The organism is Pseudomonas sp. VS40 (assembly GCF_018587885.1).
In the GTDB taxonomy this organism is placed as follows: domain Bacteria; phylum Pseudomonadota; class Gammaproteobacteria; order Pseudomonadales; family Pseudomonadaceae; genus Aquipseudomonas; species Aquipseudomonas pergaminensis.
Genome location: NZ_JAGYWD010000004.1, coordinates 457,895 through 668,938, shown reverse-complemented (window position 1 = coordinate 668,938; position 211,044 = coordinate 457,895). Strand labels below are relative to the sequence as shown.

The window sequence follows — 211,044 nt, the reverse complement described above, 5'->3', positions numbered from 1 at the left end:
TTCACAAAACACCGAAAGCTATCACATACCCAATTTGCTGAAGCGAGGCCAGCTGGCCACGACTCAGTACCCGAATTTCTTGACGACCATAGAGCATTGGAACCACCTGATCCCATCCCGAACTCAGCAGTGAAACGATGCATCGCCGATGGTAGTGTGGGGTTTCCCCATGTGAGAGTAGGTCATCGTCAAGATTAAATTCCAGACCCCCTGTTTGCTAACGCAAACAGGGGTTTTGTTTTGGGCGGTCGAAAAGACAGCTAACATCCGAGTTCCGCCAAAAACTGCCCACGGTGCTAAAGTCGCACCCTCGATTTTGCTTTTCCCAAGGAAGCCGTTATGCCGGATGCGACGTCCCTCAGTGCTGGATTCATGGTGGTTCACGGCAACCGCCTGGACGAGCTGCGCAGCCTGGTGGTCAGCTGGATGCGCCGCTATCCCCTGGCCCCTCTGGAAAACGAAATCGCCCTGGTACAAAGCAACGGCATCGCCCAGTGGCTCAAGCTGGCCCTGGCTGAAGATCCGGAAGACGACGACATGGGCGGTTGTGGCATCGCTGCCGCAATTGACGTGCAACTGCCCGGCAGCTTCATGTGGCAGCTCTACCGCATGGTCCTGGGTCGTGACGAAATTCCGCCCAAGTCCCTGCTCGATAAAGCCCCATTGACCTGGCGCCTGATGCGTCTGCTCCCGGAGCTTATCGATCAACCGCACTTCGAACCGCTGCAGCGCTTCCTCACCCACGACACCGACCTGCGCAAACGCTACCAACTCGCCGAACGCCTGGCTGACTTGTTCGACCAATACCAGGTTTACCGCGCCGACTGGCTGGAAGACTGGGCTGCCGGCCGCCACCAATTGCGTAACGGCCGGGGCGAATCAAAGCCCCTTAACCCAGCCAATTGCTGGCAAGCCGAATTGTGGCGCGCATTGCTGTTGGATGTAGGTGAAGAAGGCATGGCCGAAAGCCGTGCCGGCGTTCACCAGCGCTTCATCGAGCGCATCAATTCCCTAGATAGCGCGCCCCCAGGCTTGCCATCCAGGGTCATCGTTTTCGGCATCTCCTCGTTGCCAGCACAGGCACTGGAAGCCCTCGCCGGTCTCGCGCGATTCAGCCAAGTCTTGCTCTGCGTACATAACCCTTGTCGCCATCATTGGTCCGACATCGTCGCCGACAAAGACCTACTACGTAACGAATACAAGCGTCAGGCTCGCAAAGCGGGCATGCCGGTCACCATCGACCCACAAACCCTGCACCAGCACGCACACCCGTTATTGGCCGCGTGGGGTAAACAAGGCCGTGACTACATCAGCCTCCTGGACAGCTACGACGATCCCAACAGCTACCGCGCCGCATTCCGTGACGGCCGCATCGACCTGTTCAGCGACAGCGAACCGACCACACTGCTCAACCAGCTCCAGGACGATATCCTCGAACTGCGCCCACTCAACGAAACCCGCGAGCTATGGCCAGCTGTCGATCTGGATCGCGATACCTCAATCCGTTTCCACATTGCACACAGCGCCCAACGCGAAGTGGAAATCCTCCACGACCAACTGCTCCAGCGCTTCAGTGCCGACCCCACGCTGCGCCCCCGGGACATCATCGTCATGGTCCCCGACGTCGACAGCTACGCGCCGCACATCCGCGCCGTATTCGGCCAGCTTGAGCGCAACGACCCACGCTTCATCCCGTTCACCTTGACTGATCAAGGCCAGCGCGGTCGCGACCCTCTGCTCATCGCCGTCGAACACTTGCTGAAACTCCCCGATAGCCGCTTCCCCGTCAGCGAAATCCTCGACCTGCTTGATGTTCCGGCCCTACGCGAACGCTTTGTCATCAAAGAGCGTGACCTGCCCACATTGCACCGCTGGATAGAAGGCGCCGGCATCCGCTGGGGGCTTAGCGCCGAACAACGTGCCAGCCTTGGCCTGCCACCGGAGCTGGAACAAAACAGCTGGCGTTTTGGCCTGCGCCGCATGTTGCTCGGTTACGCCGTAGGCACCGGCGCCGCCTGTGATGGCATCGAGCCATACGACGAAATCGGTGGCCTCGACGCCGCCCTGATTGGTCCACTGGTTGCCTTGCTCGACGCACTCAACGATGCCCATCAAGCTTTGTCGCAGCCCGCATCGCCCAAAGAGTGGGGCGAACGCCTGCAACGCCTGATGCAACTGTTCTTCCTGCCGAGCAGCGAACACGACGACTACCTGCTGAGCCAACTCGAGCAACTCAGAGAGACTTGGTTGGAAACCTGCGAGTCCGTAGGATTGCAGGACCAATTACCACTTACCGTAGTCCGTGAAGCTTGGCTCGCCGGCCTCGACCAAGGTCGCCTGTCCCAACGCTTCCTCGCTGGAGCTGTCAATTTCTGCACCCTGATGCCCATGCGTGCGATCCCCTTCAAGCTGGTCTGCCTGCTCGGCATGAACGACGGTGATTACCCGCGTGCGCAACCTCCGCTGGACTTCGACCTGATGGGCAGCGACTACCGCCCCGGCGACCGTTCACGCCGTGAAGACGACCGCTACCTGCTGCTCGAAGCCCTGCTTTCAGCACGTGACCAGCTCTATATCAGCTGGGTCGGCCGCAGCATCCGTGACAACAGTGACCGCCCGGCCTCGGTACTGATCGGCCAGCTGCGTGACCATCTCGCCAGCGGCTGGCACCTCGCAAACAGTGACACGCCGCTGATTGAAGCCATGACACAAGAGCATCCGCTGCAACCGTTCAGCGCCCGTTATTTCCATGAGGGCGATGCGCTGTTCAGCTACGCGCGCGAATGGCAGTTGCTCCACGAGGCCTCCGATGCCATCCCAGCCAAACACGACCTAGCCCCCCATCAACAGGAAGAACCCCTGAGTCTCGGCCAGCTTCAAGACTTCCTGCGCAATCCAGTCAAACACTTCTTCAGCCAACGCCTGAAAGTGTTCTTCGAAGCCGCCGAGGTGCCGTTGGCTGACGAAGAGCCCTTCGTTCTCGACGCACTGCAACGCTATAGCCTGAGCGACAGCCTACTCAGCGCCGCACTCACACAACCCGATCACCTCGACCAGGCGCTGAACGCACAGGCCTTGCGTTTACAAGGCAGTGGCCTGTTGCCGATGGTGGGTTTCGGTGAGTGCCTGCGCAACGAGCTGATCGAGCCCTTGCCCGATCTGCTGCGACGCTACCAGCAGTTGCTGGCCCTTTGGCCCACCCCGCACCCCGGCGCCGAACCCGTCAGTTTTGAGCATCATGGCGTTCACTTGGAAGGCTGGGTCAGCGGTCTGCATCGGCGCAGTGATGGCGGTTTACTCAGCGTCACCACCATTCCCAACAGTATCGGCTCGATCAAGACCCGCAAATGGCATCGCCTGATTCGCCCCTGGGTCAATCACGTGGTCGCCTGTGCCTGCGGTCTGCCGTTAAGCACCGGCTTGGTCGCCAGCGACGAGACCCTGCTCCTGCCACCACTGGACAGATCCAATGCCCAGGAAGTCCTCGGCAACTTGCTGCTCGCCTGGCAAATCGGAATGAGCCAGCCACTGCCCGTTGCCGTGAAAACCGCTTTCGCGTGGCTCAGCCAAACCGATCCTGCCAAGGCGCAAGCAGCTGCCAGTAAAGCCTACGAAGGCGACGGCCTGACCACCGATGGCGAGCGTCGCGAAACCCCGGCGCTCACCCGGCAATTTCCCGACTACGCCACACTCATCGCCAGCGAAGAGTTCGAAGGGTGGTGCGAAACCCTGTATCGCCCGCTGCTCAACGCACCCTGGCGATCACTCACTGGCGAGGACGGCGCATGACCAGCAAACCCTTGGCCCTTGCGTTTCCGCTCAAAGGCAGCCAGCTGATTGAAGCCAGCGCCGGCACCGGCAAAACGTTCACCATCTCCGCTCTTTACCTGCGCCTGGTCCTCGGTCACGGTGGCGAAGACGCAGGCTTTGGCCGTGAATTGCTGCCGCCACAAATCTTGGTGGTGACCTTCACCGACGCCGCCACCAAGGAGCTGCGCGAACGGATCCGCATCCGTCTGGCTGAAGCCGCGCGCTTTTTCCGCGAAGAAATCGAACAGCCCGACACCCTGATCGCCGATCTGCGCGCCGACTACCCCTCCGAACAATGGTCTGCCTGCGCCAATCGCCTGGACATCGCCGCCCAGTGGATGGACGAAGCCGCTGTCTCAACTATCCACAGTTGGTGCCAGCGCATGCTGCGCGAACATGCCTTCGACAGTGGCAGCCTGTTCACCCAGACCCTGGAAACCGACCACAGCGACTTGCTCGGCGAAGTGTTGCGTGATTACTGGCGGCTGTTCTGCTACCCGATGCACGACGATGCGCTCAACTGGGTACGCAGTAACTGGAGCGGCCCCGCCGCGTTGATGCCACGGGTACGCGCGTTGTTTGGCAGCGAACGGCCTACGGATGAAACCCGCGAGCCTGCCGAGCTGATCAACGCCTGCCTGCAAGAGCGCCGCGAAGCACTGCAGACACTCAAGGCCCCCTGGCAACAATGGGCCGCCGAGCTGCGCGATATCTGCCTGCAAGCCGTGGCCGCCAAGGCCGTCGATGGCCGCAAGATGCAAGCGCGCTACTTCGAGCCCTGGTTCGAAAAGATCAGCGCCTGGGCCGCTGACGAATCCCTCGAGCAACTGGACATCGGCACCGGCTTCACCCGCCTGACGCCCGACGGCATGGCCGAAGCCTGGAAAGGCGAGCCGCCCCAGCACCCCGGTATCGACGCCATGGCCGGACTCAAGGCGGCCCTTGATGCGCTGCCGACCCCAGACGCCGCCGCGTTGCAGCACGCCGCCGGCTGGGTGGGCAAACGCTTCGAGGAAGAAAAGCGGCGCCGCGCCGAAATGGGTTTCGACGACATGCTCATCCGCCTCAACGCTGCGCTCCAGGCCGACGGTGGCGAACGCCTGGCCAGTGTGATCCGCGAGCAGTTCCCCGTGGCCTTGATCGATGAGTTCCAAGACACCGACCCGGTGCAATACAGCATTTTCGACAGTATCTACCGCATCGAAGAAAACCACCTCGACAGCGGGCTGTTCCTGATCGGCGATCCCAAGCAAGCGATTTACGCCTTCCGGGGCGCCGACATCTACACCTACCTGCGCGCCCGGCAATCCACTACCGGCCGCCACCACACACTGGGCACCAACTTCCGCTCCAGCCACGCAATGGTGGAGGCGGTGAACCACGTGTTCCAGCGTGCGGAAACAGGTCGCGGCGCGTTCCTGTTCCGCGAGCCGAAGGGTGAAAACCCGGTGCCTTTCCATTCGGTGCAGTCCCAGGGTCGCAAAGAGCAACTTCAGGTGGATGGCCAGACACTGCCGGCCATGAACCTCTGGCACTTGCCCACCGACCAGCCGGTGTCCAATGCGGTTTATCGTCAGCAATTGGCTGCCGCCTGTGCCACACACATTGTTGAATTGCTCAACGGCGGGCAGCAAGGTACTGCTGGCTTCCTGCAGCCAGATGCAAGCTTCAAGGGCGTGCTCCCGTCAGACATCGCCATCCTCGTGCGCGATGGCAAGGAGGCCCAGGCCGTACGTGCCGAACTGGCTGCCCGTGGTGTGCGCAGTGTGTATCTGTCCGACAAGGACTCGGTGTTCGCTGCCCAAGAGGCCCACGACCTGCTCGCCTGGCTAAAGGCCTGCGCCGAGCCGGATGTCGAGCGCCCGCTGCGCGCCGCCTTGGCGTGCGTCACCCTGAACCTGTCGTTGCCGGAACTGGAGCGTCTGAACCAGGATGAGCTGGCGTGGGAAAGCCGCGTCATGCAGTTCCGTGGCTACCGCGCAATATGGCGGACCCAAGGCGTGCTGCCGATGCTGCGCCGCCTGCTGCACGACTTTAAATTGCCGCAAACCCTGATCGCACGCAGCGATGGCGAACGCGTGCTGACCAACCTGCTGCACCTCAGTGAATTGCTGCAACAAGCGGCATCGGAACTGGATGGCGAACAGGCACTGATCCGACATCTGGCCGAACACCTGGCACTCTCCGGCCAAGCGGGTGAAGAACAAATCCTGCGTCTGGAGAGTGATGAGCAACTGGTCAAGGTGGTGACGATCCACAAGTCAAAAGGCCTGGAGTACGACCTGGTTTTCCTGCCGTTTATCTGCTCGGCCAAACCAGTGGACGGCAGCCGGTTGCCGCTGCACTACCACGATGAACACGGCAAATCCCAGGTCAGCCTGCGCCCAACGCCTGAGTTGATCGTCCAGGCTGATAACGAGCGCCTGGCCGAAGACCTGCGCCTGTTGTATGTAGCGCTTACCCGCGCCAAGCATGCATGCTGGCTGGGCATCGCCGACCTCAAGCGCGGCAACAGCAATAGCTCCGTATTGCATCTTTCAGCACTGGGCTACTTGCTCGGCGCTGGAGCGTCGTTGGCGGAGTCTGCCGGTTTGGCACGCTGGCTATTGGACCTGCAAGCAGGGTGTCCCGCCATCGACTACACCCAAGTGCCCGACGCGCAAGACATCGTCTTTCACCCACCTCGCAACGAAGCCAGGCTGCGGGCGCCCTTGCTGCCCAAGCGCAAGGCCGCAGAAAACTGGTGGATTGCCTCCTACAGCGCGTTGCGCATCGGCGACAGCATGAGCGCTGCCTCGCTCGAAGCGCCGGAGAGCCCACAGGCCCAGAAGCTCTTCGATGACGAGCGCCTCGACCCCGATGCACCGCGCGAAGTGGTGGCGTCCGGCGGCGATATTCACCGTTTCCCACGCGGCCCGAACCCAGGGACTTTCCTTCACGGTCTGCTGGAATGGGCGGGGGAGGAGGGCTTCAACGTCACGCCCGAGGCCATCGAAAAGGCAGTCGGCGCACGCTGCAATCGGCGCAACTGGGAAGGCTGGATCATCACCCTCAGCGGCTGGCTCGGCCACCTGTTGCAAACGCCACTGCCGGTGGATAACGGGCATGTCTCCCTCAGCGATTTGCAGCAGTACCAAATCGAGATGGAGTTCTGGTTCGCCAGCCACAAAGTTGACGTCCTCGCTCTCGACAAACTGGTATGCCAATACACCCATAACGGCGTTTCCCGCGTTGCCGCCGAACCCGTGCTGCTCAATGGTATGTTCAAGGGGTTTATCGACTTGACCTTCGAACATGACGGCCGCTATTACGTGGCCGATTACAAATCCAACTGGCTCGGTCCCGACGATTCGGCCTACACCCCGGACGCCATGGAACAGTCGATCCTCGATCATCGGTACGACCTGCAATACGTGCTTTACCTGCTGGCCCTGCACCGCCAACTCAAGGCGCGCGTGCCGGACTACGACTACGACCGCCATGTCGGCGGCGCGATGTACCTGTTCCTGCGCGGCACCCAGTCGGCGAGCCAGGGTGCGTATTTCACCCGGCCGCCACGGGAACTGATCGAAGGCCTGGACCTGTTGTTCCAGGGCAAGCCCATCCCGCCCAAGGTTGAGCCCGCCTGGGAACAAGGAGTGTTGTTATGAGCCTGTCGCCGTTACCGCTGGAGGCGCTGATGCCCCTCAGCAACGCCGCCGACCTGGTGCAACTGCTGGAACGTTGGGTCGATCGCGGTTGGTTGCGCGCCCTGGACAAAGCCTTCGTCGGCTTCCTGCACGAACTTGAACCCCACGCTGACCCGCTGGTGCTGCTGGCTGCCGCGCTGACCAGCCATCAATTGGGCCATGGCCACGTCTGCCTCGACCTGTTCGAAACCCTCAAGGCACCGGACTTTGCCCTGTCGTTGCCGCCTGAAGGCGACCTGCAAACCGGCGCCATGCTGCTGCCGTCGCAGTTGCTCGACGGCCTCGATGGCGCCCACTGGTGCCATACTCTGGCCGCCAGCCATCTGGTGGCGTTGGCAGTTGATGGCAGCGAAGCCGCCCAGAGTCGCCCCTTGGTCCTGTCCGGCAAGCGCCTGTACCTGCGCCGCTACTGGACCTACGAGCGGCGCATTGACACCGCCTTGCGCCTGCGGCTCGCCACTCAGGAAAGCATCGCCGCCGATTTGCCGCAGCGCCTCGACAGCCTGTTCGACCAACCGCCGCCCGATGGTGTGATCGACTGGCAAAAGCTCGCCTGTGCACTGGCTACCCGCGGTGCATTCAGCATCGTCACCGGCGGCCCCGGTACCGGCAAGACCACCACCGTGGTGCGTCTGCTCGCGCTGTTGCAGGCGCCGGCTGTGGAGTCCGGCAGTCCATTGCGCATTCGCCTCGCCGCGCCTACCGGCAAGGCGGCCGCACGCCTCACCGAGTCCATCAGCCAGCAAGTGCTGTCGCTGAAAGTACCGGACAACGTGAAGGAAAAGATCCCGACCCAGGTCACCACCGTCCACCGCTTGCTGGGCAGTCGCCCGGGCACGCGGCATTTTCGTCATCACATCGGCAACCCATTGCCCCTGGATGTGCTGGTCGTCGACGAAGCCTCGATGATCGACCTGGAAATGATGGCCAACCTGCTCGACGCCTTGCCGCCCCATGCTCGCCTGGTCCTGTTGGGCGACAAGGACCAACTGGCGTCGGTAGAGGCGGGCGCGGTACTGGGTGATTTGTGCCGCGACGCCGAAGCTGGCTTCTACAGCGCCGAGACCCGCCAATGGCTGCAAGCCGTCAGCGGTGAAGACCTCAGCGCCACTGGCCTGCAGGAAGATCTCGACGGTACCCATCCCCTGGCACAGCAAGTGGTGATGCTGCGCTACTCGCGACGTTTCGGTGAAGGCAGTGGCATCGGCCAACTGGCACGTTGGGTCAACCAGCAAAACGCCGAAGAAGCCCGCAAGCTGTTGGCGGCGCGCAGTCACGATGACCTGTTCTGTGTCAGCCTCAAGGGCGAGCATGACCACGCCCTGGAACGCTTGGTACTGGACGGGCAAGGTGGCGGTGCCGAGGGTTATCGCTATTACCTCAACCTGTTGCAAAGCGCGCGGCCAGCCCCCGGCACCCCACGTGAAGACCCCGCCTGGACCCTCTGGGCGCAGCAGCTGCTGCAAGCCTTCGACGCGTTCCAACTGCTCTGTGCGGTACGCAAAGGTCCCTGGGGTGTGGAAGGCCTGAACCTGCGCATCACCGCGGCCTTGCGCAAGGTGCGGCTGATCGAAGGCGACGAGCAATGGTACGAAGGCCGCCCCGTGCTGATGACCCGCAACGATTACGGCCTGGGCTTGATGAACGGTGACATCGGCATTGCCCTCAAATTGCCCGAAAGCGACGGCGGCCCCCAGGTGCTGCGTGTGGCCTTCCCACGTAACGATGGCCAGGGCGGCGTGCGGTTTGTGCTGCCCAGCCGTCTGAATGATGTGGAAACCGTGTACGCCATGACCGTGCATAAATCCCAGGGCTCGGAGTTCACCCACACTGCGCTGATCCTGCCGGATGCCTTGAACCCGGTACTCACCAAAGAGTTGATCTACACCGGCATCACCCGGGCCAAGCGCTGGTTCAGCCTGATCGAGCCCCGTGGCGGCGTGTTCGAAGAAGCCGTAAGGCGCAAGGTCAAGCGCTTGAGTGGGTTAATGCTGGAGTTGGGTCACGAGCCTGAAAAAACTGACTGACAGATCATGTGATATTTCTGATTCAGGCGTCTGATTTTTCTGAAAAAATAGAGACCCCCGCGAAGCCCCGTCTTCGCGGGGTTTTCCGCCGCTGTGCTATCGTTGCGGCATCATTTAAAAAACACCTGAGAGAATCGCTGCATGAACGTGGCTGTCTCGCCCACAGAGCGCAGTTTGAGCTGGAGACGCCTGCTGCTGGTGGCGGTCCTGTGTGTGCTTACGCCACACGCTTTTGCCCAGGCATCCGACCCCGCAGGCCTTGCCGCGCAACGCGCCCAGGCGGTCACCCAAGTGGTACTGGGTATCCTCAGTTATGCGCGCTGGCCGGTCGAGCCCGCGCAATTGCGCCTGTGTATCGTCGGCCCGACCCAATACACCGACGACCTGATCAAAGGCACTACACAGGCCACCGGCCGTCCGGTCGTGGTGCAGCGTCTGCTGGCCAGCCATTCGGATATCGTCAACGCGTGCGATGCGGTGTACATCGGCAAACTCAGTGCCGATGAGCGTGGCCAGCTGTTTACCTCGTTGATCGGTCATCCGGTGCTCAGCATCAGCGAAGGCGGCGACCAGTGTACGGTGGGCAGCCTGTTCTGCCTGCGGGTGGGGGATGAGCAGGTGTCCTTCGAGGTCAACCTCGACTCCGTGGCGCGCAGCGGCGTGCGCATTCACCCCAGCGTGCTGCAGTTGTCCCGTCGTCGAGCGCCTGCGCCATGAAGGTCGATAAAGTGCGACCGACATTGCGCTCGGTCATCGGCCGAGGGCACCTGATCCTGGCGCTGGTGGCCGTGATCTTGGCGAGCGTCTCGCTGACCTTGCTGGGGGTGTTGGCGCTGCGGGTGTATGCCGAACACAACCTGCACCTGATCGCGCGCTCCATCAACTACACCGTGGAAGCGGCGGTGGTGTTCAACGACAGCGCGGCAGCCACCGAAGCCCTCAGCCTGATCGCCTCCACCGAAGAGGTGGCCCAGGCCGAAGTCTTCGACGCCAATGGCAAGTTGCTGGCGCAGTGGATACGCCCGGATACCGGCATGCTCTCGCGGGTTGAGCTGGAACTGGCGCACACCTTGCTCGAACAACCCATCAGCCAGCCGATCCTCCACCAAGGGCGAGCCATCGGCAGCACTCACCTCACGGGTCACGGTGGCAGCCTGCTGCGCTTCCTGCTCAGCGGCCTGGCCGGGATCCTCATCTGCACCGCGCTCAGCGCGTGGATCGCCCTGCACTTGGCGCGACGCTTGTTACGCGGTATCACCGGCCCACTGCAAAGCCTCGCCGCCGTGGCCCACGCCGCCCGCAGCGAGCGCGACTTCGACCGCCGCGTACCACCGGCAAAAATCGCCGAACTCGACAGCCTGGGCAGTGACTTCAACGCCCTGCTCGGCGAGATGGAGGCCTGGCAGAACCACCTGCAAAGCGAAAACGAATCCCTTGCCCATCAGGCCAACCACGACAGCCTCACCGGCCTGCCCAACCGCGCGTTCTTCGAAGGCCGATTGATCCGTGCCCTGCGCAGCGCGGCCAAGGCCAAAGAGCAGGTGGCAGTGCTTTACCTCGACAGCGATCGCTTCAAAGAGATCAATGACAGCTTTGGCCACGCTGCCGGTGACGCCGTGCTCGTGGCCGTCGCCGAACGTGTACGGGCCCAGCTGCGTGAGGATGACCTGGTGGCGCGCCTGGGCGGTGACGAGTTCGCCATCCTGCTGGCGCCGCTGCACAAGGTAGAAGACGCCCAGCGCATCGCCGACAAGATCATCGCCAGCATGGACCAGCCCATCCCCGTGCCCGGCAACACTCAGGTATTGACCTCCCTCAGTATTGGCATCGCCATCTACCCTGATCATGGCGCCACACCCGGCACCTTGCTCAATGCTGCCGACGCGGCGATGTACCAGGCCAAACGTTTGTCCTCGGGCGGCCAGCAAACGGCAGAGTCGGAGCCCTCCGCCGCCAACGTTCACCACAGGAGCTGATCCCTTGTTCTCGACCGTGCGTTTCATGTTTATCCCCCTGCTGGTGGCACTGCTCGCCCTCGGCGGCTGCCAGACGCCACCCCCCAAAGGCCTTACCCCGGCGCAAGTGGCCGTCCTCAAGCAACAAGGCTTTGAACTGACCGACGAAGGCTGGGCATTCGGCCTGTCCGGCAAAGTGCTGTTCGGCAGCGACGTCGAGACGCTCAACCCACCCAGCACCGAGATCGTCCAGCGCATCGGCAAGGCCCTGCTGGGCGTCGGCATCGAACGCGTCCGCATCGACGGCCACACCGATGCGTCGGGCAAGGAAGCCTACAACCAGCAACTGTCCCTGCGCCGCGCAAAAAGTGTGGCGACGGTGTTGACCGGTGTGGGCATGAAGGAAGAGAACATCCAGCTGCGCGGGCTGGGCAGCAGCGAGCCGGTGGCGCCGAATACCACGGTGGAGGGGCGCACCGAGAATCGGCGAGTGTCGATTGTGGTGATTGCGGACTGAACCCGTCCCGCCAATCTCAATGTGAAACCCAATCAACTGTGGGAGCTGGCTTGCCGGCGATAGCGGTCCATCAGCAAAGAATGTGCTGACTGACACACCGCCATCGCAGGCAAGCCAGCTCCCACACTTATTTGTGCAAGGCCTGAATTTTGCGGCTTACCCAGTTCAACTGTGGGAGCGGGCTTGCTCGCGAATGCGGTCATTCAGTTAAGAATCTATTGCCTTACCCACCGCCGTCGAAGGCAGGCCCCCACATCTGAACGGTGTGCGCTTAACGGTCCGGCGTGCATATCTAGGGCGGCTTCCATCGCGAGTTTCTTGGAGTAGAAAAGCAGGGTGGAGGCGTGCTCTAACGCTTCCTCAATGGGCATGCCGGCGTTGACGCGGAACAGTGGTTTTTCGTTTTCGCCGTAGTCCCCGAAGGTGACGACGCCGAGGGTGCTGATGGAGGAGAGCGGTGGATCGGGGACGATTTTAGTCATGATCCATACCTGGGAGTTTAGGGAGCCACCCACTCATGTCGCTAAACATGAAAGGGTGCAGCTGTGCGCAGGTTAGCGAACCGGCCCCAGGACCCGGCAGACCCAAAGGTCTCCCACGCACAGCCGGCATAACACGACAACGACAAGCATGAAACGCTTGACGTTGGAGGCTGTGTCCGGGGTCGGGTCGCTAAACCCGTTCTCTGATGTCAGCGAAGTACGGAGGCTAATGACTCGAACCCTAAGGCACGATAGGCCGGAGATTCTCTAGGAAACGTCCTGCAAATTAAAGCGAATCATCGTTGATGGCCCTTTAATCCGCGAACCTGATCTCCCTGGTCTCCCCCATCAACAGCCCCTGATTCTGCTCCGTCACCTCCCTGATGTAGTCCCACAACAACGTAATCCGCTTCAACTTCCTCAGGTCCTCCCGGCAATACATCCAGAACTGGCGAGTGATGGAAATCTGCTCCCCCAACACTGGCAACAACCGTGGATCCTGCGCCGCCAAAAAACACGGCAATATCGCCATCGACCGTCCTTGCTGCGCCGCCACGTACTGCGCGATCACACTGGTACTGCGCAAACTGGCACTGGCGCCGGGCACCACGTTTGCCAGGTACAGCAGCTCCGAGCTGAACGCCAAGTCATCTACATAGCTGATAAACGGATGCTCGGCCAAATCCGCAGGTTTGCGGATGGGCGGGTGTTGGTCGAGGTATTCCTGGGTCGCGTACAGCTGCAATTTGTAGTCGCACAGTTTGCAGCACACATACGGCCCATGTTCCGGCCGTTCCAGGGCGATGACGATGTCGGCTTCGCGCTTGGACAGGCTGATGAAGTGAGGCAGGGGCAGGATGTCCACCGAGATGGCCGGGTAGGTGTCGACGAAGTGGCTCAACTGCGGGGTGACGAAGAAGCTGCCGAACCCTTCGGTGCAGCCCATGCGCACATGGCCCGACAGCGCCACGCCGGAGCCGGAAACTTGCTCGCAGGCCATGTGCAGGGTGCTTTCGATGGACTCGGCATAGCCCAGCAGACGCTGGCCCTCGGTGGTGAGCACGAAACCGTTGGTCCGGGATTTTTCGAACAGCAGGGTGCCGAGTGACACTTCCAGTGAACTGATGCGCCGCGACACGGTGGTGTAGTCCACCGCCAGGCGCTTGGCGGCCACGCTGGCCTTGCGGGTGCGGGCCACTTCGAGGAAAAACTTCAGGTCATCCCAGTTCAGGGAGCCCAGGGACGTGATGTTTTTTTGCATATTGGTCCGGCTTTTATGTGCGTTCTTATTAGAGATTTGCACATCTATACTCCAAAAACAGTCCGAACGCCTCATTTCCCAAGGCGGTTACGCGCCTTGTCTCTGCATAAATATAAGATTGGAGACCACATGAACGCATCTGCCGATATTTCCGTGCAACAGGTCAAGTTGCTGATCAACGGCGAGTGGGTCGAGTCCAAGACCACCGAGTGGCAAGACATCGTCAACCCGGCCACCCAAGAGGTGCTGGCCAAAGTCCCTTTCGCCACGGCCGATGAAGTCAACGCTGCTATCGATGCCGCCCATCGCGCCTTCCAGACCTGGAAGCTGACGCCGATCGGTGCGCGCATGCGCATCATGCTCAAGCTGCAGGCCTTGATCCGCGAACATTCCAAGCGCATCGCCGTGGTCCTCAGCAACGAGCAGGGCAAGACCATTGCCGATGCCGAGGGCGATATTTTCCGTGGCCTGGAAGTGGTGGAACACGCCTGTTCCATCGGCACCCTGCAAATGGGCGAATTCGCTGAGAACGTCGCCGGTGGCGTCGACACCTACACCCTGCGCCAACCCATCGGCGTGTGCGCCGGTATCACCCCGTTCAACTTCCCGGCGATGATCCCGCTGTGGATGTTCCCGATGGCCATCGCCTGCGGTAACACCTTCGTTCTCAAACCGTCCGAGCAGGACCCGCTGTCGACGATGCTGCTGGTGGAGCTGGCGCTGGAAGCTGGCGTGCCGGCTGGCGTGCTCAACGTGGTGCACGGCGGCAAGGACGTGGTGGATGCGCTGTGCACCCACAAAGACATCAAGGCCGTGTCCTTCGTGGGCTCGACCGCCGTGGGCACTCACGTCTACGACTTGGCCGGCAAACACGGCAAGCGCGTGCAGTCGATGATGGGCGCCAAGAACCACGCGGTGGTGCTGCCGGATGCCAACCGCGAACACACCCTCAATGCCCTGGTCGGTGCCGGTTTTGGCGCGGCGGGCCAACGTTGCATGGCCACCTCGGTGGTGGTGCTGGTGGGCGCGTCCAAACAATGGCTGCCGGACCTGAAAGCGCTGGCGCAAAAGCTCAAGGTCAACGCGGGCAGTGAAGCGGGCACTGATGTCGGCCCGGTGATTTCCAAGCGCGCCAAGGCACGTATCCTGGAACTCATCGAGAGCGGCGTGAAAGAAGGCGCCAAGCTGGAGCTGGATGGCCGCGACATCAAGGTGCCGGGCTTCGAGCAAGGCAACTTTGTCGGCCCGACGCTGTTCTCGGGCGTGACCACCGATATGCAGATCTACACCCAGGAAATCTTCGGCCCGGTGCTGGTGGTGCTGGAGGTCGCGACCCTCGACGAGGCCATCGCCTTGGTCAACGCCAACCCGTTCGGCAACGGTACCGGCCTGTTCACCCAGAGCGGCGCGGCGGCGCGCAAGTTCCAGAGCGAGATCGATGTAGGCCAGGTCGGCATCAACATTCCTATCCCGGTGCCGGTCCCTTTCTTCAGCTTCACCGGCTCGCGCGGTTCCAAGCTCGGCGACCTCGGCCCGTACGGCAAGCAAGTGGTGCAGTTCTACACCCAGACCAAAACCGTCACCAGCCGCTGGTTCGATGACGACACGGTCAACGATGGCGTCAACACCACCATCAACCTGCGCTGATACCGGGAGACGACCATGAAGATTGCATTTATCGGCTTGGGCAACATGGGTGCACCCATGGCCCGCAACCTGATCAAGGCCGGCCATGCGCTGAACCTGTTCGACTTGAACCAGACAGTACTCAAGGAACTGGCCGAACTGGGTGGCACTGTCAGCGATTCACCACGCGATGCGGCACAAGACGCTGAGCTGGTGATTACCATGCTGCCGGCGGCGGCGCATGTGCGCAGCGTGTGGCTGAATGAAGACGGGGTTTTGGCTGGCATCGGCAAAGGCGTACCGGCGGTGGATTGCAGCACCATCGACCCGCAAACCATTCGCGACGTAGCGACTGCGGCGGCCAAGCAAGGCGTAACCGTAGCCGACGCTCCGGTCTCCGGCGGCACCGGCGGCGCCGCGGCAGGGACGCTGACCTTCATGGTCGGCGCCACCCCGGAACTGTTCGCCACCCTACAACCGGTGCTGGCGCAGATGGGCCGCAACATCGTGCACTGCGGTGAAGTGGGCACCGGGCAAATCGCCAAGATCTGCAACAACCTGCTGTTGGGGATCAGCATGGTCGGCGTCAGTGAGGCCATGGCCTTGGGCGATGCGCTGGGCATCGACACCCAGGTGCTGGCCGGCATCATCAACAGCTCCACCGGACGTTGCTGGAGTTCCGATACCTACAACCCATGGCCGGGGGTGATCGAAACCGCACCGTCGTCGCGTGGTTATACCGGTGGGTTTGGGGCTGACCTGATGCTTAAGGACCTGGGCCTGGCTACTGAGGCTGCACGTCAGGCCAAGCAACCCGTGATTCTGGGCGCTGTGGCCCAGCAGTTGTATCAATCGATGAGCCAGCGTGGGGAAGGGGGCAAGGACTTCTCGGCGATCATCAATAGCTATCGCAAGCCCAAGTAGGGGCGTTTCCGGGAGCCTGCTAATAGTGGGCTCCCGGGTTTTTGCGGCTCAAGCAAACACAAAATACTTACGCACTGTCTCGACCACTTCCCACGTCCCCTTCATCCCCGGTTCCACCACGAAGATATCCCCAGCTCGCAAGTGAATCGGCTCCAGGCCTTCCGGGGTGATGATGCAGTAGCCTTCCTGGAAGTGGCAGTATTCCCATTTCACGTAGTCCACGTACCACTTGCCCGGGGTGCAGATCCAGGTGCCCATGATCTTGCTGCCGTCTTCGCTGGTGTAGGCGTTGAGGTTGACGGTGTGCGGGTCGCCTTCGAGTTTTTCCCATTTGCACGCGTCCAGGACCGGCAGGGGGTGGGTGTCGCGCAGTACGGTGATGGGCTTGGACATGATGTCTCCAGGGCAGGGAATGGAAAGATCCACCCTAAGGCCTAGGGCGTTGCGTCAGTGGTCTGAACTCGACATCGGGATGCCCAGAAGCGCAGCGGTGTGATGATCCGGAAATTACCGCGAACCCTTGTGGGAGCCGGGCTTGCCCGCGATAGCGGAGTGTCAGGCTATGAAGATGCAAGCAGTGTCACCGTCATCGAGGGCAAGCCCGGCTCCCACAGGGCACGGTGGCGCATCCGGACGATATATTCGTGCGATTTATCGTCCTTTCTTCGCAGTAAGTGCGAAAGATTTCCCGTCTCACGCCAGAATTCGCAAGAAAATTCGCAGCCGGCCCTCGTATCATTCACCCCAGTAACCGCCGAGAGCCTTCAAATGAACCCAATAAAAACGTGGTGGGATATCAGCCCGCCCTTGAGTACGGCGACCCCGACCTGGCCTGGGGATACGCCGTTCCAGGAAGAGCGCGTGTGGCAATTTGGCCCGGAGTGTCCGGTGAATGTCGGGCGTATCACCTTGTCGCCTCACACTGGCGCCCATGTGGATGCACCGCTGCATTACAGCGCAGACGGCGCACCCATCGGCGAGGTGTCGCTGGACGTGTACATGGGCCCGTGTCGGGTGCTGCATTGCCTGGACAGCGGCGCGCTGGTGCAGCCGCATCAGTTGCAAGGCCGTGTGGATAACCTGCCCGAGCGTGTGTTGCTGCGCACTTATCCACAAGCGCCGCTGACTGAATGGGATTCGAATTTCACCGCCATCGCCCCGCAAACCATCGCGCTGCTGGCCAGCCTGGGCGTGCGTTTGATCGGGATCGATACGCCCTCGCTGGATCCGCAACAGTCCAAGACCATGGATGCCCACAACGCCGTGGCGCGCCACGGCATGGCGATTCTCGAAGGCATCGTGCTCGATGACGTACCGGAAGGCGACTATGAACTGATTGCTCTGCCGCTGCGTTTTGCCAACCTGGACGCGAGCCCGGTCCGCGCCATTCTCCGTCCGCTCAAGGAGCCCACGCGATGAGCCAATGTCCCTTCTCTGCCGATTACCAACCCCCGGAAGAATGGCATAACGCCGAGCTGAATTTTTCCGAGTCCATGAGCTATGGCGATTACCTGGACCTGGGCAAAGTCCTCAGCGCCCAGCACCCGCTGTCGCCGGACCACAACGAAATGCTGTTCATCATCCAGCATCAGACCTCCGAGTTGTGGATGAAACTGATGCTCCACGAACTCAAGGCCGCCCGTGAACACGTGCGCCTGGGCGAGCTGCCGCCAGCGTTCAAGATGCTGGCGCGGGTGTCGCGGATCTTCGATCAGCTGGTGCACGCCTGGGCCGTGCTGGCGACAATGACGCCGTCGGAATACAAAGCGATCCGCCCGTTCCTGGGGCAGTCGTCGGGGTTCCAGTCGTTCCAGTATCGCGAGATCGAATTTATCCTCGGCAATAAAAGCGCGGCGCTGTTGCGGCCTCACGCCCATCGGCCGGAGCTGTTGAACGAGCTGAAAGTGGCGATTGCCACGCCGTCGCTGTACGACGAAGCGATCAACCTGATGATCAAGGCCGGCCTGGCGATTGACCCGAAACGTGCCGAGCGCGACCCGACGGCGGCGACGGTTCACGATGAGTCCGTGGAGGCGGCATGGCGTGAGGTATACCGCGAGCCGAACCGCTACTGGGACCTGTATCAGTTGGCCGAGAAGTTTATCGACCTGGAAGACTCGTTCCGCCAATGGCGCTTCCGCCATGTGACGACGGTAGAGCGGATCATCGGCTTCCAGCCCGGTACGGGCGGCACGGAAGGCGTGGGGTATTTGCGCAAGATGCTCGACACGGTGTTGTTCCCAGAGCTCTGGCGAGTACGTTCCACGCTCTAAACAAAAAGCCCCGGATTACCGGGGCTTTTTCATTTTGGATGCATTCAAAACTGTGGCAGCTGGCTTGCCTGCGATGGCATCACCTGGGTCTCACTGTAAACCGAGTCGTCTGCATCGTGGGCAAGCCCGGCTCCCACACAAGCCCGGCCCCCCGCAGGAATCACTGTGCGTTCACTACCGCGTTGCTTTTGCGAACCCGCAACCGGTAGGCCACATAGATAACCCCCACCCACACCGGCATCGCATACACCGACTCGCGAATACCCGGGATCGCCAGCATTACGCTGATGATCATCAGCATGAACGCCAGGCACAGGTAGTTGCTGAACGGGAACCAGAAGGTCTTGAACGACGGCGTCACGCCTTGCTCGCCCATGGCCTTGCGGAACTTGATGTGGGTGATACTGATCAGCGCCCAGTTGATCATCAACGAGGCAACCACCAGCGCAAACAGCAACTCCAGGGCACTCTGCGGCGCCACGTAGTTGACCACCACGCACAGCATTGTCACCAAGGCCGAAATCGCCAGAGCGCGGATCGGCACGCCTTGCTTGTTCAGTTTCATCAGCGACTTGGGCGCATCGCCTTGCTCGGCCAGGCCGAACAGCATGCGGCTGTTGCAGTACACGCCGCTGTTGTACACCGACAACGCGGCGGTCAGCACCACGAAGTTGAGGATGTGCGCAGCCGTGTCGTTATCGATCAGCGAGAAGATCTGCACAAACGGGCTGCCGCTGTAGGCATCGCCCGACGCGCCGAGGGTTTGCAGCAGTTGGTCCCATGGGTACAGCGACAGCAGCACGGTGAGGGCGCCGACGTAGAAAATCAGGATCCGGTACACCACCTGGTTGATCGCTTTCGGGATGACCTTGCGCGGCTCGCTGGCTTCGGCGGCGGTAATGCCCACCAGCTCCAAGCCACCGAACGAGAACATGATGAACGCCATGGACATCAACAGCCCCATGCCGCCATTGGGGAAGAACCCGCCGTGGCTCCACAGGTTGCTGATCGAGGCTTGCGGGCCGCCGGTGCCGCTGAACAGCAGGTAGCAACCGAGCACGATCATGCCGACAATCGCCACCACCTTGATGATCGCGAACCAGAACTCGGCCTCGCCGAAGAACTTCACGTTCAGGGTGTTGATCAGGTTCACCGCGACAAAAAACACCAGTGCACTGACCCAGGTCGGGATCTCCGGCCACCAGAACTGGATGTACTTACCCACCGCCGTCAGTTCGGCCATGCCCACCAGCACGTACAGCACCCAGTAGTTCCAGCCCGCCAGGAAGCCTGCGTAGCCGCCCCAGTATTTGTGCGCGAAGTGGCTGAAGGAGCCGGCCACAGGCTCTTCGACGATCATCTCGCCGAGCTGGCGCATGATCAGGAACGCGATGAAACCCGCAATCGCGTAGCCCAGGATCATCGACGGGCCCGCCGACTTGAGCACCCCGGCCGAGCCGAGGAACAACCCCGTGCCAATCGCCCCTCCCAAGGCGATCAGCTGAATGTGCCGGTTCTTCAGGCCACGCTTGAGGCCTACCGGGTTAACCATGTCATCCGCCATTAACATTCCCTTCTACTTGTTTTTCTCAGGGTTGAGTGCACGCCGCATCAGCCCCTCAGAAGTGCTGAGGGGTCAGATATTACTCTGCGTAAACTTTTCGTAATACAGCTGAACGCCATCAAGTGCCTGATCCGCCAGCCATTGCTGGATGGATTCGACCATTGGAGGGGGGCCGCATAAGTACATATCCGCCGATCTGTCCCGCAATTCGGCCGGGTCGAAATGCTCGGTGAGGTAACCGCGCTTGCCGGGCCAATCCTGCGCGGGGGCGCTGAGGACTTCGGTGTAGCGAAAGCCCGGGATTTTTGCGGCATACGCCTGGATGCGCGCCGCTTCGCACAAGTCCTCGGCCCCGCGCACGCCGTAGTAGAGGTGCACGGGTTGGTCGCAGCCGTTGGCGGCCAGTTCATCGAGCATGCCCAGCAACGCCGATAAGCCGGTGCCGCCCGCCACCAACACCAAGGGCTTGGTCACGTGGCGCAGGTAGAAGGCGCCGAGTGGCGCTTCCATCACCAGTTCATCGCCCACCTGGCAACGCTCGCGCAGGTAGTTGCTCATCACCCCATCGGGCAACAGGCGCACCAAAAATTGCAGGTGATTACCCGGCAGGTTGGCGAAAGAATATGACCGCCAACTGTCCGTGCCAGGCACCGACAGGCGGGCATATTGGCCCGGCAGGAAGTCCAGCGCCTGATCCAACTGCACCTGCAGGATCGCGGTACTGGTCGACACGTGCTGCACCGCGCTCACCGTGCCACGCACCTGCACCGGGCCCGGCGCGTTGCACAGGCTCGAATCGAAGTCGAAATAGAACGTCGCGTCGGACTTCACTCGTGTCTGGCAACTGAGCATCTTGCGCTGTTGCAGGTCGAGGCTGGAGAGGGCTTCCTCATCCACATAGTCCTGGCTGTAGTCGCCGGACTCGCAACGGCCCTGGCAGGTGCCGCACACGCCTTCGCGGCAATCCAGGGGGATCTTGATGCCGTTGCGCAGCGCCGCATCCAGCAGGATTTCATTCGCGCCCACTGGGAAAAACAGGGTCTTGCCGTCGGCAAAACTGAAGGCCACTTTGTGATTCATGTGTTGTTCTCTGCCTATTTATGACGTACGCACGGCCTGTTGTGGTGAGCGTGCTTTTTGTGGTGAGCGGGCTTGCCCCGCGCTGGGCTGCGAAGCAGCCCCATGAAAGTCGCCGCATTTTTCCCGCCAAACCGCAGTGTTTGGACCAGGGGCCGCTGCGCGCCCCAGCGCGGGGCAAGCCCGCTCACCACAAAAAAGCACGCTCACCACCACAACAAGGGCGCTTTAGAGGTGATAGAAATCCAGCACCGAGTTGATGGTGTCGTTGAGCAGCAACGCGTGTTTGCGGGTGATCAACCAACTGTCGCCATGGGGCTTGAGGCTGTAGGTAGCCTGTCCGTAGAACTGCTCCGACGTAGCCAAGCGATAGAACAACGTGTGCCAGTTCAATTTCACCTCCAGCGTGCCATCCGGTTGCTCCGCAATGCGCACGTTATTGATCAGGTGCAAGGTGCGCGGCATCGGCGTGGCCGACGCCGCCTTGCCGGTGCGCAGGCGGAACACGCGGTCCTCCAGGCCCGAGCGGTTGGCGTAATAGATCAGCGACATCTCGCGCTTGGGATCGCGGGTGTAGACGTGCTCCGAGTCCCACTGCGGTAGGTGGAACTCACTCTGCGGGTCGAACAATTGCACATAGGCGTCCCAATCCTGGGCGTCGCACAGCTCGGATTTACGGTAGAAGAACTGCTCGATCTGGTACTGCAGTTGCGCATTCATCACTTCACCTCCCGCAGTGTCAGCGCTTGGTTGTCCAAGCCCTTGAGCAGGAATTGCTGCCAGTTGCGGTGCTGGTTCACGTAAAGGCCTTCATGGGTGAATTCGGTGCCGGTCATGGCCGGTTGGATGCCGATGGCTTCGCTGTTCGGCGTGGGCCCGGTTTCCCAGCGGTGGCTGCCGCGTGAGATATCGCTCCAGCGCTCAAGCCGGCCCTGGAAGCCGCGCTGGGCTTCGCGGAATTCCACCAGGTCATCCGGCGTGCCCATGCCCGATACGTTGAAGAAATCCTCAAACTGGCGAATGCGGTTTTCACGGTCGGCGTCGGACTCGTTCTTCACCCCCAGGCACTGGCTGATGATCTCGGTCTTGTTCCACGCCACCGGGCGGATGATGCGCAGTTGCGAGCTGATCTGGTCGAGAAAGAACAGGCTCGGGTAGATATTCAAATTGCGCAGGCGGTGCATCATCCACTCGGCCTTTTGCTGGCCGTGTTCTTCTACCAGGCGCGGCATGATGGTGGCGTAGCCGGAGCGCACGCTGGGGTTGGGCATGTCGCTGAACAACAGGCTGTGGCCGTTGTTGAAGGCGAACCAGCCGTCATCGGTGTTCGCATCGCCGGCACCGAGCTTGCTGTAGTCCAGGGTGCTGCCTGCGGCGGTGCCGTTCTCGGTGTTCACCTGTTGGCGATGCTGCACCGTGGCCACGTAGTTATAGTGCACGGTGCTGACGTGATAACCGTCCAGGCCGTTTTCGTTCTGTAGCTTCCAGTTGCCGTCGTAGGTGTAGGCAGACTTGCCCGGCAGCACTTCCAGCTCGCCGGTGGCAGACTGCGCAACCATCATGTCGAAGAACACTTTGGCGTCGCCGAGGAAGTCCTCCAGGCTGTCGGTGCCCTTCACGTCCAGGCTGATAAACACGAAGCCCTTGTAGCTCTCGATACGCGCCTTTTTCAGCCCGCGTGTGGCCTTGTCGAAACCCTCCGGGTATTCCCCCGGCGCCTTGACCTTAACCAGCCGGCCGTCGCTCTTGTAGCACCAGGCGTGGAACGGGCAGGTGAAGGTGGATTGGTTGCCCTTGCCGACACGGGTAAGCGTGGTGCCGCGATGTTGGCAAGCATTGATCAGTGCATTGAGCCGACCTTCGCCATCGCGGGTGATGATCATCGGCTGGCGCCCGGCGCGCATCGTCACGAAGTCGTGGTTATTGGCCAGTTCGCTTTCGTGGCAGGCGTAGATCCAGTTCTTTTCGAAGATCAGTTCCATCTCCAGATCAAACAGTTCCGGCTCGGTGAACATGTCGCGGGCGATACGGAACACCTCGTCCGCCGGGCGAAAATCCAGACAACCTTCGATAAATGTTTTCCACTGCTCGACGCTTCTTGCACCACTCATGGGAGGCACCTTTTGATAGGGCTAATCGGTGGTTTATTAGAGGCAGCGGGGCAGGGTGCGGGCTATCCGCTTAGTGGGGGAACCTGCGCCGGAAAATTGGGCAGCAAATACCCAACCCGGTGCGCAGCGGTGACGGGATGCGCTACTGTCTGGCGGGGCAAGCGGTGCAAAAGCCTGCGACTTATCCACATAGTCGACCGTTGCTATCCACCCAGTGGCCATCGCGCTGGCGTGGCGCATTACTTGCTTTCGAACCATAACGACGCGCCGCCAGAGCGCGCAAAAGCCTAACCGCCGTGGGTGCACCCTGATGAGCAGCCAAACGATTCAACGCTTCGACCTGGAAGGTGCCCGCAGCTGGATGTCCGGCATCTGCGGGCCCCATCGCCTGGCCACCGCCACGCCCGAACGCCTGCGCTTTCACCACAGCGCCAACGTATTCAAGTCCCGCGCCACCACCTTGGGTGTGATCGAGTACGGCACCGATGTAACCATCGACATCGAAGACGCCGAGCACTTCAGCAGTTACAGCCTGAGCCTGCCGCTGGTGGGCGAGCAGGAGTTGAGCAAGAACGGTGAGCGCTTGAGTTCCAACCGCGACCAGGGCGTGATCATCTCGCCCAATGAGCATCAGGTGCTGGCGATCTCTGGCGACTGCCGCAAGTTGCAGGTGGTGATCACGCGTGCGGCCATGAGTGAGTCACTGGAAGGTTTGCTGCAACGGCCCATCGAAGCGCCGCTGCGCTTTGAATCGGTGATGGACGCGGTAGACGGCGCGTCGGCCTCGTGGTGGCGCATGGCGCGCTACTTCATCGCCGAGCTGGAGCACGGCAGCGAGTTGTATGGCCAGGCCGCCTTTACCTGCGACCTGGAAAGCTCGCTGATCAAGGGCCTTATCCTGGCCCAGCCGAATAACTATTCCGAAGAACTGCGCGATGTCCTCGGTGTGAAGCTTCCGCACTACCTGATCCGTGCGCGCCAGTACATCCACGACAACGCCCGCGAAGCCGTGCACCTGGAAGACCTGGAAGCCGCTGCGGGGGTGTCGCGGTTCAAGCTGTTCGATGCCTTTCGCAAATACTTCGCGCTGTCGCCCATGGCCTATCTGAGGAAGTACCGGCTGGGCGTCGTGCGCCAGGAAATCCTTGAACACGGCTCTACCCGTACCATCTCTGAGATCGCCCTGGGCTGGGGCTTTACCCACCTGGGGCGGTTCTCGGCGGAGTATCGAAAATTGTTCGACGAGTCCCCTAGCCAAACCCTGCAGCGCAAGCGCCTGCGCAGCCTTTGAATACAATGAAGATCCAAATGTGGGAGCTGGCTTGCCTGCGATAGTGATGTGTCAGTCAGCTGATGTGCCAGCTGACCCACCGCTATCGCAGGCAAGCCAGCTCCCACAGGGGTTTTGTAGTGTTTGGGATAAATCAGATGAGCTCTTCCACCAGTTGCAGGCAATGATTCAGCCCCGGCGACTGGTCATTCACCCGTCGGCTCAGAATGATTGGCGAAGTCGCCGTGGCTTCCACAATCGGCGTGTAGCCGATGTCTGCACGGTGCAGCACCTGCACCGACGCAGGCACCAACGTTACGCCCATCCCCGCGCCCACCAGCCCGATGGCAGTTTGCAATTCGTTGGTCCACTGCGCCACCTTGAGGTTGAGGCCGTGGGCATCGAACAGCGCGATCACATGGTCGGCGTAGCTGGGGCGTGGGTTGCCGGGGTAGAGCACAAAAGGCTCGGCGGCCAGTTGGGCGAGGGTGGCAGGCGCGTCCAGCAGCGGGTGGCCGGCGGGCAGCACGGCGACCAACCGATCTTCCACCAGCACGCGCTGGACAATGGCCGGGTCGTCGATGCGAATCCGCCCGAATCCCACATCGATGCGCCCAGCCTTGAGCGCTTCGACCTGCTGCAAGGTGGTCATCTCCGACAACCCCAACTCCAGCTCCAGCGCCTCATGGGTGCGCAGCCGGCGAATCAGTTCCGGCAGCACGCCGTAGAGGGTCGAAGGTGCAAAGCCGATGCCCAGCCAAGTCTTCTCGCCCTGGCCGATGCGTCGCGTGTTGTCGCAGACCTTGTTCAGTTGTTCCAGCAGCACGTTGGCGTGTTCATAAAAAAACCGCCCGGCCTCGGTCAGCCGCAGCGGTCGGCCACGCTCAAGCAAAATGACGCCCAGTTCATCCTCCAATTGCTGGATCTGCCGGCTCAACGGCGGCTGGGCGATGTGCAGGCGTTCGGCAGCGCGGGTGAAGTTGAGGGTCTCCCCCAGCACCTGGAAATAGCGCAGGTGACGCAGTTCCATGACGACTCCTTTCATACCTTGAGGGTATTGTTCGAGACCCATTCTATATTGGAACCCTTGAAAGATACGGCACAGAATCGGCTCAAACCTATAAAGAACCCAACGGGTATAGCCATGCCGATTTGCGCCATCGAGTCGATCGAAACGATCATCGTCGACCTCCCGACCATCCGCCCGCACAAGCTGGCGATGCACACGATGCAAAACCAGACCTTGGTGGTCATCCGCCTGCGCTGCGCCGACGGCATCGAAGGCATTGGCGAGGCCACCACCATTGGCGGCCTGAGCTACGGCAACGAAAGCCCCGACAGTATCAAGGTCAACATCGACCGCCACTTCGCGCCGCTGCTGATCGGCCAAGACGCGAGCAATATCAACGCGGCCATGTTGCGCCTGGAGCGCAGCATTCGCGGCAACACCTTTGCCAAGTCCGGGATCGAAAGCGCCTTGCTCGATGCCCTGGGCAAACGCCTGAACCTGCCGGTCAGCGAACTGCTCGGTGGCCGCGTGCGCGATGCCTTGCCGGTGGCCTGGACCCTGGCCAGCGGCAACACCGAAAAGGACATTGCCGAGGCCGAGAAGATGCTCGACCTGCGCCGCCACCGCATCTTCAAATTGAAGATCGGCGCCGGTGAGGTCAGCCAGGACCTGGCCCATGTGATCGCGATCAAAAAGGCCTTGGGCGACCGTGCCAGTGTGCGCGTCGACGTCAACCAGGCCTGGGACGAGGCGGTGGCATTGCGGGCGTGCCAGGTGCTCGGCGACAACGGCATCGACCTGATCGAGCAGCCTATCTCACGCAACAACCGGGGCGGCATGACGCGGCTCAACCTGTCGAGCCCGGCGCCGATCATGGCGGATGAATCCATCGAGTGCGTCGAAGATGCATTCAACCTGGCGCGCGAAGGCGCGGCGTCGGTGTTCGCCCTCAAGATCGCCAAGAATGGCGGCCCCCGTGCGGTGCTGCGTACAGCGGCGATTGCCGAGGCCGCGGGGATCGGCCTGTATGGCGGCACCATGCTCGAAGGTGGCATCGGTACCCTGGCGTCGGCGCATGCCTTTCTCACGCTGAACACGCTGGCGTGGGACACCGAACTGTTCGGCCCGTTGTTGCTCACCGAAGACATCCTCATCGAGCCGCTGGTGTACCGCGATTTCCATTTGCATGTCTCCACCGCACCGGGCCTGGGCCTGGCCATCGATGAAGAGCGCCTGGCGTTCTTCCGTCGTGACAAACACTAAGAGGCGCCTGCCATGTTGTTCCACGTAAAAATGACCGTGAACCTGCCACTCGACATGAACCCCGAACGCGCTGCCAGCCTCAAGGCCGACGAAAAAGCGCTGGCGCAGCGGCTGCAGGAGGAGGGCACGTGGCGCCACCTGTGGCGCATTGCCGGGCACTACGCCAACTACAGCGTGTTCGACGTCGACAGCGTGCAAGCACTGCACGACCTGCTGATGCAACTGCCGCTTTTCCCCTACATGGCCATCGAAGTGAACGCCCTGTGCCGGCACCCTTCGTCGATCCATGAGGACGACCGTTAAGCCTGTCATGCACCCAATAATTACAAGATGAGGAATGCCCCATGTCCATCCGACTGTCCCAGACTGCCCACGCCCAACAGTTTCTTGAAGAAGCCAGCGGCAACCTCAACGACGCGGGCAACCCGCGTACCAAGGCGCTGATCTACCGGATTCTGCGCGACACCGTGAACATCATCGAAGACCTGGAGGTGACCCCGGAAGAGTTCTGGAAGGCGGTCAACTACCTCAACGAGTTGGGCAAGAATCAGGAAGCCGGCCTGCTCGCGGCAGGGCTGGGCCTGGAGCATTACCTTGACTTGTTGATGGACGCCGCTGATGAAGAGGCCGGTAAATCCGGTGGCACCCCGCGCACTATCGAAGGCCCGTTGTATGTGGCCGGTGCGCCGTTGAGCCACTACGAGGCGCGGCTGGACGATGGCACGGACGACGCGGTGCCGCTGTTCATGCGTGGGCAGGTGCGCGGTACCGATGGCAAGCCGCTGGCGGGGGCGATTGTGGATGTATGGCAGGCCAATACCGGCGGTACGTATTCGTGGTTCGATCCGACACAATCCGAATTCAACCTGCGCCGACGTATCGAGACTGATGCCCAGGGCAACTACCGATTCCGCAGTATCGTGCCATCCGGCTACGGCTGCCCGCCGAGCGGGCCGACCCAGCAACTGCTGGATCAACTGGGGCGCCACGGGCAGCGGCCGGCGCACATTCACTTCTTCATTTCCGCGCCGGGGCACCGGCACCTGACCACCCAGATCAACCTGTCGGACGACCCGTACCTGCATGACGACTTTGCCTATGCGACGCGGGATGAGTTGATCGCCGAGATTCGCTTCAGTGACGACCCGCAGCTGGCGCGCGAGTTTGGCGTGGAAGGGCGGTTGGCGCAGATTGATTTTGACTTTGAGTTGCAGACTGCCGATGCGCCGGTGGAGCAAAAGCGCATGCAACGAGTCCGCGCCCTTGAAGACTAAACGCTGTTAAAAATGTGGGAGCTGGCTTGCCTGCGATGACGGCAGTGAATGCACCATTGCTATCGCAGGCAAGCCAGCTCCCACAGGGGCGGTGGTGTTGAGGCTATTTGCGGATGACCAGGTCAAGCACCTCATCGCGATCCTTGATCTTCTGCAACACAATCTCCGAGCGTATATCCATCACCCCCGCCGTGCGGTTCAGGTGGTTCACGATAAAGTCCGAGAAGTGCTTGAGGTTGCGCGCCTGCACCCTCAGCACATAGTTGCTGGCGCCGGTGATCACATAGGCGCTGGCCACTTCCGGCCAGCCCTGCACCTTCTTGATAAACGTCTCGTGCCAATCCTCCACGTCCTGGCGCAACGATAGGTGCACGATCGCCTCCAGCTCGATCCCCAACTGCTCGGCATTCAGCACGGCGCGGTAGCCACTGATGATCCCTTCACTCTCCAGCAGGCGCAGACGGCGCAGGCACGCGGACGGTGACAGCGCGACTTTTTCTGCCAGTTCCTGGTTGCTGATGCGGCCATCCTGTTGCAGGAAATGCAGGAGGCGCAGGTCGGTGGCGTCAAGAATCATGGTTAGAATAAATCCGCGTGTTTGGAGGTTAAATTCGAATTTCCTACAGCTTAATTAGCCTGTTACCTCCCACTTTGCACGAAAATTCTCTTAAGCTTCGTTCATTATTTGGTTCATTCCTACCTATAAAAACCAGGACAATCCATGAACACTCGAAGCCATTGCCAAGCCCTCGACGCACAGGACCCGCTGGCACCCTTGCGCACCCAGTTCGCCTTGCCGCAGGGCGTGATCTACCTCGACGGCAACTCCCTCGGTGCGCGCCCGGTGGCGGCGTTGGCGCGGGCGCAGGCGGTGATTGCCGATGAGTGGGGTAATGGCTTGATTCGCAGCTGGAACAGCGCCGGTTGGGCGGATTTGTCCCAGCGCCTGGGCAACCGCCTGGCCCCGCTGATCGGCGCGCGCGACGGCGAAGTGGTGATCACCGATACCACCTCCATCAACCTGTTCAAGGTGCTCAGCGCCGCGTTGACTGTGCAGCGCCAACGCCAGCCTGGGCGCAAGGTGATCGTCAGCGAGGCGAGCAACTTCCCTACCGACTTGTACATCGCCGAGGGCCTGGCCGAACTGCTGCAGCAAGGCTATTCCCTGCGCCTGGTGAACAGCCCGGACGAACTGCCCCAAGCCATCGACCAGGACGTGGCGGTGGTGATGCTCACCCACGTCAACTACAAGACCGGCTACATGTACGACATGCAGGCGCTCACCGCCCTGAGCCATGAGTGCGGCGCGCTGAGCATCTGGGACCTGGCGCATTCGGCCGGCGCGGTGCCCATCGACCTGCATCAGGCCGGTGCCGACTATGCGATCGGCTGTACCTACAAGTACCTCAACGGCGGCCCGGGTTCCCAGGCGTTTGTGTGGGTCAACCCGGCGTTGGTGGACGTGGTGCGCCAGCCGCTGTCGGGCTGGTTCGGGCACACCCGGCAGTTCGCCATGGAATCGAACTACGCGCCGAGCGCCGGTATCGCCCGCTACCTGTGCGGTACGCAGCCGATCACTTCATTGGCGATGGTGGAATGCGGCCTGGAGATTTTCGGCCAGACCGACATGGCCAGCCTGCGCAGCAAATCCCTGGCGTTGACCGACCTGTTTATTGCGCTGGTGGAAGCCCGTTGCGCGGCCCATGAGTTGGTGTTGATCACCCCGCGTGAGCATGCCAAGCGCGGCAGCCATGTGAGCTTCGAGCACCCCGAAGGCTACGCGGTGATCCAGGCCTTGATCGCCCGTGGCGTGATCGGTGACTACCGCGAACCGCGCATCATGCGCTTTGGGTTTACCCCGCTGTACACCAGCTTTACCGAAGTGTGGGACGCGGTGGAAATCCTCGGCGAGATCCTCGACAACCACACCTGGGACCAGCCGCAATTCAAAGTTCGCAACAGTGTCACCTGAGACTACGTCGATCAGAATGGGGGAGCTGGCTTGCCTGCGATGACGGTGGTGAATGCACCATCGCCATCGCAGGCAAGCCAGCTCCCACAGGGTTCAGCGTCAGCAACAACAATCACAATAATAAAGGGGCACACCACGTGACCACGCCAGACAACGGCTTTGCCGAGATCACCCACCGCGAACTGGGCCTGCGGCGCCAGCTCACTTCCGGCCAGATGAGCATGATCGCCATCGGCGGCGCCATTGGCACCGGGCTGTTCATGGGCAGCGCCTACGCCATCGGTTATGCCGGGCCGAGTGTGCTGGTGAGCTACGCCATTGGCGCGTTGATCACGCTGCTGTTGATGGGTTGCCTGGCGGAGATGACGGTGGCGCATTCCACCTCGGGCTCCTTCGGCGCCTACGCCGAGTTCTACATCAGCCCACTGGCCGGCTTCCTGGTGCGCTACGCCTACTGGGCGGCAATCGTGCTGGCGGTGGGCGCCGAGGTCACGGCGGTGGCGATGTACATGAAGTACTGGTTCGCCAACGTGCCGGAATGGGTGTGGATCGTGTCGTTTTCCAGCGTGCTGATCCTGCTCAACGCCATCAGCGTGAAGACCTTCGGCAACTTCGAATACTGGTTTTCGACGATCAAGATCAGCGCCATTGTCGGCTTCATCATCCTCGCCGTGTACGTGGTGTTCGGCTCCGGCAACCCGGAATACGGGGTGCAGAACTACACCGCCCACGACGGCTTTTTCCCCCATGGCCTGAGCGGCATGTGGATCGCGGTCATCGTGTCGATCTTCAGCTACCTGAGCGTGGAGATGATTGCCGTGGCCGCTGGTGAAGCGGCTGACCCAGAGCAAGCTGTGAAGAAAGCCTTCCGCGCCACCATCGTGCGCCTGGTGGTGTTCTACTTGCTGACCCTGGCGCTGATGCTGGCCATCGTGCCGTGGAACCAGGCCGGGCAAACCCAGAGCCCGTTCGTGACGGTGATGCAGACCATCGGCATTCCGGGGGCCACCGGGGTGATGAACTTCGTGATCCTGATCGCGGCGCTGTCGGCGATGAACAGCCAGCTGTACATCACCACCCGCATGATGTTCAGCCTGTCCCGCGCCGGCTTCGCGCCCAAGGCCATGGGGGCTCTGAGCAAGAGCGGCATCCCGCTGAACGCGCTGCTGCTGTCCAGCTCGGGCATTGCCCTGGCAACGCTGTTGAACGTGGTGTACCCGGAAAGCTCGTTCACCCTGATGATGGCGATCTCGATGTTTGGCGCGATCTTTACCTGGTTCATGATCTTCCTCACGCACCTGTTCTTCCGCCGCTACCGCAAGCGCCATGGCGGGCCGAAGCTGTCGTTCCAACTGCGGCTGTTTCCCTACAGCACGCTGCTGGGCTTGGTGCTGATGGGCGCGGTGATGATCACCACGTATTTCACCGAGGCGTTCAAGATGACCTTGGTGTTTGGTGTGCCGTTCCTGCTGATTCTGTCGGCGGTGTATTACGGGTTCTTCCGCAAGGGCAGGGCCAAGGCATCGAACAAGGCCCTGGCGTAACCGGGCAATTGCTCGAACGAGCGGGCGCAGAGCAGCAGCATTCGGCGGGCCCACTCTTCTTGCAGGGGGTGGGCCTTGAAGCTGCGTTCCAAAGGCCAGCGCTCCAGCGCGGCTTGGGGCACGATGCCCAGGCCAGCGCCGCGGGCGACCATGCGAATCACCCCATCAAAGCCTTCGGCCCGGATGCGTGTTTGCAGGCGGAAACCGGCGTGCAATGCCTGTTCTTCGAGATACACCGTCAATGCGCTGTGGGGGGCGAGGCCGACAAAGTCGTATTGCAGGCTATCGACAAAACTCCCTTCGGTGAACGGATGATCCTGCGGTGAGATCAGCACCAGCGGGTCATCGCGAAACGCCAGGGTCTGCAGGCCGTGGGTGTCTACCGCGTCGGAAATGATCCCAAGATCTGCCGTGCCCTGGCGCAAGGCCTGGGTGATGCGCAGGCTGGGCAGTTCCTGCAGGTCGATATCGAGATTGGGGTGCTCGCACAGAAAGTCCGCCAGCAGTTCCGGCAGGTATTCACTCAGGGCGGTGGTATTGCACAGCAGGCGCACCTGGCCTTTGACGCCATTGGCGTATTCCGCCAGGTCCTGTTGCAGGTGCTCGGCTTGTTGCAGCAAAAGCCGGGCGTGACGGGCGAGGGCCTTGCCGGCGGGGGTGGGCGTGACGCCACGGCGGCCGCGCTCCAGGAACTCGATGCCCAGCGAAGCTTCCATCGCCCGGATACGCGCACTCGCCGCGGCCAGGGACAAATGGCTACGACCGGCGCCAGCGGTGATGTTGCCGGTGTCGAGGACGTGCAGGTAGAGGCGCAGGTCGATCAGGTCAAAGTGCATGGCTGGGTTTCTCGGGTGACTGGACTGACGCTTTCGCGAGCAAGCCCGCTCCCACACGTGGAATGCATTTCAACTGTGGGAGCGGGCTTGCTTGCGAAGAGGTCATCAGCCTCATGCAAAACAAGAGGCTGCCTCAGTATATGGCGAATTTCAGCACCCATCGAAAAACCGCACAATCACCCCATGAATACCTTCCTCGCATTTTACCAAGACATCGGCCCCGCCCTGACGCTGCTGGTGATCGGCACCTTCCTACTGGCCGGTACAGTCAAAGGCATGATCGGCCTGGGTTTGCCGACGGTCGCCATGGGCATGCTCGGCCTGGCTATGCTACCAGCGCAGGCAGCGGCGTTATTGATCATTCCATCGACCGTCACCAACCTGTGGCAATTGGCATTCGGCGGCCACTTGAGCGCGTTGATCAAGCGCCTGTGGCCCATGCTGCTGCTGATCTTCCTAGGCACCGGGCTTGGTTCTCTATGGCTTGGGATGGACGGTGGTGGCTGGGTAGTTCATGCATTGGGCGGTGCATTGATGGTCTATGCCCTGAGCGGCTTGTTCCTGCCCTCGTTAAAGGTGAAGCCTGAAACCGAACGCTGGCTGGGCCCACTGTGCGGGGTGATCACCGGCATTATCACCTCGGCGACCGGTGTGTTCGTGATCCCTGCCGTGCCCTATCTGCAAGCCCTGGGCTTGAGCCGCGACCAGTTGGTGCAGGCGCTGGGGCTGTCGTTCGCTGTATCGACCCTGGCACTGGCGGCCGGGCTGGCCTGGCGCGGCACCCTCGGTGGCGGTGAACTCAATGCTTCGCTACTGGCATTGGTGCCGGCGCTGCTGGGCATGTGGTTGGGGCAAGCGCTGCGTCAGCGCATCAGTGCGCTGTTGTTCAAGCGCGTATTTTTCCTCGGCATGGCGCTATTGGGCGCTCATCTTCTGATCAGCGGTTAAGGGCGCGGCCGTTCAATCTCTCGGTGTAAGCTGCTGCGAACCGATATGAGAGGACAACGTGTGAAAGCCCGATCCGATGAGCTACAGATCTTTGTCAGCGTGATTGAGTGCGGTTCGATTTCCGCTGCCGCAGAGCAGGTCGGGCAGACGCCCTCGGCGGTCAGTCGCACCTTGTCGCGCCTGGAAGCCAAGCTCGACACCACGCTGATCAACCGCACCACGCGGCGCATGGACCTGACCGAAGAGGGCAAGTACTTTTTCGAGCAAGCCAAGGTGATCCTGGCGCAGATGGATGAGCTTGAAGAGCACCTGTCGTCACGCCAGAAAAAACCGGCGGGGCGCCTGCGCATCAACGCGGCTGTGCCGTTCATGCTGCATGGGATCGTGCCGTACATTGCCGAGTTTCGCAGCCTCTACCCGGACATCCAGCTGGAGCTGAACAGCGATGACTTGATCATCGACCTGCTGGAACAGAGCACCGACATCGCCATTCGCATCGGCGCCCTGGCCGACTCCACCCTGCACGCGCGCGCGCTCGGTTGTACGCCGCTGCATATCCTCGCCAGCCCCGGGTACCTCAAGCAGCACGGCACGCCGACCACAGTGGCCGAGCTGGCGGACCACACCCTGCTGGGGTTCACCCAGACCGAAACCCTCAACCACTGGCCATTGCGCCATGTGGAGGGCGACCGCTGGCTGATCCAGCCCAGCGTGGCGGCGTCCAGTGGCGAAACCGTGCGCCAGTTGGCGCTGGAGGGTCAGGGCATCTGCTGCCTGTCGAACTTCATGACCATCGACGATATCGACGCCGGTCGCCTGGTGCCCGTGCTGGAGGCGTTCAACAGTGGTTATCGCCAGCCGATCCATGCGGTGTTCTATCGCAACTCGCAGTTGGCGTTGCGTATCCAGTGCTTCCTGGACTTTATCCAGGCCAAGCTGGCGCGGTATGCCTGCTGATTCGTGACTTTGGCGCAAGAGTCAATTGGGCAACAGGGGCTTATTCGTCAGGAGTGAGCCCTTGATACTGGGCTCATCACTTACCCAGTCAGGAGCACTCTCCATGAACGTATTCGTAACCGGCGCCGCAGGTTTTATCGGCGGTTCCATCGCCACTGGCCTGGTCAAGGCTGGCCACACCGTGACCGGCCTGGTGCGCAGCGCCGAGCAAGCGGCTGAAATGACTGCGCTGGGCATCGTCCCAGTGATCGGCACCCTGGATGACACCGCTGTATTGACCGAACAGGCGCACAAGGCCGATGCGGTGATCAACGCCGCGAGCAGCGACCATCGCGCTGCCGTGGAAACCTTGTTGGCAGCCTTGAAGGGCTCGAACAAGCCGTTCCTGCATACCAGCGGTTCGAGCATTGTCGGTGATGCGTCGGGTGGCAAGGCCAGCGATGTCATCTATTTTGAAGACAGCTTGCCGGAGCCGACGGTCGACAAGGCCGCCCGCGTGGCCATCGACAACCTGATCCTGGCGGCGGCCAAAGAAGGCGTGAACTCGGCAGTGATCTGCAACACCCTGATCTACGGTCACAGCCTGGGTGTGAAGCGCGACAGCGTGCAATTGCCGCGTCTGCTCAAACAAGCACGCAAAAGCGGCGTAGTGCGCCATGTGGGCACCGGGCAGAACATCTGGTCCAACGTGCACATTGAAGACGTGGTGGCGCTGTACCTGCTGGCACTGACCAAAAACGTTCCGGGCACCTTCTACTTCGTGGAGAGCGGCGAAGCGTCGTTTATCGACATGACCACCGCGATTGCCCAAGCGCTGGGCCTGGGTAAACCGCAGGATTGGCCATTGGCCGACGCCGAGGCCGAGTGGGGTTATGAAATGGCCAACTACGGCCTGGGCTCCAACAGCCGAGTGCGCGGCAAGCATGCCCGTGAACAGCTGGGCTGGGCGCCGAAGCGTACGTCGGTGGTGGAGTGGATTCGTCACGAGATGGTGTGATGTTCGCTTGATACCGGGGCGCTTCTTTCGCGAGCAAGTCGAATCGTCGCACCGCCGCTCCCACACTGACTGCATTCCAAAGCTGGAACTCGGTCAAATGTGGGAGCGGGCTTGCTCGCGAAGGGGACGATACGGTCTTCGAGACTAGCCCCATTCCCCTCAATTCCGTACCATTCCCCGCCTTATCCCCCGCAATGCCCTGGTACCTCATGAATCTCACCCGTCTGCGCGCCGATGCCCTGGCCGGCCTCACCACGTCTTTTGCGCTGCTGCCCGAATGCATCGCTTTTGCCCTGGTGGCCCACCTCAACCCGCTGATGGGGCTCTACGGCGCTTTCATCATCTGCACCCTTACGGCTTTGTTTGGCGGTCGCCCCGGCATGGTGTCCGGTGCAGCGGGCTCAATGGCCGTGGTGATCGTGGCGCTGGTGGTGCAACACGGTGTGGAATACCTGCTGGCCACGGTGTTGCTGGGCGGGTTGATCATGGTCGCCTTCGGCCTGCTGCGCCTGGGCAAGCTGGTACGCATGGTGCCGCACCCGGTAATGCTAGGGTTCGTGAATGGCCTGGCGATCATCATTGCCCTGGCGCAATTGGAGCATTTCAAGAGCGGTGAACACTGGCTCAGTGGCACGCCGCTGTACGTGATGACCGGGTTGGTGCTGGTGACCATGGCCATCGTCTACCTGTTGCCACGCATCACGCGCGCCGTGCCGCCTGCATTGGTGGCGATCCTCGGCGTGGGCCTGGCGGTGTACCTGCTCGGCCTGCCCACTCGCACGCTGGGCGACATGGCCCACATCGCCGGCGGCCTGCCGACCTTCGCGCTGCCGCAGGTTCCATGGACCCTGGAAACCCTGGGCATCATCGCCCCCTACGCGTTCCTGATGGCGATGGTCGGCCTGCTGGAAACCCTACTGACGCTCAACCTCACCGATGAAATCACTGAGAGCCGTGGCTACCCCGACCGCGAAAGCGTGGCGCTGGGTGCCGCGAACATGGTCTCGGGCCTGTTCGGCGGCATGGGCGGCTGCGCGATGATCGGGCAGACGGTGATCAACCTCAGTTCCGGCGGGCGCGGGCGTTTCTCCGGGGTGTTCGCCGGGGTGATGATCCTGTTGTTCATTTTGTTCCTGTCGCCGTTGATCGAGCGGATTCCGCTGGCGGCGCTGGTGGGCGTGATGTTTGTGGTGTCACAGCAGACCTTCGCCTGGGCGTCGCTGCGGGTGATCAACAAGGTGCCGCTCAATGACGTGCTGGTGATCATTGCGGTGACGGTCATCACCGTGTTCACCGACCTGGCCACCGCAGTGCTGTGCGGCATCGTGATTGCAGCGCTGAATTTCGCCTGGCAACAAGCGCGGGAGCTGTATGCGGATGAGCATATGGAGGCCGATGGCAGCAAGCTTTACCGTCTGCATGGCACCCTGTTCTTCGCTTCGACCACGCCGTTTCTGAATCAATTCGACCCGGCCAACGACCCGGCCCAGGTGACGCTGGATTGCCGTCACTTGAGCTTTGTCGATTACTCAGCAATTGCTGCGCTGATGACCCTGCGTGAGCGTTACAGCAAGGCCGGCAAGCACCTGCGGGTGCTGCATCTGTCGGAGCGCTGCAAGAAGTTGCTCAAGCGGGCCAAGGTTCATCACGACTGACCTTGGGGTGATGGCGGTTTCGGGATCGCCATCGCCGGCAAGCCGGGTCCCACAGGGGGCGTTTATGGCCCGACCAGGTCTTCGAGTTCCTGGGCGCGGGTCTGGGTCATGTCCAGCACGCAGCCGGAGCCGTTGACCTGGTCGATGGTGCCGCCGGTGGCAGAGCCGGCGAAGCCGCAATTGGCGTCACGGTATTTTATCCACAGGCGCTGAACGTCCTGCAGTTGCTGCTTGCGCGCGCCTTCCTGGGCGGCGAGGGCGGTCTTGTAGGCCCTGTTCAGGCGCGCGTCCTGCACCTTGGCTTCCTTGGCGTTGCAACTGACCATGTCGGCGGTTGTGTTGGCGCTGTCCATGCATTTTTTCAGGGCGGCGTTATCGGCGGCCGAGGCCGTGCCGCACAGGGCAAGAAACAGGGCACTGGCGGCAAGGGAGGTGCGAATCATGGTCGGTTTTCCTGGGCATGAGTGGGGGCGCATTCTAAGACTCAATGGCGCCCGTTGAGTTTCCGGCATCGTCTGATCTTCATGTAAGAACACCCCTCGAATTTTCATCCACACCTGTCGGGCATACCCCAGCGCGACAGCGCTTGTCCGAGGGCGAAAATTACTTTCATAAAATTTGAAAATACTCCTTGGTAATGATTTATGAGTTTCACAACCAATTCGACGTGACCCTTTCCGAGGAGTACCGCATGGCCGCATCACCGGGCTTCGGGCTATTGGCATACGCTGCCATCGCCATCATTGCTTTGATCGTGCTGATTGCACGTTACCGGCTCAATCCGTTTATCGTCATCACCCTGGTATCCATTGGCCTGGCGCTGATGGCCGGGATGCCGGCGGACACCATCATGGGTTCCTACGAAGCAGGCGTCGGCAAGACCCTGGGGCATATCGCCCTGGTCGTGGCGCTGGGTACCATGCTGGGCAAGATGATGGCCGAGTCCGGCGGTGCCGAGCAGGTGGCGCGCACCTTGATTAATCGGTTTGGCGAGCGCAACGCGCACTGGGCCATGGTGTGCATCGCCTTCCTGGTGGGGCTGCCGCTGTTTTTCGAAGTCGGTTTTGTGTTGCTGGTGCCGATCGCCTTTACCGTGGCACGGCGGGTGGGCGTGTCGATCCTGATGGTCGGTTTGCCGATGGTCGCCGGTCTGTCGGTGGTGCATGCGCTGGTACCACCGCACCCGGCGGCGATGATGGCGGTGCTGGCGTATAACGCGTCGGTGGGGCAGACCGTGCTGTATGCGATTCTGATCGGCATTCCTACGGCGATCATTGCCGGCCCGGTCTATGCCAAATTCATCGTGCCGCGCATTCACCTGCCAGCGGAGAACCCGCTGGAACGTCAGTTCATCGAGCGCGAGCCGCGTACACGCTTGCCAAGTTTCACTCTGACCATGGGCACCATCCTGTTGCCGGTGGTGCTGATGATGATCGGCGGTTGGGCCAACGTGATCTCCACGCCCGGTACCGGCTTCAACCAGTTCCTGCTGTTTATCGGCAACTCGGTGATTGCGCTGCTGGTGGCGACATTGGTGAGCTTCTGGACCTTGGGGATCGCGCAGGGCTTCAACCGCGAGTCGATCCTCAAGTTCACCAATGAATGCCTGGCGCCGACCGCGAGTATCACCTTGCTGGTGGGGGCGGGGGGCGGCTTGAACCGGATCCTGGTGGACGCCGGTGTAACTAACGAAATTCTGGGCCTGGCCCACGCGTTCCACTTGTCGCCACTGGTGATGGGTTGGCTGTTTGCCGCGTTGATGCGTATTGCCACGGGCTCGGCGACCGTTGCCATGACCACCGCGTCCGGCGTGGTGGCGCCGGTCGCCATGGGCCTGGGTTATCCACACCCCGAATTGCTGGTGCTGGCCACCGGTGCGGGCTCGGTGATCTTTTCCCACGTCAATGACGGCGGCTTCTGGCTGATCAAGGAATACTTCAATATGACGGTGATCCAGACCTTCAAGACCTGGACCGTGCTGGAGACTTTGATTTCTGTGGTGGCCTTCGGTCTCACCTACGGCCTGTCTCTTGTTTTATGAGCCTCATTTGTAACCCGGAGACCCCATGGACATTCTCTACCAGATCCGCGCCCGCCAGGATTCGTTCAGCGCCGGCGAAGGGCGTATCGCCAAGCTGATGCTTGATGATGTGGGATTTGCCGCGTCGGCCAGCCTGGAAGAATTGTCCCAACGGGCCGAGGTCAGCACGGCCACCTTGTCGCGGTTCGCGCGCAGCGTCGGTTGCCGGGACTTGCGCGACCTGCGCCTGCAATTGGCCCAGGCGAGTGGGGTGGGCAGTCGCTTCCTCGACCCTGCGGGGTTGCCGGAGCAGTCGGCGTTTCATCGGCAGATCCTGGGGGATATCGAAGCGACCTTGCGTCAACACTTGTCGGGGTTCAACCAGGCGAGCTTCATCGATGCGGTCCACCTGTTGGGCAAGGCGCGGATGATCCACGCATTCGGCATGGGCGGCCCATCGAGCCTGTGCAGCGACGAGCTGCAGGTGCGCCTGGTACGCCTGGGCTATCCGATTGCTGCCAGTCATGACCCGGTGATGATGCGTGTCACGGCCGCCACCTTGGGGCCGGAGCATGCGCTGATCGTGTGTTCGTTGACCGGCCTGACCCCGGAGCTGCTGGACGTGGTGGAACTGGCGCGCAATTACGACGCGCGCATTGTCGCCATCACCCTGGCGGATTCGCCCTTGGCGCAGTTGGCGGATGTACTGCTGCCCCTGCAACCGGCCGAAACCAGTTTTATCTACAAACCCACGGCGGCCCGCTACGGCATGCTGCTGGCCATCGACCTGCTCGCCACTGAGCTGGCGCTGGCCCTGCCGGACGACAACCAGGAACGCCTGCGCCGCATCAAGCTGGCCCTGGACGATTATCGCGGAGGCCCAGACAGCCTGCCGCTTGGAGACTGATATGAAGTACGACACGCTGATACGCCAGGCGCTGATCATTGATGGCAGCAACACCCCGGGCTATGTGGCCGATGTGGGATTGCGCGATGGTCGCATCGCGACGATTGGCGATTTGTCGGCGGCTGTGGCCGAGCATGAAGTTGAAGCGGCGGGGCGCGTGCTGGCGCCGGGTTTTATCGACGTGCACACCCACGATGACACGGTGGTGATCCGCCATCCGCAGATGCTGCCCAAGCTCAGTCAGGGCGTGACCACGGTGGTTGTCGGCAACTGCGGCATCAGTGCGTCGCCGGTGAGCTTGCGCAGTGATCCGCCAGACCCGATGAACCTGTTGGGTACGCGTGAGGCGTTCAGTTACCCGCGGTTTGCCGATTACCGTGCGGCGGTGGAGAACGCGCATCCGGCGGTGAACGTCGCGGCGTTGATCGGCCATACCGCGTTGCGCAGCAACCATATGGACGACCTGCATCGCACCGCCTCGGCGGATGAAATCGCCGCCATGCGCGCGCAGTTGCACGAGAGCCTCGAAGCCGGCGCCCTCGGTTTATCTACTGGCCTGGCCTACGCCAGCGCATTCAACGCCGAGACCGATGAAGTGCTGCAACTGAGTGAGGTACTCACCGCATTCGGCGCGGTGTACACCACCCATTTGCGCAGTGAATTCGAGCCGGTGCTTGAGGCGATGGACGAGGCGTTCATGATCGGCCGGCATGCCAAGGCGCCGGTGATCATTTCCCACCTCAAATGTGCCGGCGCCGGTAACTGGGGGCGCAGTCCGCAGCTGTTGGCGTCGTTGGAACTGGCGGCTAAAACCCATCCCGTGGGGTGTGATTGCTACCCCTATGCGGCGAGTTCTTCGACCCTGGATCTCAAGCAGGTGACTGACGCCTTTCGGATCACCATCACCTGGTCGACGCCGCACCCGGCGATGGGCGGGCGCGATTTGCAGGATATTGCCGCTGAGTGGGATGTTTCGTTGATGGACGCCGCACGGCGGCTACAACCGGCAGGGGCGGTGTACTACGGGATGGATGAAACGGATGTGCGACGGATCCTGGCGCATCCGTTGTCGATGGTCGGGTCGGATGGGTTGCCCGAGGACCCGTTTCCACATCCACGCTTGTGGGGTGCATTTCCACGGGTATTGGGGCATTTCAGCCGCGATGTCGGGTTGTTCCCATTGCATACCGCCGTGCACAAGATGACGGGCCTTTCTGCCGCGCGTTTTGGCCTGGCGGAGCGGGGTGAAATCCGCGAAGGGCACTGGGCCGACCTGGTGTTGTTCGACCCGTTGCGCGTGCGCGATGTGGCGGATTTCAAGGAACCGCAACGCGCGGCCGAGGGCATCGATGGGGTGTGGGTCAACGGGGTGTTGAGCTACAGCGACGGGCAGGCGAATGGTCAGCGGCCGGGTCGGTTCCTGGCGCGCAGTGGGGATTTGCGTCGGGGGTTTTCGTCTCTATAGTGGACGCTTATTTAGACGGAGCGGTTGCCATGCACTTAGGAAAAGTCACCCCCATCTTGCGGATCTTCGACGAGGCCAAGGCGTTGGAATTCTACGTCGACTTCCTGGGATTCAAGGTGGATTGGCAGCATCGTTTCGAGGCCAATTTTCCGCTGTATCTGCAGGTGTCGTTGGGCGACTGTGTGTTGCACCTGACGGAGCATCATGGTGATGCCTCGCCGGGTGCGGCGGTGCGAATTCAGGCGCAAGGCGTGGACGCCTATCAGCAGCAGTTGGCGAGCAAGGACTATCGGTATGCCAAGCCCGGGGTTGAGGAAACGCCTTGGGGATCGCGGGAGATGAGCATCAAGGACCCGTTTGGGAACCGCGTGGTGTTTGTCGAGGAAGGCGAGGGCTGAGGGGTAAATCGCAGGCAAAAAAAACCGCCTTGGTAGGGCGGTTTTTTTTGCAAACCCAGTTAGTGGCTGGGGTTGCGATCTCAAACGGCGCATTCGACCTGCAAGCCGATATTAACGCTGGTCATGTCACCACGCCAAGACCGAACGATGACCGACATGAAGGGTTTTCAGGCGTTTTATTACACTCGGAAATGACTGACCATCTGCTGCAATTGGCTCCCCAACCGCGCCAGTTCAACACTCGACTTGGCCGTCTCGTCACTCGCCGTAGCGGTCTGCTCCGACACATCCCGCACATTCACAATGCTGCGGCTGATCTCTTCAGCCACGGCGCTTTGCTGCTCGGCGGCGGCGGCGATCTGCTGGTTCATCGACTGGATATTCGACACGGTTCGGGTGATGTTCTCCAGCGACACACCCGCCTTGCGCGTCAGCTCGACACTGCTGTCGGTGAGGCTGCGGCTGTTGTTCATCACATTGGCCACTTGCTGGGTACCGTTCTGCAAGCCGGCAACCAGGCCTTCGATTTCCTCGGTGGATTTCTGCGTGCGCTGGGCCAGGCCGCGCACTTCGTCAGCCACCACAGCAAATCCACGACCGGCTTCACCGGCACGCGCTGCTTCAATCGCTGCGTTGAGGGCCAGCAGGTTGGTCTGTTCGGCCACGGCCTTGATCACGTCCATCACGCTGCCGATCTTGTTGCTCTCTTGTTGCAGGTGGGTCATGGCGTCGGTGGAACGTGCCACTTCAGCGGCCAGGCGCTCGATCTGGGCGATGGCCTCAGCCACCACCTTGTCGCCTGCGCGGGCTTGCCCGTCGGCATCGGCTGCCGCCAGTGAGGCTTGCTCGGCGTTACGGGCGACTTCCTGCACCGTGGCGGTCATTTCGTGCATCGCCGTAGCGACCTGATCGGTCTCGATCTTCTGGCTGTTGACGCCGGCGCTGGTTTGCTCGGTCACGGCCGACAACTCTTCGGCGGCGCTGGCGATCTGGGTCACGCCGTCGCGGATGCCGCTGATCAACTCGCGCAGGGTGGTGCCCATGCGCTGGATGCCTTGTTGCAGCACACCCAGTTCGTCCCGGCGCGTGACCTGGATGTTGTGGCTCAAGTCACCGGAGGCAATGCGCTCCACCACGGCCAGAGTGTCCTGGATCGGGCGAGTGATCTGGCGGGTGATGACCAGTGCGGCGATGATGCCCACCAGCAGGGCCAGCAATGTGCTGATCAACTGCAGGCTACGGGCCTGGGCGCTTTCGGTGTCGCGGCGAGTCAGTTGGATCTCGTACAGCTTGTCGCTGATGGTGACGATATCGGCACCTTGGGTGGTCATCTCGGCACGGGCGGTGACGATGTTGGCGTTGGCTGCCTTGTAGTTCTGCACGGCGCTGCGATAGGCACCCAGAGCCGTTTCCAGGGCGGTCAGTGCGCTTTGCTGGCTGGCGCCAAAGGCGGTGCTGAGGCCTTTCAAGCCGGCGATGGCTTTTTCAATCTGTGCGGCGGCGCGCGCTTCGGTCTCCGGGTTGACGTTACCGGTGTAGCCGCGCACTTCGTAGCGGGCCAACTGGAACTGCATCTTGGCGTCGGCCACGGCCTGGAACTGGGCCAGGTGCTCCGAGCTGTCGGGCATTTGCTTCACGCTGGCTTCCAACGCGTCGATTTGTGCGTTGGCGATATCGGCCTTGTCGCCCATCACCTGGCGCGAGGCATTGCCGTTACGGTAAGCCTCGCGCATTTTGTTCAGCGATTGCTGGTAAGCGGTGATGATGGATTTCTGCTCATTGAGCAGCTTGAGGTTCTCCGGGCTCTTGAAGCTGTCCAGGAGATTTTGTTGCTGGGCAGCGAAGGCATCCAGGTTGGTCTGTACGTTCTGGGCCACGGCTTCGTCGCCGTTGGCGAGCATGTATTGCAGGCGCACGATGCGCAGTTTGGTCAGCGACGCGTTGAGCTGGGTGATGTCGCTCATCCAGTTGCTACGGTCGATCAGGCCGCCCAGGCTGGTCCAGCCAGTGAGTGCCAGAATAGATGTGAGGACCAGTACCAGGCCGAAGCCCAGTCCCAGTTTGAGGTTGACGCTGATGTTACCGAACCAGCTATTCATCGAATGCTCCGCAAGAATGATGGGGTGTGCTGGACGGTTATTGATTTTGGAGCCAGCTGCTGTGTAGGGCTGTATCGGCGGCAGGAGGTGAATCTGAAATGCTATTTTGTCCCGGATGACAAAGTGCGCTAGCGCAGTGGCCGTGGAGGGGGCTGATCATGGGCGGGGCTTGTGTGCTAGTCTGCTGGCCCTTTTAGTTTTGGGTAGCACGGGGAAACCAGTGTTGTCCTACAGCGGAGCCTCTTCATGTCCGAAGTTAATCTGTCCACCGACGAAACCCGCGTCAGCTACGGTATCGGCCGTCAGTTGGGCGACCAACTGCGCGACAACCCACCACCGGGCGTCAGCCTGGACGCGATCCTGGCCGGCCTGACCGATGCGTTCGCCGGCCAGCCAAGCCGCGTAGACCAAGAGCAAATGGCTGCCAGCTTCAAGGTGATCCGCGAAATCATGCAAGCCGAAGCGGCTGCCAAGGCTGAAGCAGCGGCAGGCGCTGGCCTGGCGTTCCTGGCTGAAAACGCCAAGCGTGATGGCATCACTACCCTGGCTTCCGGCCTGCAATTCGAAGTGCTGACCGCAGGTGATGGCGCCAAGCCGACCCGTGAAGACCAAGTGCGTACTCACTACCACGGCACCCTGATCGACGGCACTGTGTTCGATAGCTCCTACGAGCGCGGCCAGCCTGCAGAATTCCCGGTAGGCGGCGTGATCGCCGGTTGGACCGAAGCCCTGCAACTGATGAATGCCGGCAGCAAATGGCGCCTGTACGTGCCGAGCGAACTGGCCTACGGCGCTCAAGGCGTTGGCAGCATCCCGCCGCACAGCGTCCTGGTGTTCGACGTCGAGCTGCTCGACGTTCTGTAAGACCTGCTGATTACTGCGCCTGGCTTTATGTGGGAGCCGGGCTTGCCCGCGATGCCGGCGACTCGGTCCGATGTCTTACCGAGTTGATGCCATCGCAGGCAAGCCAGCTCCCACATAAAGCAGGTGCATTCAACCTCGCTCATGGATGGAACTTGCCATTCAGCTCTGTCGCCGGGCGCAACGCTCGGGCATAGCAAAACAGAAACAGATTACGCACCACCTCCTTCAACACCCCAGGTTCACTCGAGCTCAGCCCGTTGACGTCCAGGTCGCCTTGGTCCTGCAATTCGTTCAGCGCTTCTTCTTCCAGTACCGCACAGACTTCGCCGGTTTCCCGATGCAGGATCCGCAGGTAAGGGTGTGGGCGGTCCAGCCAGGCATCTATCAAATAAGTCATGGGTCGCATCTCCTTGATGGGTTTCAATGAGAATAATTCTTATTCGTAGAATAGCAAGTGCCTATTGGCGGTTTCTGGTTTTTTCTGTGTGGATATTGCGTTCGATCAATGGAGAGGGCGAAACGCCATCCCGCGGCGGGCGCGGGATGGAGGTAGCAGGTTCAGACTTTGCGCACGAACTCAGACTTGAGCTTCATCGGGCCGATACCGTCGATCTTGCAATCGATATCGTGGTCGCCGTCGCACAGGCGGATGTTCTTGACCTTGGTGCCCACTTTGACGACCAGGGAAGTGCCCTTGACCTTGAGGTCCTTGATCACGGTGATGGTGTCGCCGTCCTGCAGGACGTTGCCCACAGAATCTTTCTTCACGGTGTCGTCGCTGGCTGCTTCGGCCTCGCCATTGGCGGACCACTCATGGGCGCATTCCGGGCAGATCAGCTGGGCGCCGTCTTCGTAGGTGTATTCGGAATTGCATTTCGGGCAGGGTGGCAACGTGCTCACTAAAGCTCCTTGAGAGTCAGGATGGCTAAAAGTCGCACATTATATAGGGTTTTGCGGCGAGCGCGGGCGCTCAGTTGGTAATGCGCTTTAAACGTGGGAGCTGGCTTGCCTGCGATAGCGATGGTGAGTTCACTACCGTCATCGCAGGCACGCCAGTTCCCACATTAATCAGTGCGGGATCAGTGAGTACGCGCGACCGCAAACTCACTCAGCTCAACCAGGGCATCCCGGTATTCGCTGGCGGGGAGGGCTTCCAGGCATTTGATTGCACGGGCCACGTAGTCGCGTGCCAGTTGCGCGGTGTACTCCAGGGAGCCCGACGCTTCGACAGCGGCACGGATGGCCTCCAGGTCTTCGATCCCGCCTTTCTGGATCGCCTTGCGCACCAGGGCAGCCTGTTCCGGCGTGCCTTCGCGCATGGTGTAGATCAGCGGCAAGGTCGGCTTGCCTTCGGCCAGGTCGTCACCGACGTTCTTGCCCAGGGTTTCGGCGTCGCCCTTGTAGTCGAGCAGGTCGTCGACCAGTTGGAACGCCACGCCCAGGTGGTCACCAAAGGTGCGCAGGGCTTCGGCCTGTTCGGCCGTAGCGCCGCACAGCGCAGCGGCGCTGTGGGTGGAGGCTTCGAAGAGCATCGCGGTTTTGCCGCGAATCACTTCCATATAGGTTTCTTCGGTGGTGCTGGCGTCGCGGACCTTCGACAGTTGCAACACTTCGCCCTCGGCGATGATGCGGGTGGCCTGTGAAAGAATCTTCATCACCGGCATCGAGCCGAGTTCAACCATCATTTCGAACGAGCGCGAGTACAGGAAGTCACCCACCAGCACGCTGGGTGCGTTGCCCCACATGGCGTTGGCGGTCTCGCGGCCACGGCGCATGCCGGACATGTCGACCACGTCGTCATGCAGCAGGGTGGCGGTGTGCAGGAATTCGATAGTGGCCGCCAGCAGGCGCAGGTCATCGCCTTCGCGACCCAGGGCCTTGCCGCACAGCAGCACTAATAAAGGACGCAGGCGTTTACCGCCCGCCGACGTAATATAGTCGCCAATTTTGGAGACCAGCGGCACTTTAGACGTCAGCTGCTGCTTGATGATGCCGTCGACGGCGCTAAAATCGTCCGCGACCGCGCGGTAGAAAGCTTGGGGTTGCATCAGCGACAGTCGCTCCAGAAGGGTTGCGCGGCATGCTAGGACCCAGGCCCCGTAGTGTCAAGGCGCGATAGACGGCCTCTTGCAACACCCCGTTGCCTTGCGTACAATCGCGCACCCTGAACTTCCTGGGCAGCACCTGCCTTACGCAATTGCATTCGGGACGTCCATCCCATGCAGCCATGCCAGCCAATACCTCTTCTTATAAAGCGCTGGGTGAGCAGGATTATCGGAGAAATACCATGTCGTACGCAGTAATTGTTACTGGTGGCAAGCAATACAAAGTCGCCCCAGGTGAATACCTGAAGATCGAAAAACTGGAAGTCGCTACCGGCGAATCCGTTACTTTTGATCGCGTTCTGTTGGTCGCCAATGGCGATGACGTGAACATCGGCGCTCCAGTTGTTGCTGGCGCTACCGTTGTGGCTGAAGTGATCTCCCAAGGTCGTCACGATAAAGTCCGCATCATCAAGTTCCGTCGTCGTAAGCACCACATGAAGCGTATGGGCCACCGCCAGTGGTACACCGAGATCAAAATCACCGGTATTCAGGCTTAATTTCAGCCTAATTCCTCACTAGGAGAATTGACTCATGGCACACAAAAAAGCTGGTGGTAGTACCCGTAACGGTCGCGACTCAGAAGCCAAACGCCTTGGCGTTAAGATGTATGGCGGCCAGAAAATCATTCCGGGCAACATCATCGTGCGTCAGCGCGGCACCCAATTCCACGCCGGTTACGGTGTAGGCATGGGTAAAGATCACACCCTCTTCGCGAAAATCGAAGGCGTGATCAAGTTTGAAGTAAAAGGCGCGTTCAACCGCCGTTACGTGAGCGTTGTCGCAGCTTAATTGCGAGATCGCTGGAAAAGCCCTGTCTTGCGACGGGGCTTTTTCGTTTGTGGGGTGAGTCTCTTGCAAAGCTGTTTGTGATGGGCTCAAGCGCTGGATGTGCGGTCGTTGATTGAGGTCGCTGCGCTCATTTTTGCAAGAGTCTTATGTCTTGGTTTCTTAAGCTCGTCCGTGCGGCGAGAGGCGTTTTGTTATGAAGTTCGTTGATGAAGTTTCCATCCGAGTAAAAGCAGGCGACGGCGGTAACGGTTGCATGAGTTTCCGTCGCGAAAAATTCATCGAAAACGGTGGCCCCAACGGCGGTGACGGCGGTGACGGCGGTTCCATCTACATGATGGCCGACGAGAACCTCAACACCCTGGTCGACTACCGTTACACCCGGCACTTTGATGCCGAGCGTGGCTCCAACGGTGGCAGCACCGACTGCACCGGTAAAAAAGGCGAGGACCTGGTACTGCGCGTACCGGTCGGCACCACGATCATCGACTCCGCGACCCAGGAAGTAATCGGCGACCTGACCAAGGCCGGCCAGAAGCTGATGGTTGTGCAGGGCGGCTGGCACGGTCTGGGTAACACCCGATTCAAGTCCAGTACCAACCGTGCGCCACGCCAGACGACGCCAGGCAAGCCGGGCGAGCAGCGTGACCTCAAGCTGGAAATGAAAGTACTCGCCGACGTGGGCCTGCTGGGCCTGCCAAACGCTGGTAAAAGTACCTTCATCCGCTCGGTGTCGGCCGCCAAGCCGAAAGTTGCCGACTACCCGTTCACCACCCTGGTACCCAACCTGGGTGTGGTCAGCGTCGACCGTTGGAAAAGCTTCGTGATCGCCGACATTCCCGGCCTGATCGAAGGCGCTTCCGATGGCGCCGGCCTGGGGATTCGCTTCCTCAAGCACTTGGCGCGTACGCGTTTGCTGCTGCACCTCGTAGACATGGCGCCGCTGGATGACACCAGCGCACCGGACGCCGCCGAAGTGATCGTCAGCGAACTGACCAAGTTCAGCCCGGCCCTGGCCGAGCGTGATCGTTGGCTGGTGCTGAACAAGTGCGACCAGATCCTCGAAGAAGAGCACGAGGAGCGCGTCAAGGAAATCGTTGATCGCCTGGAATGGACCGGTCCGGTCTACGTGATCTCGGCCATCGCCAAAGAAGGCACCGAGCGCCTGACCCGCGACATCATGCGTTACTTGGAAGACCGCGCCGATCGCCTGGCGGCCGACCCGGTTTTCAAGGCCGAACTCGCCGAGCTCGACCAGCAGATCGAAGACGAAGCCCGCGCCCAGCTGCAGGCCCTGGACGATCAGCGTGCCTTGCGCCGCAGCGGCGTGAAGTCGGTCCACGACATCGGTGACGATGATTGGGACGAAGAAGACGTGGATGATGAAGACGGTCCGGAAATCATTTACGTGCGTGACTGATCCGTTGCGATAAACTTGAACGCCGCTCCTTATAGAGCGGCGTTTTAGTATCCGGGTTTAACGTTATGGGCCGCGCTGGGTCGCGCAGCCCTCAATCTAAGGTTGAAGATGATGCGGAGCAAAGTGACAGGTGCGCAGCGCTGGGTCGTAAAGATCGGCAGTGCGTTGCTGACGGCGGATGGCAAGGGGCTGGATCGCGCAGCCATGAGCGTCTGGGTCGAGCAGATGGTGGCCTTGCATGAGGCCGGTGTTGAGTTGGTGCTGGTGTCGTCCGGGGCGGTTGCCGCCGGGATGAGCCGCCTCGGCTGGACCGCGCGACCCAGCGCGATGCACGAACTGCAAGCCGCCGCCGCCATCGGCCAGATGGGCCTGGTGCAAGCCTGGGAATCCAGCTTCGCCGAGCACGGCCGCCACACGGCGCAGATCCTGCTGACCCACGACGACCTGTCCGACCGCAAGCGCTACCTCAATGCCCGCAGCACCTTGCGCGCCCTGGTCGAGCTCAAGGTCATCCCGGTGATCAACGAGAACGACACCGTGGTCACCGACGAAATCCGCTTCGGCGACAACGACACCCTGGCCGCCCTGGTTGCCAACCTGGTGGAGGCCGACCTGTTGGTGATCCTCACCGACCGTGACGGCATGTTCGACGCCGACCCGCGTAACAACCCCGATGCCCAGCTTATTTATGAGGCTCGTGCCGATGACCCGGCGCTGGACGCTGTGGCCGGCAGCGTCGGCGGTGCCCTGGGCCGTGGCGGCATGCAGACCAAACTGCGTGCAGCGCGCCTAGCCGCACGTTCCGGCGCGCACACCATCATCGTCGGCGGGCGCCTTGAGCGCGTGCTGGACCGCCTCAAGGCCGGTGAACGCATCGGCACGCTGCTGTCGCCGGAACGCGGCATGCTTGCGGCGCGCAAACAGTGGCTGGCCGGTCATCTGCAAACACGTGGCACGCTGGTGCTGGACGAGGGGGCGGTGTCGGCGTTGTCCCAAGGCAACAAGAGCCTGCTGCCGGTGGGCGTCAAGCTGGTGCAGGGCAGTTTCCGCCGTGGCGAGATGGTGGTGTGCGTAGCGCCGGACGGTCGTGAGATCGCCCGTGGCCTGGCTAACTACAGCGCCCTCGAAGCACAGAAAATCATTGGACAATCGTCCGATGCGATTGTCGGACTCTTGGGTTACATGGCCGAACCGGAGCTGGTTCACCGCGATAACCTGATCCTGGTCTAACCAAAGGAATACACAATGCGTGTCATGAAGGGATTGCTCGGCCTGCTGCTGACCATGCCGTTGTTGGCCTCGGCCGAGGAAATCGGTCAGGTGTCGACGGTGTTCAAGTTTGTCGGCCCCAACGACCGAATCGTTGTTGAAGCCTTTGACGACCCCAAGGTCGACGGCGTGACCTGCTACCTGTCGCGCGCCAAGACTGGCGGCGTGAAAGGTGGCCTGGGCCTGGCCGAAGACCGTGCCGAAGCGTCGATCGCCTGCCGTCAGGTGGGCCCGATCCGCTTCAAGGGTGAGCTCAAGGACGGCGACGAAGTGTTCAAGGAGCGCACCTCGCTGGTGTTCAAGACCATGCAGGTGGTGCGCTTCCTCGACAAGAAGCGCAATACCCTGGTGTACCTGGTCTACAGCGACCGCCTGATCGAAGGCAGCCCGCAGAATGCCGTCACGGCCATTCCGATTTTGCCCTGGCCGACCGCTCAGTAACTCGCAGGCGAGTTTTGCAATCGGCGTCTATGATTGCAGGCTTGCGGGTTGTAATCTCGAAGCACCGCAATGCGAAGAACATGGGATATCTGGAGTTCGTCATGAGTGCTTTCCACGACCTGAAACTCAAAGCTTTGGACGGACAAGAGCTGCCGCTGGCGCCCTTCAAGGGGCAAGTTGTGCTGGTGGTCAACGTGGCCTCCAAATGTGGCTTGACCCCGCAATATGCCGCGCTCGAAAACCTCTACCAGCAGTACAAGGACCAGGGCTTTACCGTGCTCGGCCTGCCGTGCAACCAGTTTGCAGGCCAGGAGCCGGGGACCGAGGAGGAGATCCAGGCGTTCTGCAGCCTGAACTACGGGGTGACTTTCCCGTTGGGCAGCAAGCTTGAGGTCAACGGGCCTGATCGTCATCAGCTGTACCGCCTGCTGGCGGGCGAGGGTGCCGAGTTTCCTGGGGATATCACCTGGAACTTCGAAAAATTCCTGTTGGGCAAGGATGGGCGAGTGCTTGCACGCTTCTCCCCGCGCACCGCGCCAGATGACCCGACGATCGTCCAGGCCATCGAAAAAGCCCTGGCCTGAAGACGTCCAGGAGGCTTTCGTGGTGAGCGGGCTTGTCCCGCGCTGGGTGGCGAAGTTGCCCTAAAATCAGACGCCGCCTTTCTAGACAGAACGCGGCGTTTTTTACTGGGGCGGCTTCGCCACCCAGCGCGGGGCAAGCCCGCTCACTACAGGTTAGCGGCAACAGGTTGTGCCACTTTTACCCCTTAATCACCCAGATCAATAGTGCTACCCAGCGCTTTGCGCTCCCCATATTATCCACGTCATAAATCCCGTCTTCCGTGGAGTGCTCCCATGCCCGTCCAAGCCTTGTTCAAACCCTTTCAGCTCGGTGCATTGCAACTGTCGACCCGCGTTGTCATGGCGCCGATGACCCGCTCGTTCTCCCCTGGCGGCGTGCCCAATTCCAAAGTGATCGAGTACTACCGTCGCCGCGCCGCCGCAGGCGTGGGCCTGATCATCACTGAAGGCACGGTGGTCGGCCACCAGGCCTCAAATGGCTACCCCAATGTCCCGCACTTTTACGGTGAGGCCGCGCTGGCCGGCTGGAAAAAGGTGGTCGACGCCGTGCATGCCGAAGGCGGCAAGATCGTTCCACAGCTTTGGCACGTGGGCAGCGTACGTCGCATCGGCACCGAGCCTGACGCCAGCGTGCCGGCCTACGGTCCGATGGAGAAGCTCAAGGACGGTAACGTGGTCGTGCATGGCATGACCCAGCAAGACATCAAGGAGGTCATCAACGCCTTCGCCCAAGCCGCCAAGGACGCCCAGCGCATTGGCATGGACGGCGTGGAGATCCACGGCGCCCACGGCTATCTGGTCGACCAGTTCTTCTGGGAAGGCAGCAACCAGCGTACCGACGAATACGGCGGCGGCCTGGCCAACCGTTCGCGCTTTGCCATCGAGCTGATCCAGGCTACCCGTGCCGCGGTCGGCCCGGACTTCCCGATTATTTTCCGTTTCTCCCAGTGGAAACAGCAGGACTACACCGCGCGCCTGGTGCAAACCCCCGAGGCGCTTGGAGAGTTTCTCAAGCCGTTGTCTGACGCGGGCGTGGACATTTTCCACTGCTCCACCCGTCGTTTCTGGGAGCCGGAATTCGAAGGCTCCAACCTCAACCTGGCTGGCTGGACCCGTCAACTCACCGGCAAACCGACTATCACCGTGGGCAGCGTTGGCCTGGATGGTGAGTTCCTGCAGTTCATGGTCAATACCGACAAGGTCGCGCAGCCGGCCAGCCTGGAAAAACTGCTGGAGCGTTTGAATAACGACGAGTTTGACTTGGTGGCCGTGGGCCGTGCCCTGTTGGTGGACCCGGATTGGGCGTTGAAGGTGCGCGAAGGCCGCGAGGGCGACATCCTGCCGTTCAGCCGTGAGGCGTTGACCACGTTGGTCTGATAAGGCCCGTTGGGCGCTGGAGATGGGCCGGGTATGTCGATACCCGGCCCTTTATTTCAGCGGTTGCTCAAGCGGTGGCGTGGTTGTAGAGACCGTCGCTCGGCATAGGGCGTCCGGTAGACGTCATCATAGTCGGGCTGTGTCGGTACAGGCCTTGATGTGGTCTGCAGATAGTCCCTACCGGGTTGTGCATAGTCGTAATCCGGTTGACGTGGGTAGGGATCATTCCAGCCTGGCTGAGTGTGCTGGTAGTCCGGTTGTGGCCGATGGGGTGTATTCCAGCCTGGCTGGGTGTGCTGGTAGTCCGGTTTTGGCCGGTGAGGTGTATTCCAGCCTGGCTGGGTGTGCTGGTAGTTCGGTTGTGGCCGGTGCGGACGATTCCAGGCTGGCTGGGTATGTTGGTAATCCGGCCGGGATGGGCGCGGGCGATGCCACTGTTGCGGGTGGTTTGCCTCGGACGCTTGCAGTGGATTGCCCGTAGCTGCCGGAGTGCTGAAGTGCCAATTGCTGTGAGCCGCTGCTCCGTTGATGTGTGTCGACATAAAAATCTCTTTCAGATTATGGGGTACCCACCTTCACCAGGCAGGTGTGTTATGGGTGGTCATAATCTGAGCGGCGTTCCCGACATATGCTGTTTGATAGCGGCGATTCCGACAATGCCTATTGCCTATTCCGAATTGCTGTCACGTAAACCGTCGGTTGTAGCCGCTGAGAGGTGAAGCGGACGACTGGCGCTGTCGACGGATCAGTGTGTAGATGGTAACGGCGAAGCAACGAACTCTCCTTGGCACACACCTCGTAACTGCTGCTCAAACTGCTCGATAATCGCCGGCCAGCCTTGCCGGCTGGCATGTTGCCGGGCATTGAGCCGCATGCGGCGCAGGCTTTCGGCGTCTTCCAGCAGCCAGTTGGCGGCATCGCAGAAAGCACCTTCGTCACCCGGCATCGCCAGCACGCCGTTGTAGCCGTGGCGGATATGCTGGGTCGCGGCGGCCTGGTCATAGGCCACCACGCCCAACCCCGATGCCATCGCTTCCAGCACCACGTTGCCGAAGGTTTCAGTCAGGCTGGGGAACAGGAACACATCGCCCGAGGCGTAATGCCGCGCCAGTTCCTCTCCACGCAAGGTGCCGCAGAAAATCGCCTCCGGCAGTTCCTTCTCCAGCGTCGCTCGCTGCGGGCCATCACCCACGATGATGAGTTTCATCTGGCGCAGGGGATAGGTGTCCTGCAAGGTCTCGAAGCAGCGCTTGAGCAACCCCAGGTTTTTCTCCTGCGCCAGTCGGCCCACATAGAGCACGGCGGTTTGCTCACTGTTCAGTGCCCAACGTTCCCGCAGCGCATTGTCGCGTTTGGCGGGGTGGAACAATTGGCTGTCCACCCCGCGCGACAACATGCCCAGACGCTCGAAATGCTTGCGTTCCAACTCCAGGCGTTGGCTGGCACTGGGTACCAGGGTCAGGGTCGAGCGGTTATGGAACCAGCGCAGATAGTGAGTAACCATCCGGCTCAGCATGCTCATGCCATATTGGTTCGAGTACTGCTGGAAGTTGGTGTGAAAACCGCTGACCACACTGATCCCCAGGCGCCGGGCCGCACGCAGGGCAGACAAGCCCAAGGGCCCTTCAGTGGCGATGTACAGCACGTCCGGACGCTGACGCGTCCAGCGCCGCAGTAACTTGTGCATCGACGACTGCCCCCACTGCAGGCCAGGATATCCCGGTAGCGGCCAGCCACGGCATAGCAATAACGCGTCGTCGCTGGGGCGGCTCTGGTCGACACCCTGGCGCGGGCGAACCAGCTCAACTTGATGGCCACGCGCCCGTAACCCCTCGCACAGGCGACCAAGGGTATTGGCCACCCCGTTGATCTCTGGCGGGAAGGTTTCGGTAATGAGGGTGATGTGAAGCGAGGCTGTCGTCATGACCCACAGTGTCGCCGTGGGCCATGTCGTCATTGTGTCATCGAGATGATGGATTTATGACTGGGTTATCTTTTGCTGCTGTGCCATCGCCTCGGCACCTTGTTCGCGCACCCAGAACAACGTGGCCCCGGCCACCGCCGCTGGCATCATCAGCAGGTTGACCACCGGCACCAGCAACACCAGGTAAACAATCCCGCCGAAGCTCATGCTCTGCCAGCGTTTCTGGCGCAGCCAGGCGAGCATTTCGTTCCAACCCAGCTTGTGGTTATCCGCCGGGTAGTCGATGTACTGGATCGCCATCATCCACACGCCAAACAACAGCCACAGCGGCGCAGCGATCAGGTTGACCACCGGAATGAACGACAGGATAAACAGGCCGATGGCCCGTGGCAGGAAGTAGCCGAGCTTGCGCATTTCCCGCGCCAGGGTGCGGGGGACCATGGCGATCAACTCACCCCAACTGAAGGCCGGGAAGTCATCGGTGCCTCGCACCACCACCTCGACTTTCTCTGAAAGAAAACCGTTGAAGGGCGCCGCGATAATATTGGCTAGCATGGTGAAGGTGAAAAACACCATCAGCACCACCAACACCACAAACAGTGGCCACAGCAGGTAATTCAGAAAGCTCAGCCAGCTCGGCAGCGTCGGCATCAAATGATCGACCCACAGGCTGAACTGATGGCCGGCGAAATAGATCAAGCCGACGAACAGCACCAGGTTGATCGCCAGCGGCAGCAGCACGAACAGGCGCAGGCCGGGGCTCAGCACCAGTTTGAGGCCTTCACGCAGGTATTGCGGGCCGGAAAGAGCGGGGGCGGGCATGGAGAACTCCGAGCAGAGGGACGAACGCGCCGACCTTACCGACTTTGTATCGGAGACGAAAGCGGCGACATCAACGGTAACAAACGCGTCGATCAACTGGACCGACTGCATAGAGACCACCTATGAGCTGGATTGTTATTCCGTATTTCCTTAATCTTGCCCCCCTCGATACGCTGCACCCATTATTTTTCAGGGCCTGCGAGTTCAAGCCTTCCCCAAGTGCTTCGTAGTCCCTTTTTTATTCCAGCCGCCTTGTAGTCCGGGCGGTCGATAGGAGTGAGTCATGTCTGATACCCGTCATTCGCGAGTGATTATTCTCGGTTCCGGCCCTGCCGGTTACAGCGCTGCCGTCTACGCTGCCCGAGCCAACCTCAAGCCGCTGCTGATTACCGGCATGCAGGCGGGCGGTCAGTTGACCACCACCACGGAAGTCGACAACTGGCCGGGCGACGTCCACGGCCTGACCGGCCCGGTGTTGATGGAACGCATGAAAGAGCACGCCGAGCGTTTTGAAACCGAGATCGTGTTTGACCACATCAACAAGGTCGACTTCTCCAAGAAGCCTTACAGCCTCACCGGCGACAGCGGCGTGTACACCTGTGATGCGTTGATCATCGCCACCGGCGCCAGCGCCCGTTATCTGGGCCTGCCGTCGGAAGAAGCATTCATGGGCAAAGGCGTTTCCGCCTGCGCGACCTGCGACGGTTTCTTCTACCGCAACAAGCCGGTTGCCGTGGTCGGTGGTGGCAACACCGCCGTGGAAGAGGCCCTGTACCTGGCCAACATCGCCAGCACCGTGACCCTGGTCCACCGTCGCGAGACCTTCCGCGCCGAAAAGATCCTGATCGACAAGCTGCACGCCCGTGTCGCTGAGGGCAAGATCATCCTCAAGCTCAACGCCACCCTGGACGAAGTCCTGGGCGACAACATGGGCGTGACCGGTGCGCGCCTGAAGAACAACGACGGCAGCTTCGACGAGCTGAAAGTCGACGGCGTGTTCATCGCCATCGGCCACACCCCGAACACCTCGCTGTTCGAAGGCGTGCTGGAAGCCAAAGACGGTTACCTGGTGGTGCAGGGAGGCCGTGAAGGCAACGCCACTGCCACCAACATCGAAGGTATCTTCGCTGCCGGTGACGTGGCCGACCACGTCTACCGCCAGGCCATCACTTCGGCCGGCGCCGGTTGCATGGCGGCACTGGATGCCGAGCGTTACCTCGACGGCCTGCAGAACGCTTCGTTCTGAACCTGTTGAAATAAAAAAACCGGCTGAGAGGCCGGTTTTTTTATGTCCGCAATTTAACTAACACCCAGGTCATGAAGTGTTAACCCAACCCCTGTGGGAGCTGGCTTGCCTGCGATAGCGGTGTGTCAGTTACCACCGCTATCGCGGGCAAGCCCGGCTCCCACAGTGACCGGGTTTACAAGTTAAATCAGCAGCGGGTCAGGGGCTGTGCGCTGAACTTCACACCGGCCAACCCATGGGCGATCAGCGCACGGATGTTGCCGTGATCACTGCCCTCAGGCGTCGCCACCACCGAACGGTAATGCTCACCAAACGCCAGCAGTGCTTCCTGGTCGCTCAGGCCTTCCAGCAGCGCCAGGCCCAGGGTCTTGCACGAACCCTCGTTCTGCCCAGCCGCGTTTTCCACGTTGCCATTGGTGAAGGCTTGGGGCTGGTACTCATAACCTGCAGCAACAAACGCCAGCGTATCGGCAAAAACATGTTCGCCGCTGTTGAGGCTGGCGCGCAGGGTGTTCAAATCAGTCATGGGTTTTTCCTTTGGCGAACGCGGCCTGTTGGTCGGCGCTGGCTTCTTTCTGGTATTGGGCTTTCCACTCGGCGTAGGGCATGCCGTACACCACTTCACGGGCGTCATCGAGGCTTAGCTCGATCTGGCGCTCGTCGGCCTCGGCCTTGTACCACTTGGACAAGCAGTTGCGGCAGAAGCCCGAGAGGTTCATCAGGTCGATGTTCTGCACATCCTTGCGGCTGTCCAGATGCGCCACCAGCCGGCGGAAGGCGGCGGCTTCAAGTTCGAGGCGTTGTTGGTCGTTCATAGGGCTCACTGACAATTCAGGGGTTAGCGGCTGGCCGCCAGGGTAATCGAAACCGACTCGGCAAAGCGCAGCGCATGGGGCTTGTCCACTTCGACCTCGGCGTACAGCACCGACTCATTGCTCATCACCAGGTCCAGCAGTTCCTGGGTCAGGCGCTCCAGCAGGGCAAAGCGGTTGCCCTCGACGTGGGCGATGATTGCCTTGGTGATGGTGCGGTAGTTCAGCGCATGATCAATGTCATTGTCGCGTACGGCTTCCTGGGCGGCATACAGGATGGTCAGGTTGATCAGCACATCCTGCTTGTTGAGGATCTCGTCCTCGTTGATGCCGATGTAGGTACGCAGGCACAGGTCCTTGACCCGGATGCGCGCCATGCCTGGTTGAAGTTGTGACATTGCTACTTGCTCCGTCCGATCAGTTGCAGGAACTCCATGCGCGTGGTGTTCGACTCGCGGAACGCGCCGAGCATCACCGAGGTGTTCATGGTTGAATTCTGTTTTTCCACGCCGCGCATCATCATGCACATGTGCTTGGCTTCGATGACGACTGCCACGCCAGCCGCCTGGGTCACGTCCTGGATGGCGTCGGCGATCTGCCGCGTGAGGTTTTCCTGGATCTGCAGGCGGCGGGCGAACATGTCGACAATGCGCGCCAGCTTCGACAGGCCCAGGACCTTGCCGGTCGGAATATAGGCCACGTGGGCCTTGCCGATAAAGGGCAGCAAGTGGTGTTCGCACAGCGAGTACAACTCGATGTCCTTGAGGATCACCATCTCGTCGTTGTCAGAGGCAAACAATGCGCCGTTGACGATCTCTTCCAGGTTCTGCTCGTAGCCATGACACAGGTATTGCATGGCCTTGGCGGCGCGCTTGGGCGTATCGAGCAAGCCTTCGCGCTCGGGGTCTTCGCCCAAGCCCTTGAGGATCTCGCGGTAGTGGTGGGGCAGGGATAAGGTCATACAACATCCTCAAAACGGCTTACTTGATATGCCGCCCGCCGTTGACGGTCAGGGTGGTACCGGTGACATAAGGGTTATCCAGCAGGTAACGCACACTCTGGTAGATCACCTCGGGCCCGGGCTCGATGCCCAGTGCCGACTTGGCCAGCACCTTGGCGCGGTAGGCTGCGTCGTCGCCGTCGTTGAACATCACCATCGCCGGGGCGATGCCGTTGACCTTTATCAGCGGCGCGAACTGCGCGGCAAACGACAACGTGAGGCTGTCGAGCCCGGCTTTGGTGGCGCAATAGGCGATGTGCTGGCGGCTGCCCTTGCGCACCACGTCATCGCTGATGTGCACGATGTCGGCGGGTGAAGAGCGTTGCAGCAAAGGTGAACAATGCAGGTTGATCAAGTACGGCGCAAGCATGTGCACGCTGAACATGTCGGTAAAAGCGTGGCTGTGCTCGTCGGACGTTTCCGCAATCCAGGCGGAGGCATTATGGATGATCGCACGCAGGCTTTGCGCATGGGTGTTCAGCTCAGCAATAAACGCGAGAATCCCGGCTTCGCTGGAGAAGTCGCCAAACACACCGATCGCACCGCGTTCGCGCAAGGCCTGCACGCCGGGGCGTTCGCTGCGGTAGCTGAAAATCACCGGGTGACCGTCGTCCAGCAGGCGCATGGCGCAATGCAGGCCGACACGCTGGCCGGCGCCGGTGATCAGGATCGGGGCGGTTGTTGCAGTCATGGGAGGCTCGCGTCGCTGGCAGATTGAAACTATACCAGCGCGCGGCCGCCCCTGTATTCACGCTGCGGCTTCGGTAGCCTTGCGCGGTGCCGGAGCTGGATGCAGCCAGTTTGCCAACAGATGGGTCGACAGCGGGATGAACCAGTAAACCATCAAAGGCGTGAGCGCCAGGGTGCTGACCAGCACGCGCGGCGCCAGGTCCAGTTCGCTGAGCAGTGGGTTCAGCACAAAGTTGAACAGCAGCGACACCGGGAAAAACGCCAACCAGATCGCCACGGCCTGTTTCCAGCGTGGCGGACGCGCGCCTACCGCGCCGAACCAGCCATCGATGCCACGTACGCGGTGCTCCGACGGGTCGGCAAACAGATCGCTGCCACGGCTCAGCCACGCGCTGCGGGAGGCGGAAAACTCCCAGGCATGCAGGGTCTTTTCATCGGCGAAGCGGAAAATGATCTGGAATTCATCATCATTGGGCGGCGGTGCCAGGACGCCTGAACCCAGGTAGCCGGGAAAGTCCGTGGCCAATTGCTCGCCTTCGCGCAGCCAGGCCATCAGTTCTTCGTAGCGCCCTTTGGCCACGCGACGCGCAACCATCAAGGTGACGGGAGAGGTAGACATTGTGTATCTCCAAATAAAGGGGGGCACGTGACCGGGTAGGTACGGCACCAGGTGCAGCCGCGGGGTGATGCGGCTGCGCCTTGAAAAAGCAGGCAAGGATTATTCCTGTTTTATTGAAATACGCCAGACACTTCTGTCGGTTCGCCGCGCGGCTTGAATCGCTCGACCGAATAAGCGTTAAATAGGCTCCAAATCGACACGGATGTTCTTGACCTCTGATGCCCGAAACTATTGCTCTGCAGCGCGAAATGACCCCTGACCGCGTTGCTGTTTCCGATGACCTTTTGCCGATTCGCGAAGTCGCTCGGCTGACGGGCGTCAACCCGGTCACCTTGCGTGCCTGGGAGCGGCGCTACGGCCTCATCCAGCCTATCCGCACCGAAAGCGGGCACCGGTTGTATTCGCGCACCGATATCGACACGGTGCACCGTATTCTCGACTGGATCGAACGCGGCGTTGCAGTGAGCAAAGTCGGCAAGATCCTCGCGCGCGGCGAGCCGCTCGGCGAAACCGGTACGGCTCCTGGAGACGGCTTGGAGTGGGCTCAGTGGCACGGGCAATTGCGCAGTGCAATCAGCGCCTTCGATGACCGCCAACTGGACCGGCTGTACGGCCAGATTTTTTCTGCCTATCCGCTTGCCGTGGTCTTTCAAGACATTCTCATGCCGCTCTGGCAATCGTTGTTGCGTCATCAAGGGCGCTTCGGCCAGGCCAGCGAGTGGTTGTTTTTCGATAACTTCCTGCGCTCGCGCACCGCGCAACGGCTGCAGGTGATCGCCGCCACGCCGCTGCCACGGGTTCTGCTGGCAGCCATTGCCGGAGAATGTCGCGAGCTGGAGCTGTTGGTCGCGGGCCTGCTGCTGACGGGTGAAAAACTTGCCGTCAAGCTCCTGGGTGTGGGCCAGCCCTTTGATGAACTGACACTGGTCTGCGAGAAGACCCAACCGCAAGCCTTGGTGCTGTTTTCCAATCGCGCCCCCGGCAGTGAGCTGCCGTTGCGGCTCAAGCGGCTGGCGCTGACCCTCGATTGCCCCTTGCTGCTGGCCGGTGATGCCGCGGACTTGGCGCAGGACAGCCTCGCCGGTTCGTCAATCGGCTGCCTGGGCAATGAGGGGCGGCTGATGCAGCGCCGCTTGCAGCAATTCCTGAGCGGCGGCTTGGATACCTGATTTCAGGTGTGCACTTCAGGGTGGGCCAGGCGGTGCTGGTGCAGGATGAACTGGCGCAGGCGCTCGGTTTCATCGGCATCGCCCTGGCTGAGCCGATAAGCGAACAGGCCGCGTGCGGTTTCCCGTTCGAAGGTTCCGCGCACCGCGATGCGTTCGTAACCCGAAGGGCTGAACCATAGGGAAAAGGTTTTCGGTGGCTTGATCCGGCCGCGAATCTCGACCAGCACACCCTTGAACGACACCTCATGCACCCACAGCGCGCCCGGGTTGCCCTTGATATTTTCCAGGGCCACTGGCGTTTCGAGCGCCAGTCGCCACGGGCGGATCATCGGCCCGTCTTCGAAAATACTCGGCACGCCCAGGCGCAGGTGAACGGCATGAAACTCATCTTCCACCAGGTGCAGCGGGAAGGTGAGTTGCTGGTTGTCGAACTGTGCCTGGATGGTGACGTGGTCGTGGGCAGCCAAGCGAGTGAGGAGGTCACGAATCTGCGCCCCGCCGTTGACCGTCAAGCTCGACGACGCATCACGCAGGTTCAATTGCGGGTTGTGCTGCATGGTCTGGATGAAATCCAGCTCGTCCTGCGTCAGGAGTGCATCGCGTTGCATGGGGCTTGCTCAACGGGGCGGGTAGGCATTAAAACGCCATTATCCTCTTAATGACTATTTTTTCTAATTTTTGTTAGATCCACTCGTCGCTTTGAGCGCCGCCAGTTCGGCCTTGAGCTCCGCGACTTGCGCCTCCAGTTGCACCACACGCTGCTGGGCTTTGACCTGAACCGTCACATCTTTTTGCACGCCAACGAAGTACGTCTGTTTGTCCGCCGGGTTGTAAGTGGTGGACAGCGACAGCTCATTCCAGAAATGCGTGCCGTCCTTGCGGTAGTTGCGCAAGGTTTCGCGGCAACTGGCGCCGGCGCTGAGGGCTTCGCGAATGGCGATCAGGGCGGGTTGGTCGCGGTCACCGGCCTGCAGGAAACGGCAATCCTGGTACAGAATTTCGTCACGCGTATAGCCGGTCATCCGCTCGAAGGCCGGATTGACATAGATCAGCGGCAGTTCCCTGCCTTCCCGTTCGGCGATAACGATGCCGTCATTCGAGGCGTCGATGACCATTTGCATCAATTGGGCGTTAATCATGCAGGTGGATCCATCCATTTGAGGTGCCGCAAGTCTAAGGCACCGTGGCAATGTTTCCATCGGGCGTGACGTTTTTTTGTAGGGGGCGGTCGAGCTGCTAATATCCCACGCTTTCGCTCAACTACAGGATCAGATTGATGAAAGTCGCCATCCTTTCCGGCTCGGTCTACGGCACTGCTGAAGAAGTCGCTCGCCACGCTGCCGATATTCTCAATGCCGCCGGTTTCGAGGCGTGGCACAACGCTCGCGCCAGCCTGGCGGATGTACAGGCGTTTGCGCCGGATGCATTTCTGGCAGTGACCTCCACCACCGGCATGGGCGAACTCCCCGACAACCTGCAACCGCTGTACTCCACCCTTCGCGACCAACTGCCCGCCGCCTGGCGTGGCCTGCCGGGTGCGGTGATCGGCCTGGGCGACGCCAGCTATGGCGACACCTTCTGCGGCGGCGGCGAGCAAATGCGCGAGCTGTTTGCCGAGCTGGGCGTGCGCGAAGTGCTGCCGATGCTGCGCCTGGACGCCAGTGAAAGTGTCACCCCGGAAACCGACGCCGAACCGTGGCTGGCCGAGCTGGTCACTGCACTGCGCGGCTGACCGGAAACTCGCGCAACAACGCCAGCCAGGCCTGGGCGGCTTTCGACAGATAGGCGCCCTCACGCCAGGTAAATGCAATGTCCCAGCGCAGGTAATCGGGCGCCTTCAAAGTGAGGCGCACCACACCCGGTCGCACCAGCCCGCGGGCGACCACGCTGGGCAGCAGCACTACGCCCTGGCCGGCCGCAACCAGCGCGGCGAGAAAGTCAGCCTGGCCACTGCGGCCGATCTCCCTCGGGGTAAAGCCCACCTGCTGGCAGGCCTGGATCAACCGGTCATTGAGCACAAAGCTGCGTTGGTACATCAGGAACGGTGTGTCCGCCAGTTCTTCCAGGCGCACCTGTGCGTTGTGCGCCAGGGGGTGATCCATCGGCAGCAGGGCGTCGAGTGGTTCATCACAGAAGGCCTGCCGGGCGAATGCCGGGTCACTGGACATCAGGCAGCCGCCCACATCCAACTCCCCATTGAGAATCGCGTGTTCAATCGTGCGGCTGCCGCCTTCCAGCAACTGGATAGTGACCTTCGGGTAGCGCCTGCGGTACTCGGCAAACAGCCCGGCGAACAATGTATCGCCCGCCAGGAGCGGCAAGCCCAGGCGCAACTCGCCACGGGTTAGTTGCTGCATATCATCCAACTCACTGAGCAATTCGCTCTGCAGGCGCAGCATGGCTTCGGCTCGCTGCAGCACCACCTCGCCGGTGGCGGTCAGGCGGACCTGCGATCCCGTGCGCTCCAGCAGCGGCGTGCCGAGGCTTTGTTCCAGCTGGGCCACTTGCTTGCTGACGGCGGACTGGCTGATGTGCAGGGTTTTCCCGGCCTGGGTGAAGCCACCCCGGTGGATGACTTCGACAAAACTGCGCAGTTGCTTGAATTCCACGGCTTGAATTCCAGATTGGAATAGCTGGCAGTCTAACAATTCGCTGTGGGGATGGGCCAGGCCTCTTTAAAATGAAGGCCTGCGAGGACCCAAAGCCCATGAAACGTTTCACCCGTCTGATGATTGAACTGGTCGTGCTGTTGGCCATTTACCTGCTCGGCTGCCAACTGGCGACATGGCTGGCATGGCCGGTGCCGGGCGGAGTGGTGGGCTTGGGCTTGCTGCTGGCAACCTTCGCCAGTGGCCTGGTCAAACCGGCAGCCCTGCAATTGGGGGCGGGTGTGTTGATGGCCGAGATGCTGCTGTTCTTTATCCCTGCGTTGATGAGCCTGCTGGACTACGGCGGCCTGCTACGCAACGACGGCTGGCGGATCCTGCTGGTCATTGGCGTGAGCACCCTGGCGGTGATGCTGGTCACGGCGTTCACCGTGGAACTGGTGTGCCGCTGGAGGCTGCGCCATGAAACTTGAGCTGATGCCGGTGTTCTGGCTCGCTCTCACTCTGGGCGCCTACATCTTTAGCCGCTGGATCTATCGCCGCACCGGGCGTTACCTGCTGTCGCCGTTGATCCTCGTACCGATGCTGTTGCTGGCGGTGGCTGTGCCGATGAACACCGCTTACGCCGAGTATTCCGCCGACACCCACTGGCTGATGCTGGTGCTGGGCCCGGTGACCGTGGCGTTTGCCGTGCCGATCTGGCAGCAACGCCGCTTGCTGGCGCGGCACTGGTCGGCGTTGTTGCTGGGGATGGTCGCGGGCAGCGCGGCGTCCATTGCCACCTCGTTCGGCTTGGCCAAGGCCCTGGCCCTGGACAGCTCGGTGACCATGTCCCTGGTGCCGCGCTCCATCACCACACCGTTCGCCATGCCGGTGTCTTCCGACCTTGGCGGCGTGCCGGAATTGACTGCCGTTTTCGTCATGTTCACCGGTGTGTTCGGCGCCATGCTTGGCGGTGTGCTGCTCAAGTGGCTGCCACTGCGCACCCCGCTTGCACGCGGCGCGCTGTTCGGCGTGGGGGCCCACGGTGCCGGCGTGAGTCGCGCCCATGAGGTGGGTGGCGAAGAGGGCTCGGTCGCCGGTTTGGTGATGGTCCTGACCGGCTTGCTCAACCTGTTCGCTGCGCCTTTATTGGCGGCACTTCTCTGACGCCGTTTGTGCGGATTTCAACTATTCTCAACGCTGACTCGTACGGTCATCAAGCTGGCTGCCAAGGCAACTCCGGCGGCCTCGCGGTCTGACTAGACTGGCCCTTCACTCAAAAAAACAATAACAAAGTGCGCCAAGGAGGTCATTGCCGTGAGCCTAGCTACCGTTCTATCGCCACAGAATGTCAAAGATCAGGTCAGCGCCGCCGAATGGCAAACCCGCGTCGACCTGGCAGCCTGCTATCGCCTGGTGGCGATGCACGGTTGGGATGACCTGATCTTCACCCATATCTCGGCCAAGGTGCCGGGCACTGATGACTTCCTGATCAACCCGTATGGGCTGATGTTCCATGAGATCACGGCGTCGAGCCTGGTCAAGGTCGACCAGGCCGGCAACAAGCTGATGGACAGCCCCTACGAGATCAACCCTGCGGGCTACACCATCCACAGCGCCATCCACGAAGTGCGTCACGACGTGAACTGCGTGCTGCATACCCACACCGCCGCCGGTGTTGCGGTGGCGGCTCAGAAGCAGGGCGTGTTGCCGATCAGCCAGCAATCGATATTCGTACTGTCGAGCCTGGCCTATCACGCCTACGAAGGCGTGGCGCTGAACCACGAAGAGAAGGCCCGCCTGCAGGCCGACCTGGGTGAAAACAACTTCCTGATGCTGCACAACCACGGCCTGCTGACCTGTGGCAGCACCATCGCCGACACCTTCTTGATGATGTTTACCTTCCAGCGTGCCTGCGATATCCAGGTGCTGGCGCAAAACGGCGGTGCCGAATTAATCGCCATCGGGCCGCAGATTCTCGCCGGTGCCAAGGCGATGGTGGCGGCTGTCACGAAGAGCGCACAAGGTATGGGGGGCGCGCTGGCCTGGCCGGCGTTGCTGCGCACATTGGACGCTCAAGACCCTGGGTATAGAAGCTGATGCCACTCGCCGAGATCCCGCTGAGTGTCTGGCGCAAACGCAGCCAGACGTTCGACTTCAACGGTCGCACCATCCGCTACTGGGTGGCGGGGCAGGGTGAACCGTTGCTGTTGATCCATGGCTTCCCCACGGCCAGCTGGGACTGGCATTACCTGTGGCAGCCCCTGGCCCAGCGCAACCTGGTGATCGCCTGCGACATGCTCGGCTTTGGCGATTCGGCCAAACCCCTGGACCATGGTTACTGCCTGCTGGAACAGGCGGATCTGCAACAGGCGCTGCTGGAGCACCTGCGCGTGGAGCAGCCAGTGCATGTGCTGGCTCATGACTATGGCGACAGCGTCGCCCAGGAACTGCTGGCCCGGCACTATGAAGGTCGCTTCCACATGGCCAGCTGTGTGTTTCTCAACGGTGGGCTGTTCCCCGAAACCCATCGCCCGGCCCTGGTGCAAAAGCTCTTGCTCAGCCCACTGGGCTGGATGATCGGCCGCGCATTCGGGCGCAACGCCCTGGCGAACAGCTTCAATCAGATTTTCGGCCCCACCACTCGCCCCAGCGAAAGCGCGCTGGATGATTTCTGGAGCTTGATCGATTGCCACGAAGGCACGCGCATCCTGCACAAGCTCATCGCCTATATCCCCCAGCGTCGGCGCCTGCGTGAGCGATGGGTGTACGCGATGCAGCAGGGTGAAGTACCGCTGCGGGTGATCGATGGCGAGCTCGACCCGATTTCCGGCGCCCACATGGTCCAGCGTTATCACGAGTTGGTGCCCCACGCCGACACGGTGTTGCTGGCCAATATCGGCCACTACCCGCAGATCGAGGCGCCGGTGCAGGTGCTCAAGCACTACCTGGCGTTTCGCGAGCGTCTTGCTGGCCCGGTGTTGGAGTTGGCTTGCCTGCGATAGCATCGCTGCGCTTCAACTGAAAGACCTAGGCGCTTGCATCGCAGGCAAGCCCGCTCCTCCATGATCATCCCTCTGCCTTATCGAGCACTATTCAGGCTCAATCGTGGTTATTGTGACCCTGGCCCCCGTGCCTGACACTCGACCTATTCCCATTGTCGCCATTGGAGTTCGGTATGAGTGAGTCAGTGCAGTTCCAGGATAAGGTCGTGATCGTCACCGGTGCCGGCGGCGGATTGGGCCGGGCCCATGCGCTGTTGTTCGCTAAGCATGGCGCCAAAGTACTGGTCAACGATCTGGGGGGCTCCACCCAGGGCGAAGGCGCCAACGCCTCCGCCGCCGACCGGGTGGTGGCCGAGATCCGTGAAGCGGGCGGTATCGCCGAGGCCAACCATGACTCTGTCACCGACGGTGACAAGATCGTGCAGAACGCCCTCGATGCTTTCGGCCGAATCGATGTGGTGGTCAATAACGCTGGCATCCTGCGCGACAAGACCTTCCACAAAATGGAAGACAGCGACTGGGACCTGGTTTACCGGGTGCATGTCGAAGGCGCCTACAAAGTCACCCGCGCCGCCTGGCCCCATCTGCGCGAGCAAGGCTACGGCCGGGTGATCTTTACCGCGTCGACCTCGGGCATCTACGGCAACTTCGGCCAGTCCAACTACGGCATGGCCAAGCTTGGCCTGTACGGCCTCACCCGCACCCTCGCGCTGGAAGGACGCAAGAACAACATCCTGGTCAACGCCATCGCGCCAACAGGCGGCACGCGCATGACCGAAGGCCTGATCCCACCGCAAGTGTTCGAGCGCCTCAAGCCGGAGCTGGTCAGTCCCTTGGTGGTGTACCTGGGCAGCGACGCGTGCCAGGAAACCTCGGGGCTGTTTGAAGTGGGCGGCGGCTGGATCGGCAAGACCCGTTGGGAGCGCAGCCTGGGCGTGGGCTTTGACCCGGAGGCCGGCTTCTCGCCAGAAGATGTGGCGGCACACTGGCAGCAGATTTGCGACTTCGACGGTGCGGCCCACCCCAAGGACAACATCGAGGCGTTGAAGGAGATGATGGCCAATTTGCAGAAGTACAGCCTGTGATCGTTGCCTGAAAAAGCTTGAATCCCACGGGGCGCTGATGGCGCCCCGTTTTATTCCGGGCAAAAAAAAGCCGCTGCAAACGCAGCGGCTGAAGTAAGACGTTGGATCAAGGAGCGATAAATCAACGTCAGTGAACACCGGTAACAGATTGAAAACAGGCATCAATCCATCTGAAAAAGGCTTTCCTTCCGGTTGGGGAAGCGGGCCGTTTGCCCTGAAAGCCCGGTAAGAATAGCCGCTTGTAACAAGATGAGTAATGCCGATTCATGACAAGGACTGTTGCCGAATCAGCAACAGTGACTTGGCCCGCTATCCATTCTCCTGATAACCCGCCATCCACCCGATGCATGCCTGCGTCCAGACCCCGGCCAGAGCGGCTTGTCATCCTTTCGAGCGACAACACGAATCCCTCCTTGGTGCGCTTATCGCTCCTGATGGGCGGCAGTAGGGTGGGGCCTTCTGTCACTCACCGGGGAAGACGCATGACAAGAACAACAATGCGCGCCATCTTCAGGCCACAGGCGCTGGCCGCTGCGGTTGCGTTGGGATGCTGTGCCCAGGCACAGGCTGTTTCATTCAACATTGGCGAGATCGAAGGGCAATTCGATTCCTCGCTGTCGGTGGGCGCGAGCTGGGGCATGCGCGATGCCGACAAGAAGTTGGTGGGCACCGTCAACGGCGGTACCGGCCAGGCGTCTACCGGTGATGACGGGCGCTTGAACTTCAAAAAGGGCGAGACCTTCTCCAAGATCTTCAAGGGGCTGCACGACCTTGAGCTGAAGTACGGCGACACGGGCGTGTTCGTGCGGGGCAAGTACTGGTACGACTTCGAACTGAAGGACGAAGACCGCGAGTTCAAACCGATCAGCGACCACAACCGCAAGGAAGGCGCCAAATCCAGCGGTGCGCAGATCCTCGATGCATTCGTGTATCACAACTACTCGCTGGGTGATCTGCCGGGCACTGTGCGTGCGGGCAAGCAGGTAGTGAGCTGGGGCGAAAGTACCTTCATCGGTAACTCCATCAACAGCATCAACCCGATCGACGTGTCTGCGTTCCGCCGTCCGGGTGCCGAGATCAAGGAAGGGCTGATCCCGGTCAACATGCTGTTCGCGTCCCAGAGCCTCACCAACCAACTGACGGTAGAAGGTTTCTACCAGTTGGAATGGGACCAGACGGTGCTGGATAACTGCGGCACCTTCTTCGGCGGCGATGTGGCGGCGGACGGGTGCACCAATAACTACACCGTGGGCAACCCGGCGATTGCCCCCTTGCAACCGGTGGCGGCGGCATTTGGCCAAGGGTTTGGCGTGACCAATGAAGGGGTGATCGTACGCCGCGCCGGCGACCGCGACGCGCGTGATTCCGGTCAGTTCGGCGCCGCGTTGCGCTGGTTGGGGGACGACACCGAGTACGGCCTGTACTTCATGAACTACCACAGCCGCACGCCGACGGTGGGTACCATCACCAACAACACCAGCCTGGCCACGCTCGGCGCGATCGCCGGTACCGCCAACGGCCTGGCGCCGGGCTCCGGCGCGGGCCTGGTACAAAGCCTGATGCTCGGCCGCGGCCAGTATTACCTCGACTATCCGGAAGATATCCGCCTGTTCGGTGCCAGCTTCTCCACCACCTTGCCCACCGGCACCGCGTGGACCGGTGAGATCAGCTACCGGCCCAATGCCCCGGTGCAACTCAATACCACCGATTTGACCCTGGCCCTGATCAACCCCGTCGCCGGCCAACTGGCCTCACCCATCCGCAGCAACTTCGGCGACGACAACAAAGGCTATCGCCGTAAAGAAATCACCCAGATCCAAAGCTCCATGACCCAGTTCTTCGACCAGGTCCTGGGCGCCGAGCGCCTGACGGTGGTCGGTGAAGCGGCCATCGTGCACGTCGCAGGCCTGGAGGATAAATCCAAACTGCGCTACGGCCGCGACTCGGTGTATGGCGCCTATGGTTTCCAGGGTGACACCGACGGTTTCGTCACCTCCACCTCCTGGGGCTACCGCGCGCGGGCGATCCTGGACTACAACAACGTGATTGCCGGGATCAACCTCAAGCCTAACCTGTCCTGGTCCCATGACGTCGCCGGCTATGGCCCCAACGGCCTGTTCAACAAGGGCGCCAAGGCCATCAGCGCGGGTGTCGACGCGGACTACCGCAACACCTACACCGCCAGCCTCAGCTACACCGACTTTTTTGGCGGCGACTACAACACCCTGACCGACCGCGACTTCCTCGCCCTCAGCTTCGGCGTGAACTTCTGATCTGGCTTAAAGAAGGACAAGACTCTATGCGTAAGATATTTGCGGTAATGGCCCTCAGCCTGTTGGCGGTCAACGTGATGGCTGCCGTGTCACCGGAGGAGGCCGCCAAGCTCGGCACCACGCTGACCCCGGTAGGCGCCGAAAAAGCCGGCAACGCCGACGGTTCGATTCCGGCCTGGACCGGCGGCATCCCGAAGAACGCCGGCGCGGTGGACAGCAAGGGCTTCCTGGCCGACCCGTTTGCCAGTGAAAAACCGCTGTTCGTGATCACCGCCGCCACCGTCGACAAGTACAAGGACAAACTCTCCGATGGCCAGGTGGCGATGTTCAAGCGCTACCCCGAGACCTACAAGATCCCGGTGTACCCGACCCACCGTACGGTCAACCTGCCGCCGGAAATCTACGAATCGATCAAGCGCAGCGCGCTGAACGTCAAGCCGATCAACGACGGCAACGGCCTGGAGAACTTCACCGGCAACCGCTACTACGCGTTCCCGATCCCTAAGAATGGCGTGGAAGTGCTGTGGAACCACATCACCCGTTATCACGGCGGCAACCTGCGCCGCATCATCACACAGGCCACTCCGCAGACCAACGGCAGCTACACGCCGATCCGCTTCGAGGAAGAAGTGGCCGTGCCGCAACTGATCCCCGACATGGACCCGGCCAAGGCGGCAAACGTGCTGACCTTCTTCAAGCAGTCGGTGACCGCACCGGCGCGTTTGGCCGGCAACGTGCTGCTGGTGCATGAAACCCTCGACCAAGTGAAGGAGCCGCGCCTGGCGTGGATCTACAACGCCGGGCAGCGCCGCGTACGCCGGGCGCCGCAGGTGGCGTATGACGGGCCGGGTACCGCGTCCGATGGCTTGCGCACGTCCGACAACTTCGACATGTTCTCCGGCGCCCCGGACCGTTACGACTGGAAGCTGGTGGGCAAGAAGGAGATGTACATTCCCTACAACAGCTACAAGCTCGACCAGCCGACGCTCAAGTACGACGACATCATCAAGGCCGGGCACATCAACCAGGACCTGACCCGCTATGAGCTGCACCGCGTGTGGGAAGTGGTGGGCACGGTCAAGCCGAGCGAGCGGCATATCTACGCCAAGCGCCACATTTACATCGACGAAGACAGCTGGCAGGTGGCGCTGGTGGACCACTACGATGGCCGTGGCCAACTGTGGCGGGTGGCGGAGGGGCATGCGCAGTTCTACTACAACCACCAGACCCCGGCTTATACCGTGGAAACCCTGTACGACATCATCGCCGGACGCTACATCGCGCTGGGCATGAAGAACGAGGAGAAAAGCAGTTTTGTGTTCGGTTTCAATGCCAAGGCGGCGGACTACACGCCGGCTGCGTTGAGGGCCGAAGGCGTGCGCTGACCCCGATGTGAAATGCAATCCCGATATGAAATGCAACTCCAATGTGGGAGCGGGCTTGCTCGCGAATGCGGCGTGTCAGTCACCGAATTCCTAGACTGATCCACCGTTTTCGCGAGCAAGCCCGCTCCCACATTGGATTGTGAATGCCTTGAATTTTATGCCCATCAATCACCCCGCTGAATACTTCTTCAACAACCGCCAACCACAGGACTAGGGTAGGCGTCAGGTTGCATAACAATAAGAACGCAGGATGCAGCAATGACCGCCATGACACGCTGCCTGGACCGTCCTGGATTCATGCCTCGGCTGTCCGCCCACCATCTGCTGCGCCCACGCCTGGCCGAGCCTTTGCTGGCGGCGCCGGCCAGGGTCAAATTGCTCTGCGCGCCGGGTGGCAGCGGCAAGAGTGCGTTGCTGGCCGAATGCGCATTGCAGGCGCCAGCGGGGTGCCAGGTGTACTGGTTGCCGCTCAATGGTGCGGCCCTGAGCCCGAGCGATTTCTGCCAGCGCCTGGCACAGAGTCTCGGCTTGACGTTCACCGACGAAGCAACACTGCTGGCGGACCTTGCGCGCTGGCAGACCCCGGCGTGGTTGTTTCTCGATGACTTCTGCCGCTTGCCCACGCCCGACACCGATGCCTTGCTCGACCGCCTGCTCACCCTTGGCAGCCCGGCATTGACCTGGTGGCTGGGCGCGCGGCGGCGCCCCTTGTGCAACTGGCCTCGGTTGCTGCTGGACGATGAACTGCTGGAGTGCGGCGCCGACCTGGCGTTCACCCCGGCCGAGATCCAGCAACTGCTCATCCACGCGCCGGGGCAAACCGTCGACAGCGTGTTGCAGTTCAGTGCCGGCTGGTGTGCGGGTGCGCGCATTGCCTTGCTCGGCGATGCCCACCCGGAAAAGACCTTGCTCGATTATTTGCAGCACGAGCTGTTCAGCACCTTGCCCCCCGAATTGGCCGAAGCCTGGCGCGTGCTGGCCCATCTGTCGCGCTTCAACCCAGGGCTGTGTGAGCACCTGTTCGGTTTTGGCGACGGTGACCAGTACCTGCGCGATCTGCAGGCCCTCGGCGCGTTCATCCAGCCCTGGGAGGACACCGACTGGCTACAGGTCTTTGCACCGCTGGGCCGATTGCTGCGGGATGAGCCCTGGCCGGCCAAGCGCTCCTGGCACCGACGGGCCTGCCAATGGTTCACCACCGAACAGGACTGGCAGGCCGCGTTTGAGCACGCGTTGCTGGCCGAAGAATATGAAGTGGCCGTGAGCCTGTTGCAGCATTTCAGTTTCGAGGACCTGTTCCGCCAGCAGAATGCGGTGCTGCTGTTGCGCCTGCATGATCAGCATGGCGATGAATTGATGCTCGGTTCGGCGCAACTGGTGGGGCTGGTGACGGCGGCGTTGCTGTTCGCCGGGCGCTTCGACCAGGCCGCGCAATGCATCGACCAACTGGCGCGGTTCGCCCCGCAACCGACGGCGGCGCAGCAGCGCTACCTGCTGGCGCGCTGGCAGGCACAGTGGGGTTGGCTGCTGCACCTGGGCGGCGATGCCGAGCGTTCTCGCGAACATTTTCTTGAAGCACTGCACGCTTTGCCCGACAGCGCCTGGACCTCGCGGCTGATGTGCCTGTCGGGCCTGACTCAGCAAGCCTTGCTGCGCGGCGAGCTGGATGTCGCCCAGGCCCTGAGCCGTGAAGCGTTGTGCCTCGCGCGAGCCCATGGCTCGCTGCTGCTTGAGGCGCTGCTTGAACTGGACCATGCGCAATTGCTGGAGCAGCGCGGCGCCCCTTATCGGGCGCAAAGCCTGCTGGAAAACGTACAGGCGATGCTGCTCAAGCAGCGGCTCACGGCTGGGCCGTTGGTCGGGCGCATCGCCTTGCGGCGCGGGCATCTGGCGTTGCGCCAGGGCCAAGACAACCTGGCCGCCGACTGTTTCGAGACCGGCTTGGCTATGTGCCTGCACAGCCAGGACAAACGCGTGCTCTACGGGTTTCTCGGCCTGGCGCTGCTGGCCGCCAACCGGGGTGATTACGCCCAGGCCTTTGTGCAATTGCGCGAGGCCGAACGCTTGATGCAGCAACGCCAAGTGCCCGACACGGTGTACCGGGCGGTGTTGCTGCTGGTCAGCGGGCACTTCTGGCTGCAGCAGGGCCGCGCCGAACTGACGGTGGAAGCGGTGCGGCGTGTGCTTCGCCACTTCCGTGGGCCCCAGGCGAAGCAGGCGCCGCCGGCCACCCTGGAGCTGATCCCGCGCTTGGAATACCTGCTGGTGCTGGCGGAAGTAAAACTGGGCTGCGCCGATCAACCCGTGGCACGGCTCACGGCGTTGCTGGAAACCACTCACCAGCGCGGCATGCTCTGCCTGGAAACCGAGCTGCACCTGGTCCTCGGTGAGGTCGCCTGGCAAGTCGGTGACCCTGTTCTGGCGCGTCGATCGTTGCAAACCGGGCTGGAGCTGGCGGCGCGCTGCCAGGTGCAACAGGCGATCCGCGAGTTGCGGTTGCGCTCGCCGGGGTTACTGAGTGAACTGGGCATGGAGCCCCAGGCGTCCACGCCAGGCACCGTGGAGAACCCCCTGAGCCAGCGTGAGCTGGAAGTGCTGCAGTTGATCGCCCTCGGCAACTCCAACCTGGAAATTGCCGACCGCCTGTTTATCTCCCTGCACACGGTCAAGACCCACGCGCGGCGCATCCACAGCAAGCTGGGCGTGGAGCGGCGCACGCAAGCGGTGGCCAAGGCCAAGACCCTGGGGCTGATGACCTAAGCGCAGAACGCCTGGCGATACTCGCCGGGTGTCGCGCCCATGGCTTGGCGGAAGCGGTGGGTGAAGTGGCTGGCGCTGGAGAAACCGCACATCAAGGCGATCTCATTCAAGGGCAGGGCACCCCTGCGCAACAGGGCCTGGGCGCGGGTGAGGCGGCGTGCCAGCAAGTACTGATGGGGCGGCAGGCCGAAGCTTTGGCGGAACATCCGCGCGAAATGGTATTCCGACAGCGCACACATCCCGGCCAGTTGACCCAGGCTGATCGGGTCTTCCAGGTGCTGGTCGATGTACTCCACCAACAGCCGCCGCTGGTGCGCCGCCAGCCCGCCTTTGAGGCGCAGTCCTTCGCGGGCACCGACTTGGCTGAGCAAGGTATGGCTGAGCATTTCATGGGCCAGGCTGCTGGTCAGCAGGCGCTCGGCGGGCTCGTGCCAGTTCAGCGCGATCAACTGGTGAAAGCGCCGGGCCTGGCGGGCGTCTTCCAGGAAGGTGCTTTCACGCAGTTGCAGAGTGCGTGGTTCGCGGTCGAGCAGGGTGACGCAACCCAGGGCAAATTGCTCCGGGCTGAAATACACGTGGGCCAGGCGGATCTCGCCGTTGATCACCCAAGCCGACCGATGCTCGGCTGGCAGGATGCACAACTTGTCGGGGCCGCCCTTGGTGCCGGGCTGATCGCGCCGGAACGTGCCGGTGCCGCCGCCGATGTAGCACGACAAAGTGTGGTGCGTCGGCGCCTGGTAGTCCTGCGAGTCGTGGTGGTTGCTCCACAAGGCCGCAGACAAGCCATCACCGAGCTCGGCACAGGCTTCGAGGCGTGCGTTGGGCGAGCGGTTAAGGGCTTGGAAGACTTGCAGGGATTCCAGATCAGGCATGGTTCGTACTCTCCGACGCTTGCATCCTACTCCCCGCGGCTGGCGCTGTGAGCCCACCACCCGACAAAAGCGCAAGATTGTGCAAGAGCGCGCCCTGGGTTGGGAGGCACACTGTGGCTCAATCGATGGAGCCCGCTATGAACCTTTCCTTGTATTTACTCACCGTGCTGATCTGGGGCACCACCTGGATTGCCCTCAAGTGGCAATTGGGCGTGGTGGCGATTCCTGTGTCCATCGTCTATCGCTTCGGCCTGGCGGCGCTGGTGCTGTTTGTGCTGTTGCTGCTCAGCCGCAAGTTGCAGCTGATGAACCGACGCGGGCACCTGATCTGCCTGGCCCAGGGCTTGTGCCTGTTCTGCGTCAACTTCATGTGCTTTCTCACCGCGAGCCAGTGGATCCCCAGCGGCCTTGTGGCAGTGGTGTTTTCCACGGCGACCTTGTGGAACGCGCTGAACGCCCGGGTGTTTTTCGGCCAGCGCGTGGCGCGCAATGTGTTGATGGGCGGCGGCCTGGGCTTGGCGGGCTTGGGCCTGCTGTTCTGGCCGGAGCTGGCCGGGCACACCGCCAGTCCGCAGACCCTGCTCGGCTTGGGTTTGGCATTGCTGGGGACTATGTGTTTCTCGGCCGGCAATATGCTCTCAAGCCTGCAGCAGAAGGCCGGGCTCAAGCCGCTGACCACCAATGCCTGGGGCATGTTGTATGGGGCGCTGATGCTGGCGACTTACTGCCTGGTGCGCGGTATTCCGTTTGAGATGGACTGGAGCGCGCGCTACCTCGGTGCGCTGTGGTACCTGGTGATTCCGGGGTCGGTGATTGGCTTTACCGCGTACCTGACGCTCGTCGGGCGCATGGGGCCGGAGCGGGCAGCGTATTGCACGGTGCTGTTCCCGGTTGTAGCGCTGAACGTCTCGGCGTTTGCCGAAGGGTACCAGTGGACCGCACCGGCGCTGGCGGGGTTGGTGTTGGTGATGTTGGGGAATGTGTTGGTGTTTCGTAAGCCCAAGGTTACGAGCCCGGTTTTCAACGCGAAGGCTGTCTAGTGTGGGAGCTGGCTTGCCTGCGATGGCGGTGTGCCAGCCGGCTTATCTGTCACGGGTTCACCGCTATCGCAGGCAAGCCAGCTGCCACATTTCGATTGGGTTGATCTTACTACTTCATTCCGAGGCGCTTGGCCATGCGGCCCAGGTTGGCGCGGTCCAGCCCGAGTTCACGCGCGGCGCTGGCCCAGTTGTGCTGGTGGCGTTCCAGGCAGGCACTGATGATCTGGCGTTGATAGTGTTCGGTGGCCTGGCGCAGGTCGCCGGTCACGCTGGGCACCGCATCGAACGGTTCGTCGAGCACCGGCGCGCTGACATCGGGCAGGTCCAGGTCCTGGGCGTTCAGGCTCAGAATCTTCGGACGTTCGCGACAGTTTCCCAGGGCTTTGAGTGCGCTGCGTCCGATCAAATGTTCCAGCTCCCGCACATTGCCCGGCCAGTTATAGGCCAGCAGTGCCGCCTGGGCTTCGCTGGTCAGGCGCAGGCTGCCCAGGCCCATGCGTGAACGGTTCTGTTCGAGAAAGAAACCGGCCAGCAGCAACACATCGCGCCCGCGCTCACGCAGCGCCGGCACTTGCAGCGGGTACACGCTGAGGCGGTGGTAGAAGTCGGCGCGATAGCGACCATTGCGCACTTCGTCGGCGAGGTCGCGGTTGGTGGCGGCAATCAGGCGCACGTCCACCTGGTGCTCCTTGTCCGACCCCAAGCGCTGCAACTGGCCGCTTTGCAGCACCCGCAGCAGCTTGGCTTGCACGGTCAGCGACAGCTCGCCCACTTCATCGAGGAACAGGGTACCGCCATTGGCCAGTTCGAACTTGCCACGGCGTTCGTTCAAGGCGCCCGTAAAGGCGCCGCGCACGTGGCCGAACAATTCGCTCTCCACCAGGGTTTCCGGCAGGGCGGCGCAGTTGAGGCTGATCAATGGTTTGTCCGCACGGGCCGATGCGGCATGGATGGCCTGTGCGACCAGCTCTTTGCCCACTCCGGTTTCGCCGGTGATCAGCACGGTGAGGTCGCTGCCGCCGACCAGCTTGATCTCTTCCACCAGGCGCTTGTGGCTTTTGCTCTGGCCGATCATTTCCTTGTGCTGTTGGCCGCTGGCCTGGCGGTAGATCTCGGCGCGCTGATGTTCGTCTTCGGCGCGCAGGGCCAGGCGTTCGATGCGCTCGGCGACGTTGACGGTGGCGGCGGCGAGGCTGGCGAAGGCTTGCAGGGCGTCCAGTTCCACGCGTTCGAAGCGCTCGGTGTCGAGGGCATCCAGGGTCAGCAGGCCCCAGGGCTGGTCGTCGACGAACAACGGGCAGCCCATGCAGTCGTGTACTTCCAACTGCCCATGCAGGCCATCCACCAGACCGTCGTAGGGGTCGGGCAATTCGCTGTCGCTGTCAAAGCGCGTGGGGCCGGGGCTGCTCAGCAGCACGCCGAACCGCGGGTGTTCGCTGACCTTGAAGCGCCGGCCCAAGGTGTCTGCGCTCAAACCGTCCACGGCGAGCGGCACCAGCCACTCACCGTCCAGGCGCAGCAGCGCGGCGGCATCGCAGGGCAGCAGGGCGCGCATGGCTTGCAGCAGGCGGCGGTACCGCTCGCCTTCGGGCAGCTCGCGGGACAGGTCGGCGACCAGGGGCAGCAGGGTGGTGAGCAGTGATTGTGCAGTCATAATGACTCCTTGTAGTCTTTGTGACTATAAGGTGCAGGAAGTCATACTGACTACAATTAATTTAAATCATTGAAAATAAACGATTTATTAGTTGGCACGAATACTGAGTATTCAAGGGCAATCAGTGAAGAAGCCCAGGAGGCTCCCCATGCTTAGTGCCCAAGACCGTGCCATCGTCAAATCCACCGTGCCCCTGCTGGAAAGCGGCGGTGAAGCGCTGATCACCCACTTCTATCGCATGATGCTCTCGGAATACCCGCAGGTTCGCCCGCTGTTCAACCAGGCCCACCAGGCCAGCGGCGACCAGCCCCGTGCGCTGGCCAATGGTGTGCTGATGTACGCGCGGCATATCGACCAGTTGGACCAGCTGGGCGACCTGGTGGCCAAGATCATCAACAAACACGTGGCCCTGCAGATCCTGCCGGAGCATTACCCGATCGTGGGTGCCTGCCTGCTGCGGGCGATTTCCGAAGTGCTGGGCAGCGAGATCGCCACCCCGGAAGTGATGAGCGCCTGGGGCGCGGCGTACGGCCAGCTGGCAGACATCCTGATCGGCGCCGAGGCGGCGATCTATGAAGAGAAAGCCCAGGCGCCCGGTGGCTGGCGCGGTGCGCGGCCGTTCCTGCTGGTCAAGCGCGTGGAGGAGAGCGACGAGATCATCTCGTTCTACTTCGCCCCGGTGGACAACGGCCCGATCCTCAATGCCGCGCCAGGCCAATACATCGGCATGAAACTGGTGCTGGAGGGCGAGGAAGTGCGCCGCAACTATTCCCTGTCGGCCCTGACCGATTCGGGCCTGTACCGCATCAGCGTCAAGCGCGAGGCCGGTGGGCGGGTGTCCAACTACCTGCACGACCAGATGCATGTCGGCGCGACCATCGACCTGTTCCCGCCGTCGGGCGAATTCACCCTGTCGGCCAGCGATAAACCGTTGGTGCTGATCAGTGGCGGCGTAGGCATCACGCCGACTTTGCCAATGCTCGAAGCCGCGCTGGCCACCGAGCGCCCCGTGCACTTCATCCACTGTGCACGCAACGGCGGGGTGCATGCATTCCGCGACTGGGTAGACACCCTGGCGGCCAAGCATCCGCAGCTCAAGCGCTACTACTGCTATGCCGAAGACGACGGCGTAAGCCCAGCAGCGGACAAGGTCGGCCTGCTGAGCCAGGACCAACTGGCCGCCTGGTTGCCTGAGCAGCGTGACATCGATGCCTACTTCCTCGGCCCTAAAGGCTTCATGGCCGCGATCAAACGCCACCTCAAGGCCCTGGGTGTACCCGAGAAACAAAGCCGCTACGAGTTCTTTGGCCCGGCTGCGGCGCTGGAATAAAATTCGGCGTTAAACCGAGTTGGCATCATCGCGGGCAAGCCCGGCTCCCACAGGGAAGTGTGATCCCCTGTGGGAGCCGGGCTTGCCCGCGATAGCGTCCATACAGCCACAACATTTCCCACGATTAATCCCCCGTTAACCCCCCTCTGTTTAAACCATCCCCTGTGTGTAAACTTGCGGCCATTGGCACAACCAAACAAAGGGAAACGGAGATGAGTGACGAATTGCGTTTAGGCAGGGAGCGGCGCTTTCTGGTGTTGCTGGGCATCATCTGCCTGGCGCTGATTGGTGGTGCGCTGTACATGCAGGTGGTGCTGGGCGAGGCGCCATGCCCGCTGTGCATCCTGCAACGCTACGCCTTGTTGCTGATCGCGATCTTCGCGTTCATCGGCGCGGCCATGCGCACCAAGGGCGCGATCACGCTGTTTGAAGGCCTGGTGATCCTCAGCGCCCTCGGCGGGGTGGCTGCCGCCGGCCATCATGTGTACACCCAGTTCTTCCCCCAAGTCAGCTGCGGCATCGATGTGCTGCAACCGATCGTCGATGACCTGCCGCTGGCCAAGGTGTTTCCCCTGGGCTTCCAGGTCGATGGCTTCTGCAGCACCCCGTACCCGCCCGTACTCGGCCTGTCCCTGGCACAGTGGGCGCTGGTTGCCTTCGTGCTGACGGTGATCCTGGTGCCGCTGGGCATTTACCGCAATCGCCAGCGCCAAGGCTGAGCCGATCGCGCAAACGCCCCGGTCCTTCCTGAATGAAGGCCGGGGCGTTTTTGCTTGTAGGGATTTGTGAACGGAACGTGACGCGGGGCAATTTTGGGTGTGCGCAGCGTGCGACATGTTGTCACACGGAAGCCGTCGCAGGACGATTCTGACCCGCCGAACGGCCGCTTAAATTTGCATCGGATGACCAAGATGTGCTGTCAGTTCGTCGTTCTGGCGAGTCTGTGAACCTCGCGCCGCGCCAGCGAATCTGTGATGTCCGAATGCCTTGTTTTATGGGGGGTTGCATCGGTTTGGCATGCCCTTACAGGCTGTAAGGACTGCGGTGGATTGCCCTATAACACGGCAATTTTTGTGGTTTTTGTTGAGAATCGAACGCGATAAGATCGCGAACCGTTGCAATAATGGTGAAGGATTATTGCTGTAATCGATAAAAATTATTTCTTTATAAGACATGGTTTATACATCGCTAGCTAACTACAATCGCCCGCACTGAATGTCCTGTGCTGTTCAATATTTGAGCACTGGAGCGGTCGAGGGGCAGATGGATGGCTCTGTGCGACCCCAAGGTTCCGGCAGCCTTTCAACTATCCGCACCAAATGGAATTGGTCTGTAACAAGGCCTTTAACCACGAAATCGAATAAGAACTCACCGCAGGTCCGTGAAACGCCCCCTTATGGCGTGATGGGCAGGCTCTTATTCAATCGAAGAGAAATGCCAACCCTTGGCAGGGTGAAGTGTTGGCGATCAAAACCCAACTGCATTGCGCAAGCTGCTTTAGAGGTCGTGAGATGAGTAAAAACAGGTACCCCCGATTACTAGGCTTTTTGCCGCTGCTTGGCATGATGTTAATGCTGGGAGGCTGCAAGTGGACCTTGATGGACCCGAAAGGACAGATCGGTCTGGATCAACGAAACCTGATCATCACCGCCACCCTGCTGATGCTGCTGGTCGTGGTCCCTGTGATCATCATGACCTTCGCCTTCGCCTGGAAATACCGCGCGTCGAACACCAGCGCGACCTACGCGCCGAAGTGGTCGCACTCCACCAAGATCGAAATCGCGGTGTGGCTGGTCCCGATCCTCATCATCATCGCCCTGGGTTACATCACCTATAAGTCGACCCACGAGCTGGACCCGTACCGTCCGCTGGAATCCGACGTCAAGCCGATCAACATCGAAGTGGTCGCGCTGGACTGGAAGTGGCTGTTCATCTACCCGGACCTGGGTATCGCCACCGTCAACGAAATCCAGTTCCCAGAGAACACCCCGCTTAACTTCCGGATCACCTCCGACGCCGTGATGAACTCGTTCTTCATCCCAGCCCTGGGCGGCCAGATCTACGCGATGGCAGGCATGCAGACCCGCCTGCACCTGATCGCCAACGAAAAAGCTGAAATGGAAGGCATCTCCGCGAACTACAGCGGCGCTGGCTTCACCGGCATGAAATTCAAAGCGATCTCGACGAGCCAGGAAGGTTTCAACGCCTGGGTAGCCGAAGTCAAGGCCGCACCTAAACAGCTTGATCAAGCTGAATACGACGCCCTGACCAAACCAAGCCAAAACAACCCAGTCGCTCTGTACTCCACGTATGAGCCGAACCTGTTTCAGAAAATCGTCGACAAGTACGAAGGTATGAAGCCAGGCAAGCCGGTCAAGCACGAGAAGAAAGAAGTGGCCGCGGTTGAAGGTTCTGACACGGGCTCGCATTCAACTGCTGGGGCAGAGGAGTAAACGATGTTTGGTAAATTAAGTTGGGATGCGGTCCCGTTCCACGAGCCGATCGTAATGGTGACCATCGCCATGATCGCGCTGGGTGGTCTGGCACTGTTTGCAGCAATCACTTATTTCAAGAAGTGGACCTACCTGTGGACCGAGTGGCTGACTTCGGTCGACCACAAGAAAATCGGCGTCATGTACGTCATCGTTGCCATGGTCATGCTGCTGCGTGGTTTTGCCGACGCCATCATGATGCGTACCCAGTTGGCCATGGCCACCGAGGGTTCGCCTGGCTACCTGCCACCTGAACACTATGACCAGATCTTCACCGCTCACGGTGTGATCATGATCATCTTCATGGCGATGCCATTCTTCACCGGCCTGATGAACCTTGCCTTGCCGCTGCAGATTGGTGCCCGTGACGTTGCCTACCCGTTCCTGAACTCCCTGAGCTTCTGGCTGCTGGTTTCCGGCGTGGTGCTGATCAACGTGTCCCTGGGCGTCGGCGAATTCGCCAAGACCGGTTGGGTTGCGTATCCGCCATTGTCGGGCCTGCAATACAGCCCTGGCGTGGGTGTGGACTACTACATCTGGGCGCTACAGTTATCAGGACTCGGGACGACATTGACGGGGGTCAACTTCCTGGCCACCGTCCTGAAAATGCGCGCCCCTGGCATGAAACTGATGGACATGCCGATCTTCACCTGGACCTGCACCTGGGCCAACGTCCTGATCGTGGCTTCGTTCCCGATCCTGGCCGCTACCATGGCGCTGCTGTCGCTTGACCGTTACCTGGATTTCCACATTTTCACCAATGAACTTGGTGGCAATCCAATGATGTACGTGAACCTGTTCTGGGCATGGGGTCACCCTGAGGTGTACATCCTGATCCTGCCAGCGTTCGGTATCTTCTCCGAAGTGATCTCGACCTTTACCGGCAAGCGCCTGTTCGGTCACCACTCGATGGTTTACGCATCGGGCGCAATCTCGGTACTGGGCTTCATGGTGTGGCTGCACCACTTCTTCACCATGGGTTCGGGTGCCAGCGTCAACGCCTTCTTCGGCCTGGCGACGATGCTGATTTCCATCCCGACGGGGGTGAAGCTATTCAACTGGCTGTTCACCATCTACCACGGTCGTCTGCGCATGACCAGCCAGGTCCTGTGGACCCTGGGCTTCATGGTGACCTTCGCCATCGGCGGCATGACCGGCGTACTGCTGGCCATCCCGGGTGCTGACTTCGTACTGCACAACAGCCTGTTTGTGATCGCTCACTTCCACAACGTGATCATCGGTGGTGCTGTATTCGGTTACATCGCTGGTTTCAGCTTCTACTTCCCGAAAGCGTTCGGCTTCAAGCTGCACGAAGGCTGGGGCAAGGCTGCATTCTGGTTCTGGATCTCGGGCTTCTTCGTCGCGTTCATGCCGCTCTACGCGTTGGGCTTCATGGGCATGACCCGTCGTCTGAACGCTACTACCAACCCTGAGTGGGTGCCGTACCTGTACGTCGCCATGTTCGGTGCGGTGATGATCGCTGTGGGTATCGCCTGCCAGCTGATCCAGCTGTACGTGAGTGTCCGTGACCGTAAGCAGAACGCTTGCGAATCCGGTGACCCATGGAATGGCCACACCCTGGAATGGTCGACTTCGTCGCCACCGCCGTTCTACAACTTCGCCGTGATCCCTACTGCGAACACCATTGATGCGTTCACCGAAGCCAAGGAAGACGGTACTGCGTACCAGCGTCCTAAGCACTACGAACCGATCCACATGCCAAACAACACCGCCACTGGCGTGGTGATGGGCGCGCTGTTGACCGTGTTCGGTTTCGCGATGATCTGGCACATCTGGTGGCTGGCAATCGCGAGCCTGGTGGGCACCATCGGCTACTTCATTGTCCACGCTGCACGTGATGATCAAGGCTACATGGTGCCGGTCGAGACGATCGAACGCATCGAAGCCGAGCAACACGCTCGCCTGGTCGCCGAGAAGAAAATCCCGGCCAACCGTGTAGAAACCTCGTTGGAACAGGCTTAAACCATGTCGAACTTAGTGACCAATGCTGGACACGCCCATGTCGATGACCATGGGCATGATGACCATCACCACGACTCGGGGCCGATGACCGTTTTCGGTTTCTGGCTCTACCTGATGACCGACTGCATCTTGTTTGCGTCGATCTTCGCGGTGTACGCGGTGCTGGTAAACAACGTAGCGGGTGGCCCATCGGGCCACGACATCTTCGAACTGCCTTACGTGCTCGGCGAAACCGCCTTGCTGTTGTTCAGTTCGATCACCTACGGCTTCGCCATGTTGGCCTTCTACAAGGGCAACAAGAAAGGCGTACTGAGCTGGTTGGCACTGACCTTCCTGTTCGGCCTGGGCTTCATCGGCATGGAGATCAATGAGTTCCACCTGCTGATCTCCGAAGGCTACGGCCCGCACCGTTCCGGCTTCCTGTCTGCGTTCTTTACGTTGGTAGGTACCCACGGTCTGCACGTAACGGCTGGCCTGCTGTGGATGGCGGTGATGATGTATCAGGTCAATAAACACGGCCTGACCAACACCAACAAGACTCGCCTGAGCTGCCTGAGCCTGTTCTGGCACTTCCTGGACGTGGTCTGGATCTGCGTCTTCACCGTTGTTTACCTGATGGGGACTCTGTAATGGCTAATGCACACTCCCATGACCATGACAGCCATGATGCAAGCCACGGCAGCGTTAAGTCGTACGCCATCGGCTTCATCCTGTCGGTAATCCTGACGCTCATCCCGTTCGGTCTGGTGATGTACCCGACCCTGCCTAAGTCGATCACCTTGATGATCGTGCTGGCATTCGCGGTGATTCAGGTTCTGGTTCACCTGGTGTACTTCCTGCACCTGGATCGTTCCAAGGAACAGCGCGACAACGTGGTTGCATTCGTGTTCGCTGGGATCGTAATCGTACTGCTGGTTGGCCTGTCGATATGGATCATGTTCAGCATCCATACGTTCATGATGGCGAAGTGAGGTAAGACCCGATGTCGCTTAAGCACTTTATCCAAATCACCAAACCGGGGATCATTTTCGGTAACGTGCTTTCTGTGGCGGGCGGTTTCTTCCTGGCCTCCAAGGGACATGTCGATCTGGCCATCTTCCTGGCTGCGATGATCGGCACTTCCCTGGTGGTAGCTTCCGGATGTGTGTTCAACAACTGCATCGACCGTGACATCGATATCAAGATGGAGCGCACCAAGAATCGTGTGCTGGTCCAGGGCCTCATTTCCCTGAAACTGGCACTGATCTATGCGACCGTCCTGGGTGTTGCCGGAGTGGCGTTGTTGTACAAGGTGGCCAACCCGCTGGCGGCGCTGTTTGCCGTGATCGGCTTTGTCATCTACGTCGGCCTCTACAGCCTGTACCTCAAGCGCAAGTCGGTTCACGGCACGCTGGTGGGCAGTCTGTCGGGGGCGATGCCGCCGGTGATTGGTTATGTGGCTGTGACCAATAGCTTCGACATGGCCGCGCTGACGCTACTGGTGATGTTCAGCCTGTGGCAGATGCCGCACTCGTACGCCATCGCGATTTTCCGCTTCAATGACTACCTGGCTGCTTCGATTCCGGTTCTGCCGGTCAAGCGTGGCATCCAGGTCGCCAAGAAACACATCCTGCTGTACATCCTGGCCTTCCTCGTGGCGACCTTGATGTTGACCTTCAGTGGCTACGCCGGCATGAGCTACCTCGCCGTCGCCGCTGCCATGGGCATGTACTGGTTGTACATGGCCTGGACCGGCTACAAGGCGGTGGACGACACCGTCTGGGCGCGCAAGCTGTTCGTGTTCTCGATTTTCACCATCACCGCGCTCAGCGTGATGATGTCCCTGGATTTCCAAGTGCCGAAAGAGCTGTTGCTGACCTACGCTCACTGAGTGGTCCCGCAGTGAAAAAGCCCCGCCGTCGAGAGACGCGCGGGGCTTTTTCTTGGGCGTGGTTTTAAATCTGCGGGTGTTTTTCTCGTCATACCCCTCTGTACGCGTTGTGCGAATCCATTACCCGTCTACAAGGAGTAGCTCTATGGTCAGCGTCAGTCGCCGGTCCCTTCTCGCCCTTGGCGCAGCCCTGCCATTGCTGGGGCGCCTCGATTGGGCCGTTGCCAGCCCGCCGCCGACCCAACCTGACAAGGTGCTGCTCAACTACAACGAAAGCCCCTACGGGCCCTCACGGGCCGCCCGTGAGGCAATGCAGCAGGGAATCGCCACGTCCGGGCGTTACCCTTACAAACATATGTACGCGCTGGCCGGGTTATTTGCCCAGCAGCAAGGCATTGCCGAGGAACAGGTGGCTGTGTTCGCAGGCTCCATGGCCGCCCTGCGCTACGCAGTACTGGCGTTTACCAGCGAGACCCGTGGCCTGGTAATGCCCACGCCGTCCTACGAAGTGCCGCGCCAGGCCGCCGAATCGAACAAGGCGCCGGTAAAGGAAGTCAGCCTCGGCGCCGACCACGCCCACGATATCCCGGCCATGCTCGCTGCCGATCCCCAGGCCGGCATGTTCTACCTGTGCAACCCCAACAACCCCACTGGCACCGTCACCCCGATTGAGGCCATCCGCCACGCCCTGGCGAACAAACCCAAGGGCAGTGTGCTGGTGGTGGACGAGGCTTACATCGACTTCGCCGACGTGCCCAGCGTCGTCAGTTGGGTCAAGGATCACGACGACCTGCTGGTGTTGCGCACCTTCTCGAAAATCTACGGCCTGGCCGGCGCTCGACTGGGCCTGGCGATCGGCCACCCGGCGTTGCTGGAGCAACTGGCCGTGTTTGGCGGCGACAACGTGCCGGCAGGCTCTACCTTGCTCGGCGGCCTTGCCAGCCTTGAGGACGTCAAACTGCTGCCGCAACGAAAGGCGCTCAATCAGCAACTGCGCGATGAGACCGTGGCCTGGCTGAAAGGGCGTGGGTTCACCTGCACGGCGTCACAGGCCAACTGTTTCATGATCGACGTGAAGCAACCGGCGGAGCAGGTGATCGAGAAACTGGCAGCCCAAGGCGTGATGATCGGCCGTGTGTTTAAAAACTGGCCGCAGTGGGTACGGGTGACGGTGGGGAACAAGCGGGAGATGGCGCGGTTTCGGGAGGTGTTTGCGGCACAAGTCGAACGCGCGGGTTAAACCGATGCAAAACAAATGTGGGAGCTGGCTTGCCTGCGATGCAGACGCCTCGGTATATCAATGAGACCGAGGTGATGCTATCGCACGTAAGCCAGCTCCCACATTTGATTCTGCGGTGCAGCTTGCCTTGGGTTACTGCTGTGCGATGCTGTACCCATCAAATGCGGTCTGCTGCTGCAGCGCAGTGATCACGCTCTTGCGGCTCAGCGGCTGCTCGGCGCCGGCGTTATCCACAAAGCTCTCAACCGCAAGCTCCGCTTCATCCCCTTCACCCACAAAGCTGAACCCCAGGAACTCGAACGCCTCACGGTCAACGTTCAGCTTGGAGCGCGGCGTGCGCAGCGGCAGGGTGACGCTGATGCCATCCTTGCTGATCACAAACACCTCGGCTTCTTTCTTGGGCCGTGACGCCTTGCTCTTGCCAGCGCTTGGGTTGCTGATGGCCTGGTGGCTCTGGTTCAGCACTTTCAATGCCAGGCCGTAGACCAACTCCTGGAATTCGGGGTCGTCCTTGAAGCTGGAGAGGATGCGGCTGATGGAAAACTGACTGCTCAGGTTCTCCAGGGCGGCGTTGTCGGCGGCCTCGGCGTCCTTGAGTTGCTTGAGCTGGCCCATCAAGTCGTAGGCCTTGTCGTCGTCGAAGGCATCGTGGGCCTGGCGGATGGCCACGCGCAGTTCGCGGATCTGGTCGCTTTCTTTGGAGGTGTGGAACGCGTCCAGCACCATCTCGCTGATGATCTTGGCCGCTGGCAGATGCTGTGAAAGATTGATGGCGTTTTCGTATTCGGCTTTGGATTGCAACGCGGCTACGGATTCTTCGGGGGCGGATTTTTCGGTGTAAGAATCGGACATTGAAATTTCACTACTTCAGTAAACGAGGACAAAAAAACGTCGGGCATTTTCAGGGGGGAGGGAGGTCAGGTCAAGGCAGCACAATGCCCTTATCCCGACGCAACGCCGTCAGCGCCCGCTGCAGCCGCACGGCTCGTCCGCAAAACAGACCTACGGTAAACCCCGATACGCCGCCAACTGCCATCAACATCGTCGGCGTGCTCAGCAGCAGCGGATGCACGGCTTGCTGGTAACCGAAGTAGTACTTCACCGCAAAGAACAGTTGCGAGATCAGCAGGGTTTTCCAGGTGCCCGGCAATACCAGGGTCTCGCCATTGGCATCCAGCCGCGCCCCTTCAACGTTGAACAGCACCATCCCCACCAGGCTGCCCAGCACTGCGCCTGCGACCCAGGCGCCGCTCGACAAGATTGAAGGCGCCAAGGACATCAACGACCACACCACCAGCACCACCGGCAGGATCACCAGCGAGCGGCGATTTTCGCGTCCACCCAGGCAGGCCTTGATGCCGTAGTAGCAAATCCACAGGTAAATGGCGTAGACCCAAATGGGCGTGCCTTGGAGGATGTCGAGCATGGTGTGCGTCCGTGCAGAGGGGAGGTGGTGGATAGTCGTTGAGTACTGACGCCTTTGTCCAGCGATCTGCCCCTGACTCACATCAACACTCCCCGCCCACAAAACCGTTACAACACAGAGGCCTGATGAACCCATAAAAACGACCACTGACCTGCGCCGAGGGGACCGCCCCACGCCAGGTTATTAAAGGACTAATGCGATGGCGCTTTCCCTTTCTCGCCTGGCCTTGCTGGGGGCGACGCTTTGCCTGTCTCTTCCCCTGCACGCCAACGTTCCCGACGCTTCGCTGATCGAGCAGGGCAAATACGTCGCGCAACTGGGCGACTGCGTAGCCTGCCACACGGCCAAGCAAGGCAAGGTGATGGCCGGCGGCCTGGAGCTGAGCACGCCGATGGGCACGATCTATTCGAGCAATATCACGCCGGACCGAGAGACAGGGATTGGCGCCTACACCTTCGAAGAGTTCGACCGCGTCATGCGCGAAGGCGTGACGCCGACGGGCATGAACCTGTACCCGGCGATGCCGTACCCGTCTTACGCCAAGATGAATGAAACCGACATGCGCGCGCTGTACGCCTATCTGATGCAAGGCGTCGAGCCGGTGCAGCAGGCCAATCTCGAGGCGGACATGGGCTTCCCGTTCAGCCAGCGCTGGGGACTGGCGTTGTGGAATTTTGTCTTCCTCGACAAACAACCCTTCAAGCCGGATCCCGCACGCGATGAACAACTCAACCGAGGCGCCTACCTGGTCCAGGGCCTGGGCCACTGCGGCTCCTGTCACACGCCACGGGGCATTGCGTTCCAGGAAAAAGCCATGAGCGACGAGGGTGTCAGCGGCCAGCACTACCTGGCCGGCGAAACCGTCGAGCACTGGCGCGCCCTGAGCCTGCGTAACCTGTGGACGGTGGAAGACACCGTGCAACTGCTCAAGACCGGGCAAAACCGCTTTGCCACGGTCGCCGGCAATATGGCCGATGTGATTCACCACAGCACCCAGCACTTCAGCGACTATGACCTGACGGCTATCGCCAGTTACTTGAAATCCCTAGCGCCCGGTAAAGACGACTTGCCCATGCCGTCCGTGGCCCAGGCGCCAGCCGTGCCACCTGCAGATTTGTTCACCAGTCGCGGCGGACTGGGTTACATGCAGTTCTGCAGCAATTGTCATCGCAGCGATGGTGCGGGCGTGAAAGGCCTGTTCCCACCTTTGGCCGGCAATCCGAGCATTGCGTCCAGCAACCCGACTTCACTGCTGCACATCACCCTCACCGGCTGGGAGACCGCACAAACGGCAACGCACCCACGGATCTACACCATGCCGGGTTTCGCCCGTTTGAACGATCTGGAAATCGCCGAGATCCTCAGTTTCGTACGTACCCGTTGGGGTAACGAAGGCACGCCGATCAGCGCCGGCCAGGTGAAGAAACTGCGTGACCAACTCAACCCGGCCACCACCGATTCATCGGCCTTCGAAACCCCGCGCCTGGCCGAGTTGCTTGCGGCGCCCAACGCCGACCAGGTGATTCGCGGCATGCGCCTGCATCTGCAAACCAAAGAGCTGCTGCCCAAAAATGTCGGCAATTCACTCAATTGCACCAGTTGCCATCTCAACGCTGGCACGGTAGCGGATGGGTCTCCGTTTGTAGGCGTCTCGGCGTTTTTCCCCAGCTATGCGCCGCGCGCAGGCAAGGTGGTGACCCTGGAAGAACGAATTAACGGCTGCTTCCGCCGCTCGATGAATGGCAAGCCACTGCCGCCACAATCGGCAGACATGCAAGCGATGGTCGCCTATTTCGATTGGATGAAAAACAACACCCGCCCCGAAGACAAAGTAGCCGGGCGCGGCGTGGGCAAGGTCGACCCGGCGATCAAGCCGGACCTGGCCAATGGCAAACAGGTCTACGCCAAGCAATGCGCGGTATGCCACGGCGACAATGGCCAAGGCTTGGCGCGGGCGGATGGCGAGCTTATCTACCCACCGTTGTGGGGTGAGCAATCCTTCAATATCGGCGCCGGCATGGCCCGCACCTACACGGCGGCGGCGTTCGTCAAACGCAACATGCCGATTGGCTTCCACGAGAAATTCCCGCTGGGGCAGGGCGGTCTGTCGGACCAGGAAGCCGTGGACGTGGCCGCGTATTTCTCGGGGCAACCGCGCCCGGACTTCCCGGACAAGGTCAAGGATTGGCCGAACGGCGGCAAACCTGCCGATGCGCGTTACTAGTCCAACTGTTTGAGGCAGGCCTCGAGGATATCCAGGCCTTCCTCCAGCACCGTGGGCTCGATGGTCAGCGGTGCCAGCAGGCGGATGATGTGCCGCGCCTTGCCGCTGGGCATCAGCAACACACCGGCGTCCCGCGCCAGGCCGAGCAACTGGGTCAGCTGTTTCGACGCGGGTGTGCCGTCGGCGTTGGCCAGTTCGATGCCGCGCATGGCGCCCACGCCGGTCAGACGGCCGAGGTAGGGTGTCAGGCCTTGCGCACACCAGGTCTGATAACGGCTGACGATGGCTTCTTCCTGCTGTAAGCCCCAGGTTTTCAGGTGTTCATCGGTCATGGCATCGAGGGTCGCCAACGCTGCCGCGCACGCAATGGGGTTGCCGGAATAGGTGCCGCCCAGGCCACCTTTGGGCAGATTGTCCATCAACGCCTTGCGCCCTACGACGGCGCCCAACGGCACACCGCCGGCGATGCTTTTACCCAGCAGGATCAAGTCCGGCTCGATCCCCAGGCGCGAGAACGCAAAACGCTGGCCGGTACGGCCAAAGCCCGATTGGATTTCATCGACAATCAGCAAAATGTTGTTCTCGTCGCAAAAGCGCCGCAGCGCCCGGGCGAATTCGATGTCCAGCGCCAGGAATCCCCCTTCGCCCTGAACCGGCTCGATGATGAAACAGGCCACATCGTTGACGTCGATTTCAACGCTGAACAGGCGGGCCATGGCCTTCAGTGCTTCGGCGCAGGTCACGCCGTTATCGGCGCTGGGGTAGGGCAGGTGATACACAGGGCCCGGCAGTACACCGACTTTTTGTTTGTAGGGCGCCACCTTGCCGTTGAGATTGAGCGTGGCCAAGGTGCGGCCGTGGAAGGCGCCGTCAAAGGCGATCACTGCGGTGCGTCCGGTGGCACCACGCACAATCTTCAGCGCGTTTTCCGCCGCTTCCGCGCCGCTGTTGGTGAGCATTCCACTGACGGGGTAGTCCACCGGGATGAATGCGGTCAGGCGGTCCATCAGCTCAATATAGGGCGCATGCGGGGCGGCATTGAACGCATAGTGGGTCAGCCGGGTGGCCTGCTCTCGAATCGCTTCGACCACGCCGGGGTGGCAGTGGCCGAGGTTGAGCACGCCAATACCGCCGACAAAATCGATATAGCGTTTGCCCGAGGTGTCCCACACCTCGGCGTTTTTACCGTGGCTGAGGCTGATAGGGTGAACGATGGAAATCGACTGGCTGATGGTTTCGCGGCTCATGAATCGGGGACTCGGCAGTGACGGGCTTGTTTTATCTAAGCCGGGCGCCCGCCCTTGCCGCAAACGAAATAAAGTCGCCGGGTCATTATTAAAAGTCGGGATGTACGCGGATGTACTCCACCATCCAGTTCAGGAACGCCTTCACCTTGGGAATCTCGCCTGCATGTTCGGCGTGAGCGATAAAGTGCGCGCCGCTGCTGGGCATCGCGTAGTCCCATGGAATCATCAGGCTGCCCTGTGCCAGTTCTTCGGCCACCAGGTACTGCGGCACCAACGCCACGCCATAGCCCGATTGCGCCGCGCGAATGCACATGTAGAACGTGTCGAAGCGCGGTCCGTGGTAGCTGTTCTGCGAGTGCAGCCCCTGTTCCAGGAACCATTCGTGCCAGGCTTCCGGGCGCGAGGTGCATTGCAGCAAGGTGTGGCGCGACGACGCATCGCTGCCTTCGGCGACGAATCCTGGCGCACACACCGGCACCACCGTCTCACGGAACAGCTCGATGCAGGTTGCGCCTGGCCATGAGCCTTGGCCGAAGAAAAACGCGATATCGGCCTTGGCCTGCAATACGTCGAAAGGCTCCAGCTCGTTGCGCACGTCCAGATGGATATTCGGATGTTTCGCCGCGAAATCCTTGAGTTTGGGCACCAGCCAACGGTCGCCGAAGGTCGGTTGGGTGGCGATGCGCAGCACTTCGGTTTCGCCGCCATAGGTGAGGATATAGCGGCTGGAGATGTCCACTTGGGTGAGGATCTTGTGCACTTCGGCCAGGTACAACGACCCCGCCGGCGAAAGGTACAAGCGCTGGCGCACCCGTTCGAACAGGTTGTGGCAGAGCATCTCTTCCAACTGCGCCACCTGCTTGCTGACTGCACTCTGGGTCAGGTGCAGCTCTTCGGCGGCGCGAGTGAAGCTCAAATGACGGGCGGCGGCTTCGAAGCACTGCAAGGCCGTCATCGAAGGGGTCATGCGTTTTGAAATCATGCAGTTCATTCCAAATCGGAAGGAGCCTTTGCCTAAAGGTCGTTTGTGGCAGTGTTGTAAAGCCGTTGATACTGCCCGGCAGCACTATAAACCGGCGCGGGCTGTGCGGCGCCGAATAATAAGGAATGACAGGGAGAGCCATGCATGAACCCATTCAAAATGACTTTGGCCGCGATGGGCGCCACCGCCGCGCTTGGCCTGGCGAGCTCCGCCTACGCGGGTGTGACCCTGGACGCGATCCAGAAAAAAGGCTTCATCCAATGCGGCGTCAGCGATGGACTGCCGGGCTTTGGCGTGCCGGACAGTAAAGGGAAGATGACCGGCATCGATGTGGACGTGTGCCACGCGGTGGCGGCGGCGGTGTTTGGTGATGCGTCAAAAGTGAAGTTCACCCAATTGACCGCCAAGGAACGCTTCACCGCGCTGCAGTCCGGCGAGATCGACGTGATCTCTCGCAACACCACGTGGACCAGTTCCCGTGATTCGGGCATGGGCCTGGTGTTCACCGGTGTGACCTACTACGACGGCATCGGCTTTCTGGTGAATAACAAGTTGGGTGTCACCGGTGCCAAGCAACTGGACGGGGCCACGGTGTGCATTCAGGCCGGTACTACGACTGAGTTGAATGTCTCCGATTACTTTCGCACCAACGGCATGAAGTACACGCCGATTACCTTCGACACCGCCGACGAAAGCGCAAAGGGCCTGGAAGCCGGGCGTTGCGACGTGCTGACCACTGACCAGTCGGGCCTGTATGCCCAGCGCATCAAGATGGCCCACCCGGACGAGTTCGTGGTGCTGCCGGAAGTGATCTCCAAGGAGCCACTGGGGCCGTTGGTGCGCAAGGGCGATGACGAGTGGTTCAGCATCGTCAAGTGGACCCTGTTCGCCATGCTCAATGCCGAGGAAATGGGCATCACCTCGCAGAACGTCGAAGAGCAGGCCAAGACCACCAAGAACCCGGACGTTGCACGGTTGCTGGGGGCTGATGGCGAATACGGCAAGGACCTCAAACTGCGCAAGGATTGGGTGGTGCAGATCGTCAAGCAGGTGGGCAACTACGGCGAAGTGTTCGAGCGCAACATCGGCCAGGGCAGCGTGCTGAAGATCAAGCGCGGGCTCAATGCACTGTGGAACAATGGCGGTATCCAGTACGCGCCGCCGGTTCGATAACCCGCAGGGGTGTTATTGCGACACCCCATCCTTGCCCGCAGCCTTGGCGCGATACAACGCCTGGTCGGCACGCGCCATCAGGGCTGTGGGGGGTTCATCCCTTTGACGCTCGGCCACGCCAAGGCTGAGGGTGATCTTGAGGTTGCCGTTGTGCGGCTGCCTTCTCATCACCTGGCAAATGCGTTCTGCCAGCGCCATGGCTATCTCCAGCGACGTTTTGGGCAGCACCAGTACAAACTCATCGCCACCCCACCGGGCCAGTACGTCATGGGGGCGAATACAGCTTTCCAGGCATTCCACCACCTGCACCAGCGTGCGGTCGCCCACGCCATGACCGTAGCGGTCATTGATCGGCTTGAAGTCATCGATGTCCATCGCAATCAACGTCAGCGGCAGGCGAAAGCGTTGGGCACGGTTACACTCTTCCAGCAGCACTTTCTCCAGACGATAACGGTTGGCGACCAGGGTCAGGGCATCCCGCTCGGCCAAGGAGCGGTTTTCATCCAACTGAAGTTGTAACTGTCGATTGACCCGCGACAGCTCCCGCGTGCGTTCAGCCACCAGGGCCTCAAGGGATTGATTGCGTCGTTCCAATTGTTCGACGGAGCATTTTCTGAGGTGAATATCACGGTGCGCGCCGACCATGCGCGCCACTGAACCGTCGGCATTGCGCGCAATCACGTAGCCCCGGTCTTCGATCCACAGGTAGCTGCCGTCTTCCTTGCGGCAACGGTACTCGGCTTGATAGTGAGGGGCGCGGCGGTGGATGTAGTCGTCAAACAGCTTCATCACCTGAGGGTAGTCATCCGGGTGGATCACGTTTTCCCAGGTGAACACGTTGTTCTCCAGCGCATGGCGGTGATAGCCGAGCATTTCGTACCACCCCGGGTTGCGATAGACGAACCCGGTATTGGCGTTCCAGTCCCAAATCCCGTCGCTGACCAACTCCAGAACGGTGTGCAGCATGTCGGCGTTGAAGTGAGAGAAATCTTGCTTCAACGGATTGTTGTCGGAGGTATCGTTCATCTTCGCGTTCCTTGCGTGGACAGGCGCTCAATGCCTGTCGTTGTTGACGCCGATACTCCGTGGCTGGGGCTACTGTACAACGGGGCTTGGTGGCTTTGAATAGGGCAGATGTACGGCTTATGGTGGATGGCGATAGGCTATTATTGCGGCGCCACCATCCTCGTCTGCGCCTTTCCATCCGCGTTGTGCTGGTAAATCGCTTCAGGCTGGCCCTGTTCGTTAAAAAACACTTGGCCAATCCCCGCCGAATTCCATAGTCGTTCGCCGGCTTCTGCATGCTCGGGAATATGCGGCACTACCTGCATGGTGCGCCGGCGGGTGAACCAGTTGAGGGGCGAGCGTGGTGAGTAGAGCCAGCGGTTGAGGCGGTCGAACCATTCCAACAGCCTTGGGGGGAATTCGTTCTTGATGCCGCTGCTGGTGATCTGCCAGATCCTGGGGCCGGCGTTGCGATGGCGGATCAGCACTTCGTAGACGAATGAGTAGTGCACGTCACCTGAGAGGATCACGTAGTTTCCCGGCGTGCGCGAGTGGCGGAAGATGTTGAGGATCACCTGGGCCGCGCCGCGATGGGCCATCCAGTTTTCCGCATCCACCAGCAAGGGGTGGCCGCACCAGCTGAAGACCTTCTGTACCGTCTCGATCAGCTTCACGCCGAAGATCGGCGCGGGCGAGACGATGATGGCCGAGGGGTGGTCGAGCAGTTCCTGTTGCAGTTCGCTCAAGGCCTCCCAGTCGAGCAGGCCGGAGGGTTGCTTGAGGGTGAACTCGCTGCGCCAGCGCCGGGTACGGGTGTCGAGCACCACCAGGGCGGGGGTGGTGGGCAGTACGTAATGCCATTGTTGGAACTTGAGCAGCGTTTCGATCAACTCATCCAGCGCTCCGGCATCCAGATGGTTGGCCTGGGGTTGGCGGGTAAGCGCCTGGCTTTGGCTGATCAGTTCGCCAAATGCATCCGGCTGGTTGCCCCAGCCCTGGCACAGCAGGTAGGCCAGCAGGGCATTGCCGATGATGCGCTTGGAGAACGGGTGACCGTAGGCGGTTTCCTCCCACTGGGCGCTGAGGTTCCAGTCGTCGGTGATGTCGTGATCATCAAAGATCATCAAGGTGGACAGGTGGGCGAACACCCGCGCAACGCCAGGCAGGCCGTCGCGGAATGTATCGATCTGTGCCTGTTCGCGGGCATAACGTTGCTGTTCTTCAGGACTCAGTTGCGGTGCTTGAGGCGTGATCAGCGTCCAGGGCGTGGGTGACCACACCAGCAAATACATCGCGATGACTTCGGCGAAGGTCACCAGGTGATTGTCCGCGGTACTGCTGGTGAAAATGGGTTTTTTCACTCCGCCAAAGAAGCGTTCGCGCAGGGTCTCGTTACTGTCCAGTGCCGGCAGCAAGTCGGCGCGATGGTAGTAGCTGGCGCGGTGTCCATAGAGGCTGGCGCTGTCGTCCACCACGGCGCCTTCCAGGTATTCATCGAACAGGCCCAGGCGTGTGATCAGCGCATGGATCGCCCGCAGCATTGGCCCAGCGACATCGTCGGCGTACACCTGGTCGCCACTCATCATCAGCAGGGCAGGGCGGTTGGCCGGGGTGTGGGCTTCAGCCAGCAGGCGGTCAACGCACAGCAGGCCTTCGTCGGCGCTGTGATGGGGTTTGCGGCAGGAGCCGTGTACCAACTGATGGATACGGCTGTGCAAAACAAAACTTGGAAGTTGCGCGTTGGCATACAGCAGGTGCGGTGCCCAGTCGGCGATGCCGGTGTTGTCGAACACCAGGTCGTAGGGGATCTCCACGTCCAGGGGCAGCGCATCACCCAGCGGGACGTCGATCAGGTGGATAAAGGCGTGGCGCCCCACCGGCACGATCTGGCATTGGTCAAGGGTGATCTCCAGCGTTTCGGTTGGCAGATGCAACGTCAGGGTCAATTCCAGGGCTCGACTGCCTACCAGCCACAACACCAGGCGCCGAGGTTCGAGGCGTCGCAGCAGTGGGCCGGCCAGTACGGCGGGCAGTGTGTCGAGGTGCGGCATGCAGGCAAAGGTCCAGGCGGGATGAACCGGCAAGATTAACGCAGTGAATGTCAGTGTTTTGTTAAGGGGGAAATACGAAGAGCCGTGCACAGCTCTTCGTATGATTCGGGTTAAGGCAAGTAGCCCCTTCCCAGGCTGTCTGTGTTGCCGTTGCCCTTCCTGCGGTTGTTACTGGCGGCTGCACTGTTGTTGTCCTCGGCGTTCCGTTCCGAATGTATGTCCTCAATGTTGTGCTTCGTGCGCTGTGACTCTCCGGCATCCTGCGGCAGCGTGGAGTAATGGAAGATGTTCAGCGTCTGGAGGTTTGAGATATCCATTGGAGTTTCCTGCTAGTGATTAGAGGATGCTTCGCACAATGAGGCGAAGCAAAGCCAACGGTATAGAGCGCAAAAAGGCCCCGCTATAAACACCCTGCTGCAAAGTATGACAACCCTCTCGCAGCTGGCTTCAGAAGTCGTCGCTCGCGCCATTTGTGCACTCGCTCGCCTCAGGTGAAGCCGCCCCGTCCCTGCCTTCCAGCACAAACGCTGCACGATTGTGTGCCACCACGTTGCGTAACGCGCTGTAGTAATCCGGCAGTTTTTGCAGGCTGTCGGTCAGCGGCAACAGTGACGCCCGCGTATCGACAGTGCCGCCAACCAGGCTGAGAGTGCCCAACGTCTGCACCGTGTCGCTGTCCCCCAGCGGCGAAATCAGGAAGCCCAGCACTTTGCCTGCCGCATCCCGGCTGTTGCTGGTGCCCAGCAATGGCAATTCCACGATCGGCCCGTTACCCACGCCCCACACGCCGAATGTCTGACCGAAGTCAGCTTTGTGCCGTGGGATTCCCAGGCGGTCCGACACGTCGAACAGCCCCACCACGCCCACGGTGGTATTCACGGCAAAACGCCCCAGGGTATTGACCGAGCGCCGTGGGTTGCCTTGCAGCAGATCGTTGATAAACACCTTCGGCTCGCTGAAGTTGCTGGCGAAGTTATGCACACCCTGTTGGAAAAAGTCCGGCAGGTAACGGTAACCCCGCGCCACCGGTGCCAAGGCGTAGTCATCCACCGCCCGGTTAAACGCAAACACGCCGCGGTTGACCGGTTCGGCGGGGTCGTACACCGAGTCGTTCACTGGCGCGCAGCGAGTGATGGGTGTTACCGGGGCCGGGCTGGCACAGCCCGTCAGGTAGGACACCGTCAGCAACAGCACGGCCTGGCGGGCCAAATGCTGGGGATACGTCAGCGAGCGCATGGGCACAGTCTCCACAAAAAGGAGGCTGATCCTGGCATTGCTGCCTTGCGCAAAGATGTCTGGTTTATTGCGCGATTGACGCTTTATTGCACGATTGAAATATATGACGCGCCGCGCCGAATGGTTTTAGATGGCACCTCGACCCAACCCAGTGAAGACCGCCGGTGAGCAACCTGTTGATCGTGGACGATGACCTTGAGGTCCTCGCGCTGCTGAAGAAATTTTTCCTGCAACACGGCTATGGGGTCGAGACGGCTGCCACTGGCGCCGACCTGTGGGCGGCGATGGAGCGCCAGCCGGCCGACCTGATCATCCTCGACCTGATGTTGCCGGGCGATAACGGCCTGCTGCTGTGCCAGCGCCTGCGCCAGCAATACGCCACGCCGGTGATCATGCTCACGGCTATGGGCGAACTCAGCGATCGCGTCGTGGGCCTGGAAATGGGCGCCGATGACTACCTGAGCAAACCCTTCGATGCACGCGAATTGTTGGCCCGGGTGCGTGCCGTACTGCGCCGGGCGGGTGAAAGCCGACCGCCGCTGGGCGAGGTCGCGCGCCCGTTGATCCGGTTCGCGGGCTGGCAGCTGGACCTCACGCGCCGTGAGTTGCGCTCGCCCGACCAGGTGATGATCCCGCTGTCTTCCGGCGAGTTCGACCTGCTGCTGGTGTTCGCCGAGCACCCCCAGCGCGTATTGACCCGTGAGCAACTGTTGAATCTGGCACGGGGCCACAGCCATGACGCGTTCGACCGCAGCATCGACGTACAAGTCAGCCGCCTGCGCCGCAAGCTGGAGTTCGATACCAAGCGCCCGGCGATGATCCGCACGGTGCGCAATGGCGGTTATCAGTTCACCGCCAGCGTGACCCGTTCATGAGCCTGCGCCCGCGTGACACCGTGGCCCGTTGGGTCGCCCTGACCATCCTGATCGCCATGATCACCGCGCTGGCCTTCAACGCGTTGTTCGTGCAGTTGGCCGGCGTGTGGGCACGGCCGCCGCTGACCGAAACCGGCTTGCTGGAAAAAATCGCCGTGGTGGTACGCGTGGTCGAGGCCTCGGAGCCCTCGCAGCGGTCGCGCCTGGCCCAGGCGGTGGGTGATGACGGGTTCAACGTGACGTGGGCGGCCCAGCGGCAGGCATTGGGTTTACCCGTGCTGGACGACCCGGATTTCCATTCGGGCGAGCAGGTCTTCAAGCATTTGCTGCAGGGGCCGCCGCGTTCGATGGAAGCGTACGAACCGTCTGACTGGCCAGACGGTAACGGCCACTACGCGCTACTGGTGCAATTGGCTGACCGATCCTGGCTGATGTTCAGCGCGTCGTCGCGCAGTTGGGGGCTGGATGATGGCGCGCGCAGCCTGATCGTGGTGCTGTTGGTGCTGATCTCCACCGCGCTGGTCACCCTGGTCGCGACCCGCCGCCTGGCTCGGCCCCTGCAGCACTTCGCCCTGGGCGCGCGGCGCTTCGGTGCCGACTTTCGCGCGCCGCCCATCGAACCGATGGGCCCTCACGAACTGCGCCAGGCAATCCTTGCGTTCAACAGCATGCAGGCGCAGTTGCGGCACTTCATCCAGGACCGTACCCAAATGCTGGCGGCCATCTCCCACGACCTGCGCGCACCGCTAACCCGCCTGCGCCTGCGCGGTGAGTTCATCGAAGATGCCGACCAGCAACAACGACTGTTCCGCGACGTCGACGAAATGCAGGCCATGATCAACACGGCCCTGGAATTCTTCCGCGACGACGCCCGGCTGGAGCAAGCCACCCAACTGGACCTGGCGGAATTGCTGCAAACCCTGATCGACGACTACCGCGACCAGTCCATCGACCTCACCTTTCGTGGCCCACCGCGCCTGGTGTACTTCGGCCGACCACTGGGCCTCAAGCGGGTGATGACCAACCTGATGGACAACGCCATCCACTACGGCGTGGCGCCGGAGGTCGAGTTACAGCAACGGTCGGGAGAGGTGGTCATTCGCGTGCTGGATAGAGGCCCAGGTATCGCGGCTGAACATCGGGAACAGGTATTCCTGCCGTTTTATCGCCTCGAAGGGTCGCGCAATAAAAGCACCGGCGGTGTCGGGCTGGGGTTATCGACCGCGCGGGCGATTGTGCTGGAACACGGCGGAACACTAACCCTGACAGAACGCCAGGGCGGAGGGTTGGAGGCGGTGGTGGTGTTGCCGGTGTGAGGATTACCGGGCAATGCAACCACCACTAACCACGATGCAAAGCGAGCCGCCGTTGACCTTGACCTTGACCTTGACCTTGACCTTGATCCTGCTTTTGATCTCAGGCGCCCCGTCAAACACGCTGGCCGGAATTCGACAGGGATTTGGGGGGTAAACCGGCAGGGATGCCGGTTTAGCCGCCCCGCGCCATGGATGGCGCGTGGCGGCGGCCCCCCAAATACCTGTCGGATTACGGGCACACCGAGCCTAGGCGAGGTGCCGAGTGTTGGGGCAAGAGCGTTTTGCTTACTTTTGCGCTTTTCAAAAGTGAGCCGCCGTAAGGGCGGAACCAACAGCAGCCTTTACCTAAATAACGGATATGTACCCCGTAAGATCCAACATCCAGGTCGGCTGTCAGGCCGCCTTCGCAGGCAAGCCAGCTCCCACATTTGGATCGTGGGGTGACAGTGGGAGAGTGGTCGGCAGTTAGGCCATCTTCGCAGGCAAGCCAGCTCCCACATTTGGATCGCGGGGCGACAGTTAGAGTGTGGTCGGCTGTTAGGCCATCTTCGCAGGCAAGCCAGCTCCCACATTTGGATCGCGGGGCGACAGTTAGAGTGTGGTCGGCTGTCAGGCCGCTTTCGCAGGCAACCCAGCTCCCACATTTGGATCGCGGGGCGACAGTTAGAGAGTGGTCGGCTGTCAGGCCGCTTTCGCAGGCAAGCCAGCTCCCACATTTTTGGATCGCGGGGCGACAGTTAGTTTGTGGTCGGCTGTCAGGCCGCTTTCGCAGGCAAGCCAGCTCCCACATTTTTGGATCGCGGGGCGACAGTTAGTTTGTGGTCGGCTGTCAGGCCGTCTTCGCAGGCAAGCCAGCTCCCACATTTTTGGATCGTGGGGGGACAGTTAGAGTGTGGTCGGCTGTCAGGCCGCCTTCGCAGGCAAGCCAGCTCCCACATTTGGATCGCGGGGAAGCCGTTGGAGGGCGGCCGGCTGCCAGGCCGCCTCTACCGCCTCAGGTATGCGAGTCTTCAATCACCTTCGGCACTGTAAAGCGAAACTCACTACCCCGGCCCACCTCACTCTCGGCAACAATCTTGCCGCCATGGGCCTGGACAATACCTTGCGTGATATACAACCCCAGCCCACTGCCGGTCGGGTTGTTTTCCGCCTGGGTCCAATACCGATCAAACACGTGCGGCAGTTGTTCCGGCGCAATACCCTCGCCGGAGTCACGCACCGAGAAGACAATCTCTTCGCCGTTGCTCATCGCACTGATGCCAATATTGCCCTGGCGCGGCGTGAACTTGATCGCGTTGCCGATCAGGTTCGACAGCACCTGGAACAGACGCTCGGGGTCGCCATTGATCTGCAGGCCAGGCTCGGCGTTGAACGACAGGTCGATGCCTTTCTCCATCGCCAGCGGTGCGAGTAGCGAGTACGCCTCTTCAAACATCTGGCTTACATCGAGCGCCACGGGCTTGACCACATAGCGTCCGGCCTCGATTTTCGAGGTGTCGAGCAAGTCTTCCAGCAGCACGTTCATACGCCCGGCGGCCTGTTGCATGGTGTCGATGGCCGAGGAAATCCGCCGCGAAGTGTGTGGGCCATCGGAACTGAAGGCCTTTTGCATCATGCCGCAAAGCATGGAGATCACGGTCATCGGGTTACGCAGGTCGTGGGACACCACCGCCACCAGCTCATCGCGGGCGCGCACGGCCTGTTGCTCGCGCAGCACCTGGCGGGCCAGGTCGTTTTCCAGCGCGGAGCGGCGCAGGTCGTTGGCGGCGAAGCGGTCACCGTGGCTCCACTTGGTGGAGATGCCGGCCATTTCCACCTTCCAGATTTCAAACGAGGTGCGTGGGCGAAGGCGTAGGCCGGCGTCGGAGTTTTCCAGGTCCAGTGGCTTTTTCGGGTCGCCGCTCCAGTTGATGTTCTCTTTGACTTCCGGACGGAACCACAGCACGCCGTTATCCACAGGCTTGGGCAAGCTCATGGCCAACACGCCGCTGGCGACCTGCTGGAACTCGGCGGCCGGCGGGTAGACCGAGGCCAGGTTGTGGCTGGAAAAAACCGGCTCGCCGCCTTCCTGCAGCCACTTGTGCAGCGCACGGATCTGCGCCGGTTCCGGGCAGTTGCCGTAGCGGTGCAATTGCTTGTCTTCGATGATCGCCACGCCGCCGGACAGGGTCAGGTCCATCAGCAATTGCGGTTGCTGGGCCAGGCCGTCGAACACGTTTTCTTCCGACGCCTTCATGGCCTTATCCAGGCGGGCCAGGGCCTCGACTTTCTCCTCGCGTTGACGGCTCAGGTCCAGTGCTTCCATGGCGCTGATCTGCAACGACAGCACCTGGCCGATGGTCTGGCAGGCCGTGCGCAGGTCATTCGGCACCAGCAGCGGTTCGCGGTTGCCGCAGCTGATCAGGCCCCAGAGTTTGTCGCCCTTCATCAGCGAGATGCTCATGGACGACAGCACGCCCATGTTCTGCATGTACTGGCAGTGAATCGGCGACACGCTGCGCAACGTGGCGAAGCTCAAGTCTAACGGTTGGCCGGTGTCCGGGCGCAGCTTGGGCAGCAGGGGCACCGGCTCATAGGCCGCATTCGGGATGATGCGCAGCCAGTTGGTGCGATACAGTTCACGGGCCTGCTCGGGGATGTCGGACGCAGGGAAGAACAGCCCGTTGAACAGTTCCATGGACGGCGCCGACGCTTCGGCGATCACCTGGCCATGGCCTTCGTCTTCGAAACGGTAAATGAGCACGCGGTCGTAGCCGGTCATGGCCTGGATTTCAGTCACGCTGATTTCGTACAGCGCTTGCAGGGTTTTCGCCGACTGCAAACGTTGCAGCATCTTGCCCAGGTCACTGGTGCGGCCGTTCAGTGCCCGGGGACGGAAGTCTTTCAGTCGTGGCTCGAATTCCAGCACCAGCACACCTTGATGGCGGTGCAGCAGGCCTTCGAACTCTGCGCCGTTAAACGTGACGTGCAACGGTGGGGCATCGAAAAACGTGTTGTGTTCGGCCATGGCGGCAACGGCCTTGGCGTGTTCGGCGCCTACCAGTACGTGCAGCGGCTGGCCCAGCAACGCCTCGGGCGCATGGCCGAACAGCATGCCGACGTTGGTGCTGACCTGGATGAACTTCAGGTCTGGCTCCGATAATGTCAGCAGCACACCGTGGGGTTGGATCGCCCCCGGAAAGCGGATTGGCTCGTCGGCGCAGTTGGCAAGCAGCTCTTCAAAATCTTCGGGTTTCATAGCAGTACCTCCTGGCCGTCGAGCCATTGCTCAAAGCAGCTGAATGTCGAACAGGCTGCAATCACCGCGCGCTGTTTGTCGTCAGCGTCGAGCGGTTGGCGGCCCAGATAGTCGAGAAAGTCTTTCCAGCGCCGCCCTGTCTCGGCGCCATACACGTCAAGAAACGCACCGCCGTTGTCGGCGTTCACACCAAGGCGCTGGGTCATTTCCCGGCGCAGCACCTGGCCACCCAAGGTCGCGCCTTCGAGCACATAGAGCGCACCGAGCAAGGCAGCGGGTGTATTCAGGACGGGCAGGTTGGCGCAGCGGGGCAGGGCGTTGATGGCGTGGTCATTCAGGCCGAGGGCGCGAAGGTCGTTCACCAGGGTGGGCGTTTTCACACGCAGCACCCGGTCGAAGCCTTCGGGGATCAAATCACATTCGTACAGGGCTGCTTCCATCGGCGCATAAAAGCCGTAATACGCTTGAAGCAAGCGTTGGTACCAGTCGGTATCCAGGCGCTCGGAAAAAAACGGCAAGCGCTTTTCCAACGCCACGTGCAGCAGGGCCGTGCCTGTGCGCAACGCTTCCAGCAATGAGGGCGCACCGACGTCATGGGCCTGTGAATGCATTCAATAAGCTCGAACTGTGGGCCTTTCGGCCATGAATGACGCGTGGAAATGGGCGACGATTCTACACAACTCATGGCCATCATCTGAACGCACAGGGCGAAAAGGCTGACCAGCGGATCAGAAAAGTCGCTCCTTGCTCCCAGTAATGACCTTAAATGGCACCACGAAGTTCGGTTTAAGTGATATCGCGACGCTATCAGTGCATGGACAAGCCTTGTTGGGTCAATGCCGTTTGTACGCACTCAATCAGATGCTCAGTGCTCCACGGCTTGGGCAAAAACCGCACCGAGCCGCCCAATTGCGCCGCCAGCTTGGTATTGCCTGAGGTCAGCACCACTGGCACCGTTGGCCAGCGATGGGCCACCACTTTGCTCAGGTCATAGCCATTGAGCAGGCCCGGCATCTGGATATCGCTGACAATCAGGTCGACTGGATCATCGGCCCGCTCCAAGTAAATCATCCCCTCATCCGCCGAAGGAAAAGACGTAACGACTGCACCGAAATCTTCCAGTACGTCCACCATTAACGCGCGAATGATTTCGTCGTCTTCCAGTACCAAAATCGATGGCTGAGCCATGATCCTTACTCCTCCATCAGGGATTCAGTAAGGTGGAGTGGAATGGGCTGGAATAGGTTCGATTAGATGTTTATAGGGGCGATGGATGGTCGTCCTGGAGCGCTTTCCAGAGCGTTTCCTTGAGCGACGCGGTGCAGCGGATCCAGGCATAATTGGCCCCTCCTTGCCCGATGCGGAGCCATCATGAAGTACGCATTACTCGCCCTCGTCCTGTTACTCAACACCCACTCAGCTATTGCCGCGGGCGATGCGGAGGCGGGCGGCAAGCTCTTCGCCAAGACCTGCGGCGGCTGTCACAGCATCGGTGAAGGCGCACGCGGTGGCTTCGGCCCGCAACTTAACGGCATCATCGGCCGGCCCGCCGGCACTACCACCGACTACCAGTATTCCGACGCAATGAAAAACTCCGGTGTGGTCTGGACCCGCGACAAACTCGCCGCCTATATCGAGGCACCAAAAAAAGTGGTGAGCGGCACGCGCATGATCTTCTGGGGCATCAGTGACCAGGAAAAAATTGAAAACATCCTGGCGTACCTCGAAACGTTCCAGCCCAAATAATCAATCGAGCACATTCCTGAACAGCTCAACCGTGCAGTCTCATGCAGTCCTCGCGCCAGTCCCTGCGGGCGCTGAAACTCCTTGGGGTGCTGCGCGGCGACGTCCTCTCGCGGACCATGGTGTTCCACAACCTGGTCACCAGCGCCCTCAACGTTCCCCCAGTGGGCAGCGAAGCCATTTCCGCTGCGATACCGATCCAATGTGGGAGCTGTCGAGTCCCGGCGAGGCTGCGATGGGATCACCTCGGTAGGCCTACCTAGCCACGACACTTGCAGCGCTGCACTCCTTTAGCCCCACGGGCCTTGGTTCCAGTGCGGAACAATCTGTTTAAACTCGGGTCCAGTCATCACTCTCACTACCGATAAGGACATCCCCATGAAACGCATCGCGCTGCTCTGCATCGCCCTCTCACTGGGCGCCTGCCAATCCAACCAACGCGATTCATCGCCCAGCCTGTTCAAGGACGGCGTCCAACTTCGCCAGAAAACCGTGGCCGTGGATGCAGAGCACGCCAAAGTCATCATGAAAGCCTACGGCGGCACCGCCCCCGTGGAATTCTCGATCCGCCGCGAAGGCGACCCTGACCAGCGCATGGAAACCCTCGGCACCGTGATGGATACGGGCGAAGGCCGCGTCTTCAACTGGATCGCCAAGCTCAACCAGACCGTTGCCAGTGCAGGGTTCAAGCGTTTTCCACAGCTGGAAATCCAAGCTGATCCTGGCAAGCAACTCACCGTCGCCAGCACGGCGAACAACCGGGGCAACGGGGTTTACTACAGCTGTGGGCCGGTGATGAGCACCTTCAGCCCGGAGAAGGCAAAGGTGTACCTGGTGGAATTTCAGTTCAAGCTGGAGCCTTCGGCGTGTGCGCTGCAGGTGTTTGATATTACGGATCCGGGGAATCGTGTGTTGATTGGTGGGGCGGGGAGTGAGATGAAGGCGAGCTAAGTGGACGGACCAAACAAATGTGGATGCTGTGCTTGGAAGGACCTGAAGGTTTGATACTTCCAGCGCTCTGCGCCAGGGTCTTCATCGGTCGTGCTGACTTCGCCGAAGTACCAATGCTCTGACTCGAAGACGGTTCCGTCTTCGTCCTCGTGGATGAAGTGAAAGCCAACTTCGTGGAGGCCCGGCGGAACGACCAACCCCCATTCGCGGGCAAGGCTTCGGCCGATGATGCGTGTTTGGCGAAAGTACTCGTAGTCAAAGGGCTGGGTGTGGCCGAGAAGGCGGGCTTTGTCGGTGTAGACACAGACTCGGCTTGAGAACATGTCCGGGACCATGATACGGGCGACAATCCAGCACTCAGGGTCACCGTCTGATCGTGCTTCAACCAAGTGACCTGCAACCTTGATCATCTGTTGAGCGCAATGCGCCAGAATTTCCGGTGTGGTTTGATTGCCTTCAACAAGGTTTTCAATAACTGGGATTTTTAGGTTTATATAGTCGGGTCGCAGCGGTAACTCTTCGTAAAAACAGCCTTCGAAGCTGTCTGCCCAGCGGGTCAGAGCTCTGAGGTGCCTGGGGATGTTGCGGAGTTTTTTGTTTGTGAGTGACAGTCTGCGCATTAAGCTGAATTCTCGGAGTTTGTGTTATTCGTTTGCATCTTCGTAATCAAACGCGATGAAGTAGTCGCTTTCTAAAAGAGCAATTTCATGAGAAAAACGTGCCTGTATCAGTGGTAGCCACTCCCTCCGCAGCTCAAACATCCCGTTATTGACATCTTCGGCTGTCGACAATCCAAGCTCGGAAATCGCGGAGTAATCGTCTCCCATATCTGCCGAGTCCTCCGCGCCACGTAGCTGCTGTGTGGTTCTGTCGAACCATTCCAATCTCACTTTTAGTCCCATGTAGACCTCACAGGTATCTTCTGATATTTCGTTTTTTCTTCGGTCCTTTTAGTTGCTCGCCGGTTACGTGGCTGAACGCACCTAAATGGCTCCCATCACTTGCTAGATAAACTTCCAGCTCTCCATGTTGAGAGTCCCACTCATAGATTCTCCGGCCTTTTTCCTCAATCCAACGCTCTCTTAACCCGGCGCCTCCCTGTCTGGGAGTCATGGGTTTTGCTTTGATCAGGCCTGCAAAGCCAGTTATTTGTTCGGTATTAGGTGCCTTGTGGTACTTGTGATCCCCAGCCTTGACACTGACCACCACATACAGCGGCCGAACCCCCGATTCCACCGGGAACACCAGAATAAAATCCCGATACTCCGGGGGATAAATCGGGTTCACCAGAATCTGCGCGGCCTTCTCCGTCGGCGGATAAATCCAGATCACCGGAGCCTGCGGCGCAGCCTCCAAGGCTGGAATACCCAGCGTGTCACTTGGATCAACGGCGGGCGTCCAGATCAGCTCCACGCCCTCGTCCAAGTCCGCCACAAACTGATCGCCACGGCTTTGAAACTGCACCACATCAATCATCTGCCAATCGGCATGGTTACCCGTGTAAAACCCATACCCCTTGAGCGTTCCGTCCTCGCTTTGCTCAATATGCAACCGCATCTGCGACCGCGCCCGTTGAATCGAACGCAATTGCTCTTCGCTGTAGAGCGCGCTGTCACCCAGTTCCGACGGCCAGGCCAGCGCCACCGACCCCGTCAATAGACCACTGGCGACAGAACCGACGGCAGTGGCTGCCGACTCCAAAACCGCCGAACGCAACGCCAACTGCCCGAGGCCAGCGGGCAATGTGCTGCCGCTGATCTTGCGCAAGGCAACTGCGCCCCGGCTGTCCACCTCACGTCCACCCAGCAGGCTTACATGGGCGTACTCCTTGATGAGTTCCAACGGGACATACCCGGCTGGGTTGTAGTAATGGGTGATGCCGTCAGGCAGTTGGCAGGGCTTGATGAAAACGCAGCCGCAAGGTTTGGCTAGCGTGGGTACCGGGGCAGGGGATGGCTCGAAATAATCAATAGATGGCGAATACGGCAAACGCGATGGCGGCGGGGTCAGGATCCGTCGTTTGCGTAAGTCTTCTTCGGTGGGTGGGTAAAAGCGCTCTGACATGACGGGCTCACTTCCTTGTGTGAGGAGTGAGCCTACGAGAGGGGTGTCAGAACCTGATATCGGCTTTATTCGATGGTGATGGTGGGAAAAATCAGCAGGTTATTGCCGAACAGATTGATGGCGCTGGGACTGGCGTCATCGCTGGCAAGCCAGTGCCTACAAGGGCAGGTGTACATCCGTTGAATCAGCATTGCATGCACTAAGAAAGACCTCGAGACGCCAAGGTCTTTTTTTGCCCGCCGATCAGCCCAGCAGATGCTTGGAAATTAACCGTGAGATTTCCACAATCGACGTCTTCCCCGTGAACTCAAATTTCACCTTCCCCAACGACGAAAAGTAAATCTCCAACTCCGAATCCAGATCAAACGTCCCGGACGTCTCCACCGAATACGCCACGATGTTTTTATACGGCAGCGACGTGAAGTCCTTCTTGCTGCCGGTAATACCCTGAACGTTCACCGCAATAATCCGCTTGGTGGTAAATACCACGCCGTCACGCATGGCCTTGTAGGCGTCGACCACTTCCTCACCGTCGAGCAGCAGGGCCGAGACGCGTTCGGCGTATTCGTTGTTTTGCTTGAGCTTGAAGAAGCCTTTGTTGTTGAAGTCGATCATGGGCCTGCCCTTGGGTGAGTGGTGCGGTGGGTGTATGACGTTTTGCTCGCGGATCTGTATCTAACGCGCGCATTTTGAACGCCCTACCATGGCATCCAAGCCTACAACGTTGGCCAAATGTTTCACGTCGACAGAGAAACGATCAAGGAGCCGAACAATGCCTGAAGTGTCCAGCTGGCTGGCCTATGCGCTGATCTCACTCGGCATGGTGCTCACGCCCGGGCCGAACATGATTTACCTCATCTCGCGGTCGATTTGCCAGGGGCGCACGGCCGGGCTGATTTCCCTGGGCGGCGTGGCGTTGGGTTTTTTGGTCTACATGGTGTGCGCGGCCTTGGGGATCACGGCCTTGGTCATGGCGGTGCCGTTTGCCTATGACGCGCTGCGCTTCGGCGGTGCGTTGTACCTGGCCTACATGGCTTGGCAGGCCATACGGCCGGGCGGGCGCTCGCCGTTCCAGGTGCGGGACTTGCCCAAGGACAGCCCGCGCAAGCTGTTCACCATGGGCCTGGTGACCAACCTGCTCAACCCCAAGGTGGCGGTGATGTATTTGTCGTTGCTGCCGCAGTTCATCGTTCCGAACGGCCATGGCAGTGTGCTGGCGCAATCCCTGGTGCTGGGCTTTACGCAGATTTTTATCAGCGTGAGTGTCAACGCGATGATTGCCACGATGGCGGGTTCGATCGCGGTGTTTTTCGTCACCCGGCCGGGTTGGCAGGTGGTGCAGCGCTGGCTGATGGGGTCGGTGCTGATGGGGCTGGCGGTGCGGATGGCGGTGGAAGGGCGGCGGTAGGGCGCGCTTAAAGGATGGCTTTCAGGTAGTCCTTGAGTGCGTTGAGCGGGGCATCGAGTGCTTCAAGTGTCGAGGCTTGGCGCACGTCCACCGCGAGCCGCTGTAACTCGCGACCCAGTACAGTATCGGCGCCGCCCAAGGATTCGAGTGCAAGCATCACACACTCATCAAGCTTCTGCTGAATCCCGGCCAGATCGCCTTTGCGTATCAGCAGCCCAAACACTTCACGGTCATACCCCTCCATCACCGGGTCATCGCGCAGAATCGGGCTCACGCCTTCGGTCTCATGCACCAGCTTGAGAGCAAAAAGCGCAACAGCTTCCAGCGTCAACTCCATGGTCCCGGCTCCTCAATTTCTGCGTTCGCCTGTGCCTACTCACTTTTTGACAGGCGAAAAAAAAGACCTTGAATTTCAAGGTCTTTTTTTAAGATGGTGCCCCGAGGGAGACTCGAACTCCCACTCCTTTCGAAAACGGATTTTGAATCCGCCGCGTCTACCAATTCCGCCATCAGGGCTCAATGGCGGCGAAGTATAGAGAGGTGATTACCGTTGGTCAATCACGTTTCATGGTCAATTTTGACTATTTCCGCTAGACTTCCCGGCCCTGCTAGACGAACCCCATCATGCGCGTTGCTGACTTTACTTTTGAGCTCCCTGATTCGCTGATCGCTCGCCACCCTTTGGCCGAGCGTCGCGCCAGTCGACTGCTGACCCTGGACGGGGTGAGCGGTGCCCTCGCACACCGTCAATTCACTGATTTGCTTGAGCATTTGCGCCCAGGCGATCTGATGGTGTTCAACAATACCCGGGTGATTCCGGCGCGGCTGTTTGGCCAGAAAGCTTCCGGCGGCAAGCTGGAAATTCTGGTGGAGCGGGTACTGGACAGCCATCGCGTGCTGGCCCATGTGCGCTCCAGCAAGTCGCCGAAACCGGGGTCGAGCATCCTGATCGATGGTGGTGGCGAAGCCGAGATGGTGGCGCGCCATGATGCGCTGTTCGAGCTCAAGTTCGCCGAAGAGGTGTTGCCGTTGCTGGAGCGTGTCGGCCATATGCCGTTGCCTCCTTATATAGACCGCCCCGACGAAGACTCGGACCGCGAGCGCTATCAGACGGTGTACTCCCAGCGCTTGGGCGCCGTCGCTGCACCGACTGCCGGGCTGCATTTCGACCAGCCGCTGCTGGACGCGATTGCCGCCAAAGGCGTCGAGACTGCCTATGTGACCCTGCACGTGGGGGCCGGTACGTTTCAGCCGGTGCGTGTGGATAAGATCGAAGACCACCATATGCACAGCGAGTGGCTGGAGGTCAGCCAGGACGTCGTGGACGCGGTTCAAGCGTGCAAGGCACGCGGCGGGCGGGTGATCGCGGTGGGCACCACCAGCGTACGCTCGCTGGAGAGTGCGGCGCGTGATGGCGTACTCAAGCCGTTCAGTGGCGACACCGATATCTTTATTTACCCAGGCCGGCCGTTCCATGTAGTCGATTGCCTGGTCACCAACTTCCATTTGCCGGAATCCACGCTGTTGATGCTGGTGTCGGCATTTGCCGGTTATCCCGAGACCATGGCTGCTTATCAAGCCGCCATCGACAATGGGTACCGTTTTTTCAGCTACGGTGATGCGATGTTTATCACCCGTAACCCGGCGCCACGCGGCCCAGAGGAACAACTATGAGTCGTATGTCGTTTGAATTGCTCGCCACCGACGGCAAAGCCCGTCGTGGTCGCCTGACCTTCCCGCGCGGCACCGTCGAGACCCCGGCGTTCATGCCCGTGGGTACCTACGGCACGGTCAAGGGCATGCTGCCGCGTGACATCGTCGCTACCGGCGCCGAGATCATCCTCGGCAACACCTTCCACCTGTGGCTGCGCCCAGGCACGGAAGTGATCAAGAAGCATGGCGACCTGCATGACTTCATGAAGTGGCAAGGCCCGATCCTGACCGACTCGGGTGGTTTCCAGGTGTTCAGCCTGGGCGCCATGCGCAAGATCAAGGAGGAGGGCGTGACCTTCGCCTCGCCGGTGGACGGTTCCAAAGTGTTCATGGGCCCGGAAGAGTCGATGCAGGTGCAGCGCGACCTGGGCTCCGACATCGTGATGATTTTCGACGAGTGCACGCCATACCCGGCTGACGAAGACGTCGCGCGCATCTCTATGGAGCTGTCTCTGCGTTGGGCCCAGCGTTCGAAGAACGCCCATGGCGACAACACGGCGGCGCTGTTCGGTATCGTCCAGGGCGGCATGCACGAAAGCCTGCGCAAACGCTCGCTGGAAGGCCTCGACAAGATCGGTTTTGACGGCCTGGCCATCGGCGGTTTGTCGGTGGGCGAGCCCAAGCACGAGATGATCAAGGTGCTGGATTACCTGCCAGGCCTGATGCCGGCTGACAAACCTCGTTACCTTATGGGCGTTGGCAAACCGGAAGATCTCGTAGAGGGTGTGCGCCGCGGTGTGGACATGTTCGATTGCGTGATGCCAACCCGTAATGCCCGCAATGGGCATCTGTTCATCGATACAGGCGTGCTGAAGATCCGTAACGCGTTCCATCGCCATGATGATTCGCCGCTGGATCCCACCTGTGATTGCTACACCTGCCAGAACTTCTCCCGTGCTTATCTGCACCATCTGGACAAGTGTGGGGAAATGCTGGGTAGCATGTTGAATACCATCCACAATTTGCGTCACTACCAAGTCCTGATGGCTGGTTTGCGCGAGGCTATTCAACAGGGTACATTGGCCGCCTTCGTCGATGCCTTCTATGCCAAGCGCGGGCTCCCTGTGCCGCCCTTGGACTGAGTTTTCCGACCCTAAGATTCACTATTTGCAACTGGAGTGCTAAATGAGCTTTTTTATCTCTAACGCCATGGCTGACGCCGCTGCGCCTGCCGCTGCCGGTCCTATGGGCGGTGGTTTCGAGTGGATTTTCCTGGTCGGCTTCCTGGTCATCTTCTACCTGATGATCTGGCGTCCACAGGCCAAGCGCGCCAAAGAACAGAAGAACCTGCTCGGCAGCCTGCAAAAAGGTGACGAAGTTGTGACCACCGGCGGCATCGCTGGCAAGATCACCAAGGTTTCCGACGCTTTCGTGGTACTGGAAGTCTCCGACACCGTAGAAATGAAGTTCCAGAAGGGCGCCATCGCCGCCACGCTGCCAAAAGGCACGCTCAAAGCGATCTAAGTAACAACCTTTACCAATCGACGGGGCGCGCAAGGCGCCCCGCGTTATAAGCGGGCGGCGTGATGCTGAACAAATACCCTCTGTGGAAATACGTACTGATCCTGGCGGTGCTGGCGATCGGTTTTATTTATTCCGCTCCCAATCTCTATCCTGATGACCCGGCGATCCAGATCACGGGCGCCAGCACTTCGCTGCAGGTCAATCAGGCTGATCTGGAACGCGCGAGCAAAGCGCTCAATGACGCGGGTATCCAGGTCAAGGCGGCAACGTTGGCGGCTGATGCGAAAGGCGGCTTGCTGCGCCTGACCAAGGCAGAAGACCAATTGCCGGCCAAAGATGTCGTGCGCAAGGCCATGGGTGACGACTATGTGGTTGCACTCAACCTGGCACAGACCACGCCAGCCTGGCTGCGCAAGATCGGCGCGCACCCGATGAAGCTGGGCCTGGACTTGTCCGGTGGTGTGCACTTCCTGCTGGAAGTCGACATGGACAAAGCCCTCGACGCCCGCCTGAAGGTCTACGAAGGCGACGTGAAGAGCCTGCTGCGTAAAGAGCGCCTGCGTTATCGCAGCCTGCCGCAGCTCAACGGTGCCATCCAGCTGGGCTTCTCTGACGAAGCGTCCCGCGAACAGGCCCGTGCACTGATCCGCAAGAACTTCAACGATTTCGACATTGTACCGGCTGACCTCAATGGCCAGGCTGTACTGCGTCTGGCGATGACCCCGGCCAAGCTGGCGGAAATCCGCGAATACTCCATCAAGCAGAACTTGACCACGGTACGTAACCGCGTCAACGAGCTGGGTGTGGCCGAGCCGATCGTTCAGCGCCAAGGCGCCAACCGCATCGTGGTTGAGCTGCCGGGCGTGCAGGACACTGCTGAAGCCAAGCGTATCCTGGGCAAGACCGCCAACCTGGAATTCCGCCTGGCGGCTGAGCCGGGTGCTACCCGCGCGACTGCCGAAGAGTTCGAGTTCCGCGAAGGCAACCGTCCTCCAGCGTTGATCGAGCGTGGCTTGATCATCACCGGTGACCAGGTGACTGATGCCAAGGCCGGTTTCGGCGAGCACGGTTCCCCTGAAGTGAACATCCGCCTGGATGGCCATGGTGGCGAACTGATGAGCCGCGCCACGCGCAGCAACGTCGGTCGCAGCATGGCGGTGATCTTCATCGAGCAGCGCCCGATCACCACCTATACCAAGCAGATGGTCAACGGCGTCGAAAAAGACGTACCGGTCCAGACCTTCAAGGAAGAGAAGAAGATCATCAGCCTGGCGACCATCCAGTCGCCGCTGGGTGCCCAGTTCCGTATCACTGGCCTGAACGGCCAGGGCGAGTCCTCGGAACTGGCCCTGCTGCTGCGTGCCGGTGGCCTGGCTGCACCGATGTACTTCGCTGAAGAACGTACCATCGGCCCGAGCCTGGGTGCCGACAACATCACCAAGGGTATCGACGCGGCCTTGTGGGGCATGCTGTTCGTGTCGCTGTTCATCATCGCCATCTACCGCTTCTTCGGCATCATCGCCACCGTGGCCCTGGCGGGCAACATGGTGATGCTGCTGGCCTTGATGTCGCTGCTGGGCGCTACACTGACCCTGCCAGGTATCGCCGGTATCGTACTCACCATGGGTATGGCGGTAGACGCCAACGTTCTGATCTTCTCGCGGATCCGTGAAGAGATCGCGGCGGGCATGACCGTACAGCGTGCAATCAATGAAGGCTTCGGCCGGGCATTTACCGCGATTCTCGACTCCAACCTGACCACCTTGCTGGTCGGCGGGATTCTCTTTGCCATGGGCACCGGCCCAGTCAAAGGTTTTGCGGTGACCATGTCCCTCGGTATCTTTACCTCGATGTTCACGGCCATCATGGTGACCCGCGCAATGGTCAACCTGATCTTTGGCGGACGTGACTTCAAGAAGTTGTGGATTTAAGGGGCTGCCATGTTACGTACAATCAACTTCATGGGCGTTCGCAACGTTGCGTTCGGCGTCACCGTGCTCCTTACCGTTCTGGCGTTGTTCAGCTGGTTCCATAAGGGCCTGAACTACGGTCTGGACTTCACCGGCGGTACGCTCATCGAGCTGACCTACGAGAAGCCCGCCGACGTCACCCTGGTGCGCAACGAGCTGGTCAAGGCCGGCTATCACGAAGCCATCGTGCAGAGCTTCGGTGCAACTACCGACCTGCTGGTGCGCATGCCGGGCGAAGACCCGCAACTGGGTCACCAGGTGGCCGAGGCCTTGCAGAAGGTCGGCGGCGACAACCCGGCGTCGGTCAAGCGCGTCGAGTTCGTGGGCCCACAGGTCGGTGAAGAACTGCGCGACCAGGGCGGCCTCGGCATGCTGATGGCGCTGGTCGGCATCATGATCTACCTGGCGTTCCGCTTTCAGTGGAAGTTCGGTGTCGGCGCCATTGTGTCGCTGATCCACGACGTGATCGTGACCGTGGGCATCCTGGCGTACTTCCAGATCACCTTCGACCTGACGGTGTTGGCAGCGGTGCTGGCGATCATCGGTTACTCGCTCAACGACACCATCGTGGTATTCGACCGGGTTCGTGAGAACTTCCGTGTACTGCGCAAGGCGTCGCTGATCGAGAACATCAACGTTTCGACCACCCAGACCCTGCTGCGGACCATGGCGACGTCGATCTCCACCTTGCTGGCGATTGCGGCACTGATGATCTTCGGTGGCGACAACCTGTGGGGCTTCTCCCTGGCGCTGTTCATCGGCGTACTGGCGGGTACCTACTCGTCAATCTACATCGCCAACGTGGTGCTGATCTGGCTGAACCTCAACAGCGAAGACCTGATCCCTCCGGCCGCTACTGGCAAGGAGGTCGACGACCGCCCTTGAGGGGGTTTGTCGATCCGCTGTTACAAGAAAGGCGCGAGTATTGAACTCGCGCCTTTTTTTTTGCTCCAAGGCTGGGTATAGCGCGGACGTTTCAGTCCGCTTGTGATGGTCAGGAGGTTCAACGTGAACAAGTCGTTACTGGTTGGTGCGGTATTGGGTGCTGTCGGTGTGACTGCCGGGGGTGCTGTTGCCACCTACAGCCTGGTAAAAAGCGGCCCTGAGTATGCGCAAGTGCTGGCGGTGCAGCCGGTGAAAACCCAGATTAAAACGCCTCGCGAGGTCTGCAAGGACGTCGCCGTGACCCGGCAGAAGCCGGTTCAGGATCAACATCAGATCGTCGGTACCGTCGTGGGTGCCCTGGCTGGTGGCCTGCTGGGCAACCAGGTCGGTGGCGGTAATGGCAAGAAGCTGGCTACCGTAGCCGGCGCGGTCGGTGGCGGTTATGCCGGTAACAAGGTTCAGGAAGGTATGCAGAACCGCGATACCTACACCACGACGCAAACCCGTTGTAACACCGTCAACGACATCAGCGACAAGGTGGTTGGGTATGACGTGCGTTACAACCTGGATGGCAAGGAAGGTACCGTGCGTATGGAGCGTGACCCTGGCAGCCAGATTCCAGTCGACAAAGAGGGTCGTCTGATCCTGGGTCAGAACCAGCAGTAACCGGTTCTACAGGCATAAAAAAAGCACCCCTCGGGGTGCTTTTTTGTGCTCGCTCGCTTAGCGCTTCAGCGAGGCCGGCAGGTGCGGCTGGATCGCCGTCAATACTGCCTTGAAGCATTTGGTGTTGCCGGCAACCACGTGGCCTTTCTCAAGGAAATCGTGACCGCCCGTGAAGTCGCTCACCAGGCCGCCCGCTTCCTGGATCAGCAGCGCGCCTGCAGCCATGTCCCACTCGGACAGGCCCGACTCCCAGAACGCATCGAAACGACCAGCAGCCACATAAGCCAGGTCCAGGCTCGCTGCGCCCGCGCGACGGATGCCAGCGGTCTGCCCAACCAGGGCGCGGAACATGCCCAGGTAGTTTTCCAGGTTGTCCATCTGGTCGTCACGGAACGGGAAGCCGGTACCCAGCAGGGCACCGTCCAGGCTGGTGCGACCGCTGACACGCAGGCGGCGACCGTTCAGCTGGGCGCCACGGCCACGGCTGGCGGTGAATTCTTCCTGGCGCACTGGGTCCAGGACAACGGCGTGTTCCAGGCGGCCACGGTATTTGCACGCGATGCTCACGGCAAAGTGCGGGATGCCGCGCAGGAAGTTGGTGGTGCCATCCAGTGGGTCGATGATCCACAGGTAGTCTTCGCCTTCGCCGCTACCTTTGTGCAGGCCGGTTTCTTCGCCGAGGATGCCGTGGGTAGGGTAGGCCTTGCGCAGAGCGTCGATGATTTTCTGTTCGGCGGCGCGATCCACCTCGGATACGTAATCCTTGGCGTCTTTTTCGTCGACCTTGATGGTATCCAGGCGCTCGATGGAGCGGAAGATCAATTCACTGGCGCTGCGGGCGGCGCGCAGCGCGATATTCAGCATGGGCTGCATGGATGTGTCACCTAAGGTTGTTAAAGAAAGCCGAGCATTCTAGCAGAAACTTTCTTCAGGTGAAGGACGACGTTAGCTTTCATGGCATAACCTTAGGCTGTTCTGTAAGATTTGCTCCCCTTTCCCGTGTCCGAGAGCGCCTCCCTTGCTGCAAAACATTCGTGTCGTCTTGGTCAATACCAGTCATCCCGGCAACATCGGCGGGGTGGCGCGAGCCATGAAAAACATGGGGCTGACGCGCCTGGTGCTGGTCGAACCGCGTGTGTTCCCGCACCACGAGGCTGATGCCCGTGCGTCCGGCGCCAATGACATCCTGGAAAAAGCCCAGGTTGTCGCCACCCTGGAAGACGCCCTGGTCGGCTGCAACCTGGTGCTCGGCACCAGCGCCCGCGACCGCCGTATCCCCTGGCCACTGCTGGACCCGCGTGAGTGCGGCACCAAAGTGGTGGAGGAGGCCGCCGGTGGCGCTGAAATCGCCTTGGTCTTTGGTCGTGAAGACTCCGGCCTCACCAATGAAGAGCTGCAGCGATGTCATTACCACGTGCACATCCCATCAGACCCTGAGTTCAGCTCACTGAACCTCGGGGCCGCGGTGCAGGTGTTGAGTTATGAGGTGCGCATGGCCTGGCTGGCCGCTGAGGGTCAGCCGAGCAAGGTAGAAAAGGATGAAGTGGCGTCGACCAAAAGTGGCGAGTTGGCCACCATGGACGAGCTGGAGCGGTTCTATGAGCACCTGGAGCAAACCCTGGTGGCCATCGAATTCCTCGATCCGGAAAAACCACGGCACTTGATGGCGCGCCTGCGTCGCCTTTACGGACGCAGCTCGGTCAGCCGGGCAGAAATGAATATATTGCGTGGCATCCTCACGGAAACCCAGAAAGCGGCCCGTGGCGAGCTTCTTAAGCGGAAGGATTAAAAATGTTCGAGCGTTTGCGAGAAGATATCCAGAGTGTTTTCCACCGTGATCCGGCGGCGCGCAACGCCTTTGAAGTGCTGACCTGCTACCCGGGCATGCACGCCATCTGGATCCACCGTCTATCCGGCGCCTTGTGGGGCATGGGCTGGAAATGGCTGGCGCGGTTGGTGTCGAACTTTGGGCGCTGGTTGACCGGGATCGAGATTCATCCGGGCGCCAAGGTCGGTCGTCGCTTCTTTATCGACCATGGCATGGGCATCGTAATTGGCGAGACCGCCGAGATCGGCGATGACGTGACGCTCTATCAGGGCGTGACCTTGGGCGGTACCAGCTGGAACAAAGGCAAGCGCCACCCGACACTGGAAAATGGCGTGGTGGTAGGGGCGGGCGCCAAGGTCCTCGGCCCATTCACCGTCGGCGCAGGTGCCAAGGTGGGCTCCAATGCCGTGGTGACCAAGGCTGTGCCGCCTGGCGCAACGGTGGTCGGTATCCCTGGCCGAATCATCGTCAAGCCGGAAGTCGGCGACGAGCAGGAAGCCAAGCGCAAGGCCATGGCCGAGAAGATCGGCTTTGATGCCTACGGTGTCAGCGAAGACATGCCTGACCCCGTGGCGCGCGCCATTGGCCAGTTGCTTGACCACCTGCAAGCGGTCGACGGCAAGCTGGATGGCATGTGCGGTGCGCTGAAGGATCTGGGTAGCCCTTACTGCGCCAAAGATTTGCCCGAATTGCGCGAAGAGGATTTTGCCGAGATCAAAGACGAAACCGCCACCACCAAGGCGGGCTGAACGCGGTCCCCTGTGGGAGCTGGCTTGCCTGCGATAGCGGTATGCCAGCCACCCCATGTGGTGCTGATCCACCGCTATCGCAGGCAAGCCAGCTCCCACAATTAATCTCCATTGGTCTCACCATCTCCGCCCCTGCCTGATGCCGCTGTTCGTCCCCACCCCATCCTGCTATGATTCGCGCGCCCTTTTTACGGGTAATCCTGACTAAAGTACTAGGTCTTATAGTTGACTTAAATACTCGGGAATCGCATACTTGCCCACATTCTGAAACACCTTGGTAATTGTCCATGAGACTGACTACAAAAGGCCGATACGCGGTGACCGCCATGCTTGACCTGGCTTTGCACGCGCAAACTGGGCCGGTGTCCCTGGCCGATATCTCCGAGCGCCAAGGCATTTCCCTGTCCTACCTCGAGCAGTTGTTCGCCAAATTGCGCCGCAGCAATCTGGTTTCCAGCGTTCGCGGTCCAGGCGGCGGCTATCAATTGTCCCGCGACATGCAGGGCATCCAGGTCGCCCAGGTGATCGATGCGGTCAACGAATCCGTCGACGCTACAAAATGCCAGGGCCTGGGTGACTGCCACGCCGGCGACACCTGCCTGACGCACCATTTGTGGTGCGATCTGAGCCTGCAGATCCATGAGTTTTTGAGTGGTATCAGCCTGGCTGATCTTGTGACTCGCCGTGAGGTGCAAGAAGTAGCCCAGCGTCAGGACCAGCGCCGTTGCAACACCAAGGCGCCGCGTCTGGACAAGATCGAAGCGTCCGCCGTCGAGTGACAGCCGAAGAGCTAACGGCACGCCAGCCCGCCTGATTTAGGAGAAAGTCCATGAAATTGCCGATTTACCTTGATTACTCAGCGACTACCCCGGTTGATCCGCGTGTCGCGCAAAAGATGAGCGAATGCCTGCTGGTTGACGGAAACTTCGGCAACCCGGCCTCCCGTTCCCACGTATTCGGCTGGAAAGCCGAGGAAGCGGTCGAGAACGCTCGTCGCCAGGTCGCTGACCTGGTTGGCGCAGATCCGCGTGAAATCGTCTGGACCTCCGGTGCCACCGAGTCCGACAACCTGGCAATCAAGGGCGCGGCGCATTTCTATGCGACCAAGGGCAAACACCTGATCACCACCAAGATTGAGCACAAGGCTGTCCTCGACACCATGCGCCAACTGGAGCGTGAAGGTTTCGAGGTCACCTACCTCGAGCCAACCACCGACGGTATCGTCACCCCGGCGATGATCGAAGCCGCGCTGCGTGAAGACACCATCCTGGTTTCCGTGATCCACGTGAACAACGAAATCGGCACCATCAACGACATCGCGGCCATCGGCGAGCTGACCCGCTCGAAGGGCATCCTGCTGCACGTCGATGCTGCTCAGTCTACCGGCAAGGTCGATATCGACCTGTCGAAACTGAAAGTCGACCTGATGTCGTTCTCCGCCCACAAGACCTACGGCCCTAAAGGCATCGGTGCGCTGTATGTGAGCCGCAAGCCACGTGTGCGCATCGAAGCCACCATGCACGGCGGCGGTCACGAGCGCGGCATGCGTTCGGGCACCCTGGCGACCCACCAGATCGTCGGCATGGGCGAAGCCTTCCGTGTAGCCAAGGAAGACATGGCTGCCGAAAACGTGCGCATCAAGGCCCTGAGTGATCGCTTCTACAAGCAGGTCGAGAACCTTGAAGAGCTGTACATCAACGGCAGCATGACCGCCCGTGTACCGCACAACCTGAATTTGAGCTTCAACTACGTCGAAGGCGAGTCGCTGATCATGGCACTCAAGGACCTGGCGGTTTCGTCCGGTTCGGCCTGCACCTCGGCGTCCCTTGAGCCTTCGTACGTACTGCGCGCCCTGGGCCGCAACGACGAACTGGCACACAGCTCGATCCGCTTTACGTTCGGCCGTTTCACCACCGAGGAGCAAGTCGACTACGCCGCGCAGAAAGTCTGCGAAGCCGTCAACAAGCTGCGCGTTCTGTCGCCGCTGTGGGACATGTACAAAGACGGTGTCGATATTTCCAAGATCGAGTGGGCGGCACACTAAATATAGAAGCCGCCACCCAAGCTCTGTAGGAACGTGGCGGAAAACGCAGGCGTTTCTATAGGGTTCCAGAGCGGCCCTGATGAGTGAGGATTCAGTACCATGGCTTACAGCGAAAAGGTCATCGACCACTACGAAAACCCGCGCAACGTCGGCAAGATGAACGCGGAAGACCCTGATGTCGGCACCGGCATGGTCGGCGCTCCGGCGTGCGGCGATGTGATGCGCCTGCAGATCAAGGTCAACGACGCTGGCGTTATCGAAGACGCCAAGTTCAAGACCTACGGCTGCGGTTCGGCCATCGCCTCCAGCTCCCTGGCGACCGAATGGATGAAAGGCAAGACCCTGGATGAGGCTGTGACTATCAGCAACACCCAGCTGGCCGAAGAACTGGCCCTGCCGCCAGTGAAAATCCACTGCTCGGTACTCGCAGAAGACGCCATCAAGGCGGCCGTTCGCGACTACAAGCAGAAGAAAGGCTTGATCTAAGCATTTGGCGACGAGTAAGGAGTCAACGATGGCTATCAGCATGACAGAAGCGGCTGCGCAGCACATTCGCCGCTCCCTGAATGGGCGCGGTAAAGGTGAGGGGATTCGTCTGGGTGTTCGCACCACGGGCTGTTCCGGCCTTGCCTACGTGCTGGAGTTTGTCGACGAGGTGGTTGAAGAGGACCAGGTGTTCGAAAGTCACGGCGAGAAAGTGATCATCGACCCCAAGAGCCTGACCTACCTGGACGGCACCGAACTCGATTTCGTCAAGGAAGGGTTGAACGAAGGCTTCAAGTTCAACAACCCCAACGTACGCGGTGAGTGTGGCTGCGGCGAAAGCTTCAACATCTGAGGCTATTCGTGGGTACTCCTTGTCATTTCGCTTTATTCGAGCTGCAGCCGAGCTTTCGGCTGGACCTTGAGCAGCTTGCCACGCGCTACCGAGAACTGGCGCGTGGCGTGCATCCGGACCGCTTCGCTGACGCCTCCGAGCGTGAGCAACGCCTGGCGCTGGAGCAATCGGCCAGCCTCAACGAGGCCTATCAGACGCTCAAAAGCCCCCCCAAGCGCGCGCGTTACCTGCTCGCGATGAATGGTGGCGAGTTGCCGCTTGAGGTCACGGTTCACGACCCGGACTTCCTGATGCAGCAGATGCAGTGGCGCGAAGAACTCGAAGACTTGCAGGACGAGGCCGATCTTGCCGGCGTCGCAGTCTTCAAGCGTCGTCTGAAAACCGCCCAGGATGAGCTCAACGAAAGCTTCGCAGCCTGTTGGAACGATGCAGCGCAACGCGAACAGGCCGAACGCCTGATGCGGCGCATGCAGTTCCTCGACAAGCTCACCTACGAAGTGCGCCAGCTAGAAGAGCGCCTCGACGATTAACCCAGTGTGCTGCCCGTGATGCACGCCTGATAGACAGATAAGACCTGATTACCATGGCCCTACTGCAAATCGCCGAACCCGGCCAAAGCCCTCAACCGCACCAGCGTCGCCTGGCGGTCGGGATTGACCTGGGCACCACCAATTCCCTGGTTGCTGCCTTGCGCAGCGGCCTATCCGAGCCGTTGCCCGACGCTGATGGCCAGGTGATCCTGCCGTCCGCCGTGCGCTATCACGCTGATCGCACCGAAGTCGGTGAGTCAGCCAAGCTGGCAGCCTCTAGCGATCCTCTGAACACTGTGCTGTCGGTCAAGCGCTTGATGGGGCGTGGTCTGTCCGACGTCAAGCAATTGGGCGACCAACTGCCCTACCGCTTTGTTGGCGGTGAATCCCATATGCCGTTCATCGACACTGTCCAAGGCCCGAAAAGCCCGGTGGAAGTGTCGGCCGATATCCTCAAGGTGCTGCGCCAACGCGCGGAGAAAACCCTGGGCGGCGAACTGGTAGGTGCCGTAATCACCGTTCCGGCTTATTTCGATGACGCTCAGCGCCAGGCCACCAAGGATGCAGCGAAACTCGCCGGTCTGAACGTACTGCGCCTGCTCAACGAGCCGACTGCGGCGGCCGTGGCCTATGGCCTGGACCAGCATGCAGAAGGCCTGGTCGCTATTTACGACCTGGGCGGCGGTACCTTTGATATTTCGATCCTGCGCCTGACCGGCGGTGTCTTCGAAGTGCTCGCCACCGGCGGCGACAGCGCCCTGGGCGGCGATGACTTCGACCACGCCATTGCGGGCTGGATCATCACCAGCGCCGGCTTGTCTGCCGACCTGGACCCGGGCGCGCAGCGCAACCTGCTGCAAACCGCCTGCGCGGCCAAGGAAGCGCTGACCGATGCTGCAAGTGTTGAGGTTTCCTACGGCACCTGGTCGGCCCAACTGACCCGCGAAGCCTTTGATGCGTTGATCGAGCCAATGGTTGCCCGCAGCCTGAAAGCCTGTCGCCGCGCAGTGCGCGATTCCGGTATCGAGCTGGAGGAAGTCGGTGCCGTGGTCATGGTCGGTGGTTCCACCCGCGTGCCACGCGTGCGTGAAGCTGTCGCCGAAGCCTTTGGTCGTCAGCCGCTGACCGAAATCGACCCGGATCAAGTGGTCGCCATCGGCGCTGCGATCCAGGCCGATACCCTGGCCGGTAACAAGCGCGATGGTGGCGAACTGCTTCTGCTCGACGTGATCCCGCTGTCCCTGGGGCTGGAAACCATGGGTGGCTTGATGGAGAAGGTGATTCCACGCAACACCACCATCCCCGTCGCCCGCGCCCAGGACTTCACTACTTACAAAGATGGCCAGACGGCCATGATGATTCACGTGTTGCAAGGTGAGCGCGAGCTGATCAGCGACTGCCGCTCCCTGGCGCGCTTTGAATTGCGCGGCATTCCGGCGATGGTGGCGGGTGCGGCGAAGATTCGCGTGACCTTCCAGGTCGACGCCGACGGCTTGCTCAGCGTCGCCGCGCGTGAATTGGCCTCCGGTGTTGAAGCCAGCATCCAGGTCAAGCCGTCCTACGGCCTCACCGACGGCGAAATCGCCAAGATGCTCAAGGACTCGTTCCAATATGCCGGTGACGACAAGGTTGCCCGTGTATTGCGTGAGCAGCAAGTAGACGCCCAGCGCCTGCTCGAAGCGGTGCAGGGCGCCCTTGAGGCTGACGGCGAGCGCCTGCTGGATGCCGAGGAGCGCATGGTCATCGACCTGCAGATGCAGGAATTGGCCGAACTGATGAAAGGCAACGATGGCTATGCCATCGAGCAACAGACCAAGCGCTTGTCGCAGGTGACTGATGCCTTTGCCGCCCGCCGCATGGATCAGACGGTGAAAGCCGCACTGGCCGGGCGCAACCTGAATGAAATCGAGGAATAATCAATGCCGCAGGTCATTTTTCTGCCACACGCCGAGCACTGCCCGGACGGTATGGTCGTGGAGGCTGAGACCGGCAAGTCCATCCTCGAAGTTGCCCATGACAACCACATCGAAATCGAAAGCGCCTGCGGCGGTGTGTGCGCTTGCACCACGTGCCATTGCGTGATCCGTGCGGGGTTCAACTCGCTCAACGAAGCCGATGAGCTGGAGGAAGACTATCTTGATAGAGCCTGGGGCCTGGAAGCGACTTCGCGCCTGACCTGCCAAGCCATCGTCGGAACAGAGGACATCACCGTCGAAATTCCGAAATATTCCCTCAACCATGCTGCCGAAGCGCCGCATTGATTCAAGGAAATGTCATGAGCCTGAAATGGGTTGATGTACAAGAAATCGCTATACAACTTGCTGAAGCTCATCCGGAGGTCAATCCTCTTACGGTCAACTTCGTCAAGCTGCGCAATCTGGTGATGGAGCTGCCGGACTTCGATGACATCCCTGATCGGGGTGGCGAGAAGGTCCTGGAGGCGATTCAAGGCCTGTGGATCGAAGAAGCAGACTGAGCCGCCTTTTTACGCAGTTAGGCAATACCCAATAACCCGCGTATAATTCGCGGGTTTAATTTTTCGTAAATTACCGTTTCTGGAGTTACACCATGGCTGTTCAACGTACTTTCTCCATCATCAAGCCTGACGCTGTTGCAAAAAACGTCATCGGCGAGATCACCACTCGTTTCGAAAAAGCCGGCCTGAAGGTTGTAGCTTCGAAACTCAAGCAACTGTCCAAGGCTGAAGCTGAAGGCTTCTACGCTGAGCACAGCGCTCGTGGTTTTTTCGGCGACCTGGTTGCCTTCATGATCTCCGGTCCTGTGGTTGTTCAGGTTCTGGAAGGCGAAAACGCTATCGCTCTGAACCGTGAGCTGATGGGCGCTACCAACCCTAAAGAAGCCGCTGCCGGCACCATCCGTGCTGACTTCGCTGAGTCCATCGACGCCAACGCTGTACACGGTTCGGACTCCGAAGCCGCTGCTGCTCGCGAAATCTCGTACTTCTTCGCAGCTACTGAAGTAACCGCTCGCTAAGCATCGGCTTAAAGAGTGAGGGTGAATCCATGACGACATCGACTGTAAAAACCAACCTGCTGGGGCTGACCCAGCCGGAAATGGAGAAATTCTTCGACTCAATCGGGGAGAAGCGTTTCCGTGCCGGTCAGGTAATGAAATGGATTCACCACTTTGGCGTCGACGATTTCGACGCCATGACGAACGTCAGCAAGGCCCTGCGCGACAAGCTCAAGGCCATTGCTGAGGTCCGTGGTCCCGAAGTGGTCAGCGAGGACATCTCCAGCGACGGCACCCGTAAGTGGGTGGTGCGCGTGGCGTCCGGCAGCTGCGTCGAGACTGTTTACATTCCCCAGGGCAAGCGCGGCACTTTGTGCGTTTCGTCCCAGGCAGGCTGTGCCCTGGACTGCAGTTTCTGCTCCACCGGCAAGCAAGGCTTCAACAGCAACCTCACCGCCGCCGAAGTGATCGGCCAGGTGTGGATTGCCAACAAATCCTTTGGCAGCGTCCCGGCAACCGTCGACCGTGCCATCACCAACGTGGTGATGATGGGCATGGGTGAGCCGCTGCTGAACTTCGACAACGTCGTTTCGGCCATGCACCTGATGATGGACGACCTGGGCTACGGCATCTCCAAGCGCCGTGTGACCCTGTCGACCTCCGGCGTGGTGCCGATGATCGATGAGCTGTCCAAGCACATCGACGTCTCCCTGGCGTTGTCGCTGCACGCACCCAATGACGCATTGCGTAACCAATTGGTGCCGATCAACAAGAAGTATCCGCTTAAGATGCTGCTCGAATCTTGCCAGCGCTACATGTCGTCCCTGGGCGAAAAGCGCGTGCTGACCATCGAGTACACCTTGCTCAAAGACATCAACGACAAGGTTGAACACGCGGTCGAGATGATCGAGCTGCTCAAGAACATCCCGTGCAAGATCAACCTGATTCCGTTTAACCCGTTTCCACATTCTGGCTACGAGCGGCCAAGCAACAACGCCATCCGCCGTTTCCAGGATCAACTGCACCAGGCCGGCTACAACGTCACCGTACGCACCACCCGTGGTGAAGACATCGACGCCGCCTGTGGCCAATTGGTAGGGCAGGTGATGGACCGCACCCGCCGCAGCGAGCGCTATATCGCCGTGCGTGAACTGAACGCCGCCGACGATCTGCCGCAAATTGCTGTGAATCGAATCTGAGAGAGGATCTCTATGCCCTTGCGCCTTGCGCTGCTTTTGCTTGTTACCGGTCTAGTGGCCGGTTGTGTTTCATCGGGCCATGACAGCCCTTTGCAAACAGGTAAAGGCCGTGATGAGGCGCGAGTTGCCTATGTGCAGTTGGGCTTGGGCTACCTTCGACAAGGCATGAGTGAACAGGCCAAGGTGCCGCTGAAGAAGGCCCTCGAGCTGGACAGCGACGATGCCGACGCCAATGCCGCACTGGCCCTGGTGTTGCAGGCCCAGGCCGAGCCGGAGCTGGCCGAACAGTATTTTCACAAGGCCCTGGCTTCCCGTCCTGCCGACCCGCGGCTGCTGAACAACTACGGCAGTTTCCTGTTCGAGCAGAAACGTTATGACCAGGCCGCCCTTTATTTCCAGCAAGCCAGCGCCGATACCCTCTATCCTGAGCGTTCGCGGGTGTTCGAGAACCTCGGGGTCACCTCGATGCGTCTTGGCCAGCGTGACAGCGCTCGCCAGCAGCTGGAAAAAGCCCTGCATTTGAACGGTCACCAGCCTCGGGCATTGCTCGAAATGGCTGAGTTGTCCTACGAAGACAGGCATTATGTGCCGGCACGTGACTATTACGAGCGTTTTAGCCTGCTCAGCGGGCAAAATGCACGTAGTCTATTGCTCGGTGTGCGCCTGGCGACGGTTCATGAAGAACGCGACACGGCCGCACGTTTTGGCCAGCAACTCGAACGACTCTATCCCGGTACGCCGGAATATCAGCAATACCTGTCGGAGCAATGATGAAAGCGGCGCACCCGGAAGTTGTAGCAGCTAATCGCGTAAACCCAGGCGATACCTTGCGTCAGGCCCGCGAAAGCAATGGTTGGTCGCTGGCAGAAGTGGCCCTCAAGCTCAATTTGACCACCACGTCCCTGGGCAACCTGGAAGCCGGCGCGTTCGATAAGCTGCCTGGGCACACCTTCGCCCGTGGCTATATCCGTGCCTACGCCAAGTTGCTGGGTATCGACCAGGCGGTACTGGTCCAGGAATTCGACCAGTTCACCGGTACCGACTCCCAGGGCAGCAATGTGCATGGCCTGGGTCGCATCGAAGAGCCGGTGCGGGTTTCCCACACGATTTTGCGAATTGTCAGCCTGTTGCTGCTGATCGCGGTCATTGGTGGCGGTTTCGTCTGGTGGCAAGACCAGGCCTCCCAGCGCTCCAAGGACCTCACCAGTAACGCCATGGAGCACGTCGAAGTCGAAAGCGCCGATGGCACCACCCAGATTCATCCACTGGATGAGCCGGAAGACCAGGCTGTGGCCGAGGGGCAGGCCGCGCCTGAAGCGCCGCTTGCCACAGAGCAGCCAGCAACGGAATCCGCACCCGCCGCCACCGCTGCCGCACCGGCGCCCGCGACACCGGCTGCACCGGCTCACACCCCGGCAGCTCCGGTCGCCCAGGCCCATACGCCGGCCGCTCCTGCGCAAGCGCCTGCTACCACCGCTCCAGCCGCGCCGGCAGCCCCTGCGATTTCGCCGCCCACCACCCCAGCCCTGATCGCCGGTGATGGCCGCGTACAGATTACCTTCATCGCTGACTGCTGGACGCAAGTCACCGATGGCAATGGCAAAGTGCTGTTTAGCGGTCTGAAGCGTAAGGGAGATACGCTCGACCAAGGCGGCAAGCCTCCTTTGACGCTGCGTCTGGGCTTTGCCCGTGGCGCGCAAGTGGCCTACAACGGCCAGCCTGTGGACGTGGCGCCGTTCACCAGTGGCGAGACCGCTCGCCTGAAGTTGGGACAATAGTCATGCACGGCGAATCTCCAATCAAACGTCGCGTATCGCGCAAGATCTGGGTCGGCTCCGTGCCGGTGGGCGGCGACGCCCCCATCGCAGTACAGAGCATGACCAATAGCGACACCAATGATGTGGCCGCCACCGTTGCCCAGATCAACCGTCTGGAAGCTGCTGGCGTGGACATCGTGCGCGTCTCCGTGCCGGACATGGACGCTGCCGAAGCGTTCGGCCGCATCAAGCAACTGGTCAAGGTGCCGTTGGTGGCCGACATTCACTTCGACTACAAGATCGCATTGCGCGTAGCCGAGCTGGGTGTGGACTGCCTGCGTATCAACCCGGGCAACATCGGTCGTGAAGACCGTGTGCGCGCAGTGGTTGACGCTGCGCGCGACCGTGGCATTCCAATTCGTATCGGCGTCAACGCCGGTTCCCTGGAAAAAGACCTGCAAAAGAAATACGGCGAGCCTACCCCAGCGGCGCTGGTTGAATCGGCGCTGCGCCACGTTGAGCACCTGGAGCGCCTGAATTTCCAGGACTTCAAGGTCAGCGTAAAGGCCTCCGACGTGTTCATGGCGGTAGAAGCCTACCGCCTGCTGGCCAAGGAAATCGTGCAGCCATTGCACCTGGGTATCACCGAAGCGGGCGGTTTACGCTCAGGCACAGTGAAATCTGCGGTGGGTCTCGGTATGCTGCTCGCCGAAGGGATTGGCGATACTATCCGCATCTCCCTCGCGGCAGACCCGGTAGAGGAAGTGAAGGTCGGTTACGACATTCTCAAATCCCTGCATTTGCGTTCCCGAGGCATCAACTTCATTGCCTGCCCGAGCTGCTCACGGCAGAACTTCGACGTGGTGAAAACCATGAACGAACTGGAAGGGCGCCTCGAGGACCTGCTGGTGCCGCTGGATGTGGCGGTGATCGGTTGCGTGGTCAACGGTCCGGGTGAAGCCAAAGAGGCGCATATCGGCCTGACCGGCGGTACACCCAACCTGATCTACATCGACGGCAAGCCGTCGCAGAAGTTGACGAATGACAATCTGGTGGATGAGCTCGAAAGACTGATCCGCGAGAAAGCGGCCGAGAAGGTCGCGGCTGACGCAGCGCTGATCGCGCGCGGCTAAGAACGAATTTAAGGATTTGATGTGAGCAAGTCTCTGCAAGCCATTCGTGGCATGAACGACATCCTGCCGGAGCAGACGCCGCTGTGGCGCTATTTCGAGGGCACTGTCGCGCGCCTGCTGGATAACTACGGTTATAAGCAGATCCGCATGCCGATCGTCGAATTCACCGAGCTGTTCAAGCGCTCTATCGGTGAAGTGACCGACATCGTCGAAAAAGAGATGTACACCTTTGAAGACCGCAACGGCGACTCCCTGACCCTGCGTCCGGAAGGCACTGCCGCATGCGTGCGCGCCGTGCTCGAGCATGGCCTCACCGGTGGCGGCCAGCCACAAAAATTGTGGTACATCGGGCCGATGTTCCGCCACGAGCGCCCGCAGAAAGGTCGCTATCGCCAGTTTCACCAGATCGGCCTGGAGGTGTTCAACCTCGATGGTCCGGACATCGACGCCGAGCTGATCGTGCTGACCTGGCGCCTGTGGGGCCTGCTGGGCATCCGCGACGCGGTCAAGCTCGAACTCAACAGCCTGGGCACCAGCGAATCCCGTGGCCGCTACCGCGTCGCCCTGGTCGAGTACCTGTCCGCCCACCTGGACAAGTTGGACGAAGACAGCCAGCGCCGTCTGAAAACCAACCCGTTGCGCGTCCTTGATACCAAGAACGCCGACACCCAGGCCGTGCTGGTCAACGCGCCAAAAATGGCCGATTACCTGGACGACGAATCCCGTACGCACTTCGAAGGCCTCAAGGCTCGCCTGGATGCGGCCGGTATTCCGTACGTGATCAACCCGAAACTGGTGCGTGGCCTCGACTACTACAGCAAGACCGTGTTCGAGTGGGTCACCGACAAACTCGGCGCCCAGGGCACCGTGTGTGCCGGTGGTCGATATGACGGCCTGGTCGAGCAAATGGGCGGCAAGCCGACCACGGGCGTAGGGTTTGCCATGGGCATCGAGCGGCTGATCCTGTTGCTGGAAACCCTGGAGCAGGTCCCGGAAGAGATCTCCCGGCAGGTGGACGTGTACCTGTGCGCCTTTGGCGAGGCGGCCGAACTGGCGGCCCTGGCTCTGAGCGAAAAAGTCCGCGATCAACTGCCGAACCTGCGCCTGCAGATCAATGCCGGCGCCGGCAGTTTCAAGAGCCAGTTCAAGAAGGCCGACAAGAGCGGTGCGCTGTATGCACTGATCCTCGGCGAAGACGAGCTGGCCCAGCAAGTGATAGGTTTCAAACCCCTGCGTGGCCAGGGTGAGCAACAGAACATTGCCTTTGATGCGCTCGCTGCGCACTTGGCCACCTGCGTCGTGCAGGGTTGAAGCTGTCGAACAGCCGAATTTAGCGATTAAGGAGTATTGGGGTGTCGAGTACTGATGATGAGCAACTGGCCGAGTTCAAGGACTGGTGGCAGCGCAACGGCAAGCCCCTGGTTACTGGCGGCCTGCTGGCTTTAGTGGTGGTGTTCGGCTGGCAAGCCTGGACCAAGTATCAGGCCAACCAGTCCCAAGGCGCCTCGATCCTCTATCAGCAATTGCTGGAAACTACCCTGACGCCGGACGGCAAGCCTGACCCTGCGCAGGTTGCAGACCTGGCCGGCAAGCTGAAGAACGAATTCGGCGGGACCACCTACGCCCAATACGGCAGCCTGTTTGTCGCGAAAGTCGCGGTCGACACCGGCAAGCTGGATGACGCCGCCGCTGAGCTGAAGGCCATCGCCGACAAGCCGACCAACCCGACCCTGGGTGAAATCGCACGTCAGCGCCTGGCTCAGGTACTGGCGGCACAGAACAAGGCTGACGAAGCACTCAAACTGCTCGACGGCGATGCTGACAAGGCATTTGTAGCCACTCGCGAAGAGCTCAAGGGCGACCTGTTGGTCCAATTGGGTCGTACCGACGAAGCCAATGCTGCGTACCAAAAAGCCAAGGCGGCGCTGTCTGATGAAGCGGCGGTCGGTGGCTTACAAATCAAGCTGGACGACTTGGCCAAAGGGGATGCGTGACGTGATCCGTTGGAAACATGCAGCATTGCTGGCTCTGGCCGTTCTGGCCGCGGGTTGCAGCAGCAACAGTAAGAAAGAACTGCCGCCTGCGGAGCTGACCAGCTTCAAGGAAGAAGTGGTCCTGCAAAAGCAGTGGAGCCGCTCCATCGGTGATGGCCAGGGTGAAACCTACAACATGCTGGTACCGGCAATCGACGGTGACAGCATTGTGGCCGCTGACGTGACCGGCGTGGTGATCGCCATGGATCGCATGAACGGCGACGTTAAGTGGAAGAAAGACCTCGAATTGCCTGTCTCCGGCGCCGTCGGCGTGGGTTACGGCATGGTCCTGCTCGGCACGCTGAAAGGCGAAGTCGTGGCGCTGGATTCCAGCACCGGTGAAGAGAAATGGCGCGCTCGCGTGACCAGTGAAGTCCTCGCACCGCCTGCCACCAACGGCGATATCGTCGTGGTGCAGACCCAGGATGACCGCGTGATCGGCCTCGACGCCAGCACTGGCGAACAGCGCTGGTTGTACGACAGCACCCCGGCGGTGCTGACGTTGCGCGGTACCAGTGGTCCGATTGTGACCAACAATCTGGCCGTGGCAGGCCTGTCGACCGGTAAAGTGGTCGCCCTGGATACCCAGAACGGCGTGCCGGCCTGGGAAACCCGTGTGGCCATCCCTCAAGGTCGTTCCGAACTGGACCGCGTAGTGGACATCGATGGCGGCTTGCTGCTGTCCGGTGAAACCCTCTACGTCGCCACTTACCAGGGCCGTGTTGCGGCACTGGACCTGCAGAGCGGCCGTGTTAACTGGCAGCGTGATGCTTCCAGCTACGCCGGTGTCGCCCAAGGGTTTGGCAGCGTCTACGTAAGCCTCTCGTCCGGCACCGTTGAAAGTGTCGACGAGCGTTCCACCACTGCACTGTGGAGCAATGACTCCCTGGCTCGCCGCCAACTGTCGGCGCCGGAAGTATTCTCCAGCTACGTGGCGGTCGGTGACTTCGAAGGCTACCTGCATCTGCTGAGCCAGGTGGATGGTCGCTTCGTGGGTCGCGAGCGTATCGACAGCGACGGCCTGCGTGCGCGTCCGCTGGTGGTGGGTAACATGCTTTATGTGTATGGCAACAGCGGCAAGCTGGAAGCCCTGACCATCAAGTAAGAACTATGCTTGGGGTAACACCCAGGCGGCCCCGCTTCGGCGGGGCATGCGGCATTTGATTATGCTGCCCCGAGCACCAGCCGCTGCCTTGCAGCGGCTTTTGTATTTTCTGAAATAACGAAGTGGAGAGCCGCATGGTTCCCGTAATCGCCCTGGTGGGCCGACCTAACGTCGGCAAGTCCACCTTGTTCAACCGCCTGACCAGGACTCGCGACGCCATCGTCGGCGACTTGTCCGGTCTGACCCGTGATCGCCAATACGGTGAGGCAAAGTGGCAAGGGCGCTCCTACATTATTGTCGACACCGGTGGTATCTCCGGTGACGAGCATGGCATGGACGAAAAGATGGCCGAGCAGTCGCTGCTGGCCATTGAAGAAGCCGACGTCGTGTTGTTCCTGGTGGACGCCCGTGCGGGCTACACCGCTGCTGACCAGATGATTGGCGAGCACCTGCGCAAGCGCAACAAGCGTTCCTATCTGGTCGCCAACAAGATCGACAACATCGATCCTGAGCAGGCCCGTGCCGAGTTCAGCCCGATGGGCCTGGGCGACGCGATTCCAATCGCCGGTGCCCACGGTCGCGGCATCACCCAGATGCTGGAAGTCGCCTTGCGCGACTTCCCCAAGGATGACGTCGAGGAAGAAGAGGGCGAGGAAGAGATCGTCGCCGAAGGTGAGGAAGCCAAGCGCATTCCTGGCCCGAGCGAAAAAGACGGTATCAAGATCGCCATCATCGGCCGCCCTAACGTCGGCAAGTCGACCCTGGTCAACCGCATGCTCGGTGAAGACCGGGTCATCGTCTATGACCAACCCGGCACCACCCGTGACAGCATCTACATCCCGTTCGAACGTAACGACGAGAAGTACACGCTGATCGACACCGCCGGTGTGCGCAAGCGCGGCAAGATCCACGAGGAAGTTGAAAAATTCTCGGTGGTCAAGACCCTGCAGGCGATCAAAGACGCCAACGTGGTGATCTTCGTGATGGATGCCCGCGAAGGCGTGGTGGACCACGACCTCAACCTGCTGGGCTTTGCCCTCGAGGCCGGTCGTGCCCTGGTGATCGCGATCAACAAGTGGGACGGCATGACGCCGAGCGAGCGCGACTTCGTCAAGATCGAGTTGCAGCGTCGCCTGTTCTTTGTCGAGTTCGCTGATATCCACTTTATCTCGGCACTGCACGGCACCGGCGTGGGCAACCTCTACGCATCCGTGCAGAACTCGTTCAAGTCTGCGGTGACCCGCTGGCCGACCAACCGCCTCACCCAGATCCTGGAAGACGCCGTTGGCGAGCACGCGCCACCGATGGTCAACAACCGCCGGATCAAACTGCGTTACGCCCACTTGGGGGGTGCCAACCCGCCGATTATCGTGATCCACGGTAACCAGATCGAGAAGGTGCCGAAGTCCTACGTGCGTTACCTGGAAAACACCTACCGCCGCGTCTTGAAACTGGTCGGTACGCCGATCCGTATCGAGTTCAAGGGTGGTGAGAACCCATACGAAGGCAACAAGAACACACTGACTGACCGTCAGGTGAACAAGAAGCGTCGCTTGATGACTCACCACAAGAAGGCCGATAAGAAGCGCCGCGACAAGCGCTGATTTCGACCTCGCGAAAAGGGCTCTTGAAGAGCCCTTTTTTGTGCGCGACCGTTTGTGCCTTGACCCGGTGCGGCCGGCAGCTTAAAACTTGAGGCTCACCTGCAGGGGCCTCCGATGATCACCAGCAAGCTGCCGAATGTCGGCACGACCATTTTCACCACCATGTCGCAACTCGCAGCCGAAACCGGCGCACTCAACCTGTCCCAGGGCTTTCCGGACTTCAATGGCCCCCAGGGTTTGCTCGATGCGGTGGGCAAACATATCGCCCTCGGTCACAACCAATATGCGCCCATGACCGGCCTACCGGTGCTGCGTCAGCAGGTGGCGGCCAAGATCGCCCGCAGTTATGGCGCCACGGTGAATGCCGACAGCGAGGTGACCATCACCCCTGGCGCCACCGAGGCGATCTTCTGTGCGATCCAGGCGGTGATTCGCAACGGCGATGAAGTCATCGTGTTCGACCCCAGCTACGACAGCTACGAGCCCTCAGTGGAACTGGCCGGCGGTCGCTGCGTGCATGTGCAACTGAGCCTGGACGGCTTTGCCCTCGACTTCGAGAAGATCAAGGCCGCGCTGTCACCGCGCACGCGCATGATCATCCTCAACTCCCCCCACAACCCGACTGGCGCGCTGATCAGCCGCGCCGAACTGGACCAATTGGCCGAACTGATCCGCGACCGTGATATCTACCTGGTCAGCGATGAAGTCTACGAGCACCTGGTCTTCGACGGCGTGCCCCACGTCAGCGTGCTGGCCCATGAAGAGTTGTACCAGCGCGCTTTCGTGGTCAGCTCGTTCGGCAAGACCTACCACGTCACCGGCTGGAAAACCGGCTACGTTGTCGCGCCGCCGGCCCTCAGCGCCGAACTGCGCAAGGTGCATCAATACGTCAACTTCTGCGGCGTAACCCCGCTGCAGTATGCGTTGGCCGACTTCATGGCCGAACACCCGGAACACGTCGAGGAGCTGCCGGCGTTCTATCAGGCCAAGCGCGACCTGTTCTGCGATTTGCTTGCTCCGTCCCGATTCAGCTTTACCCGTGTGACTGGCACCTACTTCCAGCTGGTGGATTACTCACAGATCCGCCCGGACCTGGATGACGTCGCCATGTCTCTCTGGATGACCCGCGAACACGGCGTGGCCACCATTCCGGTCTCGGTGTTCTACCAAACCCCACCCCAAGGCCAGCGCCTGGTGCGCCTGTGCTTTGCCAAACGCGAGGAAACGCTGCAACAAGCGGCGGAAAAACTATGCGTGATCTGAGTGCACTGCCGAACCTGACTCTCGCCCTGGTCCAGACCAGCCTGGCCTGGCACGACCGCCAAGCCAACCTCGATCATTTCGAGCTGCTGTTGGAGCAGGCCAAAGGTGCCGACCTGATCGTACTGCCGGAGATGTTCACCACCGGTTTCTCGATGGAGTCGCAAACCCTCGCAGAGCCCGAGAACGGCCCGACCCATCGCTGGCTCCAGGCCCAGGCGGCGAAGTACAACGCGGTGATCACTGGCAGTGTGATCATCCACGCCGCCGACGGCAGCCACCGCAATCGCCTGCTGTGGGCACGACCGGACGGCGAGGTGCTGCATTACGACAAGCGCCACCTGTTCCGCATGGCTGGCGAGCACGACCACTACACCCCCGGCGAACGCCAGGTGCAGTTCGAGTTGAAGGGCTGGCGTATACGCCCATTGATTTGCTACGACCTGCGCTTCCCGGTATGGAGTCGCGATGCTCAGGACACTGACCTGCTGCTGTACACCGCCAACTGGCCGGGTGCGCGGCGCCTGCATTGGAACCGGCTGCTGCCGGCACGGGCCATCGAGAACCTGTGCTACGTGGCGGCGGTGAACCGCGTGGGCACGGATGGTAAGGGGTTTGCCTACACCGGGGACAGCCAGGTGCTGGACTTTCAGGGTGAGACGCTGCTGAGTGCGGGGGAGGCGGATGGGGTGTTCCAGGTGAACCTGGATGCGGCGGAATTGGCGGCATATCGCACCAAGTTCCCGGCCAACCTGGATGCCGATAGCTTTCAGTTTGTCTGAACCACCGCCATCGCGGGCAAGCCCGGCTCCCACACTTGGTGCAATGACCTGTGGGAGCCGGGCTTGCCTGCGATGAGGCCCTCACAAGCAACACAAATCTGATAGGCCAACAAAAAGGCCCCTGAGTTCTCACCCAGGGGCCTTTTGCATTCCTACGAACCGGCTTACGCCGCTTTTGCTTCCTGCTGGCTCAACGAGCGGTTCAGCGCGCTGAACAGCGCCTTGAAGCTGGCGGTGGTGATGTTTTCATCAATACCCACGCCATGCACCGGGCGCTCGCCGTTCACGCGCAGCTCGATGTAGGCGGCCGCCTTGGCGTTGGTGCCCGCACCGATTGCATGTTCGTTGTAGTCCATGATCTCCACGCCAATCGGCAGGCCCGCTACCAGCGCTTCCAGCGCGCCGTTGCCTTTGCCTTTCCAGTGCAGGTTGGTTTCGCCCTGGCCCTTGCCCGAGACTTCCACCTCGACAAAGCTGTTGCCGTTCTCTTCCTGCAGGCGATGGCTGACCAACGCGTACGGGGTGTTGGCTTGCAGGTATTCACGCTGCAGCAAAGCGTAGATCTGCGGTGCGGTCATCTCCAGGCCGACGCGGTCGGTTTCGGCCTGTACCACCTGGCTGAACTCGATCTGCATGCGACGCGGCAAGCTGATGTCGTACTCCTGCTCCAGCAGGTAGGCGATGCCGCCCTTGCCCGACTGGCTGTTCACGCGAATCACCGCTTCGTAGCTGCGGCCAATATCGGCCGGGTCGATCGGCAAGTACGGCACTTCCCACAGCGCATCGTCTTTCTGCTGGGAGAAGCCCTTGCGGATCGCATCCTGGTGCGAGCCGGAGAAGGCGGTATGCACCAAGTCACCGACGTAAGGGTGACGCGGGTGAACCTGGATCTGGTTGCACTCTTCGACGACTTTGCGCACGCCATCGATGTCGGAGAAATCCAGCTGCGGGTCGAGGCCCTGGGTGTACATGTTCAGCGCGACGGTGACGAGGTCGACGTTACCGGTACGCTCGCCGTTGCCGAACAGGCAGCCTTCGACACGGTCGGCGCCGGCCATCAGGCCCAGCTCGGTGGCGGCCACGCCGGTGCCACGGTCGTTGTGGGTGTGCAGGCTGATGATCACGCTGTCACGGCGGTTGATATGGCGACCGAACCACTCTATCTGGTCGGCATAGATGTTCGGCGTGGCGCATTCCACGGTGGCCGGCAGGTTGAGGATCATCTTGTGCTCAGGCGTCGGGTTCCACACCTCGATCACCGCGTCACACACTTCCTTGGCGAACTCCAGCTCGGTGGCGCTGAAGGTCTCCGGGGAGTATTCAAAGGTCCACTGGGTTTCCGGCTGCTGGGCGGCGTATTTGACGAACAGCTTGGCCGCGTTGACCGCGATGGCCTTGATGCCTTCCTTGTCCTGGTTGAACACGATACGGCGGAAGGACGGGGATGTGGCGTTGTACAAGTGCACGATGGCCTTCTTGGCCCCGCGCAGGGATTCAAAGGTGCGGGCGATCAAGTCTTCACGGCCCTGGGTCAGCACCTGGATGGTGGTGTCCTCGGGGATGTGGTTGTCTTCGATCAGGGTGCGCACGAAGTCGAAGTCGGTTTGCGATGCCGCCGGGAACGAGGCTTCGATTTCCTTCACGCCAACGGCGACCAGGGTCTTCCAGAAACGCAGCTTTTTCACCGCGTCCATCGGCTCGATCAGCGACTGGTTGCCATCACGCAAGTCGGAACTGCACCAGATCGGCGCTTCGGTGATGGTCTTCGATGGCCAGGTGCGGTCCGGAATATCGATGGTCGGGAACGCGCGGTACTTCGAAGACGGGTCTTTGAGCATGCTCATCGGGAAATCCTTTGTTGTAGGGGCCGAGAAAAGGCGGCCTGCCGTATGACTGTTTTTAGGGATAAAACGTAAAGACGAGGCAGATCGATTCAGCCTGGCAGTCGTGCGCTGACAAGGCACAGGCTGCGGTGCTGGCGGAGCTGAATGAGGGTGTGAGAGGTTTTCATAAGCTCAACCCTAACCGTGTGGGGGAAAGATGGCAAGTTACGAAAAAAAATTGAGATAATTTCCTATTTTTACCGTTTTATTGGTTTTTGTTGTTGTTTGTTTTGTATTTATGGTGATTTGTTGCGCTGCTGATCTGGCTTTGCGCAATCGGTTGGCCCGCAGCGTATGCGCTGTGGGCCCCGGATAACGCGTCCGCGTCAATAGGTCAGTGCGTCGATATTGTAATCCACATGAATATCACCGTAAGGCTCGGGGATACTGGTGCCACGCAGGAATTTCAGCGTTGGTGGAGGTGTATTAGGGGGCTGGCTCACGATACTGGAGCTGCCTTTGAGAGAGGGTGTCACGGACATTCCTACCCCGCCGGTCTGCTCTGCGATGCCGGGGACACCGTCATACGTATTCATGTGGTCTTTCCCTACGATGGCCACGAATTTTTCGCCGGGTGGTGTTTGTTCGATGATCTTTGCTGCGTGGTAGTTGAACTCCTTCAGTCGGAATTCCGCTCCCCGTGGGTGCGTGAACAAATTCATTTTCATCGGGTTGTCTGTGCGCCACGTCAATTGCTGGTGCTCAAGCCCAATGACCTTTATCCCATGCTTGTCTGCTTCATTGATGATGTCTACCAGCGTAGGGCCACCCGTGTAGTCCGGGTTGTAGACGTGTTGACCAAAATTGGGTGCATCTGATGGGAGCAGCGCCGCGTCGGCGATGTTCGACGAACCCTGGATAAAGGGCGCACCTTCAACGTAAATAATGGTGACGCCGCTGTCCTTGAACTTCTGCATTTGATCAATGACCAATTGATACGCCGCAGGTTCGTCATGTATTTCTCCCAGTACCAGCCCACGCACACCGGGTTGCGATAACGTGCGTCGAATGGCCGACTCCGGTGTACTGTTGATGGTCATTACGGGAAGCGAAGGACGGGCCGGCATCCCATTCGTTTCCAGATCGATGTAGTAAATGTCCATGTCGCGTCTGAACCACCGCCGGATCTGCCCGGTTACGGCCGGATCACCGTTGAAGTCACGGGCCGCATTGCCCGAGAGAATCCGATTCATGTAAGTGTCGTGCTCGGGGGGTAAGGTCCTGCCCCGATGTCGCTTACCCCCAAGTATTTCATTTACTCGCCACTCTCCCTCGGCAGTGGAATACACCGTCATCACGGGCTTGCCCGTTTCTCTTTGAATGATCTGCACATACTCATTGCTGAGTTTGAAATTGCCCTTGATCTCATACACCTGGCGAACGCCGGTCGTGTCGGTAAAGCGGATGAACCAGTGATCCTCCCCAGTTGTTCCATCCTTGACCTGATAGATGCCCTTCGCGTTGCACGGAGCGTTTTCAATCAATTGCTCACCGTCGGCTACTGCATACTGGCTGATATTGCCTACGTGGCTGGGGCGTAGTCGGTTTGCCACCGGCTTGACGATCCGAGGGCTTTCGCCTGGTATCGGGGCAAGTGGTTTTTCTTCCGGAGAAATGAACGAATCTTTCAGTGGCGCCATTGTGCCTACACCGAACAGTGTATTGAGCAAACCATCGAATGCCTTGGATGCTCCGTCTTTGCGTTCTGCCTCGGTGTCCCCGGAATATTCTTTTTCCGCGCCCAGTGTCAATTCCGTCAAGCCTGTCACTACCGCCGCGGCAGCAACCGGTGCGGCGATGGGCGCAAGTTTGGCCAGTAAGCCCGCAGCTACGGTCACGTCGTTGAGCCAGGTGTCGCGTGTGACCTCACTATTAGACTTGATGACGCTATCGGCATCACTGGTCATGCGGACTTTGCTTGCATTCGCGATGCTGGCAAAAGCATCTCCCTCGATTTTGTGCAGCGAGCTGTGCTCGGCTGCGCCGGGCTCCAGTTTATCCGTGGACAGTTTTTGGAAGATGGAGTCGAGCCCCTCAACCTTGTTGGGCAAGCCAATGAATAACTTCAGGAACAACGAGGCCTCTGGCGCGAGCGCCCTCCCGATATATTCCAGAGTGCTGGGTTCGTGGTTCTGTCGGGTGATCAGTGGGAAGTGGGCAAGCAGGGCCTGGCTTTTTTTTACGTTCTTGGTCTGCTCTGCGATCCACTGATCCAGCGCTTCGACAGAGGCAAACTTGAGAAAGGCCGGTTCGGCGCCTGGTATGTAGAGAATTTGCTGGTGGTTGCCAAGATCGGTAAATCGCAGAATATCGCTCGACGGAAAACCACCGATATCTAGCGCATGGACTTGAACGTTGCCTTTTACGGGGGCCTTGGCCTCCAGTTGTTCGACGGTCAGTGGTGCATTTTCATCCAGTGGCAAGTGGGGCGCCGCTGCCATCACCATTCGATAATCGTCCCGGGTGAAACGATGCTCAGGCGCTTGAAGGGCTTGCTCTGCGGGTGATTTGCGCTCAAACGCTTTCAGTTGCTTGCGGGCCTGAAAAACGAACTCTCCTTTGAGCGCTACCTCATAGTCATTCAGGTGGTCTTTCCAAAATGTGTCTATTTTTTTGCTCATCTGAGCCTGAAAGTCGGTTTTCCAACTCGCGTGCATCACAGAGGAAGGTGCCAGAGGGAACTGGTTGTAAGAACCGTATCCACCCTTTTGACTTTTACCGGAACCGTCCATGTAGAGACCGGCTTCCAGGTCCAGGCTGCCAGGATCCCAGTCATGCTCGGAGAAGTTCTTCAACAGTGCGTCCGGTAGGCGCAGTGACGAATAGGGTTCCTCATTTGGATGCTCCCAACCGGTCACTGTGGCGGTTTCCTGGCTGAGCGGCGTGCTTGAACTCTTGAACCGATTTAAGTAAATCGTGTCGGCATCCACGTGCTTGCCGGTCAACTGGAAGATAAGGCTTTCTGCCCATTTCTTGGCTTCTGCCCGTACGTCAGGCAGCGTGTTGGCCACATCGATTGCCAGGCGCTTGTAAGTCAGTGCTTGAGGTGCGCTGATGTAGAACTTGGCGGCGTTTTGTTTGTGCTGTTCTAGGGCTTGTGCCGAGCGGCTACTGGCCGGGCGTAGGCGGTCGTCGTTGGGAATGGGGTCAAACGCTTGGTTCTGGTTCAGGCGCCTTATCAATGCCCGGGTTTGGGCCAGGGTCTTTGGGGGAGGTTCGCCCTGGAAATTTGAGACCACTGCTACGTTGACGTGTATTGAGCCAGTCCCGAATTGCACCTGAAGCTCATCAACGTTGCCGGGTGCGATGACCCTGGCGGCTGCCAGGAGCGGAGCCGAGACCTGTCCCCATCCGGACATGTCCGTGAGAGCGAAATGTTTCTTTTCTTTGCCCACCTGGGCTGTTAACGCACCAGTTGTTGGGTTGATGGTAAGCAGGGCGGACTGATCGATGTTTTGCTCGTTTAGCCAGCGTTGAACGACAGGATGCTCTATTTGTGCTCGATACAGCGCTAGCCATTGGCCCAGCGTGCTCTGCAGGGGCACGTTTACAATTTCGGAGGGGGTGTCCAGCGTGGGGCCCTGTATGGCCGAAAGGTAAGCCTTGAGCAATGCTGTTTCATGGGGGTTCGTTGCTGCGCTGGACTTGAGCTGTGAGGCAGGTAGCGTGCGTGATTTGATATGGGGTTCAGCGGGGGACTGATTTCCCTGTTCAAGGTGCGGTGATCGTCTTTGAGTGGCAGATAGCTGCATGCTTTCGGTTCTCAAAAGTTGAATGATGGCTGCATGGCACTCCCTGTCAGCCGTGGCACCCTATACGTTCTGAAAACCGAGCATTTGATTCCAGCGATTGTGTCACTGGGTGTTATCTGGCCCTGCGTGTGTGCCTTTGAAAACGGCACTGTGGGTTGTTTGTCGGGAAGTGCTGCTTCAGGGCTGAAATGCGCCGATAAAGATCGCCGGGTCGACCCGTGCGTCGTTCAGGCTGACGTTCCAGTGCATGTGCGGCCCGGTCGCACGGCCTGTCGAACCGACCTTGCCCACCACGGCTCCGCGCGCCAGTTGCTGGCCGACTTTCACGTCGATCTTCGACATGTGGCAGAACATGCTGATGAAGCCCTGGCCATGGTCGACAAATACTGTGTTGCCGTTGAAGAAATAGTTGCCGACCAGAATCACCTTGCCGTTCGCCGGGGTCTTGATAGGGGTACCGGCCGGCACGGCGAAGTCCAGGCCTGAATGGGGGTTGCGCTCTTCACCGTTGAAGAAGCGACGCACACCGAACTTGCTCGACAGCGGCCCGTTCACCGGCTTGTCCAGCACCAGGTTGCTCGGCAGGTTCTGGCTGAAACTGCGGTAGGCCTTGATCTGCACCGCCAGCTCCGCTTCGATGCGCTTGAGCTGCGCCGGGTCGGGGTTTACCTGGCTTTTGTTTTTCAGGGTGATGCGTTGTTCCGGGTACTTCTTGTAGCCAACGATAAACGGCAGGTTGCGCCCGCCGCTGCTGATGCGTTCGTTGCCTGGCTTGACCGTCAATGGAATACCGACAATCGCCAGCCAGTTGTCCGCCTCTTTCACCACCAGCACCGGCTTGCCCTGATAGGTGGCTTTTGGCGCCGCTGCTGCGGGGCCCAGCTCAACCACGGCAACGCCACCCGGCACCGGTTTGTTCAAGGTGCGGGTGATGTAGCTGTCGGCGTTGGCGTTGAAGGCGAGGCAAAACAACATCAGCAGGCTAAATAAACGTGGCATCAATCAATCCAATAACGAAAGGGTGACGGGTGTCAGGTGGTTGTCTTCCACCCGCACTTGCAATTGGCCTTCACCGAGGCGCGCGGTCAGGCGCTGGCCGGTGTGGGTTTGCGCGGCATTGCGAATCGCTTGGCCGCGCTCGTCCAACAGGATGCTGTAGCCGCGGCCCAAGGTCGCCAGTGGGCTGACCACCTGCAGCGTCTGCACCTGGCTCTGCAGTTGCAGGCGCCGGGCCTTGAGGCCTTCGCGCATGGCGCGGGGCAGGCGTTCGGCGAGGCTCTCCAGGCGCTGGCGCAACAGGGCCAGTTGACGCCCAGGGTGCTGGCCGGCGAGGCGGGTTTCCAAGCGGATCAGGCGTTCGCGCCGGGTATTGAGGCTGCGCTCAAACGCGCGACGCATGCGCATGTCCAGGTCATCCAGGCGCTGGGCCTGTTGGCGCAGGCGTTCGCCGGGGTGACGCAGGCGCCGGGCCATGCCCTCCAGGCGCAGGCGGTCGTGGCTCAGGCGGTTGCGCATCAGCATCACCAGGCGGCGGTGCAGGTTTTCGACCTGGCGCACCAGGTGGCTGGCGTCTGGCGCGAGCAATTCAGCCGCGGCGGAGGGGGTAGGGGCGCGCACGTCCGCTACGAAGTCGCTGATCGACACATCGGTTTCATGACCGACAGCACTGACGATCGGCGTAATGCATGCATCCACCGCTCGGGCCACGGCTTCTTCGTTGAAGCACCAGAGGTCTTCCAGTGAGCCGCCGCCACGGGCCAGGATCAGTGCATCGAAGCCGCGCGCATCCGCCAGTTTCAATGCCCGCACAATCTGGGGGATGGCTTCGCGACCCTGCACGGCCGTGGGGATCAGTGTCAGTTCAATGTTCGGCGCTCGACGGCGGAACACGCTGATGATGTCGCGGATCACCGCACCGGTCGGTGAGCTGATAATGCCAATGCGCCGAGGGTGCGCTGGCAGCGGCACTTTGCGTTCGGCACTGAACAGGCCTTCGGCGCTGAGCTTTTCCTTCAGGGCATCGAACGCGAGACGCAGCGCTCCATCACCGGCGGACTCCACGGTATCGAGGATCAACTGGTAGTCGCCACGGCCCTCGAACAACGAGACCTTGCCGCGCACTTTCACGGCCAGGCCATCTTTGAGTGCCTGGCGCACGCGCGCAGCATTGTTGCGAAACAGTGCGCAACGCACCTGCGCGCCGCTGTCCTTGAGGGTGAAGTACACATGGCCAGAGGCCGGACGGGCGAGGTTGGAGATCTCGCCTTCGACCCAGATATTGGTGAACACGTCTTCCAGCAACACCCGCGCGCGGCCGTTGAGCTGGCTGACAGTCAGGACTTCGCGGTCCAGGCCCAGGCGGGCAAACGGGTCTTTAATCATGAGAGGCGATCTTTAATCATGGTCGGCAGTTTATAGGCATTCGCGCAAGGTTTGGCAGAATTGCTCCACCAGCGCGCTCGGCGCCTGTGCGCAGGCCAGGGCCACGGTGCTAAGGCAGTCCGGATCGGCCAGGGGCAAAAAGTGCACGTTGGCTGGCGCAATGTCCTGCATGGATTTTGGTAACAAGGCAATACCGAAGCCGGCCTGGATCAACTGTAACTGGGTGGTCTTGCGTGACATCACCCGTGCAGCCTTGGGGAAAAATCCCGCACGCATGCACAACTCGGCTGACAAATAACTGAGGCCGCCACGCTGGGGGTGAGGGATCGAGATAAACGCTTCGTCGCGCAATTGCTCCAGCTCGATGGGTATCTGACTGCGCGCCAGCGCATGATTCGGCGGCACGGCCAACAACAGTTGCTCGCTGTATAGAGGCACGACTCGCACGCCCTCGCGCTGGCGCAACACGGGCAAGCGCAACACCCCGACTTCCAGGCGACCGTCGGCGATTTCTTCCAGTTGCGCTTCGGAAGACAGTTTGGCGATATCCATCGACACTCCAGGGCAACGCTCCAGCCAGGTGCTGATACCCTGCAGCAACAGGCCGCTCATGGGCACGGTGCTTGAATGGCTCAAGCGCAGCGTGCCGAGCTCGCCATTGCCTACTTGAGTCGCCATCTCGCTGGCCTTGAGTAGTTCGCTCAGCAGGTTGCGGGCTCGCGGATAAAAGGCTTCGCCGGCAGCGGTGAGGCGTGGTTGACGTGCGGTGCGTTCGAACAACGGGGTTTGCAGTTGGGTTTCCAGCTCCTTGATCTGCCGGCTCAGGGCCGATTGCGCCACAAACAGGCGCTCGGCAGCGGCACTGAAACTGCCGCTGTCGGCGATTTCGACGAAGTAGCGCAGTTGGCGGGTAGAGATCACGCGTCATGCCTTTTCGAGATGGGTGGAGGGCTTTGAAGATATTAGTCGCATCCCTCGCCGATGGCTAAAGTGATGGCCATCTCTAACAAGGAATTTCCCATGAGCCCGCTTGAGCTGTTGAGTCAGTGGTCGTTTGGTGGTGTGGATTGGCTGGTGATCGGTGTGGGCGTGGCGGTCGCCTATGTCGTGTTTGGCATCGCTGGTTTCGGCACCGCGCTGGTCGCCGGGCCGATCCTCATCCTGTTCATGCCGCTGTCGAAGATCATCCCGTTGCTGGTGTTGCTGGATTTTGTCGCGGCGTTTGGCAACCTGCTGCAATCGCGGCGGGACGTGAACAAACCGGAGCTGCTGCGATTGCTACCGTGCATGGCCATCGGTTGCACGCTGGGTGTGGTGTTTTTGCTCAATCTGCACTCGGATTTGTTGCTGCTATTGATGGGGCTGTTTATTAGCGCCTACGCGATATACAGCCTGGCAGTGAAGGCGCGGCCCGCGCAGCTGGCGGCGGGGTGGTCGATTCCGATGGGCACGGTGGGCGGGTTGTTCGGGGCGCTGTTTGGCAGTGGTGGCTTTTTATATGCGATCTACCTGAACAGCCGCCTGCCCAAGGAGGCGGCGCGTGCAACCCAGAGTGCGTTGATCAGTTGCAGCACGGTGGTGCGCTTGAGCCTGTTCCTGATTGCCGGGGTGTATGCGGACCTGCCGCTGCTGATGTTGGCGCTGTGCCTGTTGCCGGCGATGGCCCTGGGGCTGTGGTGTGGGCGCAGTTTGACGATGCGTATGTCGCGTGAGGCGTTTGTGCGGTTGGTGACGTGGTTGGTGTTGGCCAGTGGGATTGCGTTGATTGGGCGGTATTTGAGTACTTGACCTGTGTGGGGCAGGGATTAAGCTGCCAGCCTTCAGGGCCTCATCGCGGGCAAGCCCGGCTCCCACATTGGACTGCAATCAACTGTGGGAGCCAGGCTTGCCGGCGATGGCGCCAGTGGCCACACCGCAGGACTCCCATGAATTCCCAAAGCATCCTTGTCCCGAAAATCTCCACCTTGCCTGTCCATGAACCCCGCGCGCGGGCGATCGTGCGCTGGCTGGTGCGCAAGAACATCATCAAGGAAGAGCTGACCACCTGTGGCCGTACCGGCAATCGCATGGGCTATGCCCTGGCCGACGGTGCTCGCGCGGTGGTGCTGCACCCAGAGGCGTTGCCGTTCAATGAGCCGATCAACGGCCTGGAGATCATCTACAAGCGCTGCATCTACACGCCGGCCAAGGGCTTTCTCGAAGAGGCCGGCTGCCCGGAGTGCCTCAAGGAAGTCGGCGAAGCACTGTTCGAAAGCCTGGAAGACTGGATGCCCGGCCACACCGATAACTTCACCTGCCCGCTGTGTGGGCATGAAGACGACATCAACGGCTTCCTGTTCCTGCAGGAATGCGGGTTTTCCAACTTGGGTTTCATCTTCAACAACTGGGCGGAGGCGGGCTTCAAACAGAGCTTTATCGATGAATTTGCCGATTGGCTCGATCAGAAAATGAGCTGGGTCAAAGTCGAACTCTAAACCACCGCCGTGCAACTCTGGAGCCCGGCTTGCCGGCGATGGCGCCCGATGGTCGAGCGCAAGGCTCAAACACTTCCATTGCCTGCAAGCCGGCTCCTACAGTGGCTGTTTTTCTCCATCTATCAGTATTACCAAGTTTGTCAGAGTTTTACATTGAGCCCGACAGGGTGCATGTATATAATGGCGCGCTTCCATTTTCCCGCTCGGGAGCCCCCGCGATGCTGCGTATCAGCCAAGAAGCTCTGACATTCGACGACATTCTCCTCGTGCCCGGTTATTCCGAGGTGCTTCCTAACGAAGTCAGTCTCAAGACCCGCCTAACCCGTGGCATCGAGCTGAATATTCCTCTGGTTTCCGCTGCCATGGACACCGTCACCGAAGCCCGTCTGGCCATCGCCATGGCTCAGGAAGGCGGCATCGGCATCATCCACAAGAACATGACCATCGAGCAGCAAGCTGCCGAAGTGCGCAAGGTCAAGCGTTACGAAGCCGGTGTGGTGAAAGATCCAATCACCATCGAAGCCGACGCCACCGTGCGCGACCTGTTCGACCTGACCCGCCTGCACAACATCTCCGGCGTTCCGGTACTGCACGATGGCGACCTGGTCGGCATCGTCACTTCCCGTGACGTGCGTTTCGAGAACCGTCTTGAAGTCACCGTCCGTGAAGTGATGACGCCTAAAGAGCGTCTGGTCACGGTCAAGGAAGGCGCCGACAAGAACGATGTGCGCGAACTGCTGCACAAGCACCGCATCGAGCGCGTGCTGATCGTCGACGAGAAATTCGCCCTCAAAGGCATGATGACCGTCAACGACATCGAAAAAGCCAAGGCTTACCCGCTGGCCAGCAAGGATGACCAAGGTCGTCTGCGCGTGGGCGCTGCAGTCGGTACCGGTAAAGACACCGGCGACCGCGTTTCGGCCCTGGTCGCTGCCGGTGTTGACGTGGTGGTGGTCGACACTGCCCACGGTCACTCCAAAGGCGTGATCGACCGCGTGCGTTGGGTCAAGCAGAACTTCCCTGACGTACAGGTGATCGGCGGCAACATTGCCACCGGCGCTGCCGCCAAGGCCCTCGCCGAAGCGGGCGCGGATGCGGTCAAGGTCGGTATCGGCCCGGGCTCGATCTGCACCACCCGTATCGTCGCCGGTGTCGGCGTGCCGCAAATCAGCGCCATCGCCAACGTCGCCGCAGCCCTTGAAGGCACCGGCGTACCGTTGATCGCCGACGGCGGCATCCGTTTCTCCGGTGACCTGTCCAAGGCCATCGTGGCCGGTGCTTCCTGCGTGATGATGGGCTCGATGTTTGCCGGCACTGAAGAAGCGCCAGGCGAGATCGAACTGTTCCAGGGTCGTTCCTACAAGGCTTACCGTGGCATGGGTTCGCTGGGCGCCATGTCCCAGGCGCAAGGCTCTTCCGACCGCTACTTCCAGGACTCCTCGGCAGGCGCCGAGAAGCTCGTTCCGGAAGGCATCGAAGGCCGCGTGCCGTACAAAGGCACCCTGAGCGCGATCATCCATCAACTGATGGGCGGCCTGCGTTCCTCGATGGGCTACACCGGCAGCGCCGACATCGAAGAAATGCGCACCAAGCCAGAGTTCGTACGGATCACCGGCGCCGGCATGGCTGAATCCCATGTCCACGACGTGCAGATCACCAAGGAAGCGCCAAACTACCGTGTAGGTTGATGCTTCCAGCAAAATGTTAAGTAACCGGGGCTGTTCTTCAGCCCCGAGTTGTTTCTGATTCATTAGACGAGACTGACTTCATGGCCCTCGACATTCACGCCCACCGCATCCTGATCCTCGATTTCGGTTCCCAGTACACCCAACTGATCGCCCGCCGCGTGCGTGAAATCGGCGTGTACTGCGAACTGCATCCGTTCGACATGGACGACGAAGCGATCCGCGAATTCGCACCGAAAGGCGTCATCCTCGCCGGTGGCCCCGAGTCCGTGCACGAAGCCAACAGCCCACGCTGCCCGCAAGCCGTATTCGACCTGGGCGTACCGGTCTTCGGCATCTGCTACGGCATGCAGACCATGGCCGAGCAACTGGGCGGCAAAGTTGAAGGTTCCGAGCTGCGTGAATTCGGTTATGCCCGTGTAGACGTGGTCGGCAAGAGCCGCCTGCTGGACGGCATCGAAGACCACGTCGACGCCGACGGCCTGTTCGGCCTCGATGTGTGGATGAGCCACGGTGACAAGGTCACCAAGATGCCGGAAGACTTCCACATCCTGGCCAGCACCCCGAGCTGCCCGATCGCCGGCATGTTCAGCGACGAGCGCCGCTACTACGGCGTGCAGTTCCACCCGGAAGTGACCCACACCAAGCAAGGCGGCCGCATCCTGTCGCGCTTCATCCTCGACATCTGCGAGTGTGAGGCCCTGTGGACCCCGTCGAAGATCGCTGAAGACGCCATCGCCCAGGTGCGCGCCCAGGTCGGCACCGACAACGTCCTGCTCGGCCTGTCCGGCGGCGTTGACTCCTCCGTGGTAGCAGCCTTGCTGCACAAAGCCATTGGCGACCAACTGACCTGCGTCTTCGTCGACAACGGCCTGCTGCGCCTGCACGAAGGCGAGCAGGTGATGGCCATGTTCGCCGAGAACATGGGCGTCAAGGTGATCCGCGCCAACGCCGAGGACCAATTCCTCAACAACCTGGCCGGCGAGTCCGACCCAGAGAAGAAGCGCAAGATCATCGGTCGCACCTTCATCGACGTCTTCGATGCCCAGTCCAACAAACTGGACAACATCAAGTTCCTCGCCCAGGGCACCATCTACCCTGACGTGATCGAGTCGGCCGGCGCCAAGAGCGGCAAGGCCCACGTGATCAAGTCCCACCACAACGTGGGTGGCCTGCCTGAGGAAATGAACCTCAAGCTGGTAGAGCCGCTGCGCGAACTGTTCAAGGACGAAGTCCGCCGTCTGGGCCTGGAACTCGGCCTGCCGTACGACATGGTCTACCGCCACCCATTCCCAGGCCCGGGCCTGGGCGTGCGTATCCTCGGTGAAGTGAAAAAGGAATACGCCGACCTGCTGCGTCGCGCCGACCACATCTTCATCGAAGAACTGCGCAAGGCCGACTGGTACCACAAAGTCAGCCAGGCATTCGTGGTGTTCCAGCCGGTGAAATCTGTTGGTGTAGTAGGCGATGGCCGTCGTTACGCCTGGGTCGTGGCCCTGCGTGCGGTGGAAACCATCGACTTCATGACCGCTCGCTGGGCACACCTGCCATACGAACTGCTGGAAACTGTCAGCGGCCGTATCATCAATGAGATCGAAGGTATTTCGCGCGTGACTTACGACGTGTCGAGCAAGCCGCCGGCGACGATTGAGTGGGAGTGATCCTGCGGTAGCAGGTGAACGTTGAATAACAAAACCCCGGCCAAGTGCCGGGGTTTTGTGTTTATGGAATACGGTAAATGGATCACCCCGATTCTCTGTAGGAGCTGGCTTGCCAGCGATGAGGCCCATGAATGATGTGGCGGGTTCAAGGATGCCATCGCCGGCAAGCCGGCTCCTACAGTGGGCGCGTCAGGCTGCTCAGCGCCGCGCAATATCCGAAAAGTAAAACTTATCCAACGTATGCCGCGACTCGGTGTACTCGAACTGCCGCCCGTCCTGCAAAAACGTCTGGTTACTCACCACGATCACATGGCTCTGACCTTCGAGGTCGAGGTGTGTCTGGTCGTCCTTGCTGCGCGGCAGGGCTTCGATGGTGCGTTGCGCGTAGGCAATTTGCAGTTGCAAGGTCTGCTCGATAAACGCGTAGATCGACTGCTCGGCAATCGCGCGATCCAGGCCGGGGATCACGTCGGCCACGAAGTGGTTGATGTCGAGGATCACCCGTTTGCCGCCGATGCGCCGTACCCGTTTGATGCGGGTGATCAGGGTGCCGGGTTCGGCTTCGATGTGTTGCAGCAGTGAGCCTTCCAGTGGGAACTGGGTGAATTCGACGACTTCGGTGCGTACGTCATCGCCCAGGTCGGCGTGGGTTTCGTGGAAGCTGACGATGCCGCCCAGCTGGAACTCGATCGGGTTGGGGGAAAGCACGAAGGTGCCTTTGCCGTGGATCTTTTGCGCAAACCCGCGCTCCTGCAACTGCTCGATGGCCCGACGTACGGTGCCTCGGCTGGCCTGGTAGCTGTCCATCAATTCGGTTTCGGAGGGAAGGCGTGTGCCGCGCTGCAGGCGTTCAGTCGTGATGCTGGCAAGCAGATCCGTATAGATCTGGTTGTATTTGCTCATGGGGATGGCTCTGTGCCTTTGCGTTCAGGCAGGAACCTTAGTGGCACAGGTGGGGTTTGTCCATTGGGCTTGCGGAGAACGATCCTTCTGTAGGCGCCGGCTTGCCGGCGCCTACAGAAAATAAACAAATTGTAACTCGTACAGACGAGTTGTTGCTTTAACTCGTACAGACGAGTACTTTTGCCTTCGGCGTGCTGCCAATGACTGCCCCCAAATAAAAAAATCAAAGTGGAAACCAAGCATGAGCCACGACTATTCGACGATTGCCCGCGAGATTCTCGAGAACCTCGGGGGCAGCGACAACCTTGAGCAAGCTGCCCACTGCGTGACCCGCCTGCGCCTGGCGCTCAAGGACCCGAGCCGGGTCAATGGCAGCGCGCTGAACCAGGTCGATCTGGTCAAAGGTTCGTTCTTCACCGGTGGCTTGTTCCAGGTGGTGATCGGCCCCGGCGAAGTGGAAAAGGTCTATGCCGCCCTGCGCGAACAGACCGGCCTCGCCGCCGCCACCATCGCTGACGTGAAGAAGAAGGGCGCCGACAAGACCAACGCCATGCAGCGCCTGGTGCGGGTGTTCTCCGATGTGTTCATGCCGATCCTGCCCGCGTTGATCATCGCCGGCCTGTTGATGGGCGTGAACAACCTGATGGGCGCCAAGGGCATGTTCATCGAGGGCAAGACGTTGCTGGAGGCGTATCCGAACCTGGATGGCCTGTGGAGCCTGATCAACCTGATGGCCAACACCTCGTTTGTGTTCCTGCCGGCATTGGTGGGCTGGTCGGCGGCCAAGCGTTTTGGCGGCAGCGAAATCCTCGGCATCGTGCTCGGCCTGATGCTGGTGCACCCGGACCTGCTCAACGCCTGGAACTACGGCAAGGCAGTCGCCGGTCTCGACGGCCAGAGCCTGCCGTACTTCGATATTTTCGGTTGGTTCCAGATTGAGAAGGTGGGCTACCAGGGGCAGATCCTGCCGATCCTGATGGCCGCCTACGTGATGAGCGTGATCGAAAAATGGCTGCGGGCGCGGGTGCCCAACGCGATTCAACTGCTCGTCGTACCCATCACCACCATCGTCGTCACGGGTGTGTTGGCCCTGGCGATCATTGGCCCGGTGACCCGTCATCTCGGCATCCTGATCACAGAAGGCGTGGTCACGCTGTTTGACCTGGCACCCATGGTCGGCGGGGCGATTTTCGGCCTGCTGTATGCACCGCTGGTGATCACCGGCATGCACCACATGTTCCTCGCCGTGGACCTGCAGCTTATTTCTACTCAGGGCGGCACCTTTATCTGGCCGATGATCGTCATGTCCAACCTGGCCCAGGGCAGCGCTGCGCTTGCGGTGTTCTACATGACCCGCAATGCGCGGGATAAAAGCATGGCGTCGACCTCGGCGATTTCGGCTTACTTCGGCATTACTGAGCCGGCGATGTTCGGGGTGAATTTGCGTTTCAAGTTTCCGTTCTATGCGGCCTTGGTGGGCTCGGGATTGGGCAGCATTTTCCTCGCGCTGAACAAGGTGCAGGCCTCGGCCATCGGGGTGGGAGGCTTGCCTGGGTTTATCTCGATTGTGCCGCAATCCATCGCGGTGTTTGTGATTGGCATGGTCATCGCGATGGTGGTGCCGTTTGTTTTGACCTGTGCGTTGAGCATCAAGATTGTTCGGCCTGGGTACAGGGTCGCCTGACCCGACGCCATCGCAGGCAAGCCAGCTCCCACATTTGAAACGCGTCCCGGGCTTGCCCGCGATGAGGCCCGAGAGGCCTGTACACAAATCAACTGAAGGAACCCACCATGCAAGACTGGCAACACTCGGTGATCTACCAGATCTACCCCAAAAGCTTCCACAGCCACGCGGGTAACGCCACCGGTGACCTGCTGGGCATCGTGGACAAACTCGACTACCTCAAATGGCTGGGCGTCGACTGCCTGTGGATTACGCCGTTCCTGCGCTCGCCGCAGCGCGACAACGGCTACGACATCAGCGACTACTACGCCATCGACCCCAGCTACGGGACCATGGCCGACTGCGACTTGCTGATCAGCGAAGCGGCCAAGCGTGGCATCAAGCTGATGCTGGATATCGTGGTCAACCACACCTCCATCGAACACGAGTGGTTCCAGCAGGCGCGCAGCAGCCTCGATAACCCGTACCGCGACTTCTACATCTGGCGCGACCAGCCGAATAACTGGGAATCCAAGTTCGGCGGCTCGGCCTGGGAATACGAGGCGCAAACCGGGCAGTACTTCCTGCACCTGTTCGACCACACCCAGGCCGACCTGAATTGGGACAACCCCAAGGTGCGTGCCGAGGTGTTCAAGCTGATGCGCTTCTGGCGCGACAAAGGCGTGGGCGGTTTCCGCCTGGACGTGATCAACCTGATCTCCAAGCCTGCCGATTTCCCCGAAGACACCAGCGACGGTCGGCGCTTCTACACCGATGGCCCGAACGTGCACGAATACCTGCAGGAAATGCACCGCGAAGTGTTCGAAGGGCATGACCTGATCAACGTCGGCGAGATGTCGTCCACCAGCCTCGAACACTGCATCCGCTACTCACGGCCAGAGTCGAAAGAGCTGTCGATGACCTTCAACTTTCATCACCTGAAAGTCGATTACCCGAACCTGCAGAAGTGGGTGAAGGCCGACTTCGACTTCTTGCAGCTCAAGCAGATTTTCTCCGACTGGCAACTGGGCATGCAGGCCGGTGGCGGCTGGAACGCGCTGTTCTGGTGTAACCACGACCAGCCACGGGTGGTCTCGCGCTTCGGCAATGACGGTGAGCATCGGGTGGTCTCGGCCAAGATGTTGGCGACCGCGCTGCACTTCCTCCAGGGCACGCCGTTTGTGTACCAGGGCGAAGAGCTGGGCATGACCAATCCTGGCTTCGACAGGATCGAGCAGTACCGCGATGTAGAGACCCTGAACATCTTCCGGCTCAAGCGCGATGCGGGTGAGTCCGAGGCGTCGAGCATGGCCGCGATCATGCAGAAATCCCGCGACAACGGCCGCACGCCGATGCAGTGGACTGCCGGGGCGAATGCGGGTTTCAGCAGGGGTGAGCCGTGGATCGGGATCCCGGCCAATGCGGCACAGATCAATGTCGAGAGCCAGTTGGACGACCCGGATTCCGTGCTGCATCACTACCGTGCGCTGATCGCGTTGCGCCGCCATGAGCCGCTGATCCAGGAAGGCGTTTATCGCCAGCTGTTGCAAGACCATTTGCAGGTCTGGGCGTACCTGCGTGAAGGCCACGGCGAGCGCCTGCTGGTGCTGAACAACTTCTATGGCACGCCGTGCGAAATCCAGCTGCCGGACGACGTCATCAACTCGGCCAGCGAGCAGCGCCTGCTGATCAGCAACTACCCCGACTGCCCGCAACGCACCGCCACCGTCGCACTGCGCCCCTATGAGTCCTTCGTCCTGCACCTGAAAGACTGAAACAACGCGCCCCTGTAGGAGCCGGCTTGCCGGCGATAGCGCCCTCAAGACCGCTATTGCCCTGCGGACTGCTATCGCCGGCAAACCGGCGCCTACAAGGGATCGTGTCGAGCAAAAAAGTAAGAAAACAATAAAAATAAAAGGAGCGTTTCATGAGAACAACAATAAAGCTGGGCCTCGTTGCGTCTTGCCTGGGCTTGCCCTTTGGCGCTCAAGCACTGGAATTTGCCGGTTACCTGCGCAGTGGCGCGGGTACTTCGACCGGTAGCGGCCCACAGCAATGTTTCCAACTGCCGGGGGCGCAAACCAAATACCGCCTGGGTAACGAATGCGAACAATACGCCGAACTGGAGCTGCGCCAAGATCTGCTCACCCTGGACGACGGCTCGGTGCTCAGCGTCGATGCAATGGCGTCGCTCTATAACAAATACGACCGCGAGCTGAAGTTCCAAGGCGAGAATAACGGCACCGCGCGCATGCCGCAGATGTATGCGCAGTGGTCCAACCTGCCCGCGCTCAATGGCGGTTCGGTATGGGCCGGTCGGCGTTACTACAAACGTAACGACATCCATATCTCCGATTTCTACTACTGGAACCAGAGCGCCACGGGCGGTGGTATCGAGGACGTGCTGATCGGCGACCTCAAATACAGCTACGCGATTTCGCGCAAGGACAACCTGTACCAGAAGGAATACGCCACCCGTCACGACTTCAACGTCGCGGGCTTCAAGACCAACCCTGGCGGCGAGCTGGAACTGGGCCTGAGCTACATCGAAAAAGCCGGCGGGCGTGACACCAACAGCGGCTGGGCGATCACTGCGCAGCACGTGCAAAAACCTTTCCTGGGCGGCAAGAACAAGTTCGCCTTGCAGTACGGCGAAGGCCCCGGCACCGGCCTGGGCTACACCGGCAATACCTTCCTGGACAACAGCAGCAAAAGTTACCGTGCCGTGGAGTTTTTCGACTGGCAGGTGACGCCGCGTTTTGGTGGGCAGGTCGAGGCGGTGTACCAGAAAGACATTCGCCCTGGCAGCCAGGACCAGACCTGGATGTCCATCGGTGTGCGCCCGGCGTATGCCATCAGCGAGCAGTTCAAACTGGTCACCGAACTTGGGCATGATCAGGTCGACGCCACCGGCGGTACACGCAAACTGAGCAAATTTACCTTCGCCCCGACCTGGTCACCCAAAGGCCCGGAATTCTGGGCGCGACCGGAGGTGCGCTTGTACTACACCTATGCAAGCTGGAACGAAGCGGCCAAGCGTGCGGCGAATGAATTGGCGGCGGGGTCGGCGTTGTCTGATACCGGCTCCTATGGCACGGCGCGGCATGGGTCGAATGTTGGCGTGCAGGTCGAATATTGGTGGAAATAGCGCGAACTCATGTGAATGCGCTTTGCGTGGGAGCTGCCTTGCCTGCGATGCGGGCGACTCGGTCTTTCAGTAACACCGAGGCGATGCTATTGCAGGCAAGCCAGCTTCCACATTGGATCGTCGTCATCTTGGGGTTGCATCACCCAATGATTTTTACAGAACAAAACAGCAGGTGAAGTCATGACCCCATCTAAACCCCTGGAATTGCTGGCGCCCCTATCCGGTGTGCTGCTGGCACTGGACAAGGTCCCCGACCCGGTATTCTCCAGCCGCGTGATCGGCGACGGCCTGTGCATCGACCCGACCTCGCAGACCTTGTGCGCGCCGCTGGCCGGGGTGATCAGCAATATCCAGGACAGCGGGCATGCGGTCAGCGTGACCGATGACAACGGCGTCCAGGTGCTGCTGCATATCGGCCTGGACACCGTGAACCTGGCGGGCCAGGGCTTCACCCGGTTGGTGCAGGAAGGCCAGCGGGTGGAGGCCGGACAGGCGCTGATCGAGTTCGATGCCGACTACGTGGCTATCCATGCGCGCAGTTTGCTGACCTTGATGCTGGTGGTCAGCGGCGAACCCTTTACCGTAGTGGCGAGCGGTCTTGTGGACGCTGGCCAGCCGCTGTTGCAGTTAGTCCCCCGTGAAACCGCCGAGGCGATGGATGAGGAGGAGGGCGAGGCACTGTTCTCCAAGCCACTGACCTTGCCCAATGCCAACGGCCTGCATGCCCGCCCGGCGGCGGTATTCGCCCAGGCGGCGAAGGGTTTCAAGGCCAGCATCTACCTGCACAAGCAAACCCAGAGCGCCAACGCCAAGTCGCTGGTGGCGATCATGGCGTTGCAGACCGTGCAGGGCGACACCCTGCAAGTGAGTGCGGCGGGCGCCGATGCCGAGGCAGCGATCCAGGCGTTGGTTGCCTTGTTGGCCGAAGGCTGTGGCGAGGCAGTGACGAGTGTTGCCGAGCCGATCGCAATGGTGTTGTCGGCGACGTTGCTTAAAGGCGTCTGCGCCTCACCGGGTTCGGCGTTTGGCCAGGTCGTGCAAGTGATCGAGCCCGAGTGGGTCATCCCTGAACACGGCACGGATGAAGCGTCTGAACGTGCCGCCCTGGCGCGTGGCCTGGTGGCTGCCACCGCAGCGCTGCAAACCCTGCAAGACACGGCTGCCGGCAGCGCCCAGGCGGAGATTTTCCGCGCGCATCAGGAGTTGCTCGAAGACCCGACCTTGCTCGAACAAGCCCACAGCCTGTTGGATGAGGGCAAGAGCGCCGCCTTTGCCTGGAACAGTGCCACGGTTGCGACGGCCAACCTGTTCCGAGGTTCAGGCAATGCCCTGCTGGCCGAACGTGCGGCCGACCTGGCGGACGTCGGCCAGCGTGTGCTGAAACTGATACTGGGGGTCCAGGACAGCGCCTGGGATTTGCCGGAGCGCGCGATCCTGATCGCCGAGCAACTGACCCCTTCGCAGACCGCCAGCCTGGATACCCGCAAAGTCCTGGGGTTTGTCACGGTCGGCGGCGGTGCGACCAGCCATGTCGCGATTCTGGCCCGCGCCCTTGGCCTGCCGGCTATATGCGGCGTGCCCGCCCAGGTGCTGGCGCTGGCCAACGGCAAACAGGTGCTGCTCGACGCTGACAAAGGCGAGCTGCACCTGGAGCCGAACCTGGCCGAGATCGAACGGTTGGAGGCCGCCCGCAAACACCAGGTGCTGCGCCATCAGCGCAATGTGGCGCAGGCGTCTCTACCGGCCACCACCCGCGACGGCCATCACGTCGAAGTGACCGCCAACGTAGCCTCGTTGCAGGAAGTCGAGCACGCCCTGACCCTCGGCGGCGAAGGCGTTGGCCTGTTGCGTTCGGAGTTTCTCTACCTGGACCGCAACCGCGCACCAAGCCCCGAGGAACAAGCCGGCACCTACACCGCGATCGCCCGTGCCCTGGGCCTGGGGCGCAACCTGGTGGTGCGCACCCTTGACGTCGGTGGCGACAAGCCGCTGGCCTATGTGCCCATGGACGCCGAGACCAACCCGTTCCTCGGCTTGCGCGGCATCCGCCTGTGCCTTGAACGCCCGCAACTGCTGCGCGAACAGTTCCGTGCGATCCTCGCCAGTGCCGGTTTTGCGCGGCTGCACATCATGTTGCCGATGGTCAGCCTGCTGTCGGAGCTGCACCTGGCGCGCAAGATTCTTGAAGAGGAAGCGCTGGCGCTGGGGCTCACCGAGTTGCCGAAGCTGGGCATCATGATTGAGGTGCCCTCGGCGGCGCTGATGGCGGACGTGTTCGCGCCCCATGTGGACTTCTTCTCCATCGGCACCAATGACCTGACCCAATACACCCTGGCCATGGACCGCGACCACCCGCGCCTGGCCAGCCAGGCCGACAGCTTCCACCCGGCGGTGCTGCGCCTGATCGCCACCACGGTCAAGGCCGCCCATGCCCATGGCAAGTGGGTGGGCGTGTGCGGCGCGTTGGCCTCCGAAGCGCTGGCCGTGCCGGTGTTGATCGGCTTGGGGGTGGATGAGTTGTCGGTCAGCGTGCCGTTGATCCCCACCATCAAGGCCACCGTGCGCGAGCTGGACCTGGCCGACTGCCAGATCATCGCCCGCCAGGTACTGGGCCTGGAAGAAGCCGCCCAAGTGCGTGAGGCCCTGCGCCAATATCACGCGGCCACTGTTGAAACCTCACCTGTCGTGGAGCTTTGAGCATGTTCGAGAAATTGCAGCGGGCGTTCTGGAAAGCCCTGACGCCGGATTTGATCGCCGAGACGGTCACTGCGCCGACGCAAAGCCTGTTGTCGGCCGAGGTGCTGAACGCGTTGGGTGGGGCGGATAACCTCAAGTCGCAGCAGCGTGTGGCGCTGACGCGGGTGAGGGTGCAGTTGCAGGATGTGGCGAAGGTGGATGCTACGGCGTTAAAGGCAGCGGGGGTGCCAGGTGTGATGGTGCTGACGGGCGGAGTGGTGCATCTACTCACCGGCCTTTAAGCCTAGTGAAGATCCAAATGTGGGAGCGGGCTTGCTCGCGAATGCGGTGTATCAGTCAGACTGTGTAGCGACTGACTCACCGCTTTCGCGAGCAAGCCCGCTCCCACATTAGTCTTAGGGTGTTTGGGAGTGTGTCTTACAACTGCGGGTTATCTTCCGGCGGCTTGGTCTTGTCCACACCCGGCACATGCAAGTTGCCTTCGACCACCTGGTTGCCCTCCAACTGCGGCTGGGTCACCCAGGTGAGGATGTCGTAGTAGCGGCGGATGTTTGCCACAAAGTGCACCGGCTCCCCACCGCGGGCGTAGCCGTAGCGGGTCTTGCTGTACCACTGCTTCTGCGACAGGCGTGGCAGCATCTTCTTCACGTCCAGCCACTTGTTCGGGTTCAGGCCTTCGCGCTTGGCCAGGTTGCGTGCGTCATCCAGGTGGCCGGTGCCAACGTTATAGGCGGCGAGGGCAAACCAGGTGCGATCCGGCTCGGCGATGCTGTCGTCCAGTTCATCCTTGATCTTGGCCAGGTACTTGGCGCCGCCCATGATGCTTTGCTTGGGGTCCAGTCGGTTGGACACGCCCATCGCCTGGGCAGTGTTCTGGGTCAGCATCATCAAGCCGCGAACGCCGGTCTTGGAGGTGACGGCGGGTTGCCACAGTGACTCCTGATAGCCGATGGCCGCCAACAGGCGCCAATCGACCTTTTCTTCCTTGGCATAGGCGCGGAAGTGTTTCTCGTACTTGGGCAAACGCTGCTGCAAGTGCTGGGCAAAGGTGTAGGCGCCCACATAGCCGAGCACGTCGACATGGCCGTAGTAGCGGTCTTTCAGACGCTGCAACGTGCCGTTTTTCTCGACTTTATCCAGGTAACTGTTGATCTCGTTAAGCAGGCTGTTGTCTTCGCCGGCGGCCACCGCCCAGCTCTGGTTGCTGGCGTTGCCCAGGTCGAACGCCACGCGCACGTTGGGGAAGTACACCTGGTTCATTGCCACTTCGTTGGAGTCCACCAGGGTCAGGTCGATTTGCCCTTCGTCCACCATGCGCAGCAGGTCGACCACCTCAACGGCGTCGGATTCTTCGTATTCAATCGCAGGATTCTGCTTTTTCAGCGCCGCCAGTTGCTCGGCGTGGGTGCTGCCCTTGAGTACCATGATCTTCTTGCCCACCAGGTCCGCCGCATTGGTCGGTCGGGACTGGCCATTGCGGTAGATGATCTGCGGGGTGACTTCTAGATAAGGGTGGGAGAAACGCACTTGCTGCTGGCGCTGTTCGCTGCTGACCAGGCCGGCCGCCGCAAGGACCGGGCCGTTGGGCTTGCCCAACTGGCCGAACAGGTCATCGAGGTTGTCGGCGGTCTCGATCTCCAGCTTCACGCCCAAGTCGTCGGCGAAGCGCTTGACCAGCTCGTATTCGAAACCGGTTTCACCGTTGCGGTCCTGGAAATAAGTCGCCGGGCTGTTCCGGGTGACCACCCGCAATACGCCATCCTCCTTGATTCGCTCGAGCGTGCTGGGTTTATCAACACAGGCGCTGAGCATCAGGAAGAGTCCGGTGGCGATGAGCCATTTGGCGCATCGCGGGCGCAAAGCAGTTGGGGAGAACATCTGCGCAGTATACGCAAACGGCCCACGGCGCCATATCTCGACAGCGTGGGAGTTGTCTGCTAGCACCCGAAAAACTGTGCTGCAGCCCGCAGAAACGCGGCTTGGCGAGGGATTGTGACGGTTAAAATAACTGCGCCGAATGGCCTGCTCGCCTCCACGAAAGGGGCGTAATCCAGCCAACTGACGTCTGGCAGCAGCCACCGGTAGCGTTTCGGGTGCCGTTGGCGACGGTTTACGCTAGAATGCACGGCCTCAAAGCACACCCCCTTCCCGAGGCTGTCCCGAAGATGTTGATCCTGCGCGGCGCTCCTGCCCTTTCTGCCTTTCGCCACAGCAAACTCCTTGAGCAACTGAGCCAGAAGGTTCCAGCTGTTACAGGCTTGTACGCTGAATTTGCTCACTTCGCCGACGTTACCGGCGTGTTGACCGCCGACGAACAGCAAGTGCTGGCACGCCTTCTGAAGTACGGCCCAAGCGTTCCGGTTCAAGAGCCTAACGGCCGCTTGTTCCTGGTTCTGCCGCGGTTCGGCACCATCTCGCCCTGGTCGAGCAAGGCCAGCGATATCGCCCGCAACTGTGGCCTGGACAAAATCCAGCGCCTGGAGCGTGGTATCGCTTTCTACGTCGCCGGCCAGTTCAGCGATGCCGAAGCCGAGCTGATCGCCAGCAGCCTGCACGACCGCATGACCCAGATCATCGTCAGCCAGCTGGAACAGGCTGCCGGCCTGTTCAGCCACGCAGAGCCCAAGCCGCTGACCGCGATTGACGTGCTCGGCGGTGGCCGCGCCGCCCTCGAGAAGGCCAACACCGAACTGGGCCTGGCCCTGGCCGAAGACGAGATCGACTACCTGGTCAACGCCTTCAACGGCTTGAAGCGCAACCCGCACGACATCGAACTGATGATGTTTGCCCAGGCCAACTCCGAGCACTGCCGTCACAAGATTTTCAACGCCAGTTGGGACATCGATGGCGAAAGCCAGGAAAAAAGCCTGTTCGGCATGATCAAGAACACCTACGTGATGCACAGCGAAGGTGTTCTTTCTGCTTATAAAGACAACGCCTCGGTGATCGTCGGCTCCGTCGCCGGCCGTTTCTTCCCGGACCCTGAAACCCGCCAGTACGGCGCGGTGCAGGAGCCGGTGCACATCCTGATGAAGGTTGAGACCCACAACCACCCGACCGCGATTGCCCCGTTCCCGGGTGCAGCCACCGGTTCCGGCGGCGAAATCCGTGACGAAGGCGCCACCGGCCGTGGCGCCAAGCCGAAGGCGGGCCTCACCGGTTTCACCGTGTCCAACCTGCAGATCCCAGGCTTCGAACAACCGTGGGAAGTGCCGTACGGCAAGCCTGAGCGCATCGTCACCGCGCTCGACATCATGATCGAAGGCCCACTGGGCGGCGCCGCGTTCAACAACGAATTCGGGCGTCCGGCGCTGACCGGTTACTTCCGTACCTTCGAACAGTCCATCACCACCCCGCGTGGCGATGAAGTGCGCGGCTACCACAAGCCGATCATGTTGGCCGGCGGCATGGGCAACATCCGTGAAGAACACGTCAAGAAAGGCGAGATCCTGGTCGGCTCCAAGCTGATCGTGCTCGGCGGCCCGGCGATGCTGATCGGCCTGGGCGGCGGCGCCGCTTCTTCCATGGCCACCGGCACCAGCTCGGCAGACCTGGACTTCGCTTCCGTACAGCGCGAAAACCCAGAGATGGAGCGTCGCTGCCAGGAAGTCATCGACCGTTGCTGGCAGTTGGGTGACAAGAACCCGATCAGCTTCATCCACGACGTCGGCGCCGGTGGTTTGTCCAACGCCTTCCCGGAACTGGTCAACGATGGCGACCGGGGTGGCCGTTTCGAACTGCGCAACATTCCAAACGACGAGCCGGGCATGGCCCCGCACGAAATCTGGAGCAACGAATCCCAGGAGCGCTACGTACTGGCGGTCGGCGCTGAAGACTTCGCGCGCTTCCAGGCCATCTGCGAACGCGAGCGCTGCCCGTTTGCCGTGGTCGGCGAAGCCACTGCCGAACCGCAGCTGACGGTTACCGACAGCCACTTCGGCAACAGCCCGGTGGACATGCCGCTGGAAGTGCTGCTGGGCAAAGCCCCGCGCATGCACCGTTCGGCGGTCCGTGAAGCCGAGCTGGGCGATGATTTCGACCCAAGCCAACTGGAACTGGCCGACAGCATCGAACGCGTGCTGCACCACCCGGCCGTGGCGAGCAAAAGCTTCCTGATCACCATCGGCGACCGCACCATCACCGGCCTGGTGGCCCGTGACCAAATGGTTGGCCCATGGCAGGTCCCGGTGGCTGACGTTGCCGTCACCGCCACCAGCTTCGACGTCTACACCGGTGAAGCCATGGCCATGGGCGAGCGTACGCCGCTGGCCCTGCTGGACGCTCCCGCGTCGGGCCGCATGGCCATTGGTGAAACCCTCACCAACATCGCCGCTTCGCGCATCGGTAAATTGTCCGACATCAAACTGTCGGCCAACTGGATGTCCGCTGCCGGCCACCCAGGTGAAGACGCGCGCCTGTACGACACCGTCAAAGCGGTCGGCATGGAGCTGTGCCCGGAACTGGGTATCACCATTCCGGTGGGCAAGGACTCCATGTCCATGGCCACCCGTTGGAACGAAGACGGCACCGACAAGAGCGTCACCTCGCCGCTGTCGCTGATCGTCACCGGTTTCGCACCGGTCACCGACATTCGCCAGACCCTGACCCCGCAACTGCGCATGGACAAGGGCACCACCGACCTGATCCTGATCGACCTGGGCCGTGGCCAGAACCGCATGGGCGCCTCGATCCTGGCGCAGACCCATGGCAAGCTCGGCAAGCAGGCACCGGACGTCGATGACGCCGAAGACCTCAAAGCCTTCTTCGCCGTGATCCAGGGCTTGAACGCCGACGGCCACCTGCTGGCTTACCACGACCGTTCCGATGGCGGCTTGCTGACCAGCGTTGTCGAGATGGCCTTCGCTGGCCACTGCGGCCTGAACATCGTGCTCGACAGCGTTGCCGAGGATGCTGCCGAGATCAACGGCATCCTGTTCAACGAAGAGTTGGGTGCGGTGATCCAAGTTCGCCAGGACGCTACCCCGGACGTACTCGCCCAATTCAGCGCCGCTGGCCTGGACGACTGCGTGGCCGTGATCGGCCAGCCGATCAACAACGGCGAGATCAACATCTCGTTCAACGGCGACACTGTATTTGCCGGTCAGCGCCGCTTGCTGCAACGCCAGTGGGCCGAGACCAGCTACCAGATCCAACGCCTGCGTGATAACGCCGACTGCGCCGAGCAGGAATTCGACGTGATCCTGGAAGAAGACAACCCGGGCCTGAGCACCAAGCTCAGCTTCGACGTCAACCAGGACATCGCCGCGCCTTACATCAAGAAAGGCATTCGCCCACAGGTTGCCGTACTGCGTGAGCAGGGCGTCAACGGCCAGGTGGAAATGGCAGCCGCGTTCGACCGCGCAGGCTTCAATGCGATCGACGTGCACATGAGCGACATCCTCGCCGGTCGCGTTGACCTCAATGAGTTCAAAGGCCTGGTGGCCTGCGGTGGTTTCTCCTACGGCGACGTGCTGGGTGCCGGTGAAGGCTGGGCCAAGTCGGCCTTGTTCAACAGCCGTGCCCGCGACGCCTTCCAGGGCTTCTTCGAGCGCAACGATAGCTTCACCCTGGGTGTGTGCAACGGTTGCCAGATGATGTCCAACCTCAGCGAGCTGATCCCGGGCAGCGAGTTCTGGCCGCACTTCGTGCGTAACCGTTCCGAGCAGTTCGAAGCCCGTGTCGCCATGGTGCAGGTGCAGGAGTCCAACTCGATCTTCCTGCAAGGCATGGCCGGTTCGCGCATGCCAATCGCCATCGCTCACGGTGAAGGCCATGCCGAGTTCGAAAGCGAAGAAGCGTTGCTGGAAGCCGACCTGTCCGGCACCGTCGCCCTGCGTTTTGTCGACAACCACGGCAAGGTTACCGAGACCTACCCGGCCAACCCGAACGGTTCGCCGCGCGGGATCACCGGCCTCACCAGCCGCGACGGTCGCGTGACCATCATGATGCCGCACCCGGAGCGTGTATTCCGCGCCGTGCAGAACTCGTGGCGTCCGGAAGAGTGGAACGAAGACGGCGCCTGGATGCGCATGTTCCGCAACGCCCGTGTGTGGGTGAACTAAGGCGGTGTATAAGCTCAGCTTCTTCGTGCCCGACAGCCACGTGGAGACGGTGAAGACCGCCGTCTTCGCCGCTGGCGGCGGGCGCATCGGCAATTACGACAGCTGCGCCTGGCAAGTGCTGGGCCAAGGCCAATTCCGCGCGTTGGACGGCAGCCAGTCGTTCATCGGGCAGGTGGGCCAGGTTGAAGTGGTTGAAGAGTGGAAGGTGGAGTTGGTGGTGGCGGACGAGTTGATCGTGGCTGTTGTGGCGGCGCTCAAACTCAGTCACCCGTATGAGACACCGGCGTATGAGGTGTGGCAGTTGGCGGATTTTTGATTCGTTGGCTGCATAAACACGAAACCCGCTGGGCCAGTTTGGCCAGCGGGTTTTTTGTTGTCCACACGGACCTCATCGCCGGCAATTCGGGGTGTCACCTGTCAATGTTGACAGTTACGGTAGGGGTAAAAGAGGCGTTTACTGCAGGTTCTTCCAATCGTTTGAGGACAGAATCATGCCATTCTTGATCAACAGCGTGACCGATTCGCACGGGAAATTGATTCCTGAGCGCGCGGAAACCCAAGACACTAAGTTGACGTTCAGCGTCGAAACAAGCCAACCCAATCAGACTTTTACGGTGCGAAACAGCAAAAATGTATTGGTTTCCAGCAAATCAGGCCCTGATAAACAGGGCACTGTCGACGTCGACTTGGGAGGTAGGCCCAAGGGAGAGTATGCTTTTAACGCAGCTTCAGTGCCGGATACCGAATTCTCCAAGAGCTATCGCATTTATTTAGTTTGATACGAGATGGTTGCTCACACATAAAGTGCTCCCACATTTAGAACGGTGAATACATTCAAATGTGGGAGTCGGGCTTGCCCGCGATGAGGACAGGCCAGCCATTGCACCTCTAAACCCTGGCCCCGACCTCACGGCCACTCACCAACCGCTCCAACACCTCACCCAACCCGGATGCCTTGTCACCAATCAACAGGTGCCAAACACCGCTTTCCAGCTGGCTCACACCCTGGCAACCCAGAGCCGTCAGGTCAGCTTCAGACAACACCGAGTCATCCCCTAACTCCACCCGCAACCGCGTCATCGCCACCGCTTCCAACTGGCGAACATTCCCTCGGCCACCCAAGGCATTCAGCCACTTCTCGGCTTCCTGCACATTCACCGCCACCGGTTTATCCACAGACGCAACCGCCACCGGCGCACTGGCAACAAACGAAGGCATGGCCAACCGAATCTCATCGGCAATGCTGTCTGCCATCGGCCCGACCACCACCTGCAAACTGCCGCCGTTACCTGGCCGGACGACCGCCATGGCACCCAGGGCTTTCAGCTCCGCATCCACCGCCTTGTTGCGATCCGCCATGTCCAACCGCAGGCGCGTGGTGCAGGCGCCAACGCTCAGCAAGTTCTGCGCACCGCCCAAGGCCTGGATGTAGGCCGTAGCGCGCTGGTTATCCGTCATCACCTCAGCCTGCACCACCTGGATATCTTCCCGCCCCGGCGTTTTCAGGTTGAAGCGACGAATGCAGTAGTTGAACACGCTGTAGTAGATCAGCGCATAGGCCAAGCCAACCGGGAATACCAGCCAGCCGTTGGTGGACTTGCCCCAGCCCAGCACCATGTCGATAAACCCACCGGAGAAGGTAAAGCCCAGGTGGATATTCAGCATATTGGTGACCGCCATCGACAGGCCGGTCAGCACCGCATGGATCAGGTACAGGAACGGCGCGAGGAACATGAACGCGAACTCAATCGGCTCGGTCACCCCGGTCAGGAACGAGGTCAGCGCCATCGATAGGAAAATCCCGCCCATCACTTTGCGGCGCTCGGGCAAAGCGTTGCGGTACATCGCCAGGCACGCGGCAGGCAGACCGAACAGCATCACCGGGAACATGCCGGTCATGAACTGGCCGCCTTTGGGGTCGCCAGCGAAGTAGCGGGTCAGGTCGCCCGTCACCACCGCGCCGGTGGCCGGATCGGTAAAGGTGCCGAACACAAACCACGCCATGTTGTTGAGGATGTGGTGCAGCCCGGTGACGATCAGCAGGCGGTTGAACACGCCAAACACAAACGCACCCAGGCTGCCGCTTTCCATCAACAACACGCCGAAGCTGTTGATGCCGTGCTGGATCGGCGGCCAGATCAAACCAAAGATCACGCCCAATCCGACCGCACTGAACCCGGTGACTATCGGCACGAACCGTCGCCCACCAAAGAACGCCAGGTACTCCGGTAGCTTGATGTCCTTGAAGCGGTTGTACAGCCCGCCCGCCATCAGGCCGCTGGCGATACCGGCAAGCATGCCCATGTTGATGGACGTGTCCATCACCTTGAGCGTGGAGACCATCACCAGGTAACCAATCGCACCCGCCAAACCGGCCGTGCCGTTGTTGTCGCGGGCAAACCCCACGGCGATACCGATAGCGAAGATCAGCGCCAGGTTGGCGAAGATCGCCTGCCCGGCGTCGTGCATCACCGCGATGTTCAAAAGATCGGTGTCGCCCAGGCGCAGCAAGAGGCCGGCGATCGGCAGGATCGCAATCGGCAGCATCAGTGCACGGCCCAGGCGTTGCAGGCCTTCGATGAAATGTTGGTACATGGCGAGTCTCCTTTTTTCTTGTTGTTGTCAGCTCAGCGGCCAGTGGTGTTGACAGGCTTGGCGAACGGCTTTGGCGCTGCTCAGGTCGAGCAGCCCTTGGCTCAGTTGCCGGCATTGCGCCGCGTCCAGGTGGCGGACACGGTCCTTGATTTCTCCGATCTGCGGCGGGCTTACCGACAGCTCGCTGACCCCCAGGCCCACCAGGACCGGCGTGGCCAACGGGTCGGAGGCGAGAGCGCCACACACGCCGACCCAACGCCCGTGTTTTGCAGCGCCCGCGCAGGTCTGGGCGATCAGCCGCAGCAGCGCCGGGTGCAGCGCATCGACGCGCGCGGCAAGACCGGCGTGGTCGCGGTCCATGGCCAGGGTGTACTGGGACAAGTCATTGGTGCCGATGGACAGGAAGTCCGCGTGCTTGGCCAACTGCTCGGCCATCAGTGCGGCTGCGGGCACTTCGATCATCACGCCCAGTTCGGGGCGCTGGGTCAGTTCCAGCTCCACGCACAACTCATCCAAACGCTGGCGGATCTGCAGCAGCTCATCCACCTCACTGACCATCGGCAGCAGGATGCGGCAGCGCTCCAGTGGGGAGACCTGCAGCAGCGCGCGCAGTTGCTGGTCGAGCAGTTCCGGGCGCACTTGGGCCATGCGGATACCGCGCAGGCCCAGCACCGGGTTGGCTTCGACGGGCAGTGGCAGGTAATCGAGTTGCTTATCGCCGCCCACGTCGATGGTGCGGATGATCACTGACTTGTCGCCCATGGCATCCAGTACGGCTTGGTAGGCGTGGCGTTGTTCCTGCTCGTCCGGCGCGGTGCGACGGTCGACGAAGAGGAATTCGGTGCGCAGCAGGCCGACGCCATCGGCACCGTTTTCAAACGCCACTTGGGCTTCGGCACTGGAAGCGACATTGGCGGCCACTTCGATGGTCACACCATCGCTGGTGCGCGCCGGCTGTTGGGCCTGGGCCTGTTGCTGCTGGCGACGCAGTTTCTGCGCGTCACGAATCTGGTGCACTTCGGCGTGGCGCGCGTCGCTGGGTGCCAGTTCCAGGCGGCCGTTGGCGGCGTCCAGCACCACACGTTGACCTTGGGGCACATCGAGGACTTCGGCACCCAACGCCACCACGCAGGGCAAGCCTTTGCCGCGAGCCAGGATTGCCACGTGAGAGGTGGCGCCGCCTTCGGCCATGCAAATGCCGACGGCCTGTTGCGCGCTGAGTTGCAGCAGGTCTGAGGGGGTCAGTTCATGGGCGCTGACAATCGACCCCGCGGGCAATTCGAAATGCCAGGCCTCACCCAGCAACGCACGCAGTACCCGTTGTTGCAAATCACGCAGATCGTTGGCGCGTTCGGCAAACAGTGGTTTGCCCAGGGCCAGCAATACCGCGCATTGCGCCTGGATTGCATCGCGCCAGGCGTGAGTCGCTGCGCTGCCTTTTTCGATGGAGCCGGTCGCGGCTTCCAGCAGGTTAGGATCTTCCATCAGCGCGAGGTGGGCGGCGAAGATGTCTTCTTCCTCGACGTTCTTGCGCTGGCGCGCTTGATCCAGAGTCATGCGAATTTCGCTGCGCACTTGCTCCAGGGCGGTGTCCAGGCGTTGCAGTTGCTCATCGGCAGCATGGTGGCCGGTGTCTGCCGGCAGTTCGATACCCGTCAGGCGGAACAGCGGCCCACATACGAGACCCGGAGCAGCACACACACCTTGCAACACGCCGGCTTCGGTGTTGGCTCGGCGTGGGGTGGCAACGACGGGGGCGTGGTGTTCTTCCTTAATGGCGGCGGACAAGGCCGCGACCAGTGCCTGCAACGCCGCCTCCGCATCCTTGCCGCGACAGCTCACACGCACTTCATCCCCTTCGCCAATACCCAGTCCCATCAAGCCAATCAAGCTGTCACACGAAGCTGATTTGTCACCGAAATGCAGCTGTGCCTGGCTGCTGAAACCCTGGGCCGTCTTGCGGATCAACGCCGCCGGACGCGCATGCAAACCACCGCGATGCGTGATGCGCACGCTGGCGCTGACTTCAGCGTCCGAGTTATCCACAGCGGTTTGAACCGCTGCCGCCGAACGCGCCACGACCCGCAACAACGGCTCGCCGACCTTGATCGATTGCCCGGCTACCGAACGCAATTCGAAACGTTCGCCATTGGTCAGGATGATCAGGCTGATCAAGCTCTTGCACTGGCGCGCAATGCGGTCCAGGTCAAACTGCACCAATGCTTGCCCCTTGCTCACCTTCGCGCCTTCCTTCACCTGCAAGGCAAAGCCATCGCCGTTCAGTTCCACCGTATCGATGCCCACATGCATCAACACCTCGGCACCGTTCTGGGCGCGAATCGTCAGGGCGTGCCCGGTGCGCGCGACATGGATGATCACGCCGTCACAGGGCGCATGCAGGCAATCGTTCAGGGGGTCGATGGCAATACCGTCGCCCATGGCGTGGCTTGCGAACACTTCATCAGGAACGTCGCCCAGGGTCAGCACGGGCCCGCTTAACGGGGCGCTGAGGGTCAATTCATTATTGTTGTAGGGCATGGGCACGGTACTCATCAGGAAAACGCCACTCAGTGAGTGCGGGTAACTTTGCTCAGGTGACGCGGCTGGTCCGGGTCCATGCCCCGGGCTTGCGCCAAACCTGCCGCAATCACGTAGAAACTCTGGATCGCCAGGATCGGGTCCAGGGTCGGGTGTTCGGCGCGGCTCAGGGTCAGGTCGCGTTCGGCGATATCGTCTGGCGCAGCCAGCAACACACGGGCGCCGCGTTGGCGCATATCGGCGGCCAGGCTCAACAGGCCAGCCTGCTCGGCGCCGCGTGGGGCGAACACCAGCAAGGGGTAATTCTTGTCGATCAAGGCCATCGGCCCGTGGCGCACTTCGGCGCTGCTGAAGGCTTCGGCCTGGATCGCCGAGGTTTCCTTGAGCTTGAGTGCAGCTTCCTGGGCGATGGCGAAACCGGCGCCGCGACCGATGACCATTAATTGCTGGCAGTCGCGCAGGGCGTCGATGGCAACCGTCCAATCTTGCTGGGCGGCGGCACGCAGGTCATCGGGCAGGGCGCGGCAGGCTTGCAGCAACTCGGTTTCCTGGTTCCAGTGGCCGATCAGCTGCGCGCTGGCGCTGAGGGTGGCGATGAAGCTTTTGGTCGCGGCCACGCTGTGTTCCGGCCCGGCGCACAGCGGCACATGGAATTCGCAGGCGGCTTCCAGCGGCGAGTCTTCGGCGTTGACCAGCGAAATGCTCAGGGCACCGCGTTTGCGTAGCAGACGCAGGCTGTTCACCAAGTCCGGACTTTGCCCCGACTGGGAGAAACCAAACGCCACCTGGCCGCTGACTTTCATTGGCGCCTGCAACAGGGTCACTACCGACATCGGCAACGACGCCACCGGAATGCCGACGTGCTGCATGGTCAGGTAGGCGAAATAGCTGGCGGCATGGTCCGAACTGCCACGGGCGATGGTCATCGCCACCTGCGGCGGCTGACGGCGCAGGCGGCCGGCGATTTCCTCCAGCGCCGGGTCCAGGCGTTGCAGTTGGGCGGCCACGGCGTCGCAGGAGGCCAGGGCCTCTTCAAGCATTTTTGAAGTCAATGGTTTCTCCTTCGACCATTACGTCGGTGAGTGTCAGGGAGCGGTCCAGGCGCACGCAGTCGGCAAAGCTGCCGGGTTGCAGGCGACCGCGTTCTTCCAGGCCCAGGTAGTCCGCAGGAAATTGCGACAGGCGTTGTGAGGCTTCGCTGATGGGCAAGCCGATCTTCACCAGGTTGCGCAGCGCCTGGTCCATGGTCAGGGTGCTGCCGGCCAGGGTGCCGTCGGCCAGGCGCACGCCGCCCAGGCATTTGGTCACGGTGTGGCTGCCCAGTTTGTATTCACCGTCGGGCATGCCGGCGGCGGCGGTGGAATCGGTGACGCAATACAGGCATGGGATCGAGCGCAACGCCACGCGCATGGCGCCGGGGTGAACGTGGAGCAGATCCGGGATCAATTCGGCGTATTTGGCGTGGGCCAACGCGGCGCCGACGATGCCCGGCTCGCGGTGATGCAACGGGCTCATCGCGTTGTACAAATGGGTAAAGCTGGTGGCCCCGGCGGCGAGGGCGGCGACGCCTTCTTCGTAGCTGCCCAGGGTGTGGCCGATCTGCATGCGCACGCCGCGTTCGCTGAGGGCACGGATCAGGCCGTCATGCCCGGCGATTTCCGGCGCGATGGTGATCACCCGGATAGGCGCCAGGCGCAGGTAGGCTTCCACTTCGGCCATCAACGCGGTGTGGGCGAAGTTGGGTTGGGCGCCGAGTTTTCCGGGATTGATGTAGGGCCCTTCCAGGTGCACGCCGAGTACACGGGCGCTGCCGGCAGGACGTTGCTCGCAGAAGGTGCCGAGCTGGCAGAGCACGCTTGAGATTTCCTCCACCGGAGCGGTCATGGTGGTGGCCAGCAACGAGGTAGTACCGAAGCGCACATGGGTGCGGGTGATCGTCTCGAAGGCATCGCGGCCTTCCATGATGTCCGCGCCGCCACCGCCGTGCACATGCAGGTCGATAAAGCCCGGCAGCAGGTAGGGCAACTCGTTTTCAGCCGGGTCGCAGGGCGTGCCTTCGATGGCGACGACCTTGCCGTGCGCGTGCACCAGGCGGCCGCGAATCCAGCCGCTGGGCGTGAGGATGTTGTCTTCGGACATGGGCAGTTCTCTAAATTCGCAGTTCAGCGGAATAGTCGTGGCGACGCAGTTCTGCGACGAAGTCGTAGTAGTCGTTGCGGCAGTAGGTGTCGGTGATTTCGATCGGCGTGTTATCGGCGGTGTAGCCGACCCGGGTCATCAGCAGCATGGCGGTGCCGGGGGCGATGCCGACCAGCTTGGCGAACTCGTCCGAGGCGTTGATCGCCTGGATATGCTGCAGGGCGCGCACCACCGGTTTGCCGATGCCTTCCAGGTACTCGTACAGCGAGTGGCCGATGGCTTGTGGCTGTGGCAGCACCGAGGCGGGCATGGTGGTCATTTCAATTGCCATCACCGTGTCATCCGCCTTACGCAAGCGCTTGAGGCGAGCCACTTTGTCGGCGGGCGACAGGCCCAGGCGGATCATCTCTTCGTGGGTCGGCTGGGTCAGTTCACGCTCCAGCCATTGGGAGCTGGGCACGAAACCCTTGAGTCGCAGCATTTCGCTGAACCCCGACAGGCGCGACAGCGGCTGTTCCAAACGTGGCGAAATATAGGTGCCGGAACCTTGGTTGCGGCGGATCAGCCCTTGGGCAAACAACACTTCCAACGCCTTGCGTGCGGTGACGCGTGAAATGCTCAATTGCTCGCTGAGTACGCGTTCTGACGGCAGTGCCTGCTCGGACGTCCACTGGCCGGCATGGATCGCCGCTTCCAGTTTGCGCGCCAATTGCAGGTACAGCGGCGTGGATTGTTTGTCGTCGGGGCGCAGGGCCAGGATGGGATTCATCGTTAAGGTTTCCGATGCGGTTATTGGAGTGTTGTCGCCCGGTATGGGCCGGAAATTAATACCACTTAAATACCATGTCAATGCAGTCAAAATGGTGCAGGCATTGGTTGTAGGGCCCCGCAATGGGGCCTGGTATCAAGTGGTATTAGAGAGGTCTTTATCGCGTGCAGAAGTGCGCAGCCCGCGGGGGTGAACTGGTATTCACCGGCGGGCGCGGGGCAGGGCAGGAATTTTTTTCGAATTATTTTACGAACGGTACGAGATTACGGACGAATCTCGATGAGGGTGCCGTCTTTGACCAGGTTCCACACTTCGCGCATGTCCACGTTGCGCATGCCGATGCAGCCGTCGGTCCAGTCCAGGGTGTGGAACCACTGTTCCGGGTAATCCTCGGTGTCGGGGGTGCCGTGGATCATGATCATGCTGCCGGGCTTCACGCCTTCGCGGCGGGCGCGGGCGGCGTCGCTGATGTTTGGGTAGGAGATGTGCATGGCCAGGTTGAAGCGGTCACTGGTCTTGCGCCAGTCGATCCAGTACAGGCCCTCTGGCGTGCGGCGGTCGCCCTCGATCAGCTTGTGGCCCTTGGGGTTCTTGCCCAGGGAGATGCGGTAGGTCTTGAACGGCTTGCCGTCATTGATCAACTGCAACTGGTGGGCGGACTTGAGCACCAGCACTTTCTCGACCGTTTTACCGCCCAGGGTCTGCACCGTGGCGGCTGGCGCCAGTGTGGCGAACGATAGGCAGAGCAGCGCAAGCCACCAACGCATCAAAACGGGTATCCGCTGGGTCATGGCGCGGGCTTGCCCATGGGCGGCACGGCCTCGCTGCGCACCGGGAACGACTGTTGCCTGCGGTCAGCGAAAAAGTATTCCAGGGTGCGCCCGACCGTGCGGAAAGCCAGCTCGGACCACGGGATGTCAACTTCGTCGAACAGCTGCACTTCCAGGCTTTCGGGGCCGGCGGCGAAGTCCAGGTCGAGCAGGTCGGCGCGGTAGAAAATATGCACCTGGTTGATATGCGGTACGTCGATCAGCGTGTAAATGCTCAGGTTGTGCACGCGGGCACAGGCTTCTTCCAGGGTTTCGCGCATGGCGGCCTGTTCCACGGTCTCACCGTTTTCCATGAAGCCGGCGGGCAGGGTCCAGTAGCCCAGGCGCGGTTCGATGGCGCGGCGGCACAGCAGCACTTTATCGCCCCACACGGGTACGGTGCCGGCGACGATGTTGGGGTTCTGGTAGTGGATGGTCGAGCAGTGATCACACACAAAGCGCAGGCGGCCGTCGCCTTCGGGGATGCGTTGGGTGACCGGTTTACCGCACTGGCTGCAGAAATTCATGCTGGGGTTCCTGGAAAGTGCGTCTATCTTGGCGTGACGGGCAGGGCGCTGCAACAAGTTGTCGTTTAGCGACACGGCGCGGGTTTTGGGGTTGGGCACCCGCACGCTTTGGTGCATGATGCAAGGTAGCCAACAGACCGAGATGACTCATGCTGGACGAGCTACTTCGCCGGGTAAGCAATCACACCCCCCACACGCTGGAAACCGACGGGCGTTTCCCCGAGGCCGCGGTGCTGGTGCCGATTACCCGCAGTGACGAACCTGAGCTGATCCTGACCCTGCGCGCGAGCGGCCTCTCGACCCATGGTGGCGAAGTGGCCTTCCCTGGCGGGCGCCGCGACCCCGAAGACCCGGACTTGATCTTTACCGCGCTGCGCGAGGCCGAAGAAGAAATCGGCCTGCCGCCCGGGCTGGTCGAAGTGATCGGCCCGCTGAGCCCGTTGATCTCCCTGCATGGCATTCGGGTTACGCCGTATGTCGGCGTCATCCCCGATTACGTCGAATACCTGGCCAACGATGCCGAAATCGCCGCTGTTTTCAGCGTGCCCTTGGACTTCTTCCGACAGGACCCACGGGAACATACCCACCGGATCGATTACCAGGGCCGCAGTTGGTACGTGCCCAGCTATCGATTCGGCGAATACAAGATCTGGGGGCTGACGGCAATTATGATCGTCGAGTTGATCAATCTGCTCTATGACGACGCCAAGATCAGCCTGCACCAGCCACCCAAGAGCTTCATCAATACCTAAGCCATCACTTGAATGGCAATGCCGTGAGGAACAACCATGAAATACCGCCTGGGCGACGCTCGCGTCGAGACTCATCCGCAGAGCTGGGTGGCACCGAATGCCACGCTGGTGGGCAAGGTCAAGCTGGAGGAGGGCGCCAATGTCTGGTTCAACGCGGTGTTGCGTGGCGACAATGAACTGATCCTGATCGGCAAAAACAGCAACGTGCAGGACGGTAGCGTGATGCACACCGACATGGGCTACCCGCTGACCCTGGGCACCGGCGTGACCATTGGCCACAACGCCATGTTGCATGGCTGCACGGTGGATGATTACAGCCTGATCGGTATCAACGCGGTGATCCTCAACGGCGCCAAGATCGGCAAGCACTGCATCATTGGCGCCAACTCGCTGATTGGCGAAGGCAAGGAAATTCCTGATGGTTCGCTGGTGATGGGTTCGCCGGGCAAGGTGGTGCGGGAGTTGACCGACGCACAGAAACGCATGCTTGAAGCCAGCGCCGCGCACTATGTGCATAACTCGCAGCGTTATGCGCGTGACTTGGTTGAGCAGGAAGAATGAACCCGATTGAGCGCCCTGTTGCGTCGCCGTGCGTGAGCATTTGCGCATTGGATGACGATGATATTTGTACTGGCTGCCAGCGCACGGTGGATGAGATTACGCGTTGGAGCCGTATGGATAATGCCGAGCGCCGGGTGGTGTTGGGGTTGTGCCATGAGCGGGCGGTGGCGAGTGGGATGGTGTTTATGGTTTCCGGGAAATCCGGCGGCTGATAGACCGCCATCGCAGGCAAGCCAGCTCCCACATTTTGACCGGGTTCCAACAGGTTAAACGCGGTTGAATGTGGGAGCTGGCTTGCCTGCGATGAGGCCCTCCCAGACGACATATTTCCAAATGTGAAGTACCCTGTGCCCCTTGTTCACAGGTCCATCCCCCATGCTCTTCCTGATCGCCTACATCAGCAGCGTCGTGCTGATCAATTTCGCCTTCTCCACCGCCCCGCACCTGGACGTTATCTGGTCCGCCTGGGGTGGCCTGGTATTCATCCTGCGCGACATGGTGCAAACCCGCTTTGGCCACGGTGCAATCATCGCCATGCTGGCGGCACTGGTGTTGTCGTATGTCACGTCCGACCCGGCCATTGCCCTGGCCAGCGCCACGGCGTTTGCGGTGTCCGAGTGCATTGACTGGCTGGTGTTCAGTATCACTAAGCGCCCGCTGCACGACCGCCTGTGGATAAGTTCGGCCCTGAGTATTCCTCTCGATACCTTCATCTTCTTCGGCTTGATCGGCGCGCTCACCCCAGCGGTGGCGGGCACTGCGTTGGTGTCGAAGTTCGCCGGGGTCACGGTGGTGTGGTTGATCATGGCCTGGCGCATCCGCAAGCGGGCCGTCGCCAACTGAGGCCAATTGCTGCAGTTCATGTAAAATGCCGGCCTTTCTCCCAATGATCCGCTCCCCTGAGGACCTGAGATGACCCGAATCGGAACTCCATTGTCGCCAACCGCGACCCGCGTTTTGCTGTGTGGCTGCGGTGAGCTGGGCAAGGAAGTGGTAATCGAACTGCAACGCCTGGGCGTTGAAGTGATTGCCGTGGATCGCTATGCCAACGCGCCGGCCATGCAGGTGGCGCACCGTAGCCACGTGATCAACATGCTCGACGGTGCTGCTCTGCGTGCGGTGATCGAAGCCGAAAAACCGCACTTCATCGTGCCGGAAATCGAGGCCATCGCCACGGCCACCCTGGTGGAACTGGAAGCTGAAGGCTTCACCGTGATCCCGACTGCGCGTGCCACCTCGCTGACCATGAACCGTGAAGGCATCCGCCGCCTGGCCGCCGAAGAGCTGGACCTGCCGACCTCGCCGTACCACTTTGCCGATACCTTCGAAGACTACAGCAAGGCCGTGCAGGACTTGGGCTTCCCGTGCGTGGTCAAGCCGGTGATGAGTTCGTCGGGCAAGGGCCAGAGCCTGCTACGCAGCGTCGACGACGTGCAGAAAGCCTGGGACTACGCCCAGGAAGGCGGGCGTGCGGGTAAAGGTCGCGTGATCATCGAAGGCTTTATCGACTTCGACTACGAAATCACCCTGCTGACCGTGCGTCACGTCGGCGGTACCACCTTCTGCGCGCCAGTCGGTCACCGTCAGGAGAAGGGCGACTACCAGGAATCCTGGCAGCCGCAGGCCATGAGCCCGATTGCCCTGGCCGAGTCCGAGCGCGTTGCCAAAGCGGTGACCGAGGCCCTGGGTGGCCGTGGCCTGTTTGGCGTGGAGCTGTTCATCAAGGGGGATCAGGTGTGGTTCAGCGAAGTCTCGCCGCGCCCGCATGACACCGGCCTGGTGACCCTGATTTCCCAGGACCTGTCGCAGTTCGCCTTGCACGCTCGCGCCATTCTGGGCCTGCCGATCCCGTTGATCCGTCAGTTCGGGCCTTCGGCTTCGGCGGTGATTCTGGTGGAAGGCCAGTCGACCCAGACTGCGTTCGCCAACTTGGGCGCCGCGTTGAGTGAACCGGACACGGCGTTGCGTCTGTTTGGCAAGCCGGAAGTGAATGGCCAGCGCCGCATGGGTGTGGCGTTGGCGCGGGATGAGTCGATTGAAGCGGCCCGGGCGAAGGCTACTCGTGCTTCCAAAGCCGTTGTAGTCGAGCTGTAATCGAGGCGTGCCTTTCGCGAGCAAGCCCGCTCTCACATTCGACCGCGTTCCTATTGGATAAATGCGGTCAACTGTGGGAGCGGGCTTGCTCGCGAAGGCGGTCTGTCAGGCGACCTTGTTCAAATCGTTGTTACGCGTCTCTTTCAGGCACAGCACAGCAATCAAGCTGAGCAACGCTGCCGCCGACACATACCCACCGACATAACTCAGGCCACCCATCGCCACCAGCTTGGTCGCGAAGAATGGTGCTGCCGATGCGCCGACAATCCCACCCAGGTTATACGCTGCCGAAGCGCCGGTATAACGCACGCGGGTCGGGAACAGTTCCGGCAACAGCGCGCCCATCGGTGCGAAGGTCACGCCCATCAGGAACAGCTCCAGCGCCAGGAACAGCGCCACGGCCCAGGTCGAACCGTGGGTGAGCAATGGCTCCATGGTAAAGCCCGACAGAATCGCCAGGATCGCGCCGACGATCAGCACCGGCTTGCGCCCGTAGCGATCACTGGCCAAGGCCGCCAGCGGTGTCGCCAGCCCCATGAACAGCACCGCAAAGCACAGCAGGCCGAGGAAGGTTTCGCGGCTGTAGCCCAGGGTAGAAACACCGTAGCTCAAGGAAAACGCGGTGGTGATATAGAACAGGGCATAGCACACCACCATCGACGCGGCGCCGAGCAATACCGGTAGCCAGTGCTGGCTGAACAATTCCACCAACGGCACTTTGACCGGGGCTTCCTTGGCGACGGCGTTGGCGAATACCGGTGTCTCATGCAGCTTCAGCCGTGCGTACAGGCCAACCATCACCAATGCAGCGCTGAGGATGAATGGAATTCGCCAGCCCCAACTGCGGAATTGCTCGTCGCTCAGGCTCATGGCCAGGATCAGGAACAAACCGTTGGCCGCCAGGAAGCCGATCGACGGGCCGAGCTGCGGGAACATGCCAAACCAGGCGCGTTTGCCTTTGGGCGCATTCTCGGTCGCCAGCAGTGCCGCGCCGCCCCATTCGCCGCCAAGGCCCAGGCCCTGGCCGAAACGCAGCACACACAACAGGATCGGTGCCCAGGCCCCGATGCTGTCATAGCCGGGCAGCAAGCCAATCAGCGTGGTGCACACGCCCATCAGCAACAGTGAGGCCACCAGCGTCGATTTGCGCCCGATGCGGTCACCGAAGTGGCCGAACAGCGCCGAGCCCAGTGGGCGGGCGATGAAAGCGATACCGAAGGTCAGGAACGACGCCAGCATCTGCGCGGTGCCGGAGGTCTGCGGGAAGAACACCGGGCCAATCACCAGCGCAGCGGCCGTGGCGTAGATATAGAAGTCGTAGAACTCAATGGCGGTGCCGACGATGCTCGCCGTGGCGACCCGTGCAGTCGAGTTGGTCGGGGCGGCGGTCGCGGCCTCGTTGTAGGTGGTGCTCATGGCGGTATCCCTGACGGTCATTGCGCGTTTGGACGCGGATTATTATTGGTCGAACACCCATGGATCAGGGTAGTGCGCGGGCAGGCTCGGGATGGGAGCGAACACCGGTCGGACACGGTAAAGCGGTGCCTGGACGCGCTGAGTGCGGGTAGCACGCGGTCGGGCGGGGCTCTGGTAAGCCGGTGGGATTATAGGAAGGGGTTTGCGGATCCAACAAGGGGGCTGGCGAGGATCTAAGGTCTGGAATGGGGGGGGGTGGGAGCTGGCTTGTCGAGTCGTCGCACCGCTGCGATGCAGGCACCTCGGCCATTCAGTGAAACCGAGGCGATTTTATCGCAGGCAAGCCAGCTCCCACATGAACCGAGTTGATTCAGGCGGCGACGGGCATTCGGCTGGTGTGCCAGATCAGCACCTTGCTCACGCGGTTGTCCTCGGTCTCGAGGATTTCCAGGCGGTAGCGCCCGATTTTCAGGCACACCGCGCAATCGGGAATGGTCTCCAGCGCTTCGGTGACCAGGCCGTTGAGGGTCTTGGGGCCATCGCTGGGCAAGTGCCAGCTCAAGCTCTTGTTCAGTTCGCGGATCGAGGCGGCGCCATCAATGATGTAGCGGCCATCGGGCTGGGCCTCGATATGCGGGTTGTCGGCACTCTGTTCGCTTTCGAATTCACCGACGATTTCTTCGAGAATATCTTCCAGCGTCACAATGCCGAGCACTTCGCCGTACTCGTCCACCACCATGCCCAGGCGCCGCTGTTGCTTGTGGAAGTTCAGCAGTTGCAGTTGCAGGGGCGTGCTTTCCGGGACGAAGTAGGGTTCGTGGCAGGCGGCGAGCAACGCTTCCTTGGTCAGGCTGGCGTCGGGCAGCAGGTGCTGGATCTGCCGGGTGTTGAGCACGGCCTGCACTTGGTTGATATCACTGTGGAACACCGGCAGGCGCGTACGCTGGGAGGTGCGCAGTTGCTCGATGATGTCCTCGACCGAGTCATCCAGGTTGATGCCGTCCACTTCGCTGCGTGGCACCAGGATGTCATTGACGGTGATGTTGTCCAGTGCGTGGATGCCGGGCATGCCTGGGGTGCGGTCTTCGTCTGTCTCGGGTTCCGGCTCGTCGTCGTGGCCGGGCAGCGGCTCGTCGCTCTTTTTCACTACGCCGGCCTTGCGCACAAAAGGGCGCAACAGCAACAGGCTGATGCCATTGAGCAGCCAGGCCAACGGGTAGAGGATTTTCAGCGGTACGCCCAGCAGCGTATTGCCAAAGCCCAGCACGCCCTGTGGATAACGTACGGCGAGGGCGCGGGGCAGGTAGTCGGCCAGAACCAGCAGGATCGCGCAGGAGATCATCCAACCCAGCCAGGGCCCGTTCTGCGCCCAGGCATAGATGGCCAGCAGCGTGCAGAGGATCACCACGGCGGCGCGACACAGGCTGTTGCACAGGATCAGGCTGTTACGCGGGAAGCTCAGGCGGGTGGCGGCCTTGTCGCCCTGGCGTGTGCCGGGGCGCAGGGCCAGCAGGTGTTGTTGCGCGGCTTCGATGGCGGTGAATAGTGCGGCCCATAGGACCAGCAGGGCGATTACCGCGAGCATCGGCTCCAGTGGCAGGTTGTCCATGATCGCTGCCCGTCAGATATGCAGGATGTATTCGCGGACCAGCTTGCTGCCGAAATAGGCCAGCATCAGCAGGCAGAAACCGGCCAGGGTCCAGCGGATCGCCTTGTGCCCGCGCCAGCCGAGGCGGTTGCGGCCCCACAGCAACACGCTGAACACCACCCAGGCCAGGCACGCTAGCAGGGTCTTGTGCACCAGGTGCTGGGCGAACAGGTTTTCGACGAACAGCCAGCCGGAGATCAGCGACAGCGACAGCAGCGTCCAGCCGGCCCACAGGAAGCCGAATAGCAGGCTTTCCATGGTTTGCAGCGGCGGGAAGTTTTTGATCAGCCCCGAGGGGTGCTTGTGCTTGAGCTGGTGGTCCTGCAGCAGCAGGAGCAGGGCCTGGAACACCGCGATGGTGAACATGCCGTAAGCGAGGATCGACAGCAGGATGTGCGCGAGGATGCCCGGCTCTTCATCAATCACCTGCACCGTGCCGGTGGGGGCGAATTGCGCCAGTAGCACCGTCAGCACGCCCAAGGGGAATAGCAGCACCAGCAGGTTCTCGACGGGAATCCGGTAGCACGCCAGCAGGGTCAATGCGATGACGGCAGCCGCGATCAGGCTGGCGGCGCTGAAAAAATCCAGGCCCAGGCCGACGGGCGTCATCAAATGGGTAAACAGGCTGGCAGCATGGGCCAGCAGGGCAAGGACGCCAAGGCCGACCAGCAGGCGTTTGTCCGCCTTGGCGCCTTGGGCCAGACGAGTGCCCTGGTAGAGAGTCGCAGCGGCATACAAAATGGCGGCGGCGAGGCTGGGTAGCAAACTGGGTGACAAAGGGAGCATAAATCCTGTTAGGCAAGCCCGAAAGGCGCTGAGTTTGGCATACCCCCGCGTAACACGAAAGACTCTCAAGCCAGACAGCGGGTGTGCATGGCGGCAGTCTTCGCTATAATCCGCGACCTGCCCACGCCGCAGGCTCACCGAGCGCTGTTTTTAATAGCGATTTACCACAGCCTGGGCCGCCATTACCTCGGTCTATGAATAGGGCCTGAAAGGATCGCGCATGTTTGAAAATCTGACTGACCGTCTCTCGCAGACGCTGCGCCATGTCACCGGCAAGGCCAAGCTGACCGAGGACAATATTAAAGACACCCTGCGTGAAGTGCGCATGGCGTTGCTGGAAGCCGACGTGGCCTTGCCGGTGGTGAAGGACTTCGTCAACTCGGTCAAAGAGCGCGCGGTGGGCACCGAAGTGTCCCGCAGCCTCACGCCGGGCCAGGCCTTTGTGAAGATCGTCCAGGCCGAGCTCGAAAGCCTGATGGGCGCGGCCAACGAAGACCTGAACCTCAGCGCCGTGCCACCGGCCGTCGTGCTGATGGCCGGTCTGCAAGGTGCGGGTAAGACCACCACCGCCGGCAAGCTGGCGCGCTTCCTTAAAGAGCGCAAGAAGAAGTCCGTGATGGTGGTGTCGGCCGACGTGTACCGTCCGGCGGCCATCAAGCAGTTGGAAATGCTCGCTGGCGAAGTAGGCGTGACCTTCTTCCCGTCCGACCTGAGCCAGAAGCCGGTCGACATTGCCAACGCCGCTATTAAAGAAGCCAAGCTGAAGTTCATCGACGTGGTCATCGTCGATACCGCCGGTCGCCTGCACATCGACGAAGAGATGATGGGCGAGATCAAGGCGCTGCATGCCGCGATCAACCCGGTCGAGACGCTGTTCGTGGTCGACGCCATGACCGGCCAGGATGCGGCCAACACCGCCAAGGCCTTTGGTGACGCACTGCCGCTGACCGGTGTGATCCTGACCAAGGTCGACGGCGACGCCCGTGGCGGTGCCGCGCTGTCGGTACGTGCCATCACCGGCAAGCCGATCAAGTTCATCGGTATGGGCGAGAAGAGCGAAGCGCTCGAGCCGTTCCACCCTGAGCGTATCGCCTCGCGCATCCTCGGGATGGGCGACGTGCTCAGCCTGATCGAGCAGGCTGAAGCCACGCTCGACAAGGACAAGGCCGACAAGCTGGCCAAGAAGCTGAAGAAGGGCAAGGGCTTCGACCTCGAAGACTTCCGCGACCAGCTGCAACAAATGAAGAACATGGGCGGACTCGGCGGCCTGATGGACAAGCTGCCGAACATCGGCGGTGTGAACCTGGCGCAAATGGGCAATGCCCAGGGCGCGGCAGAGAAGCAGTTCAAGCAGATGGAAGCCATCATCAATTCCATGACCCCGGCCGAGCGCCGCGACCCTGAGCTGATCAGCGGTTCGCGCAAGCGTCGGATCGCCATGGGTTCCGGCACCCAGGTGCAGGACATCGGTCGCTTGATCAAGCAGCACAAGCAGATGCAGAAGATGATGAAGAAATTCTCCGCCAAGGGCGGAATGGCCAAGATGATGCGCGGCATGGGCGGTATGTTGCCCGGCGGCGGCATGCCGAAAATGTAAAGTATTCGAGCGGGAGCCCAGCTCCTGCTCCGCCCCACAGGGATGTGGGATCTCCAGCAAACCCGCGATTGGCGGGCGCTGACTCGCCGTTTTAACCGACGGCTCTATAGCAGATCTGGATGGCACGCTGATAGGCGCCAGAAAAAGACATTTGCAAAAGTCCGGATATTCCTTAGAATATGCGGCCTTTCGGGCACCTATGCCCGCTGTGCATTTAGATTTGCAGCACCGACTACAGGAACGATGTTCACATGCTAACAATCCGTCTTGCCCTTGGCGGCTCCAAAAAGCGCCCGTTTTACCACTTGACCGTAACCGACAGCCGCAACCCGCGTGACGGTTCGCACAAGGAACAGGTTGGTTTCTTCAACCCTGTTGCTCGTGGTCAAGAAGTTCGTCTGTCCGTGAACCAAGAGCGCGTAGCCTACTGGCTGAGCGTGGGTGCACAGCCATCCGAGCGCGTAGCAAAACTGTTGAAGGACTCGGCTAAGGCCGCAGCCTGAGCAATATGAACGCGACGCCAGCTGTTGCTGATGATTTGATCGTTATCGGCAAGATTTACTCTGTTCATGGCGTTCGCGGCGAAGTGAAGGTGTATTCCTTTACTGATCCGACTGAAAACCTGTTGCAGTACAAAACCTGGACGCTCAAGCGCGAGGGTAGTGTGAAACAGGTCGAGCTGGTCAGTGGACGCGGGAGCGATAAGTTCCTGGTCGCAAAGCTCAAGGGTCTTGATGATCGTGAAGAAGCTCGTCTTCTGGCCGGTTATGAGATCTGCGTGCCGCGCAACCTGTTCCCTGAATTGACCGACGGCGAGTACTACTGGTACCAGCTGGAAGGTCTGAAGGTTATTGATCAACTCGGGCAACTGTTCGGGAAAATCGATCATCTTCTGGAAACCGGCGCCAATGATGTAATGGTGGTCAAGCCTTGCGCTGGCAGCCTGGATGATCGCGAACGCCTGTTGCCCTATACCGAGCAATGCGTGTTAGCCGTCGACCTGGCAGCGGGCGAGATGAAGGTGGAATGGGACGCGGACTTCTAAGCGTGGCTAATTTGCGCATTGAAGTGATCAGTTTGTTTCCCGAGATGTTTTCCGCCATCAGCGAGTACGGCATCACCAGTCGGGCGGTGAAACAGGGGCTGTTGCAGCTCACCTGTTGGAACCCGCGAGACTACACGACGGATCGACATCACACTGTGGACGATCGCCCATTTGGCGGTGGTCCGGGCATGGTGATGAAGATCAAGCCCCTGGAAGACGCGTTGGTTCAGGCCAAGGCTGCCGCCGGGGAGAAGGCGAAGGTAATTTACCTGTCCCCTCAAGGCCGTCAGCTGAAACAGGCTGGGGTACGCGAACTGGCGAATGAGGAAGCACTGATCCTGATTGCCGGTCGCTATGAAGGCATTGACGAGCGTTTTATTGAAGCTCATGTCGATGAAGAGTGGTCGATTGGGGACTATGTCCTGTCTGGCGGCGAGCTGCCGGCGATGGTCCTGATAGATGCGGTTACACGACTGCTGCCTGGAGCTTTAGGGCATGTGGACTCCGCGGAGGAAGATTCCTTCACGGATGGTTTGCTGGATTGCCCGCACTACACCCGACCGGAGGTGTATGCGGATCAGCGTGTTCCCGACGTATTGCTAAGTGGCAATCACGCACACATCCGGCGTTGGCGTTTACAGCAGTCCCTTGGTCGGACCTATGAACGACGCGCCGATCTTCTGGAAAGCCGCTCGCTTTCTGGAGAAGAGAAGAAGCTGCTCGAGGAATACATCCTCGCGCGGGACGATAGTTAACAACGTATCGATGGTAGGTCCATTGGCTTACCTTAGGAGCACAGCATGACTAACAAAATCATCCTTGCACTCGAAGCAGAGCAGATGACCAAAGAGATCCCTACCTTTGCCCCGGGCGACACCATTGTCGTTCAGGTGAAAGTGAAGGAAGGCGACCGTTCGCGTCTGCAAGCGTTCGAAGGCGTGGTAATCGCCAAGCGTAACCGTGGTGTGAACAGTGCTTTCACTGTTCGTAAAATCTCCAACGGTGTTGGCGTAGAGCGTACTTTCCAGACCTACAGCCCGCAAATCGACAGCATGGCCGTTAAGCGTCGCGGTGACGTACGTAAAGCCAAGCTGTACTACCTGCGTGACCTGTCCGGTAAAGCAGCTCGCATCAAGGAAAAACTGGCTTAAGTCCAGCTTCCCGATGCAGAAAAAAAGCAGCCTACGGGCTGCTTTTTTGTGCCTGAAATTTGTCTATTTGCCGGTATTTGTCCATGACCACCCGCCTCGAAGAAATCCAGCGCCGCACTGACCTGTCCGTCACCCACGTAACCAAGGCCGTGTTCCCGCCGACCACCAACCACCACAACACCCTGTTCGGTGGCACCGCCCTGGCGTGGATGGATGAAGTGTCGTTCATTACCGCCACGCGCTTTTGCCGCTTGCCGCTGGTGACGGTGTCTACCGACCGTATCGACTTCAACCACGCGATCCCGGCGGGCTCCATCGTCGAGTTGATCGGCCGTGTGATCAAAGTTGGTAACACCAGCCTCAAGGTCGAGGTGGAAGTGTTCGTCGAGAGCATGAGCGCCGATGGCCGCGAAAAAGCAATCCAGGGCGTGTTCAGCTTTGTCGCCATTGATGCGGACAAACGCCCAGTGCCGGTGTTACCTGGCTTTGCCGACTGAGCTGGGACCGAGTTGCGGCCTTCGCAGGCAAGCCAGCTCCCACATTTGATCGGTGGAGGATACAAATCAGTGACCCAACACAAAACCCCTGTGGGAGCTGGCTTGCCTGCGATAGGATCTAACAGACATTACAGAAATCCGCCTGAGCCCCCATGCCCGCCATCGACCACCCCCTGATAGACCGTTTCCTTGACGCCCTCTGGCTGGAAAAAGGCCTGTCGGATAACACTCGCCAGGCCTACCGCAGCGACTTGGCCCTATTCAATGGCTGGCTGCAGGAGAAAAAACTCGAACTGATAAATGCGGGTCGTGAGCTGATCCTCGACCATCTGGCCTGGCGCCTGGAGCAGAACTACAAACCGCGCTCCACGGCGCGATTCCTCTCGGGCGTGCGTGGCTTTTATCGCTATCTGCTGCGGGAAAAACTGATTGCTCTCGATCCAACCCTGCAAATCGACATGCCGCAACTTGGCAGGCCATTGCCCAAGTCCCTGTCGGAGGCCGACGTGGAGGCCTTGCTCGCCGCGCCGGATTTGAGTGAGGCCATCGGCCAACGTGATCGCGCTATGCTGGAGGTCCTGTATGCCTGTGGCCTGCGAGTGACGGAGCTGATCAGCCTGACCCTGGAGCAAGTCAACCTGCGTCAGGGCGTGCTGCGCGTGATGGGCAAGGGCAGCAAGGAGCGGCTGGTACCGATGGGCGAGGAGGCGATTGTGTGGGTGGAGCGCTATATGCGAGACGCCCGCAGCGAGCTGCTCGGCGGGCGCCCCAGTGATGTGCTGTTCCCCAGCCTGCGTGGCGAGCAGATGACCCGGCAGACCTTCTGGCACCGCATCAAGCATCAGGCCACGGTCGCCGGGATCGGCAAGGCCCTGTCGCCCCACACGTTGCGCCATGCGTTCGCCACGCATTTGCTTAACCACGGGGCGGATTTGCGTGTGGTGCAAATGCTGCTTGGGCACAGCGACTTATCCACTACCCAGATCTACACCCACGTGGCGCGTGCACGCTTGCAGGATATGCACGCCAAGCATCACCCGCGAGGCTGAAAAACATGCTGTAGAAGGCCAATTTATCCCGCCACGGGCTGCCCTGCGGCCCAACTGTGGTAGGCTTTGCCGGTTAGCAAAGGGGACGGCCCAGCGCTGTGTTTTCCAAGCAGTATTCCTTCCCGTCCCTGCATCTGCCTTCAGGAGTTCCCATGCGCTTGACCCAGATTATTGCCGCCGCAGCCATTGCGTTGGTTTCCACCTTTGCGTTTGCCGATGACGCTGCCGAGCAGGCCATCCGCAAGAGCCTGGCCAACTTGCAACTCGACACCCCGATCGAAAGCATCAGCGCCAGCCCGATGGCCGGCCTGTATGAAGTCAAGCTCAAGGGCAGCCGCGTGCTGTACGCCAGTGCCGACGGCCAGTACATCGTCCAGGGCTACCTGTTCCAGTTGAAGGACGGCAAGCCGGTCAACCTGACCGAGAAAGCCGAACGCCTAGGCGTATCCAAGCTGATCAATGGCATTCCGGTGGCCGAGACTGTGGTTTATCCGGCCATTGGCGAGACCAAGACCCACATCACCGTGTTCACCGACACCACCTGCCCGTATTGCCACAAGCTGCACGCCGAAGTGCCTGCGCTGAACAAGCTGGGTGTGGAAGTGCGCTACGTTGCGTTCCCGCGCCAGGGCCTGGGTTCGCCGGGTGACGAGCAGCTGCAAGCGGTGTGGTGCTCGGCCGACAAGAAAGCAGCCATGGACAAGATGGTCGACGGCAAGGAAATCAAGGCCGCCAAATGCGCCAACCCGGTTTCCAAGCAGTTCGCCCTGGGCCAGTCCATTGGCGTGAACGGTACACCGGCCATCGTTTTGGCTGACGGCCAAGTGATTCCGGGCTACCAGCCAGCGCCACAAGTTGCCAAACTGGCGCTGAGTGCCAAATAAACCAGCATCGTCGAACCTTTGACGATCATGGCCCGTGGATAAGTCGACGGGCCATCAATTGAAAGCCGCAGTTGTGCGGCTGTTTTCCACGGCCGACCTCGCGTCGGCCGTTTCATGGGGAGTTCTTCAGTGAAACCGGTCAAAGTAGGCATCTGTGGGTTAGGGACCGTCGGTGGCGGCACCTTTAACGTACTTCAGCGTAACGCTGAGGAAATTTCCCGCCGTGCAGGTCGCGGGATTGAAGTGGCGCAAATTGCCACGCGTTCGCCAAAGCCTCAGTTCGAAACGACCGGTATTGCGATTACCAACGATGTGTTCGCCGTTGCCACCAACCCTGAAATCGATATCGTCATCGAACTGGTCGGCGGCTACACCGTGGCCCGCGAGCTGGTGCTCAAAGCCATCGAGAACGGCAAGCACGTGGTCACTGCCAACAAGGCACTGATCGCCGTGCACGGCAACGAGATCTTCGCCAAGGCGCGCGAGAAGGGCGTGATTGTCGCGTTCGAAGCTGCGGTAGCCGGTGGCATTCCAGTGATCAAGGCGATCCGCGAAGGCCTGTCCGCCAACCGCATCAACTGGGTAGCTGGCATCATTAACGGCACCGGCAACTTCATCCTCACCGAAATGCGCGAGAAGGGCCGCACCTTCGAAGACGTGCTGGCCGAAGCCCAGGCCCTGGGTTACGCCGAAGCCGACCCGACTTTCGACGTGGAAGGTATCGACGCCGCTCACAAGCTAACCATCCTGGCGTCCATCGCCTTTGGTATCCCGCTGCAGTTCGACAAGGCCTACACCGAAGGCATCACCAAGCTGACCACCGCCGACGTGAACTACGCCGAAGCCCTGGGCTACCGCATCAAGCACCTGGGCGTGGCGCGCAGCACACCGGCCGGTATCGAGTTGCGTGTACACCCGACGCTGATCCCGGCCGACCGCCTGATCGCCAACGTCAATGGCGTGATGAACGCCGTGATGGTCAACGGTGATGCGGCGGGTTCGACCCTGTTCTACGGCGCCGGCGCCGGCATGGAGCCCACCGCTTCGTCGGTGATCGCCGACCTGGTGGACGTGGTCCGCGCCATGACCAGCGACCCGGAAAACCGCGTACCGCACCTGGCCTTCCAGCCGGATTCGTTGTCAGCCCATCCGATCCTGCCGATCGAAGCCTGCGAAAGCGCCTACTACCTGCGCATCCAGGCCCAGGATCACCCGGGCGTATTGGCCCAGGTCGCCAGCATCCTGTCGGAGCGCGGTATCAATATCGAGTCGATCATGCAGAAGGAAGTCGAGGAGCAAAACGGCCAGGTGCCGATGATCCTGCTGACCCATCGCGTGCTCGAACAGCACATCAATGATGCCATCCAGGCGCTGGAAGCTCTCCAAGGTGTGGTTGGGCCGGTAGTCCGGATTCGCGTCGAACATTTGAATTAATTCAGCTGCAAGCGCCAAGCTGCAAGCTGCAAGTAAAAGCAGAACCGCTTCGACTTGCAGCTTGAAGCTTGAAGCTTGAAGCCCAAACCGAAGGTTTGCCCCTATGCGTTATATCAGCACCCGCGGCCAGGCACCGGCCCTGAATTTCGAAGACGTCCTGCTGGCAGGCCTTGCCACTGACGGTGGCCTGTACGTGCCGGAAAACCTGCCACGTTTCACCCAGGAAGAAATCGCTTCGTGGGCCGGCCTGCCGTACCACGAGCTGGCGTTCCGGGTGATGCGCCCGTTCGTCACCGGCAGCATTCCGGATGCGGACTTCAAAAAGATTCTGGAAGAGACCTACGGCGTGTTTTCCCACAACGCCATCGCACCTCTGCGCCAGTTGAACGGCAACGAATGGGTCCTGGAGCTGTTCCACGGCCCGACCCTCGCGTTCAAGGACTTCGCCCTGCAACTGCTGGGTCGCCTGCTGGATTATGTGCTGGAGAAACGCGGCGAGCGCGTGGTGATCATCGGCGCCACCTCCGGTGATACCGGCTCGGCGGCCATCGAAGGCTGCAAGCACTGCGAAAACGTCGACATCTTCATCCTGCACCCGCACAAGCGCGTGTCGGAAGTGCAACGCCGGCAGATGACCACCATTTTCGGCGAGAACATCCACAACATCGCCATCGAAGGCAACTTCGATGACTGCCAGGAAATGGTCAAGAACAGCTTCGCCGACCAGAGCTTCCTGAAGGGCACACGCCTGGTGGCGGTGAACTCGATCAACTGGGCGCGGATCATGGCCCAGATCGTCTACTACTTCCACGCTTCCCTGCAGTTGGGCGGCCCGGCGCGTTCGGTGTCGTTCTCGGTGCCGACCGGCAACTTTGGCGATATCTTCGCCGGTTACCTGGCGCGCAACATGGGCCTGCCGATCAACCAATTGATCGTCGCCACCAACCGCAACGACATCCTGCACCGCTTCATGAGCGGCAACCAGTACGTCAAGGAAACCCTGCACGCGACCCTGTCGCCGTCCATGGACATCATGGTCTCGTCGAACTTCGAACGCCTGCTGTTCGACATGCACGGTCGTAACGGTGCAGCGATTGCCGGCTTGATGGACACCTTCAAGAGCGGCGGCGGTTTCAGCGTTGATGAAGAGCGCTGGACCGAAACCCGCAAGCTGTTCGACTCCCTGGCCGTGGACGACGCGCAGACCTGCGAAACCATCGCTGAAGTCTATGCCCAGACCGGCGAGCTGCTCGACCCGCACACCGCCATCGGTGTGAAGGCTGCCCGTGAATGCCGTCGTAGCCTGGACATCCCGATGGTGATCCTCGGCACCGCGCACCCGGTTAAATTCCCCGAAGCGGTGGAGAAGGCCGGCGTTGGCAAGGCGCTGGAATTGCCGGTGCACTTGGCAGACCTGTTTGAGCGTGAAGAGCGTTGCACCGTATTGGCCAATGACCTGAAGGCTGTGCAGGCGTTTGTGAGCCAGCATGGCAACCGGGGTAAGCCGCTGTAAGGCACACCGCGTAGACAAAAACGCCGCTTTCCCTTCCCGGGTCAGCGGCGTTTTTTGTTCTGGCAGGCCCGCTTTGTGTCAGCGGCTACGCGAGTAGTTCTGCCGAAATAAGGGCCTTTTGACCTGCGCTCCTGCCTGCAAGGCAAAGTGATCAGCGCCGACCGTGTATAGGATTCGTTTTTTCGTTGTCATGTTGCAAGCGCATGCTGGTCCACGTCACTCCCTGACGGCCCCATAAAGACGAAAAAGCGAACTTTCCTACGTAACAACCAGTCACTTAGGATAGATGCAGCTCCCGTTGAAACGATTGTTCCCGAACTATTGAGTGGTGATCGAGATGGAAAGTATCAGCCTATTGCTCGAAGAAGCACTGAGCCCTTATCAGGTTACGCTGACCACCTCCGGTGTGCAGGACGAGTGCCTGGTGACGGTGAAGAATCCTGCCGGTGCTATGGTGGTCGAACGTGAAGTCGATCGTGCGCAATTGATGGACAAGCGCGTACTGGTAGACGTGGTGGATTGCTTGTTGCGCGATATCAAGATTGCCGAAGGGCGCTTGGAACCCTCGGTCATCGCGGCCTTGCGTAACGCGGCCCAGACGCGCAGCCCCGCTGCTGCATGAAGAATTGTTTAAGTGTGGAAACTTCCTACAAGGTGGCCGGTCAGATTTCGTAACAGCAAGAGCAAACATTGTGCTCCGGTGTTTGTGGCTTGCTGTACTGGTCTTTGTTGGCCACGTTTAACCCCGAAGTGTCTCCCCACGCCTCGGGGTTTCTTTTTGCCTGCGATTTGTCACGGCGCTGGTGAGTCCTGGAAAAACTGCGAGTTGTCGCGCAGGTACTGTTCGCGCATGACCGGGTCCAGCCACGTGGCATAGGACTGCTGCACGTCTTGCAAAGGGATGTCACGCAGCACTTGGTCGATTCGTTCGATGGCACGGCGCCCCTGGGGCGTATCCGAGCAGGCGATATGCGTACGTTGGTAGGGCGCTGTGCCTTTGATCGGGTAAAAATGCAGGTCGTCGGCAGCGATTCCTTGTTGCAGCGAGTGGTAGCGAATTTCCGGCGAGTAACCCAGCACCGCTTCCAGCCGTCCCAGGCGCTGCATTTGCAACAAGCTGCCCAGCGCATCATTGCCGTAATGGAGCGCCAGCTTGTGCGCGTCGGCGTGTTTAAGTCGCTCATCGATAACCGGGCCGTAGCTGCGTTCTGCGGTGGCGCCTACCCGCGCTCCAGGGGTGTCGAGAAACGCCTGCAGGTCGAATTGGCCATCCACGATAAAGGGCGCCATGGCTTCCTGCTGGCTGCGCCGGATCGTGACGCCATTACTGGGAACGGCAAACGCCTGGCGAGAAAACACCACGTACGTGGCCCGTTCCGGCGTCCACAGCAGCGAGGGATCGCAAGTGAACGAGGATTCACGCAGCATTTGTGTGCCCCGTGCGCGATTGACGTGAAGCACCTGGTGCCGATATTCCGGCAGGCGTTCGATCAGCCTCGGCAATAGTTCGTCCAACGCCCCCTGGCCTTTGCGTGGGCCTTCGAAAATAGTCAGGGGTGGCAGGTCACGCAACAGCCAGATCAGCGTGTCTGCGGCGCTCGCGGCCAGGGGCCAGCCGCAGGCGAGCAGGGCGCCGAGGCCTAGCTGAACGAGCCGACGTACCATCAGATCGCGCCTTCCTCGCGCAAACGCACAATGGCGGCCGCGTCGTAGCCCAGCCCGCCGAGCACCACAGTGTTATGTTCGCCCAACTGCGGCCCCACCCATTCGCAGCTGCCCGGCGTGTCCGACAGCTTGGGCACGATGCCGGGCATCTTGAAGTCCTTGCCACCGGGGAGCTTGGCCTTGAGGAACATTTCCCTGGCGAGGAATTGCGGGTCGCCGAGCATGTCCTCGGCACTGTAGATCCGACTGGCAGGCACCTCGGCCTTATTCAGCAGGTCGACCACCTGGTCCAGCGGCAGCGAGTTCACCCAGCGATCAATCACCCCATACAGCTCATCACGGCGGCTATCGCGGCCGTCATTGCTGGCAAGCACAGGGTCATTGGCCAGGTCTTCACGGCCAATGGCGCACATGAAGCGCTTGAAGATCGCATCGCCGTTGGCGCCAATCTGTACATGCTTGCCGTCGGCGCTGGTGTGGATCGAGGACGGCGTAATGCCGGGCATGATGTTGCCGGTGCGTTCGCGAATGAAGCCAAACACATCGAACTCCGGAATCATGCTTTCCATCATGGCGAAGATGGCTTCGTACAGCGCCACATCCACCACCTGGCCCAGGCCGCCGTTAACCTCTCGATGACGCAGCGCCATCAGTGCGCCGATCACCGCCCACAAAGCGGCAATCGAATCGCCGATGGAAATGCCGGTACGCACCGGCGGTCGGTCTTCGAAACCGGTGATGTAGCGCAGGCCGCCCATGGACTCACCCACCGCACCGAACCCTGGCTGGTCTTTCATCGGTCCGGTCTGGCCAAAGCCAGAGAGGCGCACCATCACCAGCTTGGGGTTGAGGGCGTGCAGGGTTTCCCAGCTCAGGCCGAGCTTTTCCAGCACGCCGGGGCGGAAGTTCTCGATCAGGATGTCGGCGTCCGCCAGCAGTTGTTTGAGGATGGCCAGGCCGTCCGGGTGCTTGAGGTTCAATGTCAGCGACTGCTTGTTGCGCGCCTGCACAAACCACCACAGCGACGTGCCCTCGTACAGCTTGCGCCATTTGCGCAGCGGGTCGCCGCCGTCGGGCGATTCGACCTTGATCACCTCGGCGCCGAATTCCGCGCAGATGCGGGAGGCGAATGGTCCGGCGATCAGGGTGCCGAGTTCGATGACTTTCAGGCCGGCAAGCGGTTTGGCATTAAACGACATGGGGATCCTTGTCTGCGCGCAACGGTAGTGTGATGCCTTTTAACATAGGCGAGCGACCCAAGGATAAGGATGATGCAGCGCAGGATTCGTTGAATGACCTCGCCATCGGTTAGACTGGCCGTCTTTCCCTGTCTCTAGAAGTCCGTTCATGGCCCAGCCGTCCACGACCTACAAATTCGAACTCAACCTCACCGACCTCGATCGCTCGGTGTACGAGAGCGTCAAACAGACCATCGCCCGCCACCCTTCGGAAACCGAAGAGCGCATGACCGTGCGTCTGTTGGCCTACGCCCTCTGGTACAACGAGCAGTTGGCGTTCGGCCGTGGCCTGTCAGATGTAGACGAGCCAGCCCTGTGGGAAAAAAGCCTGGATGACCGGGTTTTGCACTGGATCGAAGTCGGCCAGCCCGACGCCGACCGCCTCACCTGGTGCTCGCGCCGCACCGAACGCACCAGCCTGCTGGCCTATGGCAGCCTGCGCGTGTGGGAAGGCAAGGTAGTGCCGGTGGCGAATAACCTGAAAAACGTGCACATCGCCGCCGTGCCCCAGGAAGTCCTCGAGACCCTGGCCAAGGACATGCCCCGTGTTATCAAGTGGGACGTGATGATCAGCGAAGGCACGATCTTCGTCACCGATGATCGCGGCCAGCATGAAGTCCAACTGCAATGGCTGGTCGGCGAACGCGGCTAAACCTGTAGGAGCCGGCTTGTTGTGGTGAGCAAGCTTGCTTGCGCTGGGGTGCGAAGCGCCCCCAAAAAGCGAGAGGCTGCTACGTAGCCCACGGGAGCAAGCTCCCTCGCCACAACAAGCCAGCTCCCACATGTGATCTGCGTTGCCTTTAGCGTTGCCAACTAACTGTCGAATAGAAGAGAAGCTCCCGTCACCCCATGCGTATCGATCCTCGCCCGTTGCCCGCTGTCCTGCCGTTTCTCGGTGAATTGCCACCGCTGTTGACCCGTCTCTACGCCGCGCGCGGGGTGCAGTCCGAGGCCGAGCTGGATAAAAGCCTGGCGCGGTTGATTCCCTATCAGCAGCTCAAGGGCATCGACGCGGCGGTGGACTTGCTGGTGACCGCGCTGGAGCAGCGCCAGCGCATCCTCATCGTCGGCGACTTCGACGCCGACGGCGCCACTGCCAGCACCGTGGGCACCTTGGGCTTGCGCCTGCTCGGTGCGGCGCATGTCGACTACCTGGTGCCCAACCGCTTCGAATACGGCTATGGCCTGACCCCGGAGATCGTCGCCGTTGCGCTGCAGCGCAAGCCCCAACTGCTGATTACCGTGGACAACGGTATCTCCAGCGTCGAAGGCGTGGCGGCGGCGAAAGCGGCGGGGTTGCAAGTGCTGGTGACCGACCACCACTTGCCCGGCGATGAGTTGCCGGCAGCGGACGCCATCGTCAACCCGAACCAGCCGGGCTGTGAATTCCCGAGCAAGGCCCTGGCGGGTGTGGGCGTGATCTTCTACGTGCTGATGGCCCTGCGCGCGCGCCTGCGCAGCCTGGGCTGGTACGAAAGCAAGCCACAACCCAACATCGGCGAGTTGCTCGACCTGGTTGCCCTGGGCAGCGTCGCCGACGTGGTGCCCCTGGACGCCAACAATCGCATCCTCGTGCATCAAGGCCTGGAGCGTATCCGCGCTGGCCGTGCGCGGCCGGGGATCAAGGCGATCCTGGAAGTGGCCAAGCGCGACGCGGCACGTATCACTTCCACTGACCTGGGCTTTATCCTCGGCCCGCGCCTGAATGCCGCCGGGCGCCTGGATGACATGAGCCTGGGGATCGAATGCCTGTTGACCACCGACGTTGCCGCTGCCCGTGAAATGGCCGCGCAACTGGATGGCATGAATCAGGACCGTAAATCCATCGAGCAAGGCATGCAGCGCGAGGCCTTGGCCCAGCTCAAGGACCTGCCGGTGCAGTCGATGCCCTATGGCTTGTGCCTGTTCGACCCGGAATGGCACCAAGGTGTGATCGGCATTCTGGCGTCGCGCATGAAGGAGCGGTATTTCCGACCGACCATCGCCTTTGCCGACGCCGGTGATGGCCTGTTGAAGGGCTCAGGGCGCTCTGTGCAGGGTTTTCATATCCGTGACGCCCTGGCGGTGGTCGCGAGCCAGCATCCCAACCTGATCGCCAAATACGGCGGCCACGCCATGGCGGCTGGCCTGACACTGCGCGAGGAAAACTTCCCACTGTTTGCCGAAGCCTTTGATGCTGAAGTGCGCCGGCAACTGCGTGAGGAAGACCTGACCGGACGCTTGTTGTCGGACGGCACTCTGGCGGTGGAAGAGTTTCACTTGGAACTGGCCCGCGCGTTGCGACATGCCGGGCCGTGGGGTCAGCACTTTCCCGAGCCGGTCTTTCACGGTGTATTCCAGTTGGTAGAGCAGCGCGTGGTGGGTGAGCGGCACCTGAAGGTGGTGCTCAAGACTGAATGCGGGTCAGTGAAACTCGATGGCATTGCCTTTGGCGTGGACCGTGAGGTCTGGCCGAACCCGACCGTGCGTTGGGTGGAGTTGGCGTACAAGCTGGATGTGAACGAGTTTCGTGGGAATGAGACTGTGCAACTGATGATTGCCCACATCGAACCGCGCTGAATCTAAACAACACTGCAAATACAAATGTGGGAGGGGGCTTGCCCCCGATAGCGGTACTTCAGTCAGCTTATCTGTAGCTGACCCACCGCCATCGGGGGCAAGCCCCCTCCCACATTTTAAGCCATGTAATAGCTGGAGTTACTCGGCTTTATCCTTGGCCTGGTGCTTCACGATGATATCCACCAACCGCTTGGCCAGCGCCGGGTAGTTCTCGTCGAAGTGATGCCCACCTGGCAGCTTCAACGCCTCACCCACGGCTGTCTTGTCGGTGCAGCCGCTCTCGTCGACTTCTTCCGCGCCGTAGATGCACACCACTTTTTCAGGGGGCAGCTTGGCCATTTCCGGGCCGGTGGCGGCTTCTTTGCCGGCGTTGCCCAGCCAACCTTCCACTTCAATCTCGAAGCTGCCCGTACGGGCGAAGGCCAGCAGGATGATTGCATCCACACGCTGCTGCTCGTTTTCCGGCAGGCGGTTGTAAATGGCCGGCAATACATCGGCGCCGAACGAGTAACCGGTCAGCACGAAGCGCTTGGTGCCCCACTTCTGACGGTAGTGCTGCATCAGTTCGGTGAGGTCCTTGGCGCTTTGTTCCGGGGTCTTGTGCTGCCAGTAGTAGCGCAGGGTGTCGATACCGACCACCGGGTAGCCGATCTTGGCCATTTCACCCGCCACGTCGCGGTCCAGGTCACGCCAGCCGCCGTCACCGGAGAGGAACAGGGTGACGGTGTCCTTGGCTTGGCCCGCCGGTACTTCAACCACCGGAATGGCCAGGCCGCCGTTGTCCGAGCCCACCAGTTGCTTGCGCAACTCGTTGTTCAGCACTTGCGGGTAGTGAATGTCGTAGTCGCTGATGCTGGTGGTGGCACGCGGTGTGTCGCGTACGAAACTGGCGGCATCGTCGTCAGGGTTGTCGTTCCAGGCCACCAGCCAGCTGCCGTGGGCCGCCGTTTTCGGCAGCGGGTCCTTGCATCCTTCCTGGGTCATGGCGAAACCGACGGAGATGGCGTTGGCCTTGTCGTCGGTCTGTGCCGCCAGCCAGCGCCAGGCCAGGCTTGCGCCAGGGCCGATGCCGCTGACCAGGGTGGCCGGGCCCTTGAGCTGGTCCAGGGCGTTTTGCAGCGCCTGTTCCTGCAGCTTGCAGTCGTCCTTGGGCAGGATCACCTGGACAAGCTGCGCCTTGCCGCCCTGGCTCAAGGCAATCAGTTGGCTGTCGGTCAGGGTTGCATCGGCCAGCACGGCGACGGCGACACGGGCTTTAGGCGTGCCGTAGGGCGTTACACGGGTCATGACCGAGCCGTCGGCCTGGGGCAATTGCTCCAGGGTCGGCTGCGGGGCAGGGCGGTTCCAGTACCAATAGCCGCCACCCAGGATCAGGGCGAGCAGCACTACAAAGGCCAACACATACCGCCAAGAGCGTCGAATCATCAGCGTTTCACCAATCCAGTCAAGCCGCCCGCGATCAGGGCGGCGGTATCGGCCAGTGCCACCAGCGGATCAAGTCCTGCGGGCACGGCCATGTAACGGGGTTCCCAGTCAGGCTGGAACTTGTCTTTGAAGCGGCGCAAACCTTGGAAGTTATACAGTTGCTCGCCACGTCGGAACACCATCGAGCCCAGGCGTTGGGTCAGCGGGGCACCGCGTCGTGGTTGCAGGCCCGACAACGGCACCATGCCGAGGCTGAAGCGGGCGTAGCCGTGACTCTTATAGTGTTGAATCAGGCCGACCATCATGAATTCCATGGTCAGCTTGGGCGCGTCCGGGTGGGCGCGCATCAGGTCGAGACTGGCCAGATCGTGGTTGTAGGTCTCGAGCAGGTTGGCGAAGGCCACCGGGCGCCCCTCGAAGCGGATGATCGCAATACGAAAGTGCTTGAGGTAGTCGTCGCTGAAGCGTCCCAGGGAAAAGCCTTTTTCCCGTACGTTCTTGCCGGTCAGCCAGGCATCGGAGATCACCTTGAGTTCGTCCATCGGCGCCGTGCCGGGTTCAAAGATCTCCAGGGACAGGCCGTCCCGCGAGCCGCGGTTCCAGGTGTAGCGCAGGTCCTTCATCTCTTTGCCCTTGGCTTCCAGGTCAAAGCGTTTCAGGTCGACGCGGGCTTCTTCGCCCAGCTTGATCGCGGTGAGGCCGATGTCCATGTAGTACGGCAGGTTCTCCGCGCGGACCTGGTAGAACACCGGGCGCGCATGGTGGATGTCGCACAGGTCGCGGAACTGCCAGATCATCTCCGCCCGTGGTTGGGTCGGGCCGATCGGGTCGTACAAGGCCACCAGGCTACGCCCGCGACGGGCGTACATGAGGAAGGCTTCATCGTTGGGGTGGAACAGCAGCGCTTTATCGCCGGTGAGCGCCAGGCCACCGTCGGGCTGGGACGAGGCCATCAGGATCTTGCTGGCGCGCTCCAGTTCGTCCGGGGTCGGCAGGTGGATCACCGGGCGCGCGGTGCGCAGCAGCCAGGTCAGGGACACGATCACCAGCAGCACGGCGGCGCCCAGCAGCGAGCGCAGGCCGCGCGGAGCGTTGGCATCCAAGGTGAACTGCCACCACAGTTGGTGGCTGTAGGGCACGTCTTGATAAGCGAACAGCAGCAGCCAGATCGAAGCCCCGAGCACGCAGACACTGGCCACCAGATACAGCGGCGAGAAGGGCAGTTCGGTGAGGCGGCTGGCGCGGTAGAACGAGCGTCGGAAGATCGCCAGCAGGATGGCGGTCATGGTCATCAGGCTGGCTTCTTCCCAGTCGAAGCCTTTGAGCAGCGAGAGCAGGGCGCCCACCAGCAGCAGCACCATGGTCAGCATCCAGGCGGCCGACAGGCGTCGGCGCAGGCCCTGGGCCAGCAACAGGCAGAGCACACCGATCAGGCTCGCGCCAAAGTGTGAGGCGTCAATCAGGCGGTGGGGAATCAGAAAGCCGATGTTTTCCAGGCGTGAGTCGATTTCGGGCGTGGCGCCAGAAAACAGCAGGACCACGCCAGACAAAAAAACCAGGACGGCCAGTACTGGCGCTGCCAGCCCCGAGGCGACCCGCAAGCTTTGCTGGGTCTGGAACAGGCGCTGGGCTTCGTTGACCAGCAGGAACACACAGGCGATCAGCAGCGGCAGCACCACATAGATCATGCGGTACAGCAGCAGGGCCGCGGCCAACGGCGCGGCACCGAGTTTATCGGCGAAGGCCGCCAGCAGAATCGCTTCGAATACGCCCACACCGCCCGGCACATGGCTGAGCACACCAGCGGCCAGGGCCAGCAGGTACACCAGCAGGAAGGGACCGAACGGCGGCGCTTCCGGCAGCAGCATATAGAGGACAGTGGCGGCAGCGGCCACGTCCAGCGCGGTAATGATCAGTTGCAGGAAGGTCAGGCGGCGACCCGGCAGGCGCAGAGTGCGACGACCGGCTTTTACCAGCAGGTTATCCGGGTAGGGTTGTTCCGGCAGGCGTCGGCGATAAATGCCGATGCACAGCACCGCCGACAACAGCAGCACGGCGCCGGCAATGCCGCCCAGCAGGCCTTGCGACAGATGCAGGTAGGTAGACGCCGCCGGCAAGTTACTCAATGTGGCCAGTGCCGCCAGCGGTGGCAGGGCAGTGCCGAGGGCCAGGCTGGCAAACACGGTCATGTGGGCGACTTCCGAAGCCCCGATGCCATGGCGTGCATATAAACGGTAGCGAACCGAACCGCCCGAGAGCATCGACAAGCCAATCGCATTGCCGATGGCGAACGCCGTAAAGCCACCCAGGGCCAGGGTCTTGGCGGGCAAATTGACCCCCGCGTAGCGTGCGCCGGAAAATTCATAGCCCAATAGAATGACAAAACCGGCGACGGCGGCGGCAAAGGCGCCGAGCAGCGCGGGTTTGGGCACTTCCAGGATCGAATCGTGGAGGGCGTAGAGGTCCAGTTCCAGCAGCAGGTGGCGGCAGGCGATCAGGGCGATGGCAAACAGCAGCAACGTGACGGCCAGCCCGATGGGTTGCCGATACTTGCTCACCAGATCCAGCCAACGTAAACGAGTGGGTGTGATCGGTTGTTCTGCTGTGACAGTGTCTTGTGGTTCAGACGAGTTGGCGCGCATCAATCACCTCGTGGATTGTGCGCGACAGGATGGAGGTATCCAGCCAAGTTACCAATCCCTATGGACAAAATAATTACAAATATTAACGCGTATCACCGGGTGCGGCGACAGCGGCCATTGGTCGTAGAGGGTAGCGATTGAGCATTGAGCATAGCTTGCACAGAGATGGACTCAACAAACCGTGTAGGGTTTCATGAAAGATGCCATGCCATTGTTTCAGAAGAACTTTTTCACCGGATACAAAAAAGGCCACTCTTTCGAGTAGCCTTTTTTGATGTTTGGTTGCGGGAGCCGGATTTGAACCGACGACCTTCGGGTTATGAGCCCGACGAGCTACCAGACTGCTCCATCCCGCGTCTGTGGGCGGCATTCTACAGCCCAACGGCGGGGTGTCAACCGTTAATGGGCTGATGGGTCAAATAAGTGTGAATTTGTCGTTACACGTTGACCAAGGACGGTAAGTGCGCGACGAGTAAAGATTTTTTTGTCTTACAATTTTCGTACAGGAAGGAAAAACGAGCAGGCACAAAAAAGGCCACTCTTTCGAGTAGCCTTTTTTGATGTTTGGTTGCGGGAGCCGGATTTGAACCGACGACCTTCGGGTTATGAGCCCGACGAGCTACCAGACTGCTCCATCCCGCGTCTGTGTGTCGGCATTCTACAGAGGAACGCCAGTGTGTCAACCTGTGAATTGAAGAAAAGCGCTTGTGCTTCAATCGCTTAGCTCTCCATAAGGTCCCTTGATAGCGCTCGGGCCCAGTCTGGCTAAGGCTTTCAGCTCTATCGGAAGGCCAAATTCGATTGAGAAAATAAATTCATCTTGGAATTTTCCTACCGCTCAAGCGGAAGAATCAAACTACTGGTGCTATATACAGGTGTGAATGCGATACTGGCCACCCGTAGGTTTACACCCCCTTTTATATGACGCAGCGCAAAATCATCCACGTCGACTGTGATTGCTTCTACGCCGCCATCGAGATGCGCGATGACCCGAGCCTGGCACAAAAGCCGTTGGCAGTCGGCGGCTCGGCGGACCGGCGCGGGGTGATTGCGACCTGCAACTACGAGGCGCGTGCCTACGGCGTACGCTCGGCGATGTCATCACGTCATGCGTTAAAGCTGTGCCCGGACCTGACCATCGTCAAGCCGCGCATGGATGCTTATAAAGAAGCGTCGAAGGAAATCCAGACGATCTTTCGCGACTACACCGACCTGATCGAACCTCTGTCGCTGGATGAAGCCTATCTGGACGTGTCTGACAGCCCGCATTTCGGCGGCAGCGCCACGCGCATCGCCCAGGACATACGCCGCCGCGTCTCCAACCAATTGCACATCACCGTGTCTGCCGGTGTGGCGCCGAACAAGTTCCTGGCCAAGATCGCCAGCGACTGGAAGAAACCCAACGGATTGTTCGTGATCACCCCGGACCAGGTCGAAGACTTTGTCTCGCAGCTGCGGGTAAGCAAGTTGCACGGCGTGGGCAAGGTCACGGCGGACAAGCTCGCCCGCCTGGGGATCGAGGACTGCCTGCAACTGCGCGAATGGAACAAGCTGGCGCTGGTGCGCGAATTCGGCAGTTTTGGCGAGCGCCTGTGGAGCCTGGCGCGTGGGATCGATGATCGCGCGGTGCAAAACGACAGTCGCCGACAATCGATCAGTGTGGAAAACACCTACGACGTGGACCTGCCGGATCTCTCAAGCTGCCTGGCCAAACTCCCTGAGCTGATGGACACCCTGGCCGGACGCATGGCGCGCATCGACAGCAGTTACCGGGCGGGTAAGCCGTTCGTTAAGGTGAAGTTTCATGATTTTACCCAGACCACCTTGGAGCAGGCGGGGGCAGGGCGGGACCTGGAGAGTTATCAACAGCTGCTGACGCAGGCGTTCAATCGCGGCGGGAAGCCGGTGCGGTTGCTGGGGATTGGGGTGCGTTTGCTGGATTTAAGCAATGGCAACGAACAGCTCGAGTTCTCTTGGTAGAAACCGAGAACCACATGTGGGAGCGGGCTTGCTCGCGAATACGGAGTGTCAGTCACCAGATGCATTGACTGATCTACCGCATTCGCGAGCAAGCCCGCTCCCACATTAGATCTACAACATTTTTGAAGTCTTAGCGCGCCCCAGGGTCCGCCACCAACCGCCCTGCATCCTTGGTCAACGCCTGCAGGAATTCCTGCTGCAACTCGGGATCATTGCGGGTCAGTTCGATCAGGCTTTGTTCCAGTTCGCTGGCTTCTTCTTCCAGGCCCAGCTCCGACAGGCGTTTGACCCGGTGCACCCACTGGCTGACTTCGTCGTCTTCCAGGTCGTCGTAGATCAGGCCGTGAGCTTCCAGCAACTTGCCGCGCAGGGTGTTGCTGATCGCCAGGGTCGAGTCCGAATGCACGTCGTCCTGGCCATCTTCCACGCTGATCTTCAGGGTCGTGACGCGGTTCAGGTCTTGCTCGGCAAACGGGCTGTCCAACAGGTTCAGGCGCAGGACGCCGTTGCGGTCGGTGGTGAGCTCATGCACTTGCTTGCCGGCGGTAACCTGCACTGGGCGCTCGCTCCAGGGTAGGCTCGAATACTCCACACGCTTGTCGCGCTGGACTTCATCGATACCCGCCAGGTTCTGTTGCGCACGGCCGTGGGATTGCACGTTCATGAACGGGTTGAGGCCGTCAACGCCGTAGGTCAGCCAGTCGTGGGTCATGCTGGTGGGCAGGTTGCCGAGGGCGAAAATGTTCGCCACGTTGGCGCCCGCGCCCGCCACCAAGGCGACCGCCCCCAATGGCATCTCATAGAGTTTGCGCCAGGGTTGGTAGGGGGTGTAGCGATCGTAACGGCGGGTGACTTCGAACTCGGTGACCTCGAAGGTCTTCTGCTCGTGAATGCGAACCCGGCGTTGCGGCAGCTCCAGCACTTTGGGGTCGCCTACATCGATCTGCAGGCTGTGGTCGAGCAACTTACGCTCGACCCGCTCCTCGTGCTCACTGCGTTGCGACATCTGGTTGGCGCAGCCGCTGACCAGCAGGGCGCCGCACAAGGCGGCGCCCCCCAGGGCTCTGGTGTTTCGCTTGAACATGACTTCTCTTGATCTGGTTTTCAGCGACGAATACGCGCCTGAAGGAAAGACAGCACGTCAGCCACCGGCAACGGTTGGGCTTCGGCTTCGGTCCGGCTCTTGTATTCCAGATTGCCATCGGCCAGGCCGCGGTCACTGACCACGATCCGGTGCGGGATGCCAATCAGTTCCATGTCGGCGAACTTGATGCCCGGGCTGGTTTTCTTGTCCCGGTCATCCAGCAGCACTTCAAAACCAGCAGCCGTGAGTTCGGCATACAGCTTGTCGGTGGCTTCGCGTACTTGCTCGGTTTCATAACGCAGCGGCACCAGGGCGACCTGGAACGGCGCGAGGGCGTCACTCCAGATGATGCCTTTCTCGTCGTTGTTCTGCTCGATGGCAGCGGCCACCACGCGGGATACGCCAATGCCGTAGCAGCCCATGTCCAGGGTGATCGGCTTGCCGTTCTCGCCCAGCACTTCGCACTTCATTGCCTTGCTGTACTTGTTGCCCAGCTGGAAGATGTGCCCGACTTCGATGCCGCGCTTGATTTCCAGGGTGCCCTTGCCATCCGGGCTTGGGTCACCGGCGACCACGTTACGCAGGTCGGCCACGGTCGGAACCGGCAGGTCACGCTCCCAGTTCACGCCGAAGTAGTGCTTGTCGTCGATGTTGGCGCCGATACCGAAGTCGCTCATCAGCTCGACCGAACGGTCGATGATGATCGGCAGCGGCAGGTTCAGCGGGCCCAGCGAGCCGGCGCCGGCGCCAATCGCGTCACGCAGTTCGGCGTCGGTGGCCATGACCAGCGGGCTGGCCACGCCAGGTTGCTGGGCCGCCTTGATTTCGTTGAGTTCGTGGTCGCCACGGATCACCAGGGCGATCAGCTTGCCTTCTTCTTCGGCGCGCACGATCAGGGTCTTGATGGTCTTTTCAATCGGCAGATTGAATTTTTCCACCAGGGCCGCGATGGTCTTGGTCTCTGGCGTGTCCACCAGGCGCAGCTCTTGCGTCGGTGCTGGACGGGAGGTTTCCCGTGGCACGGCTTCGGCTTTCTCGATGTTCGCCGCGTAGTCGGAACCGTTGCTGAATACGATATCGTCTTCGCCGGACTCGGCCAGCACGTGGAATTCGTGGGAGCCGGCGCCGCCGATGGAGCCGTTGTCCGCTTCAACCGGGCGGAATTTCAGGCCCAGGCGTGTGAACACGTTGCAGTAGGCCTGGTGCATGCGGTCGTAGGTGACCTGCAGCGAAGCCTGGTCGGCGTGGAACGAGTAGGCGTCCTTCATGATGAATTCACGGCCGCGCATCAAACCGAAGCGTGGGCGGATTTCGTCACGGAATTTGGTCTGGATCTGGTACAGGTTCAGCGGCAGCTGCTTGTAGCTGCTCAGCTCGTTGCGCATCAGGTCGGTGATCACTTCTTCGTGGGTCGGGCCGGCGCAGAAGTCGCGGCCATGACGATCCTTGAAGCGCAGCAACTCAGGGCCGTACTCTTCCCAGCGCCCGGATTCCTGCCACAGTTCAGCCGGTTGGGTGCTCGGCATCAACACTTCCAGAGAGCCGGCGGCGTTCATTTCTTCACGAACGATGGCTTCGACCTTGCGCATCACCTTCAAGCCCATGGGCAGCCAGGTGTACAGGCCGGAGGCCAGTTTGCGGATCATGCCGGCACGCAGCATCAGCTGGTGGCTGATCACGACCGCGTCGGAAGGCGTTTCTTTCTGTGTGGCGAGCAAATATTGACTGGTACGCATGGTAGGCCGTTGTCGGTTGCTTGGACTTGAAATGACTTGGGATTGTACGGGCGGTTGCAGCCGGAGTACAGGCATCAGGTTGCGGGGTGTTTCTATCGGAACCGGGCTTGTGTGGGAGCTGGCTTGCCTGCGATGGGAGCGGCGCGGTGTGTCTGTTGCATCAGGGGGATGCTATCGCAGGCAAGCCAGCTCCCACATGGACCGAGGTGTGTCAGTCGTCTACCGGTGGATTCAACCGAGCCCGCCGATTCTCCTGATACCAATGCAAGGCAATCAGCAGCAAGGTCGGCACACCCAGCATGCAGGTGATCAGGAAGAAATTGTGGTACCCGAACTTCTCGACCATGACGCCCGAGTACCCGCCGATCAAGCGCGGCAGCAACAGCATGATGGAGCTGAGCAAGGCGTATTGAGTGGCGGAGAACTTCAGGTTGGTCAGGCTCGACAGGTAGGCGACAAACGCCGAGGTCGCCAGCCCGGAGCTGAAGTTATCCAGGGAGATGGTGAAGATCAGCATCTGCAGGTCCGGGCCCATGTCGGCGAGCATCACGAACAGCAGGTTGGTGCCGGCAGAGGCCACGCCGCCGATGAACAGGATCGGCAGGATGCCGAAGCGCACGATCAGCAGGCCACCCATGCCGGCGCCCAGCAGGGTCATGATCAGGCCGAAGATCTTGCTGACCCCGGCGATCTGGTCCTTGGTAAACCCCTGGTCGATGTAGAACACGTTGGCCATCACGCCCATCACGGTGTCCGACATGCGATAGGTGGCGATCAGCCCCAACAGCAGCAACGCCTGCCAGCGGTAGCGCAGGATGAAGTCGTTGACCGGCGTCAGCACGGGCGCCAGGCCACGGCGACCCATGGCCGACAGGCACAGGGCGGTGAGGGTGATATAGAGGATGGCCCGCAGGAAGGCGCGGTCCTCCATCAGCAACTCCCACAGGCTCACGCCGTGGAACAGCACACTGGCGAAATCGGTGTTGTACAGTTGGGTGAACATCGCTGGCACCGACACCAGCAGCACGATCAGTACAAACACCGAGACCAATTGATGCACAAAGCTGTAGCGCCCGGCCTGCAATTGGGTGCGCAGTGGCACGTTCGGCTCGCGCATAAAGAAGGTGGTCAGCAGGGCCGGGATCATCAGCACGCCAAACAACACATAGGTGCCGGTCCAGGCCGAGTGTTTATAGTTGAAGCCGGTTGAGCCAAACCCTTCGGCAAAAAACAGGGCGCCCGCCGTGGCCAGCAGGGCGGCGATGCGATAGCCGGACATGTAGCTGGCGGCCAGAGCAGCCTGTCGGCTGTCGTCGGCGATTTCCAGGCGATAGGCGTCGACGGCGATGTCCTGGGTGGCGGAGGCAAAGGCGACGATCACGGCGATAGCGATCAGCCAGGACAGGTGTTTCTGCGGGTCGCAAAAGCCCATGCCGATCAATCCGAGGATCACCAACGATTGGGCCAGTACCAGCCAGGAGCGACGACGTCCGAGTTTACCGAGCAGCGGCAGGCGCCATTGATCGAGCAGCGGCGACCACACCCATTTAAAGGCATACGCCAGGCCGATCAGGCTCGCATAGCCGATGGTCTCGCGGGCCACACCGGCCTCACGCAACCACACTGAAAGCGTCGAGAACACCAACATGTAAGGCAAGCCGGCGGCAAAGCCGAGCAACAACAGCACTAACGTCGAGGGGCTGGCATAGGCGGCGAGCGCGGCGCGCCAGGTTTTACGGGGCATGGGCTGGAGTCTGCCTCAGATTCACGGAAACAAAGCGCGCACTCTAACCGCTGTGCTCTACCGGGCGCCAGCCATGGCGCTGAATATCCACGCGATTGTTGCGGACAGTGACGCCTTCGTCGCGCAAACGCGCGCGTTGTTCGTCACCCGAGGCACTGCCCACCGGCAGACTTATCCGACCACCGGCACCCAACACACGGTGCCAGGGCAACCGGGTGTCTTCGGGAAGTTGGCTCAACGTGCGTCCCACCCAGCGCGCGGCGCGCCCGAGGCCTGCCAGTTGGGCCAGCTCGCCGTAGCTCACCACGCAGCCTTCGGGCACTTGCGCCAAGGTCAGGTACAGCGCAGTACGGCGCATTTCGGCAGGGGTTTGCGGGGTTTCGGCGGGTGGGTTCACGGTGGGTCGATCCGTTTAAAATGTCGGTCTTTCTGTAAGAAACGTCTGTAAACATGCCAGTGAGAATTGAACTCAACATTAATCCTTGAGTCAGTCCTAGCTATCTAACACGATAATCGCCCCTTTTCGCCAACCTTGAGCTCCTAATCCGCTTATGTTGTCCAGAACCCTGCTGTGCCTCGCTGTTTTCAGCGCCTCCACGCCCTTGCTGGCCGATACCGTCTGGTTGAAAAACGGTGACCGCCTGACCGGCAAGATCAAGGTCTTCGACGGTGGCAAGCTGCTGATCCAGACCGATTATGCCGGCGCCATCCCTGTGGACTGGAAACAGGTGAAAACCCTGGAAAGCGACCAGGAACTGCTGGTTAAGCAAGACGCTTACATCGGCGAGAAGGCCAAGTCCCTCAAGGCGGCGGATGACGGCAAGGTGGTGCTGGCCAATGGCGAAGCGCCCAAGACCGTCGACCTGGCCAGCATCCAGCAGATCATCAAGCCCAAGCCTGTGATCGAAGACCTGGTGTGGAAAGGTAATGTGGACATGGCGCTGGACTACAAACGCGCCGACAAGGACACCAACGACTACGACATCGACTTCAAGACCACGGCGCGTCATGGCCAATGGCGCCATACCGGCCAGGGCGAGTACAACCGCGAGTTCCAGGACGATGTCACCACCACCGACAACTGGGCGTTGGAATATGACCTCGACCGCTTCCTGACCGAGCATTGGTTCTGGCAGGGGCGCTTGACCTACAAGCGCGACAAGGTTGAAGACCTCTCCCGGCAGCGCACCGTCGGTACCGGCCCGGGCTATCAGTTCTGGGACGATGAGCTGGGCGCGTTCTCCCTGGGCTCGCTGGTCAACCGCACCGACTACGAATACGCCGATGGCGGCAAGGACAACTTCTATTCCCTGGCCATGAAGTGGAACTACAACCGCTACCTGGTGGGCAAGACCGTCGAATTCTTCACCAACGGCGAAGTGGGCAAGCCCATCGACGGTCCGGCGGAGTATTCCCTGGATGCCGAAATGGGCCTGCGCTACAAAGTCACCGAGTGGGCGTCCCTCAACCTCAAGGCCGAGCGCGACGTTATCAGCGGCGACTCCGACAGCAGCCTGAGCAAGACCCGCTACACCGCAGGCTTCGGCGTGGCCTGGTAACACGGGCGTACAAAACCTGCTTGGCAACCTTTGCGGATGTGATTACCTTGCGTTGAGATCCATTCCCATAGGCCGTGGGCGGCTGATTATCCGAGGAGTCATACGTTGAGCGCACAGGTTGCCAAGAACGCCCGAGAGCTGTTGCTCAAGGAATACCGTGGGGCTCTCTCCACATTGTCCAAGGCCATGCCCGGCTTTCCGTTCGGGTCGGTCGTACCGTATTGCCTCGACGAGCAGGGTCGCCCGTTGATCCTGATCAGCCGTATCGCCCAGCACACCCATAACCTGCAGAAAGACCCCAAGTGCTCGCTGCTGGTGGGTGAGCGCGAGGCCGACGACGTGCAGGCCGTCGGGCGCCTGACCTACCTGGCCGAAGCCGAAAAACTGGAAGAGGGTGCTGCCATCGAGGCGGCGGCCGAGCGTTATTACCGCTACTTCCCCGATTCTGCCAACTACCATAAGGCCCACGACTTTGACTTCTGGGTGCTCAAGCCCGTGCGTCATCGTTACATCGGCGGCTTTGGCGCGATTCACTGGGTCGACCAATTGACCTTGGCCAACCCGTTCGCGGGCAAGGCGGAACGCAGCATGATCGAACACATGAACAGCGATCACACCAAGGCCATTGCCCATTACGTCGCGCTGACCGGCTTGCCAACCTTCGAGCCTGCGCAGTTGGCGGGTATCGACAGTGAAGGCATGCACCTGCGCATTGGCCAGTCGCTGCATTGGTTGCCGTTTGCAGCGTCTTGCAACACGCCGACACAAGTGCGCGAAGCCTTGGTTTCGTTGGCCCACGCCGAGGTCTGGCCGAAAAAAGAGGCCGCCGACGCTTGAATTCACGAAATGGCGACGTCATCTAAGGTGGACTGGCAAGGCATTCTTGCGTTGAGGAACCATTTGATGCGCCCTTTTTTGTTGCTCTTTCTGCTATTCCCAGTGTTGGAGCTGTTCGTATTCGTTCAAGTCAGCGGTGCGATCGGGTTTTTCCCAGCCCTGTTGCTGATCATTCTCGGCTCGATGCTCGGCGTTCTGGTGCTGCGCGTCGCCGGCCTGGCCACGGCGCTGCGTGCCCGTGAAAGCCTGAACCGCGGCGAGCTGCCTGCCCAGACCATGCTTGAAGGCCTGATGATGGCCCTGGCCGGTGGCTTGTTGATCCTGCCTGGCTTTATCAGCGACGTGGTTGGCCTGGTCATGTTGCTCCCCGTCACCCGTAAGCTGTTGGCGGGCAAGATGCGCCAGCGTGCTGAAGAGGCTGCCATCCGTCAGCGTGCGTTCGCCGACGACCTGCAACCCCGTGGCGGCCCGGCCCCGCGTCAGCCGCTGGGGCGTGAAGGTGATGTGATCGAAGGCGAGTTCGAACACCGCGACAGCAAGTAACCGCTTCACTGGCACGGCACCTTCGGGTGCCGTGTTGCATTTACGGGTCGGCAGACGCAAAAAATTTCATCCCCGGCCCCTTGTAATAAGCTTATGCGCCCTTATGTAACGGTCACCGCAAGGTTTCTGGTGGCGACACCAGACAGACTTCCGCGTCTTGCTTGGCGAGGCGCGACCGGCACAGCCGGACTACAACCCGCCGGTACAGACACCGGCCGATGAAAAACACAATTAGGAGAGATCGACAATGAGCAAGCTTCGTCCTCTGCACGACCGCGTCGTAATCCGTCGCAGCGAAGAAGAAAAGAAAACCGCCGGCGGGATCGTTCTGCCAGGTTCGGCTGCCGAGAAAGCCAACCACGGTGTGATCGTCGCTGCTGGCCCAGGCAAAACCCTGGAAAACGGTGAAGTGCGTGCTCTGGCCGTTAAAGTCGGTGACAAGGTTGTATTCGGCCCTTACTCCGGCAGCAACACTGTGAAAGTTGACGGCGAAGACCTGCTGGTCATGGCTGAGAACGAGATTCTCGCCGTACTGGAAGCGTAATTTCCCCGCTCATTTTCCCGTTACTCCAAAGTATTTAAGGATTATCGATCATGGCTGCTAAAGAAGTTAAATTCGGCGATTCCGCCCGCAAGAAAATGCTCACCGGTGTCAACATCCTGGCTGACGCAGTAAAAGCGACCCTGGGCCCGAAAGGCCGTAACGTGATCATCGAGAAGAGCTTCGGCGCTCCGACCATCACCAAGGACGGCGTTTCCGTAGCCAAAGAAATCGAACTGGAAGACCGTTTCGAGAACATGGGCGCGCAGCTGGTCAAAGACGTTGCCTCCCGTGCCAACGATGACGCAGGCGACGGCACCACCACCGCTACCGTTCTGGCTCAGGCCATCGTCAACGAAGGCTACAAAGCCGTCGCTGCCGGCATGAACCCAATGGACCTCAAGCGCGGCATCGACAAGGCAACCATCGCCATCGTCGCCGAGCTGAAAAACCTGTCCAAGCCATGCGCTGACACCAAGGCTATCGCCCAGGTAGGTACCATCTCTGCCAACTCCGACAGCTCCATCGGCGACATCATTGCCGAAGCCATGGAAAAAGTCGGTAAAGAAGGCGTGATCACCGTTGAAGAAGGCACTGGCCTGGAAAACGAACTGTCGGTTGTAGAAGGCATGCAGTTCGACCGTGGCTACCTGTCCCCGTACTTCGTCAACAAGCCAGAAACCATGGTTGCCGAGCTGGACAGCCCGCTGATCCTGCTGGTCGACAAAAAGATCTCGAACATCCGCGAAATGCTGCCAGTGCTGGAAGCCGTTGCGAAAGCCGGACGCCCACTGCTGATCGTTTCCGAAGACGTTGAAGGCGAAGCCCTGGCGACTCTGGTTGTGAACAACATGCGTGGCATCGTCAAAGTCGCAGCCGTCAAGGCGCCAGGCTTCGGCGACCGTCGCAAGGCCATGCTGCAGGACATCGCCGTTCTGACCGGCGGTACCGTTATCTCCGAAGAGATCGGCCTGAGCCTGGAAAGCGCTACCCTGGAAAACCTGGGCAGTGCCAAGCGCGTGACCATCTCCAAAGAAAACACCATCATCGTTGACGGTGCTGGCGTAGAGCAGGACATCCAGGCTCGTATCACTCAGATCCGTGCCCAGGTTGCCGAAACTTCGTCCGACTACGACCGTGAAAAACTGCAAGAGCGCCTGGCCAAGCTGTCCGGCGGCGTTGCAGTGATCAAGGTTGGCGCCGGTTCCGAAGTTGAAATGAAAGAGAAGAAAGCCCGCGTTGAAGACGCCCTGCACGCAACCCGCGCAGC

The 211,044-nt window shown here is 60.7% G+C and carries 192 protein-coding genes, 3 tRNA genes, 1 rRNA gene and 1 pseudogene (1 of these 197 running past the window's edge); 123 read left to right on the top strand and 74 right to left on the bottom strand.

Going from position 1 to position 211,044, the window contains the following annotated elements; all coding sequences use genetic code 11:
- Positions 1 to 78: 78 nt before the first annotated feature.
- The 7 genes from rrf (at position 79) to yfiB (ending at position 11,998) form a co-directional block, all read left to right on the top strand.
- Positions 79 to 194, top strand: a 5S ribosomal RNA gene (gene rrf / locus KHP07_RS15875).
- Between the two features lie 145 nt (positions 195 to 339).
- Positions 340 to 3,789: an exodeoxyribonuclease V subunit gamma gene (gene recC / locus KHP07_RS15870; RefSeq protein ID WP_100492147.1), complete on the top strand. Its 3,450-nt coding sequence runs from the start codon at positions 340 to 342 to the stop codon at positions 3,787 to 3,789.
- Positions 3,786 to 7,460: an exodeoxyribonuclease V subunit beta gene (gene recB, locus KHP07_RS15865; protein WP_214497473.1), complete on the top strand. Its 3,675-nt coding sequence runs from the start codon at positions 3,786 to 3,788 to the stop codon at positions 7,458 to 7,460. The genes recC and recB overlap by 4 nt, the downstream gene beginning before the upstream one ends.
- Entirely contained in the window at positions 7,457 to 9,526 is a 2,070-nt protein-coding gene (gene recD / locus KHP07_RS15860; RefSeq protein WP_214497472.1) for an exodeoxyribonuclease V subunit alpha, read from the top strand. Before recB ends, recD begins: the two co-directional genes overlap by 4 nt.
- 141 nt (positions 9,527 to 9,667) lie before the next feature.
- The gene (gene yfiR, locus KHP07_RS15855) at positions 9,668 to 10,243 is read left to right on the top strand and encodes a regulatory sequestration protein YfiR (RefSeq protein WP_078050186.1); all 576 of its coding nucleotides are present in this window, start codon (positions 9,668 to 9,670) and stop codon (positions 10,241 to 10,243) included.
- A complete protein-coding gene (gene dgcN, locus KHP07_RS15850; RefSeq protein WP_099492576.1) occupies positions 10,240 to 11,502 on the top strand; it encodes a diguanylate cyclase DgcN/YfiN in 1,263 nt (420 codons plus the stop codon). The genes yfiR and dgcN overlap by 4 nt, the downstream gene beginning before the upstream one ends.
- A 4-nt stretch (positions 11,503 to 11,506) precedes the next feature.
- A complete protein-coding gene (yfiB, locus tag KHP07_RS15845) occupies positions 11,507 to 11,998 on the top strand; it encodes an outer membrane lipoprotein YfiB (RefSeq protein ID WP_078050184.1) in 492 nt (163 codons plus the stop codon).
- A 215-nt stretch (positions 11,999 to 12,213) separates the two neighbouring features.
- On the opposite strand, the gene KHP07_RS15840 is transcribed toward yfiB, so the two are convergent.
- Positions 12,214 to 12,480, bottom strand: a complete 267-nt coding sequence (locus KHP07_RS15840; protein ID WP_223204479.1) for a DUF3077 domain-containing protein — start codon at positions 12,478 to 12,480, stop codon at positions 12,214 to 12,216.
- Positions 12,481 to 12,793: 313 nt separating this feature from the next.
- Positions 12,794 to 13,741 (bottom strand): LysR family transcriptional regulator, encoded by a 948-nt coding sequence (locus KHP07_RS15835; protein WP_028617937.1) that lies wholly within the window; start codon positions 13,739 to 13,741, stop codon positions 12,794 to 12,796.
- A 129-nt stretch (positions 13,742 to 13,870) separates the two neighbouring features.
- On the opposite strand from KHP07_RS15835, the gene KHP07_RS15830 reads away from it, so the two are divergent.
- Together KHP07_RS15830 and mmsB are read left to right on the top strand one after the other, a co-directional pair.
- Complete coding sequence (locus KHP07_RS15830) at positions 13,871 to 15,388, top strand: CoA-acylating methylmalonate-semialdehyde dehydrogenase (RefSeq protein ID WP_016974890.1); 1,518 nt, start codon at positions 13,871 to 13,873, stop codon at positions 15,386 to 15,388.
- 15 nt (positions 15,389 to 15,403) lie between these two features.
- A complete protein-coding gene (gene mmsB, locus KHP07_RS15825; protein WP_214497471.1) occupies positions 15,404 to 16,291 on the top strand; it encodes a 3-hydroxyisobutyrate dehydrogenase in 888 nt (295 codons plus the stop codon).
- Between the two features lie 48 nt (positions 16,292 to 16,339).
- Here mmsB and KHP07_RS15820 read toward each other — a convergent pair whose 3' ends face one another.
- The gene (locus KHP07_RS15820) at positions 16,340 to 16,684 is read right to left on the bottom strand and encodes a cupin domain-containing protein (protein ID WP_010206533.1); all 345 of its coding nucleotides are present in this window, start codon (positions 16,682 to 16,684) and stop codon (positions 16,340 to 16,342) included.
- A gap of 375 nt (positions 16,685 to 17,059) precedes the next feature.
- Here KHP07_RS15820 and kynB point away from each other — a divergent pair, with 375 nt between their 5' ends.
- Both kynB and kynA read left to right on the top strand, forming a co-directional pair.
- Positions 17,060 to 17,710: an arylformamidase gene (gene kynB, locus KHP07_RS15815; RefSeq protein WP_078050182.1), complete on the top strand. Its 651-nt coding sequence runs from the start codon at positions 17,060 to 17,062 to the stop codon at positions 17,708 to 17,710.
- Positions 17,707 to 18,564 carry a tryptophan 2,3-dioxygenase gene (gene kynA / locus KHP07_RS15810; protein ID WP_078050181.1) on the top strand — a complete coding sequence of 286 codons (858 nt, stop codon included), beginning with the start codon at positions 17,707 to 17,709 and terminating at the stop codon, positions 18,562 to 18,564. Before kynB ends, kynA begins: the two co-directional genes overlap by 4 nt.
- A gap of 160 nt (positions 18,565 to 18,724) precedes the next feature.
- Here the strand turns inward: kynA and KHP07_RS15805 are convergent, their stop codons facing one another.
- The 4 genes from KHP07_RS15805 to antA all read right to left on the bottom strand — a co-directional run bounded on the left by KHP07_RS15805 (position 18,725) and on the right by antA (position 23,316).
- Positions 18,725 to 20,128: an amino acid permease gene (locus tag KHP07_RS15805; RefSeq protein ID WP_214497470.1), complete on the bottom strand. Its 1,404-nt coding sequence runs from the start codon at positions 20,126 to 20,128 to the stop codon at positions 18,725 to 18,727.
- A gap of 72 nt (positions 20,129 to 20,200) precedes the next feature.
- Positions 20,201 to 21,208: an anthranilate 1,2-dioxygenase electron transfer component AntC gene (gene antC / locus KHP07_RS15800; RefSeq protein WP_214497469.1), complete on the bottom strand. Its 1,008-nt coding sequence runs from the start codon at positions 21,206 to 21,208 to the stop codon at positions 20,201 to 20,203.
- A gap of 225 nt (positions 21,209 to 21,433) precedes the next feature.
- A complete protein-coding gene (antB, locus tag KHP07_RS15795) occupies positions 21,434 to 21,925 on the bottom strand; it encodes an anthranilate 1,2-dioxygenase small subunit (RefSeq protein ID WP_078050179.1) in 492 nt (163 codons plus the stop codon).
- Positions 21,925 to 23,316, bottom strand: a complete 1,392-nt coding sequence (antA, locus tag KHP07_RS15790; protein ID WP_214497468.1) for an anthranilate 1,2-dioxygenase large subunit — start codon at positions 23,314 to 23,316, stop codon at positions 21,925 to 21,927. The genes antB and antA overlap by 1 nt, the downstream gene beginning before the upstream one ends.
- A 310-nt stretch (positions 23,317 to 23,626) precedes the next feature.
- Here antA and KHP07_RS15785 point away from each other — a divergent pair, with 310 nt between their 5' ends.
- Positions 23,627 to 24,607: an AraC family transcriptional regulator gene (locus KHP07_RS15785; protein WP_078050177.1), complete on the top strand. Its 981-nt coding sequence runs from the start codon at positions 23,627 to 23,629 to the stop codon at positions 24,605 to 24,607.
- Positions 24,608 to 24,740: 133 nt separating this feature from the next.
- Here KHP07_RS15785 and KHP07_RS15780 read toward each other — a convergent pair whose 3' ends face one another.
- Complete coding sequence (locus tag KHP07_RS15780; RefSeq protein WP_078050176.1) at positions 24,741 to 25,616, bottom strand: LysR family transcriptional regulator; 876 nt, start codon at positions 25,614 to 25,616, stop codon at positions 24,741 to 24,743.
- 114 nt (positions 25,617 to 25,730) lie between these two features.
- Between KHP07_RS15780 and KHP07_RS15775 the strand changes: the two genes are divergently transcribed.
- The 3 genes from KHP07_RS15775 to catA are packed head-to-tail and all read left to right on the top strand — an operon-like array spanning position 25,731 to position 28,132.
- Positions 25,731 to 26,858 (top strand): muconate cycloisomerase family protein, encoded by a 1,128-nt coding sequence (locus KHP07_RS15775; protein WP_078050175.1) that lies wholly within the window; start codon positions 25,731 to 25,733, stop codon positions 26,856 to 26,858.
- Between the two features lie 12 nt (positions 26,859 to 26,870).
- Positions 26,871 to 27,161: a muconolactone Delta-isomerase gene (catC, locus tag KHP07_RS15770; protein WP_078050174.1), complete on the top strand. Its 291-nt coding sequence runs from the start codon at positions 26,871 to 26,873 to the stop codon at positions 27,159 to 27,161.
- A gap of 41 nt (positions 27,162 to 27,202) precedes the next feature.
- Complete coding sequence (catA, locus tag KHP07_RS15765; protein WP_100492153.1) at positions 27,203 to 28,132, top strand: catechol 1,2-dioxygenase; 930 nt, start codon at positions 27,203 to 27,205, stop codon at positions 28,130 to 28,132.
- A 103-nt stretch (positions 28,133 to 28,235) separates the two neighbouring features.
- On the opposite strand, the gene KHP07_RS15760 is transcribed toward catA, so the two are convergent.
- Positions 28,236 to 28,709 carry an Lrp/AsnC family transcriptional regulator gene (locus KHP07_RS15760; protein ID WP_016974903.1) on the bottom strand — a complete coding sequence of 158 codons (474 nt, stop codon included), beginning with the start codon at positions 28,707 to 28,709 and terminating at the stop codon, positions 28,236 to 28,238.
- A 144-nt stretch (positions 28,710 to 28,853) separates the two neighbouring features.
- Between KHP07_RS15760 and kynU the strand changes: the two genes are divergently transcribed.
- Together kynU and KHP07_RS15750 are read left to right on the top strand one after the other, a co-directional pair.
- A complete protein-coding gene (gene kynU / locus KHP07_RS15755; protein WP_078050172.1) occupies positions 28,854 to 30,104 on the top strand; it encodes a kynureninase in 1,251 nt (416 codons plus the stop codon).
- A 137-nt stretch (positions 30,105 to 30,241) separates the two neighbouring features.
- On the top strand, positions 30,242 to 31,648 hold the full coding sequence (locus tag KHP07_RS15750) for an amino acid permease (protein WP_100492155.1): 1,407 nt from the start codon (positions 30,242 to 30,244) through the stop codon (positions 31,646 to 31,648).
- Here KHP07_RS15750 and KHP07_RS15745 read toward each other — a convergent pair.
- A complete protein-coding gene (locus KHP07_RS15745; protein WP_078050170.1) occupies positions 31,594 to 32,484 on the bottom strand; it encodes a LysR family transcriptional regulator in 891 nt (296 codons plus the stop codon). The two genes, KHP07_RS15750 and KHP07_RS15745, sit on opposite strands and share 55 nt — an antisense overlap.
- A 183-nt stretch (positions 32,485 to 32,667) precedes the next feature.
- On the opposite strand from KHP07_RS15745, the gene KHP07_RS15740 reads away from it, so the two are divergent.
- The 4 genes from KHP07_RS15740 (at position 32,668) to KHP07_RS15725 (ending at position 37,041) form a co-directional block, all read left to right on the top strand.
- The gene (locus KHP07_RS15740) at positions 32,668 to 33,432 is read left to right on the top strand and encodes a sulfite exporter TauE/SafE family protein (protein ID WP_214497467.1); all 765 of its coding nucleotides are present in this window, start codon (positions 32,668 to 32,670) and stop codon (positions 33,430 to 33,432) included.
- A 60-nt stretch (positions 33,433 to 33,492) separates the two neighbouring features.
- Positions 33,493 to 34,389, top strand: coding sequence for a LysR substrate-binding domain-containing protein (locus KHP07_RS15735; protein ID WP_214497466.1), 897 nt, complete (start codon positions 33,493 to 33,495; stop codon positions 34,387 to 34,389).
- A gap of 103 nt (positions 34,390 to 34,492) precedes the next feature.
- Positions 34,493 to 35,386 carry an NAD-dependent epimerase/dehydratase family protein gene (locus tag KHP07_RS15730; protein WP_078050167.1) on the top strand — a complete coding sequence of 298 codons (894 nt, stop codon included), beginning with the start codon at positions 34,493 to 34,495 and terminating at the stop codon, positions 35,384 to 35,386.
- Positions 35,387 to 35,595: 209 nt separating this feature from the next.
- Positions 35,596 to 37,041, top strand: a complete 1,446-nt coding sequence (locus KHP07_RS15725; RefSeq protein ID WP_078050166.1) for a SulP family inorganic anion transporter — start codon at positions 35,596 to 35,598, stop codon at positions 37,039 to 37,041.
- A gap of 62 nt (positions 37,042 to 37,103) precedes the next feature.
- Here KHP07_RS15725 and KHP07_RS15720 read toward each other — a convergent pair whose 3' ends face one another.
- The gene (locus KHP07_RS15720) at positions 37,104 to 37,484 is read right to left on the bottom strand and encodes a lysozyme inhibitor LprI family protein (RefSeq protein ID WP_078050165.1); all 381 of its coding nucleotides are present in this window, start codon (positions 37,482 to 37,484) and stop codon (positions 37,104 to 37,106) included.
- Between the two features lie 248 nt (positions 37,485 to 37,732).
- Here KHP07_RS15720 and KHP07_RS15715 point away from each other — a divergent pair, with 248 nt between their 5' ends.
- From KHP07_RS15715 to KHP07_RS15700, 4 genes are read left to right on the top strand one after another with little or no spacing between them, the layout of a single operon-like run.
- Positions 37,733 to 39,082 carry a GntT/GntP/DsdX family permease gene (locus KHP07_RS15715; RefSeq protein ID WP_099492621.1) on the top strand — a complete coding sequence of 450 codons (1,350 nt, stop codon included), beginning with the start codon at positions 37,733 to 37,735 and terminating at the stop codon, positions 39,080 to 39,082.
- Between the two features lie 25 nt (positions 39,083 to 39,107).
- Positions 39,108 to 39,968 (top strand): MurR/RpiR family transcriptional regulator, encoded by an 861-nt coding sequence (locus KHP07_RS15710; RefSeq protein ID WP_078050164.1) that lies wholly within the window; start codon positions 39,108 to 39,110, stop codon positions 39,966 to 39,968.
- Position 39,969: 1 nt separating this feature from the next.
- Positions 39,970 to 41,433 carry an N-acyl-D-amino-acid deacylase family protein gene (locus tag KHP07_RS15705; RefSeq protein WP_214497465.1) on the top strand — a complete coding sequence of 488 codons (1,464 nt, stop codon included), beginning with the start codon at positions 39,970 to 39,972 and terminating at the stop codon, positions 41,431 to 41,433.
- 29 nt (positions 41,434 to 41,462) lie between these two features.
- Positions 41,463 to 41,831 carry a glyoxalase superfamily protein gene (locus KHP07_RS15700; RefSeq protein WP_078050162.1) on the top strand — a complete coding sequence of 123 codons (369 nt, stop codon included), beginning with the start codon at positions 41,463 to 41,465 and terminating at the stop codon, positions 41,829 to 41,831.
- Between the two features lie 179 nt (positions 41,832 to 42,010).
- Here the strand turns inward: KHP07_RS15700 and KHP07_RS29935 are convergent, their stop codons facing one another.
- Positions 42,011 to 42,874 carry a methyl-accepting chemotaxis protein gene (locus KHP07_RS29935; protein ID WP_370636473.1) on the bottom strand — a complete coding sequence of 288 codons (864 nt, stop codon included), beginning with the start codon at positions 42,872 to 42,874 and terminating at the stop codon, positions 42,011 to 42,013.
- Positions 42,866 to 43,795: pseudogene (locus KHP07_RS29930) on the bottom strand (methyl-accepting chemotaxis protein); the annotation flags it as partial. The gene KHP07_RS29935 and the pseudogene KHP07_RS29930, both read right to left, overlap by 9 nt.
- Before the next feature lie 381 nt (positions 43,796 to 44,176).
- Between KHP07_RS29930 and bamJ the strand changes: the two are divergent.
- Entirely contained in the window at positions 44,177 to 44,794 is a 618-nt protein-coding gene (gene bamJ / locus KHP07_RS15690) for a BamJ family beta-barrel-assembly machinery protein (protein ID WP_078050160.1), read from the top strand.
- 139 nt (positions 44,795 to 44,933) lie between these two features.
- On the opposite strand, the gene KHP07_RS15685 is transcribed toward bamJ, so the two are convergent.
- The 3 genes from KHP07_RS15685 to KHP07_RS15675 form a co-directional block, all read right to left on the bottom strand.
- Positions 44,934 to 45,191: a PA4570 family protein gene (locus KHP07_RS15685; RefSeq protein WP_003194088.1), complete on the bottom strand. Its 258-nt coding sequence runs from the start codon at positions 45,189 to 45,191 to the stop codon at positions 44,934 to 44,936.
- A 161-nt stretch (positions 45,192 to 45,352) separates the two neighbouring features.
- The gene (locus tag KHP07_RS15680; RefSeq protein WP_078050159.1) at positions 45,353 to 45,694 is read right to left on the bottom strand and encodes a zinc ribbon domain-containing protein YjdM; all 342 of its coding nucleotides are present in this window, start codon (positions 45,692 to 45,694) and stop codon (positions 45,353 to 45,355) included.
- Between the two features lie 179 nt (positions 45,695 to 45,873).
- Positions 45,874 to 46,842 carry a polyprenyl synthetase family protein gene (locus tag KHP07_RS15675; protein ID WP_057724030.1) on the bottom strand — a complete coding sequence of 323 codons (969 nt, stop codon included), beginning with the start codon at positions 46,840 to 46,842 and terminating at the stop codon, positions 45,874 to 45,876.
- A gap of 239 nt (positions 46,843 to 47,081) precedes the next feature.
- Between KHP07_RS15675 and rplU the strand changes: the two genes are divergently transcribed.
- From rplU to KHP07_RS15640, 7 genes are all read left to right on the top strand, one after another.
- Entirely contained in the window at positions 47,082 to 47,396 is a 315-nt protein-coding gene (rplU, locus tag KHP07_RS15670; protein ID WP_007950961.1) for a 50S ribosomal protein L21, read from the top strand.
- Positions 47,397 to 47,430: 34 nt separating this feature from the next.
- Positions 47,431 to 47,688, top strand: coding sequence for a 50S ribosomal protein L27 (gene rpmA / locus KHP07_RS15665; RefSeq protein WP_003176049.1), 258 nt, complete (start codon positions 47,431 to 47,433; stop codon positions 47,686 to 47,688).
- Positions 47,689 to 47,881: 193 nt separating this feature from the next.
- Positions 47,882 to 49,105: an Obg family GTPase CgtA gene (gene cgtA, locus KHP07_RS15660; protein WP_078050158.1), complete on the top strand. Its 1,224-nt coding sequence runs from the start codon at positions 47,882 to 47,884 to the stop codon at positions 49,103 to 49,105.
- 111 nt (positions 49,106 to 49,216) lie between these two features.
- Positions 49,217 to 50,335: a glutamate 5-kinase gene (proB, locus tag KHP07_RS15655; protein WP_005791305.1), complete on the top strand. Its 1,119-nt coding sequence runs from the start codon at positions 49,217 to 49,219 to the stop codon at positions 50,333 to 50,335.
- Positions 50,336 to 50,350: 15 nt separating this feature from the next.
- Positions 50,351 to 50,815 (top strand): CreA family protein, encoded by a 465-nt coding sequence (locus KHP07_RS15650; protein ID WP_214497464.1) that lies wholly within the window; start codon positions 50,351 to 50,353, stop codon positions 50,813 to 50,815.
- Positions 50,816 to 50,916: 101 nt separating this feature from the next.
- Positions 50,917 to 51,399 carry a glutathione peroxidase gene (locus KHP07_RS15645; protein WP_078050157.1) on the top strand — a complete coding sequence of 161 codons (483 nt, stop codon included), beginning with the start codon at positions 50,917 to 50,919 and terminating at the stop codon, positions 51,397 to 51,399.
- A 273-nt stretch (positions 51,400 to 51,672) separates the two neighbouring features.
- Positions 51,673 to 52,776, top strand: a complete 1,104-nt coding sequence (locus tag KHP07_RS15640) for an NADH:flavin oxidoreductase (RefSeq protein WP_214497463.1) — start codon at positions 51,673 to 51,675, stop codon at positions 52,774 to 52,776.
- 745 nt (positions 52,777 to 53,521) lie between these two features.
- Here KHP07_RS15640 and KHP07_RS15635 read toward each other — a convergent pair.
- Both KHP07_RS15635 and cysZ read right to left on the bottom strand, forming a co-directional pair.
- Positions 53,522 to 54,700, bottom strand: a complete 1,179-nt coding sequence (locus KHP07_RS15635) for a glycosyltransferase family 4 protein (protein WP_078050155.1) — start codon at positions 54,698 to 54,700, stop codon at positions 53,522 to 53,524.
- Positions 54,701 to 54,754: 54 nt separating this feature from the next.
- Positions 54,755 to 55,522: a sulfate transporter CysZ gene (cysZ, locus tag KHP07_RS15630; protein WP_028617904.1), complete on the bottom strand. Its 768-nt coding sequence runs from the start codon at positions 55,520 to 55,522 to the stop codon at positions 54,755 to 54,757.
- Between the two features lie 283 nt (positions 55,523 to 55,805).
- On the opposite strand from cysZ, the gene trxB reads away from it, so the two are divergent.
- Positions 55,806 to 56,768: a thioredoxin-disulfide reductase gene (gene trxB, locus KHP07_RS15625; RefSeq protein WP_003176041.1), complete on the top strand. Its 963-nt coding sequence runs from the start codon at positions 55,806 to 55,808 to the stop codon at positions 56,766 to 56,768.
- Between the two features lie 187 nt (positions 56,769 to 56,955).
- Here the strand turns inward: trxB and KHP07_RS15620 are convergent, their stop codons facing one another.
- Genes KHP07_RS15620 through KHP07_RS15595 form a run of 6 tightly spaced genes read right to left on the bottom strand, consistent with a single transcriptional unit; the run spans position 56,956 to position 59,889 of the window.
- Positions 56,956 to 57,294 (bottom strand): HopJ type III effector protein, encoded by a 339-nt coding sequence (locus tag KHP07_RS15620; protein ID WP_214497462.1) that lies wholly within the window; start codon positions 57,292 to 57,294, stop codon positions 56,956 to 56,958.
- Positions 57,287 to 57,583: a DUF1244 domain-containing protein gene (locus tag KHP07_RS15615; RefSeq protein ID WP_010206472.1), complete on the bottom strand. Its 297-nt coding sequence runs from the start codon at positions 57,581 to 57,583 to the stop codon at positions 57,287 to 57,289. The genes KHP07_RS15620 and KHP07_RS15615 overlap by 8 nt, the downstream gene beginning before the upstream one ends.
- Positions 57,584 to 57,606: 23 nt before the next feature.
- Entirely contained in the window at positions 57,607 to 57,978 is a 372-nt protein-coding gene (folX, locus tag KHP07_RS15610) for a dihydroneopterin triphosphate 2'-epimerase (protein WP_214497461.1), read from the bottom strand.
- 2 nt (positions 57,979 to 57,980) lie between these two features.
- Positions 57,981 to 58,541 (bottom strand): GTP cyclohydrolase I FolE, encoded by a 561-nt coding sequence (folE, locus tag KHP07_RS15605; RefSeq protein ID WP_025858052.1) that lies wholly within the window; start codon positions 58,539 to 58,541, stop codon positions 57,981 to 57,983.
- A 19-nt stretch (positions 58,542 to 58,560) separates the two neighbouring features.
- On the bottom strand, positions 58,561 to 59,271 hold the full coding sequence (folM, locus tag KHP07_RS15600) for a dihydromonapterin reductase (RefSeq protein WP_214497460.1): 711 nt from the start codon (positions 59,269 to 59,271) through the stop codon (positions 58,561 to 58,563).
- 57 nt (positions 59,272 to 59,328) lie between these two features.
- Positions 59,329 to 59,889 carry an antibiotic biosynthesis monooxygenase gene (locus tag KHP07_RS15595; protein WP_078050151.1) on the bottom strand — a complete coding sequence of 187 codons (561 nt, stop codon included), beginning with the start codon at positions 59,887 to 59,889 and terminating at the stop codon, positions 59,329 to 59,331.
- 218 nt (positions 59,890 to 60,107) lie between these two features.
- Here KHP07_RS15595 and KHP07_RS15590 point away from each other — a divergent pair, with 218 nt between their 5' ends.
- Entirely contained in the window at positions 60,108 to 61,058 is a 951-nt protein-coding gene (locus KHP07_RS15590; protein WP_078050150.1) for a MerR family transcriptional regulator, read from the top strand.
- 2 nt (positions 61,059 to 61,060) lie between these two features.
- Here the strand turns inward: KHP07_RS15590 and KHP07_RS15585 are convergent, their stop codons facing one another.
- Both KHP07_RS15585 and KHP07_RS15580 read right to left on the bottom strand, forming a co-directional pair.
- Entirely contained in the window at positions 61,061 to 61,666 is a 606-nt protein-coding gene (locus tag KHP07_RS15585) for a hypothetical protein (protein WP_078050149.1), read from the bottom strand.
- A gap of 63 nt (positions 61,667 to 61,729) precedes the next feature.
- Entirely contained in the window at positions 61,730 to 62,197 is a 468-nt protein-coding gene (locus KHP07_RS15580) for a PAS domain-containing protein (RefSeq protein WP_099492595.1), read from the bottom strand.
- Between the two features lie 137 nt (positions 62,198 to 62,334).
- Between KHP07_RS15580 and KHP07_RS15575 the strand changes: the two genes are divergently transcribed.
- On the top strand, positions 62,335 to 62,790 hold the full coding sequence (locus KHP07_RS15575) for a flavodoxin (protein ID WP_078050147.1): 456 nt from the start codon (positions 62,335 to 62,337) through the stop codon (positions 62,788 to 62,790).
- Here the strand turns inward: KHP07_RS15575 and KHP07_RS15570 are convergent.
- On the bottom strand, positions 62,771 to 63,667 hold the full coding sequence (locus KHP07_RS15570; protein WP_214497459.1) for a LysR family transcriptional regulator: 897 nt from the start codon (positions 63,665 to 63,667) through the stop codon (positions 62,771 to 62,773). The two genes, KHP07_RS15575 and KHP07_RS15570, sit on opposite strands and share 20 nt — an antisense overlap.
- 98 nt (positions 63,668 to 63,765) lie before the next feature.
- On the opposite strand from KHP07_RS15570, the gene KHP07_RS15565 reads away from it, so the two are divergent.
- From KHP07_RS15565 to KHP07_RS15530, 8 genes are all read left to right on the top strand, one after another.
- Positions 63,766 to 64,137, top strand: coding sequence for a CidA/LrgA family protein (locus tag KHP07_RS15565; RefSeq protein WP_099492598.1), 372 nt, complete (start codon positions 63,766 to 63,768; stop codon positions 64,135 to 64,137).
- On the top strand, positions 64,127 to 64,813 hold the full coding sequence (locus KHP07_RS15560) for an LrgB family protein (protein ID WP_078050145.1): 687 nt from the start codon (positions 64,127 to 64,129) through the stop codon (positions 64,811 to 64,813). Before KHP07_RS15565 ends, KHP07_RS15560 begins: the two co-directional genes overlap by 11 nt.
- A gap of 150 nt (positions 64,814 to 64,963) precedes the next feature.
- On the top strand, positions 64,964 to 65,746 hold the full coding sequence (locus tag KHP07_RS15555) for a class II aldolase/adducin family protein (protein WP_214497458.1): 783 nt from the start codon (positions 64,964 to 64,966) through the stop codon (positions 65,744 to 65,746).
- Positions 65,746 to 66,651 (top strand): alpha/beta fold hydrolase, encoded by a 906-nt coding sequence (locus tag KHP07_RS15550; RefSeq protein WP_100492163.1) that lies wholly within the window; start codon positions 65,746 to 65,748, stop codon positions 66,649 to 66,651. Before KHP07_RS15555 ends, KHP07_RS15550 begins: the two co-directional genes overlap by 1 nt.
- 173 nt (positions 66,652 to 66,824) lie before the next feature.
- Entirely contained in the window at positions 66,825 to 67,736 is a 912-nt protein-coding gene (locus KHP07_RS15545) for an SDR family oxidoreductase (protein WP_078050142.1), read from the top strand.
- A 482-nt stretch (positions 67,737 to 68,218) separates the two neighbouring features.
- Entirely contained in the window at positions 68,219 to 70,009 is a 1,791-nt protein-coding gene (locus KHP07_RS15540; protein ID WP_078050141.1) for a DUF1302 domain-containing protein, read from the top strand.
- Positions 70,010 to 70,035: 26 nt separating this feature from the next.
- Entirely contained in the window at positions 70,036 to 71,394 is a 1,359-nt protein-coding gene (locus KHP07_RS15535) for a DUF1329 domain-containing protein (RefSeq protein ID WP_214497457.1), read from the top strand.
- 258 nt (positions 71,395 to 71,652) lie between these two features.
- Positions 71,653 to 74,154 (top strand): LuxR C-terminal-related transcriptional regulator, encoded by a 2,502-nt coding sequence (locus KHP07_RS15530; protein ID WP_214497456.1) that lies wholly within the window; start codon positions 71,653 to 71,655, stop codon positions 74,152 to 74,154.
- Here the strand turns inward: KHP07_RS15530 and KHP07_RS15525 are convergent.
- Positions 74,151 to 75,026, bottom strand: a complete 876-nt coding sequence (locus tag KHP07_RS15525; protein WP_078050138.1) for a helix-turn-helix domain-containing protein — start codon at positions 75,024 to 75,026, stop codon at positions 74,151 to 74,153. The genes KHP07_RS15530 and KHP07_RS15525 overlap by 4 nt on opposite strands.
- Positions 75,027 to 75,163: 137 nt before the next feature.
- On the opposite strand from KHP07_RS15525, the gene KHP07_RS15520 reads away from it, so the two are divergent.
- Positions 75,164 to 76,066: a DMT family transporter gene (locus KHP07_RS15520; RefSeq protein WP_078050137.1), complete on the top strand. Its 903-nt coding sequence runs from the start codon at positions 75,164 to 75,166 to the stop codon at positions 76,064 to 76,066.
- 109 nt (positions 76,067 to 76,175) lie between these two features.
- On the opposite strand, the gene norR is transcribed toward KHP07_RS15520, so the two are convergent.
- Entirely contained in the window at positions 76,176 to 77,720 is a 1,545-nt protein-coding gene (gene norR / locus KHP07_RS15515) for a nitric oxide reductase transcriptional regulator NorR (RefSeq protein ID WP_214497455.1), read from the bottom strand.
- Between the two features lie 148 nt (positions 77,721 to 77,868).
- On the opposite strand from norR, the gene hmpA reads away from it, so the two are divergent.
- The 8 genes from hmpA to ptaA all read left to right on the top strand — a co-directional run bounded on the left by hmpA (position 77,869) and on the right by ptaA (position 86,635).
- Positions 77,869 to 79,050, top strand: a complete 1,182-nt coding sequence (gene hmpA / locus KHP07_RS15510; protein ID WP_214497454.1) for an NO-inducible flavohemoprotein — start codon at positions 77,869 to 77,871, stop codon at positions 79,048 to 79,050.
- A gap of 212 nt (positions 79,051 to 79,262) precedes the next feature.
- A complete protein-coding gene (locus KHP07_RS15505) occupies positions 79,263 to 79,769 on the top strand; it encodes a disulfide bond formation protein B (protein ID WP_078050134.1) in 507 nt (168 codons plus the stop codon).
- Positions 79,770 to 80,561: 792 nt separating this feature from the next.
- The gene (cyoA, locus tag KHP07_RS15500; RefSeq protein ID WP_078050133.1) at positions 80,562 to 81,503 is read left to right on the top strand and encodes a ubiquinol oxidase subunit II; all 942 of its coding nucleotides are present in this window, start codon (positions 80,562 to 80,564) and stop codon (positions 81,501 to 81,503) included.
- Between the two features lie 3 nt (positions 81,504 to 81,506).
- Complete coding sequence (cyoB, locus tag KHP07_RS15495) at positions 81,507 to 83,525, top strand: cytochrome o ubiquinol oxidase subunit I (protein WP_078050132.1); 2,019 nt, start codon at positions 81,507 to 81,509, stop codon at positions 83,523 to 83,525.
- A 3-nt stretch (positions 83,526 to 83,528) separates the two neighbouring features.
- A complete protein-coding gene (locus tag KHP07_RS15490; RefSeq protein WP_010206435.1) occupies positions 83,529 to 84,155 on the top strand; it encodes a cytochrome o ubiquinol oxidase subunit III in 627 nt (208 codons plus the stop codon).
- Positions 84,155 to 84,496: a cytochrome o ubiquinol oxidase subunit IV gene (cyoD, locus tag KHP07_RS15485; protein WP_016979640.1), complete on the top strand. Its 342-nt coding sequence runs from the start codon at positions 84,155 to 84,157 to the stop codon at positions 84,494 to 84,496. The genes KHP07_RS15490 and cyoD overlap by 1 nt, the downstream gene beginning before the upstream one ends.
- A gap of 11 nt (positions 84,497 to 84,507) precedes the next feature.
- Positions 84,508 to 85,395 carry a heme o synthase gene (gene cyoE, locus KHP07_RS15480; RefSeq protein ID WP_003194050.1) on the top strand — a complete coding sequence of 296 codons (888 nt, stop codon included), beginning with the start codon at positions 84,508 to 84,510 and terminating at the stop codon, positions 85,393 to 85,395.
- Between the two features lie 145 nt (positions 85,396 to 85,540).
- On the top strand, positions 85,541 to 86,635 hold the full coding sequence (ptaA, locus tag KHP07_RS15475; RefSeq protein WP_100492168.1) for a pyoverdine biosynthesis transaminase PtaA: 1,095 nt from the start codon (positions 85,541 to 85,543) through the stop codon (positions 86,633 to 86,635).
- A gap of 132 nt (positions 86,636 to 86,767) precedes the next feature.
- Here the strand turns inward: ptaA and KHP07_RS15470 are convergent, their stop codons facing one another.
- Together KHP07_RS15470 and KHP07_RS15465 are read right to left on the bottom strand one after the other, a co-directional pair.
- A complete protein-coding gene (locus tag KHP07_RS15470) occupies positions 86,768 to 87,487 on the bottom strand; it encodes a hypothetical protein (protein ID WP_078050130.1) in 720 nt (239 codons plus the stop codon).
- Between the two features lie 70 nt (positions 87,488 to 87,557).
- Positions 87,558 to 88,061: a DUF6622 family protein gene (locus KHP07_RS15465; protein ID WP_078050129.1), complete on the bottom strand. Its 504-nt coding sequence runs from the start codon at positions 88,059 to 88,061 to the stop codon at positions 87,558 to 87,560.
- Positions 88,062 to 88,260: 199 nt separating this feature from the next.
- On the opposite strand from KHP07_RS15465, the gene KHP07_RS15460 reads away from it, so the two are divergent.
- Positions 88,261 to 90,285 (top strand): c-type cytochrome, encoded by a 2,025-nt coding sequence (locus tag KHP07_RS15460; RefSeq protein WP_214497453.1) that lies wholly within the window; start codon positions 88,261 to 88,263, stop codon positions 90,283 to 90,285.
- On the opposite strand, the gene KHP07_RS15455 is transcribed toward KHP07_RS15460, so the two are convergent.
- Both KHP07_RS15455 and KHP07_RS15450 read right to left on the bottom strand, forming a co-directional pair.
- Positions 90,282 to 91,532 (bottom strand): 2-aminoadipate transaminase, encoded by a 1,251-nt coding sequence (locus KHP07_RS15455; RefSeq protein ID WP_214497452.1) that lies wholly within the window; start codon positions 91,530 to 91,532, stop codon positions 90,282 to 90,284. The genes KHP07_RS15460 and KHP07_RS15455 overlap by 4 nt on opposite strands.
- Before the next feature lie 88 nt (positions 91,533 to 91,620).
- The gene (locus KHP07_RS15450) at positions 91,621 to 92,514 is read right to left on the bottom strand and encodes a LysR substrate-binding domain-containing protein (RefSeq protein ID WP_214497451.1); all 894 of its coding nucleotides are present in this window, start codon (positions 92,512 to 92,514) and stop codon (positions 91,621 to 91,623) included.
- A 144-nt stretch (positions 92,515 to 92,658) separates the two neighbouring features.
- Between KHP07_RS15450 and KHP07_RS15445 the strand changes: the two genes are divergently transcribed.
- Positions 92,659 to 93,687 carry an amino acid ABC transporter substrate-binding protein gene (locus tag KHP07_RS15445; RefSeq protein WP_078050125.1) on the top strand — a complete coding sequence of 343 codons (1,029 nt, stop codon included), beginning with the start codon at positions 92,659 to 92,661 and terminating at the stop codon, positions 93,685 to 93,687.
- Positions 93,688 to 93,699: 12 nt separating this feature from the next.
- Here the strand turns inward: KHP07_RS15445 and KHP07_RS15440 are convergent, their stop codons facing one another.
- The 4 genes from KHP07_RS15440 to KHP07_RS15425 all read right to left on the bottom strand — a co-directional run bounded on the left by KHP07_RS15440 (position 93,700) and on the right by KHP07_RS15425 (position 97,979).
- Positions 93,700 to 94,713: a diguanylate cyclase gene (locus tag KHP07_RS15440; protein ID WP_100492172.1), complete on the bottom strand. Its 1,014-nt coding sequence runs from the start codon at positions 94,711 to 94,713 to the stop codon at positions 93,700 to 93,702.
- Between the two features lie 140 nt (positions 94,714 to 94,853).
- A complete protein-coding gene (locus tag KHP07_RS15435) occupies positions 94,854 to 96,743 on the bottom strand; it encodes an alkaline phosphatase D family protein (RefSeq protein WP_214497450.1) in 1,890 nt (629 codons plus the stop codon).
- A 110-nt stretch (positions 96,744 to 96,853) separates the two neighbouring features.
- Complete coding sequence (locus KHP07_RS15430) at positions 96,854 to 97,060, bottom strand: hypothetical protein (RefSeq protein ID WP_078050122.1); 207 nt, start codon at positions 97,058 to 97,060, stop codon at positions 96,854 to 96,856.
- A gap of 130 nt (positions 97,061 to 97,190) precedes the next feature.
- Positions 97,191 to 97,979, bottom strand: a complete 789-nt coding sequence (locus KHP07_RS15425) for an MlaA family lipoprotein (RefSeq protein ID WP_214497449.1) — start codon at positions 97,977 to 97,979, stop codon at positions 97,191 to 97,193.
- A 164-nt stretch (positions 97,980 to 98,143) separates the two neighbouring features.
- Here KHP07_RS15425 and KHP07_RS15420 point away from each other — a divergent pair, with 164 nt between their 5' ends.
- Both KHP07_RS15420 and KHP07_RS15415 read left to right on the top strand, forming a co-directional pair.
- On the top strand, positions 98,144 to 98,854 hold the full coding sequence (locus KHP07_RS15420) for a response regulator (RefSeq protein WP_078050120.1): 711 nt from the start codon (positions 98,144 to 98,146) through the stop codon (positions 98,852 to 98,854).
- The gene (locus KHP07_RS15415) at positions 98,851 to 100,170 is read left to right on the top strand and encodes a sensor histidine kinase (protein ID WP_214497448.1); all 1,320 of its coding nucleotides are present in this window, start codon (positions 98,851 to 98,853) and stop codon (positions 100,168 to 100,170) included. Before KHP07_RS15420 ends, KHP07_RS15415 begins: the two co-directional genes overlap by 4 nt.
- 994 nt (positions 100,171 to 101,164) lie before the next feature.
- On the opposite strand, the gene KHP07_RS15410 is transcribed toward KHP07_RS15415, so the two are convergent.
- From KHP07_RS15410 to KHP07_RS15400, 3 genes are all read right to left on the bottom strand, one after another.
- A complete protein-coding gene (locus KHP07_RS15410) occupies positions 101,165 to 103,408 on the bottom strand; it encodes an ATP-binding protein (protein ID WP_078050118.1) in 2,244 nt (747 codons plus the stop codon).
- Positions 103,405 to 104,019, bottom strand: coding sequence for a biliverdin-producing heme oxygenase (locus tag KHP07_RS15405; RefSeq protein ID WP_099494221.1), 615 nt, complete (start codon positions 104,017 to 104,019; stop codon positions 103,405 to 103,407). Before KHP07_RS15405 ends, KHP07_RS15410 begins: the two co-directional genes overlap by 4 nt.
- Before the next feature lie 196 nt (positions 104,020 to 104,215).
- Positions 104,216 to 104,596 (bottom strand): response regulator, encoded by a 381-nt coding sequence (locus tag KHP07_RS15400; RefSeq protein ID WP_078050116.1) that lies wholly within the window; start codon positions 104,594 to 104,596, stop codon positions 104,216 to 104,218.
- A gap of 183 nt (positions 104,597 to 104,779) precedes the next feature.
- Here KHP07_RS15400 and KHP07_RS15395 point away from each other — a divergent pair, with 183 nt between their 5' ends.
- Positions 104,780 to 105,154: a c-type cytochrome gene (locus KHP07_RS15395; protein WP_078050115.1), complete on the top strand. Its 375-nt coding sequence runs from the start codon at positions 104,780 to 104,782 to the stop codon at positions 105,152 to 105,154.
- A 375-nt stretch (positions 105,155 to 105,529) separates the two neighbouring features.
- Positions 105,530 to 106,102, top strand: a complete 573-nt coding sequence (locus KHP07_RS15390) for a hypothetical protein (RefSeq protein ID WP_078050114.1) — start codon at positions 105,530 to 105,532, stop codon at positions 106,100 to 106,102.
- On the opposite strand, the gene KHP07_RS15385 is transcribed toward KHP07_RS15390, so the two are convergent.
- The 4 genes from KHP07_RS15385 to KHP07_RS15370 all read right to left on the bottom strand — a co-directional run bounded on the left by KHP07_RS15385 (position 106,099) and on the right by KHP07_RS15370 (position 108,781).
- Positions 106,099 to 106,722: a DUF3916 domain-containing protein gene (locus KHP07_RS15385; protein ID WP_214497447.1), complete on the bottom strand. Its 624-nt coding sequence runs from the start codon at positions 106,720 to 106,722 to the stop codon at positions 106,099 to 106,101. The genes KHP07_RS15390 and KHP07_RS15385 overlap by 4 nt on opposite strands.
- 24 nt (positions 106,723 to 106,746) lie before the next feature.
- Positions 106,747 to 107,004 (bottom strand): colicin E3-like toxin immunity protein, encoded by a 258-nt coding sequence (locus KHP07_RS15380; RefSeq protein WP_025858514.1) that lies wholly within the window; start codon positions 107,002 to 107,004, stop codon positions 106,747 to 106,749.
- A 7-nt stretch (positions 107,005 to 107,011) separates the two neighbouring features.
- Complete coding sequence (locus tag KHP07_RS15375) at positions 107,012 to 108,166, bottom strand: S-type pyocin domain-containing protein (RefSeq protein WP_214497446.1); 1,155 nt, start codon at positions 108,164 to 108,166, stop codon at positions 107,012 to 107,014.
- A 243-nt stretch (positions 108,167 to 108,409) separates the two neighbouring features.
- Positions 108,410 to 108,781: a PH domain-containing protein gene (locus KHP07_RS15370; protein ID WP_098467339.1), complete on the bottom strand. Its 372-nt coding sequence runs from the start codon at positions 108,779 to 108,781 to the stop codon at positions 108,410 to 108,412.
- Between the two features lie 157 nt (positions 108,782 to 108,938).
- Here KHP07_RS15370 and KHP07_RS15365 point away from each other — a divergent pair, with 157 nt between their 5' ends.
- Positions 108,939 to 109,574 carry a LysE family translocator gene (locus KHP07_RS15365; protein ID WP_100492179.1) on the top strand — a complete coding sequence of 212 codons (636 nt, stop codon included), beginning with the start codon at positions 108,939 to 108,941 and terminating at the stop codon, positions 109,572 to 109,574.
- Positions 109,575 to 109,581: 7 nt separating this feature from the next.
- On the opposite strand, the gene KHP07_RS15360 is transcribed toward KHP07_RS15365, so the two are convergent.
- A complete protein-coding gene (locus KHP07_RS15360; RefSeq protein WP_078050110.1) occupies positions 109,582 to 109,911 on the bottom strand; it encodes a hypothetical protein in 330 nt (109 codons plus the stop codon).
- A gap of 94 nt (positions 109,912 to 110,005) precedes the next feature.
- Positions 110,006 to 110,090: transfer RNA gene (locus KHP07_RS15355), tRNA-Leu, on the bottom strand.
- 108 nt (positions 110,091 to 110,198) lie between these two features.
- On the opposite strand from KHP07_RS15355, the gene queA reads away from it, so the two are divergent.
- From queA to KHP07_RS15325, 6 genes are all read left to right on the top strand, one after another.
- Positions 110,199 to 111,248, top strand: coding sequence for a tRNA preQ1(34) S-adenosylmethionine ribosyltransferase-isomerase QueA (gene queA / locus KHP07_RS15350; protein ID WP_078050109.1), 1,050 nt, complete (start codon positions 110,199 to 110,201; stop codon positions 111,246 to 111,248).
- Between the two features lie 5 nt (positions 111,249 to 111,253).
- Complete coding sequence (tgt, locus tag KHP07_RS15345; protein ID WP_003175976.1) at positions 111,254 to 112,369, top strand: tRNA guanosine(34) transglycosylase Tgt; 1,116 nt, start codon at positions 111,254 to 111,256, stop codon at positions 112,367 to 112,369.
- A 43-nt stretch (positions 112,370 to 112,412) separates the two neighbouring features.
- Positions 112,413 to 112,751 (top strand): preprotein translocase subunit YajC, encoded by a 339-nt coding sequence (gene yajC, locus KHP07_RS15340; RefSeq protein WP_003175975.1) that lies wholly within the window; start codon positions 112,413 to 112,415, stop codon positions 112,749 to 112,751.
- A gap of 62 nt (positions 112,752 to 112,813) precedes the next feature.
- Positions 112,814 to 114,682, top strand: coding sequence for a protein translocase subunit SecD (secD, locus tag KHP07_RS15335; protein ID WP_078050108.1), 1,869 nt, complete (start codon positions 112,814 to 112,816; stop codon positions 114,680 to 114,682).
- A 9-nt stretch (positions 114,683 to 114,691) separates the two neighbouring features.
- On the top strand, positions 114,692 to 115,606 hold the full coding sequence (secF, locus tag KHP07_RS15330; protein ID WP_065908613.1) for a protein translocase subunit SecF: 915 nt from the start codon (positions 114,692 to 114,694) through the stop codon (positions 115,604 to 115,606).
- A gap of 123 nt (positions 115,607 to 115,729) precedes the next feature.
- The gene (locus KHP07_RS15325) at positions 115,730 to 116,272 is read left to right on the top strand and encodes a glycine zipper 2TM domain-containing protein (RefSeq protein ID WP_025858533.1); all 543 of its coding nucleotides are present in this window, start codon (positions 115,730 to 115,732) and stop codon (positions 116,270 to 116,272) included.
- A gap of 57 nt (positions 116,273 to 116,329) precedes the next feature.
- Here the strand turns inward: KHP07_RS15325 and suhB are convergent, their stop codons facing one another.
- A complete protein-coding gene (gene suhB, locus KHP07_RS15320; RefSeq protein WP_003175971.1) occupies positions 116,330 to 117,145 on the bottom strand; it encodes a type III secretion system regulator SuhB in 816 nt (271 codons plus the stop codon).
- Between the two features lie 145 nt (positions 117,146 to 117,290).
- Here suhB and trmJ point away from each other — a divergent pair, with 145 nt between their 5' ends.
- The 21 genes from trmJ (at position 117,291) to KHP07_RS15215 (ending at position 136,107) form a co-directional block, all read left to right on the top strand.
- Positions 117,291 to 118,061, top strand: coding sequence for a tRNA (cytosine(32)/uridine(32)-2'-O)-methyltransferase TrmJ (gene trmJ, locus KHP07_RS15315; protein ID WP_003210307.1), 771 nt, complete (start codon positions 117,291 to 117,293; stop codon positions 118,059 to 118,061).
- Positions 118,062 to 118,063: 2 nt separating this feature from the next.
- Complete coding sequence (gene cysE, locus KHP07_RS15310) at positions 118,064 to 118,849, top strand: serine O-acetyltransferase (protein WP_099494227.1); 786 nt, start codon at positions 118,064 to 118,066, stop codon at positions 118,847 to 118,849.
- Positions 118,850 to 119,136: 287 nt separating this feature from the next.
- Positions 119,137 to 119,628 carry a Fe-S cluster assembly transcriptional regulator IscR gene (iscR, locus tag KHP07_RS15305; RefSeq protein ID WP_003194020.1) on the top strand — a complete coding sequence of 164 codons (492 nt, stop codon included), beginning with the start codon at positions 119,137 to 119,139 and terminating at the stop codon, positions 119,626 to 119,628.
- Between the two features lie 50 nt (positions 119,629 to 119,678).
- Complete coding sequence (locus KHP07_RS15300) at positions 119,679 to 120,893, top strand: IscS subfamily cysteine desulfurase (protein WP_017530022.1); 1,215 nt, start codon at positions 119,679 to 119,681, stop codon at positions 120,891 to 120,893.
- Positions 120,894 to 120,992: 99 nt separating this feature from the next.
- Positions 120,993 to 121,379: a Fe-S cluster assembly scaffold IscU gene (iscU, locus tag KHP07_RS15295; RefSeq protein WP_003175965.1), complete on the top strand. Its 387-nt coding sequence runs from the start codon at positions 120,993 to 120,995 to the stop codon at positions 121,377 to 121,379.
- 28 nt (positions 121,380 to 121,407) lie between these two features.
- On the top strand, positions 121,408 to 121,731 hold the full coding sequence (gene iscA / locus KHP07_RS15290) for an iron-sulfur cluster assembly protein IscA (protein WP_003209680.1): 324 nt from the start codon (positions 121,408 to 121,410) through the stop codon (positions 121,729 to 121,731).
- Positions 121,732 to 121,739: 8 nt separating this feature from the next.
- Positions 121,740 to 122,261: a co-chaperone HscB gene (hscB, locus tag KHP07_RS15285; protein ID WP_078050105.1), complete on the top strand. Its 522-nt coding sequence runs from the start codon at positions 121,740 to 121,742 to the stop codon at positions 122,259 to 122,261.
- 53 nt (positions 122,262 to 122,314) lie between these two features.
- The gene (hscA, locus tag KHP07_RS15280; RefSeq protein WP_078050104.1) at positions 122,315 to 124,177 is read left to right on the top strand and encodes a Fe-S protein assembly chaperone HscA; all 1,863 of its coding nucleotides are present in this window, start codon (positions 122,315 to 122,317) and stop codon (positions 124,175 to 124,177) included.
- A 3-nt stretch (positions 124,178 to 124,180) separates the two neighbouring features.
- Entirely contained in the window at positions 124,181 to 124,522 is a 342-nt protein-coding gene (fdx, locus tag KHP07_RS15275; RefSeq protein ID WP_025859275.1) for an ISC system 2Fe-2S type ferredoxin, read from the top strand.
- A gap of 14 nt (positions 124,523 to 124,536) precedes the next feature.
- A complete protein-coding gene (iscX, locus tag KHP07_RS15270) occupies positions 124,537 to 124,737 on the top strand; it encodes a Fe-S cluster assembly protein IscX (protein WP_003238461.1) in 201 nt (66 codons plus the stop codon).
- Between the two features lie 92 nt (positions 124,738 to 124,829).
- Entirely contained in the window at positions 124,830 to 125,255 is a 426-nt protein-coding gene (gene ndk / locus KHP07_RS15265; protein WP_003175956.1) for a nucleoside-diphosphate kinase, read from the top strand.
- Positions 125,256 to 125,284: 29 nt separating this feature from the next.
- Positions 125,285 to 126,433, top strand: a complete 1,149-nt coding sequence (gene rlmN, locus KHP07_RS15260) for a dual-specificity RNA methyltransferase RlmN (RefSeq protein WP_025859274.1) — start codon at positions 125,285 to 125,287, stop codon at positions 126,431 to 126,433.
- Positions 126,434 to 126,445: 12 nt separating this feature from the next.
- Entirely contained in the window at positions 126,446 to 127,204 is a 759-nt protein-coding gene (gene pilW, locus KHP07_RS15255) for a type IV pilus biogenesis/stability protein PilW (protein WP_214497445.1), read from the top strand.
- Entirely contained in the window at positions 127,204 to 128,211 is a 1,008-nt protein-coding gene (locus KHP07_RS15250; RefSeq protein ID WP_214497444.1) for a RodZ domain-containing protein, read from the top strand. The genes pilW and KHP07_RS15250 overlap by 1 nt, the downstream gene beginning before the upstream one ends.
- Before the next feature lie 2 nt (positions 128,212 to 128,213).
- Positions 128,214 to 129,323 carry a flavodoxin-dependent (E)-4-hydroxy-3-methylbut-2-enyl-diphosphate synthase gene (gene ispG, locus KHP07_RS15245; protein WP_025859271.1) on the top strand — a complete coding sequence of 370 codons (1,110 nt, stop codon included), beginning with the start codon at positions 128,214 to 128,216 and terminating at the stop codon, positions 129,321 to 129,323.
- A gap of 21 nt (positions 129,324 to 129,344) precedes the next feature.
- On the top strand, positions 129,345 to 130,634 hold the full coding sequence (hisS, locus tag KHP07_RS15240; protein WP_078050101.1) for a histidine--tRNA ligase: 1,290 nt from the start codon (positions 129,345 to 129,347) through the stop codon (positions 130,632 to 130,634).
- Between the two features lie 41 nt (positions 130,635 to 130,675).
- Positions 130,676 to 131,317 (top strand): YfgM family protein, encoded by a 642-nt coding sequence (locus KHP07_RS15235; RefSeq protein WP_078050100.1) that lies wholly within the window; start codon positions 130,676 to 130,678, stop codon positions 131,315 to 131,317.
- Positions 131,310 to 132,461: an outer membrane protein assembly factor BamB gene (bamB, locus tag KHP07_RS15230; protein WP_214497443.1), complete on the top strand. Its 1,152-nt coding sequence runs from the start codon at positions 131,310 to 131,312 to the stop codon at positions 132,459 to 132,461. Before KHP07_RS15235 ends, bamB begins: the two co-directional genes overlap by 8 nt.
- A gap of 134 nt (positions 132,462 to 132,595) precedes the next feature.
- Positions 132,596 to 134,065, top strand: coding sequence for a ribosome biogenesis GTPase Der (gene der, locus KHP07_RS15225; protein ID WP_078050098.1), 1,470 nt, complete (start codon positions 132,596 to 132,598; stop codon positions 134,063 to 134,065).
- A 114-nt stretch (positions 134,066 to 134,179) separates the two neighbouring features.
- Positions 134,180 to 135,328: a pyridoxal phosphate-dependent aminotransferase gene (locus tag KHP07_RS15220; RefSeq protein ID WP_078050097.1), complete on the top strand. Its 1,149-nt coding sequence runs from the start codon at positions 134,180 to 134,182 to the stop codon at positions 135,326 to 135,328.
- Positions 135,316 to 136,107 carry an amidohydrolase gene (locus KHP07_RS15215; protein ID WP_099494232.1) on the top strand — a complete coding sequence of 264 codons (792 nt, stop codon included), beginning with the start codon at positions 135,316 to 135,318 and terminating at the stop codon, positions 136,105 to 136,107. Before KHP07_RS15220 ends, KHP07_RS15215 begins: the two co-directional genes overlap by 13 nt.
- A gap of 164 nt (positions 136,108 to 136,271) precedes the next feature.
- Here the strand turns inward: KHP07_RS15215 and leuA are convergent, their stop codons facing one another.
- From leuA to KHP07_RS15190, 5 genes are all read right to left on the bottom strand, one after another.
- Positions 136,272 to 137,951 (bottom strand): 2-isopropylmalate synthase, encoded by a 1,680-nt coding sequence (gene leuA, locus KHP07_RS15210; RefSeq protein WP_010207924.1) that lies wholly within the window; start codon positions 137,949 to 137,951, stop codon positions 136,272 to 136,274.
- A 365-nt stretch (positions 137,952 to 138,316) separates the two neighbouring features.
- Entirely contained in the window at positions 138,317 to 141,742 is a 3,426-nt protein-coding gene (locus tag KHP07_RS15205) for a membrane-targeted effector domain-containing toxin (RefSeq protein ID WP_214497442.1), read from the bottom strand.
- A gap of 177 nt (positions 141,743 to 141,919) precedes the next feature.
- Positions 141,920 to 142,741, bottom strand: a complete 822-nt coding sequence (locus tag KHP07_RS15200) for a M23 family metallopeptidase (protein ID WP_214497441.1) — start codon at positions 142,739 to 142,741, stop codon at positions 141,920 to 141,922.
- Between the two features lie 3 nt (positions 142,742 to 142,744).
- Complete coding sequence (gene xseA / locus KHP07_RS15195; RefSeq protein WP_214497440.1) at positions 142,745 to 144,124, bottom strand: exodeoxyribonuclease VII large subunit; 1,380 nt, start codon at positions 144,122 to 144,124, stop codon at positions 142,745 to 142,747.
- A 30-nt stretch (positions 144,125 to 144,154) separates the two neighbouring features.
- Positions 144,155 to 145,045, bottom strand: coding sequence for a LysR family transcriptional regulator (locus KHP07_RS15190; RefSeq protein ID WP_078050093.1), 891 nt, complete (start codon positions 145,043 to 145,045; stop codon positions 144,155 to 144,157).
- A gap of 99 nt (positions 145,046 to 145,144) precedes the next feature.
- Here KHP07_RS15190 and KHP07_RS15185 point away from each other — a divergent pair, with 99 nt between their 5' ends.
- The 4 genes from KHP07_RS15185 to guaA all read left to right on the top strand — a co-directional run bounded on the left by KHP07_RS15185 (position 145,145) and on the right by guaA (position 149,944).
- Positions 145,145 to 145,912 carry a sulfite exporter TauE/SafE family protein gene (locus KHP07_RS15185; RefSeq protein ID WP_214497439.1) on the top strand — a complete coding sequence of 256 codons (768 nt, stop codon included), beginning with the start codon at positions 145,145 to 145,147 and terminating at the stop codon, positions 145,910 to 145,912.
- Between the two features lie 137 nt (positions 145,913 to 146,049).
- On the top strand, positions 146,050 to 146,598 hold the full coding sequence (locus KHP07_RS15180; protein ID WP_025859262.1) for a hypothetical protein: 549 nt from the start codon (positions 146,050 to 146,052) through the stop codon (positions 146,596 to 146,598).
- A gap of 218 nt (positions 146,599 to 146,816) precedes the next feature.
- A complete protein-coding gene (guaB, locus tag KHP07_RS15175; protein ID WP_038446326.1) occupies positions 146,817 to 148,286 on the top strand; it encodes an IMP dehydrogenase in 1,470 nt (489 codons plus the stop codon).
- A gap of 80 nt (positions 148,287 to 148,366) precedes the next feature.
- On the top strand, positions 148,367 to 149,944 hold the full coding sequence (gene guaA / locus KHP07_RS15170; RefSeq protein ID WP_028617834.1) for a glutamine-hydrolyzing GMP synthase: 1,578 nt from the start codon (positions 148,367 to 148,369) through the stop codon (positions 149,942 to 149,944).
- A gap of 198 nt (positions 149,945 to 150,142) precedes the next feature.
- Here the strand turns inward: guaA and treR are convergent, their stop codons facing one another.
- A complete protein-coding gene (treR, locus tag KHP07_RS15165) occupies positions 150,143 to 150,847 on the bottom strand; it encodes a trehalose operon repressor (RefSeq protein ID WP_214497438.1) in 705 nt (234 codons plus the stop codon).
- Between the two features lie 241 nt (positions 150,848 to 151,088).
- On the opposite strand from treR, the gene treP reads away from it, so the two are divergent.
- The 5 genes from treP (at position 151,089) to KHP07_RS15140 (ending at position 158,636) form a co-directional block, all read left to right on the top strand.
- The gene (gene treP, locus KHP07_RS15160; RefSeq protein ID WP_099494239.1) at positions 151,089 to 152,531 is read left to right on the top strand and encodes a PTS system trehalose-specific EIIBC component; all 1,443 of its coding nucleotides are present in this window, start codon (positions 151,089 to 151,091) and stop codon (positions 152,529 to 152,531) included.
- 107 nt (positions 152,532 to 152,638) lie between these two features.
- Positions 152,639 to 154,285, top strand: coding sequence for an alpha,alpha-phosphotrehalase (gene treC / locus KHP07_RS15155; protein ID WP_214497437.1), 1,647 nt, complete (start codon positions 152,639 to 152,641; stop codon positions 154,283 to 154,285).
- Between the two features lie 152 nt (positions 154,286 to 154,437).
- The gene (locus KHP07_RS15150; protein ID WP_214497436.1) at positions 154,438 to 155,658 is read left to right on the top strand and encodes a maltoporin; all 1,221 of its coding nucleotides are present in this window, start codon (positions 154,438 to 154,440) and stop codon (positions 155,656 to 155,658) included.
- A 180-nt stretch (positions 155,659 to 155,838) separates the two neighbouring features.
- Positions 155,839 to 158,355 carry a phosphoenolpyruvate--protein phosphotransferase gene (gene ptsP / locus KHP07_RS15145; RefSeq protein ID WP_214497435.1) on the top strand — a complete coding sequence of 839 codons (2,517 nt, stop codon included), beginning with the start codon at positions 155,839 to 155,841 and terminating at the stop codon, positions 158,353 to 158,355.
- Between the two features lie 2 nt (positions 158,356 to 158,357).
- Positions 158,358 to 158,636 (top strand): PTS sugar transporter subunit IIB, encoded by a 279-nt coding sequence (locus KHP07_RS15140; RefSeq protein WP_078050085.1) that lies wholly within the window; start codon positions 158,358 to 158,360, stop codon positions 158,634 to 158,636.
- Positions 158,637 to 158,772: 136 nt separating this feature from the next.
- On the opposite strand, the gene mltF is transcribed toward KHP07_RS15140, so the two are convergent.
- Positions 158,773 to 160,233, bottom strand: a complete 1,461-nt coding sequence (mltF, locus tag KHP07_RS15135) for a membrane-bound lytic murein transglycosylase MltF (protein WP_078050084.1) — start codon at positions 160,231 to 160,233, stop codon at positions 158,773 to 158,775.
- Positions 160,234 to 160,520: 287 nt separating this feature from the next.
- Here mltF and purL point away from each other — a divergent pair, with 287 nt between their 5' ends.
- From purL to KHP07_RS15120, 3 genes are all read left to right on the top strand, one after another.
- Positions 160,521 to 164,417, top strand: coding sequence for a phosphoribosylformylglycinamidine synthase (purL, locus tag KHP07_RS15130; protein ID WP_078050083.1), 3,897 nt, complete (start codon positions 160,521 to 160,523; stop codon positions 164,415 to 164,417).
- 4 nt (positions 164,418 to 164,421) lie between these two features.
- Complete coding sequence (locus tag KHP07_RS15125) at positions 164,422 to 164,733, top strand: YqfO family protein (RefSeq protein WP_214497434.1); 312 nt, start codon at positions 164,422 to 164,424, stop codon at positions 164,731 to 164,733.
- Between the two features lie 175 nt (positions 164,734 to 164,908).
- The gene (locus KHP07_RS15120; protein ID WP_214497433.1) at positions 164,909 to 165,196 is read left to right on the top strand and encodes a hypothetical protein; all 288 of its coding nucleotides are present in this window, start codon (positions 164,909 to 164,911) and stop codon (positions 165,194 to 165,196) included.
- A gap of 109 nt (positions 165,197 to 165,305) precedes the next feature.
- On the opposite strand, the gene nagE is transcribed toward KHP07_RS15120, so the two are convergent.
- The 7 genes from nagE to KHP07_RS15085 all read right to left on the bottom strand — a co-directional run bounded on the left by nagE (position 165,306) and on the right by KHP07_RS15085 (position 173,794).
- Positions 165,306 to 167,012: an N-acetylglucosamine-specific PTS transporter subunit IIBC gene (gene nagE / locus KHP07_RS15115; protein ID WP_214497431.1), complete on the bottom strand. Its 1,707-nt coding sequence runs from the start codon at positions 167,010 to 167,012 to the stop codon at positions 165,306 to 165,308.
- Between the two features lie 27 nt (positions 167,013 to 167,039).
- The gene (ptsP, locus tag KHP07_RS15110; RefSeq protein ID WP_214497480.1) at positions 167,040 to 169,550 is read right to left on the bottom strand and encodes a phosphoenolpyruvate--protein phosphotransferase; all 2,511 of its coding nucleotides are present in this window, start codon (positions 169,548 to 169,550) and stop codon (positions 167,040 to 167,042) included.
- 29 nt (positions 169,551 to 169,579) lie between these two features.
- The gene (locus KHP07_RS15105; RefSeq protein WP_214497479.1) at positions 169,580 to 170,590 is read right to left on the bottom strand and encodes an SIS domain-containing protein; all 1,011 of its coding nucleotides are present in this window, start codon (positions 170,588 to 170,590) and stop codon (positions 169,580 to 169,582) included.
- Positions 170,583 to 171,689 carry an N-acetylglucosamine-6-phosphate deacetylase gene (gene nagA / locus KHP07_RS15100; RefSeq protein ID WP_214497430.1) on the bottom strand — a complete coding sequence of 369 codons (1,107 nt, stop codon included), beginning with the start codon at positions 171,687 to 171,689 and terminating at the stop codon, positions 170,583 to 170,585. The genes KHP07_RS15105 and nagA overlap by 8 nt, the downstream gene beginning before the upstream one ends.
- Before the next feature lie 10 nt (positions 171,690 to 171,699).
- A complete protein-coding gene (locus KHP07_RS15095; protein WP_016977704.1) occupies positions 171,700 to 172,458 on the bottom strand; it encodes a GntR family transcriptional regulator in 759 nt (252 codons plus the stop codon).
- 263 nt (positions 172,459 to 172,721) lie between these two features.
- A complete protein-coding gene (locus KHP07_RS15090) occupies positions 172,722 to 173,225 on the bottom strand; it encodes a L,D-transpeptidase family protein (protein WP_078050079.1) in 504 nt (167 codons plus the stop codon).
- Between the two features lie 20 nt (positions 173,226 to 173,245).
- Positions 173,246 to 173,794, bottom strand: coding sequence for an NUDIX hydrolase (locus KHP07_RS15085; RefSeq protein WP_078050078.1), 549 nt, complete (start codon positions 173,792 to 173,794; stop codon positions 173,246 to 173,248).
- A gap of 149 nt (positions 173,795 to 173,943) precedes the next feature.
- Here KHP07_RS15085 and KHP07_RS15080 point away from each other — a divergent pair, with 149 nt between their 5' ends.
- The 5 genes from KHP07_RS15080 to purT all read left to right on the top strand — a co-directional run bounded on the left by KHP07_RS15080 (position 173,944) and on the right by purT (position 177,201).
- Positions 173,944 to 174,546, top strand: coding sequence for a CoA pyrophosphatase (locus KHP07_RS15080; RefSeq protein ID WP_071489281.1), 603 nt, complete (start codon positions 173,944 to 173,946; stop codon positions 174,544 to 174,546).
- 36 nt (positions 174,547 to 174,582) lie between these two features.
- Entirely contained in the window at positions 174,583 to 175,107 is a 525-nt protein-coding gene (locus KHP07_RS15075) for a gamma carbonic anhydrase family protein (protein ID WP_010207972.1), read from the top strand.
- Positions 175,104 to 175,319 (top strand): DUF1289 domain-containing protein, encoded by a 216-nt coding sequence (locus tag KHP07_RS15070; RefSeq protein ID WP_078050077.1) that lies wholly within the window; start codon positions 175,104 to 175,106, stop codon positions 175,317 to 175,319. The genes KHP07_RS15075 and KHP07_RS15070 overlap by 4 nt, the downstream gene beginning before the upstream one ends.
- Before the next feature lie 163 nt (positions 175,320 to 175,482).
- The gene (locus KHP07_RS15065) at positions 175,483 to 175,950 is read left to right on the top strand and encodes a VUT family protein (RefSeq protein WP_015885703.1); all 468 of its coding nucleotides are present in this window, start codon (positions 175,483 to 175,485) and stop codon (positions 175,948 to 175,950) included.
- Positions 175,951 to 176,019: 69 nt separating this feature from the next.
- The gene (gene purT / locus KHP07_RS15060) at positions 176,020 to 177,201 is read left to right on the top strand and encodes a formate-dependent phosphoribosylglycinamide formyltransferase (protein ID WP_078050076.1); all 1,182 of its coding nucleotides are present in this window, start codon (positions 176,020 to 176,022) and stop codon (positions 177,199 to 177,201) included.
- Between the two features lie 105 nt (positions 177,202 to 177,306).
- Here purT and KHP07_RS15055 read toward each other — a convergent pair whose 3' ends face one another.
- From KHP07_RS15055 to KHP07_RS15045, 3 genes are all read right to left on the bottom strand, one after another.
- On the bottom strand, positions 177,307 to 178,617 hold the full coding sequence (locus tag KHP07_RS15055) for an MFS transporter (RefSeq protein WP_078050075.1): 1,311 nt from the start codon (positions 178,615 to 178,617) through the stop codon (positions 177,307 to 177,309).
- Between the two features lie 370 nt (positions 178,618 to 178,987).
- Positions 178,988 to 180,226 (bottom strand): transporter associated domain-containing protein, encoded by a 1,239-nt coding sequence (locus tag KHP07_RS15050; RefSeq protein ID WP_214497429.1) that lies wholly within the window; start codon positions 180,224 to 180,226, stop codon positions 178,988 to 178,990.
- A gap of 12 nt (positions 180,227 to 180,238) precedes the next feature.
- Positions 180,239 to 181,051, bottom strand: a complete 813-nt coding sequence (locus KHP07_RS15045; protein ID WP_099494249.1) for a cytochrome C assembly family protein — start codon at positions 181,049 to 181,051, stop codon at positions 180,239 to 180,241.
- 220 nt (positions 181,052 to 181,271) lie between these two features.
- Between KHP07_RS15045 and ffh the strand changes: the two genes are divergently transcribed.
- The 11 genes from ffh to KHP07_RS14990 all read left to right on the top strand — a co-directional run bounded on the left by ffh (position 181,272) and on the right by KHP07_RS14990 (position 190,843).
- Complete coding sequence (ffh, locus tag KHP07_RS15040; RefSeq protein WP_003193965.1) at positions 181,272 to 182,648, top strand: signal recognition particle protein; 1,377 nt, start codon at positions 181,272 to 181,274, stop codon at positions 182,646 to 182,648.
- Positions 182,649 to 182,899: 251 nt separating this feature from the next.
- Positions 182,900 to 183,151, top strand: coding sequence for a 30S ribosomal protein S16 (gene rpsP, locus KHP07_RS15035; protein WP_003175899.1), 252 nt, complete (start codon positions 182,900 to 182,902; stop codon positions 183,149 to 183,151).
- 5 nt (positions 183,152 to 183,156) lie between these two features.
- Positions 183,157 to 183,693 (top strand): ribosome maturation factor RimM, encoded by a 537-nt coding sequence (gene rimM / locus KHP07_RS15030; RefSeq protein ID WP_053135622.1) that lies wholly within the window; start codon positions 183,157 to 183,159, stop codon positions 183,691 to 183,693.
- A complete protein-coding gene (gene trmD / locus KHP07_RS15025) occupies positions 183,675 to 184,448 on the top strand; it encodes a tRNA (guanosine(37)-N1)-methyltransferase TrmD (protein WP_016971933.1) in 774 nt (257 codons plus the stop codon). Before rimM ends, trmD begins: the two co-directional genes overlap by 19 nt.
- A 45-nt stretch (positions 184,449 to 184,493) precedes the next feature.
- A complete protein-coding gene (gene rplS / locus KHP07_RS15020) occupies positions 184,494 to 184,844 on the top strand; it encodes a 50S ribosomal protein L19 (protein WP_003175895.1) in 351 nt (116 codons plus the stop codon).
- A gap of 83 nt (positions 184,845 to 184,927) precedes the next feature.
- Positions 184,928 to 185,341, top strand: a complete 414-nt coding sequence (locus KHP07_RS15015) for an acyl-CoA thioesterase (RefSeq protein WP_016977715.1) — start codon at positions 184,928 to 184,930, stop codon at positions 185,339 to 185,341.
- A gap of 152 nt (positions 185,342 to 185,493) precedes the next feature.
- Entirely contained in the window at positions 185,494 to 186,390 is an 897-nt protein-coding gene (xerD, locus tag KHP07_RS15010; protein WP_214497428.1) for a site-specific tyrosine recombinase XerD, read from the top strand.
- Between the two features lie 152 nt (positions 186,391 to 186,542).
- Positions 186,543 to 187,274, top strand: a complete 732-nt coding sequence (locus KHP07_RS15005; RefSeq protein WP_214497427.1) for a thioredoxin fold domain-containing protein — start codon at positions 186,543 to 186,545, stop codon at positions 187,272 to 187,274.
- Positions 187,275 to 187,403: 129 nt separating this feature from the next.
- Positions 187,404 to 188,708, top strand: coding sequence for a homoserine dehydrogenase (locus KHP07_RS15000; RefSeq protein WP_033898582.1), 1,305 nt, complete (start codon positions 187,404 to 187,406; stop codon positions 188,706 to 188,708).
- Positions 188,709 to 188,811: 103 nt separating this feature from the next.
- Positions 188,812 to 190,221, top strand: a complete 1,410-nt coding sequence (gene thrC / locus KHP07_RS14995) for a threonine synthase (protein ID WP_099494250.1) — start codon at positions 188,812 to 188,814, stop codon at positions 190,219 to 190,221.
- 337 nt (positions 190,222 to 190,558) lie between these two features.
- Positions 190,559 to 190,843, top strand: coding sequence for a DUF3509 domain-containing protein (locus tag KHP07_RS14990; protein ID WP_078050070.1), 285 nt, complete (start codon positions 190,559 to 190,561; stop codon positions 190,841 to 190,843).
- A gap of 170 nt (positions 190,844 to 191,013) precedes the next feature.
- Here KHP07_RS14990 and KHP07_RS14985 read toward each other — a convergent pair whose 3' ends face one another.
- Both KHP07_RS14985 and KHP07_RS14980 read right to left on the bottom strand, forming a co-directional pair.
- On the bottom strand, positions 191,014 to 191,886 hold the full coding sequence (locus KHP07_RS14985; protein WP_214497426.1) for a TIGR02285 family protein: 873 nt from the start codon (positions 191,884 to 191,886) through the stop codon (positions 191,014 to 191,016).
- Entirely contained in the window at positions 191,886 to 193,085 is a 1,200-nt protein-coding gene (locus KHP07_RS14980; RefSeq protein ID WP_214497425.1) for a CaiB/BaiF CoA transferase family protein, read from the bottom strand. The genes KHP07_RS14985 and KHP07_RS14980 overlap by 1 nt, the downstream gene beginning before the upstream one ends.
- 148 nt (positions 193,086 to 193,233) lie before the next feature.
- Here KHP07_RS14980 and KHP07_RS14975 point away from each other — a divergent pair, with 148 nt between their 5' ends.
- Both KHP07_RS14975 and recJ read left to right on the top strand, forming a co-directional pair.
- Positions 193,234 to 193,776, top strand: coding sequence for a YaeQ family protein (locus tag KHP07_RS14975; protein WP_003193952.1), 543 nt, complete (start codon positions 193,234 to 193,236; stop codon positions 193,774 to 193,776).
- A 197-nt stretch (positions 193,777 to 193,973) separates the two neighbouring features.
- Positions 193,974 to 195,683, top strand: a complete 1,710-nt coding sequence (gene recJ, locus KHP07_RS14970) for a single-stranded-DNA-specific exonuclease RecJ (protein WP_214497424.1) — start codon at positions 193,974 to 193,976, stop codon at positions 195,681 to 195,683.
- Between the two features lie 138 nt (positions 195,684 to 195,821).
- On the opposite strand, the gene KHP07_RS14965 is transcribed toward recJ, so the two are convergent.
- The 4 genes from KHP07_RS14965 to KHP07_RS14950 all read right to left on the bottom strand — a co-directional run bounded on the left by KHP07_RS14965 (position 195,822) and on the right by KHP07_RS14950 (position 200,392).
- Positions 195,822 to 197,108, bottom strand: coding sequence for a virulence factor family protein (locus KHP07_RS14965; RefSeq protein WP_214497423.1), 1,287 nt, complete (start codon positions 197,106 to 197,108; stop codon positions 195,822 to 195,824).
- Positions 197,108 to 199,750 carry a bifunctional lysylphosphatidylglycerol flippase/synthetase MprF gene (mprF, locus tag KHP07_RS14960; protein ID WP_078050065.1) on the bottom strand — a complete coding sequence of 881 codons (2,643 nt, stop codon included), beginning with the start codon at positions 199,748 to 199,750 and terminating at the stop codon, positions 197,108 to 197,110. Before mprF ends, KHP07_RS14965 begins: the two co-directional genes overlap by 1 nt.
- A 279-nt stretch (positions 199,751 to 200,029) precedes the next feature.
- Positions 200,030 to 200,106 (bottom strand) — tRNA-Met (locus tag KHP07_RS14955).
- A 209-nt stretch (positions 200,107 to 200,315) separates the two neighbouring features.
- Positions 200,316 to 200,392, bottom strand: a tRNA-Met gene (locus KHP07_RS14950).
- 279 nt (positions 200,393 to 200,671) lie between these two features.
- On the opposite strand from KHP07_RS14950, the gene dinB reads away from it, so the two are divergent.
- Positions 200,672 to 201,730, top strand: coding sequence for a DNA polymerase IV (gene dinB / locus KHP07_RS14945; RefSeq protein ID WP_099494253.1), 1,059 nt, complete (start codon positions 200,672 to 200,674; stop codon positions 201,728 to 201,730).
- 130 nt (positions 201,731 to 201,860) lie between these two features.
- Here the strand turns inward: dinB and KHP07_RS14940 are convergent, their stop codons facing one another.
- From KHP07_RS14940 to KHP07_RS14925, 4 genes are all read right to left on the bottom strand, one after another.
- Entirely contained in the window at positions 201,861 to 202,814 is a 954-nt protein-coding gene (locus tag KHP07_RS14940) for a hypothetical protein (RefSeq protein WP_025854822.1), read from the bottom strand.
- 20 nt (positions 202,815 to 202,834) lie between these two features.
- Positions 202,835 to 204,550 (bottom strand): proline--tRNA ligase, encoded by a 1,716-nt coding sequence (locus KHP07_RS14935; RefSeq protein WP_078050063.1) that lies wholly within the window; start codon positions 204,548 to 204,550, stop codon positions 202,835 to 202,837.
- A 211-nt stretch (positions 204,551 to 204,761) separates the two neighbouring features.
- Complete coding sequence (locus KHP07_RS14930) at positions 204,762 to 206,294, bottom strand: AmpG family muropeptide MFS transporter (RefSeq protein WP_078050062.1); 1,533 nt, start codon at positions 206,292 to 206,294, stop codon at positions 204,762 to 204,764.
- Between the two features lie 43 nt (positions 206,295 to 206,337).
- A complete protein-coding gene (locus tag KHP07_RS14925; protein ID WP_223204549.1) occupies positions 206,338 to 206,652 on the bottom strand; it encodes an MGMT family protein in 315 nt (104 codons plus the stop codon).
- A 193-nt stretch (positions 206,653 to 206,845) separates the two neighbouring features.
- On the opposite strand from KHP07_RS14925, the gene KHP07_RS14920 reads away from it, so the two are divergent.
- From KHP07_RS14920 to groL, 5 genes are all read left to right on the top strand, one after another.
- Positions 206,846 to 207,853 carry a DUF481 domain-containing protein gene (locus tag KHP07_RS14920; protein ID WP_078050060.1) on the top strand — a complete coding sequence of 336 codons (1,008 nt, stop codon included), beginning with the start codon at positions 206,846 to 206,848 and terminating at the stop codon, positions 207,851 to 207,853.
- A gap of 105 nt (positions 207,854 to 207,958) precedes the next feature.
- Entirely contained in the window at positions 207,959 to 208,690 is a 732-nt protein-coding gene (locus KHP07_RS14915) for a HugZ family pyridoxamine 5'-phosphate oxidase (protein WP_100492200.1), read from the top strand.
- Between the two features lie 66 nt (positions 208,691 to 208,756).
- Entirely contained in the window at positions 208,757 to 209,233 is a 477-nt protein-coding gene (locus tag KHP07_RS14910) for an FxsA family protein (RefSeq protein ID WP_025854816.1), read from the top strand.
- A 247-nt stretch (positions 209,234 to 209,480) separates the two neighbouring features.
- The gene (locus KHP07_RS14905) at positions 209,481 to 209,777 is read left to right on the top strand and encodes a co-chaperone GroES (protein ID WP_016975516.1); all 297 of its coding nucleotides are present in this window, start codon (positions 209,481 to 209,483) and stop codon (positions 209,775 to 209,777) included.
- A 50-nt stretch (positions 209,778 to 209,827) separates the two neighbouring features.
- Positions 209,828 to 211,044: the 5' portion of a chaperonin GroEL gene (gene groL, locus KHP07_RS14900; RefSeq protein ID WP_078050058.1), read on the top strand. 430 nt of this gene lie beyond the right edge of the window; 1,217 of the gene's 1,647 nt are visible here — the first part of the coding sequence; its start codon is at positions 209,828 to 209,830; its stop codon lies beyond the right edge, outside the window.

Coding starts and splice junctions, on each gene's coding strand:
- recC (WP_100492147.1), top strand. CDS start 340: ATGCCGGATGCGACGTCCCTCAGTGCTGGATTCATGGTGGTTCACGGC.
- recB (WP_214497473.1), top strand. CDS start 3,786: ATGACCAGCAAACCCTTGGCCCTTGCGTTTCCGCTCAAAGGCAGCCAG.
- recD (WP_214497472.1), top strand. CDS start 7,457: ATGAGCCTGTCGCCGTTACCGCTGGAGGCGCTGATGCCCCTCAGCAAC.
- yfiR (WP_078050186.1), top strand. CDS start 9,668: ATGAACGTGGCTGTCTCGCCCACAGAGCGCAGTTTGAGCTGGAGACGC.
- dgcN (WP_099492576.1), top strand. CDS start 10,240: ATGAAGGTCGATAAAGTGCGACCGACATTGCGCTCGGTCATCGGCCGA.
- KHP07_RS15840 (WP_223204479.1), bottom strand. CDS start 12,480: ATGACTAAAATCGTCCCCGATCCACCGCTCTCCTCCATCAGCACCCTC.
- KHP07_RS15835 (WP_028617937.1), bottom strand. CDS start 13,741: ATGCAAAAAAACATCACGTCCCTGGGCTCCCTGAACTGGGATGACCTG.
- KHP07_RS15830 (WP_016974890.1), top strand. CDS start 13,871: ATGAACGCATCTGCCGATATTTCCGTGCAACAGGTCAAGTTGCTGATC.
- mmsB (WP_214497471.1), top strand. CDS start 15,404: ATGAAGATTGCATTTATCGGCTTGGGCAACATGGGTGCACCCATGGCC.
- KHP07_RS15820 (WP_010206533.1), bottom strand. CDS start 16,684: ATGTCCAAGCCCATCACCGTACTGCGCGACACCCACCCCCTGCCGGTC.
- kynB (WP_078050182.1), top strand. CDS start 17,060: ATGAACCCAATAAAAACGTGGTGGGATATCAGCCCGCCCTTGAGTACG.
- kynA (WP_078050181.1), top strand. CDS start 17,707: ATGAGCCAATGTCCCTTCTCTGCCGATTACCAACCCCCGGAAGAATGG.
- KHP07_RS15805 (WP_214497470.1), bottom strand. CDS start 20,128: ATGGCGGATGACATGGTTAACCCGGTAGGCCTCAAGCGTGGCCTGAAG.
- antC (WP_214497469.1), bottom strand. CDS start 21,208: ATGAATCACAAAGTGGCCTTCAGTTTTGCCGACGGCAAGACCCTGTTT.
- antB (WP_078050179.1), bottom strand. CDS start 21,925: ATGAATGCGCAACTGCAGTACCAGATCGAGCAGTTCTTCTACCGTAAA.
- antA (WP_214497468.1), bottom strand. CDS start 23,316: ATGAGTGGTGCAAGAAGCGTCGAGCAGTGGAAAACATTTATCGAAGGT.
- KHP07_RS15785 (WP_078050177.1), top strand. CDS start 23,627: ATGAGCAGCCAAACGATTCAACGCTTCGACCTGGAAGGTGCCCGCAGC.
- KHP07_RS15780 (WP_078050176.1), bottom strand. CDS start 25,616: ATGGAACTGCGTCACCTGCGCTATTTCCAGGTGCTGGGGGAGACCCTC.
- KHP07_RS15775 (WP_078050175.1), top strand. CDS start 25,731: ATGCCGATTTGCGCCATCGAGTCGATCGAAACGATCATCGTCGACCTC.
- catC (WP_078050174.1), top strand. CDS start 26,871: ATGTTGTTCCACGTAAAAATGACCGTGAACCTGCCACTCGACATGAAC.
- catA (WP_100492153.1), top strand. CDS start 27,203: ATGTCCATCCGACTGTCCCAGACTGCCCACGCCCAACAGTTTCTTGAA.
- KHP07_RS15760 (WP_016974903.1), bottom strand. CDS start 28,709: ATGATTCTTGACGCCACCGACCTGCGCCTCCTGCATTTCCTGCAACAG.
- kynU (WP_078050172.1), top strand. CDS start 28,854: ATGAACACTCGAAGCCATTGCCAAGCCCTCGACGCACAGGACCCGCTG.
- KHP07_RS15745 (WP_078050170.1), bottom strand. CDS start 32,484: ATGCACTTTGACCTGATCGACCTGCGCCTCTACCTGCACGTCCTCGAC.
- KHP07_RS15740 (WP_214497467.1), top strand. CDS start 32,668: ATGAATACCTTCCTCGCATTTTACCAAGACATCGGCCCCGCCCTGACG.
- KHP07_RS15730 (WP_078050167.1), top strand. CDS start 34,493: ATGAACGTATTCGTAACCGGCGCCGCAGGTTTTATCGGCGGTTCCATC.
- KHP07_RS15725 (WP_078050166.1), top strand. CDS start 35,596: ATGAATCTCACCCGTCTGCGCGCCGATGCCCTGGCCGGCCTCACCACG.
- KHP07_RS15720 (WP_078050165.1), bottom strand. CDS start 37,484: ATGATTCGCACCTCCCTTGCCGCCAGTGCCCTGTTTCTTGCCCTGTGC.
- KHP07_RS15715 (WP_099492621.1), top strand. CDS start 37,733: ATGGCCGCATCACCGGGCTTCGGGCTATTGGCATACGCTGCCATCGCC.
- KHP07_RS15710 (WP_078050164.1), top strand. CDS start 39,108: ATGGACATTCTCTACCAGATCCGCGCCCGCCAGGATTCGTTCAGCGCC.
- KHP07_RS15705 (WP_214497465.1), top strand. CDS start 39,970: ATGAAGTACGACACGCTGATACGCCAGGCGCTGATCATTGATGGCAGC.
- KHP07_RS15700 (WP_078050162.1), top strand. CDS start 41,463: ATGCACTTAGGAAAAGTCACCCCCATCTTGCGGATCTTCGACGAGGCC.
- KHP07_RS29935 (WP_370636473.1), bottom strand. CDS start 42,874: ATGGGCACCACCCTGCGCGAGTTGATCAGCGGCATCCGCGACGGCGTG.
- bamJ (WP_078050160.1), top strand. CDS start 44,177: ATGTCCGAAGTTAATCTGTCCACCGACGAAACCCGCGTCAGCTACGGT.
- KHP07_RS15685 (WP_003194088.1), bottom strand. CDS start 45,191: ATGACTTATTTGATAGATGCCTGGCTGGACCGCCCACACCCTTACCTG.
- KHP07_RS15675 (WP_057724030.1), bottom strand. CDS start 46,842: ATGCAACCCCAAGCTTTCTACCGCGCGGTCGCGGACGATTTTAGCGCC.
- rplU (WP_007950961.1), top strand. CDS start 47,082: ATGTCGTACGCAGTAATTGTTACTGGTGGCAAGCAATACAAAGTCGCC.
- rpmA (WP_003176049.1), top strand. CDS start 47,431: ATGGCACACAAAAAAGCTGGTGGTAGTACCCGTAACGGTCGCGACTCA.
- cgtA (WP_078050158.1), top strand. CDS start 47,882: ATGAAGTTCGTTGATGAAGTTTCCATCCGAGTAAAAGCAGGCGACGGC.
- proB (WP_005791305.1), top strand. CDS start 49,217: ATGCGGAGCAAAGTGACAGGTGCGCAGCGCTGGGTCGTAAAGATCGGC.
- KHP07_RS15650 (WP_214497464.1), top strand. CDS start 50,351: ATGCGTGTCATGAAGGGATTGCTCGGCCTGCTGCTGACCATGCCGTTG.
- KHP07_RS15645 (WP_078050157.1), top strand. CDS start 50,917: ATGAGTGCTTTCCACGACCTGAAACTCAAAGCTTTGGACGGACAAGAG.
- KHP07_RS15640 (WP_214497463.1), top strand. CDS start 51,673: ATGCCCGTCCAAGCCTTGTTCAAACCCTTTCAGCTCGGTGCATTGCAA.
- KHP07_RS15635 (WP_078050155.1), bottom strand. CDS start 54,700: ATGACGACAGCCTCGCTTCACATCACCCTCATTACCGAAACCTTCCCG.
- cysZ (WP_028617904.1), bottom strand. CDS start 55,522: ATGCCCGCCCCCGCTCTTTCCGGCCCGCAATACCTGCGTGAAGGCCTC.
- trxB (WP_003176041.1), top strand. CDS start 55,806: ATGTCTGATACCCGTCATTCGCGAGTGATTATTCTCGGTTCCGGCCCT.
- KHP07_RS15620 (WP_214497462.1), bottom strand. CDS start 57,294: ATGACTGATTTGAACACCCTGCGCGCCAGCCTCAACAGCGGCGAACAT.
- KHP07_RS15615 (WP_010206472.1), bottom strand. CDS start 57,583: ATGAACGACCAACAACGCCTCGAACTTGAAGCCGCCGCCTTCCGCCGG.
- folX (WP_214497461.1), bottom strand. CDS start 57,978: ATGTCACAACTTCAACCAGGCATGGCGCGCATCCGGGTCAAGGACCTG.
- folE (WP_025858052.1), bottom strand. CDS start 58,541: ATGACCTTATCCCTGCCCCACCACTACCGCGAGATCCTCAAGGGCTTG.
- folM (WP_214497460.1), bottom strand. CDS start 59,271: ATGACTGCAACAACCGCCCCGATCCTGATCACCGGCGCCGGCCAGCGT.
- KHP07_RS15595 (WP_078050151.1), bottom strand. CDS start 59,889: ATGTCTACCTCTCCCGTCACCTTGATGGTTGCGCGTCGCGTGGCCAAA.
- KHP07_RS15590 (WP_078050150.1), top strand. CDS start 60,108: ATGCCCGAAACTATTGCTCTGCAGCGCGAAATGACCCCTGACCGCGTT.
- KHP07_RS15585 (WP_078050149.1), bottom strand. CDS start 61,666: ATGCAACGCGATGCACTCCTGACGCAGGACGAGCTGGATTTCATCCAG.
- KHP07_RS15580 (WP_099492595.1), bottom strand. CDS start 62,197: ATGATTAACGCCCAATTGATGCAAATGGTCATCGACGCCTCGAATGAC.
- KHP07_RS15575 (WP_078050147.1), top strand. CDS start 62,335: ATGAAAGTCGCCATCCTTTCCGGCTCGGTCTACGGCACTGCTGAAGAA.
- KHP07_RS15565 (WP_099492598.1), top strand. CDS start 63,766: ATGAAACGTTTCACCCGTCTGATGATTGAACTGGTCGTGCTGTTGGCC.
- KHP07_RS15560 (WP_078050145.1), top strand. CDS start 64,127: ATGAAACTTGAGCTGATGCCGGTGTTCTGGCTCGCTCTCACTCTGGGC.
- KHP07_RS15550 (WP_100492163.1), top strand. CDS start 65,746: ATGCCACTCGCCGAGATCCCGCTGAGTGTCTGGCGCAAACGCAGCCAG.
- KHP07_RS15545 (WP_078050142.1), top strand. CDS start 66,825: ATGAGTGAGTCAGTGCAGTTCCAGGATAAGGTCGTGATCGTCACCGGT.
- KHP07_RS15540 (WP_078050141.1), top strand. CDS start 68,219: ATGACAAGAACAACAATGCGCGCCATCTTCAGGCCACAGGCGCTGGCC.
- KHP07_RS15535 (WP_214497457.1), top strand. CDS start 70,036: ATGCGTAAGATATTTGCGGTAATGGCCCTCAGCCTGTTGGCGGTCAAC.
- KHP07_RS15530 (WP_214497456.1), top strand. CDS start 71,653: ATGACCGCCATGACACGCTGCCTGGACCGTCCTGGATTCATGCCTCGG.
- KHP07_RS15525 (WP_078050138.1), bottom strand. CDS start 75,026: ATGCCTGATCTGGAATCCCTGCAAGTCTTCCAAGCCCTTAACCGCTCG.
- KHP07_RS15520 (WP_078050137.1), top strand. CDS start 75,164: ATGAACCTTTCCTTGTATTTACTCACCGTGCTGATCTGGGGCACCACC.
- norR (WP_214497455.1), bottom strand. CDS start 77,720: ATGACTGCACAATCACTGCTCACCACCCTGCTGCCCCTGGTCGCCGAC.
- hmpA (WP_214497454.1), top strand. CDS start 77,869: ATGCTTAGTGCCCAAGACCGTGCCATCGTCAAATCCACCGTGCCCCTG.
- KHP07_RS15505 (WP_078050134.1), top strand. CDS start 79,263: ATGAGTGACGAATTGCGTTTAGGCAGGGAGCGGCGCTTTCTGGTGTTG.
- cyoA (WP_078050133.1), top strand. CDS start 80,562: ATGAGTAAAAACAGGTACCCCCGATTACTAGGCTTTTTGCCGCTGCTT.
- cyoB (WP_078050132.1), top strand. CDS start 81,507: ATGTTTGGTAAATTAAGTTGGGATGCGGTCCCGTTCCACGAGCCGATC.
- KHP07_RS15490 (WP_010206435.1), top strand. CDS start 83,529: ATGTCGAACTTAGTGACCAATGCTGGACACGCCCATGTCGATGACCAT.
- cyoD (WP_016979640.1), top strand. CDS start 84,155: ATGGCTAATGCACACTCCCATGACCATGACAGCCATGATGCAAGCCAC.
- cyoE (WP_003194050.1), top strand. CDS start 84,508: ATGTCGCTTAAGCACTTTATCCAAATCACCAAACCGGGGATCATTTTC.
- ptaA (WP_100492168.1), top strand. CDS start 85,541: ATGGTCAGCGTCAGTCGCCGGTCCCTTCTCGCCCTTGGCGCAGCCCTG.
- KHP07_RS15470 (WP_078050130.1), bottom strand. CDS start 87,487: ATGTCCGATTCTTACACCGAAAAATCCGCCCCCGAAGAATCCGTAGCC.
- KHP07_RS15465 (WP_078050129.1), bottom strand. CDS start 88,061: ATGCTCGACATCCTCCAAGGCACGCCCATTTGGGTCTACGCCATTTAC.
- KHP07_RS15460 (WP_214497453.1), top strand. CDS start 88,261: ATGGCGCTTTCCCTTTCTCGCCTGGCCTTGCTGGGGGCGACGCTTTGC.
- KHP07_RS15455 (WP_214497452.1), bottom strand. CDS start 91,532: ATGAGCCGCGAAACCATCAGCCAGTCGATTTCCATCGTTCACCCTATC.
- KHP07_RS15450 (WP_214497451.1), bottom strand. CDS start 92,514: ATGATTTCAAAACGCATGACCCCTTCGATGACGGCCTTGCAGTGCTTC.
- KHP07_RS15445 (WP_078050125.1), top strand. CDS start 92,659: ATGAACCCATTCAAAATGACTTTGGCCGCGATGGGCGCCACCGCCGCG.
- KHP07_RS15440 (WP_100492172.1), bottom strand. CDS start 94,713: ATGAACGATACCTCCGACAACAATCCGTTGAAGCAAGATTTCTCTCAC.
- KHP07_RS15435 (WP_214497450.1), bottom strand. CDS start 96,743: ATGCCGCACCTCGACACACTGCCCGCCGTACTGGCCGGCCCACTGCTG.
- KHP07_RS15430 (WP_078050122.1), bottom strand. CDS start 97,060: ATGGATATCTCAAACCTCCAGACGCTGAACATCTTCCATTACTCCACG.
- KHP07_RS15425 (WP_214497449.1), bottom strand. CDS start 97,979: ATGCGCTCGCTGACGTATCCCCAGCATTTGGCCCGCCAGGCCGTGCTG.
- KHP07_RS15415 (WP_214497448.1), top strand. CDS start 98,851: ATGAGCCTGCGCCCGCGTGACACCGTGGCCCGTTGGGTCGCCCTGACC.
- KHP07_RS15410 (WP_078050118.1), bottom strand. CDS start 103,408: ATGAAACCCGAAGATTTTGAAGAGCTGCTTGCCAACTGCGCCGACGAG.
- KHP07_RS15405 (WP_099494221.1), bottom strand. CDS start 104,019: ATGCATTCACAGGCCCATGACGTCGGTGCGCCCTCATTGCTGGAAGCG.
- KHP07_RS15400 (WP_078050116.1), bottom strand. CDS start 104,596: ATGGCTCAGCCATCGATTTTGGTACTGGAAGACGACGAAATCATTCGC.
- KHP07_RS15395 (WP_078050115.1), top strand. CDS start 104,780: ATGAAGTACGCATTACTCGCCCTCGTCCTGTTACTCAACACCCACTCA.
- KHP07_RS15390 (WP_078050114.1), top strand. CDS start 105,530: ATGAAACGCATCGCGCTGCTCTGCATCGCCCTCTCACTGGGCGCCTGC.
- KHP07_RS15385 (WP_214497447.1), bottom strand. CDS start 106,722: ATGCGCAGACTGTCACTCACAAACAAAAAACTCCGCAACATCCCCAGG.
- KHP07_RS15380 (WP_025858514.1), bottom strand. CDS start 107,004: ATGGGACTAAAAGTGAGATTGGAATGGTTCGACAGAACCACACAGCAG.
- KHP07_RS15375 (WP_214497446.1), bottom strand. CDS start 108,166: ATGTCAGAGCGCTTTTACCCACCCACCGAAGAAGACTTACGCAAACGA.
- KHP07_RS15370 (WP_098467339.1), bottom strand. CDS start 108,781: ATGATCGACTTCAACAACAAAGGCTTCTTCAAGCTCAAGCAAAACAAC.
- KHP07_RS15365 (WP_100492179.1), top strand. CDS start 108,939: ATGCCTGAAGTGTCCAGCTGGCTGGCCTATGCGCTGATCTCACTCGGC.
- KHP07_RS15360 (WP_078050110.1), bottom strand. CDS start 109,911: ATGGAGTTGACGCTGGAAGCTGTTGCGCTTTTTGCTCTCAAGCTGGTG.
- queA (WP_078050109.1), top strand. CDS start 110,199: ATGCGCGTTGCTGACTTTACTTTTGAGCTCCCTGATTCGCTGATCGCT.
- tgt (WP_003175976.1), top strand. CDS start 111,254: ATGTCGTTTGAATTGCTCGCCACCGACGGCAAAGCCCGTCGTGGTCGC.
- yajC (WP_003175975.1), top strand. CDS start 112,413: ATGAGCTTTTTTATCTCTAACGCCATGGCTGACGCCGCTGCGCCTGCC.
- secD (WP_078050108.1), top strand. CDS start 112,814: ATGCTGAACAAATACCCTCTGTGGAAATACGTACTGATCCTGGCGGTG.
- secF (WP_065908613.1), top strand. CDS start 114,692: ATGTTACGTACAATCAACTTCATGGGCGTTCGCAACGTTGCGTTCGGC.
- suhB (WP_003175971.1), bottom strand. CDS start 117,145: ATGCAGCCCATGCTGAATATCGCGCTGCGCGCCGCCCGCAGCGCCAGT.
- cysE (WP_099494227.1), top strand. CDS start 118,064: ATGTTCGAGCGTTTGCGAGAAGATATCCAGAGTGTTTTCCACCGTGAT.
- iscR (WP_003194020.1), top strand. CDS start 119,137: ATGAGACTGACTACAAAAGGCCGATACGCGGTGACCGCCATGCTTGAC.
- KHP07_RS15300 (WP_017530022.1), top strand. CDS start 119,679: ATGAAATTGCCGATTTACCTTGATTACTCAGCGACTACCCCGGTTGAT.
- iscU (WP_003175965.1), top strand. CDS start 120,993: ATGGCTTACAGCGAAAAGGTCATCGACCACTACGAAAACCCGCGCAAC.
- iscA (WP_003209680.1), top strand. CDS start 121,408: ATGGCTATCAGCATGACAGAAGCGGCTGCGCAGCACATTCGCCGCTCC.
- hscA (WP_078050104.1), top strand. CDS start 122,315: ATGGCCCTACTGCAAATCGCCGAACCCGGCCAAAGCCCTCAACCGCAC.
- fdx (WP_025859275.1), top strand. CDS start 124,181: ATGCCGCAGGTCATTTTTCTGCCACACGCCGAGCACTGCCCGGACGGT.
- iscX (WP_003238461.1), top strand. CDS start 124,537: ATGAGCCTGAAATGGGTTGATGTACAAGAAATCGCTATACAACTTGCT.
- ndk (WP_003175956.1), top strand. CDS start 124,830: ATGGCTGTTCAACGTACTTTCTCCATCATCAAGCCTGACGCTGTTGCA.
- rlmN (WP_025859274.1), top strand. CDS start 125,285: ATGACGACATCGACTGTAAAAACCAACCTGCTGGGGCTGACCCAGCCG.
- pilW (WP_214497445.1), top strand. CDS start 126,446: ATGCCCTTGCGCCTTGCGCTGCTTTTGCTTGTTACCGGTCTAGTGGCC.
- KHP07_RS15250 (WP_214497444.1), top strand. CDS start 127,204: ATGAAAGCGGCGCACCCGGAAGTTGTAGCAGCTAATCGCGTAAACCCA.
- ispG (WP_025859271.1), top strand. CDS start 128,214: ATGCACGGCGAATCTCCAATCAAACGTCGCGTATCGCGCAAGATCTGG.
- bamB (WP_214497443.1), top strand. CDS start 131,310: ATGCGTGACGTGATCCGTTGGAAACATGCAGCATTGCTGGCTCTGGCC.
- der (WP_078050098.1), top strand. CDS start 132,596: ATGGTTCCCGTAATCGCCCTGGTGGGCCGACCTAACGTCGGCAAGTCC.
- KHP07_RS15220 (WP_078050097.1), top strand. CDS start 134,180: ATGATCACCAGCAAGCTGCCGAATGTCGGCACGACCATTTTCACCACC.
- KHP07_RS15215 (WP_099494232.1), top strand. CDS start 135,316: ATGCGTGATCTGAGTGCACTGCCGAACCTGACTCTCGCCCTGGTCCAG.
- leuA (WP_010207924.1), bottom strand. CDS start 137,951: ATGAGCATGCTCAAAGACCCGTCTTCGAAGTACCGCGCGTTCCCGACC.
- KHP07_RS15205 (WP_214497442.1), bottom strand. CDS start 141,742: ATGCAGCTATCTGCCACTCAAAGACGATCACCGCACCTTGAACAGGGA.
- KHP07_RS15200 (WP_214497441.1), bottom strand. CDS start 142,741: ATGCCACGTTTATTTAGCCTGCTGATGTTGTTTTGCCTCGCCTTCAAC.
- xseA (WP_214497440.1), bottom strand. CDS start 144,124: ATGATTAAAGACCCGTTTGCCCGCCTGGGCCTGGACCGCGAAGTCCTG.
- KHP07_RS15185 (WP_214497439.1), top strand. CDS start 145,145: ATGAGCCCGCTTGAGCTGTTGAGTCAGTGGTCGTTTGGTGGTGTGGAT.
- KHP07_RS15180 (WP_025859262.1), top strand. CDS start 146,050: ATGAATTCCCAAAGCATCCTTGTCCCGAAAATCTCCACCTTGCCTGTC.
- guaB (WP_038446326.1), top strand. CDS start 146,817: ATGCTGCGTATCAGCCAAGAAGCTCTGACATTCGACGACATTCTCCTC.
- guaA (WP_028617834.1), top strand. CDS start 148,367: ATGGCCCTCGACATTCACGCCCACCGCATCCTGATCCTCGATTTCGGT.
- treR (WP_214497438.1), bottom strand. CDS start 150,847: ATGAGCAAATACAACCAGATCTATACGGATCTGCTTGCCAGCATCACG.
- treP (WP_099494239.1), top strand. CDS start 151,089: ATGAGCCACGACTATTCGACGATTGCCCGCGAGATTCTCGAGAACCTC.
- treC (WP_214497437.1), top strand. CDS start 152,639: ATGCAAGACTGGCAACACTCGGTGATCTACCAGATCTACCCCAAAAGC.
- KHP07_RS15150 (WP_214497436.1), top strand. CDS start 154,438: ATGAGAACAACAATAAAGCTGGGCCTCGTTGCGTCTTGCCTGGGCTTG.
- ptsP (WP_214497435.1), top strand. CDS start 155,839: ATGACCCCATCTAAACCCCTGGAATTGCTGGCGCCCCTATCCGGTGTG.
- KHP07_RS15140 (WP_078050085.1), top strand. CDS start 158,358: ATGTTCGAGAAATTGCAGCGGGCGTTCTGGAAAGCCCTGACGCCGGAT.
- mltF (WP_078050084.1), bottom strand. CDS start 160,233: ATGTTCTCCCCAACTGCTTTGCGCCCGCGATGCGCCAAATGGCTCATC.
- purL (WP_078050083.1), top strand. CDS start 160,521: ATGTTGATCCTGCGCGGCGCTCCTGCCCTTTCTGCCTTTCGCCACAGC.
- KHP07_RS15120 (WP_214497433.1), top strand. CDS start 164,909: ATGCCATTCTTGATCAACAGCGTGACCGATTCGCACGGGAAATTGATT.
- nagE (WP_214497431.1), bottom strand. CDS start 167,012: ATGTACCAACATTTCATCGAAGGCCTGCAACGCCTGGGCCGTGCACTG.
- ptsP (WP_214497480.1), bottom strand. CDS start 169,550: ATGCCCTACAACAATAATGAATTGACCCTCAGCGCCCCGTTAAGCGGG.
- KHP07_RS15105 (WP_214497479.1), bottom strand. CDS start 170,590: ATGCTTGAAGAGGCCCTGGCCTCCTGCGACGCCGTGGCCGCCCAACTG.
- nagA (WP_214497430.1), bottom strand. CDS start 171,689: ATGTCCGAAGACAACATCCTCACGCCCAGCGGCTGGATTCGCGGCCGC.
- KHP07_RS15095 (WP_016977704.1), bottom strand. CDS start 172,458: ATGAATCCCATCCTGGCCCTGCGCCCCGACGACAAACAATCCACGCCG.
- KHP07_RS15090 (WP_078050079.1), bottom strand. CDS start 173,225: ATGCGTTGGTGGCTTGCGCTGCTCTGCCTATCGTTCGCCACACTGGCG.
- KHP07_RS15085 (WP_078050078.1), bottom strand. CDS start 173,794: ATGAATTTCTGCAGCCAGTGCGGTAAACCGGTCACCCAACGCATCCCC.
- KHP07_RS15080 (WP_071489281.1), top strand. CDS start 173,944: ATGCTGGACGAGCTACTTCGCCGGGTAAGCAATCACACCCCCCACACG.
- KHP07_RS15075 (WP_010207972.1), top strand. CDS start 174,583: ATGAAATACCGCCTGGGCGACGCTCGCGTCGAGACTCATCCGCAGAGC.
- KHP07_RS15070 (WP_078050077.1), top strand. CDS start 175,104: ATGAACCCGATTGAGCGCCCTGTTGCGTCGCCGTGCGTGAGCATTTGC.
- KHP07_RS15065 (WP_015885703.1), top strand. CDS start 175,483: ATGCTCTTCCTGATCGCCTACATCAGCAGCGTCGTGCTGATCAATTTC.
- purT (WP_078050076.1), top strand. CDS start 176,020: ATGACCCGAATCGGAACTCCATTGTCGCCAACCGCGACCCGCGTTTTG.
- KHP07_RS15055 (WP_078050075.1), bottom strand. CDS start 178,617: ATGAGCACCACCTACAACGAGGCCGCGACCGCCGCCCCGACCAACTCG.
- KHP07_RS15050 (WP_214497429.1), bottom strand. CDS start 180,226: ATGGACAACCTGCCACTGGAGCCGATGCTCGCGGTAATCGCCCTGCTG.
- KHP07_RS15045 (WP_099494249.1), bottom strand. CDS start 181,051: ATGCTCCCTTTGTCACCCAGTTTGCTACCCAGCCTCGCCGCCGCCATT.
- ffh (WP_003193965.1), top strand. CDS start 181,272: ATGTTTGAAAATCTGACTGACCGTCTCTCGCAGACGCTGCGCCATGTC.
- rpsP (WP_003175899.1), top strand. CDS start 182,900: ATGCTAACAATCCGTCTTGCCCTTGGCGGCTCCAAAAAGCGCCCGTTT.
- rimM (WP_053135622.1), top strand. CDS start 183,157: ATGAACGCGACGCCAGCTGTTGCTGATGATTTGATCGTTATCGGCAAG.
- trmD (WP_016971933.1), top strand. CDS start 183,675: ATGGGACGCGGACTTCTAAGCGTGGCTAATTTGCGCATTGAAGTGATC.
- rplS (WP_003175895.1), top strand. CDS start 184,494: ATGACTAACAAAATCATCCTTGCACTCGAAGCAGAGCAGATGACCAAA.
- KHP07_RS15015 (WP_016977715.1), top strand. CDS start 184,928: ATGACCACCCGCCTCGAAGAAATCCAGCGCCGCACTGACCTGTCCGTC.
- xerD (WP_214497428.1), top strand. CDS start 185,494: ATGCCCGCCATCGACCACCCCCTGATAGACCGTTTCCTTGACGCCCTC.
- KHP07_RS15005 (WP_214497427.1), top strand. CDS start 186,543: ATGCGCTTGACCCAGATTATTGCCGCCGCAGCCATTGCGTTGGTTTCC.
- thrC (WP_099494250.1), top strand. CDS start 188,812: ATGCGTTATATCAGCACCCGCGGCCAGGCACCGGCCCTGAATTTCGAA.
- KHP07_RS14990 (WP_078050070.1), top strand. CDS start 190,559: ATGGAAAGTATCAGCCTATTGCTCGAAGAAGCACTGAGCCCTTATCAG.
- KHP07_RS14985 (WP_214497426.1), bottom strand. CDS start 191,886: ATGGTACGTCGGCTCGTTCAGCTAGGCCTCGGCGCCCTGCTCGCCTGC.
- KHP07_RS14980 (WP_214497425.1), bottom strand. CDS start 193,085: ATGTCGTTTAATGCCAAACCGCTTGCCGGCCTGAAAGTCATCGAACTC.
- KHP07_RS14975 (WP_003193952.1), top strand. CDS start 193,234: ATGGCCCAGCCGTCCACGACCTACAAATTCGAACTCAACCTCACCGAC.
- recJ (WP_214497424.1), top strand. CDS start 193,974: ATGCGTATCGATCCTCGCCCGTTGCCCGCTGTCCTGCCGTTTCTCGGT.
- KHP07_RS14965 (WP_214497423.1), bottom strand. CDS start 197,108: ATGATTCGACGCTCTTGGCGGTATGTGTTGGCCTTTGTAGTGCTGCTC.
- mprF (WP_078050065.1), bottom strand. CDS start 199,750: ATGCGCGCCAACTCGTCTGAACCACAAGACACTGTCACAGCAGAACAA.
- dinB (WP_099494253.1), top strand. CDS start 200,672: ATGACGCAGCGCAAAATCATCCACGTCGACTGTGATTGCTTCTACGCC.
- KHP07_RS14940 (WP_025854822.1), bottom strand. CDS start 202,814: ATGTTCAAGCGAAACACCAGAGCCCTGGGGGGCGCCGCCTTGTGCGGC.
- KHP07_RS14935 (WP_078050063.1), bottom strand. CDS start 204,550: ATGCGTACCAGTCAATATTTGCTCGCCACACAGAAAGAAACGCCTTCC.
- KHP07_RS14930 (WP_078050062.1), bottom strand. CDS start 206,294: ATGCCCCGTAAAACCTGGCGCGCCGCGCTCGCCGCCTATGCCAGCCCC.
- KHP07_RS14925 (WP_223204549.1), bottom strand. CDS start 206,652: ATGCGCCGTACTGCGCTGTACCTGACCTTGGCGCAAGTGCCCGAAGGC.
- KHP07_RS14920 (WP_078050060.1), top strand. CDS start 206,846: ATGTTGTCCAGAACCCTGCTGTGCCTCGCTGTTTTCAGCGCCTCCACG.
- KHP07_RS14910 (WP_025854816.1), top strand. CDS start 208,757: ATGCGCCCTTTTTTGTTGCTCTTTCTGCTATTCCCAGTGTTGGAGCTG.
- KHP07_RS14905 (WP_016975516.1), top strand. CDS start 209,481: ATGAGCAAGCTTCGTCCTCTGCACGACCGCGTCGTAATCCGTCGCAGC.